Origin of the sequence: Paenibacillus sp. FSL H8-0168 (assembly GCF_038592955.1) — a bacterium.
Taxonomy (GTDB): Bacteria; Bacillota; Bacilli; order Paenibacillales; family Paenibacillaceae; genus Paenibacillus; species Paenibacillus polymyxa_B.
Window position 1 is genome coordinate 5,165,172 of sequence record NZ_CP151948.1, and the last position, 230,686, is coordinate 5,395,857.

The 230,686-nt window shown below is 46.4% G+C and carries 198 protein-coding genes and 2 riboswitches (2 of these 200 only partly in view); of the genes, 33 read left to right on the plus strand and 165 right to left on the minus strand.

Annotated elements, in window-relative coordinates:
• The 5 genes from MHI21_RS22890 to ftsE all read right to left on the minus strand — a co-directional run.
• Positions 1 to 790: the 5' portion of a PDZ domain-containing protein gene (locus MHI21_RS22890; RefSeq protein WP_342418952.1), read on the minus strand. 527 nt of this gene lie to the left of the window's left edge; 790 of the gene's 1,317 nt are visible here — the first part of the coding sequence; the start codon lies at positions 788 to 790; the stop codon falls past the left edge of the window.
• A 164-nt stretch (positions 791 to 954) separates the two neighbouring features.
• Positions 955 to 2,421 (minus strand): S41 family peptidase, encoded by a 1,467-nt coding sequence (locus tag MHI21_RS22895; RefSeq protein WP_023990618.1) that lies wholly within the window; start codon positions 2,419 to 2,421, stop codon positions 955 to 957.
• A gap of 206 nt (positions 2,422 to 2,627) precedes the next feature.
• Positions 2,628 to 3,911: a peptidoglycan DD-metalloendopeptidase family protein gene (locus MHI21_RS22900; protein ID WP_342418953.1), complete on the minus strand. Its 1,284-nt coding sequence runs from the start codon at positions 3,909 to 3,911 to the stop codon at positions 2,628 to 2,630.
• Positions 3,912 to 3,994: 83 nt separating this feature from the next.
• Positions 3,995 to 4,912, minus strand: coding sequence for a permease-like cell division protein FtsX (ftsX, locus tag MHI21_RS22905; protein ID WP_013312238.1), 918 nt, complete (start codon positions 4,910 to 4,912; stop codon positions 3,995 to 3,997).
• Positions 4,902 to 5,588 (minus strand): cell division ATP-binding protein FtsE, encoded by a 687-nt coding sequence (ftsE, locus tag MHI21_RS22910; RefSeq protein WP_023990620.1) that lies wholly within the window; start codon positions 5,586 to 5,588, stop codon positions 4,902 to 4,904. Before ftsE ends, ftsX begins: the two co-directional genes overlap by 11 nt.
• A 223-nt stretch (positions 5,589 to 5,811) precedes the next feature.
• Here ftsE and MHI21_RS22915 point away from each other — a divergent pair, with 223 nt between their 5' ends.
• Positions 5,812 to 7,230 (plus strand): VanW family protein, encoded by a 1,419-nt coding sequence (locus tag MHI21_RS22915; RefSeq protein WP_342418954.1) that lies wholly within the window; start codon positions 5,812 to 5,814, stop codon positions 7,228 to 7,230.
• A 71-nt stretch (positions 7,231 to 7,301) separates the two neighbouring features.
• On the opposite strand, the gene MHI21_RS22920 is transcribed toward MHI21_RS22915, so the two are convergent.
• A complete protein-coding gene (locus tag MHI21_RS22920; protein WP_342418955.1) occupies positions 7,302 to 8,447 on the minus strand; it encodes an S-layer homology domain-containing protein in 1,146 nt (381 codons plus the stop codon).
• 266 nt (positions 8,448 to 8,713) lie between these two features.
• Here MHI21_RS22920 and MHI21_RS22925 point away from each other — a divergent pair, with 266 nt between their 5' ends.
• Complete coding sequence (locus tag MHI21_RS22925) at positions 8,714 to 9,502, plus strand: alpha/beta hydrolase family protein (protein WP_342418956.1); 789 nt, start codon at positions 8,714 to 8,716, stop codon at positions 9,500 to 9,502.
• 75 nt (positions 9,503 to 9,577) lie between these two features.
• Here MHI21_RS22925 and MHI21_RS22930 read toward each other — a convergent pair whose 3' ends face one another.
• The 13 genes from MHI21_RS22930 to argC form a co-directional block, all read right to left on the minus strand.
• Positions 9,578 to 11,212 carry a glycosyltransferase family 39 protein gene (locus tag MHI21_RS22930; RefSeq protein WP_342418957.1) on the minus strand — a complete coding sequence of 545 codons (1,635 nt, stop codon included), beginning with the start codon at positions 11,210 to 11,212 and terminating at the stop codon, positions 9,578 to 9,580.
• 103 nt (positions 11,213 to 11,315) lie between these two features.
• Positions 11,316 to 12,917: a glycosyltransferase family 39 protein gene (locus tag MHI21_RS22935; protein WP_342418958.1), complete on the minus strand. Its 1,602-nt coding sequence runs from the start codon at positions 12,915 to 12,917 to the stop codon at positions 11,316 to 11,318.
• Positions 12,914 to 13,333 carry a GtrA family protein gene (locus MHI21_RS22940; protein ID WP_025721701.1) on the minus strand — a complete coding sequence of 140 codons (420 nt, stop codon included), beginning with the start codon at positions 13,331 to 13,333 and terminating at the stop codon, positions 12,914 to 12,916. The genes MHI21_RS22935 and MHI21_RS22940 overlap by 4 nt, the downstream gene beginning before the upstream one ends.
• Positions 13,296 to 14,303 carry a glycosyltransferase family 2 protein gene (locus MHI21_RS22945; protein ID WP_025721702.1) on the minus strand — a complete coding sequence of 336 codons (1,008 nt, stop codon included), beginning with the start codon at positions 14,301 to 14,303 and terminating at the stop codon, positions 13,296 to 13,298. Before MHI21_RS22945 ends, MHI21_RS22940 begins: the two co-directional genes overlap by 38 nt.
• Positions 14,304 to 14,326: 23 nt before the next feature.
• The gene (locus MHI21_RS22950) at positions 14,327 to 16,786 is read right to left on the minus strand and encodes a glycosyltransferase family 2 protein (protein WP_342418959.1); all 2,460 of its coding nucleotides are present in this window, start codon (positions 16,784 to 16,786) and stop codon (positions 14,327 to 14,329) included.
• On the minus strand, positions 16,779 to 17,030 hold the full coding sequence (locus tag MHI21_RS22955; RefSeq protein ID WP_069292030.1) for a hypothetical protein: 252 nt from the start codon (positions 17,028 to 17,030) through the stop codon (positions 16,779 to 16,781). Before MHI21_RS22955 ends, MHI21_RS22950 begins: the two co-directional genes overlap by 8 nt.
• Before the next feature lie 447 nt (positions 17,031 to 17,477).
• Positions 17,478 to 18,890, minus strand: a complete 1,413-nt coding sequence (gene argH, locus MHI21_RS22960) for an argininosuccinate lyase (protein WP_342418960.1) — start codon at positions 18,888 to 18,890, stop codon at positions 17,478 to 17,480.
• Positions 18,891 to 18,977: 87 nt separating this feature from the next.
• The gene (locus MHI21_RS22965) at positions 18,978 to 20,213 is read right to left on the minus strand and encodes an argininosuccinate synthase (protein WP_061829944.1); all 1,236 of its coding nucleotides are present in this window, start codon (positions 20,211 to 20,213) and stop codon (positions 18,978 to 18,980) included.
• A 63-nt stretch (positions 20,214 to 20,276) separates the two neighbouring features.
• Positions 20,277 to 21,233 (minus strand): ornithine carbamoyltransferase, encoded by a 957-nt coding sequence (argF, locus tag MHI21_RS22970; RefSeq protein WP_342418961.1) that lies wholly within the window; start codon positions 21,231 to 21,233, stop codon positions 20,277 to 20,279.
• 48 nt (positions 21,234 to 21,281) lie between these two features.
• Positions 21,282 to 22,544: an acetylornithine transaminase gene (locus MHI21_RS22975; RefSeq protein ID WP_069290522.1), complete on the minus strand. Its 1,263-nt coding sequence runs from the start codon at positions 22,542 to 22,544 to the stop codon at positions 21,282 to 21,284.
• A 53-nt stretch (positions 22,545 to 22,597) separates the two neighbouring features.
• Positions 22,598 to 23,437, minus strand: a complete 840-nt coding sequence (gene argB / locus MHI21_RS22980; RefSeq protein ID WP_061829941.1) for an acetylglutamate kinase — start codon at positions 23,435 to 23,437, stop codon at positions 22,598 to 22,600.
• A gap of 118 nt (positions 23,438 to 23,555) precedes the next feature.
• Positions 23,556 to 24,782: a bifunctional glutamate N-acetyltransferase/amino-acid acetyltransferase ArgJ gene (gene argJ / locus MHI21_RS22985; RefSeq protein WP_342418962.1), complete on the minus strand. Its 1,227-nt coding sequence runs from the start codon at positions 24,780 to 24,782 to the stop codon at positions 23,556 to 23,558.
• 103 nt (positions 24,783 to 24,885) lie between these two features.
• Complete coding sequence (gene argC, locus MHI21_RS22990) at positions 24,886 to 25,935, minus strand: N-acetyl-gamma-glutamyl-phosphate reductase (protein ID WP_250260287.1); 1,050 nt, start codon at positions 25,933 to 25,935, stop codon at positions 24,886 to 24,888.
• Between the two features lie 415 nt (positions 25,936 to 26,350).
• On the opposite strand from argC, the gene MHI21_RS22995 reads away from it, so the two are divergent.
• Positions 26,351 to 27,265, plus strand: coding sequence for an SMP-30/gluconolactonase/LRE family protein (locus MHI21_RS22995; protein WP_342418963.1), 915 nt, complete (start codon positions 26,351 to 26,353; stop codon positions 27,263 to 27,265).
• 99 nt (positions 27,266 to 27,364) lie between these two features.
• Here the strand turns inward: MHI21_RS22995 and MHI21_RS23000 are convergent, their stop codons facing one another.
• The 4 genes from MHI21_RS23000 to raiA form a co-directional block, all read right to left on the minus strand.
• Positions 27,365 to 28,264, minus strand: coding sequence for a YitT family protein (locus MHI21_RS23000; protein WP_134903261.1), 900 nt, complete (start codon positions 28,262 to 28,264; stop codon positions 27,365 to 27,367).
• 97 nt (positions 28,265 to 28,361) lie between these two features.
• Positions 28,362 to 29,475, minus strand: a protein-coding gene (gene prfB, locus MHI21_RS23005; protein ID WP_103047450.1) for a peptide chain release factor 2 whose coding sequence is annotated in 2 segments (ribosomal slippage) — positions 28,362 to 29,402 and positions 29,404 to 29,475 — 1,113 coding nt in all. Because the reading frame shifts where the segments join, the coding sequence is not laid out codon by codon here.
• 528 nt (positions 29,476 to 30,003) lie between these two features.
• Complete coding sequence (gene secA, locus MHI21_RS23010) at positions 30,004 to 32,454, minus strand: preprotein translocase subunit SecA (protein WP_134903256.1); 2,451 nt, start codon at positions 32,452 to 32,454, stop codon at positions 30,004 to 30,006.
• Between the two features lie 411 nt (positions 32,455 to 32,865).
• Positions 32,866 to 33,426, minus strand: coding sequence for a ribosome-associated translation inhibitor RaiA (gene raiA, locus MHI21_RS23015; RefSeq protein WP_023990642.1), 561 nt, complete (start codon positions 33,424 to 33,426; stop codon positions 32,866 to 32,868).
• A 434-nt stretch (positions 33,427 to 33,860) separates the two neighbouring features.
• Between raiA and MHI21_RS23020 the strand changes: the two genes are divergently transcribed.
• Positions 33,861 to 44,936: an isopeptide-forming domain-containing fimbrial protein gene (locus tag MHI21_RS23020; RefSeq protein ID WP_342418964.1), complete on the plus strand. Its 11,076-nt coding sequence runs from the start codon at positions 33,861 to 33,863 to the stop codon at positions 44,934 to 44,936.
• A 159-nt stretch (positions 44,937 to 45,095) separates the two neighbouring features.
• Here the strand turns inward: MHI21_RS23020 and MHI21_RS23025 are convergent, their stop codons facing one another.
• The 32 genes from MHI21_RS23025 to MHI21_RS23180 all read right to left on the minus strand — a co-directional run bounded on the left by MHI21_RS23025 (position 45,096) and on the right by MHI21_RS23180 (position 79,643).
• On the minus strand, positions 45,096 to 45,293 hold the full coding sequence (locus MHI21_RS23025; RefSeq protein ID WP_013312263.1) for a cold shock domain-containing protein: 198 nt from the start codon (positions 45,291 to 45,293) through the stop codon (positions 45,096 to 45,098).
• Between the two features lie 647 nt (positions 45,294 to 45,940).
• On the minus strand, positions 45,941 to 47,773 hold the full coding sequence (locus MHI21_RS23030) for a 2-aminoethylphosphonate aminotransferase (RefSeq protein ID WP_342418965.1): 1,833 nt from the start codon (positions 47,771 to 47,773) through the stop codon (positions 45,941 to 45,943).
• The gene (locus MHI21_RS23035) at positions 47,767 to 48,459 is read right to left on the minus strand and encodes a methyltransferase domain-containing protein (protein WP_340959064.1); all 693 of its coding nucleotides are present in this window, start codon (positions 48,457 to 48,459) and stop codon (positions 47,767 to 47,769) included. The genes MHI21_RS23030 and MHI21_RS23035 overlap by 7 nt, the downstream gene beginning before the upstream one ends.
• Positions 48,452 to 49,594, minus strand: a complete 1,143-nt coding sequence (aepY, locus tag MHI21_RS23040; protein ID WP_342418966.1) for a phosphonopyruvate decarboxylase — start codon at positions 49,592 to 49,594, stop codon at positions 48,452 to 48,454. The genes MHI21_RS23035 and aepY overlap by 8 nt, the downstream gene beginning before the upstream one ends.
• Positions 49,591 to 51,189, minus strand: a complete 1,599-nt coding sequence (gene aepX / locus MHI21_RS23045) for a phosphoenolpyruvate mutase (RefSeq protein WP_342418967.1) — start codon at positions 51,187 to 51,189, stop codon at positions 49,591 to 49,593. Before aepX ends, aepY begins: the two co-directional genes overlap by 4 nt.
• Positions 51,190 to 51,238: 49 nt before the next feature.
• Positions 51,239 to 53,287 (minus strand): sulfatase-like hydrolase/transferase, encoded by a 2,049-nt coding sequence (locus tag MHI21_RS23050; RefSeq protein ID WP_342418968.1) that lies wholly within the window; start codon positions 53,285 to 53,287, stop codon positions 51,239 to 51,241.
• A 60-nt stretch (positions 53,288 to 53,347) separates the two neighbouring features.
• Positions 53,348 to 54,490 carry an aminotransferase class I/II-fold pyridoxal phosphate-dependent enzyme gene (locus MHI21_RS23055; RefSeq protein ID WP_341063025.1) on the minus strand — a complete coding sequence of 381 codons (1,143 nt, stop codon included), beginning with the start codon at positions 54,488 to 54,490 and terminating at the stop codon, positions 53,348 to 53,350.
• 19 nt (positions 54,491 to 54,509) lie between these two features.
• Positions 54,510 to 55,136: an acetyltransferase gene (locus tag MHI21_RS23060; RefSeq protein WP_068938889.1), complete on the minus strand. Its 627-nt coding sequence runs from the start codon at positions 55,134 to 55,136 to the stop codon at positions 54,510 to 54,512.
• 12 nt (positions 55,137 to 55,148) lie between these two features.
• Positions 55,149 to 56,291, minus strand: a complete 1,143-nt coding sequence (gene neuC, locus MHI21_RS23065) for a UDP-N-acetylglucosamine 2-epimerase (protein ID WP_328801031.1) — start codon at positions 56,289 to 56,291, stop codon at positions 55,149 to 55,151.
• Positions 56,288 to 57,316 carry an N-acetylneuraminate synthase gene (neuB, locus tag MHI21_RS23070; RefSeq protein WP_328801032.1) on the minus strand — a complete coding sequence of 343 codons (1,029 nt, stop codon included), beginning with the start codon at positions 57,314 to 57,316 and terminating at the stop codon, positions 56,288 to 56,290. The genes neuC and neuB overlap by 4 nt, the downstream gene beginning before the upstream one ends.
• Positions 57,317 to 57,332: 16 nt before the next feature.
• A complete protein-coding gene (locus MHI21_RS23075) occupies positions 57,333 to 58,031 on the minus strand; it encodes an acylneuraminate cytidylyltransferase family protein (protein WP_342418969.1) in 699 nt (232 codons plus the stop codon).
• Between the two features lie 17 nt (positions 58,032 to 58,048).
• On the minus strand, positions 58,049 to 59,068 hold the full coding sequence (locus MHI21_RS23080; RefSeq protein WP_328801034.1) for a UDP-N-acetylglucosamine 4,6-dehydratase family protein: 1,020 nt from the start codon (positions 59,066 to 59,068) through the stop codon (positions 58,049 to 58,051).
• Positions 59,069 to 59,097: 29 nt separating this feature from the next.
• Positions 59,098 to 60,906 (minus strand): 6-hydroxymethylpterin diphosphokinase MptE-like protein, encoded by a 1,809-nt coding sequence (locus MHI21_RS23085; RefSeq protein WP_342418970.1) that lies wholly within the window; start codon positions 60,904 to 60,906, stop codon positions 59,098 to 59,100.
• Positions 60,907 to 61,033: 127 nt separating this feature from the next.
• Positions 61,034 to 61,378: a hypothetical protein gene (locus MHI21_RS23090; RefSeq protein WP_342418971.1), complete on the minus strand. Its 345-nt coding sequence runs from the start codon at positions 61,376 to 61,378 to the stop codon at positions 61,034 to 61,036.
• The gene (gene fliS / locus MHI21_RS23095; RefSeq protein WP_053326240.1) at positions 61,378 to 61,761 is read right to left on the minus strand and encodes a flagellar export chaperone FliS; all 384 of its coding nucleotides are present in this window, start codon (positions 61,759 to 61,761) and stop codon (positions 61,378 to 61,380) included. The genes MHI21_RS23090 and fliS overlap by 1 nt, the downstream gene beginning before the upstream one ends.
• Positions 61,762 to 61,775: 14 nt before the next feature.
• Entirely contained in the window at positions 61,776 to 63,248 is a 1,473-nt protein-coding gene (gene fliD, locus MHI21_RS23100; RefSeq protein WP_342418972.1) for a flagellar filament capping protein FliD, read from the minus strand.
• Positions 63,249 to 63,262: 14 nt separating this feature from the next.
• Positions 63,263 to 63,646, minus strand: a complete 384-nt coding sequence (locus MHI21_RS23105; protein WP_342418973.1) for a flagellar protein FlaG — start codon at positions 63,644 to 63,646, stop codon at positions 63,263 to 63,265.
• A 171-nt stretch (positions 63,647 to 63,817) separates the two neighbouring features.
• Positions 63,818 to 64,591: a flagellin gene (locus MHI21_RS23110; RefSeq protein ID WP_341063035.1), complete on the minus strand. Its 774-nt coding sequence runs from the start codon at positions 64,589 to 64,591 to the stop codon at positions 63,818 to 63,820.
• A gap of 297 nt (positions 64,592 to 64,888) precedes the next feature.
• Entirely contained in the window at positions 64,889 to 65,122 is a 234-nt protein-coding gene (csrA, locus tag MHI21_RS23115) for a carbon storage regulator CsrA (RefSeq protein ID WP_017427109.1), read from the minus strand.
• Positions 65,122 to 65,568: a flagellar assembly protein FliW gene (locus tag MHI21_RS23120; protein WP_328801042.1), complete on the minus strand. Its 447-nt coding sequence runs from the start codon at positions 65,566 to 65,568 to the stop codon at positions 65,122 to 65,124. The genes csrA and MHI21_RS23120 overlap by 1 nt, the downstream gene beginning before the upstream one ends.
• A gap of 83 nt (positions 65,569 to 65,651) precedes the next feature.
• Positions 65,652 to 66,560: a flagellar hook-associated protein FlgL gene (gene flgL, locus MHI21_RS23125; protein WP_328801043.1), complete on the minus strand. Its 909-nt coding sequence runs from the start codon at positions 66,558 to 66,560 to the stop codon at positions 65,652 to 65,654.
• A gap of 24 nt (positions 66,561 to 66,584) precedes the next feature.
• On the minus strand, positions 66,585 to 68,165 hold the full coding sequence (flgK, locus tag MHI21_RS23130) for a flagellar hook-associated protein FlgK (RefSeq protein WP_328801044.1): 1,581 nt from the start codon (positions 68,163 to 68,165) through the stop codon (positions 66,585 to 66,587).
• A 15-nt stretch (positions 68,166 to 68,180) separates the two neighbouring features.
• On the minus strand, positions 68,181 to 68,681 hold the full coding sequence (locus MHI21_RS23135; RefSeq protein ID WP_342418974.1) for a flagellar protein FlgN: 501 nt from the start codon (positions 68,679 to 68,681) through the stop codon (positions 68,181 to 68,183).
• Positions 68,682 to 68,691: 10 nt separating this feature from the next.
• The gene (gene flgM / locus MHI21_RS23140) at positions 68,692 to 68,967 is read right to left on the minus strand and encodes a flagellar biosynthesis anti-sigma factor FlgM (RefSeq protein WP_013312286.1); all 276 of its coding nucleotides are present in this window, start codon (positions 68,965 to 68,967) and stop codon (positions 68,692 to 68,694) included.
• 196 nt (positions 68,968 to 69,163) lie between these two features.
• On the minus strand, positions 69,164 to 69,574 hold the full coding sequence (locus MHI21_RS23145; RefSeq protein ID WP_044648603.1) for a TIGR03826 family flagellar region protein: 411 nt from the start codon (positions 69,572 to 69,574) through the stop codon (positions 69,164 to 69,166).
• 747 nt (positions 69,575 to 70,321) lie between these two features.
• Positions 70,322 to 70,768, minus strand: a complete 447-nt coding sequence (locus tag MHI21_RS23150; protein WP_342418975.1) for a LysM peptidoglycan-binding domain-containing protein — start codon at positions 70,766 to 70,768, stop codon at positions 70,322 to 70,324.
• 382 nt (positions 70,769 to 71,150) lie between these two features.
• Positions 71,151 to 72,017 (minus strand): ComF family protein, encoded by an 867-nt coding sequence (locus MHI21_RS23155; protein WP_342418976.1) that lies wholly within the window; start codon positions 72,015 to 72,017, stop codon positions 71,151 to 71,153.
• Between the two features lie 48 nt (positions 72,018 to 72,065).
• Positions 72,066 to 74,180: a helicase-related protein gene (locus MHI21_RS23160; protein ID WP_342418977.1), complete on the minus strand. Its 2,115-nt coding sequence runs from the start codon at positions 74,178 to 74,180 to the stop codon at positions 72,066 to 72,068.
• 200 nt (positions 74,181 to 74,380) lie between these two features.
• On the minus strand, positions 74,381 to 74,821 hold the full coding sequence (locus MHI21_RS23165) for a hypothetical protein (protein ID WP_061831630.1): 441 nt from the start codon (positions 74,819 to 74,821) through the stop codon (positions 74,381 to 74,383).
• 169 nt (positions 74,822 to 74,990) lie between these two features.
• Positions 74,991 to 75,713, minus strand: coding sequence for a response regulator transcription factor (locus MHI21_RS23170; protein ID WP_007432713.1), 723 nt, complete (start codon positions 75,711 to 75,713; stop codon positions 74,991 to 74,993).
• A gap of 4 nt (positions 75,714 to 75,717) precedes the next feature.
• Positions 75,718 to 76,878 carry a sensor histidine kinase gene (locus tag MHI21_RS23175; protein ID WP_013312293.1) on the minus strand — a complete coding sequence of 387 codons (1,161 nt, stop codon included), beginning with the start codon at positions 76,876 to 76,878 and terminating at the stop codon, positions 75,718 to 75,720.
• 47 nt (positions 76,879 to 76,925) lie between these two features.
• Positions 76,926 to 79,643, minus strand: a complete 2,718-nt coding sequence (locus tag MHI21_RS23180; RefSeq protein ID WP_342418978.1) for a stalk domain-containing protein — start codon at positions 79,641 to 79,643, stop codon at positions 76,926 to 76,928.
• A gap of 266 nt (positions 79,644 to 79,909) precedes the next feature.
• Between MHI21_RS23180 and MHI21_RS23185 the strand changes: the two genes are divergently transcribed.
• From MHI21_RS23185 to MHI21_RS23195, 3 genes are read left to right on the plus strand one after another with little or no spacing between them, the layout of a single operon-like run.
• Positions 79,910 to 81,319 carry an efflux RND transporter periplasmic adaptor subunit gene (locus MHI21_RS23185; RefSeq protein ID WP_254326128.1) on the plus strand — a complete coding sequence of 470 codons (1,410 nt, stop codon included), beginning with the start codon at positions 79,910 to 79,912 and terminating at the stop codon, positions 81,317 to 81,319.
• Positions 81,316 to 84,432 (plus strand): efflux RND transporter permease subunit, encoded by a 3,117-nt coding sequence (locus MHI21_RS23190; protein WP_342418979.1) that lies wholly within the window; start codon positions 81,316 to 81,318, stop codon positions 84,430 to 84,432. The genes MHI21_RS23185 and MHI21_RS23190 overlap by 4 nt, the downstream gene beginning before the upstream one ends.
• Before the next feature lie 55 nt (positions 84,433 to 84,487).
• Positions 84,488 to 85,390, plus strand: a complete 903-nt coding sequence (locus MHI21_RS23195; protein WP_254326130.1) for a TetR/AcrR family transcriptional regulator — start codon at positions 84,488 to 84,490, stop codon at positions 85,388 to 85,390.
• 130 nt (positions 85,391 to 85,520) lie between these two features.
• Here MHI21_RS23195 and metK read toward each other — a convergent pair whose 3' ends face one another.
• The 53 genes from metK to MHI21_RS23460 form a co-directional block, all read right to left on the minus strand.
• Entirely contained in the window at positions 85,521 to 86,723 is a 1,203-nt protein-coding gene (gene metK, locus MHI21_RS23200) for a methionine adenosyltransferase (RefSeq protein ID WP_013312298.1), read from the minus strand.
• Between the two features lie 331 nt (positions 86,724 to 87,054).
• Positions 87,055 to 87,345 (minus strand): alpha/beta-type small acid-soluble spore protein, encoded by a 291-nt coding sequence (locus MHI21_RS23205; RefSeq protein WP_341162923.1) that lies wholly within the window; start codon positions 87,343 to 87,345, stop codon positions 87,055 to 87,057.
• Positions 87,346 to 87,487: 142 nt separating this feature from the next.
• A complete protein-coding gene (locus MHI21_RS23210) occupies positions 87,488 to 88,066 on the minus strand; it encodes a hypothetical protein (RefSeq protein ID WP_342418980.1) in 579 nt (192 codons plus the stop codon).
• 45 nt (positions 88,067 to 88,111) lie between these two features.
• Complete coding sequence (locus MHI21_RS23215; RefSeq protein ID WP_341162921.1) at positions 88,112 to 89,653, minus strand: stalk domain-containing protein; 1,542 nt, start codon at positions 89,651 to 89,653, stop codon at positions 88,112 to 88,114.
• A gap of 99 nt (positions 89,654 to 89,752) precedes the next feature.
• Positions 89,753 to 92,116, minus strand: a complete 2,364-nt coding sequence (locus MHI21_RS23220) for a copper amine oxidase N-terminal domain-containing protein (protein WP_328801055.1) — start codon at positions 92,114 to 92,116, stop codon at positions 89,753 to 89,755.
• 542 nt (positions 92,117 to 92,658) lie between these two features.
• Entirely contained in the window at positions 92,659 to 94,005 is a 1,347-nt protein-coding gene (locus MHI21_RS23225) for an efflux RND transporter periplasmic adaptor subunit (protein ID WP_342418981.1), read from the minus strand.
• Between the two features lie 19 nt (positions 94,006 to 94,024).
• A complete protein-coding gene (locus MHI21_RS23230) occupies positions 94,025 to 97,162 on the minus strand; it encodes an efflux RND transporter permease subunit (protein ID WP_341162918.1) in 3,138 nt (1,045 codons plus the stop codon).
• Positions 97,163 to 97,514: 352 nt separating this feature from the next.
• On the minus strand, positions 97,515 to 101,534 hold the full coding sequence (locus MHI21_RS23235; protein WP_342418982.1) for an S-layer homology domain-containing protein: 4,020 nt from the start codon (positions 101,532 to 101,534) through the stop codon (positions 97,515 to 97,517).
• Positions 101,535 to 101,724: 190 nt separating this feature from the next.
• On the minus strand, positions 101,725 to 102,855 hold the full coding sequence (locus MHI21_RS23240) for an MraY family glycosyltransferase (RefSeq protein WP_013312307.1): 1,131 nt from the start codon (positions 102,853 to 102,855) through the stop codon (positions 101,725 to 101,727).
• Between the two features lie 137 nt (positions 102,856 to 102,992).
• Entirely contained in the window at positions 102,993 to 103,754 is a 762-nt protein-coding gene (locus tag MHI21_RS23245) for a WecB/TagA/CpsF family glycosyltransferase (protein ID WP_165177723.1), read from the minus strand.
• Between the two features lie 8 nt (positions 103,755 to 103,762).
• Positions 103,763 to 104,899: a polysaccharide pyruvyl transferase CsaB gene (gene csaB / locus MHI21_RS23250; RefSeq protein WP_165177725.1), complete on the minus strand. Its 1,137-nt coding sequence runs from the start codon at positions 104,897 to 104,899 to the stop codon at positions 103,763 to 103,765.
• Positions 104,875 to 106,890 carry a DUF5693 family protein gene (locus MHI21_RS23255; protein WP_342418983.1) on the minus strand — a complete coding sequence of 672 codons (2,016 nt, stop codon included), beginning with the start codon at positions 106,888 to 106,890 and terminating at the stop codon, positions 104,875 to 104,877. Before MHI21_RS23255 ends, csaB begins: the two co-directional genes overlap by 25 nt.
• Positions 106,891 to 107,149: 259 nt before the next feature.
• The gene (locus MHI21_RS23260) at positions 107,150 to 108,868 is read right to left on the minus strand and encodes a phospho-sugar mutase (RefSeq protein ID WP_341162915.1); all 1,719 of its coding nucleotides are present in this window, start codon (positions 108,866 to 108,868) and stop codon (positions 107,150 to 107,152) included.
• Between the two features lie 98 nt (positions 108,869 to 108,966).
• A complete protein-coding gene (fabZ, locus tag MHI21_RS23265; RefSeq protein WP_013312312.1) occupies positions 108,967 to 109,413 on the minus strand; it encodes a 3-hydroxyacyl-ACP dehydratase FabZ in 447 nt (148 codons plus the stop codon).
• Positions 109,414 to 110,305: 892 nt separating this feature from the next.
• The gene (locus MHI21_RS23270; RefSeq protein ID WP_165177731.1) at positions 110,306 to 110,518 is read right to left on the minus strand and encodes a DNA-directed RNA polymerase subunit beta; all 213 of its coding nucleotides are present in this window, start codon (positions 110,516 to 110,518) and stop codon (positions 110,306 to 110,308) included.
• Positions 110,519 to 110,528: 10 nt separating this feature from the next.
• Positions 110,529 to 111,356 carry a flagellar hook-basal body protein gene (locus MHI21_RS23275; RefSeq protein ID WP_061831646.1) on the minus strand — a complete coding sequence of 276 codons (828 nt, stop codon included), beginning with the start codon at positions 111,354 to 111,356 and terminating at the stop codon, positions 110,529 to 110,531.
• A 13-nt stretch (positions 111,357 to 111,369) separates the two neighbouring features.
• On the minus strand, positions 111,370 to 112,254 hold the full coding sequence (locus MHI21_RS23280) for a flagellar hook-basal body protein (protein ID WP_061831647.1): 885 nt from the start codon (positions 112,252 to 112,254) through the stop codon (positions 111,370 to 111,372).
• A 104-nt stretch (positions 112,255 to 112,358) separates the two neighbouring features.
• Entirely contained in the window at positions 112,359 to 113,357 is a 999-nt protein-coding gene (locus MHI21_RS23285) for a rod shape-determining protein (protein ID WP_023990703.1), read from the minus strand.
• Positions 113,358 to 113,527: 170 nt separating this feature from the next.
• On the minus strand, positions 113,528 to 113,815 hold the full coding sequence (gene spoIIID / locus MHI21_RS23290; RefSeq protein WP_007432737.1) for a sporulation transcriptional regulator SpoIIID: 288 nt from the start codon (positions 113,813 to 113,815) through the stop codon (positions 113,528 to 113,530).
• Between the two features lie 201 nt (positions 113,816 to 114,016).
• The gene (locus tag MHI21_RS23295; protein ID WP_069290539.1) at positions 114,017 to 114,757 is read right to left on the minus strand and encodes a M23 family metallopeptidase; all 741 of its coding nucleotides are present in this window, start codon (positions 114,755 to 114,757) and stop codon (positions 114,017 to 114,019) included.
• Positions 114,758 to 114,827: 70 nt separating this feature from the next.
• The gene (spoIID, locus tag MHI21_RS23300; RefSeq protein ID WP_342418984.1) at positions 114,828 to 116,267 is read right to left on the minus strand and encodes a stage II sporulation protein D; all 1,440 of its coding nucleotides are present in this window, start codon (positions 116,265 to 116,267) and stop codon (positions 114,828 to 114,830) included.
• A gap of 226 nt (positions 116,268 to 116,493) precedes the next feature.
• Entirely contained in the window at positions 116,494 to 117,849 is a 1,356-nt protein-coding gene (murA, locus tag MHI21_RS23305) for a UDP-N-acetylglucosamine 1-carboxyvinyltransferase (RefSeq protein WP_013312320.1), read from the minus strand.
• Between the two features lie 323 nt (positions 117,850 to 118,172).
• Positions 118,173 to 118,424 carry a DUF1146 family protein gene (locus tag MHI21_RS23310; RefSeq protein ID WP_013373430.1) on the minus strand — a complete coding sequence of 84 codons (252 nt, stop codon included), beginning with the start codon at positions 118,422 to 118,424 and terminating at the stop codon, positions 118,173 to 118,175.
• A gap of 346 nt (positions 118,425 to 118,770) precedes the next feature.
• Positions 118,771 to 119,184: a F0F1 ATP synthase subunit epsilon gene (locus MHI21_RS23315; protein WP_013312322.1), complete on the minus strand. Its 414-nt coding sequence runs from the start codon at positions 119,182 to 119,184 to the stop codon at positions 118,771 to 118,773.
• Between the two features lie 69 nt (positions 119,185 to 119,253).
• Positions 119,254 to 120,654, minus strand: coding sequence for a F0F1 ATP synthase subunit beta (gene atpD / locus MHI21_RS23320; protein WP_013312323.1), 1,401 nt, complete (start codon positions 120,652 to 120,654; stop codon positions 119,254 to 119,256).
• Positions 120,655 to 120,774: 120 nt separating this feature from the next.
• Positions 120,775 to 121,641, minus strand: a complete 867-nt coding sequence (atpG, locus tag MHI21_RS23325; RefSeq protein ID WP_039271553.1) for an ATP synthase F1 subunit gamma — start codon at positions 121,639 to 121,641, stop codon at positions 120,775 to 120,777.
• A 218-nt stretch (positions 121,642 to 121,859) separates the two neighbouring features.
• Positions 121,860 to 123,374, minus strand: coding sequence for a F0F1 ATP synthase subunit alpha (gene atpA / locus MHI21_RS23330; RefSeq protein ID WP_013312325.1), 1,515 nt, complete (start codon positions 123,372 to 123,374; stop codon positions 121,860 to 121,862).
• Between the two features lie 19 nt (positions 123,375 to 123,393).
• On the minus strand, positions 123,394 to 123,939 hold the full coding sequence (locus MHI21_RS23335) for a F0F1 ATP synthase subunit delta (RefSeq protein WP_061832042.1): 546 nt from the start codon (positions 123,937 to 123,939) through the stop codon (positions 123,394 to 123,396).
• A complete protein-coding gene (atpF, locus tag MHI21_RS23340; RefSeq protein WP_023990709.1) occupies positions 123,936 to 124,424 on the minus strand; it encodes a F0F1 ATP synthase subunit B in 489 nt (162 codons plus the stop codon). Before atpF ends, MHI21_RS23335 begins: the two co-directional genes overlap by 4 nt.
• Positions 124,425 to 124,533: 109 nt before the next feature.
• Positions 124,534 to 124,758 carry a F0F1 ATP synthase subunit C gene (gene atpE / locus MHI21_RS23345; RefSeq protein WP_007432750.1) on the minus strand — a complete coding sequence of 75 codons (225 nt, stop codon included), beginning with the start codon at positions 124,756 to 124,758 and terminating at the stop codon, positions 124,534 to 124,536.
• Positions 124,759 to 124,862: 104 nt separating this feature from the next.
• Entirely contained in the window at positions 124,863 to 125,687 is an 825-nt protein-coding gene (gene atpB, locus MHI21_RS23350) for a F0F1 ATP synthase subunit A (RefSeq protein ID WP_028542178.1), read from the minus strand.
• Between the two features lie 29 nt (positions 125,688 to 125,716).
• A complete protein-coding gene (locus MHI21_RS23355; protein WP_013312329.1) occupies positions 125,717 to 126,097 on the minus strand; it encodes an ATP synthase subunit I in 381 nt (126 codons plus the stop codon).
• Positions 126,090 to 126,344 (minus strand): AtpZ/AtpI family protein, encoded by a 255-nt coding sequence (locus MHI21_RS23360; RefSeq protein WP_023990711.1) that lies wholly within the window; start codon positions 126,342 to 126,344, stop codon positions 126,090 to 126,092. Before MHI21_RS23360 ends, MHI21_RS23355 begins: the two co-directional genes overlap by 8 nt.
• A gap of 171 nt (positions 126,345 to 126,515) precedes the next feature.
• Positions 126,516 to 127,685 (minus strand): UDP-N-acetylglucosamine 2-epimerase (non-hydrolyzing), encoded by a 1,170-nt coding sequence (gene wecB, locus MHI21_RS23365; RefSeq protein WP_023990712.1) that lies wholly within the window; start codon positions 127,683 to 127,685, stop codon positions 126,516 to 126,518.
• A gap of 110 nt (positions 127,686 to 127,795) precedes the next feature.
• Positions 127,796 to 128,425, minus strand: a complete 630-nt coding sequence (upp, locus tag MHI21_RS23370) for a uracil phosphoribosyltransferase (protein ID WP_013312332.1) — start codon at positions 128,423 to 128,425, stop codon at positions 127,796 to 127,798.
• A 356-nt stretch (positions 128,426 to 128,781) separates the two neighbouring features.
• Positions 128,782 to 130,047, minus strand: a complete 1,266-nt coding sequence (locus MHI21_RS23375) for an ABC transporter substrate-binding protein (protein ID WP_039271557.1) — start codon at positions 130,045 to 130,047, stop codon at positions 128,782 to 128,784.
• A 15-nt stretch (positions 130,048 to 130,062) separates the two neighbouring features.
• A complete protein-coding gene (locus MHI21_RS23380; protein WP_342418985.1) occupies positions 130,063 to 130,899 on the minus strand; it encodes a carbohydrate ABC transporter permease in 837 nt (278 codons plus the stop codon).
• Positions 130,899 to 131,780 (minus strand): sugar ABC transporter permease, encoded by an 882-nt coding sequence (locus MHI21_RS23385; protein ID WP_342418986.1) that lies wholly within the window; start codon positions 131,778 to 131,780, stop codon positions 130,899 to 130,901. Before MHI21_RS23385 ends, MHI21_RS23380 begins: the two co-directional genes overlap by 1 nt.
• Positions 131,781 to 131,954: 174 nt before the next feature.
• Entirely contained in the window at positions 131,955 to 133,205 is a 1,251-nt protein-coding gene (gene glyA / locus MHI21_RS23390; protein ID WP_013312336.1) for a serine hydroxymethyltransferase, read from the minus strand.
• A gap of 120 nt (positions 133,206 to 133,325) precedes the next feature.
• Entirely contained in the window at positions 133,326 to 133,913 is a 588-nt protein-coding gene (locus tag MHI21_RS23395) for a TIGR01440 family protein (protein WP_209947923.1), read from the minus strand.
• A 220-nt stretch (positions 133,914 to 134,133) separates the two neighbouring features.
• Positions 134,134 to 134,215, minus strand: a riboswitch (ZMP/ZTP riboswitch).
• Between the two features lie 78 nt (positions 134,216 to 134,293).
• A complete protein-coding gene (locus MHI21_RS23400) occupies positions 134,294 to 134,878 on the minus strand; it encodes a low molecular weight protein arginine phosphatase (RefSeq protein ID WP_029518516.1) in 585 nt (194 codons plus the stop codon).
• A gap of 104 nt (positions 134,879 to 134,982) precedes the next feature.
• Positions 134,983 to 135,543, minus strand: a complete 561-nt coding sequence (locus MHI21_RS23405; protein ID WP_023990719.1) for a manganese efflux pump MntP family protein — start codon at positions 135,541 to 135,543, stop codon at positions 134,983 to 134,985.
• 142 nt (positions 135,544 to 135,685) lie between these two features.
• Positions 135,686 to 136,933, minus strand: a complete 1,248-nt coding sequence (locus MHI21_RS23410) for an L-threonylcarbamoyladenylate synthase (protein WP_342418987.1) — start codon at positions 136,931 to 136,933, stop codon at positions 135,686 to 135,688.
• A gap of 155 nt (positions 136,934 to 137,088) precedes the next feature.
• Complete coding sequence (gene spoIIR, locus MHI21_RS23415) at positions 137,089 to 137,781, minus strand: stage II sporulation protein R (protein ID WP_342418988.1); 693 nt, start codon at positions 137,779 to 137,781, stop codon at positions 137,089 to 137,091.
• Between the two features lie 256 nt (positions 137,782 to 138,037).
• Positions 138,038 to 139,231 (minus strand): FtsW/RodA/SpoVE family cell cycle protein, encoded by a 1,194-nt coding sequence (locus MHI21_RS23420; RefSeq protein WP_103047396.1) that lies wholly within the window; start codon positions 139,229 to 139,231, stop codon positions 138,038 to 138,040.
• Between the two features lie 75 nt (positions 139,232 to 139,306).
• Entirely contained in the window at positions 139,307 to 140,206 is a 900-nt protein-coding gene (prmC, locus tag MHI21_RS23425; RefSeq protein ID WP_342418989.1) for a peptide chain release factor N(5)-glutamine methyltransferase, read from the minus strand.
• Between the two features lie 3 nt (positions 140,207 to 140,209).
• Positions 140,210 to 141,277, minus strand: a complete 1,068-nt coding sequence (prfA, locus tag MHI21_RS23430; RefSeq protein ID WP_013312344.1) for a peptide chain release factor 1 — start codon at positions 141,275 to 141,277, stop codon at positions 140,210 to 140,212.
• 274 nt (positions 141,278 to 141,551) lie between these two features.
• Entirely contained in the window at positions 141,552 to 142,652 is a 1,101-nt protein-coding gene (gene ychF / locus MHI21_RS23435) for a redox-regulated ATPase YchF (RefSeq protein WP_023990724.1), read from the minus strand.
• 133 nt (positions 142,653 to 142,785) lie between these two features.
• A complete protein-coding gene (locus MHI21_RS23440) occupies positions 142,786 to 143,277 on the minus strand; it encodes a GNAT family N-acetyltransferase (protein ID WP_039271574.1) in 492 nt (163 codons plus the stop codon).
• Positions 143,274 to 144,374: a type 2 isopentenyl-diphosphate Delta-isomerase gene (fni, locus tag MHI21_RS23445; protein ID WP_342418990.1), complete on the minus strand. Its 1,101-nt coding sequence runs from the start codon at positions 144,372 to 144,374 to the stop codon at positions 143,274 to 143,276. Before fni ends, MHI21_RS23440 begins: the two co-directional genes overlap by 4 nt.
• 352 nt (positions 144,375 to 144,726) lie before the next feature.
• Positions 144,727 to 145,218 carry a DMT family transporter gene (locus MHI21_RS23450; protein ID WP_039271577.1) on the minus strand — a complete coding sequence of 164 codons (492 nt, stop codon included), beginning with the start codon at positions 145,216 to 145,218 and terminating at the stop codon, positions 144,727 to 144,729.
• Between the two features lie 56 nt (positions 145,219 to 145,274).
• On the minus strand, positions 145,275 to 145,979 hold the full coding sequence (locus MHI21_RS23455) for a cyclic nucleotide-binding domain-containing protein (RefSeq protein ID WP_165177763.1): 705 nt from the start codon (positions 145,977 to 145,979) through the stop codon (positions 145,275 to 145,277).
• A 59-nt stretch (positions 145,980 to 146,038) separates the two neighbouring features.
• Positions 146,039 to 146,464 carry a DMT family transporter gene (locus MHI21_RS23460; protein WP_039271579.1) on the minus strand — a complete coding sequence of 142 codons (426 nt, stop codon included), beginning with the start codon at positions 146,462 to 146,464 and terminating at the stop codon, positions 146,039 to 146,041.
• A gap of 235 nt (positions 146,465 to 146,699) precedes the next feature.
• Here MHI21_RS23460 and MHI21_RS23465 point away from each other — a divergent pair, with 235 nt between their 5' ends.
• The gene (locus tag MHI21_RS23465) at positions 146,700 to 148,196 is read left to right on the plus strand and encodes a phospholipase D family protein (protein WP_342418991.1); all 1,497 of its coding nucleotides are present in this window, start codon (positions 146,700 to 146,702) and stop codon (positions 148,194 to 148,196) included.
• 35 nt (positions 148,197 to 148,231) lie between these two features.
• Here the strand turns inward: MHI21_RS23465 and cls are convergent, their stop codons facing one another.
• Positions 148,232 to 149,743, minus strand: coding sequence for a cardiolipin synthase (gene cls, locus MHI21_RS23470; RefSeq protein ID WP_023990731.1), 1,512 nt, complete (start codon positions 149,741 to 149,743; stop codon positions 148,232 to 148,234).
• Positions 149,744 to 149,948: 205 nt separating this feature from the next.
• On the opposite strand from cls, the gene MHI21_RS23475 reads away from it, so the two are divergent.
• From MHI21_RS23475 to MHI21_RS23490, 4 genes are read left to right on the plus strand one after another with little or no spacing between them, the layout of a single operon-like run.
• Positions 149,949 to 150,542, plus strand: coding sequence for a TetR/AcrR family transcriptional regulator (locus tag MHI21_RS23475; RefSeq protein WP_322155121.1), 594 nt, complete (start codon positions 149,949 to 149,951; stop codon positions 150,540 to 150,542).
• A gap of 44 nt (positions 150,543 to 150,586) precedes the next feature.
• Positions 150,587 to 150,928 carry a multidrug efflux SMR transporter gene (locus tag MHI21_RS23480; RefSeq protein WP_013312354.1) on the plus strand — a complete coding sequence of 114 codons (342 nt, stop codon included), beginning with the start codon at positions 150,587 to 150,589 and terminating at the stop codon, positions 150,926 to 150,928.
• A complete protein-coding gene (locus tag MHI21_RS23485; protein WP_013312355.1) occupies positions 150,928 to 151,242 on the plus strand; it encodes a multidrug efflux SMR transporter in 315 nt (104 codons plus the stop codon). The genes MHI21_RS23480 and MHI21_RS23485 overlap by 1 nt, the downstream gene beginning before the upstream one ends.
• 56 nt (positions 151,243 to 151,298) lie before the next feature.
• A complete protein-coding gene (locus MHI21_RS23490) occupies positions 151,299 to 152,231 on the plus strand; it encodes a 1-phosphofructokinase family hexose kinase (RefSeq protein WP_342418992.1) in 933 nt (310 codons plus the stop codon).
• A 104-nt stretch (positions 152,232 to 152,335) separates the two neighbouring features.
• On the opposite strand, the gene MHI21_RS23495 is transcribed toward MHI21_RS23490, so the two are convergent.
• Complete coding sequence (locus MHI21_RS23495; protein WP_341162893.1) at positions 152,336 to 152,770, minus strand: Lrp/AsnC family transcriptional regulator; 435 nt, start codon at positions 152,768 to 152,770, stop codon at positions 152,336 to 152,338.
• Between the two features lie 281 nt (positions 152,771 to 153,051).
• Here MHI21_RS23495 and MHI21_RS23500 point away from each other — a divergent pair, with 281 nt between their 5' ends.
• Positions 153,052 to 153,513 (plus strand): VOC family protein, encoded by a 462-nt coding sequence (locus MHI21_RS23500; RefSeq protein WP_165177775.1) that lies wholly within the window; start codon positions 153,052 to 153,054, stop codon positions 153,511 to 153,513.
• Between the two features lie 170 nt (positions 153,514 to 153,683).
• Complete coding sequence (locus tag MHI21_RS23505; protein ID WP_342418993.1) at positions 153,684 to 154,148, plus strand: DUF3592 domain-containing protein; 465 nt, start codon at positions 153,684 to 153,686, stop codon at positions 154,146 to 154,148.
• A gap of 11 nt (positions 154,149 to 154,159) precedes the next feature.
• Here MHI21_RS23505 and MHI21_RS23510 read toward each other — a convergent pair whose 3' ends face one another.
• The 4 genes from MHI21_RS23510 to MHI21_RS23525 all read right to left on the minus strand — a co-directional run bounded on the left by MHI21_RS23510 (position 154,160) and on the right by MHI21_RS23525 (position 161,194).
• Positions 154,160 to 154,774: a LysE/ArgO family amino acid transporter gene (locus MHI21_RS23510; RefSeq protein ID WP_165177779.1), complete on the minus strand. Its 615-nt coding sequence runs from the start codon at positions 154,772 to 154,774 to the stop codon at positions 154,160 to 154,162.
• A gap of 74 nt (positions 154,775 to 154,848) precedes the next feature.
• Entirely contained in the window at positions 154,849 to 155,601 is a 753-nt protein-coding gene (locus tag MHI21_RS23515) for a molybdenum cofactor guanylyltransferase (RefSeq protein WP_342420240.1), read from the minus strand.
• 142 nt (positions 155,602 to 155,743) lie between these two features.
• On the minus strand, positions 155,744 to 159,352 hold the full coding sequence (locus tag MHI21_RS23520; RefSeq protein ID WP_341162890.1) for an Ig-like domain-containing protein: 3,609 nt from the start codon (positions 159,350 to 159,352) through the stop codon (positions 155,744 to 155,746).
• Between the two features lie 18 nt (positions 159,353 to 159,370).
• The gene (locus MHI21_RS23525; protein WP_165177783.1) at positions 159,371 to 161,194 is read right to left on the minus strand and encodes a 6-hydroxymethylpterin diphosphokinase MptE-like protein; all 1,824 of its coding nucleotides are present in this window, start codon (positions 161,192 to 161,194) and stop codon (positions 159,371 to 159,373) included.
• Between the two features lie 517 nt (positions 161,195 to 161,711).
• On the opposite strand from MHI21_RS23525, the gene MHI21_RS23530 reads away from it, so the two are divergent.
• Complete coding sequence (locus MHI21_RS23530; RefSeq protein ID WP_342418994.1) at positions 161,712 to 162,920, plus strand: MFS transporter; 1,209 nt, start codon at positions 161,712 to 161,714, stop codon at positions 162,918 to 162,920.
• A 199-nt stretch (positions 162,921 to 163,119) separates the two neighbouring features.
• On the opposite strand, the gene MHI21_RS23535 is transcribed toward MHI21_RS23530, so the two are convergent.
• Positions 163,120 to 164,799, minus strand: a complete 1,680-nt coding sequence (locus MHI21_RS23535) for a glutamine--tRNA ligase/YqeY domain fusion protein (RefSeq protein WP_342418995.1) — start codon at positions 164,797 to 164,799, stop codon at positions 163,120 to 163,122.
• Between the two features lie 207 nt (positions 164,800 to 165,006).
• Here MHI21_RS23535 and MHI21_RS23540 point away from each other — a divergent pair, with 207 nt between their 5' ends.
• The gene (locus tag MHI21_RS23540) at positions 165,007 to 165,732 is read left to right on the plus strand and encodes a hypothetical protein (RefSeq protein ID WP_039271598.1); all 726 of its coding nucleotides are present in this window, start codon (positions 165,007 to 165,009) and stop codon (positions 165,730 to 165,732) included.
• A gap of 84 nt (positions 165,733 to 165,816) precedes the next feature.
• The gene (locus MHI21_RS23545) at positions 165,817 to 166,365 is read left to right on the plus strand and encodes a GNAT family protein (protein WP_028540721.1); all 549 of its coding nucleotides are present in this window, start codon (positions 165,817 to 165,819) and stop codon (positions 166,363 to 166,365) included.
• A 97-nt stretch (positions 166,366 to 166,462) separates the two neighbouring features.
• On the opposite strand, the gene MHI21_RS23550 is transcribed toward MHI21_RS23545, so the two are convergent.
• From MHI21_RS23550 to MHI21_RS23610, 13 genes are all read right to left on the minus strand, one after another.
• A complete protein-coding gene (locus MHI21_RS23550; protein WP_039271600.1) occupies positions 166,463 to 166,957 on the minus strand; it encodes a GNAT family N-acetyltransferase in 495 nt (164 codons plus the stop codon).
• Positions 166,958 to 167,060: 103 nt separating this feature from the next.
• On the minus strand, positions 167,061 to 168,311 hold the full coding sequence (locus tag MHI21_RS23555; protein ID WP_342418996.1) for an MFS transporter: 1,251 nt from the start codon (positions 168,309 to 168,311) through the stop codon (positions 167,061 to 167,063).
• A gap of 46 nt (positions 168,312 to 168,357) precedes the next feature.
• Entirely contained in the window at positions 168,358 to 170,490 is a 2,133-nt protein-coding gene (locus MHI21_RS23560; protein ID WP_342418997.1) for a molybdopterin oxidoreductase family protein, read from the minus strand.
• A 372-nt stretch (positions 170,491 to 170,862) separates the two neighbouring features.
• Positions 170,863 to 171,696, minus strand: a complete 834-nt coding sequence (locus MHI21_RS23565) for a formate/nitrite transporter family protein (protein ID WP_165177793.1) — start codon at positions 171,694 to 171,696, stop codon at positions 170,863 to 170,865.
• A gap of 386 nt (positions 171,697 to 172,082) precedes the next feature.
• Complete coding sequence (locus MHI21_RS23570; protein WP_069290565.1) at positions 172,083 to 173,444, minus strand: FAD-dependent oxidoreductase; 1,362 nt, start codon at positions 173,442 to 173,444, stop codon at positions 172,083 to 172,085.
• A gap of 391 nt (positions 173,445 to 173,835) precedes the next feature.
• Positions 173,836 to 174,312 (minus strand): glutathione peroxidase, encoded by a 477-nt coding sequence (locus MHI21_RS23575; protein WP_039271605.1) that lies wholly within the window; start codon positions 174,310 to 174,312, stop codon positions 173,836 to 173,838.
• Between the two features lie 87 nt (positions 174,313 to 174,399).
• Positions 174,400 to 175,203, minus strand: coding sequence for a hypothetical protein (locus tag MHI21_RS23580; RefSeq protein ID WP_342418998.1), 804 nt, complete (start codon positions 175,201 to 175,203; stop codon positions 174,400 to 174,402).
• Positions 175,204 to 175,215: 12 nt separating this feature from the next.
• On the minus strand, positions 175,216 to 176,109 hold the full coding sequence (locus MHI21_RS23585) for an ABC transporter ATP-binding protein (RefSeq protein WP_039271609.1): 894 nt from the start codon (positions 176,107 to 176,109) through the stop codon (positions 175,216 to 175,218).
• Between the two features lie 231 nt (positions 176,110 to 176,340).
• Positions 176,341 to 177,360, minus strand: a complete 1,020-nt coding sequence (locus MHI21_RS23590) for an LLM class flavin-dependent oxidoreductase (RefSeq protein WP_250266840.1) — start codon at positions 177,358 to 177,360, stop codon at positions 176,341 to 176,343.
• A 104-nt stretch (positions 177,361 to 177,464) separates the two neighbouring features.
• Positions 177,465 to 178,628 carry an AI-2E family transporter gene (locus MHI21_RS23595; protein ID WP_342418999.1) on the minus strand — a complete coding sequence of 388 codons (1,164 nt, stop codon included), beginning with the start codon at positions 178,626 to 178,628 and terminating at the stop codon, positions 177,465 to 177,467.
• A gap of 150 nt (positions 178,629 to 178,778) precedes the next feature.
• On the minus strand, positions 178,779 to 179,792 hold the full coding sequence (locus tag MHI21_RS23600; protein WP_342419000.1) for an LCP family protein: 1,014 nt from the start codon (positions 179,790 to 179,792) through the stop codon (positions 178,779 to 178,781).
• 91 nt (positions 179,793 to 179,883) lie between these two features.
• Positions 179,884 to 180,786: a cation diffusion facilitator family transporter gene (locus MHI21_RS23605; protein ID WP_342419001.1), complete on the minus strand. Its 903-nt coding sequence runs from the start codon at positions 180,784 to 180,786 to the stop codon at positions 179,884 to 179,886.
• Between the two features lie 207 nt (positions 180,787 to 180,993).
• On the minus strand, positions 180,994 to 182,643 hold the full coding sequence (locus MHI21_RS23610) for a DEAD/DEAH box helicase (protein ID WP_342419002.1): 1,650 nt from the start codon (positions 182,641 to 182,643) through the stop codon (positions 180,994 to 180,996).
• A 335-nt stretch (positions 182,644 to 182,978) separates the two neighbouring features.
• Between MHI21_RS23610 and MHI21_RS23615 the strand changes: the two genes are divergently transcribed.
• From MHI21_RS23615 to MHI21_RS23645, 7 genes are all read left to right on the plus strand, one after another.
• Entirely contained in the window at positions 182,979 to 183,416 is a 438-nt protein-coding gene (locus tag MHI21_RS23615) for a hypothetical protein (protein ID WP_342419003.1), read from the plus strand.
• A gap of 39 nt (positions 183,417 to 183,455) precedes the next feature.
• The gene (locus MHI21_RS23620) at positions 183,456 to 184,100 is read left to right on the plus strand and encodes an immunity 50 family protein (RefSeq protein WP_342419004.1); all 645 of its coding nucleotides are present in this window, start codon (positions 183,456 to 183,458) and stop codon (positions 184,098 to 184,100) included.
• Positions 184,093 to 184,500 (plus strand): hypothetical protein, encoded by a 408-nt coding sequence (locus MHI21_RS23625; protein ID WP_342419005.1) that lies wholly within the window; start codon positions 184,093 to 184,095, stop codon positions 184,498 to 184,500. The genes MHI21_RS23620 and MHI21_RS23625 overlap by 8 nt, the downstream gene beginning before the upstream one ends.
• Positions 184,501 to 184,678: 178 nt before the next feature.
• Positions 184,679 to 185,308, plus strand: coding sequence for a hypothetical protein (locus tag MHI21_RS23630; RefSeq protein ID WP_342419006.1), 630 nt, complete (start codon positions 184,679 to 184,681; stop codon positions 185,306 to 185,308).
• A gap of 83 nt (positions 185,309 to 185,391) precedes the next feature.
• Positions 185,392 to 185,691, plus strand: coding sequence for an SMI1/KNR4 family protein (locus MHI21_RS23635; protein ID WP_342419007.1), 300 nt, complete (start codon positions 185,392 to 185,394; stop codon positions 185,689 to 185,691).
• 44 nt (positions 185,692 to 185,735) lie between these two features.
• Entirely contained in the window at positions 185,736 to 186,296 is a 561-nt protein-coding gene (locus MHI21_RS23640) for a hypothetical protein (protein WP_342419008.1), read from the plus strand.
• 2 nt (positions 186,297 to 186,298) lie between these two features.
• Positions 186,299 to 186,742 carry an immunity 26/phosphotriesterase HocA family protein gene (locus tag MHI21_RS23645; protein WP_342419009.1) on the plus strand — a complete coding sequence of 148 codons (444 nt, stop codon included), beginning with the start codon at positions 186,299 to 186,301 and terminating at the stop codon, positions 186,740 to 186,742.
• A gap of 62 nt (positions 186,743 to 186,804) precedes the next feature.
• Here the strand turns inward: MHI21_RS23645 and MHI21_RS23650 are convergent, their stop codons facing one another.
• Positions 186,805 to 187,344 carry a hypothetical protein gene (locus MHI21_RS23650; protein ID WP_342419010.1) on the minus strand — a complete coding sequence of 180 codons (540 nt, stop codon included), beginning with the start codon at positions 187,342 to 187,344 and terminating at the stop codon, positions 186,805 to 186,807.
• Positions 187,345 to 187,773: 429 nt separating this feature from the next.
• Between MHI21_RS23650 and MHI21_RS23655 the strand changes: the two genes are divergently transcribed.
• Both MHI21_RS23655 and MHI21_RS23660 read left to right on the plus strand, forming a co-directional pair.
• Positions 187,774 to 188,433, plus strand: coding sequence for a hypothetical protein (locus MHI21_RS23655; RefSeq protein ID WP_342419011.1), 660 nt, complete (start codon positions 187,774 to 187,776; stop codon positions 188,431 to 188,433).
• Complete coding sequence (locus tag MHI21_RS23660; protein ID WP_172828236.1) at positions 188,414 to 188,773, plus strand: hypothetical protein; 360 nt, start codon at positions 188,414 to 188,416, stop codon at positions 188,771 to 188,773. Before MHI21_RS23655 ends, MHI21_RS23660 begins: the two co-directional genes overlap by 20 nt.
• Here the strand turns inward: MHI21_RS23660 and MHI21_RS23665 are convergent.
• Positions 188,763 to 190,400 (minus strand): DUF6138 family protein, encoded by a 1,638-nt coding sequence (locus MHI21_RS23665; RefSeq protein ID WP_342419012.1) that lies wholly within the window; start codon positions 190,398 to 190,400, stop codon positions 188,763 to 188,765. The two genes, MHI21_RS23660 and MHI21_RS23665, sit on opposite strands and share 11 nt — an antisense overlap.
• Positions 190,401 to 190,558: 158 nt before the next feature.
• Between MHI21_RS23665 and MHI21_RS23670 the strand changes: the two genes are divergently transcribed.
• Positions 190,559 to 191,335 carry an SMI1/KNR4 family protein gene (locus MHI21_RS23670; RefSeq protein WP_342419013.1) on the plus strand — a complete coding sequence of 259 codons (777 nt, stop codon included), beginning with the start codon at positions 190,559 to 190,561 and terminating at the stop codon, positions 191,333 to 191,335.
• 17 nt (positions 191,336 to 191,352) lie between these two features.
• Positions 191,353 to 192,780 carry an SMI1/KNR4 family protein gene (locus MHI21_RS23675; RefSeq protein WP_341162870.1) on the plus strand — a complete coding sequence of 476 codons (1,428 nt, stop codon included), beginning with the start codon at positions 191,353 to 191,355 and terminating at the stop codon, positions 192,778 to 192,780.
• 28 nt (positions 192,781 to 192,808) lie between these two features.
• Here the strand turns inward: MHI21_RS23675 and MHI21_RS23680 are convergent, their stop codons facing one another.
• Both MHI21_RS23680 and MHI21_RS23685 read right to left on the minus strand, forming a co-directional pair.
• Positions 192,809 to 193,423 (minus strand): TetR/AcrR family transcriptional regulator, encoded by a 615-nt coding sequence (locus MHI21_RS23680; protein WP_061831995.1) that lies wholly within the window; start codon positions 193,421 to 193,423, stop codon positions 192,809 to 192,811.
• Between the two features lie 25 nt (positions 193,424 to 193,448).
• The gene (locus MHI21_RS23685) at positions 193,449 to 194,933 is read right to left on the minus strand and encodes an NAD(P)/FAD-dependent oxidoreductase (protein ID WP_341162869.1); all 1,485 of its coding nucleotides are present in this window, start codon (positions 194,931 to 194,933) and stop codon (positions 193,449 to 193,451) included.
• 422 nt (positions 194,934 to 195,355) lie between these two features.
• Between MHI21_RS23685 and MHI21_RS23690 the strand changes: the two genes are divergently transcribed.
• Positions 195,356 to 196,588: a PHB depolymerase family esterase gene (locus MHI21_RS23690; protein ID WP_190298161.1), complete on the plus strand. Its 1,233-nt coding sequence runs from the start codon at positions 195,356 to 195,358 to the stop codon at positions 196,586 to 196,588.
• Between the two features lie 419 nt (positions 196,589 to 197,007).
• Here the strand turns inward: MHI21_RS23690 and MHI21_RS23695 are convergent, their stop codons facing one another.
• Together MHI21_RS23695 and MHI21_RS23700 are read right to left on the minus strand one after the other, a co-directional pair.
• Positions 197,008 to 197,115 (minus strand): putative metal homeostasis protein, encoded by a 108-nt coding sequence (locus MHI21_RS23695; RefSeq protein ID WP_158451783.1) that lies wholly within the window; start codon positions 197,113 to 197,115, stop codon positions 197,008 to 197,010.
• A gap of 246 nt (positions 197,116 to 197,361) precedes the next feature.
• Positions 197,362 to 197,721 carry a hypothetical protein gene (locus MHI21_RS23700; protein WP_061831998.1) on the minus strand — a complete coding sequence of 120 codons (360 nt, stop codon included), beginning with the start codon at positions 197,719 to 197,721 and terminating at the stop codon, positions 197,362 to 197,364.
• A 185-nt stretch (positions 197,722 to 197,906) separates the two neighbouring features.
• Between MHI21_RS23700 and MHI21_RS23705 the strand changes: the two genes are divergently transcribed.
• The gene (locus tag MHI21_RS23705; RefSeq protein WP_010347197.1) at positions 197,907 to 198,176 is read left to right on the plus strand and encodes a helix-turn-helix transcriptional regulator; all 270 of its coding nucleotides are present in this window, start codon (positions 197,907 to 197,909) and stop codon (positions 198,174 to 198,176) included.
• 63 nt (positions 198,177 to 198,239) lie between these two features.
• Positions 198,240 to 198,446, plus strand: coding sequence for a helix-turn-helix transcriptional regulator (locus MHI21_RS23710; RefSeq protein WP_342419014.1), 207 nt, complete (start codon positions 198,240 to 198,242; stop codon positions 198,444 to 198,446).
• A 242-nt stretch (positions 198,447 to 198,688) separates the two neighbouring features.
• On the opposite strand, the gene MHI21_RS23715 is transcribed toward MHI21_RS23710, so the two are convergent.
• From MHI21_RS23715 to MHI21_RS23765, 11 genes are all read right to left on the minus strand, one after another.
• Complete coding sequence (locus MHI21_RS23715) at positions 198,689 to 199,564, minus strand: cysteine ABC transporter substrate-binding protein (protein WP_069290583.1); 876 nt, start codon at positions 199,562 to 199,564, stop codon at positions 198,689 to 198,691.
• Between the two features lie 18 nt (positions 199,565 to 199,582).
• Positions 199,583 to 200,338, minus strand: a complete 756-nt coding sequence (locus MHI21_RS23720) for an amino acid ABC transporter ATP-binding protein (RefSeq protein ID WP_029518574.1) — start codon at positions 200,336 to 200,338, stop codon at positions 199,583 to 199,585.
• An 18-nt stretch (positions 200,339 to 200,356) separates the two neighbouring features.
• The gene (locus tag MHI21_RS23725) at positions 200,357 to 201,034 is read right to left on the minus strand and encodes an amino acid ABC transporter permease (protein WP_013312399.1); all 678 of its coding nucleotides are present in this window, start codon (positions 201,032 to 201,034) and stop codon (positions 200,357 to 200,359) included.
• The gene (locus MHI21_RS23730) at positions 201,015 to 201,680 is read right to left on the minus strand and encodes an amino acid ABC transporter permease (RefSeq protein WP_039271644.1); all 666 of its coding nucleotides are present in this window, start codon (positions 201,678 to 201,680) and stop codon (positions 201,015 to 201,017) included. The genes MHI21_RS23725 and MHI21_RS23730 overlap by 20 nt, the downstream gene beginning before the upstream one ends.
• A gap of 219 nt (positions 201,681 to 201,899) precedes the next feature.
• A complete protein-coding gene (locus tag MHI21_RS23735; protein WP_039271645.1) occupies positions 201,900 to 203,348 on the minus strand; it encodes a SulP family inorganic anion transporter in 1,449 nt (482 codons plus the stop codon).
• 288 nt (positions 203,349 to 203,636) lie between these two features.
• Positions 203,637 to 204,041, minus strand: coding sequence for a PIN domain-containing protein (locus MHI21_RS23740; RefSeq protein ID WP_250260217.1), 405 nt, complete (start codon positions 204,039 to 204,041; stop codon positions 203,637 to 203,639).
• Complete coding sequence (locus MHI21_RS23745; protein WP_226002551.1) at positions 204,042 to 204,281, minus strand: hypothetical protein; 240 nt, start codon at positions 204,279 to 204,281, stop codon at positions 204,042 to 204,044.
• 64 nt (positions 204,282 to 204,345) lie between these two features.
• A complete protein-coding gene (locus MHI21_RS23750) occupies positions 204,346 to 204,903 on the minus strand; it encodes a hypothetical protein (protein ID WP_341162865.1) in 558 nt (185 codons plus the stop codon).
• 23 nt (positions 204,904 to 204,926) lie between these two features.
• Positions 204,927 to 206,597 carry an AarF/ABC1/UbiB kinase family protein gene (locus tag MHI21_RS23755; protein WP_342419015.1) on the minus strand — a complete coding sequence of 557 codons (1,671 nt, stop codon included), beginning with the start codon at positions 206,595 to 206,597 and terminating at the stop codon, positions 204,927 to 204,929.
• Position 206,598: 1 nt separating this feature from the next.
• Positions 206,599 to 206,958: a phasin family protein gene (locus MHI21_RS23760; RefSeq protein WP_342419016.1), complete on the minus strand. Its 360-nt coding sequence runs from the start codon at positions 206,956 to 206,958 to the stop codon at positions 206,599 to 206,601.
• 102 nt (positions 206,959 to 207,060) lie between these two features.
• Positions 207,061 to 207,699, minus strand: a complete 639-nt coding sequence (locus MHI21_RS23765) for a ThuA domain-containing protein (RefSeq protein WP_039271649.1) — start codon at positions 207,697 to 207,699, stop codon at positions 207,061 to 207,063.
• A 438-nt stretch (positions 207,700 to 208,137) separates the two neighbouring features.
• Here MHI21_RS23765 and MHI21_RS23770 point away from each other — a divergent pair, with 438 nt between their 5' ends.
• Positions 208,138 to 208,587, plus strand: coding sequence for an AbrB/MazE/SpoVT family DNA-binding domain-containing protein (locus MHI21_RS23770; protein WP_025721620.1), 450 nt, complete (start codon positions 208,138 to 208,140; stop codon positions 208,585 to 208,587).
• Between the two features lie 134 nt (positions 208,588 to 208,721).
• Here the strand turns inward: MHI21_RS23770 and MHI21_RS23775 are convergent, their stop codons facing one another.
• The 19 genes from MHI21_RS23775 to MHI21_RS23865 form a co-directional block, all read right to left on the minus strand.
• On the minus strand, positions 208,722 to 210,179 hold the full coding sequence (locus tag MHI21_RS23775; RefSeq protein ID WP_342419017.1) for a cobyrinate a,c-diamide synthase: 1,458 nt from the start codon (positions 210,177 to 210,179) through the stop codon (positions 208,722 to 208,724).
• The gene (locus tag MHI21_RS23780; protein WP_342419018.1) at positions 210,172 to 211,260 is read right to left on the minus strand and encodes a cobalamin biosynthesis protein; all 1,089 of its coding nucleotides are present in this window, start codon (positions 211,258 to 211,260) and stop codon (positions 210,172 to 210,174) included. Before MHI21_RS23780 ends, MHI21_RS23775 begins: the two co-directional genes overlap by 8 nt.
• Positions 211,253 to 212,047: a precorrin-4 C(11)-methyltransferase gene (gene cobM / locus MHI21_RS23785; protein WP_013373518.1), complete on the minus strand. Its 795-nt coding sequence runs from the start codon at positions 212,045 to 212,047 to the stop codon at positions 211,253 to 211,255. The genes MHI21_RS23780 and cobM overlap by 8 nt, the downstream gene beginning before the upstream one ends.
• Positions 212,044 to 212,760 carry a precorrin-2 C(20)-methyltransferase gene (gene cobI / locus MHI21_RS23790; protein ID WP_039271654.1) on the minus strand — a complete coding sequence of 239 codons (717 nt, stop codon included), beginning with the start codon at positions 212,758 to 212,760 and terminating at the stop codon, positions 212,044 to 212,046. Before cobI ends, cobM begins: the two co-directional genes overlap by 4 nt.
• 31 nt (positions 212,761 to 212,791) lie before the next feature.
• Complete coding sequence (gene cbiE / locus MHI21_RS23795) at positions 212,792 to 214,048, minus strand: precorrin-6y C5,15-methyltransferase (decarboxylating) subunit CbiE (RefSeq protein ID WP_341162862.1); 1,257 nt, start codon at positions 214,046 to 214,048, stop codon at positions 212,792 to 212,794.
• Positions 214,041 to 215,186 (minus strand): cobalt-precorrin-5B (C(1))-methyltransferase, encoded by a 1,146-nt coding sequence (locus MHI21_RS23800; RefSeq protein WP_342419019.1) that lies wholly within the window; start codon positions 215,184 to 215,186, stop codon positions 214,041 to 214,043. Before MHI21_RS23800 ends, cbiE begins: the two co-directional genes overlap by 8 nt.
• A 74-nt stretch (positions 215,187 to 215,260) precedes the next feature.
• Complete coding sequence (locus MHI21_RS23805) at positions 215,261 to 215,905, minus strand: precorrin-8X methylmutase (protein WP_342419020.1); 645 nt, start codon at positions 215,903 to 215,905, stop codon at positions 215,261 to 215,263.
• A gap of 379 nt (positions 215,906 to 216,284) precedes the next feature.
• Entirely contained in the window at positions 216,285 to 217,064 is a 780-nt protein-coding gene (gene cobK, locus MHI21_RS23810; RefSeq protein WP_342419021.1) for a precorrin-6A reductase, read from the minus strand.
• Positions 217,061 to 218,122, minus strand: a complete 1,062-nt coding sequence (locus MHI21_RS23815; RefSeq protein ID WP_342419022.1) for a sirohydrochlorin chelatase — start codon at positions 218,120 to 218,122, stop codon at positions 217,061 to 217,063. The genes cobK and MHI21_RS23815 overlap by 4 nt, the downstream gene beginning before the upstream one ends.
• Positions 218,123 to 218,214: 92 nt before the next feature.
• Positions 218,215 to 220,011 (minus strand): precorrin-3B C(17)-methyltransferase, encoded by a 1,797-nt coding sequence (gene cobJ, locus MHI21_RS23820; RefSeq protein WP_342419023.1) that lies wholly within the window; start codon positions 220,009 to 220,011, stop codon positions 218,215 to 218,217.
• Between the two features lie 308 nt (positions 220,012 to 220,319).
• Positions 220,320 to 220,507, minus strand: a riboswitch (cobalamin riboswitch).
• A 56-nt stretch (positions 220,508 to 220,563) separates the two neighbouring features.
• Positions 220,564 to 221,118: a TIGR00730 family Rossman fold protein gene (locus MHI21_RS23825; protein ID WP_023990794.1), complete on the minus strand. Its 555-nt coding sequence runs from the start codon at positions 221,116 to 221,118 to the stop codon at positions 220,564 to 220,566.
• 328 nt (positions 221,119 to 221,446) lie between these two features.
• A complete protein-coding gene (locus tag MHI21_RS23830; protein WP_068938986.1) occupies positions 221,447 to 222,298 on the minus strand; it encodes a uroporphyrinogen-III synthase in 852 nt (283 codons plus the stop codon).
• A 101-nt stretch (positions 222,299 to 222,399) separates the two neighbouring features.
• A complete protein-coding gene (locus MHI21_RS23835; RefSeq protein WP_342419024.1) occupies positions 222,400 to 223,554 on the minus strand; it encodes an endospore germination permease in 1,155 nt (384 codons plus the stop codon).
• 43 nt (positions 223,555 to 223,597) lie between these two features.
• Positions 223,598 to 223,822 (minus strand): hypothetical protein, encoded by a 225-nt coding sequence (locus MHI21_RS23840; protein WP_025720145.1) that lies wholly within the window; start codon positions 223,820 to 223,822, stop codon positions 223,598 to 223,600.
• Entirely contained in the window at positions 223,815 to 225,032 is a 1,218-nt protein-coding gene (locus tag MHI21_RS23845) for a Ger(x)C family spore germination protein (protein ID WP_342419025.1), read from the minus strand. Before MHI21_RS23845 ends, MHI21_RS23840 begins: the two co-directional genes overlap by 8 nt.
• Entirely contained in the window at positions 225,032 to 226,657 is a 1,626-nt protein-coding gene (locus tag MHI21_RS23850; RefSeq protein ID WP_342419026.1) for a spore germination protein, read from the minus strand. Before MHI21_RS23850 ends, MHI21_RS23845 begins: the two co-directional genes overlap by 1 nt.
• Positions 226,658 to 226,836: 179 nt before the next feature.
• Positions 226,837 to 227,175, minus strand: a complete 339-nt coding sequence (locus tag MHI21_RS23855; RefSeq protein ID WP_342419027.1) for a hypothetical protein — start codon at positions 227,173 to 227,175, stop codon at positions 226,837 to 226,839.
• A 15-nt stretch (positions 227,176 to 227,190) separates the two neighbouring features.
• The gene (locus tag MHI21_RS23860) at positions 227,191 to 227,904 is read right to left on the minus strand and encodes a pirin family protein (RefSeq protein WP_069080099.1); all 714 of its coding nucleotides are present in this window, start codon (positions 227,902 to 227,904) and stop codon (positions 227,191 to 227,193) included.
• 69 nt (positions 227,905 to 227,973) lie between these two features.
• Positions 227,974 to 228,831 carry a LysR family transcriptional regulator gene (locus MHI21_RS23865; RefSeq protein ID WP_342419028.1) on the minus strand — a complete coding sequence of 286 codons (858 nt, stop codon included), beginning with the start codon at positions 228,829 to 228,831 and terminating at the stop codon, positions 227,974 to 227,976.
• Between the two features lie 181 nt (positions 228,832 to 229,012).
• On the opposite strand from MHI21_RS23865, the gene MHI21_RS23870 reads away from it, so the two are divergent.
• Positions 229,013 to 229,993, plus strand: a complete 981-nt coding sequence (locus MHI21_RS23870) for a DMT family transporter (protein ID WP_250266866.1) — start codon at positions 229,013 to 229,015, stop codon at positions 229,991 to 229,993.
• Positions 229,994 to 230,089: 96 nt separating this feature from the next.
• Here MHI21_RS23870 and MHI21_RS23875 read toward each other — a convergent pair whose 3' ends face one another.
• Positions 230,090 to 230,686: the 3' portion of a methyl-accepting chemotaxis protein gene (locus MHI21_RS23875; RefSeq protein WP_342419029.1), read on the minus strand. It continues 1,392 nt past the right edge of the window; 597 of the gene's 1,989 nt are visible here — the last part of the coding sequence; its start codon lies off the right edge, out of view; its stop codon occupies positions 230,090 to 230,092.

Consider the following 230,686-nt stretch of genomic DNA (forward strand, 5'->3'; position numbering starts at 1 on the left):
GTAAAGCCACACTATACAGGAGCAAACGGTTCGAAGTAAGTACCGCCTTCTGTCGTGGTAGCTGGCCTAGCGTCACGCTGCTGAAGCCCATCAGGACTGGCAAGGCTGCCAGCATATACCCGGTTCCGGCATCGCCGCCGAACAAAGGTGTCCAGGGAAGCATGAAGCCTCCCTGAGTCGGTACCAACAACAACAACGGAATGGGCCAGAGGTCTTCCATACGATAACCGCCAACCAATCTTCCCCGTTTGCCCTCGACAAACAGCGGAGTGGCCGCCTTCCCCCCTTGCCAGCGAACCAACAGCGCCTCAGCCACATGCAGCACGGCGACCAACACCAACAGTGCTGGAATATCCAATCCGCGGATGGCTGCGACTGATGTTCCAAGCGCTCCTCCAGGTTGCCAGCCACTGGCCACGTTTAAGAAAAACTGAACCACACCTAGCAGACCTACCGAATAAGCGAGACACAGGTAACGGACGCGTACCAGCATGAGCAGTAATGTCGCTACCCACAGGCACACGATGGAAGCCGAGTTCAGATGCACACTGACGAACATTCCCAGAGCAGATAGCGCCATTCCAGCAAGCAAACCACTCCATACGACACGCCAGGTCTCTGCAGTCCAGCTATGCATTTTGGTATGAAATAGCTTGCGCTCCAGCAGCATTTGCCGACGATAACCAAGTGCTACAATGAGTATTGAGATATAATAAAACGGCTGCAAAAGCAGGTACAAGCAAGCATTCAAGACGCTCCATCCCCATTGTAATGCCCATTCCAAGTCCATTCACACTCCTTATGCCCCTGGCCCGCTGTATAGCGGATCACGTACATTTCATATCCATTTATTCTATATGAAATTGCCAACGTAGGGAAGACAAACCGACAGACTGCAAATAAATCCCAATATAAAAGGAGGCTGTTTCCAGCCCCCTTGTTGTAGCCTCACTATTATTTCGCTGCGCTTGTCTTCATTTCCTTCCGAATCTCTTCAATCCCCTGCTTGAGTTGATTATCATTTTTCGGATCACGAATTTTCTCAATCAGCTTGGCTTCCATCGCTGCTGCTGTCTTCGCATCAATGATGCCGCTAGCCGTCAGCTTCGCTTGTTTTTGGAAAGCAATAACAGAGCTTTCAGTTACTTTGTCAAAATAGCCATCCTCGCGACCTGGTTTGTATCCCAAGCCTTGCAGAATGATTTGTGCATTTTTCACATCACTGCTATTCATATTGTATTTCAAGGACTTTTCCTTGTTCAACGGTGCTGCTGTGAAGTATTCAGGCTGTTCCACCGCAATATTCGGCTTAATCCCTTTTTTATGAATCCACGTTCCATTTGGCGTTAACCATTTGGCAATCGTGATTTTGAGCAGGCTACCGTCACCCATTTGCTTGTCATAGCTGGTTTGTACAGTACCTTTACCAAAGGAATTTTCCCCGATCAACACAGCACCTGCTGATTGCTGGAGAGCACCTGCCAGAATTTCGGACGCACTTGCGCTGCCTTTATTCATTAGCAAAGTCACTGGATAGTTCTTACGTGATCCTTTGGATTTCTCTTCTTCACGCTTCTGATTCTTGTCTTCCACTTGTACAATCGTTTTGCCAGAAGGTACAAATTGCTGTGCAATATCAATGACCACGGAAAGCACGCCGCCCGGGTTATTACGCACGTCAATGACGAGCCCTTTAAGCCCTTGTTTTTCGAGCTTCGCTAACTCTTCCTTGAAACGTTCTGCTGTATTCAAGGAGAACTGGGTGATCGTGATGACGCCTACACCGTCGCTTTCCATATGAGCCGTTACAGTTTCCATATCAATGTTGTCACGGGTAATCGTGTATTCGAGCGGATCAGGAGAGCCACTGCGCTGAATTTTGACTTTTGCCTGACTGCCTTTAGGTCCACGGATTTTGGAAACGGCCTTGTTTAGATCCAATCCGTCCAGTGTTTCACCATTAACAGACAAAATAATATCCTTAGAGCGTAACCCTGCCTTCTCTGCCGGGGAGCCTTTAATTGGCGTGACTACAACTACTTTCCCGTTTTCGGCCGCTACTTCGGCTCCGATCCCGGTAAAAGAACCTTCTATGGATTGCTCGAATTGTTGGGCAGTTTCTTTACCCATATAAGAGGAGTACGGGTCGCCGAGCGACTCCATCATACCATTGATGGCGCCATCCACTAGCTTGGTACGATCCACATCCTGATAATATTGTCCCTGAATCAGGTCCATCGCCGTCTCGATTTTGCGGATATCACTTCTGGAGGTAGAACTGCTACCTGTCACACTCGCCAGCAGTCCTTCGCCCAGAGCGCTGTTCCCTACTGTAGTCGTTCCAGTATAGGCAAAAGTGAGCAGACTGCCGCCAAGCAGCCCGATCACCATCAAGAGTATCGCTGTACTTTTTTTCAACATCTAATCGTCCACCGCCTTCTCATTATCTTGTATCCTATTACCTTACAACGCATATCCATCCACGAAGTATACGTCTAGCTTGTACGGAATATGTTAATTGTATCCTACTCCGTGTCTCAATGCACATGTTCTTCATCGGATATTAACCATTACAGCAAAGCCCTATCTACAACCGTAATGGCTATAAATAGGGCTTACCTTATCTACTATAAATAGTTCATCGGATTTACAGGTTTGTTATTTTCGCGCACCTCAAAATGACAGTGAGGTCCTGTGGAATTGCCCGTCGAACCAACTTCTGCAATTTTTTGACCACGTTTCACAGTCTGCCCGGTATGAACCACCGTACCGCCATTGCGAATGTGTCCGTATAGGGTCCATAGCCCGTCTCCATGGTCAATCACAACCGTATTTCCATAGCCACTCCACCATTCGGCAACAATGACAACACCATCTTCGGCTGCATGAATATCGGTTCCCTGCGGAGCCGCCATATCAACACCGGTATGGCCTTTAAGCTTGCCGGTAATCGGATGCACCCGCATGCCAAAAGTAGATGAGAGTCGGTAATGGGATACAGGTAAAGCCAACGTGCCTGATCCACCCGTATACGTACTGGCTGCCGCATGGCTGGAATTCGAGGCGGCGCCTGACGATGAAGATGCATATCGTTTGGCTTCAGCCGCACGTGCAGCCGCTCTAGCGCGTGCTGCTTTGGCAGCCTGCTCCGCTCTAAGCTTGTTCTTCTCCTGCACCAGACCCACACGTTTGTTAGCGAGTGCTACCAGCATGTCATTTTGCTCTTCGCTGATTTCATCTGACTCAGCAATATCATGATCGTAATTGGAAATCAGTCTTTGCTTCTCTTTCTCTTTCGAATTCAGTTCTGCTTTAGCGTCCTGCTTGAGCGCATACAGCTTCTTGGCATTTTTATATTCCGTGTCCAGCTGTTTCTTCTTGCTTACGACCAATGCCTTGTCCTTTTTATGCTCGTCCAACAGGATTTGATCCTGCTCCACGATCGTTTTCAGGGAATCTACCCGGCTGAGAAAGTCACTAAAACTGGACGAAGACATCAGCACGTCCATATATGAGACGGTTCCATCCGTATACATCAAGCGCACACGAGTTTCCAGCATTTTTTCCCGTGACTGGATACGATCAATGGCCTCGGCTAAATCTTTTTTAGTCGCACGCAGATTATCTTCCGTTTGATCAATCTGAACCGCAACACGAGTCAGCTGATCACTGACGCTGTTAATCTGAGCAAGCACAATTTTCAGGTTTTGCACGGTTTTATTTTTGTAATGTTGAGCATACTGTTTATCTTGAGCAGCCTTTTCCTGTTGTTGCTTGGCAGATTGGGCCTGCTTTTCCAATTTGTTCAGCTGCGAATTGATTTCACTCATGCTTTTGGCATATCCGTCAGAAGGCTGGATTAGCAATGCGGCTACCAAGGTAGCGGCCAACACAGATCCTGTTTTTTTCAACTTGCACTCCCCATCCTTTATCGCAAAATAACACCGGGCTTCCCCGTACTAATTTATCGACCACGACGTCCAACCCGCGCTTCTTATACTTTTAAGAACTTGCGCATGGACAGGGTACTGCCAACAATTCCGACCAGCATCCCCAAAATAATCAGCAATGCACTCAACTGAATCCAAATGCCTTCAAGTGGCATAAGCTTCAACATATTCAGAGCTATATCACCCTGTACGGCTGTGAGCAAACGCTGATAGCCAGTAAATAAAATACCTACAGTAATAAGGGAACCAATGAGACCGATAAGCGCACCTTCGATAAAAAACGGCCAGCGTATAAAAAAGTTGGTTGCACCGACCAGCTTCATAATGCCAATCTCTCTGCGTCGTGCCAATATGGTCACGCGAATCGTATTCGAGATGAGGAACATGGACATGATCGCCAGTCCGGCGACGAATATAAAGCCTACATTACGAATAAGCTTCGTAATTGTAAAGAGTGTCTCTACGGTGCCTTTTCCATAACGAACCTTTAAAATCGGCTTCTCTGGATGCAACGTATTCAGCTTCTCAATCTTTTCGGCCACAAATGGAACCGTTGTTGGTTCAATAACTTCTACTACAATTTTGTCCGGTAACGGATTGCTGTCCTTATCAAAACCCTCCAGCAGCTCCTTGCCGCTGTCTCCCAGATCTTTGCGCAGCTCCTCCAAACCCTGAGCTTTAGTCACAAAGGTCGTTTTGCTGATTTCCGGCATCGCCGCAATTTCCTTTTGCAGTGTTTCGCGCATGTTCTGCTCTACATTTAGCTCCAGAAATACGTTAACCTCCACCTGACTATCTGCCTGATCAGCCAGGGAATTGACATTGAGCACCAGCATGATAAATACGCCCAATATAAGTAATGACACAATAATCGAGGTGACGGATGCCACGGACATCCAGCCATTGCGGAATATGTTTTTGAAACCTTCCCGCACATGACGTAAGAAGGTGTTAAAAGTCATATCCGTACTCCCCTCTTACCTGATCCCTTACGATGTTGCCATTTTCAATGGCAATTACACGTTTACGCATGGAGTTCACGATGTCCTTATTGTGGGTCGCCATTACAATAGTCGTGCCCCGAAAATTAATTTCGTCCAGCAACTGCATGATCTCCCACGATGTTTCGGGGTCCAGATTACCCGTAGGTTCATCGGCAATGATCACGGAAGGATTGTTCACGATCGCCCGTGCAATTGCTACACGCTGTTGCTCCCCACCGGAAAGTTGGGCAGGCTCACGATTCATTTTTGTTTTCAAGCCAACCAGTTCAAGCACTTCTGGTACCCGTTTGCGAATCAGCTTCTTAGGAGCTTCAATAACTTCCATAGCAAAAGCCACATTCTCATAAGCCGTCAAACGCGGCAAAAGCCGGAAATCCTGAAAAATGACTCCGATGTTACGACGAACGTAGGGAATTTTACGCTGCTTGAGCTTCCCGATATTAAAACCATTGACTGAAATTTGCCCCTTGGTAGGTACTTCTTCTCTATAAATAAGCTTCATAAAAGTCGATTTCCCCGCTCCAGACGGGCCGACTACGTATACAAATTCATTACGGTCAATTCTGACCGATACTCCTTGAAGTGCGTGGGTTCCGTTAGTATAGGTCTTCCACACATCCTGCATTTCAATCACTCGATCACTTCCCGCTGCTTAATCATATTACGCATAACCTAATATCCATTCGACATATTCCATGCATTTCCTTTAAAAACTTCTCTATTTCATCATACCGTTTATCATTGTAACAAATTTGTTACCTAAATAGTACCGAAAGTTTTCTGCTTTTGGCACATATATATGAATATTATGGCACACGAATCGCTATCAAGCTTATCAGACAGGAGACATCTGCATTATGAAAAAAATTCATTTATCTGTCATTTGGATATGGTCTGGTGTTCTGGCGCTGGCCATGTTGTGGGGAGGACTTCATCTGTACGCCGACAGACAAACGCTGCCGGAGGGAGTGAGGGTCGGAGGAATGAACGTAGGAAGCATGGATCACACAGCCGCTCTTCGGCTGGTGGATAAAAAATTGGATACATTGAAGCAACGTGGACTGCTTCTGACGGACAGTGACAGCAGTGCACAGGATATAAAACTTACACTCGGGGAAGCAGGAATTCATTATAAAGCGGAGGCATTTCGGAATGCCGTGAAGTCACTCAGCTCGGAGCATCTATGGACTCGTGTGCAGACACGTTTTAGCTTCGAAAAGGAATGGTCTATCACATCTTTCCGACAGGAGGAGATATTAAGGGCCCGATTCGGAGTCGATTGGGAGGAGCAACGATACGGCATGCCTATCAATGCTGTGCGTCAGATTGACGGGAATGATCAGGTTCGTTATATTCCGGGGCGTTCTGCCCGACGCCTGGATTGGCCCAGATTGGACGCCGCACTAGATAAGGCGCTGCCCAAGGATTTTACCGATTCGGAAGAGCCAGTACGAGTGGAATTACCTTTCCGTCAGCTGGAACCGAAAATTTCGGTGGACAGTCTACGGAACGAAGGGATTGAGCGAAAAATCGTCCAATTCTCCACCAGTCTCGGCAGTAGCTCGGAAGGACGTGTGTATAACGTTAATTCAGCGGCAAGCACCGTTGATGGTCTAATTCTTAAGCCAGGCGACATATTCGACTACGGTCAATTGATTGCCAAGGCTGAGCGCACTCATGGCTTTCGTGAAGCTCCAGTGATCGTCAACGGTCAGTTGGAGTCCGGCATAGGCGGCGGGATTTGTCAGGTATCCAGCACGGTATATAATGCAGCGCTGCGAGTCGGTTTGGACATTGTTGAGCGCCGCAACCATTCTTTGCCAGTCAGCTACCTGCCCAAAGGTCAGGATGCGACTTTTGCTACAGGGTCCATTAATTTTCGTTTTAGAAACAATACAGGCAAGCATTTACTGCTTCGTGCCGCTGTCCAAAACCGAACGCTTACTGTTAAATTTTTTGGTACATTTCCATCCAATGTTTCGTATGAACTGGAATCCCATACGGTTCGCGTACTTCCCATACCGGAGAAGAGACTCCGTAATGACTCACTTTCCCCCGGCTTCTATCAAGTACTTCGGCAAGGCAAAGAAGGGTATGTGGTAGAAACATTCCGGGTAAAAAAGGTAGACGGAAAAACTGTAGATCGCACCCGAATCAGCCGCGATACGTATCGAGCGCAGCAACGCATTATAGCTAGTTATGGCGGTGGCACATCGTCTGAGCCACAAACACGTGAACCCGAGAGATCTATTGTCGAGGACGGTATAAGCGAATAAACGAAAAATCCCCCTTCTACTGTCGGCTGGACTTGTTCCAGACAGAGTGAAAGGGGGATTTTAGCTATAAATTACTCGCTGCGTTTACCCAAAACAGAAATTTCTACAGGCTCACTTTCGTTACCGTCTGCATCTTTAGCTTTGATTACCAGTCTAACCGTTGCTTTTTGAGTAAGCACACTGATACTAAATGTGCCATCATCTTTGGCAACTGCACTACCGATAGGCAGATCGTTGGAATAGGCAGTAACTGTGGAACCAGCTTTAGCTGTCCCTGTAATTGTACCTTCACCATCATGCACATCGTTGACTTTCAGTGCTTCCGTAGTTGCAACTGTGTCTGTAGTCGTAGTCGTATCCGTAGTTGTGTCGGTATCTGTGTTGGTATCTATTGTTGTAGAGTTGTCCGTAGTCGTGCTATCTGTGCTGGTACTTGTGCTGCTATCTCCTGTTTCGCTGCCAGAAGTAGTTGACGTGTTACCATAAGTGGAATCTGTCACGTTGCTGTATGTGGAGTCCGTCACCGTTCCACCAGGAGTCGTCGTCAGATTATCGACAGAGCTCAGGTTGTAACCGGAAGCAGCGTCCAGAATAGCAATCGCCTCTGCACGAGTCAGCGACTTCAGTGGCTGGAATTTACCATCCGGATAACCGTTGATGATTTTTTGCTCCGCAGCTGCCGCTACACTTTTCTTCGCCCAAGATCCAATTTTGTCGGAGTCAATGAATTTAGTAACATCTGCTGCGTTACCCGCAGTCAGTCCAATAGCTTTGCCTACGATAGCCGCAGCCTCTTGACGTGTTACCTTACCATTTGGTTTGAGCTTGTTATCTGCATAGCCGCTTATGTAGCCTGCATTCACGGCACTTGTCAGCTCGTTGTATGCCCAGTGCGAAGCTGGAACATCTGTGAACGTTCTGCTTCCATTACCGTTTACTTTCACACCACCCGCATATGTTACGTCTGTCACTGCTGGAGTTTCCTGTGTGAACGTTCCCAAGCTGCGATTCAGAAGAACAATAAATTCAGCACGTGTGATTGCTGCATCCGGTTTCACCGCCCCGTCCAATTGCCCTGTGGCTGACCAGCGTTGCACCTGGTCTCCCGCCCAATGTCCACTTGTAGTTTGGGGAGCAGCTGCCGCTGCGCTGAATGCGCTAAGAATAAGACCTGTACTCAATACACCTGTAACTGTGTTTCTTAACTTTTTTCCCATGCTATAAATTCCTCCTCTGATTGGATTCATCATTCTTTTTTAAACACTTTACCAGAAATCAAACCCAAATAACCCCCAAATTAAAAAAATCGTCCCATATAACCATACCCCCACCTAATGTAGGATAAATAAGAAACGGGACTTAATACCTAGTTATTCACTTGGATATGTATATTTAGACAGGCTAAGGTATACTGAATGAATACTCGGTCATATGCTGGAACACCGCAATGAGGTCACAAAACCCTAAGAAAAGAGGTCTTCTTATGGCTCTTATTCAATGTCAGTTTTATTCGGAAGTTCTAGGTCTGAGCACATCCATGAATGTTATTCTTCCTCAGGCAACCCGTTCGCAAATCGGACTGGAGGGCAAGCAAGGAACCGGGCCACATCCGACGCTATATTTGCTGCATGGCCTGTCGGACGATGATTCAACCTGGTTGCGTCGAACCTCCATTGAACGCTACGTCGCCTCATTGGGCCTAGCTGTCGTCATGCCCCAGGTACATCGGAGTTTCTATACGAATATGGAGCAAGGAGCGGCTTATTGGACCTTTATCAGTGAAGAATTGCCGTCTTTGGCACGTTCGTTCTTTCCTTTGTCCGACAAGCGTGAAGACAATTTTGTAGCCGGGCTTTCTATGGGGGGATATGGTGCTTTCAAACTGGCACTCCAGCATCCAGAGCGTTTTGCAGCCGCTGCCAGCCTTTCGGGAGTCATGGATTTACACGCATCACGCACCGATCCTATGCAAAATGCGATGAGTCCAGCGGAATGGCTTAACATTTTTGGTCCAGGTGAAATGCGTGGAACGGATCACGACTTGCTGGAACTGTTACAACGTCATGCGGCCTTGGGGACCTCTCTTCCCCGGCTTTACCAATGCTGCGGCACGGAGGATTTCCTATATAAGGGAAATCAGGTTTTCCGTGAAAGATGTAATACTACCGGAGTTCCGCTGACCTACGAAGAAGGTCCTGGGGCTCATGAATGGGGATACTGGGACGCGAAAATTCAGGATGTACTGGCGTGGCTACCACTCAAAGAGCACTAAACAGGTTAAAAAAATCCCCGCAGCTTCCCTCATCGCACCATGGCTAAGGGATAGGCTCGGGGATTTTTTTGCACATTACGGATTTGTCGTGGTCTCCGTCGATGGAGATTCTTTAGTTAGTGACTTGGGTAGCACCTTGTACAAGCGCCACTCACCGTTAAACTCACGTTCAAGCTGGACCCATGGAGCGCCTTTTTCATATAAATTCGGATATACCATATTGATTTTACTCAGTGGCATGCCTGACATGATCTTAGGTACAAGGATATAATCCACATGGTGATCCTGCGGATAACTTAATGCTTTATTGAACGAATAATCGCTAGTGATCAGGAAGCGTTTGGGATGTTGGCTGTAGACAATCATGGTGTAGGCTGAAGCCGAATCGGTCATAATGGTAGACTTCGGCTGATGCTCATCCAACCAGACGGCAATCTTACGATCTGACTCCTGTCTCACGTAGTTCACATTACCTGTCCGTGTGAGAAAGCTGTTCTCATCCGGTGCAATATCCGGGCGAGTCAACGCATAGGAAAGTAATCCAGCGGTAAGCAGCAGACTGACGGACACCAGGCCAAAGGCTGCCCTCCGCCATCGTCCCTGAAGCTGGCTCAGCTCATAGGGCAACCAGGCTACAGTAATTGGGAACACGTACATAAAATAACGAAACCATCCGTACGAAGATTGCTTCATCATGAGTAAAAACTGCAACCCCGGCACTGACAGGAACAACAGCAAAATAATCAGTGTTCCCCATCGGAACAAGCGTCCACTCAACAGACGAATGAACAGAATAGCAAACAACGGTACCGAATACCAGAGTGTTTTGGAAGCAATAAATTTCAAGGCCACCAGCGGATTGGAGAAAATCTCTACAAACTTATCATCATTCAGCAGCTCTGCCGATTGGGCTGTGTTCGAATACTCAGAATTCAGGAAGTAAAAAGCATTCCCCATAATGAGATAGTTGAAGAAAATCCACAACAGCCCGGAAAAGACCACGGGGAGCAGAAGCAGTAACCAAGTTGCCTCGACCTTGTGCAGTTTTTCTCGCAAGGCCAACTCGCGTCTGCCCATGTTTCGATGTAGAAACAGGATCGCCAATACCACTCCACCCGCCATTGCCACGCCCAGAGGAACCGCTTCATAGCGAGTCCAGAACGCCATGGCAAGCGCTAATCCAGAAACAATCAGACTTGCCGTCATGCGATCCTTGAGCCACAATGCAAACTCAATCACCGTCATCATAATGAAATATATGTATAGCGAATCACTCAGCCCATTGGCACCAAACAGTAGAATAAACGGATTCAGTGCATACAACAGTGCCAGTATGATGCTCATCCCTGAGCTAAGCCCTGTTCTGACCCCCGCCCGATACAGCAACATAGCGGTCAAAGCGGCAAAGGTAGCACTAAGAATGACAGCAGCCAATCCATAGGTGGCTAATGCCGGAAAGATTGGATACAGCAGTAGAATCACCATCTCCAGAAGACTGGGTAGTGGATTCCAGATAAATCCGATTGCGCCCAGATGCGGGTCACGGCTGTACAACACATAAAATGCATTAGCTACGCGACTGAGCGCGTCTGTGTGCATATATCCCAGAACATAGCTGAAATAGATGCCCGCAGACAACTCCAATGCAAGTATAAATACAAACAGACCTATAGACATCCATCTGCTTGCAGACCATTTGCGAAAGGACATTCCTCTCGTTCCCCCTCAAACTTCTTGCGGTGATACAGCTGTAGCCCACTCACACCCTACAGCTGTATTCTTCCCTCCGCTACGATGCACTAAAATATAATAATTATTTCGATTCTTCATGCTCTATTTTGTACAATCGCCACTGCCCGTCAAAGTCATGTACCAGTGAGGCCCACGACGCTCCCTTTTCGAATAAATCAGGATAGCTCCGGTTTACCTGATCCAGCGGTACCCCATTCACCAACCGCGTGACCAACACATAATCCACCTTGGAAGCAGGCAGATCCATCAAAGATTCTCCAAAATCAAAATCACTCGTAATCATAAACTTCTTCGGAATTTTGCTGCTCAAAATGATCGGATAGGCGGCATAAGAATCTGTCAAAATGAGAGATGTACCATAATGCTCATCCAGCCACGGCGCTATTTTCCGCTCAATAATTTGACGTTCGTAGCTTTCATTACCACTATGCGTCAAATAGCTGTGTTCATCTGCTGCAATCGCGGGGTTCGTCAGTGCGTAGGATAACAAGCCTGCTGTTACCAACATTCCTGCTGTTACCAGAGAGATTCCGATCCCCCTCATTTTTCCCTTCAATAAACTCAGCTCATACGGCAACCAGGCAACCGTAATCGGGAATACATACATAAAATATCGGAACCATCCAAAAGAAGACTGCTTGAGCATCAGCAAAAGCTGAAGTCCTGGCACCGATAAAAAAATGGCCAGTAGCGTTAACGTGCTCCAGCTCAACAGACGTTTGTCCAATAGTCGTATGAGCAAAATGGCAATCAGCGGAGCAGCATACCATAAGGTTCGTTGCCCGATAAACTTTAGCATCAGCACAGGGTGGGCAAACATGGCCACAAAGCGTTGATCCTCTAACAAAGCCGCTGATTGTGTGGAATTGGAATATTGCGAGCGTAAAAAATAAAGCGGATCGCCCATGATAATCCAGTTAAAAAAGAGCCACAGCAGACCGGAAAAAACAAGTGGCAACAACAATAGAAGCCATGTCGCTTCCACCTTGTACAGGCGCTCTTTTAAAGACAATTCCGTTCTAACCATCTCTCTGTTTGTACGCCACCTATGCAGAAAAAAGATCGTCAGCAATACACCCAAGGCCATCGCAACGCCAAGCGGAACCGCTTCATAGCGTACCCAAAAAGCCAGTGCAAGCGCAAAACCGGATACGATCAAATTCGCCGCCTTGCGATCCTTCAACCACATACAAAATCGACTCACTGTCAACAGGATGAAAAAGATATATGGCGAGTCACTTAAGCCGTTGAAGCCAAACAGAAACATAAATGGATTCAGTGAAAATAATAGCGCAATCAGCAAGCTGGTTGCACCGTGAAGCCCCAACTGTTTGCCTGTCGCATACAATAATGCCGCGCTCGCCCCTGCAAACAGGCTGCTCACAATCACTGCCGCCAGCCCGTGGGAAGCGAGTACTGGAAATAAAGGATAAAACAACAGCACAATCAGTTCCATCAAACTGGGCAGGGGATTCCATACAAACCCGATAGCACCCAAGTGTGGGTCACGACTGTATAGCACATAAAATGCGTTAGCCACTCGACTGAGAGCATCGGTATGCATATAACCAAGATACCATGCAAAATACACGCCCACGGCCAGTTCAAGAGCAGTAATACAAACAAACAATGATAGAAATTTTCCGTGTTTTCTTAAAATCATGAAACCTCTTTCTGACGCTGTTGCGGAACGGAGAAGATCCAGTAGCGGTTCCAAAAATAATTATGAACAGGCACGATGATGGTAGTTAGTACTTCACCGATCAGATACGACCAACCGATCCAGTGAATGGTCACGTACATCAGAGCGGCATTTAAGAGCAAGCCACAGGTACAGACCAATAAATATTTAAGAAACTGGGTGCGGCTTCCCTCGCCGGTAGGCTCGAACGTCCAGTTTCGGTTCAGCACATACGAAACGAGCAATGTAACCACGAATCCGATTGTAGTAGCCGTTACTGCTGGTACCGTAAACAACTCCACCAGCAGCACAAGCACACCAACATGGATACCTGTACCCAGCAACCCCACAATACCGTATTTAATGATTGGATACTTTAGATATGAACGTCTGATCATGTTGATTAAACTCCCTGTCCACCCACAATCGGTCAGCATTCGCCCGTTTATCTGCTATCAGATAGCGAGGCCTAGCTTTGACTTCGTGATATATGGCGGCAATATATTCTCCTACCACTCCAATCGACAGCATGAGTACACTGCCAATAATCAAGAGCAGCAAAATCACAGTGGTAAAACCGGTCACAGCGTCACCCGTTAATTTGCGCATTAAGGTCTGAATCCCCAATACGACTGAAATCAGCATAAAAATGAGGCCCATCAGACTTACTACCCGCAACGGTACTGTCGAGAATGAAACGATCGCTTCTGCTGCCAGTCGAATCAGCCCTAACGGACTCCAGCGGCTTGGCCCCTCTTCGCGTGGAGCCACCCGGAATGAAATCTGGGTTTTGCGGAAACCTAGCCAGGCTGTCATCCCGCGGAAAAACGGCATCCGCTCTGGCATCGCCATCCAGGCATCCACCACTCGTCGATCCAGTAGCTTATAATCGGAGGCATCCTTGAGATTAAAGCCTGTCAATCGGTTCAAGGTCGCGTAGAACAAAGAAGCTCCGAGCTTTTTGCCCACCGACTCTTCTCCCCGAAATTCTTTCACACATTCGACCAAATCATAACCTTCATTTTGCCATAAACGTACCATTTCTCCAATCATTTCAGGAGGATGCTGCAAATCACCGTCCATGACAATAATCGCATCGCCAGAGGCATTTTCCAGACCTGCGCACAACGCCAGCTCCTTACCGAAATTCCGACTCAGCCGGAGCGCGAGCAAAGAGGGCATACGACGGGACAATTCGGACAGCTTAAGCCACGTATCGTCTTTGGAACCATCATCTACTATGATGAGCTCATAGCGTGAGGTGACAACAGACAATACCCCATCAATTACCTTAAGTGAACGCTCGAGATGCGAGCTTTCATTGTACATGGGAATGACGACGGATAAAAAAGGTGTTTTTGTCTCCATTCTTGCTCCTTCTTTCTTCATATTCAGGAGGACTGTGCCGGGGTATCATCCAAGTCGTGCATATCGGTCAGACCATGCGTGGTCTTCTCCCAATAGAACGGCTTGGTAATGAGCTGCCAAGCTGCTTTCACCGCAGCTATACTCATAAGTACCCAATATAACGGCGAGAGTAGCCCGTATTTGACCATCGCGTATGAAAATGTTCGTTCACCGCGCTCTTCCAGTTCCCCGATGACCCAATACATTCCGGCCACATTACTGAATACGAACAGAAAGTTACCGATATAAAACTCCGCGCTGGCCAGGTAATACACATAACCCGGGAATAGCTTGGGAATAAAGGACAACTCCCAGCCAAACCATAAAATAAGCAACCCCCAAAAAATCGGATTCAGCAACGGCAACATCGGAGTTGCCAGAATCATCACCTGAAAGCCGAAAAAGCCTTTCCAGCCCACTTCGCGCACCAGCTTAACCGGATTGCGCATATGAACCAGCCATGTCTGCATATACCCCTTGATCCAGCGTGACCGCTGACGAATCCAGTTGCCCACGCGGCTGTTAGCTTCCTCCCATGTGCGGGAATCGACAATAGCAGTTTTGTAGCCGCCTTTATACAGACGTATGCCCAGATCGGCATCCTCGGTTACATTGTAGGGGTCCCACGCATTAATATCTTTTAATACAGATACCCGAAAATGATTGGATGTGCCGCCTAACGGAATTGGGGTATCTAACTGCATAATACCCGGTAGCAGTAACTCGAACCACATACTGTATTCTTGAGTGAACCAGCGGGTCAGCAAATTTTGCGTACTATTAAAGTAGTTAAGCTTCGCTTGAATACACGCATAATGCTCAGGGAGTGAATCAAACGCCGCAATGACCTTTTTAAGCTGATCAGCGTCGGGACGATCTTCAGCATCGTAAATCACGACAAACTCGCCCCGTGCCCGAATAAGTCCATAATTACATGCCTTCGGCTTGGTTTTTGGCAAACCGTCTGGAACGACCAGTGTCGTGTAATAGGCCGGCAGCTTCATTTCCCGAAGTAGCTCGATCGTCTCAATGTCATCCTCTTCAATCAGCAGCCGCACATCCAGCTTGGACTTTGGATAATCCAGCTGCTCCAAATTCCGCAACAACATCGGAAGCACGCCCGCTTCCTTATACATAGGTACAAGAATGGTATAGATCGGCAGTTTCTTTTCATCCATGGCGTCAACCTCTTCCTTCGTGAAACGAAGCTGCGCTCCACGCCGGGAACCGAGATAAATAATGCCAAACTTAAATAGCGTCATCGCAAAATAAAACAGCTGAATCATCATATTGATGATCAACACCGTTTTCCAACTGTTCCATAAGAGACCGAGCAGTGTAATCATACCCATGGCCGCGAACACCCACAGCTGTCCCTTTGTAAAAGTCGTCCGCGCCGAATTGTGCGGTTCTTTTTCCAATAGCCCGGTCGTGCTCTCCTGCATCATTTCTTCACCGTAGATTTTACCCCAGAGCTGCTCCATCTCTTCCTTCGTAGCAAGCACCTGCTCTACCGGCATACCCAAAATTTCCTCCAGCTTCAAGCGTCGCTCTTCTGGCAGTGGATCGCTGACCGCCACAATATAACGGTTCATATATTGATGGATGACGACCACGCCATATGCCATCGCCACTTGCTCGGGTAGTTTATACGCCGCATCCAGCGCGAGTTCCTCACCAATACGCCCGATTCGGTTCTGTGTAGCAATCGCGCGGTACAGATCCGCAGGTTCCAGCATTTGCAATGACAGCAAGATGTCGCCGAGCAGCCCACCGCTCTTCGCCTGGAACTCCAGTGCGCGCTCCAGTTGTTCCGGCAATATATAGCCGGAACGAACCAGCATATCGCCTAGGCGCTCTTTGGACTCGTCGCCGCCAACCTGTTCCTGGAGCTGCTCAGCTGTAATGAAGCCCATCTCTACAAGAATATCGCCCAGCCTGCCACCGTAGCGCTTCTGGTTGCGGATGGCATCTGTCAGCTGATCGCGGGTGATCATCCCGTTCTCCACCAGTTGATCGCCCAGACGGGCCTTGCCGTTTCGTCCGCTCTGCGTTCCTGTTGCGGCCTTTTCGCCTTCCGTACCAGGGATACTGGAAGCAGTGCCCATAGCCGTTCCTGCCGCTACCTGTTCCTGCCCAGATGCATATTGGACTTGAGCCTCCTGCACCTGTCCCTCCTGTAACCCTTCATCCAGCAATTGTTCCACAGCTGTTGCTGTATCATTGGCGTTCTGTATCGCCTGGATACGAAGTTCTGTATCCTGAAGTCGCCGTTCCAACTCTTCGATATGAAAATCAAGCTTGTACAGCACCGGGGCCTGCTCTGACCGCTGAGCCTCTAGCTGTTGTTGCAGTTGTTCGATTCGCTGACGCTCTTCTTTTATTCTTCTCTTGGTTTGGCGAATTGAAACTCCTCCAACCTGCCACCTAAGCTTGTCACCCATGAATTCCCGCCCTCTCAATCCAGCGCCGCTCTTCCGCAAGCGCATCCGCAAGCAGCTGCTTTAACTCCGCATCCCGTTGCTTTTTCCGTTCCAGCGCCGCGTGAAAAAGTTCCCGCTCCTCACGCAGTAACTCCTCCGCTTGCACCCGTTCCTCATGCAATGAAGATATCAGTTGATCGGCTTCAGAAGCGCGATAACCGATCCAAGCGCTCTTTAACTGACGCGCCGTCCTTTTAGTTCTCATAATACCTCCCTGGATCATCCCGACTCTGCCTTCTGCTACGTCGCTACTTTAAAGCTTTTACTTGCCGTTCTCCCGAAACCAGGACATACCTCCGTTCTCATTCAAACCCTTCATTTACACATTTATGAAATTCGCCTGAGCAAAAGAGCCCCTAGTAACTTGACATTTATTTATTGAATATAGTTCTTTCCCTATTGAATTGGTAATTCAATGAAAAACTTAGTGCTATTCTACCATAATCATGGTAGACGTAGTATACAAAAATGTAAATTCTAGAAACTTTCACACTAGTGTATTAATAGGTATTTGGAACTATGAATTAATGCCCCAAAAAACACAAAAGACACCGCGAACGGTGCCTTTGAAACTTAGATTGCTAATTCCTTAAAATTTGATTTTACACAGCATCCCGCTGCTATGCAAGAGAATAATATCTTTCTTTACTGATTATTTTTTTGGCTTGTGCCCTTCAAACCATGTTGATGTATTCGCCAGGAGCTGTTCACTGCGCCCAATAGCTGCCTGTACCTGCCCGGTAGCGGTTCCGCCATATACATTCCGTGCATTAACCACCGCTTCTGGTTGAAGTACCTCATAGATACGCTCGTCAAACAGATCCGAAAACTGCTGGAATTCGTCCAGTGTCAGATCAAGCAGGTATTTTCCATGCTGGATGCAATACAGTACGGTTTTGCCAATGACCTCATGCGCCTGACGGAACGGGAGCCCTTTGCCGACCAGGAAGTCCGCAATATCCGTTGCGTTGGAAAAATCCTGATTGACCGCTTGACGCATACGATCCTTGTTCACCTTCATCGTGGCGATCATCGGTGCGAACAGTTGCAAGGCTCCTTCCAGCGTGGCAACGGTATCGAACATCCCTTCCTTGTCCTCCTGCATATCCTTGTTGTATGCCAGCGGCAAGGATTTCAATACAGTCAACAAGCCGACGAGGTTTCCATAGACACGTCCGGTTTTACCACGTACCAGCTCCGGTACGTCCGGGTTTTTCTTCTGCGGCATAATGCTGCTGCCTGTGCAAAAAGCATCATCCAGCTCGACAAAACCAAACTCCGTGCTGCTCCATAGCACCAATTCTTCGCTCAGACGAGACAAATGCGTCATAATCAGCGAGGCGCCAGCCAGGAACTCTACGATAAAATCCCGGTCGCTGACGGCATCGAGGCTATTTTCATATACACCATCAAATCCCAGCTGCTCGGCTACAAAATGACGGTCGATCGGAAAAGTGGTCCCGGCCAAAGCGCCAGCACCGAGCGGCAACACGTTAATCCGCTTATAGCTGTCTTTGAGTCGGTCAATATCACGTTCCAGCATAGACACATACGCCAGCAGATGATGTGCAAATAAAATAGGCTGCGCACGCTGCAAGTGTGTGTAGCCAGGTACAATCGTGTCCAGATTATCCTTTGCCTGGCCGATTAATGCAGCTTGTACGTCATGCAGCATACCCACCAGCGATACCACACGTCCGCGCAAGTACAAGTGCATATCCGTTGCTACCTGATCGTTACGGCTGCGCCCCGTGTGCAGCTTACCTCCGACCGGACCAATGGCCTCGATTAAATTTTTTTCGATATTCATGTGAATATCCTCATCCGAAACAGAAAATTCAATTTCCCCACGGCGGATACGCTCCAGGACCGTGTGCAGTCCTTCCTTGATCGTGTCTGCATCCTCCCGAGGAATAATTCCACATTTTCCCAGCATGGTCACATGAGCCAAACTGCCTTGAATATCTTCTTCCGCCAACGCCTGATCAAACCCGATAGAAGCCGTATATTCCTCTACCAACTTGTTCGTTTGCTTCGTAAACCGTCCGCCCCATAGCTTACTCATTGCATGATCCCCTCTCTGCAATACAAGCCGCCCTCGTCGTTTGGACAAGAGCGGCCCGCATCCCGTACATTTTTTTAGGTTACATCATTATTTATGATTTTGTGTTACGCCCGCGTTGACCTTCAAACGCAGAGCATTCAAGCGGATAAAGCCTGTTGCATCGCCTTGATCGTAGGCTTGTGTCGGGTCGGCTTCCATGGTTGCAATGTCCGGGTTGTACAAGCTAACCGGGCTTTTAACGCCTGCACCGATAACGTTGCCTTTGTACAGCTTCACACGCACGGTACCACTGACATTTTTCTGACTCTCATGAACCAGAGCCTGCAAAGCGACACGTTCCGGTGCGAACCAGAAACCGTTATAAACCAAGGTAGCATAACGGGTAATCAGACTATCACGCAGATTCATAACCTCGCGATCCATCGTGATGGATTCCATTTTGCGGTGAGCTGTGAACAGGATCGTACCGCCCGGCGTCTCATAGACTCCCCGACTTTTCATGCCGACAAAACGGTTTTCTACCATATCCACGCGTCCGATACCATGCTTGCCGCCGAGCTCATTCAGTTTTTCCATCACTTGCAATGGACTTAGCTGTTCTCCGTTCAAAGCGACGCAGTTACCTGCTTCAAATTCCAACTCCAAATATTCTGCTTCATCAGGAGCGTCCTCAGGCGCGTTGCTGAGCAAGAACATTCCTTTATTTTCAGGAGCACTTGGATCAAACCAAGGGTCCTCCAGCACGCCGCTTTCATAGCTGATATGCAGCAGATTACGGTCCATGGAGTATGGTTTGGCTGCAGAAGCAGTTACCGGAATGTCGTGTTTTTCCGCATAGGCAATCATTTCTGCACGGCCCGGGAACTGATTGCGGAACTCTTCCAGCCGCCAAGGTGCGATCACCTTGATATCCGGCGTCAACGCCGCCGCGTTCAGCTCGAAGCGTACCTGATCGTTACCTTTGCCTGTTGCCCCGTGAGCAATGGCTGTTGCTCCCTCGGCAATCGCAATATCGACCATCCGCTTAGCGATCAATGGACGTGCAATACTCGTTCCGAGCAAATATTGTCCTTCATATAAAGCACCCGCCTGAAACATCGGATAGATAAAATCCTTGGCGAATTCATCACGCAGATCATCAATGTACACTTTGGAAGCCCCTGTAGCGAGTGCTTTTTCCTCCAAACCGTCCAGTTCTTCCTTTTGACCGATATCTGCGGTGAATGCGATGATTTCAGCATCATAAGTTTCTTTGAGCCATTTCAGAATGACCGACGTATCCAGACCGCCGGAATATGCGAGTACGATTTTTTCTTTTGCCATTGTTAAAGTCCTCCCCGAATGCTTCTAGCCTTTATCTTCTTTACTTATCAATACCTATCAACCTTATGCCATTAAAGCAACTAGCAACGCTTTTTGCGCATGTAGACGGTTCTCCGCTTCATCAAAGATGACCGAATTCGGACCATCGATTACGCCTGCGCTTACTTCTTCCCCACGATGCGCAGGCAGACAATGCAGGAATATATAATCCGGCTTCGCCAGCTTGGCCAGCTCCTCATTCACCTGGAAGTCGGCAAAAGCAAGCTCCCGCTCCTTCTGCTCTTCCTCAAACCCCATGCTCGCCCACACATCTGTGTAGATCGCATCCGCATCTTGTACTGCTTCCTGCGGACTTTGGGTTATAACGATCTCACTCCCTGTCTGTTTGGCAATTTCACGGGAAGCTGCGACCACACTGGGGTCCGGCTCGTATCCAACTGGACTTGCAATGGACACATGCACTCCAAGCTTCGCTCCCCCAATCAAGAGGGAATGAGCCATATTGTTACCGTCTCCGATGTAAGCCAATTTGAGCCCTTTTAGCTTACCCTTTTGCTCATACAAGGTTTGATAATCGGCTAGTACTTGGCATGGATGCGCCAAATCACTCAATCCATTGATCACAGGAACGGACGCATAACGTGCCAACTCTACCACATTATCGTGCCCAAAGGTACGAATCATAATGCCATCCAGATAACGTGACATGACTTGAGCCATGTCGCTAATCGGTTCGCCGCGTCCCAGTTGAATGTCATTTTTGCTGAGGAAAAGGGCATGCCCGCCCAATTGATACATACCGACTTCGAAAGATACCCGTGTACGTGTAGAGGATTTTTCGAAAATCAGTCCGAGCGTTTTCCCTTTTAGCGGCTGATAAGTTTCCCCGTTTTTGTGCTTACGCTTAATTTCAATGGCGAGATCAATTAAATACTGGATTTCCTCTGGAGAGTAATCGTCCAGCTCCAGGAAGTCCCGTCCTTTCAAATTCATCTGCTGCAGTGCGCCGCTCTGGCTCATGCTCTCGTCTCCTTTTACACTCTAGTCTATGATAATTTGGCCTTTACACTAAGCCAAATGCTCCCGAAACAATTCAGCAATCAAGGTTACAGCCTGATCTATTTCGTCTTTCGTTACATACAAGTTAGGCAACAGACGAATCACGTTTGGTCCTGCTGTAATGAACAGAATGCCCTTCTTCTGTCCTGCCAAAACAAGCTCCGCTACCGGTTCCGCACACTCAATACCAACCATCAGACCTTTTCCACGGATATCCTTTACAAAAGGGCTATCTCCAAGCTGCTTTTGCAGACTATGGAAAAGGTAATCTCCCATCTCAGCTGCACGTTCTGGTAGCTTGTCATCAATAATCGTTTCAATAGTAGCTTGAACCGCTGCCATAGCAAGTGGCGTACCTCCAAAGGTAGAACCATGACTGCCCGCTGTGAACGCTTCACGCAAATATCCTTTGCCTAGCATCGCACCCACAGAGAAACCACTGCCCAGTCCTTTCGCCAATGTAAAGATATCCGGCTCTATACCATAATGCTCAAAGGAAAACAGTTTGCCCGTCCGTCCCATACCTGTTTGTACCTCGTCAATGATCAGCAGCAAACCATGCTCGCGGCACAGCTTTGTAATCACATCTACGAAAGCAGGGTCTACCGGATACATGCCACCTTCGGCCTGCACCATTTCCAGCATAATTGCCGCCGTGTGCTCACTAATGGCTGCTTCAAGCGCCGTCTGATCATGAAGCGGAACACTTTTGAACCCGGCAGGAAGCGGTAAAAAACCCTCTTTAACTTTGTCCTGACCCGTAGCGGTCAAGGTTGCCAGCGTCCGTCCGTGAAAGGATTGCGTGAACGTAATGATTTCGTAGCGACCGGTCTGCTTTACCTTCTGGTGGTAACGACGCGCCAGCTTAATTGCAGCTTCGTTCGCTTCGGCCCCGCTGTTGCAGAAAAACACGGCATCTGCACTGCTATTTGCTGTCAGCAACGCAGCAGCCCGTTCTTGCCCCGGAATATGAAACAGATTGGATACATGCCACAATTCATCGATCTGTTTTTTCAATCGTTCAGCTACTGCTTGAGGCGCATGGCCGAGATTGGTAACGGCAATGCCTGACATGAAATCCAGATAACGCTTGCCCTGATCGTCCCACAGCCAGCTTCCTTGTCCTTTCACGAGTGTAAGCGGGTATCTTGCGTAGGTTGGAAAAAGGGAGCTTTCTGTCTGCGCTTTTGCCGACACCTTTTCCGTTTGCACTCCGCTTCCATCCGTACTTGGCATTTCCTCGCTCACCAGCGTATTCGGTTCCTTACTCATTATGTTCACGCTCCTTTATCGTTTGGTTATATAGGTCGAGCTATATGTTGCAATTACTGCATACGCACGATGCGTGTTCCAATCGATTCTCCGCCCAGCACACGGCTTAGTACCTGCGGTTCGCTACCGTTCACAATGACGACTTCCTTCACTTTGCCATGGATACAGGCAATAGCCGCTCTCACTTTCGGGATCATACCACCATATATTTCACCTGTGCTGATCATATCCTCAATCTCCTGTACGGTGATAGAATCCAGCACTTTCTTTTCTCCGCCATACTTCTTCAATATGCCTGGTACATCTGTAACGACGATCATCCGACTGACCCCCAGATGAGAGGCTACCGCACCCGCCGCTGTATCCGCATTAATGTTGTAACGCTGACCAGATCGATCAATCCCGATGGGTGCAATAACAGGCATATAGTCCATATCCAGTACACCTGTAATAATCGAGGCTTGAACGGACGTTACCTCTCCGACCCAACCGACCTCAGCGGCGTTCGACACAGGCTTGGCTTCGATTAAATAGCCATCACTGCCTGACAACCCCAACGCTCGGCCCCCATGCATCCCTATTCTACGTACAATCTGCTTGTTAATGCTGCCTGCCAGTACCATTTCCACGACATCCAGCACGGGTTCGGTCGTTTTGCGTAATCCATGAATAAACTCTGTTTCGATCCCCAGCTTCGCCAAGTTGTCGGAAATCGCAGGGCCACCGCCATGTACAATGACAGGTTGAAGACCTTCCGACTGCAAACGCGCCAAATCTTCAAAAAAGGAATCAGGTAACGCAGCCAGCGTACTTCCTCCGCATTTCATCACAAAATTACGACGTGCCACTCCCGCATGATTCGCTTGATCCGCGTGTTCCACTGCCGATTGCATATCATCTCTCCTTTTCTTCTCTGCATATCCGTGCAATTTCCAAATGATACTGGACTTCCATCCGCTCGTTGCTTCTATTATCTACTATCCTTATTCAATCCGTATTTTATTCTGGTCTCTATGTCCGATAAGCAGCGTTAATCCGCACATAATCATAGGTTAGGTCACAGCCCCATGCTGTAGCGGTTCCGTTCCCGTGATGCAAATCAACAATAATTTGCACCGTATCTCCCCTCAAATAGGCTAGCGCCTCTTCTTCGTCAAAAGCGACCGGACTCGATTGGCTTAGCACAACAATATCACCCAAGCGAATATCTACCGTATCTGGATTAACGGGCTCTCCAGCACGCCCTACGGCCGCAATAATCCGTCCCCAATTCGCATCTGCTCCGAAGACGGCTGACTTGACCAGACTGGACCCAACCACCGTCTTAGCTATCGCTTGAGCGGACGCATCGCTTACCGCTCCGCTTACAGACACCTCTACTAGCTTCGTAGCACCCTCTCCATCGCGAGCAATTGCCTTCGCCAGCTCTCGGCAGATATAGGTGAACGCCTCGGCAAAAGCGTCCCAATCGGGATGCCCTACGTGCAGTTCACGGTTGCCAGCCAGTCCGCTCGCCATGGCGATTAGCATATCGTTCGTGCTCGTATCCCCATCCACCGTAATCATATTAAAGCTGGTATCCGTTGCCTGCTTTAATAGTTGATGAAGCGCCGTCTGTCCGATCGCTGCATCACAGGTCATAAAAGCGAGCATTGTTGCCATATTCGGATGTATCATGCCAGATCCCTTGGCCGCCCCGGCGATGTGTACGGTCACACCGTCCACTTCAACCGCCACACACGCTTCCTTTTTAACTAAATCCGTTGTCAGAATGGCTTGCGTAAATTGCTCTGCTCCATCGTTTGCCCCGTTCATACGGTCAGGTAAGGAGGATATACCGTCAAGCACACAATCCATTTTCAAATGCTCGCCGATCACGCCCGTCGAGGCGACGGCTACATTGCTCTCAGCAACACCCAGTTCATGAGCCGCAGCCGAACGCATAGCGTAGGCATCCTGCTCTCCTTGTTGTCCCGTGCAGGCATTGGCGTTCCCGCTGTTCACCACTACTGCCTGCAATCGACCATCTGCCAAGCTCTCGCGCGTCACCTTCAGCGGTGCAGCCTGAAACACATTGGTGGTGTACACCGCAGCAGCTGTCGCTTCTACCTCGCAACGAATCGCGCCCATATCGTTGCGGTTCGAATTTTTCAGTCCGCAGTGTAATCCCCCGGCTGTAAAGCCACGCGGAGTTACGATGTTGCCTCCGTTTACTACTGTAAACTCTAATTTGCCCATAATTATGTGCCCTCGTTCGCAACATATTCGATGAATGACAGCTGCCTGTATTCGAAATTCCGCTCGCTGACGTTTCCGTATCCATGTTGCGGTTACTTGCTACTTACGGATATACCGGTATGAAGCCCAGCCCGAGGTTCTCCTCCCATCCCATCATCAAATTTAAATTCTGAATCGCCTGTCCAGCGGCACCCTTCACAACATTATCAATGACGGAAATAATCGTAAGGCGCCCGGTTCGAGCATCTGCTGCAAAACCGATGTCGCAGTAATTCGAACCCAATACTTCCTTCGTTGCTGGCCATATACCTTCGCCACGTACGCGGACAAAAGGATGCCCTTTATAATAATCCCGGTATAACCCGATAAGATCCTGATCTGTATGGTCACCCTTCAGCGTGACATAAATTGTACTCATAATTCCTCGGGTCATGGGAACAAGTTGTGTTGTAAACGTAATCGTAACGTCCTCGCCCGCAATATCACCCAGTACCTGTTCGATCTCAGGGATGTGCTGGTGCTTATTCACCTTATAAGCTTTAAAATTCTCGTTCATTTCCGCATAATGCGAAACGAGGCTTGTTCCCCTACCTGAGCCGGATACCCCGGATTTGGCATCTACAATCAGCGAGCGATGGTCAATCCAATCCGCTTTCAGTGCAGGAATAATGCCCAGCAATGTTGCGGTCGGATAACAGCCTGGATTAGAAATAAAAGAAACGCCCGCCAGCTTTTCTGCATACACCTCACTGAGTCCGTATACTGCTTGCTTGAGATACTCGGGTGAAGCCGCAGGCTTTTTATACCATGCTTCATACGTTTCTCCGCTTCGAAGCCTAAAGTCCCCGGAAAGGTCAATGACCTTCAGTCCGGCATTAAGAAGCTGCGGCACTAACTTAGTACTAACGCCCGATGGCGTAGCAGTGAAAACCAGATCGGCCTTGGCAGCAATTTCGTGGACTTCGACACCGTCCAAATCCTGCACCACAATGTCCGTCAGATGTGGAAACCCGTCACTGATTGGGACACCCGCGCTGGATGAAGAAATAACAGATACAATCTCTACTTGCGGATGATGAACCAAAAAACGAATCAGCTCCACCCCGCCATACCCGGTGGAACCGACAATTGCCACTTTTAACTTGCTGCTCACAGACCTTCCTCCATTCCGTTCCTATGAAATATGTATTATTATACGACTCTATTCATATAAATACAACACCTCATGTCATGTTATTCCTCTAAATTTAAAATATGCGCTCTTACCTATTCTTTTGACGGGCAGGCTGTACGGGCTATAATAAAGGAAATAAAAAATAGACAGAGAGCCTCTTGAATACAGTCTGCCGTTTTGCATAAAGAAAAGGGGGATATTCCCTTTAAATTATTTCACATATTGGTATTCATCTCGATTGGTCATTTGCTGCACTTTATGAACTTGTTGAACATGAAGGGAAGTACACGTAGCACTACACACAAGCAAATCACATGGGCTGCATCTAGTGAATCTGCGCAGAGGAGCCGCTAAAGCGGATAATTGGGGTCGAAAATAAACCAAAACGTTAGGAGTGCTACACATCGAAACATATACAGCGAATATCGTTATAGATGCAAAGGCAAAGTTAGGCGAGGGTCCCAGCTGGGATCAGCGGTTTCAACGGTTATTTTGGGTCGATATTGAAGGTTTTCAACTGCATATCTACGATCCTTCTACGTGCACAGATCGTACAATAGAGGTTGGTGAACATATTGGTGCAGTTGTACCTTATCTCAAAAATAAAGTGATCGTAGCGCTGATTAGCGGTCTATATTGTTTGGATATTGAGACAGGGGCCAAAGTATTAATTCATGATCCTGAGGAAGGTAGACTAGGTAATCGTTTTAATGATGGAAAATGCGATCCTGCAGGACGTTTTCTAGCAGGAACAATGAGCTTAAATGACGAACACGCGCAAGGAGCATTGTATAGTCTGAGCACTAAAGGCCACGTCTCCTTACTGGTTGATAAAGCCTCCATATCTAATGGATTAGCCTGGAGCGCAGATCATCGTACAATGTATTACATTGATACTCCAACATTGGAAGTCGTCTCCTTCGATTACGATGTGGCACAAGGCACTATTAGGAATAAGCAACTGGTGGCTAGATTGGATGAAAGTGAAGGGTATCCAGATGGCATGACAATCGATGCAGAGGGCATGTTGTGGGTCGCGCGATGGGGCGGTAAACGTGTCTCCCGTATCCATCCTGCTCATGGAGAAGTGATTGCTGAGGTGTCGCTCCCCGTCAATTGTGTGACTTCGTGTGCTTTTGGCGGTGAACATCTGGATGAGTTATATATTACGACTGCTCAAGATGATGATAGTGCCGATCAACCCTTAGCAGGCGGTCTATTCATGGTCAAAACAGGGGTGAAAGGAACGCCAACCTCGTATTTTAATCAAGGACAACCTGCAAATTGGCTTGAACGATTAGTAAAATGAATCTAGTAAAGCCATACTGAAGAGAGAAGAGCCTACTATATTAGTGGGCTCTCCTGCATTGATTCAGTTAAGAGCATGCCTCAGACAGGCCCCTTTGTTTCAGCTTTCCTTCTTAAACCCTTCACCCAATACCTCACGAGTATTACTAATAATCACAAAAGCCTCCGGGTCTACCAAACGGACGAGCGTTTTAAGGCGAGTTACCTCGTTTTGTCCGACTACAACCATAAGCACAGGACGTTCTTCGTTCGTGTAACCGCCCCGTCCCGCCAGTTCTGTCAATCCCCGGTCCAAATCCTGCAAAATAGCCTGCGTGATCGTTTCTTTCTGATTCGATATGATGTAAGCCACTTTGGAGTAGCTCAGTCCCATTTCCACGGCATCAATGACCTTGCCCGTTACAAACAAGCCGATCAACGCATACAGCGCCCGTTCCGGCGAGAGGGCGAAACCAGCCAGTGTAATCACTGTGCCATCCATCAACATGACACAGAGAGAAAGACTAAACCCCGTATACTTTTGAATAATCTGCGCCAAAATAGCCAGTCCACCCGTCGAGCCCCTGCCCCGAAACACGGTACCCAAACCCAACCCTACTCCGATTCCACCATATAGCGAAGCCAGCAACGGATTTGTTGTCGGAACTGCCCAGTCCTTCGTCACATAAACGAATAGTGGCAGCATAATACTTCCCAGCAGAGAACGCAAACCGTATTTTTTCCCTAACAGCAGGACCCCTGCTATAAATAACGGAATATTCATTCCCCACTGCGTATAGGCGGGTTCCAGGCCAAACAGCTCCTCGCCCAAGATAGACAAGCCCGATACCCCCCCGGATGCAATCCGGTTCGGGAGCAAGAACATGTTAAAGGTCAGCGCTGTAATGAAAGATCCGAGTATAATCAGTAAAATATCGGTCACGTTGCGTGCGGGTCCGCTGGCGGCAATCAGAGGCTTGCGTCGTCTTCGGCGAGCAGCGGGAGGATTTAATTGAGACATCATTCGTGTTCTCCTTTAGTTAAAAAATACCGTTACACAAAAATTCCTACAGTCTGCAGGCACATGGTCTGCGGACTGTAGGAAAACGTACAGGCTATTATTCTGCGTCCAGCTTAATTTGGCTGCGCAGGTAACCATCGATGAACGGATCGAGATCGCCATCCATGACAGCTCCTACGTTACCAGTCTCCACGCTAGTACGGTGATCCTTAACCATGCTGTATGGATGGAACACGTAGGAGCGAATTTGGCTGCCCCATGCAATATCGGACTGTTCTCCGCGGATTTCGTCCAAATGCTGACGCTGCTCTTCGATCTTACGCTCGTAGAGCTTGGAACGGAGCATCGTCATGGCACGCTCTCGGTTCTTGATCTGGGAACGTTCATTCTGACAGGTCACGACAATACCGGAAGGTAAATGCGTAATCCGAACGGCTGAATCAGTCGTATTAATATGCTGACCGCCCGCACCACTGGCCCGGTACGTATCAATTTTAAGATCTTCCGTGCGGATTTCAACGTCCACATCATCCGCAATTTCAGGCACCACATCACAGGATACGAACGATGTATGTCGACGGCCGGAGGAATCAAATGGAGAGATACGAACAAGCCGATGCACGCCTTTCTCTGCTTTCAAATAGCCGTAGGCATTGTAACCTTTGATCAAAAGGGTTACGCTCTTAATCCCTGCTTCATCACCCGCTAGATAATCCAGGGTTTCTACCTTAAAGCCCCGTTTTTCTGCCCAGCGTGTATACATCCGTAGCAACATTTGTCCCCAGTCTTGGGACTCAGTTCCACCTGCTCCCGGATGCAACTCCAGAATGGCATTAAGTTTGTCATACGGCTGATTCAAAAGCAATTGCAATTCAAACTCCTGAAGCTTACTCAGCAGAGAAGTGACACTGTTCTCGATCTCTCCAGCCAGTGTTTCATCGCCCTCCTCATCAGCCAGCTCAGCCATCATACCAGCGTCTTCATATTCCTGACGAAGCTGTTCATAGCTGTCTACTGATGACTTAACAGCGTTCATTTCTGCAATTACACCTTGAGCCTTATCATTATCATCCCAAAAGTCAGGTGCAGCCATCTTTACTTCAAAGTTTGCGATCATTTCCTGTTTGAGATCTAAGTCAAAGAGACCCCCTAAGGTTTGTTAGTTTCTTGCCTATTTCTCGCAAATCATGCTTTACACTTGGATCAATCATGATGTCATTCTCCTTTTAATATATGGTTAGGGGGAGTGGAGCGTTGTGAGTTACGGCTGGGTGAGGAGACGCTGCGCGAATGATTTGATCTTACGATCGCTGTTGCAGCGAGATGCCCTTGATTGGATTAACACATTCAAAGGTGGGCATCTCACTGCAAAGGCGAACGCTGACGCTTCTCCAGATTCAAACCCTCCGCTTCGCTACCGACCGCCGTAAACGCCGTAAAGTCAAACTGCTTTTTAAATAACTGGCTCTGGTTATGTGAGCCAGATTAACTGCTGAGTTAACTGACAAACAAGCAGATACCTGCTTGCTTGTCATAATTGTTTTAAAAGAATTGAGAGCAATCTAGCCATTCATCAATATTCAAACTGACCCTCAAACAGAAGAACTATAAATTGAACACATCAGTCTCACCCCTGTATGGCACAAAATGGCCGACGGTCAGTGGTTGAACTGCCGCCTGCCATTATATGCACTGCAGGGAATAGTGTATCTCAAGATTTCTCCCTTAATTTCAATCCGTTATTTTCTACGCGGACGCGAAGGAGCGGATTTCTTTTTAGGAGCCGCGGGTTCACCACTTGTCGAGATTTTGTCTTCGTCGATGACAGCTTGACGCTCTTGATTGGATTCAATTTGTGCTTTCATGATGTATGTCGCTACTTCCTCTTGGATGCTAGCAATCATAGCATGGAACATTTCGAAGCCTTCAAATTGATATTCGCGCAGCGGATCAGTACCGCCGTAAGCACGCAAGTGAATACCTTGACGCAATTGATCCATAGCATCAATATGGTCCATCCATTTGCTATCGACTGCACGCAGTACGATAACTTTCTCGAACTCGCGTACCATATCTTCGCCAATCATTTCTTCACGGCTGTGGTATCTGTTGGTAACTTTTTCGAAGATCATATCCACGATCTCCTCTTTTTCCTTGCCCCACAGGTCGTCACGCGTAAGTGTATTTTCCTCAAGCAGGTTGTTATTCACATACTCTGCTACTTCTTCAAGCTCCCAGTTTTCAGGAATGTCATCACCGCAATGAGCTTCCACCACACGCTCAATGACAGGCTTGATCATGTCAAACACAATTTCCTTGATGTTCTCTGATTCCAGCACCTCACGGCGTTGCTTGTAAATAATAGCACGCTGCTGGTTCATTACATCATCATACTGGAGAACAACTTTACGCTGATCAAAGTTGTTGCCTTCGACGCGTTTTTGAGCTGATTCGATAGCACGTGTAATCATGCGACTTTCGATGGGTTGGTCTTCCTCGAAGCCCAAGCGCTCCATCATATTCAGTACGTTGTCCGCACCAAAACGCTTCATTAACTCATCGCCCAGCGATAAGTAAAACTGCGTGGAGCCTGGATCACCCTGACGTCCTGCACGTCCGCGAAGCTGATTATCAATACGACGGGATTCATGACGTTCTGTACCGATAATGTGCAAACCACCAAGTTCTGATACGCCTTCGCCCAATACGATGTCAGTACCGCGTCCAGCCATGTTGGTAGCGATGGTTACTGCGCCAGCTTCACCTGCACGGGAAATAATCTCAGCTTCCTCAGCATGATACTTAGCGTTAAGCACTTTATGACGAACGCCTTTGCGTTTCAGCATTTCAGAAAGAAGCTCCGAGTTTTCAATAGAAACCGTACCTACTAATATCGGCTGGTTCTTTTTGTTACGCTCCAGGATTTCATCTACCACTGCATGGAATTTACCTTTCACGCTCTTGTACACTACGTCAGGCATATCCACACGCTGGTTGGGGCGATTCGTCGGAATTTGGAGCACTTCCAGACCATATATTTTTTTGAATTCTTCTTCTTCTGTTTTAGCTGTACCCGTCATACCCGCCAATTTGCGGTACATACGGAAATAGTTTTGGAATGTAATTGTCGCCAGTGTCATGCTTTCATTTTGTACAATGATGTTTTCCTTCGCTTCAATAGCTTGGTGCAAACCATCACTGTAACGACGTCCAGCCATCAAACGGCCTGTAAACTCATCGACAATCAGGACTTCACCATCAGCTACGACATAGTCCACATCCAAACGCATAATAGCGTTAGCTTTCAAGGCTTGTACGATGTGGTGATTGATTGTAACACTTTCCTGATCGTACAAGTTTTCAAGACCAAAGAAATTCTCAGCCTTAGATACGCCATTTTCAGTCAATGCAACTGACTTCACCTTAATATCCAGCGTGTAATCTTCTTCAACATTCAGGCTCTTCACAAAACGGTCAGCCGCAAAATACAGCTCGGTCGATTTCTGAGCTTGTCCTGAAATGATCAATGGTGTACGAGCTTCATCTACGAGAATGGAATCCACTTCATCAATGATACAGAAGTACAACGGACGTTGTACCATCTGCTCTTTATAAAGCACCATATTATCGCGCAGATAATCGAACCCAAACTCATTGTTTGTACCGTACGTGATGTCACAAGCATACGCTTCCTGCTTGGCGGCATGATCCATGTTGGCCAAATTCAGCCCTACGGACATTCCCAGGAAGTTATAAATCTGTCCCATTTCTCCGCTGTCACGTTGCGCCAAATAGTCATTGACCGTAACCACGTGCACGCCTTTACCCAACAGAGCATTCAAATAAACCGGCAGTGTTCCTACCAGTGTTTTACCTTCACCGGTTTTCATCTCGGCAATTTTACCTTCATGCAGCGCAATACCGCCGAGCATCTGTACGTCATAATGACGTTTGCCCAGCACCCGCTTGGACGCTTCACGAACAGTTGCAAAAGCTTCCGGCAAGATTTCTTCAGCCGTAGTCCCTTGTTCGACCCGAGCTTTAAATTCCGCCGTCTTCGCTTGCAACTCCTCATCCGAGAGCTTTTCAAAATCCGGCTCTATCTTATTGATCAGTTCAACCGTCTTCATTAAACGCTTGACGTCACGTTCATTGGTATCTCCGAAGATTTTCTTAACAATTCCTAGCATGGTTTACCCCTTTCGCGCAAAACAATTAATAGAATCAATTTCACAATTAGAAAGGGTCCATGATGAAATTGATTCCCGATATGTTTGACAGGCCCGGCTGTACCAGCCCATCGTGCGATGTTCTTTGCATAAATTGTAACAGTTTGTAGGACATGCCGCAACACAAGCAGCCTCCAGATTTGCATCCGGTTAAAGATACCAAAACAATTGACGCACGAAATACACAACTTGGTTACACTTATCCAAGTTTAAATTTCCTTACATTTACAAAAAAACATATAAAAGAGCCCTATCCCGCCAGGTTCGCAAGGATAAGGCTCGTGTTGTTTTCATTTTCCTAATATCCATGAAGCATGCTTCAATCGAAATCGTTCTATTCATTTTAAAATGTAAAAAGTTCCTACTTACAGGCTATTCCCGTTCGATCAGACCGTATTTACCATCATTGCGCTTGTAAACTACGTTAACTTCTTCGTTGTCTATATTGGAAAACACAAAGAAATTATGTCCAACCATGTTCATTTGAAGAATAGCTTCTTCCACATCCATAGGTTTCAATAAGAAACGCTTGGTGCGGACAACTTCCAGCTCATCCAGTTCTACATCCTCATCTTCAGCAACAGCCACGCCACCTGCCGGATCTTCCACAAAAAGGGTTTTTAAACTGCCTTCCTGACGGAATTTTCGGTTTAGCTTGGTTTTGTGCTTGCGAATTTGCCGTTCAAGCTTGTCTACCACGGCATCAATGGATGAATACATGTCATCGCTCTCGTCTTCGGCACGGAGTACAAGCCCCGGCAAAGGAATGGTTACTTCTACAGTGTGCAAATCTCTGGTTGTGCTTAACGTTACACTTCCATCAGACGTCGGGGGTGCATCGAAATACTTTTCAAGTCTGCTGAATTTCTTATCAACGTAGTCCTTCAAAGCGTCGGTAACCTCGATCTGTTGACCTCGTACTGTTAAGTTCATAGGGCACGCCTCCTTTGCTCCTTCAGTATAGCACATATGTTAACGCCAAGTAAAAAAAGAGACCAACATTTCGAAGCTATTTTACAAAATTCTTCTTTTTTCGCTAAAACGCTTCCGATAACGTCATTCTTTGAAAACAGGTATGTTTAAAATTGATTTGCATACATATGTGAATAATGAGTGCATATATAAATATTCCCCGCTGACGTCATGACAAACAACTATTTTTGGCTTCATGCTAAGCGATTTTTATCGAAAAAGGGGGTGTCCCTTTCCCGCTGGACAGGTACATGGACTTGTGCGGTATGCAAGGCCTGGTTACAACCCAGACAATTTATACGAAAGGATTATTACACCCAGCCTAGCTGGCTCTTCCCTATACGGAGATCCCAAGATAACGGATTTGGAAGAGATGGAAAGTAGGAAGCTAATCCATGGCTTTTATTCAGCGTTACGTAACGAACCAGACGGGGGCTGTCACCTTTATAGGGAATACACTTGGGCTGGCACGCTCTAATTCGGTAGGAGTGCCGGGAACAACGACCAGCATTGGCGCGTTCATCACAACCAATACAGCCTCTCGCTTCGGCACGTATCCATTTGGCACGACTTCTGCCTTTACCAGTAACTCATCGACAGCATTCCTTGTGCTCCCTACGGGCAGTACGGTGCTGTATGCTGAGCTTATTTGGGGAGGAAGTTATGCCAACGGCAGTACTAATGTATTGTCTAGCGCCAGCAACCCGGTCACATTTCAGACACCTGCTTTATCTACTACGGTCAGCCCTGAATCTGCAACATCAGTCAACGTCACTAGTCTCAGTACCTATGTGAGAACAGCGAATGTCACAAATCTGGTCAGTCAAGGCGGTGCAGGGGCATACACAGTCGGAAATGTGACGGGCACCATCACGGTTCCCGATTCCACCAACACCAACCATGCCGGCTGGACGCTGGCTGTGGTGTACAATAACCCATCTCTGCCCTTCCGTAACCTGTCGCTACGTGTTGGTGGTGAAGGGGTCAGTACTGCTACAGGCTCGGTCAATGTGGTGGTGAGTGGCTTTGCCACGCCCGTACAGGGGACTTTGCGTGGTAGGGCGCTGATTAGCGCCCAAGAGGGTGACGTGGACATCACTGGTGACCGTGCGTTGTTTGGACCTACCACATCCAGTTTGACTGCGCTGTCTGGGCCTAATAATTTTTCAACTAATTTTTTTGCTTCCCAAATTAACGGAGACGACGGTACATTGGTCACGACCGGGACCTTCGGTACAACTAATGCCGTAAATGGGGCACCTGGAACGCAGGTGACGGGCGGAAGGCAAGGTTGGGACATTACCAATGTCGATATATCCTCCACGCTGCTCAACAGCCAAACCACAGGTGTCCTCCAGCTGACAACAAATGGCGACATTTACACTGTAAATGCCAATGCCATTCAAATTGATATCAATGCTCCGCTGGTGACCCTGACCAAAACAGCCAGCTCTACAGGCTTGGTTATCGGCGATACAGTGACCTATACGATTAACATTTCGAATACGGGGCTCGTCAGTGCTTCCAACACAGTGCTTACCGATACCATACCAGCCGGGGCTACCTTCGTACCCGGCAGTGTTGTTGTCGCGGGCACAGCCCAGCCAACGGCCAATCCCGCTACAGGTATCACAGTGGGCAGTGTAGCTCCTGCTTCCACGGCGACCATTACATTCCGTGCAACCGTCACTTCATTGCCAGCAAACACCCAGCTGGGCAATCAAGCATCGGCATCCTTTTCCTTCCAAACCGTGCCGGGAGGGCCTGTCATTTCTGGCAACGTTCCGTCCAACACTGCCAGTACACCAATCTACCAACCTGTTATTGGGATTGTTAAAAGTGCCAATACAACGGCTGCTACAGTTGGAGATACGATTACGTACACATTCCAGATATCCAACACGGGCAGCATTGCTGCAAATCTCAGCTTTTCGGAGAGCATTCCCACCGGATCATCCTTCATACCGGGCAGTGTGACCATTGGTGGTTCTTCCGTGCCTGCTGCCAATCCCGCTACTGGTTTTTCAGTAGGAACGATTAATACAGGTGCTACTATACCCGTGACCTTCCAAACCCTCGTCAACGCGGTTCCCGCCTCTGGGTTTTTGACCGATCAGGCAGCTTACACGTATACCTTTACACCGCCTGACGGACGTGTATTGAACGGAAGCGGGACGTCCAATACGCTCACCATTCCCATATCCTCACCAAATGTGACCGTGACAAAAGCCTCTTCCCTGGCGGCAGCCGCAGTCGGAGAGACTGTTCAATTTACTATAACCGCCACAAACAACGGAATCGCCAATGTGACCAATGTAGTCGTTACCGATCCGCTGCCAAGCGGAGTTGCCTTTGTACCTGGCAGCGTCACCGTGAACGGAACTGCTTCTGCGACTGCTACACCTGGGAACGGTATTCCGATCGGCACTTTAGCTCCAGGCGCATCGGTTACGGTTGTATTTCGGGCAGCCATTAATTCTCTGCCTTCTCCTGCACAGATCAACAATCGTGCAACTGTCAGCTTCACTTCCGGGGCCTTTACCGGATCATCTTTGTCCAATCTTGTAACCATACCTGTCGTTATTGCAGCGCCGACGATTACCAAAAGCGCCAGCTCCAACCGTGCCAGCGTTGGCGGGACGATTACTTATTCATTTCTCATCGCTAATACCGGAACTGTCGTATTAAACACGACCTTGACGGAAACTGTACCGACAGGCTCCACCTTTATTCCCGGAAGCGTCATTGTCGGCGGGTCCTCAGTGCCAGGTGCCAATCCTAATACGGGAATTTCAGTGGGCACCGTAAGCCCTGGTGCACAAATTACAGTCTCATTCCGGACGACAGTGGATTCGCTACCACCTGGGGGTGGATTAAACGATCAGGGCCTGCTCCAATATTCATATCAGTTGCAAGACGGAAGAACCCTGTCGGGCTCGCTTCTCTCCAATATTGTTTCCGTATCGATTTCGCTTCCCAACGTAGCAGTAACCAAGTCTGCGGGGTTCACATCCGTTAGTGTTGGCGAAACGCTAACCTACAGCGTGAACGCCGTAAATAACGGAATTGACCCCATCACAAACACCGTGATTACCGATCCACTCCCCGGCAGCGTGTCATTTGTGCCCGGAAGCGTAACCGTCGGTGGTTCACCTGTGAGCACAGCCGACCCAAGAAGTGGCATTCCAGTCGGCACCATTGGCGCAGGCGCATCCGTACAGGTGTCCTATGCTGTGCTGGTCAATGCCGTTCCGTCCGTACAGCCGCTGCAAAACACAGCCAGTGTCAGCTTCACCAGCGGTGCTTTTACCGGAACATCCCAGACAAATACCGTCTCTGTGCCGGTTTATCAGCCTCGCATCAGTGTGGCCAAATCTGCAAATACAACAGCAGCTACGATAGGCGACACGATTCTGTACACATTGTTGGTCACGAACAGCGGCAACTATAACGCTTCTGTAACGCTGACAGATGCTATTCCTGCCGGGTCCACATTTATGGAGAACAGCGTGGTAATCAATGGTGTTAGTCAGCCCGGAGCCAGTCCAGCAGCAGGTATTTTCATCGGAACCGTGTCGCCGCAAAGCCCTATCACATTGACATTCCAAACTGTAGTGGCTTCTCTTCCAACACCATCCCAACTGACAGACCAGGCCACCGCCGCCATTTCCTTTACCTTGCCCGATGGGCGAGTGCGAACAGATAGCACATCGTCCAACGTGTTATCCATTCCTGTGTCAGCGCCGAATGTGTCCATTTCGAAGACTGCAGACCGTTCCACCGCCATTCCGGGTGATTCGGTGTTATACACCCTGACCGTACTCAACAACGGAATCCAGACCGTGAGCAATGTGGTCGTTTCCGATCCTATCCCGGCCGGCTCTCAATTCACTGCGGGTAGCGTAACGCTGAATGTCTCCACAATAACCAGTGGAGATCCGTCTTTAGGTATCGTAATTGGGAGCATTGCCGCTGGAGGGGGAGCTACGATCACTTTCAGGGCAACGGTATCCTCTCCATTGCCAAGTCCGCCGCAGCTCACCAATCAATCGCGTGTCAGCTACACCAGCGGTGTTTTTTCAGGCGTATCCGTATCTAACCCGGTGACAGTGGCTTTGAACGCTCCGGTGTTAAGCGTAAGCAAAACCGCTGAGCCTATATCAGCCACAGTCGGAAACATCGTAACGTACTCTGTGGCAGTAACCAACAGCGGTAATATTGCAGCTGCTGCCACATTGATAGACAATATCCCCGCAGGCTCAGCACTGGTACCGAACAGTGTGGTTGTCAACGGTGTTCCTATTCCCGGTGCCAGTCCCGAAACAGGTCTGTCTATTGGCTCCATTGCACCTGGAGCCGTGACTCAAACAACTTTTCAGGTGGTGATTACTTCCGTGCCTTTACCTCCCCAACTCACCGACCAGGCGAATATCAGCTTTTCCTTTCAACCGCCGGATGGCCGGATTGTTAACGGCAATGTTTCGTCCAATATTGTCACAATTCCTGTATCATCACCCAATGTGCAGGTAAGCAAAAGTGCTTCGGTAGCTGACGCAGTTCCCGGTGATACAATAACTTATACCATTACAGCTACCAATAGCGGAGTCCAAACCGTGACGGATGTTCGGGTAAACGATACGATCTCGTCGGGCTCCACTTTTGTTCCTGGCTCGGTTATTGTAAATGGAACGACATTGCCGTCAGCCAGCCCCTTAACGGGGATACCAATCGGTTCCATCGCTGCTGGAGCGTCAACAACCGTCACCTTTTCCGTGTCTGTCAACAGCCTGCCTGACCCACCTCAGCTGAGTGATCAGGCTACAGTTTCTTTTACCAGCGGTACACTGAACTTTACATCACTCTCCAACACAGTGGTCGTCCCTGTTTACCAGCCTATTATCAGTCTTGTTAAAACCGCAAATACGAGTCAAGCAACGGTAGGCGACACCGTAGTCTATACACTCACCGCCCAAAATACAGGTAATCTAGCAGCGACTGCCACCTTCACCGATGCCATTCCATCAGGCTCCTCCTTTATACCGAATAGCGTCACCGTGAACGGTCTGCCTGTTGCTGGAGCCAATCCTCAATCAGGGATAGTGGTCGGAAACATTGCAGCAGGGGCTTCTGTCGCCCTTACCTTTCAAGTGGTCATTAACGCTGTCCCTGCTGGTCTGGGTCTATTAAATCAAGGTTCGGCCACATTCACCTTCCAGCCACCTGACGGCCGCACATTAAATGGAAGCGCACAATCGAATCCGGTGTTCATTCCCGTATCCAATCCGAATGTCACCGTGACCAAAACGGTCAATCAGACCTCTGTAGCCTTCGGCGATACCATTACGTATACCATTAACGCAGTAAATAGCGGCATTACACCCGTAACGGGAACTGTCTTTATCGACCCGATTGCTGATGGCACTACTTTTATACCTAACTCCGTACAAGTCAATGGTGTCACTATACCGGGAGCCAACATCGCCACAGGCGTATCCGTAGGCACTATCCCTGCTGCCAGCTCAGTAACGGTCACCTTCCAGGCAACGGTAACATCCTTGCCAGCGTCAGGTTTGTCAACGGATCAGGCAACGGTCTCCTTTAATTCCGGGGCTTTCGCAGGTCAATCCTCCTCGAATCAGGTCAGCCTGCCTGTATTTCAGCCAATTTTGAATGTGACCAATACCCTCAGTGCAGATCGTGCAACCGTAGGGAATACACTTGGCTTTTTCATCACTGTAACCAATACCGGCAACGCGCCCGCAGAAACGGTCGTGCTTGATCTGTTGTCCAGCTCGCTTAGTCTGAATCAAAATAGCGTACTGGTCAACGGTTCGCCCATTCCCGGAGCAGACCCGATTACAGGCATTAATATCGGTTCAGTTGCCCCAGGCGCGACGGTAACCGTCTCGTTCAGCGCCGTGGTCATATCGGTACCACCTGGGTCCATACTGACCAACCAGGCAACTGTGAGCTACACGTTCCAATTGCCCGATGGACGAACGCTGAGCGGAAGCGGAGCGGCCCTGCCTGTATCCATTCCAATCTCGTCACCGAATGTAACAGTCACGAAGGCAGCTGATGTGGCTGTCGCTGTCGTGGGTGATTCTGTCCCCTATGTCATAACTGCGTTTAATAACGGACTCGATCCGGTTACTAACGTAATCGTCACGGATACTATTCCTTTTGGAACTGCCTTTGTCCCGGGCAGCGTTACAATCAATGGTACTCCTGTTGTTACAGCCAACCCGCAAAACGGCATTCCTGTCGGAACGCTTGGAACTGGGGGCGGAGCCACCATTCGCTTTTTGCTTAACGTACAATCACTGCCTTCGCCAGCGTCCATTACCAATGAAGCGACCGTCAGCTTTACTTCAGGTGCATTTAACGGATTTTCGGTATCCAATCCCGTTACCATCCCTGTGTATCAACCGATCGTCACTGTAACTAAAAGCGCGGGAACGGGAAGAGCTACGGTTGGAGATACGGTAACCTATACATTCTCCGTTACGAACTCTGGAAACATCGGCGCAGATACCGTCCTTAGTGATCCCATCCCGGCAGGGGCTGCCTTTATCCCTAATAGTGTAGTGATCAATGGCACCGCCGCACCTGGCTCAGATCCAAGTGTTGGGATTCCATTAGGTATCATAGGTGCAGCTACGACCATCACTCTGACCTTTCAGGCAGTCATTACCTCACTGCCCGCATCAGGTACATTGGTCAATCAGGCGACTGCAGCTTACAGCTATCAACCTCCAGATGGTCGTGTCCTGACTGGAAGTGCAGTATCTCCGTCCGTGACCGTCTCGGTCTCTTCACCAGATGTGGACGTTATCAAAACAGCCTCCGCTACAGATGCCGTAGTCGGAGATACCATTACGTATACTGTGATTGCTACGAATAACGGAATCAGTCAAGTCGTTAATGCCGTTGTATCTGATCAACTGCCACCCGGTACCAGCTTTGTTCCGGGTAGCGTAACCGTGAATGGAACTTCGGTGCCTGCTGCGTCGCCAAGCTCCGGTATCCCTGTAGGCACCATTGCTGTAGGTGGTTCGGCAGCAGTTACATTCCAGGTCTCCGTCGTTAGTCTGCCGCAACCGCCGCAAATAACCAATCAAGCGACCGTCAGCTTTACTTCAGGCGTGTTGACTTCGTCTTCGCAATCCGATCCGGTTACCTTACCCGTTTATCAGCCGATCATCGGCCTGACCAAAACCGTCAATACCGTCAACACACAGATCGGATCAACATTGGTCTATACCCTGACGCTAACTAATACCGGAAATATTGCCGTTATACCTGTGCTGTCAGATAACATCCCCGCAGGTTCTGAACTACTGCCTAACAGCGTAGTCGTTAACGGCATCCTTGTCCCGGGAGCTTCACCAGTTACAGGCATAACGCTCGGATCACTGGCCCCTTCAGGCAGTATTACAGTGAGTTTCCAAACCATCGTCTCGTCTCTGCCAACTCCGCCTATATTGACCGACCAAGGGCAAGCGGACTTTACCTACTCACCACCTGACGGTAGAGTACTGAGCGGTTCTGTCACATCGAATACAGTCAATGTTGCTGTGTCTGCACCTAATATTCAGGTGATTAAAACATCCAGCCTGGCAGCCGCTGTAGTCGGAGATACGATCAGATATACACTGAGCATCACGAATAGTGGCGTGGATTCAGTCACAGATACTGTTGTAACCGATACAATTCCTGCAGGTACCTCCTTCGTTCCGGGCAGTGTCCTAATCGACGGAGTAGCCTTCCCTAATGCCTCTCCGGTTGCTGGAATTGCCATCGGAAACGTCGCACCTGGAAATACATTCGTCGTCAGTTTCCAGACAACTGTCCAGTCTTTGCCGCAGCCACCACTGCTCACAGATATTGCAGCCGTCACGTTTACTAGCGGAACGTTCACTGGCACTGCCTTTTCCGATCCACTCATCGTACCTGTGTTCCAACCGTTAATTGCAATTACTAAAGCATCCAGCACTCTTAACGCCTCCGTCGGCGATACACTGACCTACACGATTACAGCCATGAATAGCGGCAATATTGCAGCAGCGCTTACCATCAGCGATAACATCCCGGCCGGATCGACTTTCCTTGCCAACAGTGTCAGCATTGCTGGCAGTCCGCAACCTGGGTTGTCCATCGAAACTGGCGTTCCAGTTGGATCCGTGCTGCCAGGCGGAACGGTATCCGTAACGTTCCAAACCGTTATCAATACTCTGCCTAATCCACAGGTACTGGTCGATCAGGCATCAGGCTCATTCACTTTCCAACCACCAGATGGCAGAACTGTATCCGGATCAGCTGTATCCAATTCAGTTAGTATCTCTGTATCCTCACCAGACGTTAGCATTGTCAAAGGAACGGCGGCTACCGACGCCATTATTGGCGATATCATCACCTACACACTGGCTGTCTCCAACAATGGGATCAGTACAGCCAATAATATAGTGGTTTCAGATATAATTGCGGCGGGAAGCTCCTTTGTAAATGGCAGTGTTACCATAAACGGCACTTCCTTCCCTGATGGAAACCCTGGATTTGGTATTGCCATCGGTACGCTCGCTCCAGGAGCTGTTACTACCGTTACGTTCCAGGTTCGAGTCGACTTCTTGCCAACACCGGCACAATTAACTAATCAGGCATCCGTTAGCTTTACCAGCGGAGTATTTACAGGTAGCTCAACATCTAATGTAATAACCATTCCGGTCTTCCAGCCGATCCTGACAGCAGTCAAAACAAGCAATACCAATAATGCCACCGTCGGAGACATCATCACTTACACGATTGTCGTATCCAACACGGGTAACATTGCAGCCTCAACTACTGTAAGTGACAATATTCCGGACGGCTCTGTATTCCTTCCGAACACAGTCTCGATTAACGGCATTGCAGCTCCCGGTGCAAGCCCGGTTTCCGGCATCCCGACTCCAGTCATACCACCAGGACAATCGGCAACCGTCACTTTCCAAGTGCTGGTATCTTCCATCCCTGCAACCGTACTGCTGGTAGATCAGGCTGAGGTAGACTATCGCTTTAATGCACCAGATGGACGAGAGGCAGGCGGTTTCCATTTATCCAACATCGTTGAGGTTGCCGTTTCATCCCTAGACATCACATTAAGCAAAAGCGTAAGCTCACCTTTCGCCACTACTGGCGATACCTTGACGTATGAACTCGTGATCCTCAACGAGGATACGAATACCGTGCAAGATGCCCGTTTGCTGGATACTTTGCCAGAGGACATCGAGTTTATTACAGGTTCAGTTCAGATTAATGGATCTACGGTGGCAGAAAGCGATCCCGGAACCGGCATACCTTTGCCACCGTTAGAAGCGAATACCAAGACTGTCATATCCTTTGATGTCCGTATCACAGCGACAGAACAGCCAGGGCCACGTACGAATCAGGCGCGCTTGTTACTCTCAAATGGTGAAGAAGCGAGTGCTGTTTTGTCCAATGCTGTCACCATTGCCTTACTTCAGCCTGTGGTGAAACTGATGAAAATAGCCAGCACGGAGAGCGTACAGCCAGGTCAAAGCATCACCTATTCCATCGTCGCAGAAAATACGGGAAATATCGGTGCGTTTGGCTTGTTAACGGACTCATTGCCATCGGAGCTTTCTTTTGTTGCTGGCTCTGTTTCGGTTAATGGAACCCCTCAATATGGAGTCAGTCCAGGGCAAGGCATTGCCCTAGGCACCATCGCACCAGGAGAAAAAACGACTACCGTCTTCTCCGCGCTTGTCGTTCGTGCCTCCGAGTCTGGCACACTGGTGAATCAAGCTTCGCTGGCTTACTCCTACCAGCTGCCGGACGGACGAAGCACGAATCTGGTAACTGCTTCACCTTCTGTCTCGGTTAAAGTAGCCCCTACTGCTAGAGGAGCCTTGTCAGCCGTGCTACGCACAACAGTGTCTACTGTCGCATTAGGGGATGCTGTACCTTATCAGCTGACTCTTGTTAACGATGGAGGCTCGGTCATTACCCATGTAGTATTAGCCGATTACGTACCGAATGGAACCATCATAAACCCGGATAGCTTGAGAATTAACGGTTCTCCACCTGCTTCAAGCAAGCCGGGTGAACCATTATTTATCGGCAGCTTACAGGCGGGACAGACAATGGATATATCCTACAGCGTGAACGTTCAGTCTCTGCCTCTCGGAGGACGTCTAAACAATAGCGTACGGCTTCAATATGCTGGCAGTGACGGTGCGAGCGAGGTTACCAGCAACACCGTGACTATAACTGTTTTTGATCCACAGCTTGCCGCAAGTATCTCTACGGAAAATACGGAGGCCATCGCAGGAGAAAGCCTTACTTATACGGTACTGCTCAACAACTTTGGCAACGTAACATCCGAAGTTACACTGCAAAATTTCATTCCTGCCGGGACTCTATTGATTCCTGACAGCATACAGTTGAACGGTCAATCACTGTCAGGAACCGATCCTACTGTCGGTGTTAGCCTTGGGTCTGTGGAACCTGGGCAGTCATTGACACTGACTTATCAAGTGACCGTATCGGAGACGCCTCCATCCGGTTACATCGTAAATCAAGCTGCCCTTGCCTACTCGTTTACGTTACCTGGAGGAAGAACCGTGTTGGGAACATTGACTACGAATACCGTTACCATCCCAGTGGTATTCCCGCTGCTCGAATTAGTTAAAAAGGTGAGTACCACGGATGCCTCTGTAGGCGACACACTCACCTTCACCATACAGATTACAAACAAAGGAGGAATCCCAGCGCAGTATCCGCTGTTCACAGACCCGTTGCCGCATGGACTCATTTATGTACCCAACAGCCTTACTATCCAAGAAGAAGCACAGCCAGGCGCTAATCCCGCTGTAGGTATCACGCTCCCGGATATTGCACCAGGGGAGACGCTCACCCTTACGCTCCAGGCGCAAATTCGTGAAGCACCAGCAGATGGAACATTCAGCAACCAAGCCACCATCGAATATACCTCACGTCGTAGTGGAGGAGAGACCATCCAGGAAACAACCCAAACCAACACCGTCGGCGTGACCGTTATTGCAGCCATCCCTAAACTTACGCTTAGCTCCAGCGCTTTGCGTGTCGGCCAAGAAGATACCCTGTCCTTTACCGTCCATGTGGAAAACATCGGAAATACCCCACTGGAAGAGCTCTTGCTCACTGCACCATTTGCAGCCGAAGATTTCATTTTGCTACGAACGGTCACCGTGAATTCTGTGCCGCTTCCGCATCCTAACCTGCTCCAAGGTATTCCGTTAGGTCGGCTTGACCCAGACCACAAAGCCGTCATCGTCTTTTCTTTCGACATCGAATCTGCGCTCCGCGCGTATCTGATCGCCCAGGTCATCCTGCGCTATCAATTCCGCTATCCAGACGGAAGCGTAGAGAAACAATCTGCCTCCTCCAATACCATTTTTGTGGAGATGGCTGACTTTGATGGTTCTCTAGAGTAAACCTTCTATTGTGTTGAGCTCCTTACCACCGGGTAAGGGGCTTTTTTATGTAATTAGAAAACATAAAAAAGCCCTGGAATATATTCCAGGGCAGTTGCTAGCGCGTTATCCATTGCTAACCATCTTACCAATTATGTAGGTCGGCTATGCCGGGGATGATTATAATTTGGTTACGTTAGCGGCTTGTGGTCCACGTGCGCCTTCGACAATGTCGAACTCCACGTCTTGTCCTTCTTCAAGTGTTTTGAAGCCTTCTGTTTGAATTGCGGAAAAATGTACAAATACGTCGCCGCCGTCAGACGTTTCAATGAAACCATAACCTTTTTCTGCGTTAAACCATTTTACTTTACCTTGCATGCACTAACATTCCCTTCGTCATCAAATGAAGTGAAGCTCTCGCCCACATTTCCGACTATACCACCCAAAGTTATCCATTGTCAATTGGAATTGATAATGTTTTCATTCATAGTTATTCCAATTTTACAAAGCAATCTATTTCTATAGATTGAAATGGTATATTAAGCAAAGAGTTTACTATACAAGTATAGTAAACTCTTTGTGAATGTTTGAAACTCATAAAATAAAATTAATTAGAATTTTTCTTGTTTCTTATTTACTCTCTTTTCATCTAGATCATATAAAAGACTCCGGTCTCCATCTATGTCATTGAAATCTAATTGTTTTCAGAGATTTTTTATACGAACCTCTAATTCATTACAACTTCTTGAAGTATAGCCTCCATAAACAGAAAAGGTTTAAAATCAAAAAAAATGCGTTATCTGGACACTGGAAAATCGAAAATTAGTCTATATAGTCTGATGTTTGGCAATTAACTATTTCTACAACTGCAACTTTATCTCATAATAAAAGCAGAACCTTGCCCCAATAAAATTGAGATAGACTCTGTTTACATTATTTGGACTGATTAGAGCAACACCATTAATAAATAATTGATCTATTTCCAAACAGTTACAAACTTAAGTTTTTTAAATAGGTTTAATTTGTTACAAAGACAGATACTCTTCCATGGACTTCAAGAATCGTTCGATATCTTGGTAAGTAATTGCCCCTATATTAGCCACTCTGAAAGAAGCAGTTTGACCGATTTTACCCGGGTAAATTGTAAAACCATTGTTGTACAAATAGTCGTGCATAGCAGCGAATTCGTAGTTCCTAGATGCTGGCTCCTTAATGGAGGTAATAATTCTAGAATGATGCTGTATTGGTACTAAATACTGAAGCTGAAGGCGATCCAATCCTTTAATCAAGGTCTGCCACGACTCTGTATAGCGTTTATAACGCTGTTCAATCCCCTCATTTTGCGTCTCAATAATTGCTTGTTCTAGTGCATAAAACGTTTGAACTGGTGGTGTAAATCGCAGCTGACGGGTACGCTGGAAATGCTCATATTGCTTATACAAATCCAGATAATATGATTTTGGACTATAATCTTTAATCTTTTGGAGTTTTTCTTTATATGCGACGATAAAGCTAATTCCTGCCATTCCCTGCAAGTTTTTATTTGAACTCGATATAAGAAAAGAAACCTTACTCGCTTTCATATTAATCGGTATTGCCCCATACGAACTCATCGCGTCGACAATCAGATCTACTTCATGCAGAGCGCACAACTTTCCGATAGCATCAATATCGTTTAAAATACCGCTAGTCGTTTCATTATGAACAACCGCTACATGAGTAAGCTTATTTTTATTCCTTATAATCGCTGTTTCAACAGCATCCAGGGATAACGGTAGCATAGATGAGCTCTCCAAAACTTCGTGATCAACATGATAGACTTGTGCAATCTCAGCCATTCGCTCTCCATAAGCTCCATTACTGAGAATTAGCAATTTGCCTTCTCCGATCACTGAACTAATAACCGACTCTACTGCAGCCGTGCCCGACCCTGAAAATAGAGCAGTATCATACTCACTCTTTGGCGCAACGAATAAAGTAAGCTGTTCAGCTATCCACTCCATTAGATCTCCAAATTCCTGTTCTCTCGGACAAATATCTGGCACAATTTGCGCTAGCTTTACAGTATCGGTTGTTGTTGCTGGTCCAGGATTAAGTAGAATATTTCTTTTGATGGGTAATAATAAATGTGCTGCTGGTTGCTTTAATTTCGGATAGATCACTTCTTTGGCACGCTGTAAATGTTCTTCTGTATCAATTTCGCACCAAATAAATTTCTCGATTTTTTTTACAGCAATTGGTTTTCCTTTACCTACCTCAACCAATGCCTGTTCATAATCCCATTTCAAGTGATTATGAAAGTCAGCTTCTACCAGTCGGCACATTCGCTGATACGTATCCAAAGACACCTTGGATATCCCTACAAGTTCAGCATCCACTCGGCCTAAAAGTTCAATCTGCTTGGACATCGCAATGAGGTGACCTTCTCCATCGTTCTCTATATAAACTTCATCATTAGAGTGAGTCGCGCCGCTCGACAGAATTACATCACTACGCGTATCCGCCAGCAGATTTTTCAGACCCGCTATGTCGTAGAGTAGATCAGACTCTAATAGTAGAAAGTCCTCATGTACAGAATCCCGCATGTTATACAGGGTGTACATGCTCCCACTGTCTTTATAGCGATTGTTATGCACGCATTTCACTTCAGGGTACTTCCTTGCTAATCGTTCATACTCCTGTGCTAAATAACCGGTTCCAATCCAGATATGTTCAATACCACTCTTAATTAATTGAAGGATCGAGCGTTCTATAATAGACAAATCGTCGATTTCTAGGAAGCCCTTTGGCTTATGTGCCGTACGTTCTTTTAATCGGCTACCCAGTCCAGCTGCCAGAATAACTGCTGTATTTACCATTTTTCGATCACCACGTTAAACCGGAATTTGTTGTTACCATAGTTATTGATTTGCTGATTAGAAGTATTTATTGTAAACCTTTTGCCCTTAAGTGCTTTCTCAGCGAAGTTCCGTTCATAAAAAAGATGTTCCAAACCGGCATATTTCTTCTCATACTCACCTAAAGATAGCGATCCTTTCCGAATTCTTAACGCTTCATCTGCGAACTGGATATCATTCAAATCAAGTAGAACTAGCATTTTATTTGTTTTCTCCCACATGATCCGAAGCACTTCTTCCGCATATTCTAGGTTTGGAAAGTATTGAAAAACACTATTAGCCAAGACAATGTCAAATCGACGTGTGGAATCTACATGAGCAGCTTCCTGTACACTAAAGTCCATCTCCGGCATAACAAAACCTGCAATTCCAATGAGAGAAGGAGAATAATCAACCCCGCTTACTCGGTGTCCATTCTTATAGAATGGATACAAAAAAGCACCACTACCACAGCCTATTTCAAACAATGAGTCATCTGGCTGAATCTTCATAAGGCTAGCCGCATGCCTCACGTAAGTAAACCAAGCTTCCTCACTGATTTTTCCCGCTCCGGAATTAAAACCGTCCGCATCGATTAAAAATTGCAGGTTTGGATCAGCATTCGGAAGCTGCCGAGTACGTGACCAAATATTTCTCCAATTATCCATGGATGAACTTCACCAATCTCTCTTTGACTTCATGAGGTTTAACATTGGGACGGCTGAGATCATCTTTTGCCCCCCCTAAGATCGGCATATACAAAAATGTGAGTTCAGGTTGTAACTTCCATTCTTCTATAAATTCAATAAGTTGATCCGTATCCTCTACACACTTTACTCTTTTATAGCCACAACCCGCTGCTAAAGCTGGAAAATCAATATTTGCTGAAACTGTCTCTTGTCCACCGGTCGAATCATGACACTGGTTATCCAAAAGCAAATGGAGCAGATTACCTGGACCATAACGCCCATTAGTAGCTAGATTCCCCATTCTCATGATTAAAGCACCATCACCATCAATAGCAATTACGTTCAATTCGGAGCTACTTAAAGCAAGCCCAAGCCCTAACGAACTCACACACCCCATAGAACCTACCATATATAGATTTTGCTCGGAATCCTCAACCTCGTACAGTTCCCTCCCAGTATATCCAGTGGTAGCCAGATACACTGTTTTTGGATCATTGCAGCGTTTCAAGGCTTCTAACGCTTGATATCTGGATGCCCTGTTTTCAGGGTGCCTCTTAATGCTCCCCTGCACCTCCAAGACATTGTGTCGGATCGTTGTTACATCAGATACTTGAAGTACCTCTTTACTGAAGGTTCCCTTCTTAACTACGAAAAAGAAGGGCTGATTTTTTGAAATCCAACGATCAGCTTCATGCAATTGTTTGCTAGCTTCTTCAAAATCTTTCGAAAGATAGCTCCACTTCACTTGCATCAAATCCAAAAGTTGTGTTGTTATCTGTCCCATCAACTCATGCTGAGGTTCATCAGCGACACCTGCTTCACCACGCAAACTGACAAACCCTAGAACAGGCAACTTGAAAGTATAATTTAAGGAGGTTAGTGGAGAAACGGCATTCGTAAGACCCGAGTTCTGCATCAAAACAACAGACTTACGCCCCCCCAGATAGGCTCCACTAGCTATTGCAACTGCATCTCCTTCATTGGCAGCCCCTACATAATCACACTCATTAATTGAAAAGTTAATCAGATCCTTCAAAAAAGAGCACGGTACTCCAGTAAAGAAGTCGTACCCCAATGATTTCATCTCTTTCCCGAACAACTTTGTATCTATCACAGCATTTCACCTGCTTTTTGAAGATCGACAATCGTGTCCACGTCCAGCCAATCTCCTTTAATAAATCTCACTGCAACAGAATGTATCTTAACTAGTTCATTAAATAGATCGGTCAGAGTAAGAGTATGAAAGTCTTTTTCTTTAGATAAGCGTTCCAGCACTGTTTTTACTATATCTGCTCCTTGTGCGGATACCTTCCAAAGCCCGATAAACTCACCATTGGATTTTTGTTCAACACCGGATTTACTTACACTTACTAGCTTAACAGCGCTAGAGTACAAGTTTTTGGAATAAGGTTTTTCAGTCACAACAAGATCTTGATTGTTTTCAGAAACTTCAGCATCCGCATCGACCACAATTGTAATATCGTTTGTATCGTTAAGAAGATCATTAAGTATGTAATTCTTATAAATAATATCTCCATAGCTAATCACCGTAGTATCACTACCAATCTTATCTTTGGCCAGATAAAGAGAGTACAGTTCTTGGGTTGAAGCAAATTGATCATTGTCAATAGTCGAAATATTATTCAGCTTCACGTTCTCTTTTGCAAATCCGCGTACGACTGAAATATCCTTTATACCAACCTTGTTCAGATCATCCACTTGCATGCTCAGGATCGGTTTCCCGCTAACTTTCAGCAGTGTTTTAGGAATTTCTCTTGTGAGTTCTCCCAAGTTTCCTTGACTCGCCGCAAGAATGAGCGCATTTACATTTTTTCCGGATGTAGGCAGGTATTTTTTCTCCGCTTCTTTCAGTTCATCCGCACCCTGTAACTTAAAAATTTCAGACACAGTTGTAATTTTACCTTCTACGTTAATCAAAGATTGATCTTTGTAAATCTGTCGCACTGTCTGTTGCATAGAATGGATAGCTGACCGTAAAGTATGATTCGCCCAAATAACCATGTTAATTCCAAGTTCCCTGAACCGATCGGAAGGCGTAGAATAATATTTAGTAGGCACAATCACAACTGGATGGCGATTACCCCACTCTCGCATGAAAGCCTCGATATCAGAACTGTCAGCTTTTTTACTATGAACCAGGATGGCGTCCGCTCCCGCCAATCTGTATGCTTCCGCTCGGCGTAAAGCTTCGTCCAGCCCCCATCCAGCAATAAAGGATTCCAAACGCGCAACTACACAGAAGTCATCGTCACTTTGCGTTTCCTTGGCAGCTTGTATCTTACCGCAGAATTCATCCATATCCGCAAGCGGTTGTGTTTCTCCAGATATGAAAGAATTTGTCTTAGGAAACAGTTTATCCTCAATGCATACACCAGCCACACCACGCTGTTCAAGTTTTCTGACCAATCTTCTCATATTGTTGAAGTTACCGTAACCGGTATCTCCATCTAGCAGTATAGGCAGCCTCGTCGCATCGTTCATAAATTCCATAACATCGAGGATTTGTGTCCAAGATGCTTCGTTATTATCACGAACACCCAGAGAAGCAGAGATCGTAAGTCCACTACCCCAGATTCCTTGAAAACCTGCTTCCTCCACAATTTTTGCTGATATCCCATTATGTGCTTCCATAATGAAATCAAGTTTGGAGCTTGTAATCATTTGTTTGAGCAACTTTGTTTTTTTCATTATAATCTTTCATCCTTTTACTTGTTATAAGTTTGTATTTTAAAATCTATTAACTAATTATTATGTGTTTACGAATATGTTTCCATACAACTTCCTCATAGTGATCAACTTTGTCCGGGAACACATCAGTCTCATTGCTACTAGTTTCTTTATTGATCAATTGAACCTTATACTCATTTAAATCTACCAGCCCATCATTCTGAATAGGTTGTCCGTTTTCAAACCTAAAAATATGAGTTTCATCCGTGATTGCAGCTTTATAAGTTTGATTAGGATGTATCGCTTCCGTAAAAGAAAACTTGCGGGCTTCCTCGCCCCCTAAACATGCAGGGAGGTGACCATCAATATCTTCAGGAGCAGGCAGATCACTGTAATGAAGTAGCGTCGGCAGTATATCAATCAGCTCCATAAATTCGTCTGATTCTCCTACTGGAACATCCCCGCCTCTAATCATAAACGGAACCTTGCGTCTACTCTCATGAAGGAGAAACGGTTGATCTTCTAAGAATGATTGACCATGATCAGAATGAAACAGAACCAGGATCTCCTCATTCTGAAAATGCTGATCAAAATAGGTATAAAGAATGTTCAAGTAAAAGTCGATTCGTTTAATTTCTAAAATATATTTTTCATGTTTATTGATATCATAAGGAGTTAAAACGGTAGTACTCCCTTTTTCTTTTATTCTGACACGTTTACTGATGTCAATTTGTGCTTGTGTCATGAGATTGCGGTCCATTTCGTCTGGAACATGGTGTACATCCGCCAAAGATATCCACATAAAGTTATTTCTTTCTTTAAACGACTCCAAATGCTCTATTGATTCCGTAATAATCTGTTTGCAATCCATCCCACCCATAAAATTTTGAAATAGAATACGATCAAAACCTTTATGATATCCATGTGCAGGTGTTACCCGCCAGTCTCCTCCGATTTGTGCGGTAAGATATCCAGCCTCTTTAAAGTGCTCTTGCATCATTTTATTATTTTCGGTAAATGCATGATTAAAGTCAGGGTGGAATACGCCGTGACTGGTTGTATACTTACCAGTAAACATACTAGCTACACTTGGAAATGTCCATTCACTTGTTGCATAGCAATTGGTAGAGGTAAATCCTTTCTGAAAATAAGCATGTGTATAGGGCATAATCGATTGGAAATCATGTTTTTGTAAAAATTCAAATGAGAGCCCGTCAATGAAAATGTTGAAGATTAACCGCTTTTTCTTCGACTTTTCTTGCAACGGGATAGGTGTTCCAATAAATATAGGTTTATCCGTTGTTATCTTTAATAAACCACTTTCATTAAAGCGCAAATAATTATATTGATTATAAGGAAGATCCTTATTTGAAAAAGGATAATCCTTCCCGTTCAGACTAAAATTAAGCATCGTTTCTCCCTCAAGCGCGGAAACAGGTAGTAATGTCTGACCTGCTAATGATATTTGTTGTTCAAAGTTACATATCTGGCCCTTTAAAGTTTCTGTCATATGATAGTGTCTATTAATTTCGTCAATATCAGCATCATTATATGATTTGTAAAAATTGGTCATATATTCATCTGAGGTTCCGGTTGCCTGAGGTCGACGAATCGTGCTTAGACGGTTATGGTCAATGGGAAATAATCGATAGTCTGTTTCTCCTAAAAATCTCTTGCCCTCCTCAATAATTTGAAACAATTCAGCCTGATGAGTCTGATAAGTTTCCATCAATAAAAGATTCATTCGATTAATATACGTCTCAGCTAATTCCTGTTTTTCTACCGTACTAGCATATTTGAATGCACGGAGATACCTATGAAAACTGTCAGTAAAAAAATTACGCATTTCATAAACAATACCAAGATTTAAGTTAATATCAAAATTAAATGGATATAGCTTAATTCCTTCTTCTAAAATTTTCGTAGCTTGCTCATAATCGCCTTTTTGGAAAAAGTAGTTGCTCTTAATCGAGACTAGGTTCGCATCTTCTGTAATCTCAATATATTTATTAATGCCTTCCTCCAATGTTGATGGATTATTGTTATCAAAAGAAACTCTAATAGTATGGTTTATATTTTTCAATTTCTCTATGCGTTGCTGAATCGGCTTTCTTCTCATTAAAAAAATCCCCTAAAATTTCTATATTTTATTTAGTAATATAATTTTCTGAAACATACCTTAGAAATTTTTTTTCAACTGTTCAATAACAAACTTTTGATTTTCTTGAGTCATATTCGTATCAGATGGGAGACAAATTCCGTTTGAAAACAACTCTCGACTGATATCCCTTCCCGCTTCATGTGTAAAATAGTCTGTTTCCACAAACAACGGCTGTAAGTGCAATGGCTTCCATACTGGACGTGATTCAATATTTAACTTCTCTAAAAAACGAACTATTTCATGTACATCAATTCCTACTTTCGTTGAATCAATCTGCATAGCAGTTAACCATCGTGTGGATTTACCAGAGCCCGTCTCAGGCATAAAATATATGCCATCTATTTCTGATAGCATTTTGTGATACAAGCCAAAAATATCTCTTTTTTGCGAAATTCTATCTTCTAGAACTTTTAATTGTCCTCTACCAATCCCTGCAAGTACATTGCTTAAACGATAATTATAACCCAACGCACTATGTTGATAATAAATCGCCTTATCTCTTGCTTGTGTTGAATAAAAGCGTGCTTTGCTCAGTGCTTCTAAATCATCTGAAACCAGCATACCTCCGCCGGAAGTAGTAATAATCTTATTTCCGTTAAATGAAAGGATACCGAATTTCCCAAGCGTTCCACTCATCTGATTGCCGTAAGTTGCTCCGAGTGATTCCGCAGCATCTTCTACAATTGGCACCTCGTAATAATCACATATTTTTTTCAACCGATCGTAGTCTGCACTCTGCCCATACAAATTGACTATAACTACAGCTTTAGGTTTCTTTCCCTTATCTGCATAAGTCTTGAATGCTCGCTCTAGTGCCTCAGGGGACATATTCCAGCTGTCTGGTTCCGAATCGATAAAGACAGGAATTGCACCTTGATATAAGATCGGATTAGCACTGGCAACAAAGGTAAGAGAAGAACAAAAAACAATATCATCCTTCTCCACACCAAGCAATATCAAAGACAAGTGAATTGCTGCTGTTCCAGAACTTAGGGCAACTGCGCCTCCACATCCTAAGTAATTTGCCACCTCTGATTCAAAAGCGTCTACATTTTTACCTAGTGGAGCAATCCAATTCGTTTCAAAGGCCTCTGCGATATATTGCTGTTCAAGCCCGCCCATATGCGGTGAAGATAAATAAATTCTATCTCGATTGGACATTTTGTTTCATCCCTTATCCTTATAGGTTTTTTATTACTTTGGCCGGACAACCCACAGCTATGACGTTCTCTGGCAAATCGCGGATGACACAAGAAGCAGCACCAACGATGGTATCGCACCCTACACGAACACCAGGTATAAGACTTGCACCTATTCCGATATGAGCACAGCACCCGATCTGAACTCCACCTGCCATATGTACACCTGGGGAAATATGCACGAAGTCTTCTATTCGGCAATCATGATCTATAGTAGCCGCCGTATTAACAATGACATGCTCTCCAACATACGCATCAGCGTTAATTACAGCATTAGGCATGACAACCGTCCCCTCCCCAATGAATGCGCTGGGTGCGACTACAGCGCTTGGATGAACAGCAGTACCAAATTTGACTGAAGCAACTTTTAATTGACTTACAATCTTCCTTCTGGTTGTATTATCTCCGATTGCCACAACGAACAGCGCCTCTGGATACAGAGATAATAGTTGAGCAATCTGATTACGGCCCCCCAAGATCGGCAATCCGTTCCATGCTTCTTCTTTACTATGGTCATCCAGAATACCAATGATTTCTTCACCACAGGACCGTAAAATATCCACAATAACCTTGGCATGTCCTCCTGCTCCAAAAACAATATAGCTCAAGGCCGATCCTCCTTAATAGGTAATTGTCTTTTGTATAAGCTGCTCTGACTTGGATGTTCGGTTCAATATATCTACGATGCGAGAGCTTGTGTTATCTCTACTGTAAATATTGTCGGCTGCTTTAACAATTTGTTGGAAAGGCTCAGACATTGCGTACTCCATTGCAGAAGTCAATTCGAGCTCGTCAGCTGCAATATCTATTGTGTTCACAGAACGTTCTCTGCCTGTCTGGCGAGTTCCGATATTAATGACTGGAACATGAAAGGAGGCAGCCTCAATAATCCCCGATGAAGAATTTCCAATTAATATTTTTGCGTTTTTCAACATCGTCAGATAATCAAGTTGCTCAAAACTAGTTACAAGGTGCATCCCTTTTCTTGTAGAAAAACGATTATATACATCAACGATCGCATCAGCTCCAGCATCCGAATTGGGCATCACACAAATTACCTCATTCTCCCCAGCCAAGAGAACTTCCATCATCTTACCAAGGATGTGCATATCCCCTTCTTCCGTGGTGACAGGATGATAAGCAAACAGCACATAATCGTTATCTATATTTAGATCGTATTTACGTTTCGTCCTCTCTAGCTCAGGCAGGGAAGTGTTCATCATCGTTTCAATTCTCGGAGCACCGACTACATGAATTCTCCAAGGTTCTTCGCCAAGCCTGATTAGACGCTCTCTGCTTCCATTTGTAGCCACAAAGTGGATGTGGGCCAACTTACTAATCGCATGCCGAACAGACTCATCAATCGTGCCGGATACTTCTCCACCATGCAAATGAACAAGCGGAATGTTCATGTGAGAAGATACAATCGCAGCTGCAAGCATTTCTCCCCGATCTCCTAATACAACAACGAAATCTGGTTCCAAAGCTTCTACGGCTTGTGTCATGCCCATGATTGCTATTCCAATAGAGCGAGACATATTAGCATGAGTAGATCCTTGCAGCAGACAGTCTACCTTAGCAGATACACGAAATCCGTCCTTTTGGATAGCGTCCAATGTATACCCATGCTGTGGAGATAAATGCATGCCTGTAACCAACAGGTGGAGCTCCAGAGCATGTTCTTCCTCAAGAGCCCGCAAAACCGGGTAATATATCCCATAATCAGCTCGTGTTCCGGTAATCACCAATACTTTTTTCTTCATTGCACATCATCCCATGATAACAAACTATCTTCATGTACATCCTTTAAAAGCTGCTTACCAACCAAGTCATCAAAATATTTAGGCTCTATTCCAGTGCCTGGGCGCTTGATGAGCAGATCTTCTTGAGTTAATTGCTGGCCAGCCTTTTTGGATGTTGCCATCACAATACTTTTTCTTGCAACGGCTCTGGTGCTTTCCTCGGAAGGCATACACCTTTTAACCCCATCCCCTAGAGCCTGCTCCACATTTCGAATCGCAAGAACCATTTTCGAGAAATCAGCAGGCTCCAGTGAAGCCTTATGGTCAGGACCTGGAAGATTTCGATCCAATGTAAAATGCTTTTCAATAATTCTCGCTCCTAATGCTGAAGCTGCTATAGCGATCTCGATGCCCGCCGTATGATCAGAATATCCTGTGACTTTATCAAAAGCTGTAGAAATAGTCTTCATGGCCAGCAGGTTTACATCTTCCAATGGTGCTGGATAGTCGGAAGTACAATGTAGCAATAGAACATCACTTTTTTTGACTACTTCTAACGATTCTCTAATTTCATCGAGATTGGACATCCCAGTGGATAGAATAATCGGACGCCCATAACTATCAAGCTTCTGAAGAAAGGGGATATTGTTCATATCTCCTGATCCTACCTTGAATGCGTCGATATGAATTGAATTCAGAAACTCAGCACTTTCTTCATCAAAGGGTGTGGAAAGGAAATCTATCCCTTTATCCTCACAGTACCTTTTCAAAAGAACAAAATCCTCAAAGCTCAATTCCAACTGTTTTAGCATATCTAGTTGGCTTTCAGCTGAATTGGTATTTTCCGTCTGATAATTAGCCTTCTGGGCATACTTGGTTACCAGCTTTTCGCTTTTAAAGGTTTGGAATTTCACCGCATCTGCACCGCATAAAATCGCTTGATCAATACACTCGAATGCAAGCTCCAATGATCCGTTATGATTGACTCCTACCTCCGCGATAATATAGATAGGGTGGTTTTCATTATTTGATAAGAGGTTTTGCATGTTATATTCCTCCCTCCTACTGCAAGGATTCCTTGTGATTGGATTCTCTCCAAAAAAACTCTGCCATTTTTAAATCAAACTCGTCATCTATGTCAATAGATCGTTCTTTAGGCATAATGTAGCCACAATTATTAGGACCAACCAGAGTGTCACTATTCATTAACAGATCTCTTTTTACGATATAGATGGCTCCATTTAGAGCATGTAGTTCTTTCAGATCTTGTCTCCTCAAATGCTTCCTTTCACCTTTCAGGTAGGGCGTTAGCCGCCCGTTATCCATTTCCCTTAGTAAATAGGGTTGCACTCCAGACAAAGTGACACTTTGAAGTGAATCAGCCTGATGATCTAAAAATATTTTATATGCCTCTTTGATGTCCATAGCATTTCGCAGTGGAGATGTGGGCTGCAGCAGCATAATAACATCAAAAAATTGATTTTGTGTCTGCTCATAAAATTCAACTGCATGCTTCAATACATCAATGCTTTTGGCCTCATCGGTAGCCAGTTCATCGGGCCTTATAAACGGAACAGCCGCTCCGGCTTGGCCTGACACACGAGCAATCTCTTTACTATCCGTTGAAACTATAACTTCGTCTACACAACCACTGTTTAGCGCGGCTTCAATGCTATATTGAATGAGCGGCTTATCATGTAACAATCTTACGTTTTTACCAGGTAAACCTTTTGATCCACCCCGTGCAGGAATAATCGCCAAACATTTGTGATTGCTCATCATACAACACCCTTTGTGAAGCCCAATCCGTTCTGTTCAATAAGCTCCCGAATGGCTTTCGGGAAAATCTGTGGTGCAGTCATCGAAGAATATTCTTGACGAATAGCCTTTTTAAAACCTTCATAATCCTGCTCTGCGGTATGGAATAACGAAGGAATGATATACATCTGTCCATTCTCCAATGCTCTTTCCGATTCCTCAAGCGTCATGAGTTCCTCATATAGCTTCTCACCCGGCCGTATTCCGGTCTCAATGATTTCTCCACGATAGGGTTTACCGACTGCCTCTTCATACGAATCAACCAAGCATTGGGCCAAATCCGTAATTTTGAGAATCGGCATTTTTAGTACAAATACTTCTCCGCCTTGCGAATAGTGCGCCGCATCTATGACCAATTGAGCGGCTTGAGGAATAGACATCATAAACCGAGTCATCTCTGCATGTGTGACCGTCACCGGTACCCCTTTAGCAATCTGGTCACGGAATAAAGGAATAACAGAGCCCCTGGATCCCATAACATTTCCAAAGCGGACACAAGAAAAGATGGTACGTTTGCTCCCTTTATACAAGTTGGCGGCAGAAATTAAACGTTCTGATAGCAGCTTCGTAGCCCCCATCGTATTCGTTGGGTTTACCACTTTATCTGTGCTGATGGCTACTACTTTTTCTACATTATGCTCAATAGCCGTCTCTATCAGATTTTGTACGCCAATAACATTCGTTTTCACTGCTTCCATAGGGTTGTACTCGCATGCAGGCACATGTTTGAGAGCAGCAGCATGAAAGATATAATCCACATCCTCCATGGCGTAGCTCAGTCTTTGCTTGTCCCTGATATCACCGATCAGATAACGGATATTCGTAAATTCTTTTAATTCTTGCTGCAGATCAAACTGCTTGCTCTCATCCCTGCTAAAAATCCGTAAAGCTTTAGGGTTATACGATAAGATATTGCGTACAATTTCACTGCCAATTGAGCCTGTGCCGCCCGTAACCAGTACAATCTTGTTGGTAAACATAATGACCTCCGGAGTGTAAAACGATTAATTTATATATTTTTATGGACCACTGCATCCCTATCTGTTTTTTTATCTAAACGGCAAATCGATTCCGAAAACATTTCTTCAAGTATTGGGATTTGTGTTGTAATATCCTTTAAAATCTTACCAACGTGCTCATAAATTAAATCAGACTTACGAGTCAACTGATGTTCTGTCACAATCACAGGAAGCACCTGATCAAAACGCGCAATTTCGATAGGCATAATGGACTCAAATATAGGTGAGAACCAGTTCCTGTTGGCAATCAATCCCCACATCTGCTCTATGGATTCCATCATATTTTGAGCCTTTGCCGGTTTAGTTCGGCTAAACTCGCGTAATTTATTCATAAGCTTGTGAATGGCTGCAATCTCAGAGCGTACATTGGAAAGGTCCTCACGTGTCGCTATCAGCTTATCTCTAACATCCTGCACCTTATTCATATCAACAGCAACATTTTTTTCATTTATCAAATCGGCAATTGCATCAGGATGAACAGATTCTGAAGCTAACAATTTATACATCTCTTCCATGGGCTTGAAAGGAGCACCCTCAATCACTGCACCATTGCGGCTTGAATTAACGAATTCGATTCTCGGAAGGGCCGTAATGAGATTTTCGAGTCCATCCTTCATCAAAGAGAAACTCTCATCTGTAGTATTGTATGTTCCCTTTACATTCAGTACTTTCTTAGGCGCTTCTTGCACTGTCTTCTCAGTAGCTTCGGCTGCAAAATGTTCAATTCCATCTGCGTAAAATTTGTTATTAGGGAACGACAAATCCTGACCTGCAAGTATGATCCGTTTAGCCCCTAAACATGCTGCTGCTTGAATAGCCGTTCCTGCAACCGTTTCTGTGGGGGATATAAAGAGTTCCTCTTTACTGAGTCCAAAGAAATACTGAGATACAGCATCACTTTTCATAATACTATGAATTTTCTCTGCGCAGTTCTGATCAGAGATTTCATAATAAGATGAGGAGGTAAACAATAAAGGCTGCTCCCTTGTTACAGAAGAAGCGAAGATCTTCTTATTGACTGGATGTCCATCCATAATGACAGCAAGGTGAGGCTGTATTCCATGCTTTGCTAAAGCCTGAATGCTGGAGCCTGCTGAAATAATCAGTACATGAGGACGTAATTTTTTCAGCCATTCGATATCTTCTTGTAACGATGGTCCCGATGATACAACAACTACAGTTGCGCCTTCAAAAGCATAAAAAAATCGCTCAATGGAGGGAGTGTATAACACATCAGATAGGTGATATAGGAAATTCCGCGTCCATTCTTCACGAAACCGATTCTCTGTATATTTATCTACCAAAAAACTCTGACGGTAATCTTGGAATTGTTCTTTCACTTCACGTAACATACTCATATTGTCTGATAAATACTTACGTAGTGCGATAAACACCAAGTCTTCCATCATATAACTACTCAACATATGAAACATCATATTGAGCTGAGAATCACCCACGGATAGCCAGTACAAGTTGGGATGCTCCAACAAAAGACTGAGGTCATACTCCGTCACGGCTTTCAGAAAAAGTTGCTCATCCGGCTCGTACACAAACAACCAATGATTCGGATACAATTCGAGGAGATCAGCAATACTGAGTCCCCTTTCAAACCCATATACAAAAATGATTTTTCCATTTCCAATAGCTCCATCGACAGCATTGAGCCAAGCGATATCCCTTTCAAAGGACTCAGTAAACAAAGGTATAGATAAGTCATCATTCAGCAAACTATTGATTTGGGTTGCAACATGAGGAAACCTTTGCTCTAGAATTGTATGGTTTATTTGTAGTTGAGACAAGGTAATACCACCGTTTCACATTAATATTTGTTAATTAGTATATCGGATTTACTCTTAATGGAATGAACCTTTTCACAAAAATACCCCCATTCTAAATCGAATAGGGGGTACGCTCCAAAAAGTATTTTTATTTGCGATGATCAATAAACAAACTGTCTACAGAATAAGCCTGCTGGTATGCATGCTGCTGCACACGAATGGCTCCGCGTTTCTCCATCCAGTGACCAGCCTCATCTTTTAGTACATGCATACGCTGCAAAATTACAGAATCATTACTTAATATGTCACGAATTTTCTGCTTGTCATTTTCCGTTAACGATGGTTGATAGGACTGCATCTGTTCTACAATGCGTTGTCTTTGATCGGCAAACTGTTCAAACTCTTCCTCACTTAAATTCATAAGGTTAGATAACACTGCTTCTGTCCTATGTTGCAGCTCTTCAAGGAGTACTTGCATATTAGGATCTGCCATTACACACTACCAACTACACCAGGCATTTTCATGGCTTCCAACCAAGCTTCCCGTAGATCAGTCAAATGTTCCAGCACCTCTTGTGCCGGAGCGGCTATTTTGTGAACATTCGCCTCGATCAGCTCATGCAGCATATATTCATACACTCGTAATAAGTCATGGGATATTGGATACTCAAAATTCAACGCAGATATCAACTCGTGTACAATCGCTTGCGCTTTACACAAATTATTATTTGCTTTCTCGTTATCCCTATTCTCTATCCCCTCAATCCCCGCACGTACGAAACGAATAGCCCCATCGTACAGCATAATCAGCAGTTTAGGCTTGGATGCAGTTTGCGCTTGAGTCTGCCGGTATTTCTGATAGGGTGTATTGATCAATTGTAAAACCTCCTTTATGACGACATGCCTGTAAGACTCGAAGATGTACTATTATACTTGCTGATTGCCGTCTCCATCGCAGTGAATTTTTTGTAATAGTTAGTTTCAATCATCGTTAGACGGCTAGTCATGTCACTAATTCGGCGGTCCAGGCTCGACAATTGCTCTCCCATTGTGCTCGTAGTAAGAAATGAAGCTGTTAGATCCTTACTTACTTTTGAAGTACCAGCTGTATCGGCCATTCTTTGAAGTGAGGTATTCGAAATCTTTTTAAGTTTAGCAAGAACACCATCTTGTTGTGTATATTTATTTGTTAATAGGGTACTTGGGTCCTGTTTCCCGAAAAAGTTCGCGACAATATCCGGATCCTTTTCAACCGCTGCACGCAACTTGTCTGCATCCAAAATAAGCTTGCCTTTGGTATCATACGTACCCGTAGTGATCCCAAGCTCAGACATCATTAAGGGTTTATTCTTACCATTTGCATCAACTCTGCCGATGTCTACACCTTGAATCATGGCACTACGCATCTCAGATAATGTATCCTGCAGGATAGGATCGTTTCTAAGCATGCCACTCTTGGCCTTGGTTGTCCAGAGCTTGGCTTCATCATCACTCATAGCGGCTTTTTGTTCCGTCGTAAGCGGAGCGTATTTTTTATACCTCTCTTCACCAACCTTGCCATTGAGTGTAGCAAGAACGTCATTATATGCATCGACAAAACTTTGAATATTTTCGACAATCTTATCGGTATCTTTGGTAGCTTCGATTCTTGTCGCAGCACCACCGGCTGTCTTCAGTGTAATATCAATGCCATTAATGGTAAAATTATTTGATGACTTTTTGACTTCAAGTCCATTTACCTTTATCACAGCATCCGTTCCGTTTGTTGAAGACAATTTAAATTCACTACTAATTTGAGAATCAATATTGAATGTTTGCGACCCCGTAGTCTTACTAGTTAATGACAAACCAGATTTGGGATCGTACAGGGCAGTTACTCCTGTCTTACTGTTATCATTAATTTTTTTAACAAACGATTCAATGGTTTCGTTTGCATCCACATCAATGGTGTCCCCACCAACCTGAACCGTACGAGCCGCCCCATCGGCAAAGGCAAGCTCGGTGCTTGCCTTTTCAGACCATGAGCTGTCTGAGACAGATCTTGCGGCAGTAGCGAGATTGGTTACCGAGATATCCAATACTCCACTGGCAGACGATGAAGCCGATGCAGTCAACGCGTCACTATTTCCCGATACTGTTACTTTCTGCGGATTCATTGAAGCAGTACGGCTTAATGTCGTCAGTTTATCTTGTAGAAATGAAACAATTTTAGTACTGGACTCACGATAGTTTTCTCGTTTCCATTCCATTAGCTGCTTTTGTTGAGTCAGCTTATCGAGAGGTACACGCTCAGCAGTCATCAGCTTTTTAACTACTGCATCAATGTCCATGCCTGAGGCAAGACCACTTATTCTAGTTACCATGGTTATATATCCCCCTATACTTTTTTATCGATAATGATTCCTGCAATTTCCATCATTCTAGCTGCTATATCCAGAATTTTCTCGGGAGGTACCTCACGAATCAAATCGCCCGTTTCCTTGTTCATCACCTTTATCATGATTGCATGCGTCTTTTCATGCACAGAGATCTCAAACGTCTTCTGTGGGCCTTGTATAGCATCAATTACTTTCTGTAGCTCCAAAACTGCTTCTTCATGTGATGGTTGCTTCTGACCGGTGCCGCCTCTATTGGCTGTTCGGGCAGCATCTTGTGTAGCAGCATAATTTGTTTCGGCATCCGAAGGGGCTTCACGTTTTATTCCTGCTGATGACTGAACCGGCAACAGATTCCCGGTGCTAGGGGGGATCATCGAGTCCATAGAATAACCTCCATTAGTAGTTTTTCACACAATAAAACCGTTCTATATTTGAAAAGCCAATACATTATATATCGGTAAATAGGTGCAATTATTTACGAAAAAATTAAAATAAAACAAAAAAAAGATCCTGCGAAAGGCAGGATCTTTTTTTGTAATGGTTGTCGTTTAAAATTAACGCAGCAACGACAGTACGCCTTGTGGCGCGGAGTTTGCTTGTGACAACATGGATTGTGAAGCTTGCAACAAGATGTTGTTTTTGGACAGAGTAACCATTTCTTTTGCCATGTCAGTATCACGAATACGGGATTCGGAAGCTGTCAGGTTTTCTACAGTTGTACCCAAGTTGTTGGAAGTGTATTCCAGACGATTTTGCATAGCACCGAGGTTCGCACGTTGCTTAGCAACTGCTTCAATTGCTTTAGTTGCACTTGCAAGTGTTACGCCCGATGTAAGACCTCTAAAACCAGCGGAGCTAATACCTTTAATAGTGATAACGAACGCATTATCATCAGCTTGAATTTTCACACCTGCTCCACCGGAAATTGAAATACCGTTGAATTTAGTGTTGGAGAGGATTGCGTCAATTTGACTACCCAATTGGCCAAGCTCTGCTTTGATGTTGGATTTATCGCCAGCACTGTAAGTATCATTAGATCCTTGAACAGTCAGTTCTTTCATACGAGTCAACATGGAGGATACTTCGTTCATTGCACCCTCAGATGTTTGTGCGAAAGAGATACCATCTTGAACGTTACGTTGCGCTTGTTCCAGACCACGGATTTGACCGCGCATTTTTTCGGAAATGGAGAGACCCGCAGCATCGTCAGCTGCACGATTGATACGCAGACCTGAAGACAATTTTTCCATGTTTTTGCTTGCTGCCGTGTTGTTCAATTGCATGTTACGGTGTGTATTTACTGCAGGTAAGTTGTGATTGATAATCATTTTAATTTCCTCCCTGAAATGGTTTGATTCCCACGTCCTTGTGGTATAAGCGTCTTCACAGGTCGGCCGCCCTGAAGAATTACCGCTCTAAAATATATATCGACCCCAAGACTAGAATTGTTTATAGCATTTCGATTTTTTTTGAAATATTTTCTTAGGAGTTACGACTCGGTTATATCGATTTACACTTTTACCTAATGACGACTTGTCCAAGGCAAATCTGACAGCTTATTATGAGCCTAACAAAGGCCCACACTTTACTCGTGTCGGCCTTTCACAATCGCAATTATTGTTAAATCAGGACTTCCTCTTATCCATTTCCAACATCGCATTTTGAATAGCATTCGAATCCATAACAGCAATTTGATTATTTTGCTGAATAGCATCAAAAACTTCTTTTCGGTAAATATCGATATCCTTAGGAGCAGAAATACCGATTTTCACAGTATCTCCTTCAACAGAAAGAACTGTTATGACGATATCATTCTGAATTACAATCGATTCACCCTTTTTACGTGTTAATACCAGCATTAGGACTCACCGCCTTTGCTGGACTCTAATTCATTCCACAAGGGATGCTTAATTGTATAGTTCGTATTTTGCAAAACAATTTGTTTTCCAGTCCGCTGTTCAATGTTAAAAATTAAAGGCGCAAGCAAATTAACTGTTGTTTTGGATTGATCACTGTTCCATGTACAAATACATCGTACTGATATCTGTTCCTGACTTGTAATGCCAATATCCTCTAAAGCATCATCAGATAACTCAAATTCATAATCTTTAAAGAAATCAAATGGATTTACGGTGATAAAAATAGTAGCTGGCTGCTCTACTGCACTGAAAAGACTAAATAATTCATTGTGTTCCTGTAGCTGAAATTCCCGAAGTTGTTCAAATCCTGGTATTCCTTTCGGAAACACATAAAGACTAGTATTTTCATCTCGGTTCTCTTCATCTAATCTCTGTTCTGGGGTCATAAGTAACTCCTCCTATATATAGTAACAAAAAAGCTACGGACCACTCGTCCATAGCTTCAAATTATAAATGTCAAAGATAAAAATCAGCTCATAAAGTCCATCAGGGATGGCTGCATGATTTTAGCTGATGATTTCAGGGCGGCTTCATAAATGGTTTGGGCAGATGTAGCTTGAATCATCAGACTAGCAACATCCGCATCTTCCGTTTTAGCTTGAAGTGTCGTCAAATTCAAATTTCGCTCTTCCAAACGGGATTGTATCAGTTCAACCCGATTCGTACGTGCGCCCACTTCAGACAAACTGGTCTGCATTTTAGTAAAGCGGGATTCAATACTTGAAAGTTGACTCGATATTGCTGTACTATTTCCACTACTTAGTGCAGAAGATATAGCATCCATGACTTTAAAAACATTATCTGCATCTGTCGATTTCCCAAAAAAATCGCTACCAGACGTGTTTACCCGAAATGCATCTTGGTCTCCAACTGCATAGCTGACCGCGGCTTGATCCGGATTAATCTGATCATAACTTGTTACCGTAGCAGATAGCTGATACGGCATCTGATCATAATTTTGTCCATTAAAAACATACTTCCCACGAAGCTGGCTGTTACCAATATTCATCATTTGTTCTTTTAACTGATCAACTTCCAGTTTAATTGAATCCAAGCCGGATTGAGGAAGGGTTTCACTTGAAGCTTGAACTGTCAGCTCTTTAAGACGCTTCATTACATCACTGGCTTGTTGCATGGTTGTATCAGTGAAATCTAACCAGCTAACAGCTGCATCTGAGTTTGTCTTATATTGTTCATTAGAAGCCAACTCGGCTCTGTACCGTAGCGCATAAGTTACCCCTACTGGATCATCTGAAGGCTTATTCAACTTACGACCAGTCGAAATCTGATTCTCCATTTTACCCATATTATTATTGTTTCGATTCAGGTTACTGAGCAGTTGCATATTAGTCATCCCTGAAGTCACTCGAATTGGCATGGCTTACTCCACCTTCTCATTATACTAGAGACCTACGCGGCCTGTACCATTAATCAGCTTTTCCAGCAGTTGATCAAAAGTTGTCATGAACCGGGAAGCTGCACTGTAAGCATGTTGGAACTTGATCATGTTTGACATTTCTTCATCAAGTGACACCCCGCTGACGGATTGGCGGTTCAAGTCCACTTGCTCAGTCAACAGCTGCGCATTCTGCGATTGTCGCTCTGCTTCCTGAGTTTGGACACCTAATTGCCCAACAATTGCACTGAAGAAATCATCTACAGTGGTAGTTTGCGCTTGAGTTGTATTAAAACCAAATTTTACATTTTTCAGGCTCGCCATAGACAATGCCAAAGCATTGTTACCTACAGTTACCTTTTCATTAGCTGTTCCCGTTCCATCTACACGCAAAGAACTGGCAATTTTATTGGGATCATCTTGAATATCTTTATTCAGCGTAATGTTACCCGCTGTTATAGCAGCTCCATCTTTGGAAGTAAAGAATGCCCCACCTTTTTGTGGTGTCGTACCACTGAGTGTGTATCCCAATTGATGAAGTCCATTAATTCCTTGTACAGTTACTTTCAAATCCGTGGTCAAGGTTCTGTTGTTATTCGCATTTGAGTAAGTCACTGCTGCGTTGTTGACACCTGAATTCAGTACCGTTCCCTCAGGCAGAACTGTACCTGCGGGTAAAGTAATTTCAATGTTACCATTCGCCAATGTATTAGCTAACTGGTCCATCTGGGTTTTGTAATCTGCTACATATTTATCTCTGGATAAAATCATACCATACACTTCACCACCAGTTAACGCTCCACCTTGATATGCAGCCTCAAGACCAGCCGCCGTAATAGCAGTTACCTCTGTGCCCGCTACAGCTATCTGTCCTGCCACGGTTACTTGATAACCGTTATCCAGCTGAGTTACCTGCACGTTCGCAAGCTTGGACAACTTATCAACTGCATAATCCCGCTGATCACGCAAGTCATTTGGATTATCCCCAAGCTGTTCTAACTTGTAGATGTTACCATTCAGGTCCGCTATAGACTGCAATAACGAATTCATCTCAGATGTTTTTAATGTAACGTTAGTAGTCAAATCAGAACTGAGTGCATCCAGTTGCTTGCTAGCCTGGTTCATTGCATCTGTCAGAGCAAGTGTAGTCTCTTTTACAATTTTGCGATTCGTGACATCCTGAGGGTCTTGGCTCAGATCGGACCATGCATCCCAAAAATTATCCATGACCTTACGGATACCTGTATCAGAAGGCTCATTCATAATGGTCTCGAGCTTGTTCAGTGTGTCATAACGGATGTCCCATCCACCTTGAGAAGAACTTTCATTACGATACTGATCGTCCAGAAACGTCTGACGAACACGCTCAATAGCAGTGAATTCAACCCCTGTACCCATTTGACCTCGTACAACGGAACGGTTCAAACCATAGGCTTCCATAGATTCCGAGGCCTTCATACTAACCACTTGTCTGGAGTAACCAGCTGTATTGGCATTTGAGATATTGTGTCCGGTTGTATTAAGTGCTGCCGTTTGTGTGTTTAAGCTTCTTTTCGCTGTTTCTATACTATGAAATGTTGAGACCATGTTTTCCTCCTTCAATTAGGCGCGTGTATCAAATAGTCCCGCTCGTACAGTAGAGGTGCTTTTGTCAGCTGGACGCTGATAAACCGCTTCAGATTCCGCATAATATGACATACTCTCAATAGAAAAATCAATATAGGAAAGCGCCTGTTGTATAAGCTGTTGATTCAACTCATTTAATTTTTTCAATTCTACAAGTGTATCCGCTAGATTTTTTTGAATGTGAAGGAGGCGCTGCTTGTCTTCTACATCAAACACAAGACGAGACAACTCCGTAATATTGAGATTCAACTTGGACTTAATACCACGTTCCTGCAAAAATTCATATGCTGCCTGCAGGCGTCGCTCATCCAGCTGTTCAATGTGTCTGGACATCTTCGATTCCTGGTTCATGACTAGAATGAGCTGATCTACCTTATTTGATATCAGTGCTTCTTTTTTTTGATTTCCTAATGCAATCAACTGCTCGTGAGCCTCTCTAAGCTGCTCTAGCACATCAATCAATCGCTCTAAAGGCATATTCCTTCACCTAGCTTTCAGAAGACTGCTTGAAATAAGGTAACAGCTTCTCTGCAATTTTATCGGCATCCACACGATAGGTACCAGAAGCTACTTGCTGCTTAAGCTCCTGAATTTTCTTAACACGATCTGCATCACTGCTGCGGTTCAGCATTTCCATCGCTTCCGGAGAAATGGAAACCTCGTCCTTGCGGCGGGATTTCTTTTGCTCCTCTTGACGTCCTGTTTCAATATTTCGTTGGTATGGATTAATAGCTCCGATGCGGTTGGTCTCGTTAATTTTCATAACTTCCACCTTCCTTAGTTATTTGATATGGTCAGAATGTATCAGACGACATAGCGTCGAACATGGTTCGTATTATGCCTCACTTCTTTATTTTGTGCATGGTTGCTAAAAATAAAAAAACCGATAAGCTCTATAAAGATTATCGGCGGTATTTGAAACTTTTTGAATAGCTGAATGCGTTTTTAATTCCCCTGTACTACTTTCCACGAAGTTTATCAATCGCGCTGTAGGTACCTGAGCCCATATTATTACTTTGATCCTGATTACTACTTTCGCGTACAGCCTGATGCAGGTCTTTAGTCAGACGTGTTCGACAAGAATCGCACATATGCCCTTCACGAATCGGTATCCCGCATACCTCGCAAGGATACGTCATATTGGGCGCATTAGCAATGGAAATACGTCCCTCACGTATAAATGTCGTGATTTGCTTTACAGATACCTCAGTAGCCTCTGAAAGCTCATGCATATGAATGCCCTTATTTTCACGTATATGTTTGACACAGCGTTCGTATTCAATTTCAATTTCTTTAATACAGTTCTGACAGATTCCCCTGACGTTCTTAATAAACAGCTTTCCACAGCGAGGACAGTTATCCAAATTCATCCTCTGTAGCGCCCCTTTCCAATTTCCGATCTTTAATTACTTTTATCCTTACATTAACTTATAATGAAGAGCCTCGTCTAGCAAATATTTCAAAAAAAGATTTTCAGATTTTACACAATTGCACATTTTATAAGTTATCATATTTAAAAGTATAAGAGAGAATGATCCATCAGCAAAAGTTTCTCTATATTTATATGCATCAATATGCAATGACATAAAAATAAAGAAAGCCCATGAAAGCTAATAGCTCAGCCTAGTGCATGTATCTATTTATCGTCAAACATTACACCGTACTTTAGATAGAAAATAAAATAAGCGCCATTCCAGTTATTATCGGGAATAGCGCTTCATTATAAAATTAAAATAGCTATATGAATATGAGTAAATGCAGAAATTAATTATCAAGATGAGGGAAAAACCGGGCGAAACAATCCTCAGAAGAATTCATGTTCACCTGTGCCCCGAATGATATCAAGATAGCCCTGTAAATCCGGGGGAACGGCGCCCATACGAATGCTCCGCACATGGAGTGTGGGTATTCATAAATCTCATGGACCTAACATCATCTCAACTTATAACCTATCTGAAATCAAGCTAGATACATCAGTGGAAATTTGCAGCCCAAAAAAACAAGCTATTTCACAAATAATTATTCAAAAAAGCATTGTTTTAATAGAGGCCTTCCCGTATACTATAGTCAAACGCTTGGTTTAAAAAACACATGTCGTTATACATTTATAATGATAATTATTTATTTGAGTTTGTTTGCGGTACTTGCAGTTCTTGGCCTGCTTTAATCAGGTTGTTGATTTTAACCAGTTCTTCAACAGTTACACCGTATTTTTCAGCAATAGAAGCCAGTGTGTCGCCATCTTGAACATTTACAGTAATTGTATTTACAGTTGTTGCTGGTTTTGTGGTTGTTGCTTGATTATTGTTCTCAGTGGCTGGTTGAGCTGGTGTTGTAGTTACTGCTTTTTCAGTAGTTTCAGTCCCAAAAACTTTTGCTTCAAATGCTTTTTGTGCTGCTTCTTGTTGTTCTCTCATGATTTGGTCTTCCAATTGTTGCTTTTCGTCATCGGAGTGGGATTTCGCCATTACTTGACCTGTTGCAAGTGGACTCAACAAAGATACTGCACCCAAACTAATTGCCAACATGCTAGATACCGCTACTTTTTTCATTACGTTTTTCATGTTTTTTTCTCTCCTCTTTTTAGCTTTAAATTTTAATTAACTGCTTTACTACTGAGCGAGACACTCCCAATGTCCGCTCTTTAGTCATTAGCTAATCACTTATTACCAATCATGTTAGCTATCAACAGATAGAAATTGTACTCCTCTTTTCCAAAAAAATCAACCTCTAAATTGAAATATTCTGTTTTCATCCCTCACTTCCTTACTTTTTGTTTGTCTCTATATTTTTATTATATACCTCTCTCTAGCTCGTTGTCAAATCCTGCTGATTGTACGGCTTAAAAGACTTTTGCTCTATCATTTAATCCTTTTTTCTAGAGAGTTATAACCTCTTTTTCATAGTTTCAAGCAAAATTTCATGGAAAATACTAGATATTTAGACTTATGATCTTGCTAAGGTCAGGCAAAAAATAGTCAAATGCATTCCTTGCTCTAATGCCTTTTCTCTCAAAGCACGTGCACACGCCTGCAATGTGCTCCCCGTTGTATAAATATCATCTACAAGCAAAACGGTAACGGAAAGCTTATTCTCCGTAACACATTGAGATTCAGCTTTTAAAATAAAAGACTTCAGCAAATTTGTCATATTGGGATGGACAGAAAACGCATTATTCATGGTGTTCATGCGTTCCTTTTTGGATTTAAAGCTTTGTTTGCCTGTATCTTGTGGACGAGCAAGTAAAGATAGGAAGGGGAGCTTATTCCGCCTAGCAATCTCTTCTGCCAAGATCTGAGCCTGATTGAAGCCTCGCTCTGTCAGCCTCTTCTCACTTACCGGGACACAGGTCACTACATCCACACTCCACAAAGATCGCTTGAAACGAGAATGTTTAAGACTTGCAAACTCATACCTCATCGCCTGATAGGCTCGATTCATGATCTCACCCAGCAGGGAACCATACTTTTCATTTCCACGATATTTGAACTGTCCAATCCATTCTCTCATCATCGGTGTATAGCTGGTTGCACTTCGATTGCACACATAGTAACGTACTAATCGGTCAAGCCTTACGCAATCCGGGCAAGACGTCGGACGTCCACAATAAACACAACGAATATTGTAAACCCAAGGAATTTGAAGCGAACAAGAAGTACAAATTCCGGGGAATTCAGAAAAACGCCCTGTGAGAGTGCCGCAAGCGATACATGTTTGGGACTGACGTTGGAATAGCCAATTCAAAAATAGACGGGTTGTTGGAATCATCCTCATACCAGAATGCACCTTTCTTGGTAGTTTACGTACTGACATTGTTTCAGGTTTCACATTTCCAAAAAAACTTTTTTTTATTTAATGCATTTAGTGCTTCGCCTCCTTCAGGTATCCTCTTTTCCGAGCCAGTGCATTCATACGTTTAATCTGTCTAATTGCTCTCTTTTGACCTCGAGTCCATTGGGGGGATGTAAAAATAACACCTCCACATGGGTCATCCTTGGACCTTCCTGCACGACCCGCCATTTGGACAAGAGAGGCTTCATCAAAAAGACTGCTGTCCGCGTCTAATATGTACACATCACTCCGTGGAACAGTTACCCCTCGCTCCAAAATAGTCGTTGTAACCAGAACACGTATTTCAGTAGCTCGAAATAAGCGCACTTTAGCGGTTCTTTCTTCATCCTGTGAGGAGGTGCCTGCAATAGGTACATCAGGTAATTGTTTAATCAGCAGCTTCACAAGTCCCTGAATATGTGAGATTCGTGTCACAAATAGGAAAACCTGTGCCCCACGTTGTATAGATACGCGTAGGCGTTGAATAAAGGATAGGGGAAGCCGACCTTTTTGCAGCCAATGTTGCACTGAAGCAGCCCCCAGGCGAAATGGGACAGGTAAGGGATGACGATGAAAACGAACGGGAACCTTGGCGTGTGGCAGTAGACCGCGTGCAGCCTCTTTCTGCAAGGATTGCGGTGGTGTAGCAGACAAATAGATAAACTTTCCCTTCGGCTTACATACTGCTCGTGCAGCAAAGGCAAGCATAGGATCATTGTGATAAGGGAACGCGTCTATCTCATCAATCACAACCAAATCAAAGGCTTGACGATAACGCAATAGCTGATGTGTCGTAGCCAGGGTCAACTGTCCCCTTTGCCACCGTTCTGCGCTTCCCCCGTAGAGCGTCACCATGCTCACATCGGGAAAAGCAATGGCCAAACGAGGCGCTAACTCCAGTACCACATCACGGCGTGGTGTTGCCACAAGTGCCGTTCCTCCGTGGTCCAACACATATTGCAATAGCGGAAACATCATTTCCGTCTTGCCTGCGCCTGTTACAGCCCAGAGCAGAAAACGTTCTACCGTGGTATCAGGTACCTGCCGATCAGCGTTATGCCTCGCACCTTCTCCAGGTTTCGGCGAAGGTTGCCTGCTGCGGGCAAGGTTGCTGCCATGCGAAGCGGCAGCATCTGATCCCCGGCGCGCAACCCTATCGTGCCGGAACAACGCCCGGAGCCCACGGCCTTCCGGGCGAAAACGTCCCCGCACTTCGCCGTGCGGTGCGGCCAAAAAGCGCAGCGCCGCTTCGGCGGCGGCACGTTGTGCAGGGCTCAGCCCCCAGCGGTCGAGTTCCGTCGCCGGGGCCCTGACTGCTGTGCGCGGCAGGACGAGTTTCGCTGCACCGCGCAACAGCAGCGAGCATTCACAGCTTCGCCCCAGTGCGAGACATGTCTCGCAGTAAGCGCACGCCTTACGTCCGCACGATGCGCAGCTCGTGCGGTGCACTACCCCGCTGCCACAACGATTGCAGCGAAGTTCATGCGTACGCGCGGCAGACCAGCGCGTACGTGGTGCTGTAGCGAGGCCAGCAGCAAAGCAGAGTCGGCCTTGCAGATATGCAAGTTGTGCAGCGGATCGCCAAGTATGCTCCAAACCTGGCGCTGCCTCTGCCAGCAGCGCTTCGACTTCCGGAACGAGTAACTGGCGTCCTGACAACAAATTAGCCAGTTCATTCGCTTGTCGTGTTAAACACTCCCTATCCAATCCATCAATTCCCGTGATGAGACTTCTTTTTTGAATAGAACGTAAAATTCCGTTTGTTTCCCGTCCCTCATCCCCACCTTTTGTGCAGGAAGTCCACCCTTGTACATGATCCCAAATGCATATATTTTCTACTCCTCCAGATAAAATTCGTTCTCCATCAAAAGGCTCAAGAGCCAGTTCACTTTTTAGCTGTGCGAGAATATAAGCCCACCACTTTCCTTTTCCCCATCGCTCCATATCTGCCAATCCCTTAAATGTTTCGCACAACTTTGTCCCCCAGGACAAGGGAAGCTCATCTCCTAATAACACCCATCTTTCGACAACATTCTCCTGCCCCTCATCTTGATTCATCCACCATGTCATATCTACTCGAATATCCACAGATAATCGGAGAGTCCAATTCCCTTTATACCTCACTGCATATACTGAAATCTTCACCTTCCCCTGCTCCTCCCATTCATGATTTTTGCGGTTCTTGTTACCCCAGAGAACAGCAAAAAAGCACACTCCTATGGCTAATAGCCTGAAGTGTGCTTCACATCAAGTAGATCTCAACGAAATCCCTGTCGTCTTGCCTATGCAACTGTTTCAAAACATTTATATCCAATTTTAACCACGATGTCCACAATCCCCTATCGCTAAGGAACAAATGGGGCGTCCGCCAACGACTTGACCGTTCTAAGATCAATAACAACCTGCTTTTCACCGCCTGACTTCGGTAAGACCGGGTTCCCCGGTGAAAAACGACTTGAAATGACTGAAACATCCATATGACTATAGCGTAGTAGCCGTGTCAGAATCGGTAGCGTATCGTCCATAGATTCATCATCCAGTACCGTCACATGTAGCGGCCTCCGGTGTAGCCAGGCAAGTATGTTCAGCGAACGCATCACCCATTCCACACGATCTCCGTCATTGGACGTAATCACAATATAGCGAGTCGCGCGATGACCCGGAGATATTGCGCGTGAATCTTCACCATTGTGATAAGCCTGAACCGCCTGTCGTATATACATAAGATGAACGACTGCGGCTCCCACACCGTATATAAGCAATATCCAAACCAAGTGAGCCGTCACGAGGGTTCCACCTCCTCCTATAGCGACAATATATGCCGTATAACAGGAAGAGGTGTCACGGTTATGTACTGGGTTTCCGTATGAGCGGACATATCGCTCCCAAAGAAAGGCGGTACAGCATTCATATCTATTAGCAGCTGCATCGACTAATGCATGGAAAGACTACACTTTACAGCGTAACCCATCCATATTTAATTGAGTTAATAACTGCTTGTGTACGGTCATCAACTTCCATTTTTTGCAGAATGCTGCTGACATGGTTTTTGACCGTTTTCTCACTAATGAATAAATATTCACCGATCATCTTGTTGCTCTTACCTTCAGCCATCAGACGCAGCACTTCAGCTTCACGACGGGTCAATGGATTATTTTCACCTGCGACAAACTTCACGCCGGCTTCCTTCGTATGACCTTCAGCCATAGCCCCTGTTTCATTCAGGTAGGTCATCCGGCGAAGCTGCTGAATGAGCTTACCCGTTACCTTCGGATGGATAAACGCATATCCTTCATGAACCGAACGAATTGCATTAATGAGGGACTCGGCCTCCATATCTTTTAACAGATAACCATTGGCTCCCTTGCGCAACGTCTCGAATACATAGCTTTCATCATCATGAATGGATAAAATGATAACTTTGACATCCGGGAACATCTCACGCAGTTTTTCGGTTGCCTCTACACCATTTTCAATTGGCATATTAATGTCCATCAGAACAATATCTGGTTTCTCTACGTTACAGAATTCCAACACTTGAATACCATCGCCACATTCTCCGATGACCTCAATGTCGTCCTCCATATTCAAAATACGTTTAAGTCCTTCACGGAACAACTGATGATCGTCCGCTAAGAGAACTTTAATGGGTGCATTGCTAATTTCCTGATTTTCCATGTTGTTACTCCTTTCCCTTTTCCACGTTGGTTGGGATATGAATCACTATCTTGGTGCCTTGATTCTCAGCTGATTCGATCTCCATTCTCCCCTCGAGCAGTTCAACCCTTTCCCGCATACCAATCAGACCAAAATGCCCATGATCTTTGCTTTTTTGCTGAAAAAGCTCTGGCTTAAAGCCCAAACCATTATCCTGCACCACGATTTTTACAAGCTGCGCCTGATAGGTAATCTCAACAAGCACATAGGTAGGATAAGCATGCTTGGCAGCGTTGGTCAAAGCTTCCTGGATCAGACGGTAAATGGCTGCTTCCATCGCGGAAGAGAGACGGTGTTCCTTGCCCCTTGTTTCAAAAAGCGATCTAATTTTCGTTTTTTCTTCAAAATCCTGCACATATTTCCGGAGCGTCGGAATAAGTCCCAGGTCATCCAGGGCCATAGGACGCAAATTGAAAATGACCTTTCGCATTTCCTCAAGACTGGAGCGAACCTGTTTCTTCAAGTCTACTATTTCGTCCTGAACCATCTTAAATTCCTGCTTGGCGATCATTCTTTCCACAATTTCCGTCCTAAGCACTAGATGCGCAAGGAGCTGCGCAGGTCCATCGTGAATTTCACGGGATATACGTTTGCGCTCCTCTTCCTGAGCCAAAATAATTTTCAGACCAATAAACTGCCGGTTTTTGGCCGATTCGATGATCCGCGTCACTTGCCCCAATTCACCCGACAAATATTCCAGCACGACCCCCATCTGCGAACCGATGGTTTCGGCGCGCTCGACAGAAGCCTCGACACTTTTGGCCCGCTTTTGAAGATCATCTCTTCTGGCTTTGAGATACATTTCCTTCTCGCGGAAAATCATCACATCGAGTTGAAGCTGTGTTGCCTTCTCATAAGCCTGCTTGATATCCTCTTCCGAATAGCGAACGAAGTCGCGGCTGACCTCAGTCAACCGAATGCGGGACCGCCGATAGTTCATTTCCAGCTGGTCCACCTTTTCGATCGTTTCTGCTGTTTCCTTCAAGACGCTCTGGAGCTCCTGATTTAACGTGACCAGCTCGGTCCGGGCCGTGTCCAATATTTCGAACATCTGATATTTGCTGTTCTCCATCACCTGGATGGCATTTTTAATGACTCGGTCTATGATATCGGCTTGAAAGTCCACAAATGTTCTACTCCAATCCTAGCATTTCAAGTATATATCATACCATATCATGACTGGAGGGTGATGGTCTTCGTTTCTTGTTCCCATTTTACAGTCATTCCTAACTGCTCAGATACGAGTCTTAATGGGACTAAAGTCCTACCCCCTAGCACAATGGGTGCAACATCAGTGCTTTGACGCTTCCCGTTCAGAACAACTTCTTTTTTCCCTACGGTCAAATCCATCAGCACACCGCCGCGCATAATGGTGATCCGCTGATCGCCCGCATTCCATTTGGCTTGTCCGCCAAATGCGTCCAGTACATACTTGATCGGAACATACGTTGAACCATCGCGAGTCATCGGAGCGGCATCAATCGTGGTCTGCGTTCCGTTCACCGTCATTGATTTTTGTCCAATCGTCATTTGAGCTGTTCCTTTTTTGAGTCCTTCTGTACCGACCGTTCCCGGTGTATTAAAAGAAATATTATCAAAAGCAATATTACCTGTTTTAGCACGCTCGTCCTGACCCTCCGCTACATTGACCACATAAAGACGCTTCAGCTTCGCCGGATACGAAATATTCAAACCGCTCATATCTGCGTTAATGGTTTTCCAGCCGTTCCAGTCGATCACTTTAGCGAGATCAATATATGCTGTTTTGCCTTGAGCATCCTCTAACTCCGCACGCAACCAGTTCAGACTCTTATCCCCTCTGACATCAATCGAGATGGAAGTAGCCGCCTGTTCAAGTGTTTTCCCGGATGTGCCGTTCAATTGAGCGTAAGCATACATTTTACCACTGCCGTTCGTCATATCGTAGTTCAGCTCTAGCACTTTGGAATTGGCATGGTCGCCATCTCCTTGTACAACAGCCGCTGTGCCGGTAACACCTTCCACATTCGAAGTAAAATCAACCGGATACGAAACATTTTCGAAGTTCTCCCAGTTGTTTGTACTTGCTCCGCCAGCAGACAGGAAGACGACAGCGCTGAAACCATCATAGCGACCGATGGCATAGCCCGTTTTCACGCCTGCATCCACTGTATTTACCGTAAGCTGATTGTCCTTGACACTTCCCTTAAAGCCGATGAACTCCCATTTGAGCGCATCTGAGGTAATGCTGACACTCTGTCCATCTTTTGTCTTTGCCGTTACCGGTACAGCGATTTTAGCTCCAGCGGTAAGCGAGCCACTTCCAGTGCCAGCGGTAAGTGATGAAATTTCATCTGCTCCAAGCACCGTGACCTTGGTTGTAGCGCTGGCTGAGCCACTGGATGCCGTTAAAGTAGCAGTTCCCGGTTTGGCTCCCTTTACAGCGCCGCCGCTCACTGAAACAACAGCCGGATTGCTGGATTTCCACGTCACTTGTACTTTCGAGGTATCGAATGGATTGTAGTAATTGTCATAACCTTTGAAGGAATAGCTTCCGGTCTGACCAATCAGCAACGTTTTATTGCCCTTGATGGTGAAGCCTTTGAGCGTTCCTTTAGGAGCATTGGTATAAACCCCCACTCCATTTACAATACTACGTTGCTCTGTGCCATATTCTGTATTGAACGTAAGCCCCGCTGTCGTATCTCCCAAATCACGAGTCACCATGGTGGTAGAGCCGCCCCCATCAAGATTCATACCCTTCCAGACGCCAATATCTTTCATCAGTGTTTGCAGCTCACTCAAGGATACACCAACGCTGTTCCCATTCTTCTCAACAGCAATGACATAAGCGTAACGCTTGTCACGAGAATATCCCAGAGCTGTACGCGCACGCGTCCCGCCTATGCTTGTTGTGCTTCGAGAAAAAGAGGTTTTCTGACCGTCATTTACTAATATGGTATGTCCACCAATCATCATTTGAAGGTTAGAAGGATCTACTTCGCTCCCTGTCGATTTAACACGAAGGTGATAGCTTGTTTCTACCGTCTGTCCCACGGTCAGATGCGCTTTGGCATAATCAGCAGCTTTACCATGAGTACGTAAAATATAGCCATCCTGCGGAACGGTCATATTCAACGTAGCATTGTCGGAGACTTGTGTAACCACACCATTTTGTACCAATATCTCGGTGGGCGTTGTCGAACTGTTTTTGGGCCGCTCAATCGCTTTCCAAGCAGATGTATAAATATACATAGCATTAGAGTGGCTATAGCCGCCCCCACTCGTCTCAGGCGAATACGAAGCCTTGTTCATCCCCGCCAAAGAGAAGGACGACCCATCTCCAGCTTTTACTGTACCTTCAAAAGTAAACTGCTCCACCATGGGAGAACCATCCTTGGTTACAGCAAAGGCATACATACCCGTTAAATCAGACGGAGTAGACATCAACACACCCTTGGATACTTGTCCACCGATCGGCGCTCCCTCGCTGGAGGTATTAAAATAATCTCCGTTTACACCAGCAACCGCCCCGGTCTCTTTTGCCATGCCACCTGTACTCTGACGGGTCGTAAACTGTCCATTCTTCCCCGTCATGACATCCAGCTTGACGTACGGATTTTGTAAGTCCACTCGAATGATATCAGCCAGCGCTGTTCCTTTGGACCCTTTAAAACGATATTTCAATAATGTTGCACCCGAAGTAATGATCTCTTCGCCCAATTTTACAGTTGAACCAGAGGCTGCACTTGCGATTGGAGCAGACATCCAACTATTCAAGGGCATTAGAGCCCCAGTTCCAGCAACCGGACCGACCCATAATACCCCTGCCAGTGTTAACACGGCCCATCTTTTAGCAATTCCTCTGCCATTTACTTTCACTTCACTCTGTTTCTTATTACTTAAAAACATTTGGATAATAGCTCCCATCTTCAGTGTATTCAAACGGTTTTATTCCGCACGTGTACTCTATCAATAAACAAAAAAATCCTCTTATGTTAATAGACTTATTATATAGGCAAAAGTTACGAAAATCCCGTCAACTAATTCATAAAATCTAAAACGATGAATTGACGAATGCAATATCGGCGCACTATAATACATTTGAACTTATTAGTTCAAATAATACTGATTAGTTCACAACTCCAATTATGACCCTATCGGAAGGATTGATAATCATGAATAAACAACGGGCCATCATCATATTCACTTTATCCCTGAGCATCGCAATGACCGGATGTTCTACAGAAAAAAAAGATGCCGCTCTAGGTTCATCTGCACAGCCAACCGTTGTGCGCACCGCAATCGTCAAATCCACGCCACTTCATACGGCCTATAACTTGTCAGGCACTCTTCAGGCTTATGAGGAGAACACACTGGCTTTCCAAAATGGAGGCACTGTAGCCAGTGCATATCTCACTGTCGGTACTGCTGTACAGAAGGGCGCCGTTATTGCTAGTCTGGATGACGCTGACTACAAGCTTCAGGTGGCACAGGCGACAGCCTCCATCTTGGAAGCACAGGCTGGTATTGATAACGCACAGGCTAATTTACAGGCTGCTACCTCCGCGATTCAATCCGCCGATGCCGGCATTACAGGAGCTCGCGCGAATGTTAACAAGGTCAATAAAGGCGCACGTGCTCAAGAGAAACAACAAGCGCAAGCTACTGTAGATAAGGCACAAAGCGCTTATAACAAGGCCAAGACGGATAGCGAGCGTACACAGAAGCTGTTTGAGGCAGGCGCTGCTACCGCATCAGATAATGAAAATGCTCGCCTGAATGCTACCGCAGCCCTGAAAGACCTGGAACAAGCCAAGGAATCCCTGTCCCTTTTGCTGGAAGGAGCCACAGCCGAAGATCATCAATCCGCCCAAGCTTCCTTTCAAGATGCGCTTGCAGGTAAAAGCAAAGCCCTTGCGGCCAGTGAACAGGCTGCAGCTTCCCAAAAACAAGCCCATGCCAACTACGAAAAAGCCCTTGTTGCCAAGGGGCAGGCAGAACTGGCACTTTCACGCACACGTCTAATCTCTCCTGTGAACGGTGTAATCTTAGACAAAATCGTGAATACAGGTGATTTGGTCGCGTCAGGGCAAGCCGTCTATCGCATAGGGTCCATCGACCGCCTCAAAGTGCTGCTTCCTGTACCAGACAGTGAAATTAAGGATTGGAAAAAGGGTCAACAAGTAGAAGTGGCGCTCTATGAAGAGACTCGTCAAGGTACGGTGTCTAACGTCTATCCTTCAACCAGCACCGACACGGGAAGGGTTAACGTAGAGATTGTTATAAACAATCCACAGCGAGACTGGTTACCCGGTCAGGTCATTAAAGCTGCTCAACAGGTGACCGACAAGAATGGGATTCTCGTTCCTGCCGAAGCAGTCATTAACACGGGAAGCAAGCCTTTTATTTTCAAAGACATTCAAGGAAAAGCTGTTAAAACCCCTGTCGAGCTTGGTAATCAAGTTGTAGATAATCAGTTGCAAATCGTATCGGGACTTCGTGAAGGCGAACGTATTATCGTTAAAGGGGCAGAAAACCTGTTTGATGGAAATGCGATTCAGTCGGAGGAAGGCGGACGCCCATGATTGAGTACATCGTAAAAAAACGAAAAATTACATTGCTGTTTTTTGTCATGCTGATTTTGGTCGGAATCTTCGGCTTTTTCCAGTTACCACAGCAGGAAATGCCGGATGTCACCATACAGAATGCTATGGTAACAACAGTCTACCCCGGTGCTTCACCACAAAAAGTAGAACAAACCGTAACTAAAGAGCTGGAGAAACGCATTAAGGAAGTTGAAGGTGTTAAAACGATTAGTTCGACTTCTGGTAACGGATTCTCCTCTATTTTAATCGAATCCAAAAACGGAGTTGATCCTCAAACGGTTTGGGATAATATGCGTAAAAAAGTGCAGGATGCACAAGCTGATCTTCCTCAAGGCGCTGAAGTGCCTGTTGTAAATGACAAGCTAACCAGCTCTTTTATCGGCTCCTATGCCCTAACAGCTGACTCTTCCGCACCACTGTATAAACTAAATGATTTAACAACAACTTGGAAAGATCAGCTCAACACCATTTCTGGCGTATCTAGCGTCAAATTCAATGGTCTCCCTGATCAAGAAGTACGTGTTCATATTGACAACCAGAAGCTTCAGCAATACCAGCTGTCATGGGGACAAGTAGCTCAAGCGATCCAGTCTCAAATTGATCGGGTTCCTACTGGTAATATTGAATACAACGGACGTACCTATCAACTTATTGTTCGCGAAACCGAAAAAGCTGATGAATTGAATCAGGTCCTTTTGACACGCACCAAAGAAGGTAATCCTGTATATTTGAGAGATGTCGGCACAACGGAGCTGGCACATCCTAATACAGAATACTTTGCCTATGTAGAGGGTAAACCGGCCATTACGCTAAGTATTGGAGCAGAAACAGGCACAGACATCCCTTCTATGAGCGAAAAGGTCAATACCAAGCTCAAAGAACTGGAGAAAACACTTCCCGCAGGTGTTCACTTTCAAACTCTTTTTGCACAAAAGGATCAGGTAAGCCATATCTTTGACGACTTAAAGCGTGAAACGATTCTTGCGATTGCGGCCGTTATTCTCGTTTGTATGTTGGGGCTGAATTTGCTCACCTCTGCATTTGTTGCACTGGCCATTCCTATTTCGGTTTCGATTGCCATTATCTTTTTGCCTATGTTCGGCATCACTCTAAATCAGATTTCCGTTGTCGGTCTGATCATCGTACTCGGCATACTCGTGGATGATGCCGTAGTTGTAAATGATAATATTGAGCGTAGACTTACGGAATTAGGAGAATCACCCTCAGTCGCAGCTGTAAAAGGTACCAAAGAGGTCATGCTTTCTATTTTGGTTGCAACTCTGGCTACCATCTCAGCTTTCGCGCCATTGTTGTTTCTTCCTGGAAATGTAGGTGCCTTTATTAAACCTATTCCTGCTATTGTCTCCCTGACCATGCTTGCCTCTATGATCATGTCGCTCACCATCATCCCTATTTTTCGAGAATGGTATGAGAAGCGCAGACAGGCTCGTCACCCTCAGGGTAAGTCTAAACCAGCAGGCTTGCTCGGCCAGCAGATTCATTCTTTAAACAAGCTCTATGCACAAAAACTGATGCCTAAGGTCATTCAGCGTCCCTTGTTGACAGCCATGGTCGGACTCATGCTTGGAACAGCCGCCTATGGATTAGTTCCCTTTACCTCAGTTGAACTTTTTCCTGAGTCGGAAGATCCTCATGTCGCACTAAATGTAAAAATGCCTGTAGGCACTTCAATTGCGGAAACCGACCAGGTCGTTAAAGACCTTGCAGGCTGGGTGAAAAAGCAACCTGAAACTTCCAAGGTCGTCTACAGCGCTGGAGGAACTGCCCCACAACTGTTTAGTGACATTAATAGTATGGGTGGAAATATTAGTTATAACGAAACGGTGGGGCAGATTGCTGTCGTCGGCAAAGAAAACGTATTCGATCTCAATACGACAGTTGATGCTTGGGAGCAACATGTTAAGAAATCCTACCCTGGAGTTACAGTTACGATGTATGTTCCTCGTCTTGGGATTCCAGTGGGTAAGCCCGTTTCTATTCGTATCTCAGGTCAGGATCTGAATGAACTGCAAACCCTTGCCCAGAAGGCAAAGGAGCAGATCGCGACAGTAGAAGGCACAACAGGCATCGTGGATGATATAGGAATTGAACGATATGCATTGGAGCTTGAGGTCAACAAACAAGCGATGGATCAATACCTGGTAAGTTACACAGATTTGACTCGCACCCTGCTTCTATTAAAAGAAGGAGCCCAAGTCAGCCAATTTGATACTGGAAACAGTCTGGTAGATATTAAAATGTATTTGAATCACAGCGACGAGGAGCCAAGTAAGCTTTTCCAACAATTAAGTGTAGTTAATGCAGCTGGTAAGCAAATTCCATTAAACCAGCTTGTCCAGATTAAGCCGTCATTTGCTATTCAGCAAATCAAGCATTACAATATGGAGCGGACGATTACGGTGGAAGCCGATTTGAACGGACGAACTGCAAGCGAAGCGATGGTTGATGTTGAAAGTAAGCTGGCACAAATGAAGTTCCCAGAAGGCTACAAATGGGAGGTTGGTGGGGAAACCTCTGACCAATCGACCATATTCAAGGACTTAGGACAGCTGGCGATCGTTGTAGTCTTGCTCATTTTACTCTTGATTACTATGCAATTTTATTCCCTCTCCATTCCTATTATTATTATGACGACCGTGTACCTGGCAGCAGCCGGCGGGATTATTGGTATTTTCTTGACCGGTATGCCTATTGGTTTTATGAGCATCATGGGAATTATTGCACTCGCGGGCATTGTTGTGCGGAATGGGATTGTGTTAATTGAATTTATCGAGGATGCACGACATGAAGGAATGGAATTAAAGGAAGCCGTAATACAGGCGGCCGCTGCTCGCTTCAGACCGATTTTATTGACATCTTTGGCAGCTATTGTAGGTATGATTCCATTAGCACTATTGGGAAGCCTGCTCTTTAAGCCACTGGCGTTTACCGTCATTTTTGGTTTGTTATTCTCGACCTTGTTAACCTTGTTTGTCGTGCCGTCCTTGTATATGATCATGGCCAAGTACAAGATGCGCCGTCAACTCAAAAAACAGCAACACACAGTTATCACACGTGACCAACCTTTGTGATGTATGAAGTGAATTCGATGCTGTCGAGTTGGCCGGTCCCTAGGGGGAAGTATGTATGGAAAGTAAAAAAAATGATATTTTACAGGCGGCCATTCGGCTGTTCTCCAGAAAAGGCTATTATTCAACATCTGTTGAAGAAATAGCCAAAGAAAGTGGGATGGCGAAAGCATCCTTCTATAAATATTTTCAAGGAAAAGAAGAACTCCCTCTAGAAATGTGTATCATTCTGGAAAATAACATTGAACAAGACATCCGGGCTCTCTACAGCAAACCTAATCTTTCTAAGCACGATAAACTGCACGGTTTTATTGTACTTTACTTGAAAAATCTCGTTGAAAACAAAGTGTATCTCATGATGGATCTTCCTGAGCCTTCCATGCTTATTTTTCAGAATGAACAACTCAATTACGCATTCGAGAATCATGAATACAAATTGTACAGATGGGTTCGCGACTGCCTGATTGATATTTTTGGACCGAGCATTGAAGATCATGCATGGGATATGACCTTTGTACTTAAAAGCATTGTGTTTGAATATATTCGCTTCTTTGCCGATCGGATGAATGATGAAACGATTGAACATCTAACACAGTTTATTATCTTCTTATCCAGTTCCTTGGCAACCAGCCTGAACAATGCTGATTCAGCTCCACATTTGTTCTGGAGCAAGCAAGGCTGGTTACCTGAAAGTGCTCTAAGTAATCCCTTTGACCAAGGCCGCCAAATTAACAGCCTTCTCCACTCCTTGGAAGACAGTATACTGCTGTCTTCGTGGAGTTCAGAGGAGAAACAGGAGTGTCAGCAAATCTACGCTCATTTAAAGGAAGAGGCTCTGAAATCGAACCCTCAAAAAGGCCTCCTGAAAGCCCTTTTTGCGTATTTGGAGCAGTACAAGGAACTGCAAAAGGTTTGTCGTTTACTTAAAAATTTATTGGATCATGCACCGATATCCGAGTAGTCACTCAGTATTCGGTACTTCGGTGCAAATTCATACTTAACAGCGAAACACATCAAAAAAAGACTGTTTCATGCAAAGCATGAAACAGTCTTTTTGGGTTATTGCTTTTATTTTGATAATATACGAGGAATTACAGCCCCGCTTGTTCTTTTAGAATTTCAGCTTTATCTACGCTCTCCCATGGTACATCCAAATCTGTACGGCCAAAGTGACCGTAGGCAGCAGTTTGCTTATAAATTGGACGACGCAGATCCAACATGCGAATGATGCCTGTTGGGCGCAGATCAAAGTTATTTCGGATCAATTCAACTAGCTTCTCATCGCTTACTTTACCCGTACCGTATGTATCGACGTTAATCGAAACAGGCGTAGCTACACCAATGGCATAAGCAAGCTGAATTTCCACTTTGTCTGCCAATCCAGCTGCCACGAGGTTTTTCGCTACATAACGAGCAGCGTAAGCAGCGGAACGGTCCACCTTGGTCGGATCTTTACCGGAGAATGCTCCCCCGCCGTGACGCGCATAACCACCATACGTGTCCACAATAATTTTACGGCCTGTCAGACCTGCATCTCCTTGAGGGCCACCGATAACAAAGCGTCCTGTTGGATTAATGTAATATTTGGTTTGCTCATCCAGTAATTCGGCAGGAACAACTGGCAAAATAACCTTTTCTTTGATATCTGCTTGAATTTGCTCCAAAGTAGTATCTTCCGCATGCTGCGTAGAAACCACAATAGCATCAATACGAACAGGTTTACCATTTTCATACTCTACCGTTACTTGAGTTTTCCCGTCTGGACGAAGATAATTCAGTGTTCCATCCTTACGTACTTCAGACAAACGTCGTGCAATACGGTGAGACATAGCGATAGGCAAAGGCATCAACTCAGGTGTCTCGTTCGTAGCAAAACCAAACATCAATCCTTGATCCCCAGCCCCAATGTTTTCCGTTTCTTTATCTACTTCAGCAGGATCACGGCTTTCCAAGGCAGCATTAACCCCTTGAGCAATGTCCGGCGACTGTTCATTCAAAGAAGTCAATACAGCGCAAGTATTATAGTCGAAACCGTATTTCGCACGTGTATAGCCAATTTCTTTAATCGTATTACGTACAATGGATGGAATATCCACGTATTCCGATTTGGAGCTGATTTCACCAATGACGAGAACGAGACCAGTAGCTACCGATACTTCACATGCTACCCGTGCATTAGGGTCATTAGCCAGAAAGGCGTCCAATACAGCATCGGATATCTGATCACAGATTTTATCCGGATGGCCTTCTGTTACAGACTCGGACGTGAACAAATGGCGGCCTTTTACAGACATGAATTTCAACCTCCCACAATTAAAATACATGAGGATTTATTAAAAAATCCTGACATGGCAATGGCATTATTCAGATAACTTCAAGCTAACAAATGGCGGAAGATATCTTGTTACCTTATTAATAAAAAATGAACCTTTTCCGGTAGGAAAAGGTTGCGTACAAGCCTCAAATGCCATGATATCCTATTTAAAACAAGGTGTCAATTCGTGCAGCCCAATTACAACATTCGAAATTGAGGTAAGTTTACATGCAAATCATTTTCGATTCACATGTAAATAACCCTAGTCTATACGCTACTATATAATCAAAAACTTAGAAAATTATTGCTATTTACAATGTACCAAATTCAGATAAGCTACGTTCAGCAGATTGTATCAGTCGCTTAGTAATTTCACCACCAACTGAACCGTTCTGTCTTGAAGTCAAATCACGCCATGCTACATTTTGGCCCCCCGAAAACTCCCCCAATTCTGCAGCAAATTCACTGTCAGCATTGGGATGTATATGAGTATATTGAGGATTATAAACTGGTAGCCCAAACTCAGCAGCGATCTCATACTTCAAATCATCTAACCTGGCACGGCTTTCGGGAATTAATCGTCTTTGACCTCTTGACGCCATCGTATACACCCTCCACTAAACATATTGTCTTTCATGGGGTTAGTGTGTAGCGATTAGGTTCAATTTAGCCAAGAACAATTTACTATCCCAAGCAGTATTTAAGAAAAAGAGCCACCGAAAGCAGCTTATATACAAAAACAGTTTACTGAACAGTATAACCGCCTCGTACCATAACGACCAGACCAAACTTCTGACCTTCTTTTACTTGAATACCTCTTCCTTCTCTAGGAAAGGATAATAAATGATTTTTTTCGACAGCCTGATTATGGACAATTTCCGTTCCAGAAGTAATATCAATAGCACCACTGGCATCCATACTATACACAACAGCATAACCATTACGTAAAATAAATTCCGAGCCTGCTTTGGCAATCAGTTTTTGGCCAGGCTTTACATCAACTACCTTTAAAGCCTCTGTCTGCTCTGGTGTGGAAGTTTTTCCTGCACCAGAGGTCCCTGACGCCGTTGTGTTAGAAGTAGTGTTTGTTGCTGGAGCATTCGAACTAGTCGTTTTACTACTCGTATTACTTGCTGGTACTCCACCTTTAATTGCCTGAGCAATTTTTTGGTCAACATAGCTTTTGGTTACGACTGGATCATCAGCTGTACCAGGTTGTCCAGAACTGGAGGCACCATTAACTGAATTGTTCATTAAGGAACCAGCAACAATTCCTCCTCCAAGTAAAACAGCAGCCAATGATACTTTATAGCGTGATTTCATGAAGTCCTCCTACAGCAGGTTATAGCAAGTATAGTTAAGTTTTAATTATTGTGCGCTAGCTCCAGAAGAACCCTGCATAGCCCAAGGCTTATCAAAAGCCAACTTCAAAGTATCAATATTTGTAACTATATCTTCGGCCTGTTGCTCAGCAGTAGTGACTTTCAAATTAGCTTCATAAACCTGAAGCTCTGTAGCCAACCCAACATCAAATTGCTTCTTAGCCATATCAGCCGCACTTCTAGCACTCACCAAGCCAGCTTGAATCTGTGAATATTGGCTTTCCAATGCTTTGATGTTGTTGTAGATTGTTCTTACTGCTTCTTCGAGTTGTCTTTTTGTACCCTCTGTTGCATACTGAGCTTTCTCAACATTAAGCTGTTCGGCTTCGTAAGGTGTGTTACCTGGCGTACTAAAATTGTAAAGCTTCAAGCTCAATTCAGCCAAATCCACTTTTTGCTCACTCAGCCAAATAGCCGTGCTGCTGGTAAGTACTTGGCTTACTTTAGTTTCCACATTATCTTTAAACTCAGAATATACAGGTTTATCCTTTAATTCATAACGTTGCTCTGGTTTGTAACCAATCACTTGGTTCAAAGATACATATGCACTATCTAGATCTTTTTTTGCCTTCTCTAAAGCAGCTTGATTTTGAGTCAACTGATTAGTTGCTTGCGTAACCTCATAATCACTCGACATTTGATTATCTCTTTTAATTTGTGCAACTTTCAGCTTGCGCTCAGCATCTTCAATATTCAATGCAGCCAGTTTAACGGCATTCTGTTTTTGAAGAAGCTTATTGTAAAGATCCTTCACATTGTACTCAATGCCTTCTTTGGTCATATCCAAGTTCTTTTTAGCAGCCTCATAATTAAGGTTCGTTTGGGCATAACCTTTAAAAGCTTTGTCTTGTGCTTCATCACCTGCTTCTGCTGGAACAAAGTTAATATCCTTGCCAGCTTCTTTCATTATTTTCCCAGCCTGATCGATATTCGTTGCTGCTGTTTTAACTGAAGTACTATCAGCTATGGCCAGTTTAACTGCATCATCATAAGTCAAAGAATCATTATAATAGGTATCATAAGTAACTTTGGTCACAGGAGCTGTGAGAGGCTTACTGGATAAACTATTGGTTTGATCAACAGTAGTAGTATTACCATTAGCTTGATTGGAAATGGTCACTGTTCGTGTAGCCTGATCCCAATTTACTTTGGCGCCTAATGATTGGCTCACAAAACGTAAAGGAACAAGTACTTGACCCTTTTGAATTTGAGTTGCTGCATCGAGCTGTACAGGATTACTATTTTTATAAGCAAGTTTAGAACCAACATTTAAAGTTAACGTATCGTCATTTTTAGATGCTGTCACTTTTTTAGCTTTGCTGTCCCAATCGACTTTCGCACCCAAGCTTTCAAAAACACCACGGAGAGGCACTAAGGTTGTATTTTGACTAACAACCGGGGACTGGGTATATTGCTGAGTTACACCGTTAATAATAACCTTTATATCACCTGGTTGAGCTCCTGCAAGACTGGCGAACGCAGAAGAAAGAACCAATGTGGACAGTACTGCCACTCCAAAACGTTTCATAATTTCTCTCCTTTGTCAATAAGACTAATAAAAGAAAAGGGCTCCAAAAGGAACCCTCTTCTCATCTAATTCAGTTAACTCAAAAGAGTTGCTCTTAAATTAGTTGTTGTTTTCAACAGTTACTGTTTTAGCAGTTGCATCATAGTTGATGGATGCATCCAGCGCTCTGCTCACCCAGAAGATAGGCAGTACAGTACGGTTTTTGTTAGTTACAGCTTTAACGTCCATACGAACCACAGAACCGTTAATAGTCAACAGGTTTGTGTTCAGTTTGATTTGAGCAACGCGGTCACCTTTAATCAGGGTAACTGTGGAAGTTGCTTTGTCAAACAGGATGTTTTGTGGGGATACACCCAAAGCTTCAGCTGCATAACGTACTGGCAAGTAAGTGCGTCCGTTTTCAGCATAAGCAGCTACATCAGAAGTTTTACTTTCGCCGTTCACAGTGTAGGAAGTGCTTCCCAGTGTGAAGACAGCTTTAGTTTTAGTAGCACCTGGAGCTGGAGTTCCAACAGTTGCGATTGCTACTTCAGCAGCTGCAGTGTTGTTGTCTTTCCAGTTTTGAGTGTTGTCAGTTGCGCCTTTGTATGCAGTGTAAGAAACTGCGCTACCTTTCAGCTTAGCAACGATGTCACCTTGAGCTACAGTACGGTCAACAGTCAACTTAGGAGCCGAGATTGTGATTGTACTTGGAGTAGCACTTTCGCTGTCGATGTAGAAGCTCAGACGGCCTTTGTTGCTTTCTCCGTAAGTATCAGTAGATACGCTCTTCACTTTAACGTCACCAGCTGTAACTTTTACTTCTGGAGTAGAAGCAAAACGTACGCCTGTTGGCAATTCCAAGATTACTTCACGGCTACCGTCTTTCTTAACGAAAGCTTCTTTAGCAGCTTCAGTGATTGTGATATCGCCAACTTGTTGATCGCCCAGACCGATTGTCAGGGTTGGTTTGGAAGCAGCAGCCAGAGTAACTGCTTGTTTCACAGTCGCAACCTTAACAGTACCGCTCAGACCTTGGCTACCAGCAACATCAACGTTCAGATCGCCGGAGAAACCTGGTTGTGTGGCAACTTCAACATTTTTCAGTTTCAAAGTACCTGGATCTTTAGAGCTATTAACGTTCTTGAAAGTCAATCTCAAAGTACGTTTGTCGGAATCTGTGTAAGATACCTCTGCTCCACCCAAACCGTTAGTGTTTTCGAAAGATCCGGAAAAGTTGCTACCTGGAGAGTTACTTTCGAAAGTAGACTGCCAACGAGCACCTTCAGGCAAACGCAATGTTACAGTGCGGTTGTTAACAAAAGAACCAGCAACTTTTTCTTTAATTACGATATCACCAATTTTTTGCTCGTCATGACCAGCAAGAATTGTTGTTGGAGAAGCTACGGAAACACCGCCACCGATTTGACCATAGTTACCAACTACAAGGGAGCTAACGTCAGTAGTTGTGTTACCGGAGATACTAACAGTAACATCACCTTCTTTAGCGTTAGTTTCATCGTCAACGTAGAAGCTCAAAGGCAGGTTAAATGTTGTTTCTTTACTACTTTCTTTTTTCAAAGACACAGTCAGAGTGTCACCATCGACATTAGAAACTACATCACCAGATGCGATATCACCAAAGAGAATGCTAGCATCTTTTGGAGCGTTCCATTTAAAACCGCTAGGCAATTTCAGTTTGATGTTATTATTGTTAGCCAAAGCACCAGCTGTTTGTTCTTTCACTTTCAACGTTGCAGTGAAATTGTCTGTGTTAGAAACGGTATCCAAAGCAGACAAAGATACTTGACCGGAAGATACTACGTTTGCAATTGTAACTTCACCGCTAGTAATACCACTCAGGGAAGAAGCATCAATTGTAGCTTTTACAGGTCCATTGCTAGGTCCACTTACATTGATGTTAGCAAAGTTCAGATATACATCAGCGCTATCTTTGGAGTTATCAAAGCCCAGTGTTACTTTTGCAGAGTTGTTAGTCAATTTTTCAACTTTCAGTGCAGTAGCTTCATTATAGCCAGTAGCTGCGACATTCTTATCGAGTGAGTTATCTTGTGGATCAAGATATATACCCAAACCATAAGTAGCGTCAGTAGCGGAAGTAGCACGGCCAACCTGAAGATCTCCAGATTTACCAAATTCAAAGCCTTTAGGCAAAGTAATAGTGAAAGAAGCACCGTCAGCAATAGAAGCTTGGCTAATACTTATTTTCGATCTACCCAAAACAGCATTATCTTGTTGGTTTGAGTTGATACTAGGAGTACTAATTACATTGAAGCTAGAAGCCGCATGGATTGCAGTTGGTGCAGTCAATGCTGCGATTGGAGCTGCAACACCAGCAACCAATGTTGCTGTTGCCAGCACGTTGATCATTTTTTTGTTAAACTTTGTCATAACCTTTTTTTCTCCTCCTTGAATATAACCAGAAATATTATTTTTGTCTTTTTGTCGGATCTTGTCACTCATCAGTCGTTACACCTCCTTTCCGAGCTTTATGAGAACCCTTATAAAATGATATCTGTGACAATATCACAGAAGCTTGGAATCTAGTTGAAAGAAAGCGTCCATTTATGACGTACTCCAGTATTATACAATGTGATAACAATGCAGTAAAGATTTTTTTTAGCGAATTTTGTCTTTACGCTTTTGTACCCCTTTGTTTCATACTCACCCAATTAGACGTAGCATGGGTTCAAAAAGTTGCGTACGTTTCAAAAAAAATTTTATTTTTTTTTGATTATGTATTCCGCTTTCCACAGTCATAATTATACTATTGAACCTGTTCCTCCGTCATCCTACAACTTTTACCTTCTCAACCTTAAATGTACAAGGGTTATTTTCGTACATTTAAGTCGGTCTTTAATGGAGTATATTCGTTAAGAATTATCCATAGAATATATAAAGCACATAAAGTTTATAGATTCTCTTGAAATCTAATACTCTAATACACTTTAAGTAGTAGGAATGACGGAGAAACAGTGATTTACGGTATATATAACCGAGACAAATTACTTCACTACATTAATCTTCGCGCCATCCGTAAGCAGACTAACGCCCTTAACGACAACATTTTGTCCTTCAGCAAGCCCCTTGGTTACCTCAACCTGTTTGGCACTTTCCTGGCCTGTCTGCACTTCTACCCGCTTAGCAACAGTTCCCTCCACTACATAAGCATACTTCTTCCCTGCCTGCTCCGTAATGGCATCCTGCGATACCAAAATGTTTTTAGGAGCTTCTGATTTCATGTATACAGTTACAACCATCCCTGATTTTAATTCACCAGAACCATTAGGAACCGAAATCTCGACAGGATATGCCTTGAGATCATTATCCATTACCGGATTGACGGCCGATACTCTGGCCTCAATTCGCTTATTTAACGAGTCCACACCTACAGTCACAGATGAACCCACCTGCAACTTAAGAAGCTCAGATTCAGAAACGTTAACTTTGGCAATAATAGGATTGGTATTCGCTATTGTAGCAACCGCAGATTGTGCACTAACCATTTGCCCCTGGGTTCCTGTTACTACCGATATCGTGCCGGAAATTGGAGCTTTGACTACAGTATCCACCAATTGACTACGAGCTGTGTCTAAACTGGACTTAGCCTGATTGACAGAAGCACGAGCTACGTCAATGCCCGTTTTCTGTTGTGCAAGACGTAATGATTTTTGAGCATTATTATATGTTGTTTGCGCACTTTCTTTAGACGTTTGTGCATTATGAAGTGTGATCTGTGCATTCTCCACCGCAGTTACAGCCCTTCTATGCGCTATTTGAGACTGCTCTAACTCGGATTGAGAAAGAGCACCCGCACTAAACAGCTGTTGGTTGCGATTGAGCGTATTTTGAGCATCACGCACGGAACTCTGAGCATCTACCAGACTGGTCTGAGCTTGAGTGATCGTGTTGTCTTGCTGGACAAGCGCACTTTTGGCTTGATCCACGCTGGATTCTGCCTGCTGCACCGATTGCGCTGCACCTGACTCTGCCTGCTTCAAATTGGCCAGGGCAACCTGGTACGACTCCTGGGATTGCTTAATCGAGTCCCGCAAGTCCTTTTGGTCTATAGTAAACAATGTGTCGCCCTTATTTACTTTTTGCCCCACTGTAAGGTTAATGCTTTGAATTTTGCCACTAATTTTCGGAGACACCTGAGCCGTCTCTTTAGGAGCAAAGCTACCAATGATACCTGTTGAATCGTTAATGCTGCCCTTGGTGACTTTTGCCACTTGGACCGGAGTGGCTTGTTGAGCCGTAGTCGATGCGGCAGGGGCCTCCCCCCCACCGCAACCCGCTAATGCAACTGATAAAAGCAAAGTTGTAGCAATCAGAGCACTTTTTTTATTCATTATGTTTCTCCACCTCACCTTATATATGAACACTTTTTTGTAGTTTCGCTTCTTTTTTTAATTCTCTCTTCGCTTGTCTTTTTAATTTCCGATTCTTACGTTTTTGTATCATATTATCCATGATAACGTAGACTACCGGAATAAGAATCAATGTAATAACAGCTGCGAAGGATAACCCGAATACAACAACAACTGCCATCGGTGCTTGTGTTTCGTTACCCTCTCCTGTAGCGAATGCCATTGGGAGCAAAGCTAGTACAGTAGCCAGCGTGGTCATCAAAATCGGACGCAACCGCTCAGACGCTCCATGAATAATAGCTTCATCCCGATCTTGGCCGTCTTTTCGGAGCTGAATTATAAAGTCAATCATAACAATGGCATTGTTGACGACCAAACCGACGAGCATGATGTAACCCGTCAAAGCTGAAACACTGAGACTGGCCCCGGTTACAGCTAAACCGATAAGCACACCAATTACCGTAGGTGGAACGGAAAACATAATAACAAACGGTGTGAGCAACGATTCGAACTGTCCTGCCATAACCATATAAATGAGCACGACAGATAGCAAAATAGCTATCGCTAAGTTCATGAAAGACTCCATCATCTGTTCATTTTGGCCGCCACCCGTATCTGCACTGTAGCCCTCTGGGAAGTGAGTAGTCTTCAAAAGAGCATCTATTTTTTGATTAATAGTAAGAATATCCCCTGTTCCGTCAATATCAGCTGTAATCTGCACTTGACGCGTTTGGTCATCACGAGTAACAGTATCGGGTACAGACCGTTTATCAATACTTACTACGGAAGACAAAGGTACATCAATACCTTGTGAAGTGGTAATCCGCAAGGCTTGTAGATTTGACAAATCATGGCGGTTTTGATCTGGCAACGATATCTTCACATCAATCTGATCTTCACCTGTACGATAGCTTGTGGCGACTGACCCATTAAAAGACGTATTCACTGCAGATAAGATTTGAGTCGCTGATAAGCCATATCGACTCGCAAGCTCCCGATTAACAGTAATCTCATATTCTTCACGAACCGCACTCAAGCTACTTTTCACATTAACGGTACCTGGTATCTTTTTCACGTCCGCAACGAGATTGTCCGAGAGTTCTCTCAGGACGTCAATATCGTCACCTTTTAAGTTAATATTAACAGCCGCTCCGCTTGAAAGGCCTGTTGTAGACGCCATTGTAATCTCTGCATCCGGAATGCTATCAAATTTTTTACGAAGGCCATCAACTATAACATCTGTTGCCTGATGTCCATCCTTCAGTGTTACACTTAGATCTGCTGAGTTGGTTGGAGCTGCCCCTGAATAACCAGAATTGCCACCAGAACCAACAGTCACTGTCATTTTATCTAGATCCGGAACTTTCAAAATTTCTTTTTCTATATCTTGAACAACCTTTTCCGTTTCTTCCAAGACCGTTCCATTAGGAAGTTTCACGTTAATTGTGAATTCCCCAGTATCGGATGCTGGGATAAATTCAGCCTTAACGAATGGAACTAGAGCCCCGCCTGCCACAAACATTAATAAAGTAATAATTAACACAGATTTTCTATGGTTAATTCCCCACTTCAGTATACGGCGATACCCACCCTTAAATTTCTCGAAGCCAATATTAAACCACACAATAGGGTTAACACCCTTATAAGTACCTGAAGAATAAATGGATTCATCTGGCACGGTAGGTAGCCAACGTGATCCCAGCATCGGCACAATCATAAGGGATACAAGCAAGGCTGCAATGTGAGAGAAAATAACGGTTAACGCCAACGGTTTAAATAGAACTCCCGCAATTCCATCAACAAAAACAACTGGTAAAAATACTACGATCTGCGCAAGTGCAGATGCCATAACGGCATTACCCACCTGCTTGGAGCCATCAATAGCCCCTTGTAGCATGCTTTTCCCTTCATGTCGCTGTCTAAAAATATTCTCAATAATAACAACCGCAAAATCGACAAAGGATCCTAACCCCAGAAGCAAACCGCTCAGTGAAATAATATTAATGGTTTGTCCGGTGAAATACATCATCATAAACGTAGCTACGAAGGAAATTGGAATAACGATAGTAGCAATAATGGTAGAACGTATACTATTCAAAAATAACAGCAACACAATAGCTGCGATAATAAGTCCCAATATAGCATGCTCTACTAATGAGTGTACGGAGTCGCTAATGGGTTTGGATGCATCTGTTACCATCTCCAATTGAGTTCCCGGAGGCAATTCCTTCCGTATTGAATCTAAACTTTCCTTCACAGAATTGGCGATGGAAAGGGTATTCCCCCCTGTGGCTTTAGTAACAGAAATATTGATACTCGGCTTTCCGTTATAGGTAGAAATGGTTGTAACATCATCCAAGGAATCTTCAACTGTCGCGATGTCCTTTAGCTTAATGCTTCCCTTCCCTACTGGAATTGGCGTTTCACCCATTTCTGAAACAGCTTTATACTCACCTTGAACCCGAAGTTGAATTTCTGTAGTGCCTCGATAGACCGAACCAGCAGAACCAGCTACGTTATTAGACGATAGCGCCTGGTTAATTTGATCTAGCGTAATGCCATAGCTTTGAAGCTTGGCTTGGTCTACAGTAATCTTCACAAGCCGAGCTTGCCCACCTGACATGTTGGCTGCAGCTACTCCCGCAATTCTTTCAAGCCGCGGCTCAATAATATCTTCAGCAATAGGCTTCAACTTGTTAATATCCTGGTCTCCTGTAAGAGAGAGCGTAATAACCGGCGTTGCGTTGAGATCCACCTTAAGGACACGCGGCGAATTAGCCGCCTTGGGAAGAGACCCTTTAACCCCATCAACTTTATCTCGCATGTCAAGGGTTGCTTGATTGATATCTACTCCCCAGTTAAATTGAATCATGACCATAGATGTTCCTTCTGAAGACTCGGACATGATTTTATCCACGTTCTCAATAGAAGCCAGACTTTTCTCAATAGGTTTAGTAACCAATTCCTCAACTTCTGTAGGCGTTGCATTTGGAATACTAGTCACCACTGCAGCGAATGGCAGCTTCATATCCGGCATTTGCTCTACAGGAAGTCTTAACGCAAAAATACCGCCCCCGATTAGCAAAGCAATAATTAACATAAATACTGTTACAGGACGGCGTATTGAAAACTGAGACATCTCATCACTCCCCACTCACTTCTCTATGTAATATTAAAACACACACATCCTCTACTACGATGAAATAGGCGTAAAGTTTCAGATAAATGTGTAAAAAAAACATATAAAAAAATAATAAACACATTTTGAGATAAAAGCTTAAAAAAAAGCAATTAATTACAGACGTTTAAGCCAAATCCAAAATAAAAAACGTTGTAAGGCTAATCCACAGTTTTTACCTCATTGATATTATGGCATAGGCGCTTAATTCCAGTCAAATAGCTGATTTATAAAAAACATCCCTCTCATGTATATGAAAGGGAATTTCCATTTCGCATGGAGGGATGTTTAATAATTTCAGGTGTTTTGTTGATTAGATTTTAGGAAGCAGCTTTTTATCAGCCATAACTTTAGCCACAATAATTGCTGCATCTCCGCGCAAGGTCAAGGAAGTAGGATTAAACATATATCCTTTTTTCAGATCACTTGCATCCACAGGTGACCCTGTGATAAAGCCTTTCTTGGCGATAGCCAATATAGATGCTTGCGCATAGTAATCAATCTTGTCCGCATCTTTAAAGGTCTTAGACAGGTTCTTCATGATCTTGTCATGATCTGTTTCCAGCTTCAAATTCAATGCCTTGGCAATAATGACTGCTGCATCTTGACGCGTGATTACATCTTCCGGCATAAAGATTCTTGGTTGTGAACCTTTGACAATACCGGCACGCGCAGCTGTTTCAATATAACGATAATCGTATAGAGCATCTGCTGATATCGTATTTGGAATAGACACGTCGTCGAAATGCTTCGCTCCACTGAAATTAAGCGGAATTTGCAGACCTTTGACAATCATAGACGTGAATTCGCCTCTTTTAATGTAGCTGTCAGGTCCAAAGCTATTAATTGGATCCATTGGGTTCATGACACCTTTGGCCAATATAGCTTCGATGTAATCTCTAGCGTATTTGTGCTTAATGACATCACTATACGTTTCTCCAACCTTAGCAACTACATAGTAGCCAAAACGATCAAACGGTACCTTAATGGTATGTTTTTTCGGATCCACCACACCACCAATGTTCTGCCAATCTTTAAGATCAGAATCGAAATAGAACACTGTCATTTGTTTCCCTGCATCCTGAGCAATACTGCTATCATACGTCAGCGTCAATGTAGCACGCTTGGATGGTACTAACTCGTTAGATGGGTCGCGCCAGTAGAAGTTTTTGATCTTACTACTGTCATTTTGCGACTTGTTAGCCAATTGATAAGGATCAGCACCATAAGTTACTGGATCGTAATCATCCGTTTTAATGTCATCTGCTGTACCTGGATCAATCCAGAATACCGGACTCGACATATTAAAGCGGGCCGGAAAATCTCTGTTGAAGTATCTACTTCCATCTGCAATCAAGCTCTGCATATCGGACAATGCTTTTTCAGTTTCAAATTCATGACGGTCAACCACACCATCTTCGCTATTTGCTATTGCAAAGTACAAATTGTGACCAGAGAATACCTGGTTTTTGAACTGTTGCGGTTGATCGTAGTCCCGACGAATCAGACTCGTTCCCTTTGCAAAAGCAAGTGTAAGATTACCATCGAACACTTTGTGCGATGTTTTCATCGCTTCCATGTACTGCTCGCCAGGGATATTAGTAGGCACATATTTAACAGTAATGGTCTGTTTCAGTTTTTCCTTGCCTACAGTAACCACTACATCAATTTTATTATCTTTGTTGGCTTTTAGACCTGTAACGATGGCTTTGTAAGTTGATGGATAATCAATGGTGCCATCATAATCAGAGTCGAAACCCTCTTGAACTGCTATTTCTTTACCTACCGTAACACTATCTGCATTACCTGCATTTACAACAACTTGCACAAAGTTTTGATTCACGATTCTCTTTTCAGGGAGCGGACGCAAAATATCAAAAGATGTGGATTGACCGGATACTTGCAGTCGGAAAGTAGCAAATGGTCCGCTCTTGCCGCTATTGTACAAGGTAATGTTATAAGCTACCGGTGTTCCATCTTGCGAAATAGTTTGGTTTTTCAACACAAAGCTGAAATACTTTTTGTCTGGATGGTAGTACACAAGCAGGTCTTTTAAATCTTTATTTGTAAATTTATCTGTAGTAGAACCGGAATTGTATGTTGTCTTAGCATCTTCTGCTGAGAAAAACTCGTTACTCAGTGTCCAGTTGACTTCACTGTCATCCGATCCCTTAATCTCCAAAATATATTGATCTTTATTAGCAATATCACTTAACGAACCATTTACCTGATCTGCTTTACCCAAATCAGCAATACTGAAAGTACCAAATACATTGATATTTTTCAGAGATGTATTGTAGTTAGTATCATCCACTTTGGTGAAATTAGCATCTTTTGATTTCGGAGCAATTTCGCTATATTTCGGCGTATTGCTCAAGCCGCTAACTGGTGTAAAAGGGATGATTCCTTGTGTGTTGGGAACAGGAATTACTGGAATATTCGTCTGTGTAAAGTTTACTTTTACCGTATTGCTGTACTCAATACCTGGCTTGTATACAAACTTGATTTCATTATTCCCGTTTGCCAAAGCATTGGCTGCGGCTGTGTCCGAGGAAGCAGCAAGTTTGAAGTCCGCTCCTGAACCATCCAAATCAACCAATACATTATTAATATACAGGAATACATTTCGGTTACTTCCAGTGTAATGAATATCTGCTGCATTGCTCACATCAAGCAATTTACCTTTAAAGTAGCCCAGTTGAGTCAATTTATAGGTATTCAAGTTTGAGCTGGATGTATTCAACGGAATTTGTTGCCCATCATAAATCGTATCGTATTTCATGAACGGACCCTGCAACAGATTCACCGTTGCTTTAATTAACTTGGTCGAGTCACCATTCAGATAAAAATTCAGTACATTTTGTCCTTCTTTAGGCAAAGTGTCTACATAAGCAACAATTTTCTTCACTTGCGTTGACTTACCATTGATTGTACGAATCACATCTTGAGGCGATCCTACAATATGAACCGATACTCCAGAAAGCTCACTAATTGAAGAAGGTGCGCCATTAACAACGATAAACTCCATACCTACAGGTACAGATGCAGCATCTGTAGTCTTGTTCTTCATAGAGCTACCTGTTAATTTCATAGCTTCATCTAGGGCAGCTGCCTGATCAGACCCGCTTCCATTAGTTCTATTCAACAATTGAGTATTAAAATCAGGAAGATAGTTAACATCATCAATATACGGCTGAGTGCTGCTGCGCAATGTAAATTGGACAGCCGATGGAGCCGGTGGTGTACTGCTATCCGTATAAGTTATGCCCAGGGATGCTCTGGTCAAATGATCAAGTACAGCTTCCGAAGGTACAGTCACCTGAAATGGATATACTTTATAACCATTTGAAGTAACTACATTTGCAGTATCAATTGTGGCATCAACCCCAGTCGCACTACCCACAGCACTACCATTGTTACTCACATCGGTAAAACGTGCATTGATTGTGGCCACTCCTGGATCAGTTGCACCGCCTGGCACCAAAACATTACCTTTTAAAACCACACCACTTGTAGACGATACGGTAAAGTCAGGCGAAGTGGCCAAATCAGCAGAAACATTCCCATCCTTATTCAGGGTCAAATCAGAAAATTCCGGTTTACCCGTATAAATCGTAATTTCACGTGTAACTGTAAGAGCCTGAGTTCCGTTATTCACTTTAATGGTCACTATATTTTTACCCGGACTCAGTACAACACTACCCGTTAGTTTGTAGCCAGTGTAAGAGTTAACTGTATACGTATTACTGCTTTTTGCAGACGTGAGCGTTACACTGTCAGCATTAGGAGCCGTACCTTGAATGACTACTTTCACATCATCCGTACCGCTATTGCGTGCGTCTGTCAGCACCGCTGTCTGATTCTCAAGCAACTGCTCGGTTTCACCATTCAACGTAGCAGATAGATCATAAAGCTTAGGCCCATCCTGATACTCAATGTAAATGGAGTCCTTCATATCAGCCGAATTTTGGCTACTTTGAAATGTAATCCGGTTCAAACCAGGAAACAGTTTAATGTCTGTAACTTTAAGCGTAGAGCCACTGACTGTAATTCCGCCTTTTTGACTCTCGTTCTTATTAACCACGTTAAGGTTTGTTCCATTTTTAGAGAGTTGGAATACACTATAAGATATAGTACTTCCGTTCACTCCGTTAATCGTACCGTTAACTGTAACTCGGTCAGTGTTTACCATTCTAGCCGAATCCACATCATATTTTTCACTTGGAAAAATAAAATAAGTTCCCGTCGCAGCATGAGCCGTACCTACCAGGGCCGCCGGCACCAAGCCAATGATGAGACCAACCGTCAGCAACATGGATAGCAATCGTTTCAAATCATTGTCCTCCTTTGATTCTGTCGCACCTTGGGGTACGTAATCATTCAATACTTTTTTTATCGGTAGTAAACATACAAAAAATTAGTAAATTCTCAAAAAAGGAGGGAGTTTTTTTACAGCAAACATCAAAAAAGCCTTCAAACCCGCGGTATACCGCCAAGCTTGAAGGCTTACTTTTAAATTGAAATTATAATTTCGAACGTGTTTGTGAATCTGGCTTAGCCAGCAACCGAATCAGTGTATTAATAACTGGGCGTTTGGTTTTGCCAACAAGACCAATAACCTCTGCACCAATCTGTAGGAAGAACATCATAATACAAATCACGACAAAGGTGACCCAGTTCGCTTCATTAAGCGCAGCAGACGATTGAATCACGGCCAATACACCGAAAAATGCAGCAATACCGTAGATAATCAACACTGTCTGTCTGTGACTGAAACCTAGTTCGCGTAAGCAGTGATGCAAATGACCTTTATCCGGAGAAAAAATCGGTTTTTTCTGCAACTTGCGACGAATGATAGCGAAGAATGTATCTGACAAAGGTACACCGATAATAATCAATGGCGTAATAAAAGATACGATAGCAATTTGCTTGAAACCAAGCATGGATAGCATGGCCAGACAGAAACCTAAAAATAATGACCCTGTATCACCCATGAATATCTTCGCAGGATGAAAGTTAAAAAATAAGAATCCGATAATACTGCCCAGCAGCACAAGACAAAGCATAGCTACCATGTAATTGCCCATCAATACCGACATCACAAAGATAGTCCCAATCGCAATTCCTGAGACACCTGCAGCCAGTCCATCCAGACCGTCAATCAAATTGATGGCATTCGTTACACCTACGATCCAGAAAATCGTAAGCGGAATGGAAATCCAGCTTTCCAAAGATGAGTATGCATCCTGAAAAGGTACATTTACAAAATCTACACGAATATCAAAAGCAAACACGACCATACACGCAACGGCAATTTGAGCCAAAAATTTCAATTTTGCATTGAGATCAAAACGATCATCGAGAGCACCAATCAGTGTAATCAGCGTGCCGCCAATCAGAAAGGCTGCGATAAAGTTAATATCCCGAGAGGACAGCATTCCGTCAGGCACAAAAGGTAACACCGCCAATAAGGACAACAGAAATGCCAAGAAAATCCCCAGTCCGCCAAGACGCGGCATAATTCGGGTATGTACTTTTCGGGCATTCGGTACATCGACGGCTCCAACCTTCACAGCGAATTTCTTGACGAGCGGTGTCAGTAACAGCGCAAGTCCCAGTGCCATGATGAACCCAATAATATAGATCAATAACATTTGATCATTCGACCCCCAATTTTAAAGCAATCCCTTTTCAGATGTAACCGCATTGAATTATACTCTGATCAAAAATAAATACCAAGCTTCATATTCTGGCAAATTAGCGGGTTTTGAAGGCAGATTCAAGCTATTTATCACACTTTTGTGACGTTTTCTTTTTCGCGCATCACTTTCGCGGCGAATTTCGGCAGCGCAAGCATTCTTTTGTATCGGCTTGGCTCTTTGAGGAGTCTATATAACCATTCAGCCCGTAGCTTTTGGAACAATTTAGGTGCGCGTTTGGTTCTGCCTGATATAACATCGAAGCTACCGCCAACCCCCATCATCACCGGTACACCCAGTTGTTCCTTATATTTACCAATCCAGGGTTCCTGTGTGTCCGCTCCACGTGCTACAAACAACAAATCGGGATTTGCTTCACGAATGGCTGCAATCACCGCTTCATCCTCTTTAGGTCCAAAAAAGCCATCACGCTTGCCACAAACCGTAATCCGGGGATAAAGCTCATGTACCCGCTTTGCGGTCGCTTGAATCACCTCAGATGTTGATCCCAGTAAATAAACCTTCCAATGATAGTTTTCTCCAGCTGCAAGTAATTCATGTAACAAGTCAAAGCCCGCTACCCGCTCAGGTACAGGATGTCCTACATAGTTTGCAGCCCAGACCACGCCAGTCCCATCTGGAACAATCAACTCTGCCTGTTTCATCACGTCCATGTACACTGGATCTTCCAATGCAGCCATTACCATAATCGGATTGGCAGTGATCACTTGATGGGGCCGGCGAGACTCCACTGCTTGAATTAATACATTTAATGTATCTTTCATATTAAGCCTTGATACCGGAACACCGAAAATCGGGACGGTAGGCACATTCGTAACCTTATCAACTGTCACTGTATCCATCATCCTTTGCGACACAAGTAATTAACGATATGCTGTGCCGGTAAGCGAGCCTCACTTTTTAACAAAGCAATGGCCGCTCCCTGGCTCTCGATCCATTGACTTCGCTGATCCAGCAACCGCATAGACTCATTAGCCATCTTTTGTCCATCCAGTGCCTCTGTAGTGCCTACAGGCTGGCTACCGACACGGCTGAGGAAATGATCAATTTTGGGATCGTAGGATATCCCCAACGGAGGCACCTGGTGGGATGCTGCATAGATCAAGCTGTGTAATCGCATCCCGATCATCAAACTGCAACGACTGACTTCCAAAAGCATCTGTTGAGGATCGGTGACTTGATCGCACATGCTGACAAGGCTTCCCGTCCCCCTAATATCCCCCAACAAATCCATTACCATCCTTGAAGCCTGCTCGTCATCAGGCAGATGGAAAGGTAAAAAGCGTAAGTGTACACGGCGCTCAGCAGCTAATTTTTTCAAGCCGTCCGCAATAGCCGTTAAATCGCGACGCTCCTTATCCCAGTAACGTACAGATACACCAACGATCGGAAGTTTATCCTTATCCGTTTCAGTTGCTGCTTTATGCAGCTCGGAACCCGAGGGCAATGGAAGCCCCATTACCGGATCAGGAACAACTTCGACAACCGGGTTCTTTAGTTTCATAGTACCCAGTAGTGCGGCAGACTGCTCATCTCTTACAGAAACATATTCACAGCGCTGAAACACAGAACGGATCATAGGATAAAATATCTTCCGTTGTACCGGACCAATGCCCTGAGCATATACAAACGTCGGTTTTCCAGCCCATTGGGCCAGTTTCAGAATCGCCAGATAATACGGAATACTTTTAGGGCTTGTTGCATCCTGGAGCAAACTCCCGCCGCCACTTATTAGCCCATCGCTGTTTTTAATCGCTCTACGAACTTCCCCCAGACTCATCCGTGGTACAGCTTCTACTCCGTACATTTTCTGTGTCCAAGCGGGGTCAGAAGACAGAACAACAGGCTTGATTGTAATCCCCGCCTGACGACTCTCCTCCTCTAAAGCTGTCAAAATCGACTTAAGCACCGCCTCATCTCCACTATTGTTAAAGCCGTAATAACCCGAGATGATTATCGTTTGAGCTGTGGTGACCATTTCTTCCAACACCCTTCCAGCACTTGCCACACGACAATTGCGATGATTCCCAGCACCAGGCCCAAGCCCAATCCTAACAGCCCGCGACTAAGCGACAATGCCGCTGGAGAGTGAATGTGAGCAAAGGTATCCACCATAGAGGCTTGACCAATAGCAGCTATAATCAGCAAATAGATTGCTTTGCGATATTTCAAAGCCAGGAATGCCCCTGCAATAAACAGTGGGTGAGCCATCAAAAATTCCTTATTGCGCGGACGTACACCAAACGCATTTTCAAGGAAGTTCCGGAAGACCAACTCCGTGTTCGACACCGTACCCGCATTTCCGGTACGAGTCAAATAGTAATAACCTGCGGCTGCGATAACAGCCAGTGCGATAACCCACAATACAGTAATCGGCGTACGTAGCAGCTTGGAAATTTCCTCCCGTATAGAAACGCCACGATAAAAGAAAATATATATCGCTGCCAAGAAGATCGGCAGAATGTGAAGCAAGCTTACACCTCTAAATTGATTCAGCACAAGGCTGTAGGCAATACTGTTCAACAGCGCAATAACGAAAGGCACCGCAGCCAGCGACAAAATCGCCGTCTGCACGTACAGTATAAACGTTTGAATCAAACGCTGACCTACAGAAAGTTCAGCACCCTGTTCACGTTTAATTCTAATCGTACGCACAGCGATGATCATTGCAACCGTAGGTCCGCTAATCGCTGCGAGTAGGGCCAGGCCTTGCTCCATCAAGCTAGAGTTCAAAACATAAAGTCCTGCTGAACCTACCAAGCCAAGTGCAAATGCCAGCAAAGTCAATGCCGGGACGAAATAGGACACCATAATGGAGAAGAATGCCAGTGCACCTAGTACGACAATCATTTTCAGATAGCGCTGAATGGATGAATCGACGACTTGGAACGGTTCAGCCTGTCCGAGTTCAAACCCCTTTTTCTCCATCCGTTGTACAGCGTTACCCGGCTTGTCCAAGCTGTGGATTAGGTTATCTACCGAATCCTTCACCTTGGCTTCAGCAATACTACGGCTAGGCGCAGTATTCAGATACAACATGCGAATATTACGGTCCTTGGTGGCCAATGCAAAACGATCGGCCAACGTTTCAACATCGAGCGTTGAATCTTTATCGCTCAATGAGTATAAACGCACAACGTTATAGTGGATATCGTAAGCGAGCTTATTGAAGCCTGCTTGCGGTTTTTTTAAGTTTTCGATAGCAGCTAGGCCAATATCGTATTTGTTCAGCAATTTAGCAAATGCCACTAAGCTATGCTCTTTCTCGTTATCGGTGAAGCCTTTGACTGAATCACCTTCAAACAAAATGCGTTTTACACCATTTTGCTGAAAGGAAGCAAGTATCTCTTCCGTCAACTCCTGGTTGTAAGGAAGACTATCGCTCATCCGTGGAACAATAAAAAATCCTTTGCTCCGAAGCTGCTTCATCGCAATCGGGTCAGGCTGCATGGGCTTGAGATACGCATCCTCTGGAGATGTTTCCACAACTAACCCTTCCTGTCCCTGATAAGTCCAAGGTTTTACATTGATGTCCAGGCTTGTAAACGTACGTAAAATTAACGGCTTTAATGCCTCGGCATTTTCTTTATCAGCGAAAACAATATACGTAAAATTCTCATTTGCAGGTGAAAGCCGTTTTTCCATATCGGCAATGTTCTGAGTCGTATAGGTTACGACGCGACCCGCTTTACGGAAATCATCCAACGTACTTTCATACATCGCCATGCTGTTCACACCCGCTTGCTGTAAGCGGTCAAGTTGCTCATTCAGATAGTCCTGCGGGTGAGCCTGATACGAGGCTGCCTCTGTCAAATCCCGATAATCGAATACAATCTCTACTTTTTTACTCGAGGATTCTGTCTTCATACGATCGGCGATGACCGGAATGGAAGCCAGCAAGCCGACAGCCACCAAAATCCATAACCATTTTCGAGAAGCCGTATTCCAATACTGCCATTTCTGATACACCAAAGAACCTCCTTAATATTCGGGATTTTACAAAATTCAATGCTGCCCACCTCGCTATACTCAGCCTTTTGGTAGGTCACTCATTGAATTTTGCAAAATCCTCCGTTGCCGGAATAAGCCTATTTTCCCAAAGCCTCTTCCAGGTTATTCTGCAATACAGAAATGACCTCCACGGCGTACTGCCCTTTGCCGTGAGAGGTCACCGATTACTATATCTTATCCAATTACCTTAACCTATTCTATTATAAAGGGATTTTTCTCAAGCGTCTACGCGAGCCATAACAGCATCGACCAAATGGCTGATTCTTTGCTCCGCGTCTGCCAGCGAGGAACCGCGTACCGCAAAGTATACTTTGATTTTCGGCTCTGTGCCCGAAGGGCGCAGGCAAAACCACGAACCGTCCTCCAGTAAGAATTTGAGTACATTTTCCTGTGGAAGTCCGTTCAGACCTTGTGAGTAGTCCAGTACCTTGTCTACCTTCACGCCTGCAATCTCTTGAGGCGCGTTGCTACGCCAATCGGTCATTTTGCCCTGAATTTGTGCCACTCCATCCTTACCCTTAAGGGTACGAGACTCCAGCTTCTCAAGGAAGTAGCCAAACTGCTCGTACAGCTCTTGTAAAACATCATAGAGCGTCTTACCTTGTGTGCTGTAATAAGCAGCAGCTTCAGCGATCAGCATAGCCGCCAAGACAGCATCCTTATCGCGAGCATAATTCCCTGCCAAATAACCATAGCTCTCTTCATAGCCAAACAGGTAAGTGTACTCGCCAGTTTGGTCAAATTGGTTCATTTTCTCGCCAATATACTTGAAGCCAGTTAGCGTGTTAAACACGGTTGCTCCAAAATGTTCGGCAATGACTGCACCCATTTCACTGGTTACGATGGTTTTGATAACAGCCCCATTATTCGGAAGCTTGCCTGTTTCTTTCAGTTGATTCAACAAGTAGTAAACCATGATCGCGCCAGACTGATTACCGGACAATACCACATATTCGCCATCACGGTTTTTCACAACTGCACCCATACGGTCAGCATCAGGGTCTGTTCCGATCAACAGATCTGCACCAATTTTCTCACCCAGTGCAATTGCCAGCTTAAACGCATCACGTTCTTCTGGGTTTGGCGACTTGACAGTCGAAAATTCAGCATCTGGCAACTCTTGCTCAGGCACAATATGCACCTGTTTAAAACCGATTTTCTCCAGCACACGGCGAACCGGTACATTTCCAGTGCCATGGAGAGGTGTAAACACAACTTTGAAGTTTTTGCCTGGTCCGGCTGCAATCAGCTCACGGTTCACACTTACACTGGCTACCGTATCTACAAACGCTTCATCTTCCTCTTCTCCAAGCCAAACCAACAATCCCTGTGCCTCTGCTTCCTCACGTGTCAGACTGCGAATGTCGGCAAACGAAGGAACCTCGCGGATATAACCAATTACCTGTTCAGCCTGATCTGGAACAAGCTGACCCCCTTCATCGTTGTATACCTTGTATCCATTATACTCAGGAGGATTGTGACTCGCTGTCACAACAATCCCTCCACTGGCTCCCAAATGACGGACACTAAACGAAAGCTGTGGCGTTGGACGCAAGGAAGGGAACAACTTAGCCACGATACCATTGCCCGCCAGCACCAAAGCTGCATCCAGAGCAAACTCTGGCGAAAAGTGACGCGAATCATGTGCAATAACAACCGAAGGCTTGCCTTCTTTACCAGCATGCTGTTCTAAAATATAGCGAGCCAGCCCTTGAGTCGCACGTCCAATGACGTAACGGTTCATCCGGTTACTTCCTGCCCCGATCACTCCACGCAGACCGCCTGTACCAAATTCCAGCTCTTTGTAAAAGCGATCCTCCAGTTCCTGCTCGTTGCCTTCCAATGCGCGCAACTCCTGTTTGGTCTCTTCATCAATATAAGGGTCTTGCAGCCAGCTCTCAATGCCTTCTAGTGCTTTTTTACTCAACTGCGTCATACGGAATTTCCCCTCTCCATTTTTGGGTTGTCAAAACAGGATTTCTATGTACACATGCACTCGGTTCAGACGTCGTGCTTATGTCGGCAGAGCTTTATTTATTGGGGAGGGTCAGATAAAGCAAACATAATTTCGCCCTCAGCTACTACCGTATCGCCTACTTTAGCCGTAGCTTTCCCTTTGCCAAATGCGCCTTTGGAACGAGTGATTTCCACTTCAAGCGTCAATGTATCCCCAGGAACCACCTGCCCACGGAAACGGAAACCATCCAACCCTGCCAAGAACCCGATTTTGCCACGATTGCTCTCTAGATGCAGTAATGCGACAGCCCCAACTTGAGCCAGTGCTTCGGTGATCAACACACCAGGCATAACAGGATACCCCGGAAAATGTCCAATGAAATGAGGCTCATTCATCGTTACATTTTTAATGCCTACCGCTCTTTTCCCTTCCTCCAGCTCAATAATACGATCCACCAATAAAAAAGGCGCTCGATGTGGGATAATCTCCTGAATTTGATTAACATCCAATTGCAATTTGTCCATTTACCTTAATAACTCCTCCCGCTTGCAGGTTTGACTCTGTATCAGTCATGAGTTACTGCAAGCATAATATTACCCCGCTTACGCTGCATAAAAACAGCTCATAACGGCAACAATGTTAGATATCCTTCACCTACTGCAGAAGTGGAGGTTGAGATAAGGGGCTTTTTCCGCCGGTTATGCAACCTGAGGCGCGAAGAAGCCCTTTTGCCCGTGCTTGGTTTTACCCCGCAGTGTTATAAACTTCCCCATCATTATACAGTTATCAGATGCAAAAAGAAAATTACGCGGAAGTACCATATTGGGTGCTCCTATTATGGGGTGAAGCGAAGTTTCATTTGAGCCAAGGGGGGAAGGGCTGCGGGGATGGATCATTCTTCCGATCGCTGTTAACCTCGGATTTTTTCATTGTATAATAATTCAAGGGTAAAAATCCGAGGTTAAAGGCGAACGCTATCGCTTCTTCAGAACGATTCCATCCCCTCCGCCGAGTTACTTTTGGCTCAAAAAGAAAGCTCGCTTCAATAATGCTCGCTTGCCGTGAAGGGCAGAGAAAACCGAAGGCCTCTATGATGGCCTTCATTGGCCACAATCCATGCGTGCTACGCTGGAGGCCCCTCCCTTAAAAGCATAACAAAACCCTGCGCCACTGGCACAGGGTTTTGTTATATACTACCCACACAAATTGCGGGTGGTTTATTTTAATAAAAGTGGCCTGATGGCGGGTAGCCAGCGGAGCGGGCAGAATTGTTCTGAAGAAGCGCAGCGTTTGCCTATATCCCCGGATTCAAACCTCCAATGTTTTAAAACCAAAAGGAATCTGGGGATAACAGCAATCGGAAGAACAATCTGCACGCGGAGCGACCTTTTCCCGCCCCCACTCATTTAAAGTAAACTAAGGCGCAAATATAAGATCAATGACATGCTGCCAGGTTCTCCACTCGAACACGCCTGACAACCCTTGCTTACCTACAATTACATATCCTGCAATTAAGCCGCCTAACAGCGATAACAGGAGCAGCAACGGAACTATGAAATAACGAGCAGTACGCCAGCGGGACTTCGTCTTTTCAGGCACCGGACGGGAATCAGATTGTTCTTCTTTCATCACCAAATCCTTAAGCCCTCAGATTGTTGGCCAGGTTCATCATCGTATCGCTAGAAGTTAGTGCCCGTGCCGCCATTTGATACATCCGCTGAACTTGCATCATATCCGTCATTTCGCCCGCTAAATCCACATTAGATTCCTCAAGATAACCGGAACGCACAGATACGTCCGCTGGAACAGCACCTGCCACACCTGCTGCTCCGAATACATTTGCCTCTGTTACACCATTCAACAACACGAATAGGTTATCATCCCGCTGTTCCAGTCCCTCTGGACGCTGTACATCCATTAGCTTGATTCTCTGACCAACCGTCGGATTCCCAATTCCATTAGCACGAATCAGCAATTCGCCATCCGAGTTAATAGCCACCTTGGAACCCGCTGGAGCAGTCACAGGAACATCATTGTTATCCAGCACGGAGTAACCTTCAGCAGTGGTCAACATCATCGTCGCACTATCATTCGGATCAGGAACAAAATGAAAGCTACCGTCACGGGTCCAAGCTTTTTGCCCATTCCCCTGGACTTCAAACATGGCATTACCTTGAATCGCCAGATCGGTAGGAAGTCCCGTCTCCTTGAGCGGACCTTGCTCCATATTTTTCATGATTGCGGCCGTTTTAACTCCGTAGCCCAAATTATAGCCGAGCGGCATGGCTCGTCCATTTTGGAGATACGTTGAAGGCTGTTGCTGCACATTGGCCAATACATCTTCAAAGGAACCCTGTTTACTCTTATAACCAACTGTATTGATATTAGCAATATTATCGGCAATTAAATCCAAACGCTGCTGCACACTGGCCATAGATACCATTGCGCCAATCATGGAGTTGTTCATCACTTACCCCCTGTTATACACGGCCTACTTCATTAACGGCCTTGTCCAAGCTTTTATCATAAAATTGAATTACCTTCTGATTCGCCTCATACGCTCTTAACGCAGCCATCATATCCACCATCGACTGTGAAGCATCTACATTAGATACCTCCAGATAACCTTGACGAACGGATACAGCGTCATTAGCGGTCATCATTCTAGCTGTAGCACCGTCCGTATCATTCAGGCGGAAATTTCCATTGCCCTCACGAACGAGCTGGTACGGACGATCAATGACACTAATACCGAGCGTCGTCCCTAACGTCTGGTTGGACTGGCTATCTACCAATTCGCCCCGCTCATTTACTTTAAGCGCTGAGACAGCCCCCGTCAATTGAATTGGCTTTCCATTCGTATCCAGCACCGCTGAGCCAGTCGATGAAAGCAATGCTCCTGCTCCATTTACTTGAAAATGTCCATCACGTGTATAACGAACGTTACCATTACTGTCCCGCACCGTAAAAAACGCTTCTGGACGGTAGGTGACTTCACCGTTAGCATTGATGAATTTCCCTGCCTGATCAAAAGCCATAGGTTGACCAGTAGCTGGGTCGTTCACATTAATATTGGACTGTATCGCGAAATCCGTCGCTTGTCCACTGTCCTTTAATGCTCCCTGAATGTAAGGGGAGAGGCTTTCCTCAGCAAAAACGCCAGTATTGAGCTTGCCGACCGTACGGTCCGGGTTATCAGGGTTACCACCCGTCATGGAAATAAGCATTTCGGGGAAAGAACGCTGAACACTGTTCTCCTGTTTGTATCCCGTCGTATTCATATTAGCAATATTTTGCGTCACGGTGTCATGGCGTCGTTGTTGTGTCATCAATCCGGCGGCCGCAGTATATAAACCTCTCAACATGTATGGTGCACCCCAATCCTATACTCTGCTAAAATCATATGCTCGCGCGGAGGCAGGCAACCTGTCTGACCGCACACGAGTCTCTTATAGTCACTATCGGCAGATTAGAACTTTTTCTTAACCACATGATCCAAATTATCCAGCATAATTCCTGTACCTTTAACGACACAATGCATCGGATCTTCGGCAACCAGTACCGGAACACGCAGCTCTTCAGCAAGCAGCTCGTCCAATCCGCTAAGCAAGGCACCGCCACCAGTCAAAATAACACCACGGTCAATAATATCAGCTGACAGTTCCGGTGGGGTCTGCTCCAATACAAACTTGGCCGCAGCAACAATCGCCGACACAGGATCTCTAAGCGCATCCTGCACTTCATCCGCAGAAATACTTAACGTTTTGGGCAATCCGGATACCATATCCCGTCCACGGATGTCCATTTCTGCACGCCGTCCGCTCGGATGCACGGTTCCGATAGCAATCTTGATATCCTCAGCCGTACGTTCCCCGATCAAAAGCTTGTACTTCGTTTTTACATATTTCATGATGGCTGTATCAAATTTATCCCCTGCCATTTTAATGGAAGAAGCTGTTACGACATCCCCCATAGAGAGGACTGCAACGTCAGTCGTTCCGCCACCAATATCCACTACCATGTTGCCGCTAGGCTCAAAAATATCCATTCCTGCCCCGATGGCAGCCGCTTTTGGTTCTTCCTCCAAAAATACTTCCTTGGCCCCGCTACGCTCCGCCGCTTCACGAATCGCTTTTTGCTCCACTGAGGTAATGTTCGTCGGCGCACAAATTAGAATACGAGGGTGGCTGTACCAGCTTTTTCCCCCTACCCGATTGATAAAATATTTTAACATCGCTTCTGTTACTTCAAAATCGGCGATGACACCATCACGTAATGGACGGATGGCTATGATATTACCAGGAGTACGTCCCACCATACGGCGCGCTTCCTCTCCGACAGCCAGAACTCTTTTTGTATCGCTTTCTATTGCGACAACGGAAGGTTCGTCAAGAACAACCCCCTTCCCTTTGACGTGGATAAGCACGTTGGCCGTACCGAGGTCGATACCGATATCATTACTGAACATATTAAAAAGGCCCCCAAAGTGATATTTTAAAAGCTAAGATTCGACAAGAAGCGGCAAATATATGTATAAACCTACGGTTACATGTCATTTTTCGTCTTGTACCATCTTTTAACATATCATACTTCAGGGGGTTGATTCAATGGCTTTGCCAGCCAATTCACTATATATTTTTAGGACTTGCCGGAAACGAGAATCTCCCTTCGTTTGCCACTCGTTTTTTTGTACTTAATTTTCGTCGCTTCTCCTCCCCTCAGATGGCGGATGGATTTATGGTATTCGAGAATGTGCTTCACCTGATCGGCAAGATCCGGGTTGATTTCAGGCAGCCGTTCGGTCAGATCTTTATGCACCGTGCTCTTGGAGACACCAAATTCCTTGGCAATCGTACGGACCGTATTCCTTGTTTCCACGATACAGCGACCGATTTTGATGGTCCGTTCCTTGATGTAATCGTGCACGCTCCCGCCTCCCTACTGTGGATAGTTTGGTACATTATATGAGGAGCGTGCCTATATATTCGCGGTTTGGCGGGAAGACATGCTTCGGAAGGCCTATTTATTTGGCAAAAGCAGCTTATGTTTACCTTATGCACAAAAACTACACAAGAAAAAAGCAGGGAATATGGATTCCCCGCTTTGCATGCAAAGCCATGACCAAATTTATTTTTTAGGAAGCAGACCTGCTGGATTCACCGGCTTGTCATCCTGATACACTTCAAAATGCAGATGTGTTTTCAAATCCTTTTCAAGCTCGTTACGACCCGCTGAAGCAATCACATCGTTTTGTTTCACTTGATCGCCTTCTTTTACTTTCAGATCACTCAAGCTTTGGTACACCGTTTTGAGATTATTATCATGCGTGATTTCTACGACATTACCTACCAGCGGATGTTGTTCTACACGGGATACTTTGCCACTCAGGGCGGCTCTCACTTCAAACGCCTGATCGTCGGCCCGGGAAAGATCAATTCCAGTGTTAGCGGTAAATGTTTTATCGTACTCTACCATAGCTGCCGCCTGCTCATCAGCTGTTGCGTTCTCATCAAAGAACGGCTTTACGACTTGTACTGCGCCAGCATCTGTCACTGGCCATGCGATATTTTCCGACTGGGCAACTACTTCCACGCTTTCTGGCTGTTGTCCGTTAACATCGGTATTCACTGCACTTGTGCTTTGTACCGATGGACTAGCTGGGTCAGGTTTGAAAGACTTCTGGCTGGCATCCTGATAGACCCACACTAAGGTTAGTATAATGGCTGCTGCGGCAATGTAGGCTGCCGGGTATGCCCACCTTTTGGACAACAGCTTTTTCCACGAAGACGGCCGTGAAGCTCTTCCACCCTGAAAGGTTTTGGGTGTTTCTTCATGGTTTTGGTTCTGGTTTTTATTTTGTTCATTCATTTGCTCATCACCTCAGTAACCAGTGTTACCGGGTGCAACTCTTTTATACTTCAAAGTTTCGAAATATTTACTAACTTAGAATACGAGAGGCTTGCGCAAAAGAAATGCCAGTATAATAGTGAAGGAGAATTTGAGTGGCAGTATGACCTTCCTTGGCCATTCCATTGGCTCCCCACTGACTCATACCAACACCATGACCATAACCATAGGTTGTTATAGCAATCCGATCCCCTTCAGCCTTCCACGTAAACTCAGCCGAACGTAACCCCAGTTTGTTACGGATTTCCGGCCCTGTAAAGATTGAGCCACCAACCTCAATCTTCTTGATGCGATGCCCTTCTGTCTTGGAGAGTATACGAATCTCTGGCATACCCCCTCCTCCAGTAGAAGCAGCAATCGCAGTACGACTCAGTCCCAATCTATCAAACACACTCTGACGACTCAGTGTGACGGTTTCTGTATAACGTGGGGCCAACTGCTTGTCCCATGGACTTGACACACTTCGTAAATAGGGTACTGGCTTCGCCCATACATCCTCTGAATTTTCGGTATAGCCATTGCTAGTAGAAAAAAAAGATGCCGTTATGGGCTTCCCCTCATATACCATGATCGTATCCTTGGTGTCTCGTACAGCCTGCTGAATTTTAGCCAGCTCTGCGGATTTACCAGAACGCCCCCATTCTCTAGTAAGCTTGGCTTTGGAGATATAAGCCTGATGTTTAACCGTATCCGTCACATCTGCTCCCGCAGGCGCACCGCTAGTGTCATCAGCCAGCAAACGTCGGGCAATGAAGGTACGCGCGGCAATAGCCTGTGCTTTTAGTGCCTCGCCCTCGAAGCTGGGCGGCATTTCGGCAGCTACTACGCCGACAATGTATTGCTCCAGCGGTAACGTCTCCGTGCGACCGGTAGACGTAACGTACACGCGCACGTCCGGCTCTGCTGCCACCGGCACGCTGCGCGCTGGAGCAGCGGGCACCGCCGGTATCGGCGGGACGCCCGGCAAGCGCGTGACGGGCGTCCCGCCCTTTGCCGTCACGCTAGGCGCATCTGGTGCTGCCGTGCGACTGCTCGGCGGCAACGGCTGCGCCGTCTGGCGAGGCCACGCCATTAGCGCGGGCACAGCCATGGCAAGCACCAGCACCCCTGCCATGGCAGCGAATGGCAGCCATGGGCGTCTGCTGCCCCAGCGCGGGGTACGCCCGGCGGATGGACGCAGGTGCGGCAGCGTCACTTGCAGCGGGGTTGCAGCGCGTGTGTCATGGGCCGCTGCTCCAGCGATAGGCAGAGCCGTATCGACGGAGTTCACAGCGGAAGGCACGGCTGTTGTACGCCGATTGGGCTTGACGCCAGTCGGCAATGTACCTTTTGTGTCCGGCTGCTGTTGCATAAGCTTATTTTTCTGGAACGAAGTAGCTATAGAGCCAGAGCGTTCCTCCGCAAGTGAAGCCTGGCAATGTTCCTTAGGATGATGAATGGGTATACGGATGCGAACCTGTGAATCTTTCATAGGCTGAAACCTCCATCAAAGGGCTAAGTATCCGGCTGGAAGTACAGATATACTCCAGCAGATATTTTCAATCATATGAAGTCGTCCACTTTGATAGAACCATTTTAAGAGAACTGAAAGAATGAAAAAGACTGGCTGCAAACAACAAAAAACCAAGCCCTTTCGGACTTGGTTCCTTATTGTTCAAGAATATACTTATGCAACATGAAGCTACATATGTTAAGGCTTAGGCGAGGGAAGGCTGGATCTTCTTAAACAGATTCCCCGACGTCTCTTCCGGCATTACGCGCTCTGTACTGGGTGAATGATCCAGTTTGGACTCTTCTACGGTCACTCTGTAAATGTCCGCTCCCAATCCAGTCAGCTTCTCAGCCAAATGAACGTAACCGCGATCGATGTGATGTACGCCGGATACCTCCGTTGTACCTTCCGCAATGAGTCCGGTCAGAATTAACGCAGCACCTGCACGCAAATCTGTAGAGGTTACTTTCGCACCTGTCAGCTTAGCATTACCAGTTACAATGGCGGAACGACCTTCGACCTTAATTTCGGCATTCATGAGATGAAATTCATCCACATGCATGAAACGATTTTCAAACACGGTTTCCGTAATAATGCTCGTTCCTTCAGCGGCAAGTTGAAGTGCCATCATCTGAGACTGCATATCGGTAGGAAAACCAGGATAAGGCAATGTTTTAACATCAACGGCCTTTAACGGCTTATCTGCAATGACACGAATTCCGTTCTCATCAGGTTGAATGGTTACACCCATTTCTTCCATCTTGGAAATAACCGGTCCCAAATGATCGGATATTGCGCCTTCTACATATACGTTCCCGCCTGTGATCGCAGCAGCAACCATATAAGTACCTGCTTCTACCCGGTCGGGAATGACGGTATGTTTTACACCATGCAGCTTCTCGACGCCTTCAATACGAATAACGCCCGTGCCCGCACCGCGTACTTTGGCGCCCATTCCATTCAGGAAATTTGCGAGATCAACAATCTCAGGTTCCTTAGCAGCATTCTCGATGGTAGTTACGCCCTCAGCAAGAGTAGCGGCCATCATAATATTCTCGGTTGCTCCTACGCTGGCTACATCCAAATAAACTTTAGCTCCACGCAGACGCCCGTTACTTTTAGCTTCAATAAAACCTTGGCCCAGGCTAATCTCCGCGCCCAATGCCTCAAAACCCTTTAAATGCTGATCAATTGGTCGCGTTCCGATTGCGCATCCGCCTGGAAGCGAGATTCTTGTACGTCCCAAACGTGTAAGCAGCGGTCCCATAACCAAGAATGATGCGCGCATTTTCCTAACCCACTCGTAAGGGGCTTCACAGGAAATTATCTTCCGCGCGTCAACACGAATGACCTCATCTTGGTATGTAACGCCTGCTCCTAAGGACTCCAGCACTTTGTTAATGGTCATCACATCGTCTAGAGGAGGTGCATCAATAATAACACTTTCTCCTTCTTCTCCTAGCAGAGAAGCGGCGATGATCGGCAGAACTGAGTTTTTGGCTCCGCTGACTTTGACACTCCCGGTCAATCTGTTGCCACCGCGGACGATAAATTTGCTCATCTATGGTTCCCTCCGCGCGTCATTTCCCTTTTCCATTCTGGAAAAAAAGAACATATTCCGCTATTTTCATGCCTTGCTTTTTCATTACATAAAAAAACAAGGTTTTACTAATACCCTAACTGCCATCATACCACTGATTAAAACAAGTATACAAGCGTTTTTTGTACTTGATGACCATTGTACTCTAACTGATTCAGCCAGCTATACATGTATGGTTCTTTTGTTTACCATTGTTAACAATATGACGCGATGTTATTCGACAATTCCCGCAGAGACACAGTCATAAGGTCATATAACCCGCCTACTTCATGTTAAAACAAATTCTAGAGCATCTGGCTCCAAGAGATGTAGCTCAACAGGAACCCAGAAACCAACTGTCCCAAGATTATAGCAAGAAACAAGTGCAGCAATCTGCCCTGCGGTCCTTTGGGTTGCCGAATTAACAAATCCAGCTTTAAGCTCTGTAAAGCCCACCAAGCTAACGCTATACAGATAAGCGACACGATCATGGAGATCAGCGCGGTCATACTCGCCGATTGACTTAGCTGTTCAGCCAATTGCTGTTTCCCGTTCAACCATAATTCCTCCCATCTGCGTCACAGACTTCTTTATAATACTCGGCGAACGCCTAATATGCCAGTGCTATTTCTGCTTTTAGGACATTTATTTCGACAAAATGTGATTGATCACTTCTGTTTCGTGAATTTAAAAGGTACTAAATACCTAGCAACCGGGCAAGAAATAGGACTGTACATTTGGTAATAACAGCTAAAAAAGGGCCCGATCACAGTGATCGAAGGAAGCAAGGTTCTCCCTCACCTTCTACCGGACATTCTTTGGCAGAAGTTATGAAGTGGTCTCCTTGTCGTTCCATCCGTATACTATGCCGAACCCTTTTAAAATTCCACTTAAAATCCAATATTAATTCTTATTGGTTCTAATGCTTGTAGCATTTAAACGGTTAAGCGCCCGTTGCAGAGCTACTTCCGCCCGATGGTGATCTATCTGCTCCTGTTTGCTCTGGAGCCGCAGTTCTGCCCGCTCCCTTGCCGCACGGGCACGCTCCACATCAATTTCTTCGGAACGTTCCGCACTCTCAGCCAAAATGACCACTTTATCCTTGCGGACTTCAAGAAAGCCCCCATTGACCGCGATCACTTCGGTTTGACCACCGATTTTAATGCGTATCGGTGCAATCTTCAAGGGAGTGACCAAGGGAAGGTGTCCGGGTAAAATCCCAAGATCGCCTTCCGAGCCGCGAACACTGATGCTGTTTACCTGTTCTGTATAGACCAGGCGCTCCGGCGTCACAATCTCTAGTAAATACGTGCTCACTTGAATCCCTCCTGGAAGCTGTCCACAGACAGCTCACTTCGTAAGGCTCGGCTATTCTTTGCCTGTTGTTTACAGCGTTTTAGCTTTCTCAACTGCTTCTTCGATGGCTCCTACAAAAAGGAAAGCCGCTTCTGGAAGATGGTCATACTTGCCTTCCAAAATTTCTTTGAAGCTTCGTACAGTTTCTTTAACCGGCACATATTTACCTGGGAAGCCGTTAAATGCTTCGGCAACGTGGAAAGGTTGAGAAAGGAAACGCTGGATTTTACGTGCACGTGCTACCAACATTTTATCTTCTTCACTCAGCTCGTCCATACCCAGGATCGCAATGATATCCTGAAGCTCATTGTAGCGGGCCAAAATTTGTTTTACCCCTTGAGCTACATTGTAATGCTCTTCACCCACAACGTCTGGAGCCAAAATACGGGAGCTTGATGCGAGTGGATCAACCGCCGGGTAAATACCCATTTCGGAAATTTTACGTTCCAGATTCGTTGTAGCATCCAAATGGGCAAACGTCGTAGCAGGAGCCGGGTCAGTGTAGTCATCCGCAGGCACATAGATCGCCTGAATGGAAGTAACAGAACCTTTTTTAGTAGAAGTAATCCGTTCTTGCAATTGACCCATCTCAGTAGCCAGCGTAGGCTGGTAACCTACTGCTGAAGGCATACGTCCCAACAGAGCCGAAACCTCAGAACCCGCTTGAGTAAAGCGGAAAATGTTATCAATAAAGAGCAACACGTCACGGCCTTCTTGGTCACGGAAGTATTCCGCCATCGTCAGACCTGTGAGAGCTACACGCAAACGTGCACCCGGAGGCTCGTTCATTTGTCCGAACACCATCGCTGTTTTGTTGATAACGCCGGAATCTCTCATTTCATGATACAAGTCATTTCCTTCACGTGTGCGTTCACCTACACCCGCAAATACAGAAATACCACCATGCTCCTGAGCGATATTGTTAATCAATTCTTGAATGGTTACGGTTTTACCTACACCAGCACCACCAAACAATCCGACTTTACCACCTTTGGCATAAGGAGCTAGCAAGTCGATAACTTTAATACCTGTTTCGAGCATCTCTGCTTGAGTTGTCAGCTCATCGAAAGAAGGAGCTTGACGGTGAATCGGATTTCTAGCCGTTTCACTCATATCAGCACCATTATCAATTGGCGTTCCAAGTACGTTAAATACGCGTCCAAGAGTAGCTTCGCCGACAGGTACTGAAATAGGTGCTCCCAGATCTATGGCTTCAGCTCCACGAACCAGACCATCTGTGGAAGACATGGCAATACAACGCACACGGTTGTCACCTAGATGTTTTGAAGCTTCGAGCGTCAGGTCAATTTTGACTCCGCTCTCCAGCACAGTCCCAATATGAATGGCATTCAGGATTTCCGGAAGCTGTCCACGTTCGAACTCAACGTCAACAACCGGACCCATGATGCTCACTACGCGTCCTTTGTTCATCTTTTGGTTTCCCTCCTACAAGCTTGCACAGCCGCAAATCCGAACCACTCTGATTTGTTTTGCGCCCGCAATTTATCATAATAGTGTAGACATGCTATAAAACAGTCGCAACAAGCCTGATTAAGACTGAGCGCTTGCCCCTGCAACGATTTCCGTAATTTCCTGGGTAATAGCCGCTTGACGAGCACGGTTATAGGTCAAGGAAAGCTCACCAATTAACTTGGAAGCATTCTTCGTAGCAGATCCCATCGCCGTCATCTTCGCTCCCAGTTCACTAGCTTTACCATCCAGCAAAGCGCCGTAAATGAGCGTTTCCGCGTAACGCGGCAGCAATACTTCCAGCACTCCTTCTGGTGAAGGCTCATACTCATAGTTAATTGAGGATGAAGCTGTAGCTGAATCCGGTGTTGCCATTGGTAACAGACGGTCAACTGTTGGAATTTGAGTCAATGCGTTGACAAAGCGGTTATAGCATAGATAAAGCTCATCAAATTCTTTAAGTTCAAAGCCTTGTACAGCCTTGCTTGCAATTGTTTTGATATCTGCAAAAGCAGGTGTATCTGACAGATCTGTTACCGATTCAGCGATAGGGAATTCACGACGTCTGAAATAATCCCGTCCTTTTCGCCCAATGATGAAAATCACAAATTCATCCTGTGAACGGTGACGTTCAGCAATCGTCTGCGTAACCTGTCGCAAAATATTGGCGTTATAACCACCAGCCAGACCACGATCAGATGTAATGATGAGATAAGCAGTCTTTTTAACCGGACGCGTTTCCAGCATTGGATGCTTGATGTTATTCGCTCCAGAAGCAATGCTACTCACAACTTCCTTAAGCTTTTCCGAGTAAGGACGAGCAGACTCCGCTTTCTCCTGAGCTTTTCTCAGCTTGGATGCAGCGACCATTTCCATCGCTTTCGTGATCTGCTTCGTACTCTGCACACTTTTAATCTGACGTTTAATCTCGCGCATACCTTTTGCCATGATTTCACCACCTTTAAGCTCTAGCAAAGCCAAAGCTAACTTCGTAAGCAATCCCTTAGCTTAGCTTGGACCAAGTCTAAGCACTTCGTAAGATTCAAATCCAGCCGGACATATGTTAAAGGGCCTGTTATAGAGGGTAAAACATGCCAAGGAAGCCAAAACCCGGAGGGCACGCTTCCTTAGGACATCTTTCATCATAAACAGGCAATTCCAATGTATTAAACCGACGTGGCGAATGATTTTTTGAATTTCTCGATAGCCGCCTTCAAAGCCGCTTCGTTATCAGCCACCAAGTCTTTCGTGTCGCGGATAGATTGAAGCACGTCCTGATGGTCAGACACCATGAAAGACAGGAAGTCTTTTTCAAAACGTTTTACATCCGCTACAGGGATATCATCAAGGAAGCCTTTTACAGCAGTATACAAGCTCACTACTTGTTGCTCTACAGCAAGCGGTTGGTTAACGCCCTGTTTCAGAATTTCCATCATGCGTGCGCCGCGATCCAGACGGGCTTTTGTGGATTTATCCAAGTCGGACCCGAATTGGGAGAACGCTTGAAGCTCACGATATTGAGCAAGATCCAGACGCAGGGAACCTGCTACCTTTTTCATCGCTTTAATCTGAGCAGAACCACCTACACGAGATACAGAAATACCTACGTTGATCGCTGGACGTTGCCCTGCATAGAACAAGTCAGCTTCCAGGAAGATCTGTCCATCCGTGATGGAAATAACGTTAGTTGGGATATATGCAGAAACGTCGGAAGCCTGTGTCTCGATGAACGGCAATGCGGTAAGTGATCCGCCGCCCAACTCATCATTCAGCTTCGCTGCACGTTCCAGCAAGCGAGAGTGAAGATAGAAAACGTCACCCGGATAAGCTTCACGACCCGGTGGACGACGCAGCAACAGGGACAGTTCCCGGTAAGCTGACGCTTGTTTAGTCAAGTCATCATAAACAACAAGGACATGCTCGCCTTTGTACATGAAATACTCACCCATGGCGCAGCCAGAGTAAGGAGCAATGTACAGCAATGGTGATGGTTCGGAAGCAGATGCCGTAACGACAATCGTGTATTCCAGCGCACCGTGACGACGCAATGTTTCAACAACTTGAGCTACCGTGGATTGTTTTTGACCAATAGCGACATAAATACATTTCATGCCATTGCCTTTTTGGTTCAAAATTGCATCGATTGCGATAGAAGTTTTACCTGTTTGACGGTCACCGATGATCAACTCACGTTGACCACGACCAATCGGAACCATTGCATCAATAGCTTTAATCCCCGTCTGCATAGGCTCATGTACCGATTTACGGGCCATAACACCTGGAGCCTGACTTTCAACCGGACGGAATTCTGTTGTAGCAATCGGCCCTTTACCGTCTACCGGTTGTCCCAGTGGGTTAACTACACGTCCGATCAGTGCTTCCCCTACAGGGACCTGCATGATCTGACCTGTACGTTTTACTTGACCGCCTTCACGAATGTCGGAGAATTGACCCAAAATAACAACACCGACATTGCTTTCTTCCACGTTGAGCGCCAAGCCCAATACGCCAGTGTCGAATTCAACCAATTCACCGGCCATAACTTTTTCCAGTCCGTAGACGCGGGCAATACCGTCGCCGACTTCAACAACAGTGCCGACTTCAACGACCTCGATATCATTTTTATATTGTTCAATCTGACTTTTAATCAATGAACTGATTTCCTCAGGTTTGATACTCAAGTGTGTTCACCCCTATCTTCTATACTCGTCTGTTAAAGGATTTCTCGAGACGATCCAGCTTGCCGGCCAGACTGCCGTCGTACAGTGTATCGCCGATAACCACTTTCAATCCGCCCAGCAGACTCGGGTCCACTATATTTTCCACACGGATTGTTTTATGTTCACGGGCTCCGAATTGCTCGGCTACCGCTGTTTTTTCCTGATCACTTAAAGCATAAGTCGAATACACCTTTGCATGAGCAAGTCCCAGCTTATATTCCTGAATATCGAGGTATCCGGCAAGGAGAGATTCGAACAAATCTGCTCTACTACGCTGAATCAACAGTTTGATCGTGTTAATTAGCGAGGCAGACAACTTGCCTTCAAAACTGTTAGCTAGAACTTGAAGCTTGACCGTTTCCGTAATGTTAGGAGAATTAATGAATTTACGGATTTCAGCATCCCCCGATACAGCCTCTACAAAAGCACGTAGCTCCTGCTCGGTTTCCATAATGGTCTGTTCTTGCTCTGCCACTTCAAACAAAGCTTTCGCATACCGTTTGGCAACTACCGTATCCCGGCTCATGCTTTGCCTCCTACCTCTTTAAGGTATTGGTCGACAAGCTCTCCTTGGACTTGGTCTTCCTTGATTTCCTTTTGAATCAGTTTGGAAGCAATTTGTACCGAAGCTTTACCCACTTCGCTGCGCAGTTCGGCAACCGCCTTATTACGCTCGCTTGTGATTTCACGAACAGCTTCGTCTTTCAGGCGGACAGCTTCGTCTTTAGCCTGAACAATAATTTGCTCCGCTTGCTTGTTACCTGTTTGTTTTGACTGCTCAATAATGTCGTACGCTTCCTTACGTGCCTGCTGGAGAGCCTGTTTTTGCTCCTCAACATAAGCAGCAGCCTGTTCACGCGTCTGTGCCGCTTCATTCATTTGCTGTAATACAAGCTGACGGCGCTTCTCCATAACGGAAAAGAGAGGGCCAAATGCATAACGCGTCAGTAACCAGTACAAGATCAAAAATGCAATGATTGTGAAAACGATACTTGTCCAATTTAAACTCAATTGAAGTCACTCCTTTCCGGTGAACGTCGGTTCTGGATCTTTCATGTTCAAACGAACAAAGAAGGCGCGGATGGCTGTGCCTTCCCCGCCAAACCTTGCTTCCATTCAATTAAGCACCTGCGTAGAAAATGAATGCCAGAACGACCCCGATGATTGGCAGGGCTTCGACCAGACCTACACCGATAAACATTACCGTTTGCAACGTTGCTTTTGCTTCAGGCTGACGAGCGATACCTTCAACTGTTTTACTTACGATCAGACCGTTACCAATACCTGCGCCGAGCGCACCCAAACCTACTGCGATTGCAGCTGCGATATATGCCCAAACTCCCATTTTAAAAATCCTCCTTAGTGATGTGTATTTGTATTGTACATGTATTTGCAGTTAAGAGCGAAGCGTACTCCTGAACTTAACTAAAAACCGGAAAACAAGCTTGTCTAATGCTCTTCTTCATGCGTGTCAATGGACTGCGAAATGTATACAAACGTCAGAATCGTGAAGACGAACGCTTGAATACTGCCGACAAAAATACTGAATCCTTGCCAAACAACGAGTCCCAATACGGAAGCAATCCAGCCTCCTACACCAAGTGCTGTCAATTTCAGCAGAACACTGATCAAAACTTCACCGGCAAAAATATTACCGAATAGACGCATACCATGTGTCAACAGTTTTGAGAACTGCTCAATCAAGTTAATTGGCAAAAAGAATGGAAATGGCTGAACGTAATGCTTGAAGTAAGCTTTGGTATTGCGGAAGATCCCCAGGAAATGAACCAGGACAAAGATCATCAAAGCGAGTCCAATAGATACCCCTGCATCTGCAGTAGGTGATTTCCACCAGCTGATGCCTACATGGGCAGCTTCGCCCGGGTGAGACGCCTGTGCTTGTTCTAATGCTTCTTTGACTGGAATGATTTCATGTCCAAATACTTGGGCACTTTGCGCATTATCGAATTCGGTCACAATCCCGAACGGTAAGCCCAGCATATTCCCCACGAAAATGAACATGATCAGCGTCATCCCCAAGGAGAGGAATGGCTTCCCTTTTTTCAAATCCATCGTGCTGGTAATCAGTCCTTGAACGAATTCTACGACCCATTCCATAAAATTTTGCAGCTTGCTTGGATTGTCCACAGACAAATTGCGCGTTGCAGCAAATGCCAGTCCAAATACAATCGCACAAGTCACAATAAGCATAATAATGACGGACAAGTCAATGTTAAACCCGCCCAATTGGATAATCGGTGATTCATGCAACATGTTTTCTCACCCCTTTCTCAGTTGAGCCATCATTTTTCCTGAAGCGCGAATATGATGCCTATAATTAACAGAAGAAATTGCCCAGTCACCAGGCTTGCCATTACAGCGATCTCATGGAAATAGGCCGGAAATTCTATCGCCAGCACCACTGCCAAAATTGAGGTCCCTAATCGAACGCCAAAGCCAATACCAAACACTCTCTTCTTTCTTTCACCGGCGGCCGCACTCGCAACCTGTCGAATTTTGTAGGCCATATACAGCACATTTAGACAGCTTACTCCCGTTCCCAGAATGATTCCGTGAGCAATGTCACGATGTTGGGGCATGAAGGCGGAGACCAGGAAACACAGAGCCATAATACCAAGCGCTACGATCCATAACATTTTTTGCATACGGGTCATCTCATTCATGGTTATCCCTCAGTACCTTTCCGATCACAAGGGCAATACTTAATGCGCCTACAACCAAGCCTGCGAGAACGCTTACGCCAATCCAAATTCCGGAGCCACCAAGTTTGGCATCAAGCCATTTTCCTGCATAGAAACCACCCAGTGTGCATATCGCCAAATCAATGCCGATCGCGCTCACCAGTCCTATAGCCTTAAAGGCATTTCCGGTGTTATTTCGGTTGTTGTTTTGCTTGGAAGGTTTGACCACTTTTCCATGTCACCCCTGCAATTCCAGTCCATTTTACTTAAATATAAGATACTTTGTCAATTGAGATATTTTAGTGCCCTAAAGTATAAAATCAAACGACAAAGCATCTTAAATTGCTGTATCCCTTGGTAACCGTACAGTTTAACTGTATGCTTGCCTTGTAAAGAATAATTATATCGGACGAACACCTTTTGTGAACATTGTGTGAAATTCTTCAGGGCGTTCGGATTGAACACCATAATGGTGCAAAATCGCATTGACAATTCTTACTGATGCTTGTCCATCGCCGTAAGGATTCGCTGCCTGGCTCATAGATTCGTACAAAGCGGAATCTGTCAAAAGTGCTTTGGTCCGATTGTACACGTTCTCTTCACTCGTACCCACCAGTTCCAAGGTGCCCGCTTCAATTCCTTCTGGTCTTTCAGTCGTATCACGCAGCACCAGAACAGGTACTCCGAACGAAGGCGCTTCTTCCTGAAGCCCACCGGAATCCGTAAGGATCAGATGTGTATGTGGATAAAAATTGTGCAGATCCACGACATCCAGCGGATCAATCAGCTTAATACGCGGATGGTTGCCTAAAATCTCAAATGCAGGTTCCTTCACAGCCGGACTCGGATGAACCGGATAAACAATAGCGATATCCTCAAACTCATCCGCAATTCGCTTAACCGCATTAAAAATCTGACGATGCGGTTCCCCTTGGGATTCCCGGCGATGTGCTGTCATGAGAATCAGACGTTTGCCCTGAGCCCAGTCCAGTACAGGGTGCTCGTAATCCTGGCGAACCGTATACTGAAATACATCAGTTACTGTATTGCCTGTAACATATATTCGCGATTCAGGCTTATTTTCCTTCCGCAAATTTCCAGCCGATAAAGAAGTAGGCGAGAAATGCAGATCAGACAGCACGCCTGTGAGCTGACGGTTCATTTCTTCAGGATATGGAGAAAGCTTGTTCCACGTCCGCAAACCCGCTTCCACATGCCCTACTTCAATCTGCTGCATAAAAGCTGCATAGCTGGCCAGGAAAGTCGTCAGCGTATCACCGTGAACCAACACGATATCGGGCTTGGCCTCACGCAATACAGGTTCCAGACCTTGAAGTACCCGCATGGAGATTTCATTCAGTGTCTGGCGATCCTTCATTACGTCCAGATCATAGTCAGGGTGAATATTGAAAACTTCCAGAACCTGATCAAGCATCTGGCGATGTTGAGCCGTAACGCATACCACGGACTCGATATGCTCCGGGTGACGCTGAAGCTCCAAAATAAGAGGAGCCATCTTAATCGCTTCCGGACGCACACCAAAAATTGTCATCACTTTGATTTTGGACATTTTCTGTTGAACCCCTTTTCATAATAAATGTCCGCTTCACAGGTCTTCCATTATTCAGAAAAACGACCTGTCATAACGTCCATAGATTTTGCCGAACCGCCAAGGGCAGTCTACTTGGTTCCGTACAAGCGGTCTCCCGCGTCGCCAAGACCCGGAATGATGTATCCATGATCATCCAGACGCTCGTCCAATGCAGCGACATAGATGTCTACATCAGGATGTGCATCCTGCACAGCTTTGACTCCTTCAGGAGCAGCAATCAGATTCATCATTTTAATTTGAGTACAGCCTCTCTTTTTTAACACATCAATCGCCGCAATTGCCGAGCCACCCGTTGCAAGCATCGGATCAATCACGATCAATTCGCGCTCAGTTACATCTGTAGGCAGCTTCGTATAGTATTCTACGGGTTGCAGCGTCTCAGGATCGCGGAACAGTCCCACATGGCCTACCTTTGCTGCAGGCAGCAGCTTTACTACGCCATCCAGCATACCCAAGCCTGCACGCAGAATCGGAATAAGACCCAGCATACGTCCTGAAATCACTTTACCTTCTGTCTCAGCAACCGGTGTCTGCACCGTAATGCTTTCCAGCGGGATATCCCGTGTAATTTCATAAGCCATCAATGTTGCTACTTCATCCACCAGCTCGCGGAAATCCTTGGTGTTGGTCCGCACATCGCGGATAAATGTAAGCTTGTGTTGGATCAAAGGGTGATCGCAAACCACCAGTTTCGCCATAATATATTCCCTCCGGTATTATCGTCACGTTCTTTCGCGCCAGTATATCGAACTATCCTGAGTCGAAAGGATCTATGTAACCTATTTGCACAAACCAAATAAGCACAGATGCAATGCGTGCCTGTAAATCCTGTTTATTATAACATTCCCTTGATTGATTTAACACCTGCCACCGTAACCTTTTGTCAAGGGAAAGATATGACATGTAAAATACTTAATAGGACCACTTCACGTGTGACTTTCGTCACATAAAATCACATCAAAAAGGCCCTGACGGCACTTGACCGTCAAAGCCTGCTGGCTTTAAAATTCCTGCCCATGCTATAGCCTTTGCTTCCTCATGCAGCGGTATTCTTTTATCTATACTTCAAATTATCCCACGCCCCCTGAAATTGCTGAAGCATTTCGTCCTTCGTGATAACCCCTGCAATATAGGCTTGCATACTACTGCTTAAATCCTGATTTAGCCCTTTCGGGAAGCGTTGAAAGTTCCAACTCCATATCTTGCCTTCCCTCACATGCCGAGATATTTCTGCACCTAGATCACCTGTCGTCTCGTCACTAGACGTGATACTTTTGAAGGCAGGAACAAACTTAAATTCCTTGGTGATATAATGTTTGCCTGTTTCTGATGTGACCAACCAATTGAGAAATTCTTTTGCCTCCTGCTTCACAGGCGAATTTTTATTGATCACCCAGTTCGAGGCCACTCCCACCGCGAGTCTACCTCCTGTGGAGGGATCATTGTCTATAGGCGCAGGGAGAATACCCAAATTCAAGTTAGGATTAATTCCATCCATTTGCGGTTGCGTCCAGTTCCCCTGGTGCATCATAGCAGCCTTACCTGTCGAAAACAGTGTCACTTGTGTATTGTAATCCGTCGTGAGCGGATTGCGGTTCCCATATTTTATAGTCAGGTCAAGCAACTTCACCCACTGATCGAACACGGGGTTACCGGGGATGCGAGCCGTTCCTTTGTTTAAATCCTCAACATAACTTTCCGGGTTCGGCTGTCTGGCAAACGGGATATTGATAAAATGGTTCCCTAGAACCCACCATTCCGCATACCCGTTAGCAAAAGGTATAATCCCTGCCGCTTTCAGTCGCTTGGCTGCTTCCTCCAGTTCATCTATCGTCTGAGGCAGTTTGGTTATGCCCGCTTTTTTAAATAAATCCTTGTTATAAACAAATCCAAATCCTTCTAGGTTCATAGGCTGTCCATAAATCTTACCGTTAACTGTCATCGGCTTACGAGCGAAATCGTCCAGATCCTTCACCCATGGCTGATCCGACAAATCCTCCAAGTACTCCAACCACGTATCGCGGTCTTGGTAGCCCTCATTTGTAAAAATGTCCGGCTGATCGCCTGATGCGAATTTAGCCTTCAACGAAGCACCATAGTCCGTACCACCACCGACAGATTGGATATCCAGCTTGATGCCAGGATGGGTCTTTTCATATTCAGCCTTCAGCTTGTTTAACGGTTCCGATATCTCTACTTTGAATTGATAAATGTGTATCGTTTTTGTCTCACTCTGTTGAGCCTTCGTATTTCCACAACCTGCAAGTGTACATGCGAGCAGCACCATCAAGGAGATGACAAGTAACGCTGTTTTTTTCATCGATTATCTCTCCCTTCAGCCTTTGACCGCGCCGGCTGCAATGCCAGAAACGATGTATTTTTGCATCACCAGAAAAAACACAACAATTGGCGTGATCCCCAACACCAGTGCTGGCAGCGCCAAGTCCCATTGCTTGGTGTACTGACCAAACAACATATAGGTTGCAATCGGAATGGTGCGCAGCTCAGGATCATTCAAAATGAGCGAAGGCAACAGATAGTCATTCCAGATCCATAAGGTATTCAAGATAAGCACGGTTACGAACATAGGCAGCAGCAGCGGACAAACGATGCGAAAGAACACCCCGTACCGGGATGAACCGTCCACCCTTGCCGCCTGCTCGATCTCAATAGGTACCGTTTTAATAAAGCCATGAAAAAGAAAAACGGATAAAGGCGCTCCAAAACCCAGATAACATAAGATCAGTCCCGGTATACTGTTGTTCAAGCTCAATACGTTGGACACTTCCATAAGCGGCAACATAATCGATTGAAAGGGAACTACCATCGCAGCCACAAGCAAACCGAACAGGAACCGGTTAAAACGAGTGTCATGCCGAACCATCTGGTAAGCGGCCATCGAGCTGATTAGTAGCAAAAGCGCATTACTGACGATCGTGACAATCAGTGAATTCCCCAGTGCTGTGGGAAAATTTATTTTATTCCAGGCGTTAGCATAGTTTTCAAAACGGAAGGTTGTCGGCCACGAAGCGGAATGGGCCAAAATGTCGCCAAAGGATTTAACGGAGTTTACGAGCAAAAAATAAAACGGAACCAGAAAGATTAACCCGATCACAATTAGAAATATTTCAGCAGCCCATGTGCCCAAACGATAGTTTGACGTTTTTCCCATTACATTTCGACCTCCTTTTTCTTCGTGAGACGCACCTGAATGCTGGTAATGATTGCAACGACCACAAAGAAAATCATAGCTTTGGCAGTCCCTAATCCAAGTCGGTTATTTGTAAACGCTTCATTATATATGTCCAACGCTACAGACTCTGTCGACTTGAAAGGCCCCCCCTTTGTGAGAGCCAAATTCAACTCAAATACTTTAAAGGACCAGGATATCGCCAGGAACAAGCAGACGGTCACCGCTGGCATAATAAGTGGCACTACAATATGACGCAGAATCTGTCTTCGGCTCGCACCGTCGATTTGTGCCGATTCAATAAGGGCATGCGGGACATTATTTAACGAGGATATGTAAATAACCATGAGATAACCTGCATATTGCCACACAAACACAATGACAGTTCCCCAAAAAGCAGTTGGCCCATCACCCAGCCACGGCAGTTTAAAAAAAGAAAGCCCTGTTGCCTCACCTACTGCAGAAAAGCCGCGTACAAATATAAATTGCCAGATAAAGCCGAGCAGCAAGCCGCCAATCATATTGGGCATAAAAAATACAGTTCGCAGTGCATTACGGGTACGCAACGGTTTGGTAAGTGCATAGGCTAGGAAAAAGCCAATCAGGTTCGTCAGAATGACACCACATACGGTAAACCGGACCGTAAACCAGAATGCATTACGAAAATCTGGATCATCCCTAAAAATATGAACGTAATTCCCTAGTCCGAGCCATCGGATATTTTCAGATACTCCATCCCAGTTCGTCATGGAATAATACAGCCCCAGCAGGAACGGAATGACCATAATCAAGACGAAAAACAACGCCATCGGTCCTACAAATACGAGTTGCTGCAATAATTGCGGGGATTTTCTTTGACTCAATGCAATCACTCCTTTGTCGTAGATCATGAAGGATAGCGCGCATAAACCCTTACTGTAATCGCTTATTACCCAAAAATGTATGTTTCGAGTCGTTCGGAAGCAAAAAAAGACTGTTCTCCTCCGGCTTACGGAAGGAAAACAGCCTATAACATAAAAATTATGAATGTCGATGAATTAGTATTGAGTTCCTGGATAAATCGGGAACTTATCTGTCAACTCGCCAACCGCTTGGCTTGCTTTGGACAATACAGTATCATCTTTCGGGTTTTTAAGGGTTTCAGCAATGATTTTACCGATTTTGACCATAGCCTCTTCATCCATACCACGAGATGTTGCAGCAGGTGTACCAATACGAATTCCGCTTGTTACGAATGGACTGGTCGGGTCAAAAGGAATCGCATTTTTATTGACCGTGATGCCCACCGAATCCAATACATGCTCTGCTTCTTTACCTGTGATATTCAAATTGCGCGTATCCAACAGCATCAGATGGTTATCCGTACCACCGGATACAATGTTAATCCCTTCAGCCAACAATGTTTCAGCCAGCACCTGTGCGTTGCGAACTACGTTTTGCGCATAGGTTTTGAACGATGGCTGGAGCGCTTCACCCAAAGCAACCGCTTTGGACGCGATCACATGCATCAGTGGCCCCCCTTGAGTACCAGGGAAAATAGCTTTATCAATCGCTTGCGCCCATGCTTTGCGAGTCAGAATCAGACCCCCGCGCGGACCACGCAGCGTTTTGTGTGTTGTTGTTGTTACAAATTGGGCATGCGGAACTGGACTTGGGTGAATTCCCGCTGCCACGAGACCTGCGATATGTGCCATATCCACCATGAACAGAGCACCTACATCATTGGCAATGGAAGCAAATGCTTCAAAATCAATAGTACGCGGATATGCACTCGCGCCAGCTACAATCAGACGAGGGCGGTGCTTAAAGGCTGCCTTGCGCACTTCATCGTAGTCGATGCGGAAGTTGTCTTCGCGTACACCGTAAGCAGCAAAGTTATACAACAAGCCGGAAGCGTTAACCGGACTTCCGTGTGTTAAATGGCCACCATGCGCCAGATTCATACCCAGTACAGTATCTCCAGGTTTGAGAGCTGCCAGATACACCGCCATGTTGGCTTGTGCTCCAGAGTGAGGCTGCACGTTAGCATGCTCGGCGCCGAACAATTCTTTTGCGCGGTCACGTGCGATGTCTTCAACGATATCTACATGCTCACAGCCACCATAGTAGCGTTTGTTCGGATAACCTTCAGCATATTTATTCGTCAGCACGGAGCCCATGGCTTCCATTACTGCTTCACTGACAATGTTCTCGGATGCGATTAGCTCGATATTGTGGCGTTGTCGTTTCAGTTCAAGTCCCATTGCTTCCATCACTGCCGGGTCACTTTTACGCAGGTGTTCCATCATGATTGATTACTCCCTCTCCATAGTCAATTGTTGGGTATACAAGCAAACGCCTGCTCCTCTGTTGGGTACCTCATCATCAATGCAAAAAAGATTAGTACAAACATGCCGCCATGCCAAATGCTAATCGCAGTTTCCGCCGACTTCTTGCTCCAGACTATACACTGCCCGTTGTCCACCAATAAGTGGAGGACGGGTGAATGCCGCTGTCACACGTGCTTCGCCAATCCAGCGAAGACTTGGGCGAAATGGAACAGCAATGGGTCGCAGATGCATGCCAATCAGCGTTTCGCCGATGTCTATCCCGGCATGGGCCTGCACGTTCGCCGCCAAACACGCGTCACTCATAGAACGATAGGCGACGGTGGCCATAGAGCCTCCTGCTGTACGAACAGGAACAGCTGCAACCTCCGTCAGTCCCAGTCGCTCCAGCACAGCCCGTTCAACGACCAGCGCTCGGTTTAAATGCTCACAGCATTGAAACGCCACATCAAAGCCATACTCCCTGCGAACGGACTCTACTCCAGACAACAGTTGCTGAGCCACATCGAGCGCTCCCGCCGTACCAATCCGACTTCCAGCCACTTCACTTGTGCTAACGCCAATAACCAGCAGGCGGCCAGCCTTGAGACTGGCTGCTTCTGCGATTTCCCGCACAACAGAAGTGGTCTGTGCTTCCAGCGAAATCTCATGATCCAATTGTCCCACTATTGGAACCTCCTTTGGTTGAACAGTCTCTCAGAGACTAGGCACGGTCTCATGCCCCAAGTTCAACACACTCTCTCCTGATCACAATCTGACTATATTATAGCCGATGTTTCAGATTTCGAGCAGAAAAAATGGAAGAACCTTTAAAGGAATCAACTCTCAGCTAACAATCTGGCTCAACTTGTATATGAAAAAAAGAGCAGTCCACACCTATGTGGAATTGCTCTTTTGCCCAGGCGACCGGCCGTATATCCGATGCTCCATCGTGGTTAATCCCACTTTTGTCGCCAGTTACATCGGATTCTCATTTTTCCACCTTATCTTAACGGATTAGCCGCCGAAAATCAACAGATTCCGTACAAAACAGATGAGTAATACCAATTTTATTCGGAAGAAGCCTTTAGCTTGTCCAGCAGCTTGTGCAGCGCCGTACGGATTTCTGCAGCTGTGACATCGTAGTCTTCTCGCGAACCGCCAAACGGATCTGAAATATCAAAGCCCGGAATCCGTTGGTGTAATTCAATCATTCGTTCACGCTCCTGCGCCGATAGCTCTTGTCCAAGTGAAGCCATCAACTGCTGTGAAGCATATAAACCATCCAACTCCTGTACATCATTCAACACCGCATCCCGGTTCTCCACATATTCCTTAAGTGTAAATACTTTGCCCGCCGTTTGGGGAAAGCGCTGAATTACGTGCTGTTTATGTCCTTGCGTCAAGGTTAAGATCAGATGCGCCCACCCGGCAAGCCCGTCGCTCAAAGGGGTTGAAGTGATCTGATCGGATATATCGTGATCACGTAGAACCGCCTCTGCATGTCGGGATATCGGCGTGCCTTCCATCGCGGCTACTCCCGCAGAACGCACTTCCAGTTCTAGCCCATGCTCAGCAGCCAACTTACGTAGCATCCCTTCAGCCATTGGACTGCGACAGGTATTCCCTGTGCATACGAATAAGATATTCTTCAACGTTTTCACCCCCCGTATGTTAAAAAAATATATAAACAGAGGATTACTATAATCCTAATCCTTTACGATAACCCTGCACTTATTTTACACTGTCTACGCTAAAATCAAAACATAAACATAAAGCCGAATGCCAACAAAATGGCACCACCCACTGCTTCCCCATAATCTCCTAGATTACGGCTGACCTTGCGACCCAGCAGCAGGCCCAGCATCGCCATTGCTCCCCCGCAAAAACCAAACGCCAGAACGGACAGCACCAGATCACTCTGGAACATACCTAGTGACACTCCTACAGAAAATGAGTCAACGCTCACCCCAAGTGCAAACAGCAAAAGGCCTAAAGGCGAACGATGATCCAATACCTGTACGCCGTCCCCTTTAAAGGAATTATACACCATATGCCCGCCCAAAAGGATGAGTAGACCCCCTGCGAAGTAGGCCGTCACATGACCTAATAAAGAACTCATATAATGGCCTGTGAACATTCCCAGTAATGGCATCAGAATATGAAAAAAGCCAATGACAGTACTGATGCGCAGCACGTCTCGCAGGCGTATCCCCTTCATGCCGATCCCTACGCCCAGCGATAACGCATCCATTCCTAGCGCTACCGCCATGATCAGAATCGTTACAACCTGCCCGGCATGGGCAGAGGCTGCCAGCATACTCCATCCCTCCATTATCCGTCTGTTCTTGTACACGTTATGCGGACAAGGGGCAAATCAGTACAAGCATGTACTGAAAGTACCCAATACCGAGACGAGGAGGGAGGAAAATTTAATATAAGAGGCTCTGATTCGACAGAAGCTACAAGCGGACGATTCGGTGACCTGCCGCTTTAAGCAGGCGGTTCATGACGGCGTCTCCCAATCCCTTCGGCGGACAGGATTCCGCCAAAATGTAGGTGACGCCGTCCTCGTCGCAGCGGCGCAGCACGCCGTACAGGCGCTGCGCTGCCTCATGGAGCGCGTCCAGCTTGCCTAGCGTGTAGACGCGTTCTCCGGCGTAGCCGGCGGCATGCTCGTCGAACGCGAGCACTGCCGTGCGCTCCCCGCGCGCGGAAGCCTCCGCCAGCGCGGCGCGAATCCAGCCCGTCACCTCAACGGACGACGGGCCTTGTACCACGCTCAAGCGGCCTCGCGGCGCGTAGTGCGTGTACTTCATGCCCGGCGAGCGCGGCGCCGGGCTGTCTGCGTCTTCCCCGGGCGTAGCGGCCAACGCCGGGTCCAGCACGACGGCGCGAGCAACCGCAGCGAGCTGCTCGGCCGTCACGCCGCCAGGGCGCAGGATGGTGACGGTTCCGTCGTCACCCGCCTGCACCACCGTGGACTCCAGCCCCACCCCAGTGGGACCTCCGTCTAAAATGCCGCCGATGCGGCCCTCCAGATCCTCTCGCACATGCTGTGCAAGGGTGGGACTGGGCCTTCCCGACCGGTTGGCGCTTGGCGCAGCCAGTGGACAATCCGCTTCAGCGATCAAACGAAGCGCTATCGGATGATCCGGCATGCGCACACCGACTGTATCCAGCCCGGCTGTCACACGCGATGATAGTGCCTGCGGCACTACCGGCAATACGAGAGTCAGCGGTCCCGGCCAGAACATATTCATCAGCGCTCGGGCTGTATCGTTTATTTCTGCTACCAACCCCTCTAATTGATCAGCATTAGAAATATGTACAATGAGCGGGTTATCGGAGGGACGTCCTTTGGCAGCGAATACCGCCTCCACCGCTTTTGTACTACGAGCATCGGCCCCCAGGCCGTACACGGTCTCCGTAGGAAAGGCTACCGTCTCTCCAGCTTGGAGGAGTACGCCGGCCTCCCGTATGCCCTTTTCCGCCGCGATCCGAGTCTGTTCAGCCCAAACTTCGTCAGAAACATCCCCGTCAATGTTGCTCACAGGAACCAAACATCTTACATCCCACCATTGGGTATGGGAAGACCTCAATGCCTGCTTCAGCTCGCAATTTTCCTGTTCGTCCAGCTTTTGCTCCGATTTTTCCTTTTGCACAAAATCTCCGCGCAAGTCTTGCATTTGATTCGATTTATCACTCATATCAGATCATCCCATATCTTATTGTCATATACAGGCCAGTGATTTCGCTTGATCCTCTAAGGCTACTTTGAAAGATCAGTTTATTTGGCTCTGCCATGTGTATATCTATCGTAAGCTCCATTATAGCATATGGGGAAACTTACACTCCTCAACGTTTAGGCAAACAAGCCACTCACCCAGCTACACAGTCCCGCAAGTGCATCCCACAGAAAAAAACGTACTTCCGGCTCCTTGTCAGCGGCATTCGTCCGACTTTCTCCGTGATCCGTTTTTGCTGATACTGTTTGTGCCGCTGCTTCCCCACTGCCTGCATCAATAAAGCACAGCGGAGGAAACAGCACGCACCACCAATTTTGCCCTTTTCCTTGCCCCAGCGTAACCCGAAGCGCTTCATAATTCCCTGCTGGGTAGACCAGACCACCGTACATTTTCGTCGGGAAAGGTACGCTCGCCAGTTCCACCTGATGATCATATGCAATGCCGCGACGAGCCAGTTCCGTACCTACCAAACGGTCAATTTCAGGTAAATGAGCACCAATCAATGATCTAGCTTGATCTAAGCTTTGCGGGTTTTCCAGCTCACCCACCCAGGCATTCATCTGCTGTACAATAGCGTCCCGTATTTCGCGTTTAACCAGCTGATCCTCCGGACGATCCGAGTTGGCCAAAATACGCAGTCGAATGGAGTCATGTGGAATCACATTCAGCCCTGTTGTAGCTACTCCTGATGCAAAGGTTCCTCTTGTTCCAGTGGTCATAGCAGCATCCGTCTTTTGACCTTCCCAAGACATCATTAATATCGAAATACAAAATAGTATCATTGCAGCTTGCTTGATCCAATTGTTCATCTTCGTCTCCCCCAAACCCAAACTCTATCATGTCTATCAGTCTGTCCGGTTTGGGAGAGTCTAAACCTATGAATCTTATAAAAGATTCAGGAACACTTTACAGATTTTCTTCAATACACCTCAAATCATGCTACACCAAGCTTCTGACCCTCACCGAGGCATATAAAAAAGCCCAGATTTCACAATCTGGACTCTCTCGTTGCACCGTTTCAACCCACACAAATACCAATCAGTTTCAAGCCAAAATCCACCTGCACTAGGCTTTTTTCGCCTTCGTCAAGCTTACTCTGGAAGGCTGCGGCAGATCGTCCTCCAGCTCTTGGCCGTGCACCTTAATACTCATAACCAAGCCGATACTAGCCATGTTAATAAGCAACGAGGTACCACCATAACTTATGAACGGGAGCGTAATCCCCGTAAGCGGCATAATGCCCAGAAACGCACCAATGTTCTCAAAAATCTGGTACAGCAACATGGACACAATCCCGACAATAATATACGGTCCGGCGCGATCCCGGCATTCCAGCGAAATCAGGATCATGCGGTGAATCAAAATAAAATATAACAATAGCAGCACTGAAGAGCCTACAAAGCCAAATTCCTCCGCTACGACCACAAAAATAGAATCCGCGTACGTATAAGGAACACGCCCGGACTGTACCGAGGTTCCTTGCAAAAAGCCCTTGCCCATCATCCCGCCAGAGGCTATCGCCAGCTTGGCATTTTTGGTATGATAAGACGCCTTTGCGGTTGCCTCTTCCGGTACCAACCAAGGGTCCAAACGCTCAACCCAGTGACTACGGCCAATCCCCTTCATAAAGGAGTCAATCTCATCGTGAAACGAAATATAAGCTTTGATCCCGCCACCAACAGCGACTGCAAATACGATGAATCCGATTAACGCATGAGATGCCTTCACATTACCAATCCATAGCATACCGATGACGATGACAATGTAACCGAGCGCATTACCCAAGTCATTTTGTGCCATAACCATGGCAAACGGGACAAAGCTCACCAGAGCGACTGGAAGAACATCCTGAATAAAATACAGCTTGCTCTTGCGCTTTTTGATCAGCATATAAGTCAGAAAAATGATAAGGACCAGCTTGAATACTTCAGCAGGCTGAAGATTCAAGCCACCAATTTTCAAAAAGCCCTGAGAGTTGTTAACCGTCCCGCCAAAAAATCCGAGACCCAACAGGAATATTCCGCCCCCATATACGTACAGGGCTTTTTTAATGAATATCCGAAAATCGACTATCGCTAAACCCAAGATCGCCACAAAACCCAATATATAATACCCAATCATCTTCTGGTAGTCATTGCCGTGCTCTGCCAAGTTCGTAGGGCCCCTACCTGCGCTGTATACCGTTATGATACTAATCGCCATGAGCAAAACCAGAATAAAGATAACCGGACCGTCAATTTTTTTCAATTTCTGAAGCATGATTTCCCCCTGAGCCGTTTCTCGGTCATACCCCTCTTATTCTAAAGGAAAGACTCGCAAAAAGAAAATGCAGCACTACTCCGAGACGCCTAGGACATGTCGTTCGATCCCTGCAAGGTCAGGAACGATTATAATGTCCTTCCAATGACCTGCCTGTTCCAACAGGCCAGCCACGTCTCTGGCCTGTCCCATCCCCAGTTCAAACCCGATTAGCCGGGGCGGAGTCTGAAGGAGTCCGAGCTGCTCCAGCATTGCCCGATACGGGCCGAGCCCATCAGGACCACCATCCAACGCCATCCGCGGCTCATGGTCGCGTACCTCTGGCTGTAAGCCAGCGATGTCAGCAGCCGGGATGTACGGCGGGTTGGACACGAGAATGTCCACCCTCGTTCCCGCAAATGGCGTCAGCAGATCGCCCTCGCGGAATTCTACGACTGCGCCGTTCGCAGCGGCGTTATGAGCCGCAACTTTTAACGCGGCAGCCGAAATATCCCCTGCCGCCACGCGCCAGCTCGGTCGCTCAGCCGCCAGCGTCACGGCAATCGCACCGCTGCCCGCGCCGATGTCGAGCGCCTGCGGAGCGCCGCTTGGCCACAGCCGATCGCCGTGCTGGAGTATCGCCTCGACGAGCAGTTCTGTCTCGGGGCGTGGAATCAGCACCGATGGCGAAACCATGAACGGGCGGCCATAAAATTCCTGCCGTCCGATAATATACTGCGCCGGTTCACCCGCAGCTTTGCGGGCTATGATCCGTTCCCACGCCTCCTTGGCGGAGGAAGGGAACGGATCACCCAGAGCGGCGTAAAACGCCGTGCCTTCCAACCCGAGTACATGCTCCAGCAGCAAGCGGGCGTTATGCTGCGGCTCCAGAACGCCACAGCTTCCTAAAAAAGAAGAAGCCTCAACTAAGGCTTCTCTGACACTCATGTTCCGTTCCGGCGACATCCGATACACACAATCGCGTTCGTTTCCCAAAACTTAAACCTCTTGTTCCATCAAATCAGCCTGCTCTGCAATCGTGAGCGCCGATACGATTTCTTCGATCTCCCCGTTCATCACCTGGTCCAACTTATGCATAGTTAGTCCAATACGGTGATCCGTTACACGGCTTTGTGGGAAGTTGTAGGTACGTATACGCTCACTGCGGTCTCCGGTACCTACTTTGCTCTTACGCTCGCCTGCATATTTGGCTTCCTCTTCCTGACGCAGCATATCCGAAATACGGGCACGCAAAACTTGCAGCGCCTTCTCCTTGTTGGAGTTCTGGGATTTGCCGTCCTGACAGGTTGCCATAATACCTGTTGGCATATGCGTTACACGCACCGCCGACTTGGTCGTATTAACGGACTGTCCGCCCGCACCGCTGGAACAGAATGTATCCACGCGAATATCCTTGTCGGAAATTTCAATATCCACTTCTTCTGCCTCAGGCATAACGGATACTGTAGATGTCGACGTATGAATACGTCCACCTGATTCTGTCGTCGGAATCCGCTGTACGCGGTGTGCACCACTTTCGAATTTCATTTTGCTGTATGCACCACGACCGTTAATCATGAAAATAACCTCTTTAAAGCCCCCGAGGTCATTCATGTTCGCGTCCATCAGCTCTACACGCCAGCCTTGGGTATCGGCATAACGAGTGTACATCCGGTACAGGTCAGCTGCGAACAGTGCCGCTTCGTCACCACCCGCTGCACCACGAATCTCAATAATAACGTTCTTATCATCGTTCGGGTCCTTCGGCAGCAGCAAAATACGGATTTTTTCATCCAACTCCCGCTTGCGAACACTCAGTTCTTCAATCTCCATTTTGACCATTTCACGCATCTCGTCGTCCAGCTTTTCACCCTGCATGGTTTTAGCAGCTTCCAGCTCTTCAACGACATTTTTATATTCGGTATATGCTTCATAAGCAGGCTGTAAATCAGACTGTTCTTTGGAATAATCTCTAAGTTTTTTGCTATCGTTCGCTACATCCGGATCGCAGAGCAGTTCGCTCAGTTTATCGTAGCGGTCCGCCAATGATTGCAATCGGTCCAACAAGCGATTCACCTCTTCAGTTAAATTAATATGAAACCAGCTCCAATTCCACTGGCTACAGCTCTTTATTATACCAACTAATTCATGAATTAGCTACAAGAAATACTGACTAATTTAGGATTTTGCAAAAATCCACACAACATGCAAAACAATAAAAAAAAGTCGCCGCCCTAATATGGGCAGCGACCACGTAATCTAGCACCTTTCAGAACACACATACATTAAGTCATCGTCTTTTATATATCCGAATCGAGTATTGTATTCTGGAAATTATATATTAAACATTAAAACGGAAATGCATAACGTCTCCGTCCTGCACTACATATTCCTTACCTTCCAAACGAAGCTGACCACGTTCCTTGGCCCCGTTCATCGAACCAGCAGCGACCAAATCGTTGTAGGATACAACCTCAGCACGAATAAATCCGCGTTCGAAATCCGTATGAATTACGCCCGCAGCACCCGGTGCCTTCGTTCCTTTGTGAATCGTCCAAGCGCGTACTTCCTGCACACCTGCTGTGAAATACGTATACAGGCCCAACAAGCGATATGCTGCTTTAATCAGACGGTTCAATCCGGATTCAGCTAATCCCAGCTCCTCGAGGAACATCGCTTTGTCTTCGCCTTCAAGCTCAGCAATTTCAGATTCTACCTTAGCGCTGATCGGCACCACTTCTGCATTTTCATCTATGGCAAAATCGCGTACCTTTTGCACATATGGATTGCTATCCGCTTCCGTTACGCCATCTTCGCTAACATTAGCTGCGTAGAGTACAGGCTTCATCGTAAGCAAATGAAGATCGCGTACAATCAACCGTTCTTCATCCGACAATTCTAAGCTACGCGCAGGTTTATCAGCATACAGCGATTCCTTGATCCGCTCCAGCACTTCTACCTCTTGGGTGTACTGCTTGTTGCCACCCTTCATGTTTTTGCGGGAACGTTCAATACGCTTGTCTACACTTTCGATATCCGCCAGAATCAGTTCCAAATTAATGGTCTGAATGTCGCTGATCGGGTCAATTTTGCCGTCCACATGGGTAATGTTCTCATCTTCAAAGCAACGTACCACATGTACAATCGCATCCACTTCACGAATATGAGCCAGAAATTTGTTACCCAGACCCTCGCCCTTGCTCGCACCGCGCACAAGTCCTGCAATATCAACAAATTCAAATGCCGTTGGCACCGTTTTATTCGGCACAACCAGTTCGGTCAGCTTATCCAGCCGCTCGTCTGGTACTTCAACGACGCCTACATTGGGGTCAATCGTACAAAATGGATAGTTTGCGGATTCCGCACCCGCCTGCGTTATTGCGTTAAAAAGTGTCGATTTGCCCACGTTCGGCAAGCCCACAATCCCCGCTTTTAAAGCCATAATCAGAACAACTCCCGTTTATATAAAATATGCGTTATGCCATCCGTTAGTTTACCAACCCACATTATATATGAGAACCTATACACGCGGCAAGCATACGGTTATGAAATTCAGGATATTGCTATATCCCTATTTAGATTTCTTTGCTCATCTGGATATCTGTAATCCGATAGCCCGACTTGCGATATACATGCAAAGCTCGCTCATTATGCCCAAATACATGCAAACCGATGCGTACAGCTCCCAGTCTGCGAGCCTCCTGTTCCAAAGCCTCCATCGCCAGCGTGCCTAGACCCCTCCCCTGGTATGAATCGTATACAAGAATATCCAGTAGAAAAGCTTCTTTTCCTTGCACGCCGTCCGTAATATTGAACCAGATGTAGCCAGCTTCCTCCTGACTCTGCCCCCCGGCATCGGAAAACATCAACATATACAGGTGAGCATGAGGTGTGTCTAGTCTCTGTGGCAGGTATCGAGCAAAACTTTCTGCCGCACGTTCTGGTGCTTCTTCTACCGTCCATGTACCTGCTTGGATTTTCTCATCCGCATAGTCGGCAAGCGAGCGTTGTTCAAATCGATCATATTGCTCCGCATTCATCGGAACCAATGTAATAAGTCCGCTCATCCGTTTACCTTCTTTCTTAGTCGAGTCGTATCTTTGAGTCCTTCTATTCCATCTACCCCAATACCAAACATAACCGTGCGGAGTTCCAGTTCGACCTGCTCCAAACGTGCCTCCAGCGCTTCCCTAGAGGCAACCGCAGAACCGAGCAAAGAACGCCCGAAGCCTGCCATGTCAGCTCCCAAAGCAAGCGCCTTCGCTGCATCGACACCGTCTCTCAGTCCACCGCTGCCGATCAGAGCACCATGTGGCTGAGCGGCTCTGACTTCCACGATACAATCAGCGGTCGAGTTGCCCCAATCCGCAAACGCCTCCGCCGCCGCGCGACGCACAGGATCAGGATTGCGAAATTTCTCCACTTGGCTCCAGCTTGTCCCACCTGCGCCAGCGACATCTATAAAGGCTGCACCCGCATCATACAGTCTCGATGCCGTCTCGCCATCTATGCCCCAACCTACTTCCTTCACTCCTACAGGCACTGAAAGCTGACGACACAACTCCTCAATGCGCTTAAGCAAACCGCTAAAATCCAAATTCCCTTCAGGTTGAAAAATCTCCTGCAATCCGTTCAAATGCAGCACCAACATATCTGCTCCCGCAATTTCCACTGCACGGCGACAATCGTCCACGCCAAATCCGTAGTTCAGCTGCACCGCACCCAGATTGGCAAGGATCGGGATACTGGGTGCCAGACGGCGAACCGCAAAGGTTGAAGCCAGTTCTTCCCTTTCCACCGCAGCCCGTACCGAACCGACGCCCAATGCCCAGCCGCGTCTCTCCGCTGTCTCTGCTAATCGCTCATTAATTGCTCCTGTCTCGGCGCTGCCGCCTGTCATGGAGCTAATAAGCAGTGGTGTTCGTACAACTCGTCCTAAAAAAGTAGTATCCAGACGAACCTCGTCAAAATGCAACTCCGGCAGAGCGCAGTGCTTAAAGGCATATCGCTCCAGCCCGCTGGTAATGCCTTGTCCGGCCACATCTTCTTGCAAACAAAGGCGGACGTGCTCAATCTTCCGTTCGCCTGTCCTCGCGGCAGGCAACAAAGAGCCGGATCTATTAAAACCGTCAGGTGCTCCTTTTTCATTTTCTGTACTACTCATCTATGTTCCACCTCATCCAAAGTCACTCTGTTTATTGTATCAAGTTCAAGAAGCACAAATAAGACCGTTCCCGAACACGGTAACCGATCTATTTATCGTCTCTTATATCAAATATCGTAACCCTTAAAGTGGCTATTTTAAGATACTTTCATTGTATCATGGATGGAAAAATATATACACGATCGTGAACATTTTTTCTTACCCATGGCCATGTTCAAAATTTGCAATAAACCAGTTATTTCGGAAACTCTACAGAAAAGCCGCTCCTAATTGAGCTGCCGCTTTTCTGCAAAATGCCTATTTGAAAGGACGATCCCTATCCCAGCAAGATAAAGGCCATTTACAATCTCCTCTATCCCTTCATTGAATCAGGTACAGATGAAATGCTTTCTGCTTGCTCCTTCGTACGCCCATGTCCAAATTTGAATACCAGAATACCACCGATAATGACCAATACTCCGATCAACTTGTTAAATGTAAACGGAATCTTTTCTAATCCCAGCCATCCTAACGAATCCCACAACAGGGCCGTACCTAATTGCGCCGTCAATACAATGGAGATCGCATAGGTCGGGCCAAGTCGCTTCATTCCTTGCACCAGACAGAACACAACACCGACACCAATCATGCCACTGAACCAGTACCACGGCTGCATATGCTGTAAAGTAAATGTATTTTTCCCTTCAAAAATAAGACTTCCGAGTAAGGAAGCCACGAACCCTGTTCCCAGCACCAATGTTGTTGTAGCCCACGATCCTGTCCGTTCATTCACCTTATTATTGAATATCGTTTGCAGACTGACCAAGGCACCTGCAATAATCGCCAATACAATTCCTAATAACATATGTTAACTCTCCCTTGATGATCCTTGATATTCTTCTGCTTTTATAAAAGCCCATATTACAATGATTCATAAATATTATGTCCTGCCAGTTCGCTCAAACCTTTTCTGTCTCTAATGACAATGTAGCCTTTTGTCCGTTCAACCCATCCATCTTCAATCATTTTGCGAATAACACGGTTGAGATGTCTATAGCTGGTTCCGATCAAATTCGCCACATCTACCAGACTGGATGCACGTAATTCCTCATGAAAAGCCGTATTCGATTCGTCAAAAGAAACCGATAGCAGGTAGCTCGCCAGCCTGACTTCCACCGGATACATGAGATTGAAACTGGAAAAGTCGGAGTCCAGGCAAAACTTTCGCGTGACAATATCCAATAGAAATTGCAGCAAAGGAGCATAGTCTCTGCCGTATTTGTTCATCCATTGGTGGTGAATACCGATCACATAGATCGGAGACACTGCCTCTACTGTGTTGATGACGTGACTACTCCGAATATATTCAACATCTCCTATAACCTCGATCGGTGTTTTGAAGCAAAGGATCAGGGTTTTCCCTTCTGTAGAGCTGGTATAAATCTTGACCTTGCCCTGCACCAGTATATATAGATGCTCGATGGGGTCCCCCTGTAAACAGAGCTTTTCCCCTTGCTCCAAACGATGCAACGACAAATAAGGATGTAGTGGCTCGTAGAGTATGGATTCCAACTCATGCAGCTGCAAAAAATATTTTAGCTGCTCTTGATCCTGAATTTCTCTCATTCCTAAGCTCACCTTCAATCTCTTCATTCTAAGCTTTCTTTACAAGTTAAATTTCTATTTTAAAGCTTCAGAATAATTACACCCGCGATCATCATACCAATACCTATAAATTGTGGCAGCTTCATCTTTTGCTTCACTATACCGAACCATCCCTTAATATCTACCAGGAAGGTTAAACACAACTGCGCAATCAACAACGCCGAGATCGTGAACGTAACCCCAATATGTTGGATTGCCGTGACTTCACTAAATATAATAATTGCTGCAAAGGCACCGCCCCAAAGATACATCGGCTTTACCTGTTTCAGTTCAGCCACATTGCCATCCCTTGTAAACATCCAGACTAATGCTGCCAAAATAAAGCCTATTAGCTGAGTAACAGTGGCCGCCTGCCATGTACCGATATCCTGACTAATCCGTGTATTCGCTACCCCCTGTAGCGTAATACACGCTCCTCCCAGAAAAGCAAACAAGATTCCTCTCATAAATCGTTATTCTCCCCATGTAAATGACTTTTATATATATTAAATTATAGGGCAGACTTCCTATAAAGGACATATGTCCTCAACGAATAGTAAATTATATTCCATTTAATTCCATTTATTATCCGCGTCAATCCTGCACACTTGCGTTAATAACTTGACAGTATCCCATCATAAAACTGCATGTTCCGGCACGATAAAATGGAATGCAGCATTCAATTGAGGAGTTGATCGTCATATGACTACACGTGATCCGCTGCATTCTGTGCCGGAATATCAAAGAAGAACTGAGAAAAAGGGTCGGGCTTTTAAAATCGCCATTCTGGTACTTATCCTCTGGCTGATTGCCATCATGCTGTATCAGACCCATAAACCATTGCCTCCGTTCGTCTCTTATGAGAGTCAGGAGTATTCGACCCATGAGGTAAACTTCTGGACAGATTTGACCTATCCCACCGGGGATGGAAGCACTGTACAGCATGAAGGTCAAATTTTGAATCGTATGCTCGGGATCATTGATGAAGCCCAACAATTTATTGTCATCGACCTGTTTCTGTTCAATGACTATAAGCATAAAGGTCAGCACTTCCCCCAAGTCAGCGCACAAATGACCGATCATCTTATTGCCAAAAAGAAAGCTCATCCGGATATGCCTATCTTTTTCATTACAGATGAAGTCAATACCAACTACAATTCTGCCCCCAATCCTTTGTTGGAGAATATGAAGCGAGCAGGGATTCAAGTCGTGCAGACCGATGTAGACCCGTTGCGGGACTCCACGCCCATCTATTCGGCGGTGTGGCGTACCTTTTTCCAATGGTTCGGGCAGCAGGGCACAGGCTGGATTCCCAACCTTATGGCCAGTGACGGACCTGATGTTACGGCTCGCTCCTATCTTAAGCTGTTAAACGTCAAGGCCAATCACCGAAAATTGGTTGCCAACGAACAGACAGCGCTCATTTCTACAGGCAACGTGCACGACGCGAGCGCCTATCACTCCAATGTAGCGCTGGAGGTGAAGGGGCCTATCATCGGAGACATTTTACAAACAGAGCAGGCGGTGTTGGACTTCTCGGGTGGTGGGCAGCTTCCTGCCTATACACCACAGGCCGAACCCAAAGTTCCATCGGGTAAGGACAGCTACCGGATCAAATATCTAACTGAGGGCAAAGTGTACACCTCGGTTCTGGATGGCATCGGGCAGACGAAGAAAGGTGACAGCATTCATATGGGCATGTTTTATTTGGCTGACCGCAAAGTATTGAACAGCCTGCTGGATGCCTCTGCCCGCGGTGTAAACATCCAATTGCTGCTGGACCCCAATCAAAACGCGTTTGGTCAGGAAAAAATCGGCATCCCCAATCGTCCGGTTGCCCAGGAGTTGTCCGATAAATCGGGCGGGAACATTCAAATTCGCTGGTATCATACCACCCATGAGCAGTTCCATACCAAACTGATTTATATCGCCAAGGCGCAAGGAGAGCATATCATTTGGGGTGGCTCTACCAATCTGACCCCCCGTAATCTGGATGATTTGAATCTGGAAAATGAGTTGTGGGTGGCCGCTCCGGCGGACAGCAAGCTGACCCGACAGGTTGCGGCCTATTTTGATAAGCTATGGAATAATCAGGGGGCTGAATACAGTTTGGATCTAGCAGCTTACGAGGATCATTCAACATTTTGGAAAGATATTATATACCGTCTACAGGATATTTTAGGCTTTACTACATTTTAACTACGGGATACTTGCTGTAGCGAATTCGTTTATGCTTACAGCAGCGGTGAAAGCAGCCGCGCGAGCGATTCCATCAAACGTTTGAACAGACGTTTTTTCATGAATTCTTCACGTACAATCAGACTGGCAGAGTGCAAATCTCGTTCGTAGTCTGTTACCATCTGCTGCACACTGTGCGTTTGAATTAACAGAGCGTTAACTTCAAAATTCAAATGAAAGCTACGCATATCCATATTGGCTGTCCCGATCGTCGCAACTTCCCCGTCAATGATGAGGAGCTTGGAGTGGAGGAACCCCTTCTCATATTCATATACCTTGACTCCAACCTCCAGTAACGACTGGAAGTACGAATGAGACGCGAGGAACGGTAGCCATTTATCCGGTTTAGCGGGAAACAGAATACGCACGTCCAACCCGGACAAGGCAGCCATCCGTAAGGCAGTCAGGATATCTTCATCCGGGATAAAATAAGGAGTGGCAATCCAGACTGATTTTCGGGCGGACGTGATCATGGAGAAAAAGAGATTTTTGAGCACTCTCCGCTCATTATCCGGGCCACTGGCAATAATCTGCACGCCTCCGTCCGTAATTGGTTCAATATTGGGAGACAGATATTCGCTATCGAGCACCGACTCACCCGTCATGTGAAGCCAATCTTGTAGAAATATAAGCTGCAACGTCCGTACAGCTTCGCCCTTCACAATCATATGCGTATCACGCCAAAAGCCGTAGGCTTTGTTGCGGCTGAGATACTCATCTCCCACATTTAGACCGCCAATTAATCCGATATTACCGTCGATGACTACAATTTTACGGTGATTACGATAGTTTACCCGGCTGGAGAAGAACAAGATCCGAGCGCCGCCGTACGCAACGACCTCTACTCCTGCATCTCTCATTTCCTTTAAAAATGACTTCGATAACTGAATACTGCCCACCGCATCGTACATAAACCGAACCTTAACACCCGCTTTAGCCTTTTCGATCAGAATTTTCTGAATGCTGGTACCGATATCATCCGACCGGAAAATGTAATATTCCATATGGATATGATGCTGCGCCTTGCGCAGTTCTTCCAGCAAAGTGGAGAAGGTTTCATCCCCATTGTTCAGAATTTGAGTTTCTGTCGCAAAATAAATCGGGGATCGGGCCAGTCTGCGGGCCAAACGCATCAACTGCTGCTGCTCATCTGTAAAGCAGGTCAGATCTCGTTTGACTCGCAAAGCATCCTTTTCTATGCGGTCGTAAGCCTGTTGGTCACGCAATGCCTTTTTATCATACTTGCGACGCTTGAATACATTTTGCCCAAACAGAAAATAAAGAGGAAGTCCAACGACTGGCAGCAATGCCAGCAGCAAAATCCAGGACATCGTAGTGGAGGGATTACGATTCTCCGTAAAAATAATCAGACTGATGGAGATCACTGTCAGGGTGGAAAAAATACTGATGACAGTTCCTTCATTTTTGCCGATGTAATTAAACAAGCCAAAATAATAAATAATAAACACCATAGCCGCGATCAATACGGCCAGTAAGCTTCGCCTCATAACTAACCTCACTTCCAGTGGACTGCATTTGACAAGTATTCTTCATTATATTGTACATGAGCCTCTTATTTCTTCCCACTTTTTTATTAAAATGTTGATAAAAAAAATCCAAAGAAAAGCTTTATACAAAACGCAATGATGCTGGGTTGACACTTACTTTTTTTCGTGCAAGAATAAACTAACGAACGTTAGGTAGGTGACAATAATGGGGATGGAAGAGATTCGAAAGGCCGCTCTTTTTCAATTTGCCACCAATGGGTATGAGGGAGCCTCCTTGAGCAGTATTGCCGCTGAGGTTGGTATCCGAAAACCGTCTATATACGCGCATTTCCAAGGCAAGGAGGATCTGTTTCTACAGGTGGCTAGGTACGCTTTTCAAGAGCAGAATTTACGTATTTTCGAATACTTTACGGAACGTAAAGATCAGCCGCTTAAGCATACCCTGCATGACTTCTTGTTTTGGATGGGACAGGAATATGAGAGCAACGACTCAGCCAAGTTTATGCTTCGTTTTTCCTTCTTTCCGCCTGTATCGTTGTATCACGAGGTGCTGGATATTGTTAATCCTTTTCTGGATAAAATGGAGCGAAAATTAACTCGCCGCCTCCGGAATACACGGGATCGGGAACCCTTTGGGCATATGGAGCCCGTGGATGTGGCTTTGGCTTACATGACACTGGTGGACGGGGTCATGGTGGAGCTCCTGTACAGTGGAAGCATCAATTACCACCGGAGACTGAACGCTGCATGGCCTATTTTTTGGCGTGGGATTACGTTAACTTCACCTCATGAAGCGTGAAGCCGTCGAACTTATAAAATTTATTTTTGAGGAGAACATTCATCATGAATCGCAGTTGGATTTACGTTTTTGTTGGAGGCCTGATTGAGGTCGTATGGGTATCGGGTTTAAAGCATGCGGATTCTATACTCGCCTGGGCTGTAACCGTGCTGGCTGTGGTGGCCAGCTTTTATTTGATCATGAAGGCTGCGAAGCGTTTGCCTGTAGGCACGGTATATGCTGTATTTACTGGACTGGGGACAGGGGGAACGGTCGTAGGTGAAATGCTGCTATTCGGGGAACCGTTTCAATGGTCCAAAACGCTATTAATCGCCCTTTTGCTGGCAGGTGTGGTCGGCCTGAAGTTAGTTACCGACCGTGATGTTCAGGAAGGGAGTGGCGCATAATGGCTTGGATTGCATTGGTTATCGCGGGGTGCTCGGAAGTGTTAGGAGTCATCGGTATGAAGGGAGTTACGGTGGGCAAAGGCTGGAAGTCCTTAGTGCTTATGGTCCTATCCTTTGTTCTTAGCTTCTCTCTACTCAGCTATGCCATGAAAAGTTTGCCTATGGGCACCTCCTATGCCGTATGGACAGGCATCGGGACGGTTGGCAGCACAATTACAGGCATGTTCTTGTACGGTGAACAAAAAAGCGTACTGCGTGTTTTATTCATCGCCATGATTCTTGCCGCAGCATTGGGATTAAAGCTGATATCTTAGCATGAGCGAATGGCATCAAATATTGCGAATTGCTGATCTTAAAGGAGTGACGCCTTGTGATTACCACCGTAACGCTTAACGCGGCTGTGGATAAAATCTACACGGTTGCAGGCTTCGGTTTGAATGCCGTCCACCGCATGGAAGGCGGCCTGACGGTGCCGGGTGGCAAGGGCGTGAATGCCGCCCGCGTCATCCGCTCGCTAGGCGAGCCTGTACGAGCGACCGGGTTTGCTGCCGGACACACCGGACGGCTGCTCATTGACGGGTTGAGCGCAGAAGGCGTAAGCGCCGATTTCATTGAAACGGCACATGGGGAGACCCGTCTCGCCATTACCGTGCTCGACCCGTCCGCGCGCACGCAGACCGAGCTGATTGAGAGCGGACCGACCGTTGGGCCGCTTGAATTAGCCGCACTGCGGCGCAAAATCGAGACCCTTGCCGAGGATTCGGCTTGGGTCGTCCTCTCCGGCAGCCTGCCACCCGGCTGCCCGCCCGATCTGTACGCCGAGCTGTGCACGCTGGCGAAGGCGCGCGGCGCGCGGGTAGCGCTGGACGCGAGCGGTGAGGCGCTGCGCTTGGGGCTGCGCGGAAAGCCCGACCTCGTGAAGCCTAACGAGGACGAGGCTGCTCGCTTCGCGGAAATTGACGCCGCGCGCCCGGATGCCGCTGAAGCAGCGGCATCAAAGCTGCTGGAAGCTGGAGCGCAGCTGGCCGTCATCTCGCTTGGTGCGCACGGGGCGCTGGCGGTAACGAGCGATGCGCGCTACCGCGTGAGCCTGTCAGACGCGGACATTGTCAGCGCGCTCGGCAGCGGTGACGCCATGGTCGCCGGGCTGGTCACCGGCGCGGCTACGGGGCTGGATCTCCCTGCCATGCTACGCCTGGGAGCGGCCTGCGGCACAGCGGCAGCTCTGCACGCCATGGCCGGGAAAATCGAGCTCCAGGACGTGAAGCGCCTGGAGCAGAACATTATGGTGACGCTGTTGTAATTCAGCGTCATTTTTTTTATTTCATCCAAGCATTCGCTTATCTTCATTTCACAAATACAGTTATTCCGAATGCTCTATATTCCAAATGTGGGTTTTCGATTTGCTTACAGCAAAACCCTGTTTTCCAGTATATTTTTCATACAAATATGCGACTTCGAAGGCCCCAGCTTAACTAATGAATCCTGAAGCTCTGCAATTTCCTCTACCGACGCGGTTTGTACCTTAATGAGATAATTAAATTCCCCACTGATGCGAAATAAATCGGTAACTTCCTTAGCCTCTCTACAAAATTCAACTAACTCTTGGCAATGTTCTGTCTTTATTAGAATAAATGTAGTCGTTCCTCGATTCAGTTCCCGTAAATTAAATACGGTACTATATCCCGAAATAATCCCTCGTTCTTCAAGCTTGATTATCCTTTCTTTAACAGACGGCTGTGACATCGAAATTTCTTTACTGATTTGGGAAATAGTTATCCGAGCATCATGCTGTAGCAATTTCATGATTTTGTGATCTATATCGTCTATGTGATGCTGCATATCGAGCCCCTCCTGACCTGAATTTTAAAAAATAACATTTTTCATCTAAATTAACTTTTATTTAATAATAAATATAGTATAAAAGCCTTACTTTAAATATGTAAGCACCACATCATTATTTATATAATAAGGTTCACTTACATGAGGATTTTGCAAAAATCTCATAAGCGACTTCCAATGAACAATATATAGATCGAAATGGTTTAGTTCGTCTATATATTGCACTTCGGAGCGACTGGAATCGAATTTTGCAAAATCCTGAATCAAAAGGAGGATCTGAAATGAGTGTGAAGGGACTAGCGCATGTTGCCATACAAGCCCGTGACTATCAAGCGACCATTGCATTTTATACCAAGGTATTGGGATTTAAAAGAGGACATCACTGGAGTCTTCCGTCTTTTCGAATTCAAGAGGCTTCCATGCTGATCTCACCCGATCAGAGAACCTGTCTCGAAATTTTTGATAATGATGCTGTCATTCCTGCCCAAGGAAAAAAAGCTGCATCCGAGCAAGAGATTGCCCACGGGGCTTTATTACACTTGGCATTTTACGTAGACAATGTGGATGAAATATATCAAAAAGCCCTTGCCCACGGAGCAAGAACCTTTGTGGAACCCAATCAGCTTACACTTGGCGAACCTCCTCTAGTTGTAACAAATGCATTAGTCCACAGCCCCAATGGTGAGGTTATCGAATTTATCGAGGATGTTGATTTTGATATGTCCTTATCTAGCAATAAGTAATTCTCATAGCTATTAAAAAGATCCACTTCCCGGTGAAGTAGGATCTTTTTATATTCCATACAGCTCTGTCGTTATCTCTATGGAAGAATTAAACTGTTCCTAAAAAACATCCGATATATTAATTATCGCTTTGTTTAAAGGAGTAGATTATCATCTCAATTGATTTCAATGTGTATTGGTTTCATTTTAGCTCCGATCTGCTGATGCCATTGTTCAGCTTGATTGGACTGCTACTCATCTATTTTGGATTCAGAACGATCCGTCGTCATCGTTATCGCAAACGCCGCTGGGTCCGTACCAAAGGGCAAATCGTAGATGCGCATATCGAAGTAGACATTGATGTCGTTCCCTTTGACCGAGACGATCCAATAGATACTAGCTACACCCGCCGATTAAAGGTGCGCTTCTATACAACTTCAGGTGAAGCCGTAGAATTCTGGAATCCTTATAGCACCAACCTAAGCCTTAACCGAGTTGGCAGCAAGATCAAGGTATTATACAATCCATCTAACCCTCGAGACGCCCGAATTGCAGGCGGTGTAAATGGTGCAGGCTGTCTGGCCTTTATGCTGTTTTTGATCGGTGTTCCCTTTGCTTTGAGCGGGGTATTCGCTGTATTGAATTTTTTCTTCTAACCAGGTTTGGATCACATACCAGTAATGAAATTTATCGCCATGTAAATAGCCAAGCCTAAAATAATCAGTGCCGATATTTTGTTGAGCACAGTCCCAAACTTCCCTTCCGAATCCATACGTCCCACGAGACGCCCCGCCGTTGCCAGACCGATAAACCATATCCAAGATACGGACACGGCGGCCAGACCAAAGGCCCAGCGTTCCCCGCCGTCATATTGAAGGGAACTGGTTCCAATTACGCCAACCGTGTCGAGTATGGCATGTGGATTCAATAGCGATACCGAAGCGGCAAAAATCATCTGGCGTTTCGGCCGCATCGCCTGACTTTCTCCCGAGGAAGCCGCCTTCGATCTCCATAAAGTCCAGGCCATATACAGCAGAAACAAACAGCCCGCCGCATAGAGTACGTTCGTGAGCCATAGAAATTGCTGCAAAATAAGGGACACGCCCCCAACCGCAAGCGTGATCAGGATTGTGTCACAGACACCCGCTGTAATGACAGCAGGCAGTGCATTGCGAAACCGCGACTGAGACGCCCCCTGATTAAACACAAATACATTTTGTACCCCCAAAGGCAAAATCAATCCCAATGCCAATAAAACAGCATGGATAATAGCTTCCAGCATGTTATGTACTCCCCTCAAAATCATTACACTTCTTCTCTCTCATCTCCTGTTATTTCCTTCCGTTCTTGATGTGGTTATCGTTCTGGTTTTTCCAGGTTCTGTGCACGTTCGGTACGTTTTTGTATATGCTCCAATTGCTCCACTGTAGTCTGATAATCTTGCGGGTAGTTCATATTAAACACAGCTTGCCGCCACATCTCTAAGCTCGCACCTGGCCAATTGCCCGCTATCTCATAACGAACGTTCAATGAATCTAACCAGTCGATCAAACGAAGACGGTCACTACGCAGACATTGCTCGGCAGACGGCAACACACTTTGATGATATATGCCTAGCAGCGGATGTATACGTCCATCCACAGAGGCGATCACTGCCTGTAATGCTGGTTCTGCTGGCTGGGGCGATGAGACTTTTCCCCTCAAGGTTGTATGATCTCCTTGCACTTGTTGCTTTCCTTGTTCACTATTTGTCTCTTGCGCCGCTGCCCAGTTCGTTGCGTGAGTAAGCAAAGCACACAATATCTCTGGCTGCACAAAGGGCATATCGCAGGCAACGACAATGCCCCACTCCGTTCTGGAAGCAGAAAGTCCCGCATGAATGCCGCTCAAAGGCCCTAAGCCGGGATACAGGTCTTTTGTCGTTTCCAGATCAAGCTCCCTATACTGTTGCGTATCCCGGGTCACTACAATAACCCGTTTTGCTACCTGCCCCAACACAGCGGCTATTCTCTCCAGTACCGTAACCCCTCCCAGCTGAAGCAGCGCCTTGTCCTGTCCCATTCTGCTAGAGCGCCCACCTGCCACGATAATTCCAGTCACCTCCACCATCACCATCGCACCTCCTTTTTGCTAGACAAACTCTATCATTAACACGAATAAATCTAATAATATCATCTATATAAAGTATAAAAAATGGCGATCCACCTGGATCGCCAAAAAAGAGGGTGCCTATTCGTCTAGTTCGTTACTTTTAATTCGTGAACTTAATAAGTTGCAAAAATCGTTTTATTATGGAAGTAGCCTCCGCCCGGGCCGCCTGCTGTTTGGGCGCAAGCAAGTCGGGAGAGACACCCTTAATTAAGCCTTGCTCTGTAGCCTGCGCCATAGCATCTTGAGCCCAAGGAGAAACAGTAGATGCATCGCTGTAAACCTCTTTATATTTCTCACTAGAAGGACTGGCATTTAGAGTCTGAGCGTAATGTGCAGCCTTTTCAGCAATGACCGCGATCTCCTCACGCGTAATCACCTTTTCTGGCTCAAATGACTGATTCCCATAACCACGAATCAAACCAGCTTCCACCGCAGCTCCAACACTACCAGCATACCAGGCATTTTCTTTCACATCTGTAAAAGGCTCTGTTAACGGCTTCTCCTGCATACCAAGTCCGCGAACAAGCATTGCCACAAATTCAGCTCTTGTTACAGCCCGATTTGGTTCAAAAATATCAGGCTGGACGCCTTTGACAATTAGCCTATTTGCCAGCATCTCGACATCTTTTCGTGCCCAATGATTCTCCAGATCCTTAAACTTTTTGTCTGCTGAGACTACAGCATAAATGCTGTTATGATTTGATTTGATAATTGCCTCTGTTAGTCCATTTACATTCCGAATCAATACGGGAACAGATGACAACACACCTGTCTGAGGATCAAACCATACGGCCGCTACATGCTCAGGATCAACTTCATGATCCACAATCAATTTTCGCTCCACATAGTGCCCAAAAAATTCAGTGATCTCTTGATCTCCAGCCATAAGCTTGAAATCAACCGGGTTTACCACAACATTCGCTAAACCCCTGTCAGCAATAGCCTGCCTTACTTGTGCACTGTTTTCGCCTGTCAACGCTGAAATTTCAACGATTAGGTTGTCTTCAGGATATAATGAGGCCAGTTTGCCAACCAATTCAGCAGAAAGAGTAAACTGAGCTACTGCCGTGTGAATACTAATCGGCACCTTTGTATTTTCTCTCTCATATTCCTTTAAAAAGTCAGAAGGTATACTTACTTTTGCTGCTTTGCTGTATCCCGAGGCATCAACTATCAGTTCTTTCTGGTCAACATTTGTAACATTCAGGGCTTGGCTGGCGTCCCCATCATTCAAACCAATAAGTTGAATAGTGTGGCTCTTATCAGTTACCCTCTTAGCGTCTGTTAATAGGACACCAGTCTTAGTCTCTGTTGGGGAAGCCGCTGACGAGGTATCCTGAGCTGACGTTTCTTTATCCTTAGAACGATGTGAGCGCTCATCTCGTACGCGGAACGCCCATTCCTCTGGAGTATGCATCCCCACATACGGATTCATTGCCAAATCTGTTAGCGCCCCCGAGGTAATTTCCAGATAGTACGACTTTCCTTCTTCCAACCCACCTGATAGCTCAATGTACGCTATATTTTCCTCGCCTTTTAACGTAAAATTCGAATTTCCTGCACCCGATATTCGCAGTTCGCGAACCACTGCCCCACCTGAGGCTTCATGGAGTCTTACATAGCCTTGGTTCCACTTCATGGGCTCATTGAACTCCAGCATAAAACCGGCATACGTGCCTACTCCACTGAGCTCCAACCCTTCCGGTGATCTCTTTTTCACCAGTTTCGGCGCGGTAGTGTCTGCTGTCTGGAAGGTCCACATGTTCTTGTCCCAAATCGCATTGGTACCTTGACCCGCACGGTCTACAAACATACCCGAGCTGACCTCCACATAGTACTGGGTACTATCCGCCAGTGGATGATCCAGTTCCATCCGCACATGCTGACCACTGATATGTACCGTGCCACCTACGACTGTACCTCCGCTCACGTTAACCCGGCCCGCTTCACTTCCATCCTTCTGGTGCACCACCAGATGGCCTGTGCCTAGTTGGACCTTTTCGCTGAATGCCATTCCCAACTCCGGTGTGAGCGTCCACATATTTCCGTGGGGGGACATATAGGTATAATAGGGTCTCTCATCTTGCACGCGGAACGTCCACTCCTCTGGAATACGCGTACCCACATACGGATTCATTGCCAAATCCGTCAATGCTCCCGAGGTGATTTCCAGATAGTACGACTTTCCTTCTTCTAGCCCACCTGATAGCATAAATTCGACTACATTATCATGTCCTTCTAGCGTATTGTTTAAATTTCCTGCACCGGATACTCGTAGTTCGCGAACCACTGCCCCACCTGAGGCTTCGTGAAGCCTTACGTAGCCTTGGTTCCACTTCATCGGCTCATTGAACTCCAATATAAAGCCTGCATACTGGCCTGCACCACTGAGTTCCAATCCTTCAGGTGTTCTTCTCTTTACCAACTTCGGCGCGGTGGTGTCTGCTGTCTGGAAGTTCCACATGTTCTTGTCCCAAATCGCATTTGACCCCTGACCCGCACGGTCTACAAACATACCCGAGCTGACCTCCACATAATACTGGGTGCTATCTGCCAGTGGATGATCCAGTTCCATGCGCACATGCTGACCACTGATATGTACCGTGCCACCTACGACTGTACCACCGCTCACGTTAATCCGACCCGCTTCACTTCCATCCTTCTGGTGCACCACCAGATGACCTGTGCCCAGTTGCACCTCTTCACTGAATGCCATTCCCAACTCCGGTGTGAGCGTCCACATATTTCCGTGGGGGGACATATAGGTATAATAGGGTCTCTCATCTTGCACGCGGAACGTCCACTCCTCTGGAATACGCGTACCCACATACGGATTCATTGCCAAATCCGTTAGGGCTCCCGAGGTGATTTCCAGATAGTAAGACTTTCCTTCCTCCAGCCCGCCTGATAGCATAAATTCGACTACATTATCATGTCCTTCTAGCGTACTGTTTAAATTCCCTGCACCGGATACTCGCAGTTCACGAACCACTGCCCCACCTGAGGCTTCGTGAAGCCTTACATAGCCTTGGTTCCACTTCATCGGCTCATTGAACTCCAATATAAAGCCTGCATACTGGCCTGCACCACTGAGCTCCAATCCTTCAGGCGTTCTTCTCTTTACCAACTTCGGCGCGGTAGTGTCTGCTGTCTGGAAGTTCCACGTATTCTTATCCCAAATCGCGTTAGTCCCTTGACCCGCGCTATCTACAAACATACCCGAGCTAACTTCTACATAGTACTGGGTGCTGTCCGCCAGCGGGTGGTCCAGTTTCATCACCACATTACGACCACTAAAATGGATATCTCCCCCTGTGATCGCTCCCCCACTTATGTTTATTCTTCCCACTTCACTTCCATCTTTCTGATGCACCATCAGATGGCCTGCGCCCAGTTGCACCTCTTCACTGAATGCCATTCCCAAGTCTGGCGTGACCGTATGCGCATATTCACGGGGGTATGTATAGACATAATGAGGTGGCTCGTCCATTTGCGCCTGCATATAGACTGATGAAACCACGCGGGATGAAGGAGCGTCTTGTATGAACCCGTCTGACACCGACACATTCTCCGTTGTATTGCTGCTTACGCTCTCCGATGCAAACGCTGCTGAAATATAGGGGTTTGCCAGGCTGAGCACCTGTGTTGTCAGCACACCTGCCTTAATCATTCGATTTACATGATTCTTATTTCTTTTATTCTTGCTCATATACGTGCTCCTTTTTATCTAGGTGTGAATGGAACGGTGAAATTCATGAATCTCGTTCTTGATTTCCATATAATCCTGCTGGCATTTCCATATGAAATCTCCGAAGTATAGCAAAATTTGTTCCCCTCTGATCAGAGGATTCCTGCTGCTCTGAATGGCGTCCATTTTACTGTACAAAAACTCATACCGCATACGATGGCGAGGCAGAACATATATTTTGAAAAAACAATTACCTAATAATGAGGCAAATAAGTCGTCAAACTGTCCAAAGGACTCGTTCAGCATATTGGCCTGCTTCAGACTGAGCTTATGTTTGATGCCGAGCAATACATGATGAATCTGCTCCATAATGGCTTGAAAAACCTCTTTTTCCCGCTGAAGCTCTTCAATGCGTGACCTCAGAAACAAGAGATCGTATTCCGAATTACTGCTGGTTTGCAGCCACGTGTCGTCAATAACACCTTTTAACCGTGTCTGGATGATCTCTTCCAAGTTCTGAAAAGATGTTCCCTTAATAACAGCACCTTCACGCGTTGTGTTTATAAATTCGGTTCCCTTCACTGTACTAATGTAAAACTCCATCTCTGTTTTCATTTTGATAAAAGAATGTCGTGTAACCACCTGTTGGCCATGAACGCCTTCTACACGCGGCAAATCCGCACTAGCTGGAACACCTTGGGCATGAGTAATCCCCTCAGCATAATATTGTTCATCCCGATAGGCTAAATTTTGCCCCACCAACACAATAGGGTCTGCTTTCATCTGGATCAGACATTGGAGTGCAATGACCGCTACTGAAGGAGCATCGTTAATAATCGTTGGTTTATTTCCCTCCGGTGTCCGCAATACGTGCTTGGAGAGTTCATCCTGAGAAATGATGATATGCATAAGACGACCTGGATAATGATCGAGTGTGTGTTTACCGACCGTACTGCCGAAAATAAGTGGAATTGAATCAATTCGCTTGTCGATCACCTTTTGAATTACGTTTACGTTGTATTCGTTCGGGTCATAACTGAACGTGCCGTGCGGATAAATGCCATGCTCCACCAGCGTGTTCACTGCCGATCCTACTGTAAACAGATAAGCAAGATTGTGCTCACGAATATGTCGCAGGTGTTCAATTTCGTCGTTAAGCGAAGGGCCAGCAGATATTACTAAGACTGGCTTGTCCCTAATATGCTCTGAGCCCGCGTGCAAAAAATTTGAACTATGTAAAATATAAGGGAAATTATGAATACTGTTTAACGCCCATTTTTTTTCGTACACGTTATTGATAGCCATTTTGTCCTTCTTGTTAGAGACCATTTTGTACAATATTTCATTAAATTTCTTTAATTGCGCAGCAAATAAGGAACGATACGGGAGCCATGGAACAACAAGGACCCCAGATACACGGTCAACCAACCTATGCAGTGTACCGATTGTTTCTCCAGTCATTCCTCCTACCATAACCTCTTCGATCATCTTATCAGCCAGCCAATCGGTTTCATTCAGATGCTGTAAAAAAGTATTCATCACATCAATGTCCGGCTCGACGACGGAGAAGCTGGTATTCGGGTGTCTACGCAGAAATTCACGGACATGATACCCAAGTCCTATACCAAAAAAGATCACGTGCGCTTGAGGTTTAACTTCTTTAAAGCCCGAAATAAATAATTCTGCTTCCCGCCCAGGCTGCTCAAGATCATGCAAATAATATGATTTCCCCTCACGAGTCAGTACTAAATTGGGCTCGTTGGTTTCAGAAGTCACCAACTCACTTCCTTCTCCTGCCTGAAGCAAAAGAAGCCGAGGAAATCGGCGGTACAAGGAATTGTCTCTACGATGCTGTAATGCCATTTTCCATCCCTTTCCACCCGGATATTTCATAAAACCAACTATACAGGCCAGTCGATTAAACCTATATAGTTTCTTATGAAGCATAGTATTCTGATTTTATGTAATATCTGCGACAATGTATTTTATTCAGAAAAAAATAATCCTAAATTCTCCTGATTATGGATTAAGTATCGGTTATTCTATGTATAAACTTTAGGTCTTAAGAACCTATCTATAAATAAAGATTTTGTAACTAACCAAACATTTACTTGGACTAACCATATATAGTCTCCAATGCTGTAGCTCGTCTACATGTCGCCCCTTGGAACAACAAAAACAATAACTAGTAAAATAGCGAAATAATCTTTAAGTTTGCTTAAACCATTATCAAATTAGTATCTTCTAATAATTATTACATAATTGTTAATTTATTGGTTTGTTAACCCTTTCAACACATGATACATTGGAATAAAGAACCTCCCCACAGATCGGCATCGATGCGCAGTTCTCTATCGGGCTAAGAAAGGAATGGCTTGTCTTGCAAAAGAGAGAAATTCAAGAGACTCCTCTATATTCCTTAAAACTGTATAATTTTTTTCTATATGGAGCTATGGTCATTTTCTCCAGCTTCTTCCCGTTGTATCTGCAAGATATCGGCATGGACAAGCTGGAGATCGGGAGTCTGATGGCCATCGGGCCTTTTGTATCCGTATTCGCGAACCCTTTTTGGGGCTATACAAGCGACCGGAGCCGTAACCTCCGACGTATTCTGCTATTTATGATTATAGGTACCTTGTTATTGCTACAAGCTTTGTTTCATGTCCATACGTATATCATGATTTATGTGTCGATGATTGGTTTTTATTTTTTCCAAAGCCCTTTATTTGCGCAAAGCAACAGCCTAATTCTCAGCTATATTGAGGGCACAGACCGGAAATTTGGCGCATTCCGTATATGGGGCTCCTTCGGTTGGGCTGTGACAGCAGCAGTTGCCGGCATAGTTATTGACCAAACGGGGATATCCAGCATATCCACCATCTTTACGGTACTTCTTCTGGCTGCATTGATCTGCACCTTGTCGATTCCACCACTGAAAAGCACTGTGGAGACAGCAACCATTCATTTGCGCGGCTTTGGCAGTGTTTTAATGAACGGATACTTTATATCCTTTATTTTATTGGGCATCCTTGTATCCATCCCGAATTCGATCAACAGCGCCTTTATGTCCCTGTACATCACCGAGCTGGGTGGGTCCAAACAGATGCTCGGTTTTGCTGTTTTTATGTCATCGGTATTCGAAATTATTGTATTTTTGCTGTTTGATCGCTTCTTGAAGAAAAGAATGACCGTGATGGTCGGCTGTTTGGCACTCGTCAGTTTGCTGTTTGCCTTACGTTGGGAACTGATGGCTTTGGCCACGGACCCGACTCAGATTGTGTTCATTCAGGCACTTCATTGCGTCACCTTCGGTGGATACTTCTATGTAGGCACCCAGTTGACCGTCCTATTTACCCCTGCAGCATACCGATCATCCGGACAGGCCGTATATACCTTGACCTGGAGTGGTATATCCGGTATCGTAGCAGGTTTTGCGGGAGGTTGGCTATTCCAGAACTTTGGTGGAGAAATGATGTACCATGCAGGGGTGTTCTTCGCCCTACTTGGATCTGCGGGATTCGCTATCATGTGGTATATGCTGTACAAGAACGGTTATCAGCCAGGACTGCCAGCGGGCACAAACGAATAGAAGAAGCCCCTTAACAACACTAGAGGAATGAGCTATCCCCTCTTCCCTTCTGGCTTGTTAGCAAAGACAATAGAGTATCGTCAAGTCAATGATCATGTATAAAGAGTGTGCATGCGTAAAATAAAGGAGTCTGCCGACGGCAGACTCCTTTTCAACTTGGTCGCACGAAGCTACCATCTCTCCCACACTTTCCACCAGCCTATTGCTTAGGCAATTGGAATGAGCTTTTCAACGATACAACACGGTTAAATACAGGCTTACCCGGTTGGGAAAGCTTCGGATCGACACTGAAATAACCATGACGGAAAAATTGGAACTTGTCCTGTGATTGAGCTTCTTTCATGTTCGGCTCGACATAACCATGAGCAATTTCCAAAGAGTTCGGGTTCAATTGGTCAAGGAATGTTTTTTCCGATGCATCCTCTTCAATCTCTTCCGTGTTCTCTGCGTTAATCAAAGGCTCATACAAACGGAATTCGGCAGGTACAGCCTGAGTAGCCTCTACCCAGTGGATCGTGCCTTTCACTTTACGTCCAGTAAAGCCTGATCCGCTCTTGGTTTCTACATCATAGGTACAGTGGATTTCCGTTACATTTCCGTCTGCGTCCTTAATCACGTCGTTACATTTAATGAAGTAAGCATGCTTGAGACGTACTTCATTACCAGGGAACAAACGGAAGTATTTGCTCGGCGGATTTTCCATGAAGTCCTCACGCTCGATATAAATCTCACGGGAAAACGGAATTTGACGTGTACCGAGTTCCGGATTTTCAGTATTGTTTTCCGCCTCCAGCATTTCAACTTGTCCTTCAGGATAGTTTGTGATAACCACCTTCAACGGATCTATAACTGCCATGGTGCGGGGTGCCTTAAGCTTCAAATCCTCACGTACAAAATGCTCCAGTACCTGCAAATCGATGACTCCGTAGGCTTTGGAAATGCCTGTCTCATATACGAAGTTGCGGATGGCTTCCGGCGTGTAGCCGCGACGACGTAAACCGGAAATCGTCGGCATACGCGGATCATCCCAACCATCTACGTGCTTTTCATCGACCAGAAGCTTGAGCTTACGCTTGCTGGTTACGGTTTGAGCCAGGTTCAGCCGTCCAAATTCGTATTGGTGCGGTACCTTTTCCATCTCACATTCAGCTACAACCCAATCATACAGCGGGCGCTGATCTTCGAATTCCAGCGAACAGAGCGAGTGCGTTACTCCCTCAATCGCATCTTCCAGCGGATGAGCATAGGAGTACATTGGATAGATACACCATGTGTCGCCTGTATTATGATGTGCTGTGTGTGAAATGCGGTAAATAACCGGATCACGTAAATTAATATTTCCTGAAGCCATATCAATTTTGGCACGCAGCACCTTTTCACCATTTTGGTATTTGCCTGCACGCATCTCTTCAAACAGCTTCAGATTGTCTTCCACACTGCGATCCCGATAAGGGCTATTTTGCCCCGGTTCGGTCAGTGTGCCACGAGTTACACGGATTTGGTCCGCGCTTTGATCATCCACGTAGGCTTTACCCTTTTGGATCAGCAGGATAGCACGCTTGTACATTTCTTCGAAATAATTGGAGGCAAAATGTTTTTCCTCCCATTCATAACCGAGCCACTTCACGTCCTCCTGAATGGAGTTCACGTATTCCGTGTCTTCCTTCGCCGGGTTGGTGTCGTCAAAACGCAGGTTGGTGCGTCCTCCGAATTCATCTCCCAACGAGAAATTGATCCAGATAGCTTTGGCATGTCCAATATGCAAATATCCGTTTGGTTCAGGCGGAAATCGTGTAACAACCTCCTTTACCTTACCCGTACGTAGATCCTCTTCAATAACATTTTTAATAAAATTGGGGGGAGTGATCGGCTTCTCCACGCTAATCAACCTTTCTTCCGTATAATCTGTGTAAAACCTGTTCCCTTAAATATACCCTTTCACACCGCATAACTCAATAAAATGAAAATCCTTATGCTCTCTTCAGCAAAAAAAGTGACAAGTTATGAAAAAGAGTTAACATTTTCGGCAAATAAATTCGTTATAGTGTATATATCTTTTATTTTGCCCGGAAAAGGAGACCCACCCGTGTTTAAGCTACTCATTGTGATCCTGCTGTCTATGCTTTTGTCCTCTTCCGTCATGACTTCCGGCCATCCTTCATCGGACCCAGTGAACGAAACCGTACAATCTCGTCCGCTAGCCAGCGCTCCAGAAGACTCATCCGTCCGCTTATATGCCGTTAATCCGTCACAGGGATTATTCCAATCAGCTGTACTGGAAATCGGCCAGCAACGCCGCACATTCCGATGGTCAGGCTCGGCGGATATCTCCACTGCACCACAATTATTTTACAGGGATGTGAACGGGGATGGTGTCCGTGAAGCCGTCGTGATCCTCACACGTGCCTCGGGAACGGGTGTCGAATTGCAGGAATTGCATATTGTTAACGCACGCACGATGGAAGAATATGCGGTCGAATCGGCAGTAGATGCTGTGTCCCAGCGCGTACATAGCTCAGTGGAGCTACGTGACCACAACCGCCAGGTTCATATTGCTGTCACGATTGACGGTGTTACACACACGATAAACCCTAAAGCATCCGTATTTTACGATGATCCAGCCCAATTTACAAAGTATCTCGATTTTAGCTCTGTCGTAATGTATGATGCTGAACAGCTTCCTCTGCAAGCCACTGTATCTGGCAGTGTATCCCCAACCGAATTTGTAGGGGATTTGGATCTAAAATATGTATACGAGCATGAACGGTTCCGGGTGGGACCTATTGAATTTGAAGCTTCCTCTCCCTTTTGACGACTCTCGCAGAATAAGGTAGCATGGGATTAAATGCTAGACTGGCTGGTTTAGCGATTTTCCGAGTGAAAGAGGGGATCAATCATGTTTACATATGCGTTGGACGAACGCACAGTCCTTCGGCCGCTCACCAAGGAGCATGTGCAGCCTCTGTTTGAGCTGATCGAAATGTCCCGTGACCGCCTGCGTCAATGGCTTCCATGGGTAGACTCTACCACGGAAATCAGCCACACAGAGCAGTTCGTGCAGGGCGCCTTGAAACAAGCCGCAGAGAACGGTAGTCTGACCGCCGGAATTTGGATAGACAACGAGCTTGCTGGCATCATCAGCTACCATGAGATCAATTGGACTCACCGCTCTGTTAGCATCGGATATTGGCTTGGACACGGGTACGAAGGACAAGGTCTAATGACTAGCGCCTGCCGCGTATTCGTTGAATATGCTTTGATGGAGCTGGACTTGCATCGGGTCGAAATCCGTTGCGCAACTACGAACCGCCGCAGCCGCGGTATTCCGGAACGTTTGGGCTTTGTGCTCGAAGGCATTGTACGCGAAGCGGAATTGCTGCCCGACGGCTACATGAACCACGCAGTGTACGGTATGCTCCAAAATGAATGGAAGCAACTTCGGTAATATTGTATTGTACAACAACGCCGCAGACCTGATCAGGTCTGCGGCGTTGTTGGTTTAGGCCGGACATACAACCGAATTGCTGTCTGTAGCCTCCCGCCTATTTTAAGAAATAGGCCATTAACACATCATCTACGAATTGGCCTGCTATGTAAAACTCCTCATGCAAACGTCCTTCAATCGCGAAACCGCTTTTTTCATAAAACATAAGGGCTTCCGTGTTGCATGAGAGTACACGCAAACTCAACTTACGTATGCCCTCCGCAGCTGCAATGTCCTTCATGGAGTTCATGAGCGCCGTCCCAATACCTTTGCGATGATAAGCTGGATGTACAGCTATATTTATTTCGAGTACATGACAGTTACTAGCCAACAGCGTTGGAGGACGAAATCCAATATACCCGCAGAGTACTTCCTGTTCGATGGCAACCAGTTGAGAGCCCGGAGGCGTATTGCGCAGAAACTCTCCACGCGACTTCCAAGACAATGAAGCGGGAGCCGTGCGTTCATTCCATACCAATTCATCCAGCGCAATCAGATCAGGAGCATCCTTCATCTCCGAATGACGTATCGTCAAGGGTTGACTTGTAAACAATTCCTTTCAATCCTTCCTGTGAAGGCTTTCCTGAAGCAATAACTACAACCATCCGTCACTATTGTACCATAATCACAGCATATTACTGCACTTTTATTAGGACTTAAGAACTGGGAGCATCCACCTTGGACGTCGTAGGATCCAAAGTATCCGAATGATGCCGGAAACGGTTCAACCAGCTATGCAGGACGAAAAACAGGATCGACAACACCGCTACGCCTGATGCCAGCCAAAGTGTAGGCGGTAACCCACCGCCATCATACAACTTCCCCATAATATAAGGCCCCATTACCCGTCCGGCTGCGCCAATGCCCCCCACAAGCCCAATGTAAAAGGGTGCACCCCGACCTCCATGATCAGACAGGAATGCTGGAACGGCAGGTGCAATCAGCATTTCTCCCAGGGTCGCCAGAACCATAGCGAATATCATTCCCGTATAGTTCTGTGTGCCCAGCATGACAATATAAGCCGCCAAATAAAATCCTCCGGCCCATGTCATTTGCGCTGAAGCGTGATGAGCGTACAGTCGTTTTATCCAAAAAATAATGGGTTGTGCGGCAAAAATAAGGATACCATTTAGTGTCCATAGTAATCCATACATCGTTTTAGGCAAGCCCTGCTCAATAATATGGGGAGACACTCCTGTATTCCAGATTGAATTCCCGAACCATAAAAAAAGCGAACCTAACCCCACAAAGAGATACAGTCTGGTATCACGAAACAGCAATCGAGCTGGTATTTCCTCTCTTTTTTTCACGGACTTACTGAGCTGCACTTCTCCCTCTTCCCGATCCACCCTGCTTAGATAAGACCAGAAGAACCCGGCAAATACCGCAGAAGTCACTCCGTTCATCACGAAGCTGAGCTGATAGGAAAGGTCAGCCAGAACGCCACTCAATCCCGTACCCACTGCAACCCCAATATTGTTAGCGACATAAATAATATTAAACAGCTCACCACGACGGTCAGCGAAACGAAAACCTACAAAGGCCTGAATCGCAGGCACAGATACGACATTAAAAAAGCCGATAAAGCCCATCATGATGACAAACGCTACCCAATGACCACTGGTAAATGGAAGCGCGAGAAGTCCCAGCGCGTTCATCGCGAGTGAGCCAACAATCAGTTTCTTGGCTCCAATACGGTGATAGAGGGCTCCGCCCAGCACTTGACCAAAAATTCCGCCCAGAGATTGCACTAAAATCGCAATCCCTGCATCTCCCATACTACGGTTTAGCTCGTCAAACACATACATGCTAACCAACGGCCACATCAGGGAACTTCCAGCGGAATTAATCAGGCTAGCAACGAGAAACACTTTCACTTCTTTCGGATAAGACTCCAACCATTTCATATCTTTTGTTTCTCCTTTTGCATCTGACGCCATAAAAGGCATTATCTCATTGGCGCTTCACATTCACCACCGTTGAGAAGAAAGTAGCCCCCTGTCCCATATCCGACAGCCGATCAGAGGTTAACACATTGGCACGCTGTCTGCGTCCTTTGCCTTCCCACCATAATCCCTGACTAATCACTGTACCGGGCAGCATTAGATCGGTGACTTTCGCTTTCAGCTCATACGTCCCCCGATCATTCCATACGGTAACCAGGTCCCCATCCGCGATGTCCCTTGTCTGAGCATCCTCCGGGTGAATTTGTAGCAAGGGCTCCCGCTCCAGTCGCTGATGCTTGGGCAAGTTAGCGAAAGTAGAATTCAGAAAATTATGGTTTGGCGGTGAAATAAACATTAATGGATACCGCTCGTCCGCTTGCGGTCGATGCTCTCCGTCGTACCCTTCAATCAGCGGCACATAAAAAGGCATCGCGGGCAGACCTGCTTGTTTCATTTTTTCCGAATACAACTCAATCTTGCCTGAAGGCGTGGTTAAACGATCCAAATAAGTAGCCTTTGGCGTCATATCGAGCTTTACAAAAGGTGACTTCTTTAAGGCTTCCAAAGTTACACCGTTGAGATAAGGGTTCGTTGAATTATCAAGCGCGCCCACTATCATGTCCTCTTCACTTTCCGTAAAGGCAGCTTCGTCAAAGCCCATAGCCCGTCCGAGCAGGCTAAACAGCTCATAATTGCTTTTGCTTTCCCCGAGTGGAGCAATGACGGGTTCCTGCATCTGAACATAGTGATGCCAGTAGGATTTATATAGGTCTGTACCTTCAAAGGAAGACGCTGCAGGCAGCACAATATCGGCATAACGGGCCGTATCCGTAAGAAACAGGTCATGAACGACTGTGAACAAATCCTCTCGTCCAAATCCTTCAGTCACCCGTTCCGAATCGGGGGCTACAACTACCGGGTTACTGCAGTATACAAATAACGCCTTAATCGGCTGTTCCTTTTGTAGCAGCGCTTCTCCGATCCGGTTCATGTTGATCACCCGGGCATCCGGATTCTGTCGCAGATCAGGACGCGCCAGATTGGCGCCGTTAAACTTGCCATAAGCGCCATTAGAGCGTGACGCTCCCCCGCCGTGCTTCAGCCATTGTCCAGTAAGCGCAGGCAAGCATGTAACCGCACGTACGTTCATACCGCCATTATCATGATGCTGAAGCCCATTGCCGATATTGATATACGCTGCTCGCGCAGTTCCGTACATTTCCGCCAAACGGATGATATCCGCTTCCGGTACGCCGGTAATCCGCGAAACTCGCTCTGGTGTATATGTCTTAACATGCTCGCGCAGTTCCTCATGGCCTACCGTGTAGCGATGTAAAAATTCGTCGTCCGTCAGTCCCTGAGCGAACAGTACATTCATAACACCCAGCGCGAGCGCCGTATCCGTCCCCGGATATAACGGAATGAACCAATCCGCCCATTGCGCCGTCCGGTTGCGATGAACGTCAATAACGACCACCTTAGCACCTTTTTTACGTGCTTTCTCAGCCAAAACGACCTGATGCATGTTGGTGCTAATGACATTTCCACCCCACACAATAATGAGGTCTGCATCCTCCGTGTCCTCCGGGCTGGTGCCGCCCTTAAAACCCATAACGGACGCCCAGCCTTCATTCCCTGCCACGCTACATATCGTCTGATCCAGTTGGCTTGAACCCAGCGCATTAAAAAATCTGCGGTCCATTCCATCCACACTCAATACGCCCATATTGCCATAAAAGCTGTAGGGGAGAATAGATTCCGGTCCGTCCATACGTATCAGCTCCTTGAACCGACCTGTAATGGTATCGACTGCCTCCTCCCAGCTAATACGTTCAAATTTTCCTTCTCCTTTGGGGCCTATACGTTTCAACGGATAGAGCACCCGATCAGGATCATATACCCGCTCCGTCATATTGCGAACTTTGTTACAAATAGCCCCTTTGGTAATAGGATGATCCGGGTTCCCAGTCACCTTGACTATCTTTCCATTTTCCTTGTGAAGCAGGAGCCCACACGTATCCGGGCAATCTAACGGGCATACAGCTGGAAAGATACCGTCCTGCTGCTCCGTCATCCGCTGCCCCATTTGTAAGTCTTGTTGAAGCGTGGCCTCAGGAGGCGCGCTATTACGATGATCCATAGTGTTGATGCTCCTTTCCGTTACCGTTTCCAAAAATTACACTGATCTTATCATATCCACAGCTTTGGCCTATGGCAAGAGAAGGATTTTCCCACACAGCCGCTCTCCAAAATATTAAAAAAATCCGTCTGCTGCATAGAGCAAAACGGATTTTTTTAGAATCATAATTTTTTTCGACATCCTGTTTCATCATATCTTACCGAGGGTAAAAGAGATCAAGGCATTATGGGACGAGAGCACACTCATCCTCCATGCCAAATCATGGACCACTCCCAAAAAAATCCGCCATGACAGGTTTCGTTCCCCCGGGCCTGTCATGGCGGATTTGCTTTGTTCATTGCTGTTTAAAGTACCGTAATTAAGCTAGATCACTTAACGGATTTGATGTGCAACCGAAGAAGTAGTTGGAGATTCATTCGCTGGAAGTGCGTTGGTTTGAGGCTTTTTCAAATAGGCCAACCAGTAGGCTCCAGCCACAAACAGGCTACCTCCTACCAAATTCCCCAGCCAGACCGGAATGAAGTTCATAACATAATCTGCCCACGAAAAGTGGCCTGCAAAAATAGCCGCCGGAATGAGAAACATATTGGCAACAACGTGCTGAAATCCAATAGCGACAAAGGCCATTGTCGGGAACCAAATCCCCATAATTTTGCCACCGATAGAGTCTGTGCTATATGCCAGCCATACAGCCAGTGCTACGAGCCAGTTACATCCTATACCCGATATAAAAGACTGCAAAAAGCTTTCATGTAGCTTATGTCCTGCCATATCCACCACTTTGTCCAGGTAAGGGCCCGTTTCTGTCAAACCCAGCACATGCCCAAAGAAAAATGCAACGAATAGCGCACCTGCAAAATTACTGAGCGTAATAATCGCCAAATTACGAAGCATGGCTCCTGTCTTAATCCGTCCTGCCCATCTCGCCAAAGGGACCGCCATCATATTGCCGGTCAGCAATTCCCCGCCGGCGATCAAAACTAATACCAGACCTACGGGGAACACCGCAGCTCCAATAAAGGTGGCAATGCTTCCCCATTCTTTAGGCGCACTTGCAATAACACGTATATCCAGCAAAAACCCGAGTGCAATAAATGCACCTGCCAAAAATCCCAGTACCACCGCCACAGTCCACGGGTTGTTCGCCTTGGCCACTCCTGTTTCCACCGTCTTTTCAGCAATTTGCCCCGGTTTATAGCTCGCCATATGTCCCCGCTCCTTTAATATCTTTTCACTAAAATATTCTTCTTTCATATTTTATTTAAAATCAGTGATTATGTTTGTGAAAAAAATCACTTTCTTAACTATAAAAAAACAGCCCTTGGAAAAAGGACTGTCTTTCTGTATTATTACATCTACTGCGCTACTACGCGCTTTACATTTAGTTGTATTCTTCCTTTTCAACTGCTCTCAAGAACCAAATAACTCCACCGAGGCCTACCAGGGCCACGACTACAAGAAAAAGGATATAAAACAAACCCATAAGCTACTTACCCCCTAATCCTTATGCTACTCTATATTGTACTATAAGGATTCGTCCGTACGTCTCAGATTGTTGACAAACTTATGAACAATGTCACAGACAAATCTAATTATACAGTAACTGGGTTCCGTTCGGATATTGTAGGCAATGCTTGCAAGCCTGCTGCATTCAGGAAATTCCAAGGCTTGTTATAATGCGGCTGGAAGAAGAAATCGACAAAGGCCAACTGGTCAATGGTCATATGATTTTGAATGGCTACGGATAGCGTGTTAATGGATTGCGTCAAATCCACCTTCGACATAATTTGAGCCCCCAAAATTCTTCGTGTCTCCTGCTCATATACCACTTTCAGTAATACCTTTTCGGAGGTTGGCATAAATTCAGGCCGGTAGCTGTCCTCAATGGTTACAGCTTCTACAGTCATGCCTTCGTCCGTTGCCGCCGCTTCCGTCAAGCCTGTTCCTGCGATATTGTCTTCGTAAATTTTGATACCCGAAGTTCCTTGGGTTCCCATGTAGGCAATCGTTGGTTGTACCAGATTACGTGCTACCAGCGTACCCATACGAACTGCGTTGGTTGCCAAAGGGATATAAGCCGTTTTACCTGTCGGATTATAGCGGATTGCACAACTATCACCTGCTGCAAACACGTCCGGGCAGCTACTTTGCATATAGTTATCCACAATGATCGCACCGTTAGGCAACATATCTACCTGACCTTTGAGCAGATCCGTTTGAGGTCGGAAACCAATGCAGAGAATAACAAGCTCTGTCTCATATTCTCCTTTAGAGGTCACGACTTTACTCACCTTACCGTTCGTACCCTCAAAACGACTCACCGTCTCGCCAAGTACCAGCTTAATGCCATGTTCCTTCAGGGAACTTTCAATCCGGTCTGTATACTCATGGTCCAAATACTTATTCAATATACGATCAGCACTGTCGATCAGCGTTACGTTTTTACCGTTCATTTGAAAAGCTTCTACCAGTTCAACACCAATGTATCCAGCCCCGACGACTGTAATGTTCTGTACGTGCTGAGCTTTCTCAATGATATCATTGGAATGATTATAGTTTTTACAGAGCAAAATATGATCAAGTTCAATGCCCTCCAGCTTTGGAATAATGGGCCATGATCCTGTGGTCACAATTAATTTATCAAATGTGTCTGTAAATTCTTCACCTGTTTGGAGATTACGTGCATGTAGCGTCTTGCCTGCCGTATCCACACTCGTTACCTCATGAAGCATCTTGGTCACTACACCCAAGTCAGACAGTTGATCTGGAGACGAATAAAACAGGCCGTGTGGATCTTTGACGACACCACCTACATACAGCGCAATACCACAAGATAAAAATGAAATATTATCATTACGCTCGTAAACGGTAATTTCTGCATCTGGATAACATTTAGCTGTGTTGACGATAGCTGCCGTGCCTGCGTGTGTACATCCGATAACTGCTACTTTCATGTTAAATTCCTCCTTGGTGTGTGGGCATAAAATGTATAATAATTGTGAATAGTTTCACGTAACCAGCTCGTTTGCGTTTGTGATTTATTTCACTTCATGCGCTTATTATAGTGTGATATTTTTCACATTACAATAGCTTTTCGTGATATTCACAATTTGTCCACATTTAAAAAAGAAAGGATATACAAAATCAACTGTTTGCTGAAATATTTTTTTGCTTCATTCAGTTTTCCCTGTAAGCCCTCTGATTATGCCCTTGGAGTCGACTTTCACATGATGCGACCACCCTTAAATAAATGCACATGTAGAGAACAAAAAAAGGTCTGTTTCCCGGAGACACGCAGGAAATCAGACCTTTTTAAACATATACTTTGGAGTTAAGGCAAAGCTACTATAGCAATTGCTCAATGGCTGCTTTCATCGCTTCTGGTGACTCCTTCGGTTCAAAACGACCCACAGGTACACCTTCACGATTCACAATGAATTTCGTGAAATTCCACTGAATTGTCCCATCTTCCTGTTCCCCAGGCTGTTGCTTTTTCAAATATTCAAACAGAGGCGCTGTATCCGGTCCGTTGACGTCCACTTTGGCGAATACCGGGAAACTAACCCCGTAATTCAGTTGGCAAAATTCAGCCGCTTCCTCGCTGCTGCCCGGCTCCTGACCGCCAAATTGGTTGCAAGGAAAGCCTAATACAACTAATCCTCGATCCTTATATTCGTCATAAAGCTTTTGCAAATCCCCATATTGCGGAGTAAGTCCACATTTACTGGCGGTATTCGCAATAACCAGCACCTTACCGGTGTAAGTATCCAGAGAAACCTCCTGATTCGCTGGTGTTACGGCATTATGTGAATAGACAGACATACAGCATCCTCCTTCGTGTCGCTTGGTTTAGGTTACATAACCTATTTTAACCAAAACGTGACGGACATGCCAACATCCGCAGATACTTTACCGTGATGCCATCACTTCGAGTCTGCGTTCTTCGCGTTCGGAAGCGGACATTTTTGGGCAAGCATAACAATACCGCTGGCCTCCACCTGTCTTGTAATATTGGCAACAGGACGGTTTCATGTAGGTATTTTCACCGGGGCGGTAAGGATTGTCCAATTCAATGAGACGAACCGTAAACGGATTTCTTTTACGCCCGAATACCTCTCCCTTCAGCTCACGTGTCACATAAATATAATCTTGTTCAAAGCGCTCCACATCCTGAGGATCAGTCAACGATGGCTGTACTCTATCCTTAAAATACAGCAATGTCAACGGAAACTGTCCCCACATTTGCCCAATAGATGCGCTCCCCACTGCAGCTATTGCCTCCAATATGGGCCGCATCTGCAAACTGTAAAAGTCACGTAACACTTGCTGAGCCTGTTTGGAAGAATGGTCATCCCCATTGTTCCGCATATTGTCCAGCTCTGTTAGGTCGATGACCTGGAGGCTAATAGAGGGATATTGACCTTCATAACAAATATGAAATCTGAGATTAGATACGGACAGATCCAAACGGCGTTCACACAGTGACACCATAAAATGCTGTGCAAACACGAGACCACGCAACTGGTTCACAAAATAAACGGCTGCGGTTAAATCGTCTTCAGCACGCAGAAGATCGCCGTAATACTCCATCACAGAGCGGCTCTTCTCTGGTTCAAGCCATTCGGCCACTGGCCCGGAATATACTGCATCCTCCGGCGTGACCCTCACTATTTTCGCTAGTTGCTCAAGCTGATCGTAATCCAGTGGTTTCATGGTATGTCCTCTTTAACCTCTTGCCGCTACTTGTGCTCTAGCATCACGTCGCTCAGCAACAGAACCCACGAGTTTCTTATCTTCCACATTCATTTCTTTTACTGCTTGGCTCACCGCAGGCTGTCCAGCCAAAGCATACGGAAGACAGAGCGGTACACCCGTACGAGGATCTGTTACAATATCCGCCTCGATCCCGAACACCTCACGCAGCACATCAGGGGACATAACCTCTGTTGGAGTTCCTACCGCCTCGGCCTTCCCCTTTTTGATTGCAATCATATGCTGAGCATACCGGGCGGCATGGTTTAAATCATGCACGACCATAACAATGGTGCGCTTCTCCGAAGTATTTAGATACTCTAGCAAATGCAGCACTTCCAGTTGATGTGCCATATCTAAAAATGTCGTCGGCTCATCCAGAAACAAAATATCCGTATCCTGCGCAAGCGCCATAGCAATCCAGGCACGCTGACGCTGACCGCCAGAAAGCTGATCAATCGGACGATCGTGGAACTCGCTCATTCCCGTTACTTGAATGGCCCACTCCACCATTTTGCGATCTTCCGCTTTCATAGAACCAAAACCTTTTTGATAGGGGAAACGTCCGTAAGATACCAGTTCCGTCACGGTTAATCCTTCCGGTGCAGTCGGATTTTGTGGCAAAATAGCCAGCTGCTTAGCTACTTCCCGGGTGGATTGCTTATGAATGGATTTACCGTCAAGCAGAACACTGCCGCCCTTAGGATTCATGATGCGAGCCATCGTCTTCAGAATGGTGGACTTGCCAGAACCATTTGCGCCCACCAAGGCTGTGATTTTCCCTTGCGGTATTTCTACGTTCAGATCTTCTACAATCAATCGATCTTCATAAGCAATATCCAGATTTGCCGTTTTCAGACGAAACATTTGGAATCATCCCTTTCCCTTATCCAATATATATAGTCACGGGCTTAACGCACGACTTTCATCAAAACTTCATTCTATCTTTATATAATAAAGATATTGATAATCATTATCAAGTGTTAACTGGTTTATTTCCTATATCATACAGTGCATATCATCCAATATTCCCTCAAAAAATTCAAAAAAAGATCACAGCTCCTCGAAGCTGTGATCTTTTAAATCCGGCGAATCGCATTATGACTGTATAGAAGACAGTCCAAATGCTTCAGCCATGAGACGTATAGATTTTATTTTGGCATCAAAGTCGTGAATAATGCTCGCAACCATGATCTCCTGTGCATTATAGTCCTTACTTAATTGCTCAATCTGACGCTTCACCTGTTCGGGCGAACCGACCACCATACGTTTGCGATTCTCACGAATCCGCATCCGGTCAAACGGCGTATACGGATACGCCAGTGCCTTTTCGACGGAAGGTGTTCCAGCGGAGCGCATTCCCTGCTCTAATAGAACAAGAGACAAGTCCATACTGGAAGCCAACCGATTCGCCTCCTCTTCGGTATCCGCACAGATCGCAAATACGGCAACAAGCGAACGTGGTTGGTCACTATGCTGGGAAGGCTGGAAGCTTTCCTGGTATTCCTTCATAGCCCCTGTGCCGCCTTCACCATTAATGAACTGCGCAAACGCAAAGCCCACGCCACGCTCGGCTGCCAGACCTGCGCTATCACCACTGGAGCCGAGCAACCACATTTCCGGTACAGTTTCTATAAGCGGCATCGCCTGTAGCGAACCGAAACGGTGATTATTGCCCGTGCTGTCATGTAAATAAGCTAACAGGTCATCCAACTGCTCAGGGTATAGATCTACACCACCTCGCATTTTGCCTTCTTGCAGGGCTCTGGTAGCAATGGGCATTCCTCCGGGCGCTCGTCCCAGACCTAAATCAATGCGTCCCGGATACAATCCCTCCAGCACACGGAAGTTTTCCGCTACTTTATAAGCGCTGTAATGGGGCAGCATCACACCACCCGACCCCACTCGAATGGTTGAGGTACGTGCGGCCAGATGTGAAATCAGTACCTCCGGACTGGAGCCTGCGAGATTTGCGGCAGAATGATGCTCTGATACCCAAAAGCGATGATAACCCAAGCGTTCCGCCTCTATAGCAAGCTCAGCGGTCTTTTGTAATGCCTGCGCATGCGTCATGCCTTCCGATACCGGAGATTGGTCAAGAATGCTGAGTTTTATCATAAAAGTCTGACCTTTCTATTTTGGAATAAGGATAGACATTAATTATAGCACGCAAAGCCACAGTTACCCAAGAGGGGTCAATATCGATTTTATAGTGGAAAAGTTTATTTTTCGTAAAGACTTGTGTTCCCTTTATCCGCCTCATAGAGATGCGAACGCTTTTTAAAGAAACTGTACAGATGTGTAACGATTACTTTCAAGACAGCGTAACCTGGAACCGCCAGTACGATTCCCACCACACCAAACAAATTGCCTGCCGTCAGAATAACAAAGATAATCGTGATCGGATGTACTCGAAGAGATTTGCCCATAATTTGTGGAGAAATAAATTTACCCTCAATGAGCTGTACGACTGTCCATACGATAACCATCTTGAGCAGCATAATCGGTGAGGTGACCAAGGCTACAATTAACGCAGGTGTAATGGCAATGACGGGACCTAAGTAGGGGACAACGCTCGTAAAGGACGCAATGACTGCAAGCGTCAGAGAGTAGTCCAATCCAATGATTAGATAACCAATATACAACAGCGCCCCAATACAGAAGCTGACAATAATCTGCCCACGAATATAGGAACTGACCTGATGATTCATCTCGGTCATAATGCGATCTGTTTCTTTACGAAACATAGGCGGGAGCATTTTCAGGATAAACTGTGGCAGCTTGTGTCCATCTTTTAGCAAGTAGAACAGAATAAATGGAACCGTGGCAATCGCAAGTACCGTTTCTGTAACCACGCCCAAGAAGCTGCCCACACCCGTCCATGCATTATTAATAAAGCTAGATAACTTTTCAGAAGCTTTGGAGGCCAGCTCAGATGGATTAATTTGAATGGTGTTCTGGAACTGGTTTACAAAATCGCTGCCGATCAGTTTCTCGAATTGTCGTTGTACTTGCTCGCTATAGTCAGGAAAATTCTGGATAAGTCCCTGTATTTGATCACGGATTACAGGTACCACCGATGTAACCACAATCGCAATAACCCCTATAATGAGCAAAAACAGTAAAATAATGGAGTATATTCGTTTCACCTTATTGCGCTCCAGTACATCAACCAATGGATTGAGCAGATAGTACAAGACGCCGGATAAAATGACAGGGAGAATTATCGTTTTCAGTAGCACCATGACAGGTGTGAATATGTATGAAATTTTGGTAAGCACCAAGATATTCAAGCCGATCAGCAGCAGTACCAGCAGGAATAACACAAACTTGTTGTTCAGAAAAAACTTCTTGAATCGGTCTTTCCATGCCGGAGTTATTTCCACACCACATTCCCCTTCTCTTTACACAATTGAGTATACGTTCTTCATAGATACGATATATTTTTGGAACAAAATATACAAGGTTATACCCAAATAAACACAAAAGCAAACAAAGTTGTACGTCATCGTACGAACTTCGCTTGCTTTCAAGGGTTATGGAGTATCATTTATCGTGGTTGCAGCATCCACCGTCGTGGTCACAGGTTTGTTCTCCTGTTCAAAAAGATTCTGTATGAAGCGCTTGAGCTTTCTTTCGTCCACACCCAACACCTGCGCACCCTTAATGGTTTCCCCGCGCACCAATTCATTTGGTGGGATTTGCTGCTTCGCTACTGTTGTTGCATCGATATTAAAGCCCAATGAAGCCAATTGCAGCATTTCCGTGGTACTGAGATTCGTTTCAATATAAGGAGAAATGCTATTTAAAATACTCGGCAGTTTAATTAGAGATGAGGTTGACTGAATTTTACCGCCAAGCTCGGTAATGAATTTGCGTTGCCGCTCCGTACGCGTAAAATCGGAAGTCGCATCATGACGGAAGCGTACATATTGCAAGGCTGTTTTACCGTCCATGTGCTGCATTCCCTTTTTCAAATCAATATCAAACTGGTGTTTATCTGCCTTGGAGGTATAGTGCATATCTTTTTCGACATCCAGGTCAATACCACCCACAGAATCAACCAACGCAATAAAGCCATTAAAATCAGTATATACATAATATTGAATCGGTATCCCCAATAGGTCGCTCACGGTCTGTCTGGTTAAATCCGGTCCACCGTAGGAAAAAGCAGCATTCAATCGACTTTGCCCATGACCTGGGATATTGACGTACGTATCACGAAGAATCGACATAAGTGCAGCCTTTTTCGTAACCGGATCAATAGAAGCAACCATAACGGAGTCAGAACGCCCTGAATCCTCTCCACGGGAGTCGCCGCCTAGCAGCAGAATATTCACTCTTTCTGTCCCATCCCATTCCGGTGGGAGCGATACCTCTACAGGTTGTACATTGGTTTGAGTTTGTGCCTGCGGTTTGAATTTCGAATCCTGTCCCGAAGCAACCGAAATTTGATTCGTAAAATGATATATAGAATACGTATAATATCCGCCCACTAAAAGAGCCGCAGCAGTCACAGAAATGCCTAACCATTTTAAAAATTTTCGCATATTTTCGGGTAACCTCGCTTTTATTCATCATCGTTCGGCTTTTAAAAGCATACCCTCCCTGCAAGTTATCTGTCAATTCGCGTCGTCTGTTCTAGTGGTCGTCCGCATACCATGGATTCAAATGGACAAGCACCTCATAAACCCGCGGTTCCCGCTTCATAACAGCCCCCTTAATCAGTCGGATAATATCGTGTCCCTGCTGAATCGTCAAAGAGGCATCCACTGAAGCGCGGATATCCACGATGATATAATGGCCGTGCTCACGGGCACGGATACGGTCAATACGTTGAACCTCGGCTACACTCAGTGCGGCTGCGGCGTAGCTTTCAATTTCCTCCGTTGCAATCGCTTTTTCCATAAGTACATCTATGGATTCACGGCCCATTTCCCACGCCAATTTCAGAACTAGCAATGCCACTACGAATCCCGCAATAGGGTCGCCGTAAGATAAGATTGAAATGCTCCAGTGCTCCCCAATTAGCCCTAAGCCGATACCCAGTACAGCAGCCCCAGAGGCGTACACATCAGCGAGATGATCTTTTGCCGTTGCAATAAGACCCTGACTATTGACCGCTCTCCCGATACGAATCGTGTAAATATACAGCCACTGTTTCCAGAGCAAGGATATAATGGCGGCCACCAAAGCCAGTATATGCTCCTGTGGCATCGGTTCGAACAGTGCTGCAATGGAATGATAGCCGATAAACATGCCCGCTCCAAACAATATGACCGCCACCACGCTTGCACCAATCACTTCTGCTTTGCCGTGACCATAAGGATGATCCTCATCCGGCGGCTGGCTGGATATGCGCATCGCTCCCAGTGCCGTTGCAGAGGCAATCACGTCTCCGGCATTATGCACACCATCGGCTACCAGCACCTTACTGTTGAACATAAGTCCTGTAATAATCTTAATGCCGGTTAATAGGATGTTGCTAATCAGGCTGATCCATGCTGAGACCATGGCGCGCTTGCCCATATCCTGTTCCTGCATGATGTATAATCCCTCCAAATTTATCTTTTGAAAATGTAACCTAAACGCTAATCGTATATTTCAAGGTAGCCCCGCTACTCATGTCATCTTATGGTGCTGCTCCTTCAGCGGTATGGATGAAGATTACAATAGCCCCGGAAGATGAGCCTCCCCGGGGCTATTATGATAACCATAGTGGAGCATTCTATGAGAATACTCCTGTTTTAACTATCTGGACCGTCCGCGACGGCCTCCTTGTCCTTGACCACCACGCGGGCCGCCTTTGGCTTGTCCACCGCGGCCACCTTGGCCTCCGCGCGCGGAACCGCCGCTACTGCGGTCATATCCGCCGCGCTCGCTGCTTTGTCCTGCCGAGCGGCCTTGGCCTCCGCGTGCGGAACCGCCGCTGCTGCGGTCATATCCGCCGCGCTCGCTGCTTTGCCCTGCCGAGCGGCCTTGGCCTCCGCGTGCAGAACCGCCGCTGCTGCGGTCATACCCGCCGCGCTCGCTGCTTTGCCCTGCCGAGCGGCCCTGACCTCCGCGTGCAGAACCGCCGCTGCTGCGGTCATACCCGCCACGCTCGCTACTGCCGCGGCTAGAGCGACGTTCGCCGCCTGTGGCATCACGACGGCCCGCCTGTTCGCGGCCGCTGCCCCGGCGTCCGCCGCCGGAGTCGTTGCCGCCGTAGGAACGGCGGTCGTTTCTGCCCGAACGGCGTTCTCGACCCTGTCGATCAGCCGTATCGGAAGCAGGTCTACGCTGTCCGCCGCCCTCACTGCTGGTGAATGTGACACCAGCAACTCTTTGGATGTTCCGAAGCTCTGGAACATCCCTTGGCGTAGCGAGCGTCACTGCCACGCCTTTGCCTCCGGCACGGCCGGTACGCCCGATGCGGTGGATGTAGCTTTCGGCATCCTGCGGCATGTCATAGTTAAAGACATGCGTGACGCCTTCTACATCCAGGCCGCGTGCAGCTACATCAGTCGCTACGAGCAATTGGAGTTTCGCTTCCCGGAACGCCTTCATCACTTGCTCCCGCTTGTTCTGGGACAAATCTCCGTGAAGCTCACCGCTCTCAAAGCCCATCTCTTGCAGCTCTTCGTTCAGTTTGGCAGCCCGGCGCTTCGTACGGCAGAAAATAACAGCCAAGTACGGGCGATCCGTATTCAGCATATCCACCAATGCCTGTTGCTTACCACGGTCTGTTGTTTGCACAACGACCTGACGGATTTGGCTCACCGGAACGGAAGAAGCGGATTTCACTTTGACATCTACGGGTTCGTTCATATATACACGAGCCAGCTTACGAATACCGGCTGGCATCGTAGCCGAGAACAGCATCGTCTGTCTCCGGTAAGGAACCTCCTGAAGAATCGTCTCCACATCGTTCAAAAAGCCCATGTGTAACATTTGGTCTGCTTCGTCCAGGACCAGCATTTTAATGCCACCCAGATCCAGCGTGCCACGTCTCAGGTGATCCAGCAGTCGCCCAGGTGTACCAATAATCAGTTGTGCGCCGCCTCTCAGTTTACGAAGCTGACGCTCTACGTCCTGTCCTCCATAAACAGCCAGTAATGACAAGCTTGGCTCTGTAGCGGCCAACGTGTTCGCTGCCTCTGTAATCTGGAGCGCCAGCTCACGCGTCGGTGCAATCACGAGCGCTTGTGGATGACGCTTGTCCAAATTCATTTTTTGCAAAATGGGCAGTAAGAACGCAATCGTCTTCCCGGTTCCCGTATGTGCCTCGGCGATAACATCCTGACCTTCCATCAACAGTGGAATCGACTCCTGCTGTACAGGAGTTGGGGATGAAATTCCCTGTTCTTTCAAGGCTTCTACCCAATGCTGCTCTACACCTAATGCTGCAAAATTCTTCAAGTGGTATTCACTTCCCTTATCTGTATTCAATATGTGTCACGTAAAATAGGTTCATGTGCCATATGACATCTATCGTTCCATAGTTCAGAATTCCCATTTTTGTATCGGTTCTCATTCTACCCTTTTCAGGAAGGGAGCTTATCCGTTATCGTTGAATCTGTTCATGTAACCAACATACGGCCGCAATGCGGCTCAGGCCCGTTCCATCTATGACTTTCCTAGTATACGCGAAGTTGAACTGGTTTCCAAACGATTTTAATGAACAGTACCACAGTCAATGTAAAAGGTGAATTCGATCTTCATGTCATATATTATGATATAAGAATTGGTAATTCATGAATAAAGGATGGATGCTTGTGGTTAACAACCTGCAAGAGCTGCTCCGCATTGTAACCGATGATGAATTGATTCCGCTGATGCTAGCTATCGAGGCTCCCAGTATCAAATCATCCTATAACAAAGGGACAACGCCGGAAGTGTACATTCTTTTGTCCAATGACCCCATGTGCCAATCTTCTAATCATTGCGGCATGCTCGTTTCAATCCGTCAGGACGTTTATGAAAATATCGACCAAACAATCGTCGAAGACGTTATGATGAAGCTGAGCCAGTGGTTAAAGGCAAACAAGCTGCTACACAGCTCGCGTAACTTTTATGCTGGCAGTAAAGCACGCGCTATTATGGATATTCTTCCATTTATGCTCGAGCAGGATACCCCGGATATGAAGTATGTTTTTCAATCGTGGACTCCGTTCCCTTTACCACACACTTAAACAATCCGTCATACTATTAACCCCAGGAGGCTGCAATTTATGCAAATTCAAATTCAAAAGGTTGAAAAAAAAGAGAACGAATATCTCATTCATTATCAAGCCGGGGGAGCGTTGCCGTTCGTTCCGCATGATATTGTTCTGATCCATGGCAAACAGTATTTTATAGGCACGATTTTGAAAGTAGAGCCGGAACAAGCCCTTGTACGTATCAATCCAGAATATGAAGACCAACTGGCAGGGTCCATCGGACTGGAACTGGCTTTCTCTCCAACCGTTTCTATTCAAGGAGCAGACAGCATTGTCGAGAAGCTCGGCTATTTCCCTCCCTTTCATTATGACCGAATTACAGCTGCTAATATGACGAAAGACCAGATTACGCTGACGATTGAGCTATCCTACGCTAGCATGCTTGTCCCTAAATCGCCAGATCTGGAGCCTTCGGCTGAGGTACCTGTAATCCCTGAAGCTCCAGTAAAAGACGTCCCACGCTATGCAGTGACTTTTACATTTCTGGAAACCAAAGAGCATGTATTAACTCCTGTAGAAACAGAAAACATCATCTTGCAACTTGATTTCCGCTATGAAGAAGCAGACATGGTCGTTGATATCGATGCCTTGTCGGGACTGTCAGGTAGCTTTCTGTGCAGAGGTATCCGCGCAGAGATTAAGGAACTGAATGAATAAACAGGAGGCTCGCGAGCTGTTGCGTTGTCATTCTTTTATTCACGATGATCTGGATCATCTCAAAATGCAAAACGGATTTCTAGGGATGCTCCGCCCCTTCCAGGGGGAACTGATTGAGGATAATTTTCATGAGCTGATGACCATCATTGAAGTTCTGGCAGATGAGTTGGAAAAACCATCCGTAGAACGGGAGCTGATTGCCGCTCTGTGGGGGATTTGCCAATATACACGGGCATGGGCATTGTATCCTGATAGTATGCTGCAGCGAAACAACCTGCTGACCGTAGAGCAGATCAACACCCTCGACGATTGGATGGATACGATCTCCTATGCGGTTATGGTACTGCTGGAGGGTGGCGGACCGGAAGAAGCTTTATCAAGCTACAGACATGAGAGTTGATCCGCAGTGATACATATATCTTAGTCAAGGAGGCCGCTTGTGCACTGCTTCGCGCACATAAAAGCACGCCTTTCGCACAACATGCTCTGAAGCAATTATTGCAGCATGAGGAATTCGGTGCATCTGCCAAACGGGAGCTGTCCACATCATCGACAACCAAAGGAGAATCACTCTACTTATGCGTGTAAGAATATTTATATTCATATTGATTATCGGGATTATATGTGTGCCTGCCTATTTTATTATGAGCAGCTTTGGATTATTTCAAAATGAAAAGGTGCTTGTACATTACAAGCTTGCCATTGAGGTAAAGGATAAAAAGTATGATGCCTGGCCTTTAATCAGCAGCTATACCGCTATAGATAAAAAAGGGGACAATCGTCAGCTCTACTATCAGGCGGAGGGCTCAGGCATAGAGTATCTGTTTCAACTAGCCTACGGATACTATGAACTCCGACCCTCCAAGGAAAATCCTTTTCTGGACGGGGGAATCCACTACACCATGGACCATCCTGATTATGTGCGTGAGGAAAAGCAGTATGAGAATGCTAACGAATACACGGAATTAACCCATTATTACAATCAGCAGGAACAGATCATTTATACCTATAATCCCGAAGCCAAGCTCGATAAAACATACGTCCGTTCCATCATCACCGCTGGGATGACTCGCACAACCGGTAGATCAAGCCGTGCGGTAAAGGATGACTATATCAATATCAGTAAGCTGTTTAAGGACAAGCTGGAAGTAAATGTGAAGGTCGATGTGGATGAGGACAACAAAATCGTCACCCTATCCATGACATGATCTCACAAACGATGCACCGCTGCGTCGTCTCATTTTCAAAAAAGAGATCTATGGTTCACTAGGATCATGGAGGCTGGTTGTTGATGTCATTCGCAATTGAATCAGGGCTTTCGCCTGCCCAGATCGCAGCATTGGAGGAACAGATACAGCGTATATTGCCCGCTGGCTACAAATGTTTCCTTTCACAATATAACGGATTTTATGTAGCCGCTCCTTTTTATTGCAATGTGCCTTTCGATCGTGTGGATAACGGAGACATTGATTTGACTTGTTTTTTCGGATATGAGGTATCCAACAAAAATCATGACCTTCTAGCGATTAATGAAGCAGGACCAATGTGGACATTTGTATCTGGTGGCAACAGACTTTACAACGTTTTTTAATCAGGTAATTGAACGACTCAACGAGCAGAAAGGGAGGCCTACTGATGACAGAAATACATAACCCTAATTGGGGACCGGCTTATTTAGAAGGTTGGGTTGTACCCGAAAACCCAGAGGCATGGGTCGAGCAGGAGTGGACAGGTACGCTTCGTTCACAGGCAGGACATACGAAATTCCACATTTTTTATTATGGAGAACTTATGGACGAGCTGATCACTGGAACTGAATTTGCCCCCCAACTCATTATTGCAGAAGAGGCAGTCACAGGTGAACAGATCGTGATTTTTGACGGAACCCGCCATGGTTACGATGCTCTGCTATGCGAAGTTTATACCAAGGAACAGCAGAACAATCGTACTCCCCTGCTGCCCTATCTGGACGAAGATGGTGAAGATACTTTCGAGGTAAGCTTGACCACTTTTTATAATGTGGATTGGGATGACGAGTTTGCAGACGATGTGGATGAGAATGGACAGTTAGAGCTGATCAACGGCGAACGATGCGATTTTGAAGATGCGAAGCGGAACGGCTATGATGCGATCAGCATTACGATTACCAACGCTAAAGGTCTAAAAACAGAGATCATTCAGGAAGAGCTGGCCTGACGATGGTGTTCAAAAGAATCAAACATCGGGAAGGCGATATTTTTGTTATCCCCATGCATGACGGCCGATTTGCGGTATGTCAGGTGATCTGCGCACTGTATGGTAGATTCAAAAAAGCGTTCTCCTTCGGGGTTCTATCCATAGGCCAGAATCAAGCGTACAAGGGTGAAAAGACATATCTTCCGTTCACAAATTATCGCGGCCGATTTGAAGTTATATTCACCGCCACCCAAAATCTGACGAAGGGAGTATGGCCTATTATCGATCAGCGCCCTCTATCCGAGGAACAACAGCAGCTAAAATATTTTAATTGTGCGGGCCATCTGTATTGCGGGGATGAATATATACGCAATCTGGAACTGGAAGAATATAATCAATATACTGTAATGGGCGTGGCTGGATATGAGTTGGTACAGCGATATTTAGCCCAATACAAAGACCACTAGCAGAAGAATAGCAGCACAAATAACCACCTTGAAGTTTGATACCAAGGTGGTTATTTACGCTGCTAAAAGGGCTCGAACGTATACGGGAATGGTGTACACTCTGTCCCTAATACCGACTTCACGCGCTCTTCATCCACCAACGCTTCGAAGAGGCTATATAAATCCGGGGCTGCATACCGAAAATTGCCCCATGTGCGTAGATTCAAAGCATAGATTGGGAATTCTCCCCGTTCATCAGGCGATTGAATATCCCAAATCAGCAGGTCATTCCCTTCACTGGAAGCGAAGGGAACCACATGCTCCAAAAGTTCTGGAAAGCCATCTGGCTCCAGCGCCGCTTCTTGTAAAACCTCTTCCGATTCGAGTAAATCATCAAACCAGGCCCGCCAGTCATGATAACGATGAAGCCATGAATCCGGGTGATCGCCAAGAGGAATATGAATGTTCCATAAGCCGCATAGTCGCCCGTAACCAAGAGTTTTGACATAATCTATATAAGAAGGCGGAAAACCCATACCATTTTCAAAACGATGTTCTATTAGAAAAGTCTCGTCATAATAAGCCTGAAACTGAGGACGTTGCAGCCCTGTAAAAATGCTCATGTTCGCCCTCTCCTTTTGCACGTCCTATTCACCTTTTCACCCTTCGGTGCATTGAAAAGGCCATTTTCAAGTGTTAAAATGGGAATAAGATGTATATTCTAAAAAAAGTGTGAAGATGCGTCAACATCCTCACTCTTTGGCAACAGCCGCTTTTAAGGGCGGTAGCCGTGTCAAAGGATGATCATTGAAATAGACCGCTTGCCTTTGTCGAGGGCGGTCTATTTCTTTTTATGGAAGGAAAGAATTAGGATCACCAACGTTGCGAATTGAATCATCAACATTAGGGTGTCTTTAACCTCCACAGGCCTCACCTCCTTTACAGGAGACTAGCCGACCGCCCATCTAAGCCATTCTGTTGTTGAGGAATATTATAACATACGAATCATAAAATGTACGTTTTTACGCTCTTTCCGAAAAGGAGGAACGAATATGGAGCAAAAGCGCTTCAAAGATGAACATGGATATAAATATGACTTTGCCGCCGTGATCTGGAGAGGAGAACAAGTAGCTGTTCACTGTCCCCGTTGTCAGGGCCAAGCTTTTATTTCCAGATCCAAAAAAGACTGTTATTACGTTGTTCGATGCTCTCATTGTTACTACACGTATCAGCAGCCAGAATCTTATACATTCTATGCACGCGGCGTATGCAACCATTGCGAGCGGTATTTTAATATCGAAATCCATGATGACCGAACGAAACTCCATAAAAATACGAATATAAACTGTCCGCACTGTGAGACACGCAATCAGGTTCCGGTGCATCGTGTTCAATCACGCGAATGGCATACGGACGTGATCCAAAACGGAAAAGACCCTATTTTCCAGCTCCAGCTGTACTTCCTTGATTACTATCGGGGTAAACCTGTCTGGGCTCTTAACCGGATACACCTGAATTACCTGCTCTCCTATATCTCTGCCGAGTTGCGGGAAAAGCCTACATCCGGTATGATGCGTACGGCTTCCCATTCCATTCCCAAGTACATTAAGGATGCGAAGAATCGCCAGGCCATCTTAAAGATATTACAAAAGCTACAGCATAAGCCAGCAGCTAAGAGAGGAGCCTCCATACATGAGCATACAAACTTTTGACAGCCTTGAAGCACTGGTCCATGCCGTTGACCAAACAGAAATCAATGAATGGGTATTTGCCAATCTGGAACGTGTTCAAAGTAATCCGCTCAATTCTACCTACTACATCATTCCCGAGGAAGAATTGTGGGAGCTGGAGGATGCCGGTCTCACCGTCACCAATCATCGTGATGAAAGTATCCCTGCATCTCTGCCAGACCATCACGTGCAATCTTGGCTGGAGGTGGCGACTGTACAGGATGTCATTGAAGTGTTACGCCACAGCGGAAGCGAGCCGGATATTGAACGCATTGCGCAGGGACTGCGATATTATCATGAATATGATGCTTTTATGGAATAAGCGTCTCCAGCAACTCTTTTACCTCAGGGACAGCCTGCTTCAGGCTGTTTTTTAGTCTCTTCGCGCCACCCCATATACGATAAACAAGCACCTCTTGTTCGTAGTCCTCCAGCTTCTCAAGCTCCTCCACCAGTACCTGTGCCTGCTCTACAGTTTCGATTCCGGATGACTTCAGGGGTTTGGCAGACTCGTTGCTTGCCAGTAGAATCCTCGTCCAAACGGGGATCGTGTCAGGTGTTAGCCCATGCGCTTCGGCAAAAGCAGCCGCGTAACCGTCCTGTACGGACTGATGTTCACTGTCCACCAGCTTCATATAATGATTCACTAATGGGAAATAGTTCGTTCCTTTCAGTCCTAATCCCATTACCGCATAGGTTCCTGGCATCGCCGACTTTTCACCGGGCTCTACATCGTTATACCATTTGAATTCTTCCATCACGGTTTCGGCATATTCAGCCAGCAACGGATGCAGCGACGGATACTCAAGTGCATTGGCGAAGAAACGATGTAGCGTAGATTTAGCCAACTTGGGTACAGGCAGGTAGTTTTTCACCTTGCTTTTGAACTTCATCCGATATTCCTTGGTAAAGCCCTTCTTTAAAATATCGCATAAATATACAAGTGCTTCTCTATAGCTTTCTTCTTCCTCTGAACGAATCTGAACCTCCAGCGTTTGCAAAATATCATTGGCTTGGCAGATGACTCGCTCGCTTGTATGTAGCGCTGGGATGCTTCCTGATCCGCTCTCAAGCCACACGGAAGCCTGCTCCGAGCCTAGCTGTGCAGCAATCTCCAAATATTTCTGCCGTGCATCGGCATCGGTCGAACCCACCCGCATCGCGGTAAGCAGGAACATCTCCATGGCTGGCGTGGGAATTTCCGAAGGGAGAATATCGGGCTTCACTTTATAATCCAGCCCATAGCTTTTTTCCCGATCCGCATACTTCAGCAAAAATTCATCTTCAGCCCAATGCTTTAAGCCACTGCTGAGCTGATACCTCCATGCTTCCTCACGCTTGCGGCTGACCTTCACTTTGGCATCCATTATATGGAGCAACTCATACACCCGCTGGGCATCTATAGCGTATAAATGAGGATCAAGCAAGTGTCTCACTAGGAAGAAATCGTCCTCTTCCTTCGGGATAGCTTTACTGGAGGGGTTGAGCTTCTGCTCCACAAACTGCTGGATAGTGGCTAACAGTTGCTGCCGTTTATCTTCATTTAGGAGTGAGAATGTAAAATGATTGGCCTTATTCTCCAAGACCACTTCCAGATGAAAATCCAGCCGATAACGAAAGAACATGGAACTGAATTCTTCCGAATTAAATAGCGCCTCTATCCGTTCCCTAAACACAGGCATCCATTCGTCCTGAACCTGCTGCAGTGTTACCCCCTCCGTAAAACCAGAAATCTCCATGTCCGGTCTACGATGATCCCAATCAAACGGTTCGTAGGTATCCACCCACAGCCCATCCTTCTTACAGGTAACTTTTAAGTATTCATGAATCCCTTCGTGAAGGACACTTTTGATTTGGAATTCGGCGATGCGCTTTTGCTCAGAAGCGTACGCCTCATCAATCGCCTCAAAAATTGGATCTATGTAGGCTTGTACCCCTGATGTTGTCATAAGATGTGTTCCTCCTTCGTCCCCTCACAAATTGTAGTTCCTATGGAATTAAGATAGACTAATCTATAACTATTTTATTTCCTAATTATAGCATATCTCTCATTTACTTTTGATCTCTATCCCTATAGATAGAGTGCCGGAAAGCAGGTGCATCCTACATGTATTGGGTTTCCACACAACATACGACGGTGGCTGCCGATGAACTGACAACTTTTGAACATACCTATGGATTAACTTTACCCCCTTCCTATGTAGCATTCCTCACCCGCTACGGGCCGGGCACCTATTGCGGCCTGCTAATGATTGAAAGGCCTGATCCTCAACTATTGCAAGCCTATGCGGATTACGAACTGTGGACGCATGATGATAATTGCCCAATTATAGCGCATCAGCTGGGTGAGTGCGTGGTCATTGGCAGCTCTATAGATGGTGACTTCCTAGCGATTCATCCTCAGGTCGAAGGCTTGCTGTGGCTGCCACGACACTCGGAGATCATTACTACGAAGACTTTAGATGTTCAAGTCCCATTCACAGAAACACTGGAACATATTTTACGGGATGAATTCGGAAAGATGGAACCATTTCCCCGTTATTTCGAACCTGTCAGCCCAGACAAAGCCGCAACATTCCTACTGTTTAATCCCCCGGATACGACCGAGGCCTACAATCCAGCCCATCCGAACGAGCAAGCCCTGGATTTCGCTCCGGCATCCATACAAGCATTGGCTCAGCGGTTTAAACAGCATTTTGCCTCAAACCTATGGATTGAAAATGAGCATATCTGCATGGCTTTTCTTCAGACTCTAGGCGGATACGTGCGTTTTAACTATGCATATGGACGCGAAGTGGCGATCATTTATGAACCGAAAGCGATAGCACTTCGTGTTGAAATTCTAGCATTCTTGCAAAAAGAGCATTGTCGGGTTGTAGAGTAAGAGGAGGACGAATACGAATGACAGTACATTTTGCACAAACCTTAGAAAAACTGGAACAAGTCGTTGATCGTCTGAGACAAAGTGGGATGCCTGATGTGGTATACCAATGGACGGAGGGGATTTCTACAGGTGAACTAACTGAGCTGGAGGAACGGCTGCGGATGCCTTTGCCTGCCTCCCTGTCTGAATTAATACAGCGGTGTGGCAGCTTAAATTTACTATGGTGCCTCCCCCCACACTGTATTGTAGCTGATGGACCGGAGTGTTCATATAAAAACAGCAATGATCTTGAACAAGAGCAGAGTATCCTAGACGATATCACAGGAGAGTTTGGCTGGAATCATGAGTATATTGGCTATTTTACATCCTATGGGGAAGATACCGACTCGGTAGCGGACGAGCAACGATATCTGATCCTTAATTATAATGGTGCGGGTGATCCGATACTGCTTGATATGGCGACATCCACTACAGAGCCAGCGGTGTTCTGCTATCATCACGAGTTGGACCAGTTCACGCTGCTTGCGGAAAATCTACCTGCCTATATAGACACCATGCTCACCTTGCACGGGCTATGGCTATGGGATTGGTTTAAAGTGGCCGATGAGCATGGCATTCAGCTAAACAGCCCACCACTGCAACTCTGGCTACGCTGGTTGAACATGTTTTGCACGATGAAACTGGAGGATGCGCAGTCGTTGGAGACGCTGATCCATTACACCACCATGCATGGCGTAGATCATCCTGCTGTGTTGCAGGCTTTTCAAGCCTATGATCCAAAGGACATTTTTCTTGCCTGGGAGCAGCACTGGCAGAACATTCAGCATAGCCAGGTTCCATTCTCTACTTGGGCCGTTTTAATAGGGGAGACCGCGGGGATGGGGGCTGCTGATTGGGTCCGCTCCTTGTGGGAACCAGAAACCGCGCAAGCATGGACATCTTTAGCTCAAAACAATACCCTACATGCTAAGGGTGCATTTGCGTCCACACGTGCCTATCTGAGCGCCCGTTGCCTACCCGAGCAGGAAGGCTTGGTATGTGTTTGCAATCACCTGCTACAGGATTCGGCTGCAGAAGACAAATTAGAAGGATACACCGCTAATGGGCAGCTACAGCATTTTCGTTCACCCCAGATCATTAACTGGATGCGGGATAAAGTCAATCATCCGGTGGATGGCTGGGCAATACTTTTCGCTCACTCCCGTCCTACAGCTGAGCAGTTGATTGAATGGCTATCCGATAGCGAGCTTCATCAAAAAATTGCAACGGAGGCGCTGGATATCATGATTCACCGGGATCTTCTTCCCGCTCTGGAAGCAGGCGCTTGGGCCAATATCTCAGATTTGCTTCATGCTTCTTTGCAGCTCGTTATGCTCAAAAAAGATAAACGTCGCATTGAAGCCGTGCTTAAGCAGCTTTCAGACGCGAATTCGCATGTACAGTGATGCGAGGTAAAGAAAGTTAGCCGCTGCATCAGCGGCTTAACCCCCTGAGGAAAGTATCTATAGTAAATGCGATCAATTCATCATTGGATTTTGCCATAGGAAGTTCAAAATTCAGGAGCAAAGAAGTCAATCCGTGCAGCATGCTCCATACGGATCTGGCGATCAGGCGCTCATCTCCTTGCATGATGCAGCCTTCCTCCATAGCGGCTTTGAGCCCAGCTTCAAGCAGCTCAAAGCCTTTAAAACGCCCACTGTCTATAAGGCTGACCAAGCTTACAGATTCCAGGTTGCTGATAAACAGGATGTTGTAATATTCCGGGTTAGCCGTTCCAAAACGAACATACGCATCAGATACCGTTTTCAGTGTGTCCAGAGCGTTCAATCCCGCTGCCTGTGCTTCATCCACACGCTGCTGAAGAGCCTGCAGGAACAAGGTATTTCCTTCTACCAGCAGTTCACGGACCACGGCTTCCTTATTGGCAAAATAATGATAAATAGTTGTTGGTGAATATTCGATCTGATCCGCAATTTTGCGCATGGAGACTTCGGCATATCCTTGATTCAGGAAAAGCGACCGGGCGGCCTCAATGATTTTCCGGCGGATCTCACTGCTTTCACGTTCTCGGCGTTTGATATGTTTCATGAGTAGATGTACTTGCCCTTTCTGCCTACCCCAATTTGGCGGCGATACGATCAGCTTCCATTATACCCGAGTTCATAACCCCTTGAAACCCGCCCCCAGGCTGTGTCCAGGCCCCTACCAATGACAGACGATTCACAGCTGATTTGTGCTTCAGTCTTTTTATACCGGACTGCCGGACCGTTTGTGCGTAGCCATAAACGGCCCCGTCTGGATTAGCGGTATAACGCTGCATCGTGCGCGGTGTGCCCAATTCGGCCACCACTACCTTGCTGCGAAAACCCGGATACAGCTGTTCTAGACATCCCAGTATCTGCTGTGTCACGGCTTCTTTTTTGGCTTTATATTCGGGACGTGCGGCAGGCCAGTTCTCCAATCTGTCCAAAAATGTAATTGCAATGACACCCTTTCCCGGTTCATTAAGCTTAGGGTCCATGGCGTTATAATTCGTGAGCATCCAGTTGCCTTTGGTATACTGGCCGCTCATCATAACTTCATAATCTGTTTCCGAATCCGGCTCATTGCACAGGATTAAGTCTTCTTCGGTGATGCCAAGCTCATGAGGCTCACATGATAATCCCAGATATAGCTGGGTGAGAGACGTGCCAGTCTCCAGACTGCTGACAGCTTCCAGCTCACGACGGGCAGCATCATGGTTTTCCAGTAGGCGGCCATACGTATGATGGGGACTGATACCAGACACAATCCAGTTGGCTTTATATACATCGCCTTTTTTCAGACGGACTCCAACTGCTTTACCGCGTTCGAGTATAATCTCAGATACTTGACTGCGCAGGTGAACTTCTCCTCCCGCTGACTTAATAGCGTCAACCAATGCATTGGATAAAGCCTGTGCGCCTCCCTCAATGTAGTACGTCCCCTCCAAATGATAGCCGATCCAGGGAATGAAAAAATACAAGGCCGCAAGCCGTTTTGGAGGCAATCCATAATAGGCCCACAGCGCGGTAAAGAATTCTATGAAGCGGTCAGACAAACCGAACTGGCTTACAGCTTCCCAGGTCGTCATTTGCGTCCAACGGAAGAAGGTTCCTGCTTTGAGCAGGCCAACCGCCTTGCGCCAGGAAGTGAGAGTAGAAAAAGCAGAAAAGCCTGTTTCAAAACGGCGAATGCCCGCGAATAAACTGTCAATGCCTGACACCTCAGCAGGAAACATATTTTTGAGGAGCTGCACATACTCCTGAACATCGGACGGAATATCAATGGTCTGTCCTTCCCAACGAATGGAGTAAGGGTGCTTTTTGCGGAGAGGAACAATTCGCTGGTCCGCATTGCAGTCCTTTAACAGCCGACCGAAGCTGCCCTCCTCGAGTCCGCCGACACCGTGCAAGGAGACATCAAAGGTATATCCCTTTCTTGTAAATTCAGTTGCGAAACCGCCAGCTAAAGTATGGCTTTCAAAAACAGCTGTTCGGTAACCGAGCGCGGAAAGTCTTGCTGCACAGGACAAGCCACCCAGTCCTGCACCGATGACAATAACATCGTATTGGTTCATGATTTCATCCCCTTTTGTTAACATCGTTATATAAGTTAACACTGTTAAGTTAAGGAGATTATATACCACAATATTACCGTTGAAAAGCCCCTATGACTTGGTTTTCCTGCTATAGATGAATACCATGAGTTCGACATATCCACTTCTAATTGCAAGTTGCTTTAAGGATTTTTGTAGAATCCTCCGTAACGAAAGTAAAACTTTTTTTTAAAAAACACCCAAAAATGTAGCGCTTTCACTTGTCAGATTCCAATGAAGGTGTTATCCTTCAAGTGGGATTGTTACTGAAAAGGCAAAACCCGAGTACACACGTGTACCCGGAGTTTGCCTTTTTTGATTTGTATGAATTCCACAGCATACAGTCAATTATCCCGAACATGTAGTAAGCGCTTTAAAAAATGACACCAAAGGAGATTAATCTCATGCAAAGAAGACGTTTTGCCCTTGTTTTATTATCTTTCGTGTTCCTGCTAACGATCTTTTTCCCATCCTCCAGCTCTGCCGCAGCAGCCGATGTCCCAGCGCCACAGGCTACCCTGCTTACTCAGGTACAGCCTTTGGGTGAAGTCGTTTCTGCTGTCGTACTGAAATACAGCACCAATATTGACGGGGCATCCTTATCCACGTCCAGCTTTCAGGTTCAATCTGTACTCAATGATGTATATACAGACAGAACCGTGACCAGTGTATATACCAATGATACTGGAGCCATCACCAACCGCAGTACTCATGGCAAATATGTCGTGATTGAGCTGGATACGCAAGATAAAAATGCAAGTACCCTTACTTACGATGCAACAAGCGCAGTTAACCGCATCAACACGTTGAATTATACGATTAGTCAAAAGAAAGATATTGCAACTTCAAAGAAAACAGTCATCCCAGCCTCTACACAGACTGTAAAAGCAACGGATAAAATTACACCAATCGTGGACGACTTCCAAAAAAATACCTTTGAAAATAAAGAAGGCTTCAAGCTGAACTACTTTACATTTGAGCCTAAAGTAGAACCAGGCAAAACCTACCCGTTGGTTGTATTCCTGCACGGAAACGGCGAACGCGGTGATGGAAACGGAGTCAACCTGTTAGCGAATGCTGGTGCTGTCACTTGGGCTTCTCCTGAGCAGCAAGCCAAACACCCATCCTTCGTAATCGCTCCACAAAGCCCGATTGACCTGGAGCATAAATTCATTTGGGCAGATGAGCCACGCAACAGCGCTGTAGCCGATTTGGTACGTGATACGGCGTTAAAATACCCGATCGATACCAACCGAATCTATATTGTTGGTATTTCTCAAGGAGCCATGGGAACGTGGAGATTGTTGGAAAAAAATCTGGACTTGTTCGCCGCAGGTGTGCCGATTGCCGGTTTGACCAACTATGAAAAAGCCGTTAACATGTATGCGCCTGTTGAACCTACACACGTCGAGGCATTGAAAAACGTTCCTATTTGGGCCTTCCATGCTGCAGACGATACCACAGTAAGTCCTAAAAACTCGCAAGAAATGGTCGCTGCCATTAAAGCACAAAACGGAAACCTCATTCACTTCACTGAATACGAAGCAGGGATTATCAAACCTACGGGACACTTCTCCTGGGTTCCGGCTCTGCAAAATCAGGATATGATTGAATGGCTGTTTGCACAAAAGAAATAAATGTAGCTTTTGTATTAAAACCGAACTTAAAAGTTTCATATTGTGCCACTACGCAGTCGGATAGTGCTTCCCATCGCCATCGCCCCCGGTTTTCTTGAACAAAGCCTTTTATAGAGTAGTAATCCGGGGAGGTGATGCTTCCGAAGCGCGCTTTCCTACGGAAAGCTTTTAAAGCGATCGCTTCGCTTGTACAGCACTATTCCGTCTACTCCGTTTTTATGTTCATTTTAAGTTTGGTTTTTTTATATCTCCAAATAATGCGCCAGAACGGTTCGATACCCGCCTGGCGCTTTTTTATTATTCAAAAAAAGACACCTACTTTCCTGTGTACCACCATCAGGAAGGCAGGTGCAATATCAAAACGAGGAGACTGAAAAATTTGACACTGGTATTGCCATTTGCAGTTAACTTGGAACCTGCTACTTCGCGCGTTTCGCAGCTTTGATCGTTCTCAAAGCTCGTCTGCGGGTTACCTTGTTCGGACTCCGAAGCTGTCTTCTGGCAGTTGCCACATCTGCTTTAGCCATGTGTACATCACCATCCTATTCACTTAGGCTCATATTGGGAGCATGCACCTAAAGACTGTTATTAATGATTATGATTCTCATTATCATTTAAAATTATATAATGAAATCTACTAGCATGCAAGAGCTTTTGGTGAAGTATGTATCTTTATTACGGCAGTGTCCATTTCACCCTTTTACGCTTCTGTGTTACATTATATAAGTAAAACGAGAACAAAAATTCGAATCAGAATTTACGTTCGCCATTTTTCATAGTCCTTTATTCCGAACTAAGTCAAAGTCTATATCTTCCCGACATGTGTTCCATAACAGTTCATCTGTAAGAAAACTTAATGCATCCATGTTGCGCAATCGTTCGACCAACTCAGTAATCACATCTATGTCTTCACGTTGTACATGTCTTGCAAGAGTGATTCCTCCCGTGTCACCATCAACATATAGATGCGAATAATGCCTTTCCTTTTTTACATGTCGAAGAGTAAGTACGCTATTGTCGATCATCATGACGTATCGATCCTTGATCAGATAGCCTTCAAAAAGCTCATACATATGCGGAAGATCACAGGGACCAAGAATGACACTTACTTTTTCAAAATTACTTTTGTTCATTTAGATTTAGCTCCCTCTTATGATTTTAATTATTCAAAGCAAGAAAACTAACAACTATTCACTCGAAAAAGCGGAATTCAAACCACAAGTTTTACTTCTGTAGTTCTATTTTATTACTTCTATAGTAAAACTTCAATAGATTTTATGATTTTCTTGTACTATGAAACAAAAGGAGAATCTAAATTATGGAGATTCAAAATAGATATCATTTTAAACTTGGCGATATTTTAGAAGAACTTGATATTTCCCGAAATAAACTGGCCGTAGAAGCAAAAATACGTCCGGCAACTGTAATAGATATGGTAAATGGCAAAACCAAAAGACTTGAATTAGAAACACTTGTCCATATCCTTGATGCTTTGAATAGATTCGCCCGCCAGCGTAGATTTACAAGGACTATTACTCTTGCTGATATTGTAGAGTACATTCCCGAAGATGGAATTGAGGGACATTGAGACTACCAAGGCATGACCTCAATTATTTTTGTAATTCGTTAGAACATGGGGGGTCTGTTCAACATGAAAATGTCAAACGCACAGGGAATTGCTTTCAAACTTGAAGAATTGCTTCGAGAAATCGGGATTACTAAAAATGCCCTCGCTCGTGAGGCTAAAATCAGACCCAATACTATCTACGAAATGTGTAACAATACATCCAAGCGGATCGAGTTTAAAACGTTTAATACAGTGATGGAAACGTTAATTCGCCTTTCTGGTGCCCGTTAACCCTGCACGATGTTCTCGAGTACATACCTGAAGATGAGGTCCATGAATATTAATTCTGCGTAGAGTGTGGCGTTATTTTCAATAATCCTATACAAAGCAAAAAGACCCATTTTTTTAGAAATTCGGGTCTTTTTGCTTTAAAGGAATCCATTATGCAAATATATAGATTTACAGCACTCAGAACTTAATTACATTCCAAAATGATCATATAAACGTATCAAACACTCTTTACTCACCCCAGATTAATCCACTTTGCCGCCCTCTACGACCAGTTGATCTGTAAAGCCTTCTCCGTAAACAGAGGTCAATGTGTCCTTGTAGGCTTGATGCACAAAGTTTTCCTTGCCTAATGTAGCCAACTCATTGTTGATCCAGTCTAATAACTCCTTATTTCCCTTTGCTACTGCGGGTGCAATCGTATCTTGACCACCAAAGGCCGGGATGGTTACGGTAAAGCCAGGGTTGGCCTTTGCCCAGGCGATCAGCTCTGTATTATCGTTGGCAATGGCAGCCCCGCGTTTGTCTTTGAGGGCTGAGAAGATTTCTGTATATTGATCGAATTTAAGCAGCTTGATATCAGGGTAATTTTTCGTGAAATAGGTTTCAGCCGTTGTTCCCTTTGCGACAATCAGCTTCTGATCCGAATTCTTCAATTGGTCAATCGTGGTGATTGGAGCGCTATCAGGCGACACAATGCCAAAGGATAATTTCATATACGGGTTGGCAAAATCGACTTTTTCCTTACGCTCATCCGTCACCGTAAAGTTAGCCATGATGATATCTACCTTGTTGGATTCCAAATAGGCGACCCGGCTGGCAGCATCCACCAGAACAAATTCCACCTTGGACTCGTCACCCAAGAGATCTTTGGCAAACCGCTTCGCAATATAGACGTCAAAGCCTTGATTCTTCCCTTCCGAATCCACGTAGCCAAAAGGCGGCTTATCTGCAAATACACCTATACGAATCTTGCCATTCTTTTTAATGTCCTCAATCGAAGCAAATTTAGCCGAGCCTGAACTACCGTTGGTATTTCCGCCTCCTGCACATCCCGCCAAACCAACAATCAGCAAGCTCAAAGCCAGTAATAACGTCGTGAACTTCATTCCTTTTCTCATCTGTATTCATCCCCCTGTTTATATCGTTTCGTACTGAAATATATCCAGAAAGTGCTGGGCACGCTCTGTTTCCGGTTGGGTAAAAAATTGCTGTGGCGTAGTCATTTCGCATATCTGTCCTTGATCCATAAAAACGATACGATCCCCTACCGACTTGGCAAATCCCATTTCATGCGTCACGATAATCATGGTCATGCCCTGCTGTGCCAGCTCTCGCATGACATCCAGTACCTCTCTGACCATTTCCGGGTCCAAGGATGCGGTGACTTCATCAAAGAGCATAATTTCTGGGTTCATACACAGGGCGCGCACAATTGCAATCCGTTGCTTTTGCCCACCTGATAATTGCCTCGGATACGCATCTTTGCGATCCAGCAGACCCACTCGCTCCAATAGCTGCTCCGCTTGCTCAAGTGCCTCCTGCTTATTTCTCCGCTGAACTTTAAGCGGGCCGAGTAATATATTTTCTAAGACCGTCATATGTGGAAACAGCTCGTAGTTCTGGAACACCATTCCGATATGCTGCCGCACCTCACGCCAATTCACTTTCTTATCCGTCAGGTCCTGCCCTCTATAACGGATATCTCCACTCTGGACCGGCTCCAGACCATTGAGACATCGGAGGAGCGTGCTTTTTCCACATCCCGAAGGACCGAGAACGACCACGACTTCCCCTTTCGTTACGTCCAGATTAATCTGTTGCAGTACTTTTCGGTCTTCGAAGCTTTTGTGCAGCCCTCGAATTTCGAGTAAAACCTCCACAGCCTCTCCCATGACATCCACCCCATCCTGCTAATTTTGCCATCTGCGTTCAAATCTTTTGGAAAGTCTGGATAACGGATAGCATACGAGAAAATACAATATGAAAATAAAGCCGTACACCCAGAAGGATGCCGAGGGCGCCTTGATTACACCAAGCTCAATAATCTGCTGCCCGACCTTGACCACTTCCACTACACCGATCAGCACCACTAATGAAGTGGTCTTGATCATCCGTGTCGCCAGATTAATAGAACCGGGAAGCATTCGGCGCACCGCCTGGGGAATGAGCACATGGCGGTATAACTGTCCATATGTCAGTCCCAATGCCTGCCCGGATTCCACCTGATGCTTGGGCAGTGATTCCAATGCACCACGAACGATGTCACCAATCTCGGCCGCTCCCCACAGGCTGAATACGATAATTGCTGTCAATTCCCCGCTGATATTCACATTCAACAAAGGAGTAAATCCAAAATATACAACATACAACCACACCAGAATTGGAATAATGCGGAATGTCTCCAAATATAATTTCAGCACAAACCGAATCGGTCTTGATTTTAAGGTGCGCAGCAACCCCATCAAAATGCCTAGTAGAGTACCGATAATAATGGAAAGTAACGCAATCTCCAGCGTAACGAGTAATCCCCCTAATAGACGCTCGAAATTGGAACCTTCAAAGAGCACATTAATCCCCGAATTCAGCATATCTCACCTTCCTTTCCACCCATGTCAGCAGTATCGACAAAGGTAAAAGCAGAACGAGATATGCCAATACCAGCAGAATTAGCGATTCTGTTGTTTTGTAGTACATGCCGATCAGGTCTTTTGCCACATTCATCAGATCTAATAAAGCAATGGCGCCAACAATGGAAGTCTCCTTGAGCAAAAAAATCGCATTCGCTCCCAGAGACGGAACACTGATGGCAAAAGCCTGTGGCAAAATAACATATCTCGCCAGTTGTATCTTGGACAGTCCGAGACTCAGCCCGGATTCCGTCTGGGTTTTACTCACTGCTTCCATTCCCCCACGGAACGCCTCAGCCATATAACCCCCGCCCAAAAAGGTCATGCCCACAATGGCACACGTCATTTCGCTCATATGCAGACCTATTTTCGTAAACCCGTAATACAGAAAATATAACTGTACAAGCAGCGGCGTATTTCGGGAAAGCTCAATATAGGCAACAACGATGCCGCTAATTCCCCTTACCTTGTAATACAGTACTGTGCTGCACAGCAAACCGACGACTAATGAAAATAGAATAGCAAAGAAGGCGATCTTCAACGTCAACCACATAGCTTCTCCATATAACGGCAAGCTCTCTACAATAAACTCCCAGTCTAAGTTCATATGTGTATACCTTTCGATTTTCAATTATTCCTATGTATTTGCTCTACTTAATAACAATGATTGTATTCCTGCCCAATTATTACGTCAATACTTTGATGAAAATTTGTCATATTTATCTATGATTCAGGAAGAAAAGTGTTGTTTTATTTCAGAAATAAATAAAAAAAGCTTGAAATGAATAAATTTCATTTCAAGCTTTGATTTATGCTATACCATTCATCATACGAGCGGCTCGGTAACAAGAGGGCCGCCGAGCTTCTCTACAATTAAACGGCTCTCCTCATTTAATCCCCGCAGGGTGATGGATTTGCCGGATTTCGTATACTTTTGCAACACCTTGCCGATGGCAGTAACTGCGGAGTGATCCCAAATATGAGAATGACTGAAGTCCACCACGACACGTTCTGGATCATCCGAAGGTTCGAAATGATCGACAAAATGAGTCGTTGAAGCAAAAAACATCGGACCCCTGACATGGTACACCTTTTCGTCGTTGTTCTCCGTTGCGCTGATGCGAATTTTAGCCATTTTCCAGCCAAAATGCAGAGCACTCAGCAGTACGCCTACGATCACGCCCTTGGACAAATCATGCGTAGCCACCACAATGATCACCGTGACCACCATAATAAACGTGTCCGCCTTAGGTACCTTGGCAATGTTTCGGAGCGATTTCCAGTCTACGGTTCCGATACACACCATAAACATGACTCCTACCAATGCACCCATTGGCACTTCCTTTACAACCCCGCCAAGCACGAGCAGCAGAAAGGCCAAGAATACCCCAGCCGTAAAAGTGGACAAACGCCCTCTTCCACCTGAGCTGACATTAATGACGGATTGTCCGATCATGGCACAACCACCCATACCACCAAAAAAGCCATTTACAAAGTTGGCAATCCCTTGCCCGCGGGCTTCCCGGTTTTTATTGCTCTTCGTTTCAGTCATTTCATCCAAAATACTGGCTGTCAGCAGCGATTCCAGCAGTCCAACCAGTGCCATCGTAAAGGAATACGGCAACAAAATCCGCAAAGTATGCCACGACCACTCAATTTGCGGCAAATGGAATGAAGGCAGCGAGCTGGTTAGCGTACCGATATCTCCTACCGTTTTCACATTTAATCCAAATACATACGTAATGATCGTCATGATGATGATTGCCGTCAATGGAGCAGGAATGCTTTTCACAAATCTCGGTAAAATATACACAATGAGCAGCGTCCCCGCTACCATCGCGTACATGATCCAATTAGCTCCATGAAAGTGGGTGAGTTGCGCCATAAAGACGAGGATCGCCAGCGCATTCACAAATCCGGTCATAACTGGCTGCGAAATAAAGCTGATAAAGCGACCTATTTTCAAAACACCCAGCAGCACTTGAATGATTCCTGCCAAAATGGTAGCTGCAAACAGATACTCCACGCCATGATCCTTCACCAGGCCAACGACCAGTACAGCTACGGCCCCGGTCGCTGCCGAGATCATCGCCGGACGTCCACCTGCAAAAGAGATGACAATTGCCATCGAGATGGAGGCGTACAGTCCGACCATGGGATTGACCCCCGCAATGATCGAGAAGGCAATCGCCTCGGGAATTAGTGCTAGCGCCACGGTCATGCCCGCAAGTATATCGGCCCGGATATTACCGAACCATTGTTGTCTAAGATTCATACTGTCTCGTTCCAGCCTCCTATATTTACGGAGAGTAGCGTGTTGACTCGCACCCCGTGTGTTTCGGGTCTCCGTCCAGCGACCAATCGCCAAGGCTCTCCTATCATTCAGCTCGTCTCTCTCAAACGAACCCGGTCCGTTACATTCAGTCCATCATTATAACGTAAGGAATTCGCAGAGACGAATGAGTTAAAAGGCTGTTTACAGAAAGAAATCATCTATTTCCTTGAAATATCGATCATTATCTTCATCTTATTCGTTTTCTTATAATTAAAATTTTCGCAATTTCTAAGATTCTAACCTGCTAAAGTTTATCACCTTAACTTCATACTCAGACTCCGCGAACTGTAGATCTTGATCCGCCGTAACCAGTACCAATTGGTTTATAATAGCTGTCGCAAGAATCAATGCATCTGGAGTCTTGAGCTTTCTTGCAAACTTATCTTTTTGTTCTCTTCTGATACGCCCCGCTTTAATTGCGATGTCTGAATTAACTGCGATAAATTCCCCGCCAAGAAAAGGTATTGAATCTAAGTCAGTATCAGTGGGCAACCCGGCTATAAACTCGGACTGAGTTATAACAGAAAAGAAAATATTCTCTTTGTCTTTCTCAGCTTGTCGTATTACTCTATCCAAAGATGAGTCAAGTCTATGAAGGGCAATAGCTGCATTCGTATCAAATAAATACCCCATCTAATCCCAATCCTCTCTGGATTGTTTAACACTCTCTTCGATCTCAAGTAATTGCTCCTTACTTAGGCTGCCTCGGGAATTTAAAACAGCTTGCAACCCTTTCGGTAACGGGGACTCTAAATCAATAACCTCAGTTTCCCCCTGTTTATTTTCTATAGTAACTTTTGATGGTTCAAACCCAATATCACGAAGGAGATTTAAGAGACGTATTCGATGTATATCAGTTAATTTTTTTGCCACTAAAATCACTCCTTAGCAAAAGATTAGTTTCCTGTCATAGCTCATCTTATTCGTTTTCTTATAATTAAAATTTTCGCAATTTCTGTACAAGCTCCGATAGGGATTCAGCAATCTCAGAGTCCGCATGCTGCTGGAGTAAGCTTTCAAAGTCAGGTAGTGCTTGCTTCAATAATCGATAACTATAGTCATAATAACTCCAAAAAGCTACCGGATCATAACCGCGTGCTTCTTCCTCTTCCCACTCCAGTTCATCTTCTTCTGGATCGCTGTCTGCTGGCCATAGATATTTTTCGTCCAGCAGCATGGTTAGAGATTCCACAGACTTCTGTGAATCCTCTTGTGCATTTTCCATGTCCAATGCTCCAACAACCGCATGGTACAGTTCCAACTCACTCCGCGTGATATCATCCGAATTTCTCATATGCATATTACGCAATAAGAAAAGTAACACCCATGGCGTAACCTGCCACAATGTGCCTTGATGCTCTATCAGATCAGCAATTGCTGCGTACTCCCCGTTGGATATCAATTGTGGCAACTTCGTGCCCCTACCATAAGGAGTAGTCAGGCGGTGCCATGGCACATCTGCAATTTGGAGATTATTCATCTTATGTGTATCCATAAGTTTTCCTTTCTGGTCAGTATCTAGAATCTTCCCGATTTAAAAATGGAATATAGTAAAAAGGCAACCATTAAGAGAGCGACAACAAAGCCGATTTCAATGGCAGGTACATTCCACAGCATGGTCGCCTGATGATTCAGCGATGAACCGATAATCAGTCCGACCATAATAATGCTGAACGCTAACAGCACGATACTGAATGACAGACGGTTGCTGATCTGATCCAGCCTGCGCAGAAGCATTTCCAGCTCCGGCACAGTAACCTCCAGCTTAAGCTTGCCCTTGCTGATAATCGAGGCCAAGTGCCTCGCATGTCCTGGCAGTTCCATCAGCGTCTCCACCAGCTCAGTCGCACCACCCAGCAGCTTGCCTCGGATACGACGACCGCTGAAGCGTTCCTTCAACAGCTTGTTACCAAAGGGCTCAGCCAAAGCGATAATACTAAGATCGGGGTCCAGATGCTCCACGACCCCCTCCAGTGTCAGCAACGCCTTGCCTAGCAACAGGACGTCCGACGGCAAACCAATCCGATGGCGCTGCGCTGCGCCAAATAGGTCGTTCAAAGCATCACCAATACTGACCTGTGAGAAAGGAACGTCTGAGTAATCTTCGCGTATCTTGTCCAGATCGGCACGCAGCGCATTCAGGTCGGTGTCCGGTTCGACCAGACCCAAACGTTCGATAGACCGAACCATGGCATCGGTATTTTTGCGCATCAGGGCAATAATGAGGGAAGCGAGATGATTCTTCATCTCTTCGCTCAACCTTCCCGTCATGCCAAAGTCCAAATAAGCGAGACTGCCATTTTTCAGAACAAGTAAATTCCCCGGATGGGGATCGGCATGAAAAAATCCCTCTATAAAAATTTGATGCAGCATGCTGTTCACCAGCCGCTGCGCCAGTTCTTTCAAGTTATATCCACGGCGTAATAGCTCTTCACGACTACCCAAGTGAGTTCCGTCTAGAAACTCCATAGTCAGTATACGGGAAGAGGTATGATCCCAGTATATTTTCGGAATATAGATATGTGGGTCCTGCTCAAATTGGAGCGCAATCTTCTCTGTGTTACGGGCTTCATGGTTGTAATCCAGCTCCTGAATGAGCGATCTCCCCAGCTCCTCTACCATCTGGCGAAGCTGATACCGCTCTACCCACTCCCAGCGCTTGGCTGCCATAGCGGTCAGTTCCCGCAAAATGTCCAAATCTCGCCGAATGATGCGATTAACGCCAGGACGCTGGATTTTAATGGCGACCATTTCGCCGCTGTGCAGCTTGCCCAGATGCACTTGCCCGATCGAAGCAGCGGCCAGCGGAACATCGTCAAAACGAACCAATATGTCCTCTAATGACGTGTCCAGCTCTTGCTCCAGAATGCCACGCGCCGTTTCAGATGAAAACGGCGGTACCTGATCCTGAAGCTTAACCAGCTCACGGATAATAGGCTCCGGCAGCAGGTCAGCACGTGTGCTTGCCAACTGTCCAAGCTTGATGAATGCAGGCCCCAGATCCTCCAGCACAAGTCGAATCCGTTCACCTAGCGTTTTGGACTCGGGAGCTTCTCTCGTCAGCCACTTGCGAGGCAATGACAGCAGCTGGAACAGTCCCATTTCTTCCACCATATAGCCAAAGCCATGACGCGCCAGCGCCATGGCAATTTCCCGGTAACGACCGGCGTGCTTCATACGAACCGCCATTTTAATCCAGCCGGTTCGCTTCTTCAGTGTCGCTCGAACCCGTAAGCGCCGCCTTTTCTTTTTCCAGCTCCGCTACCTGTTTTTCCAACAATGCCACACGTTGCTCCAAACTTGTAACATCATTTTCGGTAGGTACTTCCAGCTCCTGCAAAATGCGGCTAACCTGTTCGCGGATCACTGTTTTGAATTGTCCCTGTTCCTCTGCCCCTCGTTCGATCAGACGATCGACCAGCGCTTTGGATTCCGAAGGCGCAAGTTCTCCCCGGTTTACAAGATCCTCGACGGCTTTCTCCACCTTTTCTTTGCTGACAACGGTGAGGCCCCACCCCAATGAGATGGCTTTTTTGAACAAATCGCTCATAATATATCCTCCCCTACCTGTGATTACCTATAGTATAACCTGAAAAGGGGAGCCGCATAAAGTTCGCAGCTCCCCTTCCTCAATGAATGGAATGATCTATGTTTAACCTGGAAAGCGTCCAGCCCACTTGGCAGCCTGAAGCAGCAGCTTGCGGTATCCCTCGTGTTGGAAGCTTGGCTGATTATGTCCAGGCATCAAATAGACGACCCGACCCAAGCCATAGGACAGTGACCATGCCGCCGGCCACCACTGGCCTTCGTGTTCATATTCCATCAGTAGTGTTTTTTCAGTGAAAGGATCAAAATCAAAACGATACGGCTCCTCTTGCATCTCGAACGGCTCGATTCCTTCCATAATCGGATGATCCGGCTCCGTTACTTTGAAGGAAAGTGGACCCGCAGCCGGGTGTCGCAAGAAACGTGCCCCCATTAACTGTGCAATTTCATACCGTCCTTGCAATGTGATTCCGTTATGCAGCACAAGCAATCCACCCCCGCCGCTAACATAAGACAGCAATCCTGCTGTTTGTTGAGGTGACAGAACCTCCTTGCGGCTATCGCAGTACGAGATACATAGATCAAATGAGGTTAGATTTTCCTTAAGCAGCATTTTACGATTCTCACTGCACTGTACCGTCATCCAATCCTGTAAAATATGGCTAATCTCTTCGTCCACCCCTTGCAGCGGGTGAAACTCCGGATACGAATAATCTCCTAACAACAATGCTTTTCTTTTTTCCATGATAAATCCTCCTTGCCTGACTTGTATATAAGGACTTTAAAGGCGGGGCCCGTGTCATTTATTCTTGTTTGTGGGGTCAAAACGCTCAAAAAATTCCGTTTGGCCCTTATCCATTTCCCATAACACCGCCATCATTGTCCGAGCTACGGCATATATAAATAATTCTACAGACAGCCTATTAAATCCTTTAGCAGACGATTATAGCATATATGTTCGCTCGGAATAAACTTATTAAAACTTATTCAAAATTTATAAATCTGAACGATGGCGATTCGGCCTGTTTATGGTATACTCGTAAGAAAAAAAGTGCGTCCATGCTTGATTAACAATGAAGGGCCGCTTTTTGTAAGAATTTATGCTTGCGGTTATAGAATTGATAAGAATTGCCTCAAACCTTATACATTCTATAAATCTTAAAAAACCGGGGAGGTTGCATGAATGAAAAGGACTGGAATGACCCGGCCCTTGGACAGCTTGGGGCGAATTGTGCTTCCTAAAGAGTTGCGCATGACGATGGAGATTGACATCGGCGATCCATTAGAGTTTTTTATTGAAGACCAGACACTCATGCTCCGTAAGTACAAATCAACCAACTGTATATTTTGCGGTGCGGTTGATACCAACACCTACTTTAAAGATCAGTTTATCTGCGATGAATGTGCAGCCTCGATGAAAACGGAAGATTTAGTTCCGGTCACAGCGACTGAAACCCATTCACCCCCACTTAAGCAAAATATGCATATGAAAAAAATTTATCAGCGCACAGACGTTATTTTGGAGAAAATGAGAGAGCTTATGGAAGAACATCCAGCATCTTCACAAAAACAACTCGCCTCCATGCTTGGCGTGAGTCAGGGAAGGATTTCCCAGCTGAAAAAGCTCATGTAAGCGAATCACCAAAAGAGTAATGTATACGCTTCCATACTATGTAAGGTTTAAATCTATTGAATTTAGAAAAGCCGGACCCTTTAGGGGACTCGGCTTTTTTTCGTTTATATGAAGTATTGGACTCGTTTGCAAACCTATTGACCGTAAGCCCGGCATTGTTCCACCCAGCGTGCTGCCGCCTTGGGAAGAGAAGCGAGATGAACATGCGTGTAGGCTGCCAAAAGGTTCCCTTTCGCATAGCCCTCGCTCTGGAGACCACGTATCCCCTTGGTTTGATAGGCGTAGGAGTAGGGAGCGGATGATTCATCATAGTGCATGACAGAATAATGAAATTCATGTCCCCGAATGGTCTCTCCAGCCTCCAGCAGCAAGCAATCCTGCAAAGCGGTTGCTTCCCGGTATCCCAGTGCAGCCCGTTTCTCCTGCATGCGGACGTCCGACGGAATAACCCCGGCCATGTGATAGGCATTACCCATACGATCCGTAAGCGTCCGTGCCAGTACCATATAACCGCCGCATTCGGCGAATACTGGCATATCCCGGCTCACCGCATTGCGGATATCTTCCAAAAAGCCCGTATTTGCAGCGATATCTGCGGCAAACTCTTCGGGAAAACCGCCGCCCAGGTATAGGCCGCTTGCCTGCTTAGGTATGCGTTCTCCCGCCAGAGGACTGAAATAGACAATCTCTGCTCCCGCCTGACGTAGCAATTCCATATTTTCCGGGTAGTAAAAATTGAACGCCGCATCTCTGGCGACGGCGATGACGGGACGTTCCCCGGTATCAGCTTCATGCACTGCTGATGAAAGCCAATCCGGGGGAAACAACGGTTGTGCTGGCAGAGACAACGGCGGAGCCGAATCCGCCAATGCCCGCAGTGCATCCAGATCCGTACCCGCGCGGATCAGCTCTGCCGCCCGTTGGAAAAGCGGCTCCAGCTCGCCGCGTTCCACAGCGGGTACTAAACCCAGATGACGCTCGGGAATATCCAGCCCGTCATCACGCTTTAACCAGCCGAGCACGGGGATGCCGCACTCCTGCTCAATCGCCTTTTTGACGATGCCATAGTGCCCTTGGCTACCGCAGCGATTCACAATTACGCCCACAATGCGCAGCTTGGGCTCCAAGCGCTGAAAGCCGAGCACAATAGCGGCGGCGCTTCGTGCCATACTGCGCACGTCGACCACCAGCAATACAGGGCTGTCCGTCAGCATGGCGATCTCAGCGGTCGAGCCGGTGTTGCTGAGCGGATCCTTGCCGTCATACAGCCCCATGACGCCTTCAATCACGGAAATATCCGCGCCTTCGGAAGCACGGATAAAGGTTTCACGTACCGTATCCGGTGAGGTCATCCATGAATCCAGATTACGGGAAGAGGTCCCGGTCGCGGCAGTATGATAGGTGGGATCAATATAATCCGGCCCGCATTTAAAACCCTGCACTCGCAGGCCGCCGTCGGCGAACGCCTTCATCAGCCCGAGGGTAACGGTCGTTTTGCCTGCGCCGCTGCCCGTGCCAGCAACAACAATACGGCTTCTGCGCGTAGCGGCAGACGGATCAGACTGTACAGCCCGCTTCATGACGTTAGTCATAGGAAACCCGCGCTACAGACAACGTCATATTGCCGCTTTTTTTCTTCTCCAGCAGCCAATGGTCTGCACCAGAAGACAACAAGGCTGAAGGTTCGCTGACCCCGTATGCACCAGTGTATTTGAAGACGGTTTCCGATGGATTGGGAAGCTGCACCGTATTCAGCTCTGACGGAGTATACGTCACCAGTTCCCAACCGTATTTGGCGCAAAGGGCAAGTAAGCCCTCTTCGTCCTTTTTCAGATCAATAGTGGCAATATTCCGTACGCTTTTCACGGACAAACACAGCTCTTGCAAGGTGTCCAGCACACCCGCCTCCAGCTCCTCCAATGCAGTCCCACGGTTGCAGCCAATGCCGAGCACCAAGCTTTTCGGACGGTACAGCACGCCATTAGAAAGAAGCTGCTCCTCTTCCTCCGGCTCCAATAAACGGTCACTCACGACCAATGCGGCGTTAAACGGTTCTTGCAATGCTTCTGCCGTCGAAGCATATACCTTGATATGTCCAGGTAAAGGCTTGTCATAACGCCACCAGTTCCGTTCGCCTGTCTCTTGTATGAGCGCAACAGGCTCCTCGTTCACAACAGCAGCGCTCACAGGAGTGGCCTTGTCGAAGCTATCGACCACCCAACCCAATTCCCGACCAAACATGTCCACCGGGATCGTGCCCTGCACGTCCGATGCAGTCGTGATTACAGCACGTGCGCCTAGTACAGCCGCTACATGGCGGGTCAATTCATTGGCGCCACCCAAATGGCCAGACAATACGCTAATGACATGCTCGCCACGATCATCAATGACAACTACCGCCGGGTCTACCTTTTTATCCACCAAAATTGGTGCAATCATACGAACCACTGCACCGAGAGATATAAATAAAATAATACCGTTATATTGTTTAAATAAATCCGGCAAAATCAGCTTGACCGAGCCTTCGAACAATTGAATGCCACGCTCCTGCTCGTCGCCACGCTCAAATTTGGACATGTAATACACATCCGTACCCGGAAAGCTGGCTCCCAAATTGCGGACCATTTCCACTCCATGCTTCGTGATTGCCACAGCGGCAAATGGATTACTCACCGGGCTTCACTCCCTTCCGGTAGCCATGGGTGAATGACTTATCGTACAGCTTGGAACGATGCGCGTCCTTGTCCACCAGTCCCGGATCGAGCGCCCAGCCTGCCAAAATCATGGCATGCATCGTTATGCCTGCAGCACGCAAATCGGCGGGTAATTGAGCAAGCGTCGTGCGCACGATCTTTTGATCCGGCCAGGTCGCGCGCTGCACAACCGCTACAGGCGTGTCCTCACTCCAGCCTGCTGCCAAAAACTCAACGACCACCTTCTTTGCCAGCGTTGCGCTGAGGAACAGTGCCACTGTACAGTGATGGGATGCCAAGTCACGCAGCTTTTCCCGATCCGGTACAGGTGTACGGCCTTCGGCACGCGTCAGAATGACCGTCTGCGTCAGGTCAGGCACAGTTAGCTCTGCACCCAGCACGGCCGCAGAAGCAAAGACCGAGCTGACGCCTGGTACGATTTCGTATGCTACTCCGCGCTGCTTCAGCAACACCATCTGCTCCAAAATGGCTCCGTACACTGCCGGATCACCTGTATGTACGCGAGCTACACTGCGTCCAGCCTGCACAGCCTCGCTCATAATCTCGACCTGCCGCTCCAAATCCATGCCTGAGCTTTGCAGTACCTGCGCCTCTGGCTTGGCCGTGGCAATCAGCTCGTCGTTCACGAGTGAATCCGTGTACAATACCACATCGGCCGTGCGTAGAATCCGGGAGCCTTTGACAGTAATCAGCTCCGGGTCGCCGGGACCTGCTCCTACGATATACACTTTGGGCTCCAACGTCATTTGCTCACCACCATTAAACTCAAATATTCAAGCTCCTGTCCGCGCAGCTCACGTGCGTCGCGCCATACCATTTCATAAGGAGAAGTGACCTTGGTAATGACTGATGCACGGTCCCCAAGATGGAGTTCATCCAGCACATCCAAAATCAAATCCAGCACCTTGGCAACCTTGATAAACACGACCGTATCGTGATTCTCAATCGCCCGCTTCATCGCTTCCCGATCATCCGTAGCCGGAATAATACCGACCTGCTGATCTCCGTCTGCCAAAGGCAATTCCAGCGCTGCCGCCGCTCCCAACACAGACGAAATGCCCGGAATAGATACAATCGGCACCTCAGGATGGAGATCCTTCATGAGCCGTGCCAAATGAATAAAGGTACTGTACAGATTAGGGTCTCCCTCTGTGACAAAGGCTACATCCTTGCCTTGGCTCAGTGCCTCCCAGCAAGCAACCACCGTTTTGTTCCACTCACGCTCCAGTACAACCGGGTCCTTGGTCATTGGAAAAATGAGTCCCAGCATCTCCTTTTCCTCCGGGTTGACGTACAACTCCACGATTTCGTGAGCATACGACTTACCTCCCCGGCGTTTCTTCGGATAAGCCACAACTGCACATTCCTGAATCATGCGATACGCCTTGACCGTAATCAGCTCGGGATCACCCGGCCCCACACCTACGCCGTAAAGTGTTCCTGTTGCCGCCGTATTCATGCTGTCTCTCTCCCCCTCTTGAATTACCAGCTTACTCCCCTGCTACTTCGTCAGCCACGTCCACCGACGGCTGCCCTGTAATAACATATATCGGATTGAGTCCGTCAAAACGAGTCATATTCAAAATCGGCTTGCTGCGTGCTGTTTGCAGTAACGTCACTGAAGTATCGAGTCCTGCTGCTTGCATCGCCTTCATCCCATCATGCAGCGTCTCAATCGTTGCAGCATTCACTACAATTCGTCCATCGTTACGCAGACGGGAAGCGCACAGACGAATCAGCTCGGCCAATTCTCCCCCGCTCCCACCGATAAACACCGCATCCGGGTCTGGCAGATCTTCCAGTCCGGCAGGCGCTTTGGCATGAATAACCGGGAAATCGGTGCGGAATTTGATTTTGTTCGCTTCCACATTAGCCAGATCGCCTTCGTTCTTCTCAATGGCAAATACTTGCCCATACTTGGCTAGCCGCGCACATTCCACCGCTACAGAGCCGGAACCTGCGCCGATATCCCATACGATGCTTCGTTCGGTCAGACGCAGCTCGGACAAGCTGAATACGCGTACTTCACGCTTCGTGATCAGTCCTTTTTCCGGCTTGCGCTGGTGAAATTCCGCATCCTCGAAGCCAAATCCCCGACGAATTGCAGGCACATCTTCTCCCTTACGGCGGCGCAAAATCACCACATTCAGTGGTTGGAACGTTCTCTGCGCCATCTCATCCAACGTATAATGCTGATACGCCTCATCCGGTCCGCCCAAATGCTCGCCGACAAAGGCATCATATTCCGTCATGCCATAATGCAGTAGATAGGCAGCGACTGCGGCGGGATGATTGCGGTCGTCCGTCAGCAGCGCGACCTTGTTCTGTCCATCGATCCGCTGCGCCAATCCGGTCATCGGACGGCCATGTACGCTTTCCAGCACCGCATCCTGCCAGCTTTCACCGAGACGCGCAAACGCCAGCTGAACCGAGCTGAGATGCGGCAAAATATCCAAATGTTCAGCCCCCAGCTTGGCGGACAAATAACCTGCAATTCCAAAAAAAAGCGGATCGCCTGACGCAAGCACGACAATATCCTTGTCCTTGCGCAACCGTCCCAATTCTTCTACCACGGCAGATAAGCCGCTCTTTAATGTTCGTTTTTCCCCTGCGAATGCCTTGAAAAAGGCTAGCTGGCGTTCTCCACCAACCAGCAGGTCGGCACTCTCAATGTGCTCCAGCGTCTCCTGCGACAGACCTGCCGCTCCATTTTCACCGATACCAATGACACGAATCACTCTACTCACCGACTCTCGCCCTCCCCAGCACGTTCCCTTTCATCGTTACCAGTACCATTTCCACGACAATTCCACCACCTGCATGGTCCAGACAATGCTGACATCCATAGGTACACAACTTTTCAAAAAAGCTCAGCGCATTCGCTTCGGTCATCATATCTGCCACCTGCGTAGCTGTATTCGCCTCTGCCACTGCCGCTGCAAGCGACTCATCCACACCTGCTTCACGCGCGACCTCAGCCAAAAAGCCAAAGTCCACCGGAGCACTCTTGGAGTGAACCATCATGACACCTTGAGCTACCTTCGACAGCTTGCCAGGCATACCGACGAGAATAATCTTTTTCATTCCCAGCCGTTTCCCATGCTTAATGGCAAAGCCGACAAAATCCCCCATCTGAATAAAGGCCTCTTCCGTCAGCTGATCGTACATTTGCATGGCATATTTTTCACTGCTGCCGCCTGTGGTCAGGACTATTTCCTGGCAGTTCATCGCTTGCGCAACCGATATGGCCTGCACGACACTGGCTTTATAAGCTGACGTGGAAAACGGAACGACCACACCACGCGTGCCTAGTATGGAAATACCGCCAAGAATGCCAAGTCGTCCGTTCAACGTTTTCTTGGCGATTTCTTCGCCGTCCGGTACGCTGATGACGACACGGACACCTTTGGCCGATCCGTGCTCTTCAAGCACGCCTGTCACAGCCTCCGTAATCATCCGTCGCGGCACCGGATTAATCGCTGCTTCCCCGACAGGCACAGGCAGACCGGGCTTCGTTACCCGCCCCACGCCGATGCCACCGTCCAGCTCAATGCCCGGCTCCTCGCGCCAGCTAACAGAGGCGATTATTTTCGCCTGATGCGTGGCGTCTGGGTCATCGCCACCGTCCTTGATCGTCGTGCAGGAAGCTTCGTCCGCGTCCAACACAGGCTCGATCAGCTCAAACGCATGATCGAATCCCGCGGGCAGCGATATCACTGCTTCCTTCGGTGGAATGCCCGTGATGAGCAGTTGTACCGCTCCTTTGGCCACTGCAGCCGCACAAGCTCCCGTCGTAAAGCCTGACCGCATTGGCTTGTCCGGCGTGGGAGCTTCACCGCTTTTCATCCGTTTGGGCCTGTTGGCGGACGCCGCTTCCTTTTCCATGCCAATTCCTCCTTAACCTCTTCTGCTGATCATGTTCTAATTCATTTCATGATACAGCAAACGGACAACCGCATCTAGCGGACAGCCATTAAGGAGATCGCATTCAATGCTGCTACGACAATTGTACTGCCGCCCTTGCGTCCAATATTCGTAATGAACGGAATATCCAGCTTGCGCAGCTCGTCCTTGGATTCTGCTGCCGATACGAAACCGACGGGCATGCCAATCACCAGTCCGGGTTTAGCCGCTCCTTCTTTTACCAGACGGATCAACTCCAGCAACGCTGTCGGCGCATTACCAATGGCATAGATACCACCTTCGCCCGCCTGAATCGCTTTGCGCATCGAAATAATGGCGCGTGTCGTATTCAGTCTTTTCGCTTCTTCCATGACATCAGGGTCAGATATGTACACATGCACATCCCCGCCAAATTGACGGATACGATCCTTGCTCAGCCCCGCTTGAATCATCTGCACATCCGCCACTACCTGCTGTCCTGCACGAATAGCTGCAATCCCGGCTTCAATCGCCCTTGGATGAAACACCATGCTGCGGCCCAGCTCAAAATCAGCAGATGCATGAATGACACGCTGTACAACGGGATATTGCTCTGCTGTAAAAGGATGCTCTCCCAATTCTTCTGTGATCATCTCGAAGCTTTTGCCTTCAATTTCCTGCGGCTGCACCGTTAGCGGTTTGAATTCTGTTTTAAAATCCATCGTATCGACCACTCCCTTATGGAAAATTAGAAAATTAAATTAGCTTAGAACATTAAAGTTAACTATTGTTCCACTACGCAGTCGGATGGTGCTTCCCATCGCCACCGCCCCCGGATTCCTTGAATAAAACCTATGATCAGCGTAGAAATCCGGGGACAAAAGCGACCACTACGCTTGTACAGCACCATTCCGACTACTCCGTTTTATGTTCATTTTTCAAGTTCGTCTTATATAGGGAAAATGACATTCATGTTAAGGAGTTACAAACACCTCTACACAAAAACTACACATTTTAAGATGACTATATTTTAAATACACGCCAGAAATCGTTCTAAATTCATCGGATTGACTGGACCGACCAGCTTCATAGGCTTATGTCTTAAAGCACAGACTCCTCTTTGTCTTTACGCAGAGCGTCAATCACTCCGTCGAAATGATCAAATACTGTGCCAAATTCCACTTCCGGCCTGGAAATCAAAAGTACGTGAATCCCCAGCTCCAATGCAGATTGAACCTTTTCATCCACTGCTCCCGTGCGTCCGCTTTCCTTGGTGACCATCACGGTCGTGCCATAGTGCTTGTACAATGCTTCGTTCATCTCGCGGGAAAAGGGTCCCTGCATGGCAATAATATTCTTTTGCTCCATGCCCAGTTCGCCGCATTTCTCCATATTGTCCAAGCGCGGCAGCATGCGTATAACCAGACGAATCTCCGGGTCTCCGAGTAAATGCTTGGTGAACGTGCCGAGCGTTTTACTGCCTGTCGTAAGCATTACAGAGCCTTTGAGTTGCTTCGCTTCTAATGCGGCCTCTTCATAGGAAGACACGATGTGGAGCAATGGATGATTGTCATACACCAGTCCCGCCCGCTCGTAGCGAATATAAGGAACTCCAGATTCGCGAGCGGCTGTCATTGCATTCGCATGTGCTTCTTCTGCAAAAGGATGACTGGCATCAACAACCGCCTGTATTCCCTGCTCCCGAATCATTGCACTCATTTCATCGGCTGTCATTCGGCCTGTACGTACGTCTAGTCCCGCTTCGGACAAGCTGGCTGCCGCGCTTTCGGTTACGACCGAGGTCAATACGTTGAAGCCATTGTCACGGATTTGCAGCGCCAATTCCCGAGCATCGCTCGTTCCACATAGCATGAATATCATGAGCCCTTCACCTGCCCGCTTCCATTCACTACAGATGGCGTATGTGAATGCTCGTGATGGTGATCATGGTCATCATAGCTGTGAGCATGGACATGCTCATGAGTGTGATCGTGGCTGTGTGTATGGTGATCATGATGATCGTGCTCATGTGCATGATGATGGTGATGATGCTCATGATCGTGATGGTGGTCATGGTCATGGTCGTGGTGATGATGGTGGTGCTCCTGCGCCTCCAGACGGAACTGGCAGTTATCACAATTGGCCGTAACCTTGCCGAACAAGCCTTCCTTAGCTCGCTCCAGCACCAGTTCAATCAGTTGAGGATGGAAACCAAAATATCCTCCCATTTCCACTTGTAATGTAGGGTGAGCCTCGGCAAATTCCTGGGTCATTTCTCCGATGCGCTTAATCAGCACACCCGTGAACAGAAAATAGGGAAGCACGATAATCTTTTTGGCCCCCAGTCGTACACAACGCTCCAATCCATCGGGAAAAGAAGGCTGCGTCACACCGATAAAGCTGCTCTCTACCCACGTATAAGAAAGCTGTTCCCACAGCATACGGGTGATTTTGAAAAAGTCACTGTTCGCATCTGGATCGCTACTTCCGCGTCCTAACACAAGTACCGCCGTTTCTTCGTCGGATACCTCGGCAAATGCCTCTACAGCGCTATTCATTCCCGCTGGAACTGCAACCGGACGGGCCTCTTTCAAGCGGCTTTGCAGAATGCTTACGATTTTCTCGTGAACGCCAATCGGGCGTCCATATACAAATTCCACCTGCGGATATTTTGCTTTTGCCCGATCAATAGCCATCGGAATATCAATTTTGGCATGTACCGCTGCGAACAAGATAATCGGAATGAGAACGACACGCGTCGCACCTTTCTCCACACATGTTTGCATCCCATCAGCAATGCTGGGACGTGCCAACTCCAAGAAACAGGTTTCCACGCACATATCCGGTACCCGGTCTGCCACTGCCTGTGCAAATTCCAGCAGTTCCTGATTCCCCTCCGGGTCCCGACTTCCATGTCCAACTAACAATATTGCATCCACTGCTGTTTTTTCCTCCTCTTTAATAGGGATAGCCTGCATGACGCCCTATTTTATATATATGCTTGTATCCAGTTCATCAGGCCTTCAGTCCATTAATCACCACAAACCGCATTCACTTCTACCGTTGCTGGTGCATCTTCATGCCGGAAACCCGCAACGACGCCTACACGTTTAAAAAATTTATGAAAACGCTCGTTCGGATGCCCTTTTTCCTTATATTCAGCGATGACGTTCTCCACGATGTCAGTAATTTGATCACCCGGAATCCCTTCCGCTACGGGCTGAGCGGCATGAGCATTGCGACCGAATTTTTTGCCACCAAGGAAGAGGTCGTATCCTCCCTTGCGATAGACGATGCCGATATCCTCCAGCACCGCTCCATAGCAGGCCATACCGCATCCGTTCAATGCAATGCTCGTTTCCTTGGGTGCCTGTAATCCGCCAAGTACAACCTGTAAATGCTCAGCCACAGGCACAGCGTCATCCTTCTCCATATTGCAGAAGTCGCACGCCTTCACCTTAAACACATCGCCAATCGGCATGACAATGAATCGTTCATCCCGCAGCCGTCCGACCAGTTCTTCGGGGTCTGCACACGGTACGCGCAGCACGATCTGATGATCTGGCGTGTATTCCAGCTCGCCGTCATCACCCGCTACCTCGGCGAGCAGCGCCATCTGGCGAGCGGTGAACTTCTTGTTTCCCACACCCGGGGAAACGCCCACCTCAAATAGCGCAGGCTTGCCAAAGCCGCCTGTCGCCATCCCGGACGCGGCCCCCGCTCCGGCCACCGCTGACGTTCTGGCGGTGCTCTCGGTAGCAGGCGCTTGCCCGCTCCAGCGAGCGTTGGCTTCGCCAGGCAGCTTGCCGCCGACAGCGAGGCGGCTTAGTGCCTCTGCCGCCAGCGATGCCGGGGCTGCGCCGGTTTGCACAGCGGCCGTTGCCTGCACGGCAGCCATCGCTTGCGGGCGTGCCTGCGTCGCAACCGCAGCGCCGCTCGCGGAGGGTCCAGCGGGCGTAGTCGGGGCTGCACCTGCCTGCGGTGTATCCTCTTGCGCGCCCAGCGACCACGGCTCTGCTTCCGTACGGAGACGCTGATGCGGCTTGAGCGCTTGCTCGGTCGCATCTAATGTGTATTTGCGCTGATATCCGCGCGGAGTCACGATCAAGCCGTCATACACCGTCGTCGAGGAATTGCCGATGATTACAGTCGTCAGCATCCCAATATCATGGTTCAGCATATCTTCCAGCGTCGTTACAATAACTTGCTGACGTTCACGATAAGCACTTTTCACCAACCCGACTGGAGTTTGCGGATCGCGGTAACGCAGCAAAATGGACTGCGTCTCCACAATCTGGCGGGTACGCCGACCACTGCGCGGGTTGTATAATGCAATCACAAAATCGGCCGAAGCCGCTGCTTCTACACGCTTCACAATCGTTTCCCAGGGGGTCAGATGATCACTCAGACTGATCGTGCAAGCATCATGCATAACTGGCGCCCCCAACAGTGAAGCACAGGACTGAATAGCCGAGATCCCTGGCACGACTTCTACCTCAACCCCGTCCTCGCGTCGCCAGCCTTTTTGCATCAGCACTTCGTACACCAGCCCTGCCATACCATAGACTCCCGCATCTCCACTGGAAATGACAGCTACCTTCTTGCCCATCTCTGCTTGGCGAACCGCCTCCTGCGCACGGCTCACTTCCTCTGTCATTCCTGTGCGTACAATCTCCTGTCCGTTCAACAACGGACGGATCAAATCAACGTAGGTATTGTAGCCGATAATGACCTCACTTTCGGCCAGCGCATCCAGCGCCCGTTTTGTGATATGTTCCATATCTCCTGGTCCAAATCCAATCACCAGCAATTTTCCTAATGGGCTCATCGTGCTCCTCCTATTCATCCTTTTCAGGGCAGCTATGCTATCTATTTCAATGATTTATGCACATCGTGTAACTCAAAAAAACCCCATCCTGCCCGGATGGGGTTTCTATGTACGCATCTCTCATCAGACGAACAAACAGCGTAAGAAGACATATTTGTCTTCCTCCAACCTGCCGTTGTTTTCCACCTGTCTGTTTACGCTTAAACGCTGCTGCACGTTCATATCCACGCAAACCTCTAACCAACATGGAAAAAGCAACGTGTGCCTGATTTCCTGATTTCGTACACCCATCCTCTCCGCGAAGGTTAACGGTGCATACAGATCAAGGTAGGTCTCCTGGCTTGGCATCAACAGATTCTTTTGTCTTCCCCGTTTTTCACGAGTGACCATTTAAAAAAATCCTCTTCCTTACAGTGGCGGGACCGCTCGGGATTTGCACCCGATTCCCTGTTACCCTTTGCTCAACCGCAAAGGCACCTTGTCTGTCCGCTATTTGATTATGGGTCTTATCATAACCTTGCCTCAATCAGTTGTGCAAGCACGAAAAACGCTTTATTTCAAGTTCTCTGCTTTATTTTTTAACATATGTAGCAATTCGTCCGGGTCCGCAGAGATACTTAATAACGCTGGATGCTCAGCCCCGGTAAACCCTTCTTGCACGCTATGACGTACCATTTCTACTAACGGGTCAAAATATCCATTCACATTCAGCAGCCCAATCGGCTTGCGATGAATGCCGATTTGCGCCCAGCACAATACCTCGAACAGCTCCTCAAAGGTTCCCAAGCCACCCGGAAGGGCAATAAACGCATCGGCCATCTCGCTCATTGCCGCTTTACGCTCATGCATGCTTGCTACCTCAATAAATTCGGTAACTCCCCGATGAATGATCTCTGCATCAAATAATAGGGTGGGCATAATGCCAGTGACCTGACCGTCACCCGCCAGCATTCCATCCGCCACCTCTCCCATCAGCCCCCTGCTAGATCCACCATAGATCAGACGGATATGATGGCGAGCCATGGCTTCCCCCAGCTTGCCTGCAGCCTCAACATATACCGATGAATGTCCAGGTCTGGACCCGGCAAATACGCAAATAGAATTCATTAACGTCTCAGCTCCTGTCCTAAGTCAGCATTTAGCATAATTCGATCCCCAACGCTCATAAGTACAATATATAGACGAACTAGAGCGCTTCGATCTATATATTGCTTATTTGAAAACGCTCTTGGGATTTATGCAAAATGCTCAAGTATCATGCATCGAAACTTATTCATTATATTAGATAAATATTTTCGCTATAACAAAAATCTTTGTCGATGCATGTCCAACAAAAAAAGATAAAGACCTCGTAGGCCCTTATCTTTATTTTACTCTGTATCCCAAAATATAAGTTCATTTTTTAGCATACTGCATTTATAATTTCTATCTCATTTCAATGACCATTCACGATCTTCAGACCACAGCCATGCACCGAATCGTTATGTTCAAAATATTTGCCCAGCTCCACCATCATCGCGCCCATGCGCTCTTCGGTTGGAAACACGACTCGATCAATCCCTTCTTCCACAATGGACTGTGCAGTCACCTTCCCTACTGATACAGCAATCACATCCTCACGAAAAGCTTCCAGTAACTCCTCGATTCGATTTTGCTCTCTGGCATATTGGGCCAAAAATCGGATTTGCGGACCACTTGTAAACGTAACAGCATCAACATTACGATGGATAACATCCTCCAGTAACGCCTGCAATTTTGCTTCCTCAGGTGGGATATGCTTATAAGGAAGTACCTGGCGGGTCACTGCCCCCTGCTCATCCAGCCACTTTACCAACCGTGGAGCTGGATCGCCATGCAGTTGCAACAGTACTTCCTTCCCCTTCAGATCGTATGGGGCAAAAGCTCCTGTCAATCCGATCAAACTTCCGTCCTCGTCTCGTACTGCTGGCGTAAAGCCACGCTTTTTGAGTCCATTGACCGTCTTGTAGCCCCGCGCTGCAATGTTGGAAGATTGCAGCAACTCCATGATCTGCTCGGCTACGCCCATATCCTCTGCCATATCGAACAGGGCATCCAGCCCCATACCTGTCGTGAAGATGTACCAGTCCGGAGGGTGCTTCACCCACGATACAACAGCGTTGCGCAGCTCGATATCATCCAAAAAAACGGTGCCCTGGGCCGGGCGCTGTACTGGCTCACCCCCCATCTTCACAACTAGCAGCGCCATTTCTTCTGCTTTACGGGGACCAGCAAGAGCGACTCTCTTACCTGCCATGCGTTGTGCCATTCTGTTGCCTCCCTTGTAGAAGTCGTATTTCTTTCTACCAAGTATACAATCAGAGGGGTAAAAGACAAATAAGAATTACTTTTCCGATAAATACAGTAATCTTATAAGTGGTCGTGTCCTGTTCTGCCTCCATGCTGGCTTTCTTTCTGACTACTGCTATCCCGCTCTCCGTTAGATGCCTTATCATCTCCGCCTTTCCCTTTAGATTTGGGTCGGAGCAACATCCATAGCAACAAGGGCATGATAACAAAAAAAATGATCATCACCGCGGTCCACTCCCGGCTGAAATCATAAATTTGCACAATGTTGGAGAACAGCATAAACGAACAGACGTAACCCAACAAACCTACGGGCCAAACCATCAGACTTCCCCATGCATGGGCAAACATACGCTTTACTGCCAAACTGGTAACGTACAGGTCAACCCCAATCTTCGTAAGAAAGGTCGGTACGGTCAGTGCGGCCACGAACAAGTCGAACCGATCCAGAAAGTCCGTTAGCTGCAATTGACGCACTAGTTCATAGGATGGATAAAATAGCCGGGACAAGATAGGAACACCAATAACCAACTCCGACAGCAACATCAGCATGGTCAGAAATGCGGTTCCGAGCAAATGCCCATACCACGCACTACGCCCATTATAGCTCTTCCCAGAAATCACAAAGGGAACCATCATGATATCGGCCATATATCCCAGCATGCGCCAGCTGCCCTTGATCACTCCATCTACTTCCGGATGTAAATAGGGTCTCAGTACCGAAAAATCCATATTACGCCCGAAAAAAAGCGGCATGGTCAGCAGCGTCAGAATCAACAAAGGTACAAAAATCTCGGTCATATTCACGATGGTGCTTATTCCGCCTTTGGCCATAAACGCCAGAGTCAAAAGCAAAATAAGAGATACGACAACAATCGGAGTCAGCGGCAAAAGTACAACCTCCACCAAATCCGTGATAACTCTCAAATCCCGTGCAAAAATGATCAGAAATAAAATAAGGTAGACTGCAAGCAGCATACGTCCTAGCACAGGGTGAAAGCTCACCATGGCCTGCATCAGGTCCTGATCAGGAAAACGCCGCTTGAGTCTCAACATGGCCCAAATCGGCAAGCATAGCACGATAGCTGCAATTACACAGGTCCAGTAGGCATGTTGATTCGCGTAATCTGCTGCCTGCGCCGGAGCATGTATAAGGGTAATAGCGACCTCCATCAATACACCAAGCAGCACGATTTGTCTGGTTGTGAACTGTCTCATGCAGGTACATCCTCCTTTTGCCCGCAGGCATCCATTACACGATTTACAACGTAGGGGGGAGCCACATGTCAATAAAACGGGCCAGCCATGTAGCCACATAAACAGTGCTCTTCGTTGATGTTCCGTAAATCCAGATACCAATGCTAATAACATACAATACACGTGAGATCCAGCGATTGACGGCAGGCGCATCCCTAATACTTTTGCGGTCAATCAGATACATGAAGAGCATAGCCAGCAATAAAGGTAATAGAAATACTTTATTCATTCTGGATTTGCTCCTTTTTGACCCCGAATGGTTTGGTGACTGCACCGATATTTTCAATATGCACGACCGGATCTATAGTGACCTCCACCTTGGGATACAGTTGATCCCATTGAGGTTTAATCCGTTCCCATTCATCCGGATGACTCGTAATAATAGCCCGGCCCAAACCAAGTACGTCTGAGTGATATTTTTGCTGGATCACCTTGACACCCTCTCCCAGCTCCCTCTTAATTTCCTCGGCTGTCTGCTGTTCCAGCCACTTCAAATTTTCCTCGTTGGAAATATCGAAATCCGTCTCATTTTCCTTCACATTCCCGTTACAGTTCATATGAACGGTCATGCGAATATCGTTCCCACGAATATATGGCTTGATATGGACATTATTTTCGATGAGGTGTACAGATATGTAGCCTCTACCTTTGGGAGGGTGGATAAATATTTCTGTCTCCTTGGCTTGCTCCATACCCAAAAGCAGAAACCGACTGAGGTGGTTATCTATAATCCCTGTTAACCTGTCTTTGCGAAACACAGCCAGTCCATCGACCTGAATATTCGTCTTCTTGTCTTTAAGGTTAGAAGGCCCATTCTTCACCAGAGACATCACCGGCACCACCGGGTCAATGCCATCCAGCAGGACGGAATTTATCAGCAGCTTAATAGAACGAGGTTTTTTCATATAGGAATAGTTGAGCTCACGCACCATTTCTGCCGGATATTGCTCAATCGGGGCATCTGCCTGAAGCACTTCCATCGCTGATCCCTTCGTAATAACAACCAGGGAAGACAGTCGGTTCTGCGGAACACGTGCCAGTACATCCATCATTTTACTAATCCCTTCTCGTGCCAGCGCCTCGCCGAACAGCAGCACCCGCCGGTGGGAGTAATTCAGTGTTCGCGAAACTCCGCGCTGTTCCTCAGTGCTTGCTCCGCGAAAGCTTGGACCTGTTTTGGACTCCAGGTAGTAGGACTTCGTACCGCTTGTACCTCCCCCTCCTCCTGTGCTGCCCGAAGATCCAAGTTGTCCGGGCAAAGCGATTTGCATCGTTACCCGATATTGATCGCCTTCTTTATCCAGACCCGTACCCATCACAAAGGCCACATCGTTCACTTCACGGCGATCCCAGCATCCTCCCAAAAGAACAGAACAAAGCAGCAGACAACAGAGCACAGCCGCTTTACGTATTTGTTGTGCATCGGATTTGTGCTTCATCACCATCCCTCCTCGGTTGTAGGCGATCCATTCATCTTTTCCTTCGCTCGTTTGTTGTTGTCTTTACCAATCCAGGAAGGACGTTTAGTCATTTTCCACCAAGGCGCACGAACGACGATATCCTTTTGATCCATATGTTTGTATGGGCTATATCCGCTCATATAAGGAACACCAAACGATGTTAGCTTGGTTAGATGCGTAGCAATCAGCGTTGTCGCAATAATGATCCCAAACAATCCGAATAATCCCGCCATCAGCATAATTGGAAATCGTAGCAGACGAACCGTGATGGCAAAGTTAAAACGCGGGATGGTAAACGACGCAATACCTGTGAGCGACACAATAATGACCATCGGGGCCGATACAATCCCTGCTTGTACAGAGGCCTGACCGATGACGAGCGCTCCAAGGATACTGACAGCCTGACCGACCGTTTTGGGGAGACGAATCCCCGCTTCTCGTAACGCTTCAAAGGAAATTTCCATCATTAGTGCTTCCACCAAAGCGGGGAAAGGGATAGACTCACGTGCTGCCGCAATACTCAAAATAAGCGTCGTCGGCAGCATATCATGATGATAGGTCGTCACCGCTACATATAATGCAGGCAGAAAGAGAGCCAATATGAGAAAAAGAAAACGAATCCAGCGCACCATATTACTGATAAAAAAACGCTCATAATAGTCTTCGCTCGCTTGCATCATCTGCCACATCGTGACTGGCCCAATCAGGGCAAAGGGCGTTCCGTCTACAAAAATAGCAAAACGTCCTTCCAATAATTGCGCCGTGACGGTATCCGGGCGTTCGGTGTATTCCATTTGCGGAAACGGCGAAAACGGGTGATCCTCAATCAGTTCCTCAATATATCCAGTCTCCAGAACACCATCAATTTTAATATCGCTGAGCCTTTTTTTGACATCCTCCACCAGCTTCGGATCTATGATCCCTTCAATATAAGTAAGGACGACGCTCGTTTGAGTTTCTGTTCCGATGGTCATGCTGTACATCTTGAGCTTGGAGGTTTTCAGTTTGAAACGTAACAGTGCCGTATTGACGCGAAGTGTCTCTGTGAATCCTTCACGCGGTCCACGAATAACCGATTCGGTCTGCGGTTCCTCCACTCCACGGCGGACACCCCCCTTGGCGCTAAAAATATACGCACGAGGCGTGCCATCTACGAACAAGGCGGCATTGCCGTCCAGTATCGCTGCCGATACCATCTTCCATTCGTCCATCGTTTTGGTTTGGGACATGGAGATACGAGTTTCATCCAGCGGCTCCAATTTGCCGTTCACTTCAGGGTCCTTGAGCATCATACCCAGAATGACAGGCCGCAGGATATGATCCTGCAAATCCTCCGATTTTACCGTACCTTCAAAATAAGCCAACAACCCTTTGCGTTCAGGGGAAATCATGAGCTCTCGATAGACGATATCAGAGCAATCCTTGAAAATATCACGCAAAGCAATCAAATTGTCTTCCACACTGCTACGTAGCGGCTGTTCCAGCCACGAAGACTCAGGCAGTCCTTTAGGCACATTGGAATTTCGTGTCTTGCGGTCTGCGGCTGGAATCGCTCTCCGGCTCCACGGTGGCTTCGGCAACTTGGGAAAGCGCCCTTTCTTCATCGTTATTCCCCCTTTACGAATGAGCCGAACAGATAATATGACATATAGGATGTACCAGCCTGCAAAGGATTATGTATCCAATGAACTCAACATGTTGAACGGATAACAAAAAGACCCTGCAATGATGCAGAGCCTTCGAAAATCCATCATATATCTGAAAATTTATGATAAAGGAATGATTAATCTCCCCAATACTCCTCGGGATGGTATTCAATCTCAGAACCAGCTTTGAACGTAAGCTTATCTGTCTGATCATGATATTCCACACTTTCCGGGGTGACGTAATACCAATGCTTCACCACGGGTCCGTCGTCTACCGGGGTTACAAAACGAAATACGTTCAACTCCCCGCTATAACGCACAATCGCCTCCGCCGTCTCACGCGGCAACTCTTGAAGCGTAAAGCGAAACACACCGTCCACCGATTCAAAATGACAATCGAAACTCTGCTTGCGGCTGTCAGCAAAGCTACGTCCCGTGACGGCATGCTTGATCAGCCATGTTTCCTGCTGCGCCATTGTGCGCACCTCCTTTTAGGGCAAATCAATCAACATATAAAAAACAGAATCTTCTGCTTTCAGTGAGAGCTTCGGCTCCTGCTCAATACGAGCGGAATCGCGTCCTTGCAGAATATGTTCACCGTTCACACGCAGCGAGCCTTCGATGACGAATAGGAACACGCGCCGACCCTCGGCCTGTGTGAATTCTACTTGCTCTCCAGGCTGAAGCTTGCTTAAATAAATCGTTAAATCCTGGTTGATTGCAGCTATTTCACCCTCTGTGCCTGGTACACGCTTTCCGGCAACGACAGGCAGAAGCTGACCTTGAAGACGCTCAGGATTGAATGCTGTAGCCTCATATGACGGTTTCAGTCCTCTCGTATGCGGGCTAAACCACAATTGCAGCAGACTGACATCCTCCGTTTGTGAAGCGTTGTGCTCCGTATGAATGATGCCGTGGCCCGCTGACATTCGCTGAATGCCTCCAAAACCGGTCACCGCTACATGTCCACGGTTGTCTTCATGACGCAGTTCCCCATACAGCACAATCGAAACAATCTCCATATCACTGTGCGGATGCGCCCCAAATCCCCGTCCCGGTGCGATGACATCGTCATTACAGACACGCATAGGACCAAACGCTGTATTGTTCTCATCCTGATACTCCGCGAATGAAAAGCTGTGACTCCCCCGCAGCCAGCCCTTATCGAAGCTGAATCGGGAAGCCGCTGGATATATTGTAAACATAATAGCCCTCCTTCAGGAAGAAAAATGAGATCAAATCCCTCTCATTGTAACCGAGCCCAAGCGATAATGCTACGCCTCTGTCTGAGTAATAATCTCATCTATAAAAGACTGCAAAGTACTGGTAACAAAGGCTTCCTTACGCCGGATAAACACCGTTGTTACTTCATTGTACGGCTCAGGCATCGCATGACCGCATACAAGGCCTTGAGCCACCAGCCCGCTAATCGACGATTCGGGAAAAACAGTCATTCCAATACCGGCCGCCACACTGCCGATAATTGTCTCAAATGTCCCAAACTCCATAATCTGCTTAGGAATAATCCCCTCCATCTTGAGCCAGGTTTCCAGCCGTCCCCGGTAGCCGCAGCCTTTTTTATACAGCAGGAGTGGACGGGTTGTAAGATCCTCGACAGAAAAGTCATCTCCTTGGGATACGAGGACCAGTTTTTCCTGAAACACATCAAACTGTTCAATCAGCGGATGCTTGACCGGCCCGGTCACAAAAGCTCCATCCAGCCGCATTTCTGCAACCTCCTGCACCAGAGACTCTGTAACCCCGGCCTTGAGGGACAACTCGACATTCGGGTACTTGCTATAGTAAGCATGTAAAATGGCCGGGAGGGCAATGACAGTCTCCACAATGCCAATCTCCAGCACCCCCGAAGGTGTAGAGGTATTCTGAAACGCATGTTTCATTTCCTCAAATTGCGATAAAATGCTTTTCGTATATTGCAGCAGACGCTTGCCCTCGGCATTGAGGATCATGCCCCGCTTATGTCTATTAAATAAAGGCGTTTGCAGTTCCTTTTCGAGCAGCTTGATTCTGGCCGTTACATTGGACTGGACATAGCTAAGCTCGGCTGCAGCCTTGCTGACACTGCCATGCGCAGCCACCGTCTGGAAAATGTTTAAATCGTTCAGATCCACTACTGCTCCCCCTTATTGTGAAGGACAAGGGGCCATTAAAATTGACGCGCCTTGTCACTTATTATCATTTTAAATGATCATAATGTTTATTTTCAATCATTTTACCAACAGCTTCCTATCCTTTATGATGTGTCCATAAGAAATGTCCGCTGAGACCGGCAAGGAGGAGCTTTTGTACATCATGAACAGACAAATCATGACCGGATCTTTATTATGCCTAATCGCCAGTATGTCCTGGGGGGCGATGTTTCCGGTTTCGCACATTGCATTACAACATATCAATCCACTGTACTTTTCATTTTTGCGCTATTTATCGGTTACACTCATTTTAGTCGTGCTATTGTGGCTCAAAGAGGGACGGACGGCATTTCGCTTTGAGGGCAAGGGCAAGACGTTGTTATTCTTTGGGACCATGGGATTCACCATTTATAATATGGCCGTTTTCCAGGGACAGCACGCGATGGGGGCAGCAGGTACTCTGGTAGCTTCTATAATGGAAGTGCTAATGCCGATGATTTCCATTGCGATGGTGTGGGTCATGACCCGTAAAATGCCTCCGAAATATACACTAATCAGCATGGTGATTGCGCTGGCTGGGGCTTTACTTGTGATCACGAACGGAAAATGGACCTTTTTCACACTTGCCGGACAACATTTACTGCCGCTGCTGCTTATTTTCGTAGGCGTCGTCGGATGGGTCGTATATTCCATGGGAGGCAGCCACTTTGCAGGATGGTCTACTCTTCGGTATTCAACCCTAACCTGCCTGCTGGGAACTCTCGTCTCCTTCGTAGTCGTCACATTTGCCTCTGCTTTCAACTGGATTGTGGTGCCGGACTGGCAGGCTGTGTGGTCAGTTAAATACGAAATGAGCTTTATGATCCTGCTTCCAGGGCTAGCTGCCCTGCTTAGCTGGAATGCCGGAATCCGAAAGCTGTCTCCACTGAACGGAATTCTATTTATTAACTTTGTACCGATTACCACGCTGGTACTCATGTACTTCCAAGGTTATGTCATTAGCCGTTTTGAACTATATGGGACAGTGCTAGTCATTTTCGCACTGATTCTGAACAATATGTTTCAGAGAAGTTCGCTGCGTCCTTCCGACAGCTCACGGGATGTCCGTTTCCGCCTGGATCGCCGCAAGTCCTTCCAACGTTAACTTCTAACCCTGCAAACCAGAAATTATGCTAAACACATTAAAAAAAGCGCCTGGATACAGAGTACAATCTCCTGTATCCGGGCGCTTTTTATCATTTTAGGATTTTCCTTCAACCTGAAAACGTCCAACCAGTTCGCGCAATTCCTCTGCCATTTGGCTCAGGTCCGCTGTAGATGAAGCAATTTCCTCAATAGAAGCGAGCTGTTGCTCAGCCGCTGCTGAGATCGACTCGGTGTTGCTCGCTGCCTCGTCCGAAATGTGGGCAATATCGCTCATAATATCTACGACACCTACAGTCCCCCGTGCCATTTCCTGAGTCACTCCGGTAATGTCATTGATATGTACCATAGCTCGTTCCACGGCCTGGCTGATCTCCGCAAAGGATTGCTCAGACGTGGTTACCGAATCAATGCCTTCCGTCACCCGTGTCCGCGCTTGATGCATAGCGCCCAGAGCATGATTCATATCCACCTGCATCGCTTCAATGCGCTCCGAGATCAAAGTAGCCGATTTCGCTGATTCCTCAGCTAGCTTACGTACCTCCGTAGCGACCACGGCAAATCCCTTACCATGATCCCCCGCACGTGCGGCCTCAATGGACGCATTCAGAGCTAACAGATTGGTCTGTTTGGCAATACCGGATATAACGCTGATAATATTCACGATTTCACCGGAGCGCTCATTGAGAGAGTC

Coding starts and splice junctions, on each gene's coding strand:
- murA (WP_013312320.1), bottom strand. CDS start 117,849: ATGAGCAAATTTATCGTCCGCGGTGGCAACAGATTGACCGGGAGTGTC.
- atpB (WP_028542178.1), bottom strand. CDS start 125,687: ATGTTGCATGAATCACCGATTATCCAATTGGGCGGGTTTAACATTGAC.
- MHI21_RS23410 (WP_342418987.1), bottom strand. CDS start 136,933: ATGAGTGATAAATCGAATCAAATGCAAGACTTGCGCGGAGATTTTGTG.
- MHI21_RS22975 (WP_069290522.1), bottom strand. CDS start 22,544: ATGAGTAAGGAACCGAATACGCTGGTGAGCGAGGAAATGCCAAGTACG.
- MHI21_RS23240 (WP_013312307.1), bottom strand. CDS start 102,855: ATGTTATTGATCTATATTATTGGGTTCATCATGGCACTGGGACTTGCG.
- ychF (WP_023990724.1), bottom strand. CDS start 142,652: ATGGCTTTAAAAGCGGGGATTGTGGGCTTGCCGAACGTGGGCAAATCG.
- MHI21_RS23590 (WP_250266840.1), bottom strand. CDS start 177,360: ATGATAAAACTCAGCATTCTTGACCAATCTCCGGTATCGGAAGGCATG.
- MHI21_RS23465 (WP_342418991.1), top strand. CDS start 146,700: ATGACTACACGTGATCCGCTGCATTCTGTGCCGGAATATCAAAGAAGA.
- MHI21_RS23545 (WP_028540721.1), top strand. CDS start 165,817: ATGTTTACATATGCGTTGGACGAACGCACAGTCCTTCGGCCGCTCACC.
- MHI21_RS23650 (WP_342419010.1), bottom strand. CDS start 187,344: ATGAGCATTTTTACAGGGCTGCAACGTCCTCAGTTTCAGGCTTATTAT.
- argB (WP_061829941.1), bottom strand. CDS start 23,437: ATGCAATCGGCAGTGGAACACGCGGATCAAGCGAATCATGCGGGAGTG.
- MHI21_RS23105 (WP_342418973.1), bottom strand. CDS start 63,646: ATGGACTCGATGATCCCCCCTAGCACCGGGAATCTGTTGCCGGTTCAG.
- MHI21_RS23620 (WP_342419004.1), top strand. CDS start 183,456: ATGCAAATTCAAATTCAAAAGGTTGAAAAAAAAGAGAACGAATATCTC.
- MHI21_RS23725 (WP_013312399.1), bottom strand. CDS start 201,034: ATGCTGAATTCGGGGATTAATGTGCTCTTTGAAGGTTCCAATTTCGAG.
- MHI21_RS23605 (WP_342419001.1), bottom strand. CDS start 180,786: ATGCAGGAACAGGATATGGGCAAGCGCGCCATGGTCTCAGCATGGATC.
- MHI21_RS23050 (WP_342418968.1), bottom strand. CDS start 53,287: ATGAGAAGAAAGCCGATTCAGCAACGCATAGAGAAATTGAAAAATATA.
- cobI (WP_039271654.1), bottom strand. CDS start 212,760: ATGAATACGGCGGCAACAGGAACACTTTACGGCGTAGGTGTGGGGCCG.
- MHI21_RS23770 (WP_025721620.1), top strand. CDS start 208,138: ATGAAAAGGACTGGAATGACCCGGCCCTTGGACAGCTTGGGGCGAATT.
- MHI21_RS23275 (WP_061831646.1), bottom strand. CDS start 111,356: ATGAACAACTCCATGATTGGCGCAATGGTATCTATGGCCAGTGTGCAG.
- neuC (WP_328801031.1), bottom strand. CDS start 56,291: ATGAAGAAAAAAGTATTGGTGATTACCGGAACACGAGCTGATTATGGG.
- MHI21_RS23635 (WP_342419007.1), top strand. CDS start 185,392: ATGTCATTCGCAATTGAATCAGGGCTTTCGCCTGCCCAGATCGCAGCA.
- MHI21_RS23295 (WP_069290539.1), bottom strand. CDS start 114,757: ATGAATGAACAAAATAAAAACCAGAACCAAAACCATGAAGAAACACCC.
- atpE (WP_007432750.1), bottom strand. CDS start 124,758: ATGGGAGTTTGGGCATATATCGCAGCTGCAATCGCAGTAGGTTTGGGT.
- MHI21_RS23680 (WP_061831995.1), bottom strand. CDS start 193,423: ATGAAACATATCAAACGCCGAGAACGTGAAAGCAGTGAGATCCGCCGG.
- MHI21_RS23685 (WP_341162869.1), bottom strand. CDS start 194,933: ATGAACCAATACGATGTTATTGTCATCGGTGCAGGACTGGGTGGCTTG.
- MHI21_RS23190 (WP_342418979.1), top strand. CDS start 81,316: ATGATTGAGTACATCGTAAAAAAACGAAAAATTACATTGCTGTTTTTT.
- MHI21_RS23840 (WP_025720145.1), bottom strand. CDS start 223,822: ATGAATAAAGTATTTCTATTACCTTTATTGCTGGCTATGCTCTTCATG.
- MHI21_RS23215 (WP_341162921.1), bottom strand. CDS start 89,653: ATGAAACGTTTTGGAGTGGCAGTACTGTCCACATTGGTTCTTTCTTCT.
- MHI21_RS23570 (WP_069290565.1), bottom strand. CDS start 173,444: ATGAAAGTAGCAGTTATCGGATGTACACACGCAGGCACGGCAGCTATC.
- MHI21_RS23695 (WP_158451783.1), bottom strand. CDS start 197,115: ATGGCTAAAGCAGATGTGGCAACTGCCAGAAGACAGCTTCGGAGTCCG.
- cobM (WP_013373518.1), bottom strand. CDS start 212,047: ATGACGTTGGAGCCCAAAGTGTATATCGTAGGAGCAGGTCCCGGCGAC.
- MHI21_RS23355 (WP_013312329.1), bottom strand. CDS start 126,097: ATGAATGAGATGACCCGTATGCAAAAAATGTTATGGATCGTAGCGCTT.
- MHI21_RS23285 (WP_023990703.1), bottom strand. CDS start 113,357: ATGTTCAGTAATGATATCGGTATCGACCTCGGTACGGCCAACGTGCTT.
- MHI21_RS23110 (WP_341063035.1), bottom strand. CDS start 64,591: ATGATTATCAATCACAACTTACCTGCAGTAAATACACACCGTAACATG.
- MHI21_RS23700 (WP_061831998.1), bottom strand. CDS start 197,721: ATGAACAAAAGTAATTTTGAAAAAGTAAGTGTCATTCTTGGTCCCTGT.
- MHI21_RS23185 (WP_254326128.1), top strand. CDS start 79,910: ATGAATAAACAACGGGCCATCATCATATTCACTTTATCCCTGAGCATC.
- MHI21_RS23375 (WP_039271557.1), bottom strand. CDS start 130,047: ATGAAAAAAACAGCGTTACTTGTCATCTCCTTGATGGTGCTGCTCGCA.
- MHI21_RS23080 (WP_328801034.1), bottom strand. CDS start 59,068: ATGTTTACCAACAAGATTGTACTGGTTACGGGCGGCACAGGCTCAATT.
- MHI21_RS22945 (WP_025721702.1), bottom strand. CDS start 14,303: ATGGAGACAAAAACACCTTTTTTATCCGTCGTCATTCCCATGTACAAT.
- fliD (WP_342418972.1), bottom strand. CDS start 63,248: ATGGTAACTAGAATAAGTGGTCTTGCCTCAGGCATGGACATTGATGCA.
- fabZ (WP_013312312.1), bottom strand. CDS start 109,413: ATGGACAAATTGCAATTGGATGTTAATCAAATTCAGGAGATTATCCCA.
- MHI21_RS23825 (WP_023990794.1), bottom strand. CDS start 221,118: ATGAATTCTATTTGCGTATTTGCCGGGTCCAGACCTGGACATTCATCG.
- MHI21_RS23195 (WP_254326130.1), top strand. CDS start 84,488: ATGGAAAGTAAAAAAAATGATATTTTACAGGCGGCCATTCGGCTGTTC.
- MHI21_RS23740 (WP_250260217.1), bottom strand. CDS start 204,041: ATGGGGTATTTATTTGATACGAATGCAGCTATTGCCCTTCATAGACTT.
- cls (WP_023990731.1), bottom strand. CDS start 149,743: ATGAGGCGAAGCTTACTGGCCGTATTGATCGCGGCTATGGTGTTTATT.
- MHI21_RS23150 (WP_342418975.1), bottom strand. CDS start 70,768: ATGAAAAACGTAATGAAAAAAGTAGCGGTATCTAGCATGTTGGCAATT.
- MHI21_RS23800 (WP_342419019.1), bottom strand. CDS start 215,186: ATGGAAAAGGAAGCGGCGTCCGCCAACAGGCCCAAACGGATGAAAAGC.
- MHI21_RS23450 (WP_039271577.1), bottom strand. CDS start 145,218: ATGTTATTAGGAATTGTATTGGCGATTATTGCAGGTGCCTTGGTCAGT.
- MHI21_RS23380 (WP_342418985.1), bottom strand. CDS start 130,899: ATGGGAAAAACGTCAAACTATCGTTTGGGCACATGGGCTGCTGAAATA.
- MHI21_RS22920 (WP_342418955.1), bottom strand. CDS start 8,447: ATGGGAAAAAAGTTAAGAAACACAGTTACAGGTGTATTGAGTACAGGT.
- MHI21_RS23555 (WP_342418996.1), bottom strand. CDS start 168,311: ATGAAATGGTTGGAGTCTTATCCGAAAGAAGTGAAAGTGTTTCTCGTT.
- MHI21_RS22935 (WP_342418958.1), bottom strand. CDS start 12,917: ATGATTTTAAGAAAACACGGAAAATTTCTATCATTGTTTGTTTGTATT.
- MHI21_RS23560 (WP_342418997.1), bottom strand. CDS start 170,490: ATGGATCATCGTAATAGCGCGCCTCCTGAGGCCACGCTTCAACAAGAC.
- atpG (WP_039271553.1), bottom strand. CDS start 121,641: ATGGCAAAAGGTATGCGCGAGATTAAACGTCAGATTAAAAGTGTGCAG.
- MHI21_RS23220 (WP_328801055.1), bottom strand. CDS start 92,116: ATGAGTGACAAGATCCGACAAAAAGACAAAAATAATATTTCTGGTTAT.
- wecB (WP_023990712.1), bottom strand. CDS start 127,685: ATGTCCAAAATCAAAGTGATGACAATTTTTGGTGTGCGTCCGGAAGCG.
- MHI21_RS23710 (WP_342419014.1), top strand. CDS start 198,240: ATGAAAATGTCAAACGCACAGGGAATTGCTTTCAAACTTGAAGAATTG.
- MHI21_RS23135 (WP_342418974.1), bottom strand. CDS start 68,681: ATGCCTTTAGAGCGATTGATTGATGTGCTAGAGCAGCTTAGAGAGGCT.
- MHI21_RS23455 (WP_165177763.1), bottom strand. CDS start 145,979: ATGAGAGAAATTCAGGATCAAGAGCAGCTAAAATATTTTTTGCAGCTG.
- MHI21_RS23615 (WP_342419003.1), top strand. CDS start 182,979: ATGAATAAAGGATGGATGCTTGTGGTTAACAACCTGCAAGAGCTGCTC.
- csaB (WP_165177725.1), bottom strand. CDS start 104,899: ATGGTCACCACAGCTCAAACGATAATCATCTCGGGTTATTACGGCTTT.
- MHI21_RS23055 (WP_341063025.1), bottom strand. CDS start 54,490: ATGTCCAATCGAGATAGAATTTATTTATCTTCACCGCATATGGGCGGG.
- MHI21_RS23280 (WP_061831647.1), bottom strand. CDS start 112,254: ATGTTGAGAGGTTTATATACTGCGGCCGCCGGATTGATGACACAACAA.
- MHI21_RS22950 (WP_342418959.1), bottom strand. CDS start 16,786: ATGGGTGACAAGCTTAGGTGGCAGGTTGGAGGAGTTTCAATTCGCCAA.
- flgM (WP_013312286.1), bottom strand. CDS start 68,967: ATGAAAATTAACGAGACCAACCGCATCGGAGCTATTAATCCATACCAA.
- MHI21_RS23655 (WP_342419011.1), top strand. CDS start 187,774: ATGGAGCAAAAGCGCTTCAAAGATGAACATGGATATAAATATGACTTT.
- MHI21_RS23210 (WP_342418980.1), bottom strand. CDS start 88,066: ATGAAATCACGCTATAAAGTATCATTGGCTGCTGTTTTACTTGGAGGA.
- argF (WP_342418961.1), bottom strand. CDS start 21,233: ATGAGCCAGAGCGGCGCACTGCAGCAGATGAATTTGAAAGGACGGGAC.
- MHI21_RS23730 (WP_039271644.1), bottom strand. CDS start 201,680: ATGAACTTAGACTGGGAGTTTATTGTAGAGAGCTTGCCGTTATATGGA.
- flgK (WP_328801044.1), bottom strand. CDS start 68,165: ATGGTCTCAACATTTCATAGTATAGAAACAGCGAAAAGAAGCTTAAAC.
- ftsX (WP_013312238.1), bottom strand. CDS start 4,912: ATGACTTTTAACACCTTCTTACGTCATGTGCGGGAAGGTTTCAAAAAC.
- aepX (WP_342418967.1), bottom strand. CDS start 51,189: ATGAAAAAAACAAAGTTGCTCAAACAAATGATTACAAGCTCCAAACTT.
- MHI21_RS23705 (WP_010347197.1), top strand. CDS start 197,907: ATGGAGATTCAAAATAGATATCATTTTAAACTTGGCGATATTTTAGAA.
- argJ (WP_342418962.1), bottom strand. CDS start 24,782: ATGGGCAAATTAGAGTTTACAGTAGTAAACGGAGGCAACATCGTAACT.
- MHI21_RS23030 (WP_342418965.1), bottom strand. CDS start 47,773: ATGGTAAATACAGCAGTTATTCTGGCAGCTGGACTGGGTAGCCGATTA.
- MHI21_RS23585 (WP_039271609.1), bottom strand. CDS start 176,109: ATGTTTCGTCTGAAAACGGCAAATCTGGATATTGCTTATGAAGATCGA.
- MHI21_RS22955 (WP_069292030.1), bottom strand. CDS start 17,030: ATGAGAACTAAAAGGACGGCGCGTCAGTTAAAGAGCGCTTGGATCGGT.
- raiA (WP_023990642.1), bottom strand. CDS start 33,426: ATGAACTTAACAGTACGAGGTCAACAGATCGAGGTTACCGACGCTTTG.
- MHI21_RS23630 (WP_342419006.1), top strand. CDS start 184,679: ATGCGTGTAAGAATATTTATATTCATATTGATTATCGGGATTATATGT.
- MHI21_RS23750 (WP_341162865.1), bottom strand. CDS start 204,903: ATGGATACACATAAGATGAATAATCTCCAAATTGCAGATGTGCCATGG.
- MHI21_RS23670 (WP_342419013.1), top strand. CDS start 190,559: ATGTATTGGGTTTCCACACAACATACGACGGTGGCTGCCGATGAACTG.
- MHI21_RS23485 (WP_013312355.1), top strand. CDS start 150,928: ATGGCTTGGATTGCATTGGTTATCGCGGGGTGCTCGGAAGTGTTAGGA.
- MHI21_RS23225 (WP_342418981.1), bottom strand. CDS start 94,005: ATGAATAAAAAAAGTGCTCTGATTGCTACAACTTTGCTTTTATCAGTT.
- MHI21_RS23675 (WP_341162870.1), top strand. CDS start 191,353: ATGACAGTACATTTTGCACAAACCTTAGAAAAACTGGAACAAGTCGTT.
- MHI21_RS23460 (WP_039271579.1), bottom strand. CDS start 146,464: ATGAGAGGAATCTTGTTTGCTTTTCTGGGAGGAGCGTGTATTACGCTA.
- upp (WP_013312332.1), bottom strand. CDS start 128,425: ATGGCGAAACTGGTGGTTTGCGATCACCCTTTGATCCAACACAAGCTT.
- MHI21_RS23830 (WP_068938986.1), bottom strand. CDS start 222,298: ATGGCACAACGCATGGCAGGTAAGAGAGTCGCTCTTGCTGGTCCCCGT.
- MHI21_RS23515 (WP_342420240.1), bottom strand. CDS start 155,601: ATGGTGGAGGTGACTGGAATTATCGTGGCAGGTGGGCGCTCTAGCAGA.
- MHI21_RS23625 (WP_342419005.1), top strand. CDS start 184,093: ATGAATAAACAGGAGGCTCGCGAGCTGTTGCGTTGTCATTCTTTTATT.
- MHI21_RS23580 (WP_342418998.1), bottom strand. CDS start 175,203: ATGAAACCACTGGATTACGATCAGCTTGAGCAACTAGCGAAAATAGTG.
- MHI21_RS23155 (WP_342418976.1), bottom strand. CDS start 72,017: ATGTCAGTACGTAAACTACCAAGAAAGGTGCATTCTGGTATGAGGATG.
- MHI21_RS23495 (WP_341162893.1), bottom strand. CDS start 152,770: ATGCAGCATCACATAGACGATATAGATCACAAAATCATGAAATTGCTA.
- MHI21_RS23760 (WP_342419016.1), bottom strand. CDS start 206,958: ATGAGCGATTTGTTCAAAAAAGCCATCTCATTGGGGTGGGGCCTCACC.
- MHI21_RS23565 (WP_165177793.1), bottom strand. CDS start 171,696: ATGGCGAGCTATAAACCGGGGCAAATTGCTGAAAAGACGGTGGAAACA.
- MHI21_RS23270 (WP_165177731.1), bottom strand. CDS start 110,518: ATGAAAGAAGAACAATCTGATTCCCGTCCGGTGCCTGAAAAGACGAAG.
- MHI21_RS23735 (WP_039271645.1), bottom strand. CDS start 203,348: ATGAATCTTAGACAACAATGGTTCGGTAATATCCGGGCCGATATACTT.
- MHI21_RS23420 (WP_103047396.1), bottom strand. CDS start 139,231: ATGCTTCAGAAATTGAAAAAAATTGACGGTCCGGTTATCTTTATTCTG.
- MHI21_RS23510 (WP_165177779.1), bottom strand. CDS start 154,774: ATGCTGGAAGCTATTATCCATGCTGTTTTATTGGCATTGGGATTGATT.
- MHI21_RS23765 (WP_039271649.1), bottom strand. CDS start 207,699: ATGGAAAAAAGAAAAGCATTGTTGTTAGGAGATTATTCGTATCCGGAG.
- MHI21_RS22915 (WP_342418954.1), top strand. CDS start 5,812: ATGAAAAAAATTCATTTATCTGTCATTTGGATATGGTCTGGTGTTCTG.
- flgL (WP_328801043.1), bottom strand. CDS start 66,560: ATGCCAATTCGAGTGACTTCAGGGATGACTAATATGCAACTGCTCAGT.
- MHI21_RS23020 (WP_342418964.1), top strand. CDS start 33,861: ATGGCTTTTATTCAGCGTTACGTAACGAACCAGACGGGGGCTGTCACC.
- MHI21_RS23000 (WP_134903261.1), bottom strand. CDS start 28,264: ATGTCTCAATTAAATCCTCCCGCTGCTCGCCGAAGACGACGCAAGCCT.
- MHI21_RS23775 (WP_342419017.1), bottom strand. CDS start 210,179: ATGACTAACGTCATGAAGCGGGCTGTACAGTCTGATCCGTCTGCCGCT.
- MHI21_RS23205 (WP_341162923.1), bottom strand. CDS start 87,345: ATGGCGTCAAGAGGTCAAAGACGATTAATTCCCGAAAGCCGTGCCAGG.
- metK (WP_013312298.1), bottom strand. CDS start 86,723: ATGTCTGTAAAAGGCCGCCATTTGTTCACGTCCGAGTCTGTAACAGAA.
- MHI21_RS23855 (WP_342419027.1), bottom strand. CDS start 227,175: ATGGCGCAGCAGGAAACATGGCTGATCAAGCATGCCGTCACGGGACGT.
- MHI21_RS23835 (WP_342419024.1), bottom strand. CDS start 223,554: ATGAGACAGTTCACAACCAGACAAATCGTGCTGCTTGGTGTATTGATG.
- MHI21_RS23025 (WP_013312263.1), bottom strand. CDS start 45,293: ATGCAAGGTAAAGTAAAATGGTTTAACGCAGAAAAAGGTTATGGTTTC.
- csrA (WP_017427109.1), bottom strand. CDS start 65,122: ATGCTGGTATTAACACGTAAAAAGGGTGAATCGATTGTAATTCAGAAT.
- MHI21_RS23480 (WP_013312354.1), top strand. CDS start 150,587: ATGAATCGCAGTTGGATTTACGTTTTTGTTGGAGGCCTGATTGAGGTC.
- MHI21_RS23120 (WP_328801042.1), bottom strand. CDS start 65,568: ATGACCCCAGAACAGAGATTAGATGAAGAGAACCGAGATGAAAATACT.
- MHI21_RS23335 (WP_061832042.1), bottom strand. CDS start 123,939: ATGAGCCGGGATACGGTAGTTGCCAAACGGTATGCGAAAGCTTTGTTT.
- MHI21_RS23805 (WP_342419020.1), bottom strand. CDS start 215,905: ATGGATTTTAAAACAGAATTCAAACCGCTAACGGTGCAGCCGCAGGAA.
- MHI21_RS23230 (WP_341162918.1), bottom strand. CDS start 97,162: ATGTCTCAGTTTTCAATACGCCGTCCTGTAACAGTATTTATGTTAATT.
- MHI21_RS23575 (WP_039271605.1), bottom strand. CDS start 174,312: ATGTCTGTCTATTCACATAATGCCGTAACACCAGCGAATCAGGAGGTT.
- MHI21_RS23660 (WP_172828236.1), top strand. CDS start 188,414: ATGAGCATACAAACTTTTGACAGCCTTGAAGCACTGGTCCATGCCGTT.
- glyA (WP_013312336.1), bottom strand. CDS start 133,205: ATGATGGAACACCTGCGTAAAAGTGACCCGGCAGTGATGGAAGCAATG.
- MHI21_RS23755 (WP_342419015.1), bottom strand. CDS start 206,597: ATGGCGGTTCGTATGAAGCACGCCGGTCGTTACCGGGAAATTGCCATG.
- MHI21_RS22940 (WP_025721701.1), bottom strand. CDS start 13,333: ATGATCAGACGTTCATATCTAAAGTATCCAATCATTAAATACGGTATT.
- MHI21_RS23715 (WP_069290583.1), bottom strand. CDS start 199,564: ATGAGAAAAGGAATGAAGTTCACGACGTTATTACTGGCTTTGAGCTTG.
- MHI21_RS23640 (WP_342419008.1), top strand. CDS start 185,736: ATGACAGAAATACATAACCCTAATTGGGGACCGGCTTATTTAGAAGGT.
- MHI21_RS22895 (WP_023990618.1), bottom strand. CDS start 2,421: ATGTTGAAAAAAAGTACAGCGATACTCTTGATGGTGATCGGGCTGCTT.
- MHI21_RS23405 (WP_023990719.1), bottom strand. CDS start 135,543: ATGCTGGCAGCCTCTGCCCATGCCGGGCAGGTTGTAACGATTCTGATC.
- MHI21_RS23665 (WP_342419012.1), bottom strand. CDS start 190,400: ATGACAACATCAGGGGTACAAGCCTACATAGATCCAATTTTTGAGGCG.
- MHI21_RS22930 (WP_342418957.1), bottom strand. CDS start 11,212: ATGTCCTTTCGCAAATGGTCTGCAAGCAGATGGATGTCTATAGGTCTG.
- MHI21_RS23690 (WP_190298161.1), top strand. CDS start 195,356: ATGCAAAGAAGACGTTTTGCCCTTGTTTTATTATCTTTCGTGTTCCTG.
- MHI21_RS23870 (WP_250266866.1), top strand. CDS start 229,013: ATGAACAGACAAATCATGACCGGATCTTTATTATGCCTAATCGCCAGT.
- spoIID (WP_342418984.1), bottom strand. CDS start 116,267: ATGAAAGATTCACAGGTTCGCATCCGTATACCCATTCATCATCCTAAG.
- MHI21_RS23500 (WP_165177775.1), top strand. CDS start 153,052: ATGAGTGTGAAGGGACTAGCGCATGTTGCCATACAAGCCCGTGACTAT.
- MHI21_RS22965 (WP_061829944.1), bottom strand. CDS start 20,213: ATGGCAAAAGAAAAAATCGTACTCGCATATTCCGGCGGTCTGGATACG.
- MHI21_RS23860 (WP_069080099.1), bottom strand. CDS start 227,904: ATGTTTACAATATATCCAGCGGCTTCCCGATTCAGCTTCGATAAGGGC.
- MHI21_RS23720 (WP_029518574.1), bottom strand. CDS start 200,338: ATGGGAGAGGCTGTGGAGGTTTTACTCGAAATTCGAGGGCTGCACAAA.
- argH (WP_342418960.1), bottom strand. CDS start 18,890: ATGAGTAAGCTATGGGGCGGACGGTTTACGAAGCAAACGAACAAGTTG.
- fni (WP_342418990.1), bottom strand. CDS start 144,374: ATGAGTAGTACAGAAAATGAAAAAGGAGCACCTGACGGTTTTAATAGA.
- MHI21_RS23600 (WP_342419000.1), bottom strand. CDS start 179,792: ATGCGAAAATTTTTAAAATGGTTAGGCATTTCTGTGACTGCTGCGGCT.
- MHI21_RS23520 (WP_341162890.1), bottom strand. CDS start 159,352: ATGAGCAAGAATAAAAGAAATAAGAATCATGTAAATCGAATGATTAAG.
- cobK (WP_342419021.1), bottom strand. CDS start 217,064: ATGATATTCATGCTATGTGGAACGAGCGATGCTCGGGAATTGGCGCTG.
- MHI21_RS23090 (WP_342418971.1), bottom strand. CDS start 61,378: ATGGCAGATCCTAATATGCAAGTACTCCTTGAAGAGCTGCAACATAGG.
- MHI21_RS23440 (WP_039271574.1), bottom strand. CDS start 143,277: ATGAGCGGACTTATTACATTGGTTCCGATGAATGCGGAGCAATATGAT.
- MHI21_RS23845 (WP_342419025.1), bottom strand. CDS start 225,032: ATGAAGCACAAATCCGATGCACAACAAATACGTAAAGCGGCTGTGCTC.
- neuB (WP_328801032.1), bottom strand. CDS start 57,316: ATGCAAAACCTCTTATCAAATAATGAAAACCACCCTATCTATATTATC.
- MHI21_RS23475 (WP_322155121.1), top strand. CDS start 149,949: ATGGGGATGGAAGAGATTCGAAAGGCCGCTCTTTTTCAATTTGCCACC.
- MHI21_RS22925 (WP_342418956.1), top strand. CDS start 8,714: ATGGCTCTTATTCAATGTCAGTTTTATTCGGAAGTTCTAGGTCTGAGC.
- MHI21_RS23260 (WP_341162915.1), bottom strand. CDS start 108,868: ATGACGCAGTTGAGTAAAAAAGCACTAGAAGGCATTGAGAGCTGGCTG.
- spoIIR (WP_342418988.1), bottom strand. CDS start 137,781: ATGAACAATTGGATCAAGCAAGCTGCAATGATACTATTTTGTATTTCG.
- MHI21_RS23145 (WP_044648603.1), bottom strand. CDS start 69,574: ATGAATTTGGATAACTGTCCTCGCTGTGGAAAGCTGTTTATTAAGAAC.
- MHI21_RS23170 (WP_007432713.1), bottom strand. CDS start 75,713: ATGGAAAATCAGGAAATTAGCAATGCACCCATTAAAGTTCTCTTAGCG.
- MHI21_RS23035 (WP_340959064.1), bottom strand. CDS start 48,459: ATGGATAATTGGAGAAATATTTGGTCACGTACTCGGCAGCTTCCGAAT.
- atpD (WP_013312323.1), bottom strand. CDS start 120,654: ATGAACAAAGGACGCGTAGTGAGCATCATGGGTCCGGTTGTTGACGTT.
- cobJ (WP_342419023.1), bottom strand. CDS start 220,011: ATGAGCCCATTAGGAAAATTGCTGGTGATTGGATTTGGACCAGGAGAT.
- MHI21_RS23525 (WP_165177783.1), bottom strand. CDS start 161,194: ATGGCATTACAGCATCGTAGAGACAATTCCTTGTACCGCCGATTTCCT.
- MHI21_RS23850 (WP_342419026.1), bottom strand. CDS start 226,657: ATGAAGAAAGGGCGCTTTCCCAAGTTGCCGAAGCCACCGTGGAGCCGG.
- MHI21_RS23645 (WP_342419009.1), top strand. CDS start 186,299: ATGGTGTTCAAAAGAATCAAACATCGGGAAGGCGATATTTTTGTTATC.
- MHI21_RS23180 (WP_342418978.1), bottom strand. CDS start 79,643: ATGTTTTTAAGTAATAAGAAACAGAGTGAAGTGAAAGTAAATGGCAGA.
- secA (WP_134903256.1), bottom strand. CDS start 32,454: ATGCTAGGAATTGTTAAGAAAATCTTCGGAGATACCAATGAACGTGAC.